Annotated in this window: 218 protein-coding genes, 5 tRNA genes, 2 pseudogenes and 3 riboswitches (1 of these 228 only partly in view); of the genes and pseudogenes, 86 read left to right on the forward strand and 139 right to left on the reverse strand. The window is 69.9% G+C overall.

Features of this window, described 5'->3' with window-relative positions; translation table 11 throughout:
* Positions 1-15 precede the first annotated feature (15 nt).
* Positions 16-1,455 (reverse strand): gamma-aminobutyraldehyde dehydrogenase, encoded by a 1,440-nt coding sequence (locus OG866_RS12170; RefSeq protein ID WP_329334140.1) that lies wholly within the window; start codon positions 1,453-1,455, stop codon positions 16-18.
* A 170-nt stretch (positions 1,456-1,625) separates the two neighbouring features.
* On the opposite strand from OG866_RS12170, the gene OG866_RS12175 reads away from it, so the two are divergent.
* The 7 genes from OG866_RS12175 (at position 1,626) to OG866_RS12205 (ending at position 8,419) form a co-directional block, all read left to right on the forward strand.
* The gene (locus OG866_RS12175; protein ID WP_329334142.1) at positions 1,626-2,150 is read left to right on the forward strand and encodes an Lrp/AsnC family transcriptional regulator; all 525 of its coding nucleotides are present in this window, start codon (positions 1,626-1,628) and stop codon (positions 2,148-2,150) included.
* A 19-nt stretch (positions 2,151-2,169) separates the two neighbouring features.
* On the forward strand, positions 2,170-3,534 hold the full coding sequence (locus OG866_RS12180; RefSeq protein ID WP_329334144.1) for an aspartate aminotransferase family protein: 1,365 nt from the start codon (positions 2,170-2,172) through the stop codon (positions 3,532-3,534).
* Between the two features lie 182 nt (positions 3,535-3,716).
* On the forward strand, positions 3,717-4,466 hold the full coding sequence (locus tag OG866_RS12185; protein ID WP_329334146.1) for an ABC transporter ATP-binding protein: 750 nt from the start codon (positions 3,717-3,719) through the stop codon (positions 4,464-4,466).
* Complete coding sequence (locus OG866_RS12190) at positions 4,448-5,854, forward strand: hypothetical protein (protein ID WP_329334148.1); 1,407 nt, start codon at positions 4,448-4,450, stop codon at positions 5,852-5,854. The genes OG866_RS12185 and OG866_RS12190 overlap by 19 nt, the downstream gene beginning before the upstream one ends.
* Positions 5,855-5,965: 111 nt before the next feature.
* Entirely contained in the window at positions 5,966-6,385 is a 420-nt protein-coding gene (locus OG866_RS12195) for a VOC family protein (protein WP_329334149.1), read from the forward strand.
* A 45-nt stretch (positions 6,386-6,430) separates the two neighbouring features.
* Entirely contained in the window at positions 6,431-7,552 is a 1,122-nt protein-coding gene (locus OG866_RS12200) for an LOG family protein (protein ID WP_329334150.1), read from the forward strand.
* 162 nt (positions 7,553-7,714) lie between these two features.
* Positions 7,715-8,419: an LAETG motif-containing sortase-dependent surface protein gene (locus OG866_RS12205; protein WP_329334152.1), complete on the forward strand. Its 705-nt coding sequence runs from the start codon at positions 7,715-7,717 to the stop codon at positions 8,417-8,419.
* Between the two features lie 186 nt (positions 8,420-8,605).
* Here OG866_RS12205 and OG866_RS12210 read toward each other — a convergent pair whose 3' ends face one another.
* The 4 genes from OG866_RS12210 to rlmN form a co-directional block, all read right to left on the reverse strand.
* A complete protein-coding gene (locus tag OG866_RS12210; protein WP_329334154.1) occupies positions 8,606-9,625 on the reverse strand; it encodes an ABC transporter ATP-binding protein in 1,020 nt (339 codons plus the stop codon).
* Positions 9,625-11,226: an ABC transporter permease gene (locus tag OG866_RS12215; RefSeq protein WP_329334155.1), complete on the reverse strand. Its 1,602-nt coding sequence runs from the start codon at positions 11,224-11,226 to the stop codon at positions 9,625-9,627. Before OG866_RS12215 ends, OG866_RS12210 begins: the two co-directional genes overlap by 1 nt.
* Before the next feature lie 44 nt (positions 11,227-11,270).
* The gene (locus tag OG866_RS12220) at positions 11,271-12,338 is read right to left on the reverse strand and encodes a thiamine ABC transporter substrate-binding protein (protein ID WP_329334157.1); all 1,068 of its coding nucleotides are present in this window, start codon (positions 12,336-12,338) and stop codon (positions 11,271-11,273) included.
* A 127-nt stretch (positions 12,339-12,465) separates the two neighbouring features.
* Entirely contained in the window at positions 12,466-13,572 is a 1,107-nt protein-coding gene (rlmN, locus tag OG866_RS12225) for a 23S rRNA (adenine(2503)-C(2))-methyltransferase RlmN (protein WP_329334159.1), read from the reverse strand.
* A 518-nt stretch (positions 13,573-14,090) separates the two neighbouring features.
* On the opposite strand from rlmN, the gene OG866_RS12230 reads away from it, so the two are divergent.
* Positions 14,091-14,516, forward strand: a complete 426-nt coding sequence (locus OG866_RS12230; RefSeq protein ID WP_329334160.1) for a DUF6233 domain-containing protein — start codon at positions 14,091-14,093, stop codon at positions 14,514-14,516.
* 103 nt (positions 14,517-14,619) lie between these two features.
* Here the strand turns inward: OG866_RS12230 and OG866_RS12235 are convergent, their stop codons facing one another.
* From OG866_RS12235 to OG866_RS12245, 3 genes are read right to left on the reverse strand one after another with little or no spacing between them, the layout of a single operon-like run.
* Complete coding sequence (locus OG866_RS12235; protein WP_329334162.1) at positions 14,620-15,057, reverse strand: hypothetical protein; 438 nt, start codon at positions 15,055-15,057, stop codon at positions 14,620-14,622.
* 27 nt (positions 15,058-15,084) lie between these two features.
* Positions 15,085-15,636, reverse strand: a complete 552-nt coding sequence (locus tag OG866_RS12240) for a hypothetical protein (RefSeq protein ID WP_329334163.1) — start codon at positions 15,634-15,636, stop codon at positions 15,085-15,087.
* Positions 15,633-16,430, reverse strand: coding sequence for a TIGR04255 family protein (locus tag OG866_RS12245; RefSeq protein WP_329334165.1), 798 nt, complete (start codon positions 16,428-16,430; stop codon positions 15,633-15,635). The genes OG866_RS12240 and OG866_RS12245 overlap by 4 nt, the downstream gene beginning before the upstream one ends.
* 561 nt (positions 16,431-16,991) lie before the next feature.
* A riboswitch (cyclic di-AMP (ydaO/yuaA leader) is annotated at positions 16,992-17,172 on the forward strand.
* Between the two features lie 9 nt (positions 17,173-17,181).
* Between OG866_RS12245 and OG866_RS12250 the strand changes: the two genes are divergently transcribed.
* From OG866_RS12250 to OG866_RS12260, 3 genes are all read left to right on the forward strand, one after another.
* A complete protein-coding gene (locus OG866_RS12250) occupies positions 17,182-17,412 on the forward strand; it encodes a hypothetical protein (protein WP_329334167.1) in 231 nt (76 codons plus the stop codon).
* A 338-nt stretch (positions 17,413-17,750) separates the two neighbouring features.
* Positions 17,751-18,986, forward strand: coding sequence for a helix-turn-helix domain-containing protein (locus OG866_RS12255; RefSeq protein ID WP_329334169.1), 1,236 nt, complete (start codon positions 17,751-17,753; stop codon positions 18,984-18,986).
* A 50-nt stretch (positions 18,987-19,036) separates the two neighbouring features.
* Positions 19,037-19,546, forward strand: a complete 510-nt coding sequence (locus tag OG866_RS12260) for a flavoprotein (protein WP_329334171.1) — start codon at positions 19,037-19,039, stop codon at positions 19,544-19,546.
* A gap of 216 nt (positions 19,547-19,762) precedes the next feature.
* Here the strand turns inward: OG866_RS12260 and OG866_RS12265 are convergent, their stop codons facing one another.
* Positions 19,763-20,158, reverse strand: a complete 396-nt coding sequence (locus OG866_RS12265; RefSeq protein ID WP_329334174.1) for a GntR family transcriptional regulator — start codon at positions 20,156-20,158, stop codon at positions 19,763-19,765.
* Between the two features lie 555 nt (positions 20,159-20,713).
* Between OG866_RS12265 and OG866_RS12270 the strand changes: the two genes are divergently transcribed.
* From OG866_RS12270 to OG866_RS12370, 21 genes and pseudogenes are all read left to right on the forward strand, one after another.
* Positions 20,714-21,082, forward strand: a complete 369-nt coding sequence (locus OG866_RS12270; protein WP_329334176.1) for a hypothetical protein — start codon at positions 20,714-20,716, stop codon at positions 21,080-21,082.
* Positions 21,083-21,179: 97 nt separating this feature from the next.
* The gene (locus OG866_RS12275; RefSeq protein ID WP_329334178.1) at positions 21,180-21,470 is read left to right on the forward strand and encodes a hypothetical protein; all 291 of its coding nucleotides are present in this window, start codon (positions 21,180-21,182) and stop codon (positions 21,468-21,470) included.
* A complete protein-coding gene (locus OG866_RS12280) occupies positions 21,467-21,613 on the forward strand; it encodes a hypothetical protein (RefSeq protein ID WP_329334180.1) in 147 nt (48 codons plus the stop codon). Before OG866_RS12275 ends, OG866_RS12280 begins: the two co-directional genes overlap by 4 nt.
* Complete coding sequence (locus OG866_RS12285) at positions 21,610-22,626, forward strand: DUF2637 domain-containing protein (RefSeq protein WP_329334182.1); 1,017 nt, start codon at positions 21,610-21,612, stop codon at positions 22,624-22,626. The genes OG866_RS12280 and OG866_RS12285 overlap by 4 nt, the downstream gene beginning before the upstream one ends.
* Positions 22,626-23,033, forward strand: coding sequence for an RRQRL motif-containing zinc-binding protein (locus OG866_RS12290; RefSeq protein ID WP_329334184.1), 408 nt, complete (start codon positions 22,626-22,628; stop codon positions 23,031-23,033). The genes OG866_RS12285 and OG866_RS12290 overlap by 1 nt, the downstream gene beginning before the upstream one ends.
* Before the next feature lie 2 nt (positions 23,034-23,035).
* On the forward strand, positions 23,036-23,353 hold the full coding sequence (locus OG866_RS12295) for a hypothetical protein (RefSeq protein WP_329334186.1): 318 nt from the start codon (positions 23,036-23,038) through the stop codon (positions 23,351-23,353).
* Between the two features lie 2 nt (positions 23,354-23,355).
* On the forward strand, positions 23,356-23,526 hold the full coding sequence (locus OG866_RS12300) for a pRL2-8 (RefSeq protein ID WP_329334187.1): 171 nt from the start codon (positions 23,356-23,358) through the stop codon (positions 23,524-23,526).
* A gap of 26 nt (positions 23,527-23,552) precedes the next feature.
* Entirely contained in the window at positions 23,553-23,879 is a 327-nt protein-coding gene (locus OG866_RS12305) for a hypothetical protein (protein ID WP_329334189.1), read from the forward strand.
* Between the two features lie 78 nt (positions 23,880-23,957).
* Complete coding sequence (locus OG866_RS12310) at positions 23,958-26,195, forward strand: cell division protein FtsK (protein ID WP_329334190.1); 2,238 nt, start codon at positions 23,958-23,960, stop codon at positions 26,193-26,195.
* Between the two features lie 141 nt (positions 26,196-26,336).
* Positions 26,337-26,612, forward strand: coding sequence for a hypothetical protein (locus tag OG866_RS12315; protein WP_329334192.1), 276 nt, complete (start codon positions 26,337-26,339; stop codon positions 26,610-26,612).
* Positions 26,609-26,800 (forward strand): hypothetical protein, encoded by a 192-nt coding sequence (locus OG866_RS12320; protein WP_329334194.1) that lies wholly within the window; start codon positions 26,609-26,611, stop codon positions 26,798-26,800. The genes OG866_RS12315 and OG866_RS12320 overlap by 4 nt, the downstream gene beginning before the upstream one ends.
* Positions 26,801-26,813: 13 nt before the next feature.
* Positions 26,814-27,422: a hypothetical protein gene (locus OG866_RS12325; RefSeq protein ID WP_329334195.1), complete on the forward strand. Its 609-nt coding sequence runs from the start codon at positions 26,814-26,816 to the stop codon at positions 27,420-27,422.
* An 86-nt stretch (positions 27,423-27,508) separates the two neighbouring features.
* The gene (locus OG866_RS12330; RefSeq protein ID WP_329334196.1) at positions 27,509-28,771 is read left to right on the forward strand and encodes a DNA cytosine methyltransferase; all 1,263 of its coding nucleotides are present in this window, start codon (positions 27,509-27,511) and stop codon (positions 28,769-28,771) included.
* Positions 28,768-29,601, forward strand: a complete 834-nt coding sequence (locus OG866_RS12335) for a bifunctional DNA primase/polymerase (RefSeq protein WP_329334198.1) — start codon at positions 28,768-28,770, stop codon at positions 29,599-29,601. The genes OG866_RS12330 and OG866_RS12335 overlap by 4 nt, the downstream gene beginning before the upstream one ends.
* A gap of 2 nt (positions 29,602-29,603) precedes the next feature.
* Positions 29,604-31,079 carry an ATP-binding protein gene (locus tag OG866_RS12340; RefSeq protein WP_329344066.1) on the forward strand — a complete coding sequence of 492 codons (1,476 nt, stop codon included), beginning with the start codon at positions 29,604-29,606 and terminating at the stop codon, positions 31,077-31,079.
* Positions 31,080-31,573: 494 nt separating this feature from the next.
* Entirely contained in the window at positions 31,574-31,849 is a 276-nt protein-coding gene (locus OG866_RS12345; protein WP_329334200.1) for a helix-turn-helix transcriptional regulator, read from the forward strand.
* A gap of 98 nt (positions 31,850-31,947) precedes the next feature.
* On the forward strand, positions 31,948-32,157 hold the full coding sequence (locus tag OG866_RS12350; RefSeq protein ID WP_329334201.1) for a hypothetical protein: 210 nt from the start codon (positions 31,948-31,950) through the stop codon (positions 32,155-32,157).
* Positions 32,158-32,159: 2 nt separating this feature from the next.
* A complete protein-coding gene (locus OG866_RS12355; protein ID WP_329334203.1) occupies positions 32,160-33,386 on the forward strand; it encodes a tyrosine-type recombinase/integrase in 1,227 nt (408 codons plus the stop codon).
* A gap of 92 nt (positions 33,387-33,478) precedes the next feature.
* Entirely contained in the window at positions 33,479-34,666 is a 1,188-nt protein-coding gene (locus OG866_RS12360) for a pentapeptide repeat-containing protein (RefSeq protein WP_329334204.1), read from the forward strand.
* A 293-nt stretch (positions 34,667-34,959) separates the two neighbouring features.
* Positions 34,960-35,696: pseudogene (locus OG866_RS12365) on the forward strand (alpha/beta fold hydrolase).
* A 110-nt stretch (positions 35,697-35,806) separates the two neighbouring features.
* Positions 35,807-36,169 carry a hypothetical protein gene (locus OG866_RS12370; protein ID WP_329334206.1) on the forward strand — a complete coding sequence of 121 codons (363 nt, stop codon included), beginning with the start codon at positions 35,807-35,809 and terminating at the stop codon, positions 36,167-36,169.
* Here the strand turns inward: OG866_RS12370 and OG866_RS12375 are convergent.
* From OG866_RS12375 to rpsB, 6 genes are all read right to left on the reverse strand, one after another.
* Complete coding sequence (locus tag OG866_RS12375; protein WP_329334208.1) at positions 36,166-36,615, reverse strand: SRPBCC family protein; 450 nt, start codon at positions 36,613-36,615, stop codon at positions 36,166-36,168. The genes OG866_RS12370 and OG866_RS12375 overlap by 4 nt on opposite strands.
* 124 nt (positions 36,616-36,739) lie before the next feature.
* Positions 36,740-37,912, reverse strand: coding sequence for a phosphatidate cytidylyltransferase (locus OG866_RS12380; RefSeq protein WP_329334210.1), 1,173 nt, complete (start codon positions 37,910-37,912; stop codon positions 36,740-36,742).
* Positions 37,912-38,469 carry a ribosome recycling factor gene (frr, locus tag OG866_RS12385; protein ID WP_057616820.1) on the reverse strand — a complete coding sequence of 186 codons (558 nt, stop codon included), beginning with the start codon at positions 38,467-38,469 and terminating at the stop codon, positions 37,912-37,914. The genes OG866_RS12380 and frr overlap by 1 nt, the downstream gene beginning before the upstream one ends.
* Positions 38,470-38,616: 147 nt before the next feature.
* Complete coding sequence (gene pyrH, locus OG866_RS12390; RefSeq protein WP_329334212.1) at positions 38,617-39,375, reverse strand: UMP kinase; 759 nt, start codon at positions 39,373-39,375, stop codon at positions 38,617-38,619.
* A gap of 180 nt (positions 39,376-39,555) precedes the next feature.
* On the reverse strand, positions 39,556-40,392 hold the full coding sequence (gene tsf, locus OG866_RS12395; RefSeq protein ID WP_329334213.1) for a translation elongation factor Ts: 837 nt from the start codon (positions 40,390-40,392) through the stop codon (positions 39,556-39,558).
* Positions 40,393-40,488: 96 nt separating this feature from the next.
* Positions 40,489-41,430 (reverse strand): 30S ribosomal protein S2, encoded by a 942-nt coding sequence (rpsB, locus tag OG866_RS12400; protein WP_329334215.1) that lies wholly within the window; start codon positions 41,428-41,430, stop codon positions 40,489-40,491.
* A gap of 263 nt (positions 41,431-41,693) precedes the next feature.
* Between rpsB and OG866_RS12405 the strand changes: the two genes are divergently transcribed.
* Complete coding sequence (locus tag OG866_RS12405; protein ID WP_329334216.1) at positions 41,694-42,257, forward strand: murein hydrolase activator EnvC family protein; 564 nt, start codon at positions 41,694-41,696, stop codon at positions 42,255-42,257.
* Positions 42,258-42,417: 160 nt separating this feature from the next.
* On the opposite strand, the gene OG866_RS12410 is transcribed toward OG866_RS12405, so the two are convergent.
* From OG866_RS12410 to OG866_RS12490, 17 genes and pseudogenes are all read right to left on the reverse strand, one after another.
* Complete coding sequence (locus OG866_RS12410) at positions 42,418-42,975, reverse strand: TetR/AcrR family transcriptional regulator (protein WP_329344067.1); 558 nt, start codon at positions 42,973-42,975, stop codon at positions 42,418-42,420.
* Between the two features lie 94 nt (positions 42,976-43,069).
* The gene (whiG, locus tag OG866_RS12415) at positions 43,070-43,912 is read right to left on the reverse strand and encodes an RNA polymerase sigma factor WhiG (protein ID WP_329334218.1); all 843 of its coding nucleotides are present in this window, start codon (positions 43,910-43,912) and stop codon (positions 43,070-43,072) included.
* 323 nt (positions 43,913-44,235) lie between these two features.
* Complete coding sequence (gene dprA, locus OG866_RS12420) at positions 44,236-45,396, reverse strand: DNA-processing protein DprA (protein ID WP_329334220.1); 1,161 nt, start codon at positions 45,394-45,396, stop codon at positions 44,236-44,238.
* Positions 45,393-47,018 carry a YifB family Mg chelatase-like AAA ATPase gene (locus OG866_RS12425; RefSeq protein ID WP_329334222.1) on the reverse strand — a complete coding sequence of 542 codons (1,626 nt, stop codon included), beginning with the start codon at positions 47,016-47,018 and terminating at the stop codon, positions 45,393-45,395. Before OG866_RS12425 ends, dprA begins: the two co-directional genes overlap by 4 nt.
* A gap of 1 nt (position 47,019) precedes the next feature.
* Positions 47,020-47,382, reverse strand: coding sequence for a YraN family protein (locus tag OG866_RS12430; protein ID WP_079309729.1), 363 nt, complete (start codon positions 47,380-47,382; stop codon positions 47,020-47,022).
* 118 nt (positions 47,383-47,500) lie between these two features.
* Positions 47,501-47,809 carry a DUF2469 domain-containing protein gene (locus tag OG866_RS12435; RefSeq protein WP_003965949.1) on the reverse strand — a complete coding sequence of 103 codons (309 nt, stop codon included), beginning with the start codon at positions 47,807-47,809 and terminating at the stop codon, positions 47,501-47,503.
* A 56-nt stretch (positions 47,810-47,865) separates the two neighbouring features.
* Entirely contained in the window at positions 47,866-48,381 is a 516-nt protein-coding gene (locus tag OG866_RS12440) for an NUDIX hydrolase (protein ID WP_329334225.1), read from the reverse strand.
* A complete protein-coding gene (gene lepB / locus OG866_RS12445; RefSeq protein ID WP_329334227.1) occupies positions 48,371-49,153 on the reverse strand; it encodes a signal peptidase I in 783 nt (260 codons plus the stop codon). The genes OG866_RS12440 and lepB (OG866_RS12445) overlap by 11 nt, the downstream gene beginning before the upstream one ends.
* Before the next feature lie 103 nt (positions 49,154-49,256).
* Positions 49,257-50,219 carry a signal peptidase I gene (gene lepB / locus OG866_RS12450; protein ID WP_329334228.1) on the reverse strand — a complete coding sequence of 321 codons (963 nt, stop codon included), beginning with the start codon at positions 50,217-50,219 and terminating at the stop codon, positions 49,257-49,259.
* Positions 50,116-51,198, reverse strand: a pseudogene (gene lepB, locus OG866_RS12455) (signal peptidase I); the annotation flags it as partial. The gene lepB (OG866_RS12450) and the pseudogene lepB (OG866_RS12455), both read right to left, overlap by 104 nt.
* Positions 51,191-51,907 carry a signal peptidase I gene (gene lepB, locus OG866_RS12460; RefSeq protein WP_329334229.1) on the reverse strand — a complete coding sequence of 239 codons (717 nt, stop codon included), beginning with the start codon at positions 51,905-51,907 and terminating at the stop codon, positions 51,191-51,193. The gene lepB (OG866_RS12460) and the pseudogene lepB (OG866_RS12455), both read right to left, overlap by 8 nt.
* A gap of 45 nt (positions 51,908-51,952) precedes the next feature.
* A complete protein-coding gene (gene rplS / locus OG866_RS12465; RefSeq protein ID WP_059198033.1) occupies positions 51,953-52,303 on the reverse strand; it encodes a 50S ribosomal protein L19 in 351 nt (116 codons plus the stop codon).
* A 133-nt stretch (positions 52,304-52,436) separates the two neighbouring features.
* Complete coding sequence (gene trmD, locus OG866_RS12470; RefSeq protein ID WP_329334232.1) at positions 52,437-53,270, reverse strand: tRNA (guanosine(37)-N1)-methyltransferase TrmD; 834 nt, start codon at positions 53,268-53,270, stop codon at positions 52,437-52,439.
* Positions 53,267-53,812: a ribosome maturation factor RimM gene (rimM, locus tag OG866_RS12475; protein WP_329334234.1), complete on the reverse strand. Its 546-nt coding sequence runs from the start codon at positions 53,810-53,812 to the stop codon at positions 53,267-53,269. The genes trmD and rimM overlap by 4 nt, the downstream gene beginning before the upstream one ends.
* A 104-nt stretch (positions 53,813-53,916) precedes the next feature.
* Entirely contained in the window at positions 53,917-54,156 is a 240-nt protein-coding gene (locus OG866_RS12480; protein ID WP_003973401.1) for an RNA-binding protein, read from the reverse strand.
* Positions 54,157-54,158: 2 nt separating this feature from the next.
* Positions 54,159-54,578 (reverse strand): 30S ribosomal protein S16, encoded by a 420-nt coding sequence (gene rpsP / locus OG866_RS12485; protein ID WP_329334236.1) that lies wholly within the window; start codon positions 54,576-54,578, stop codon positions 54,159-54,161.
* Positions 54,579-54,855: 277 nt separating this feature from the next.
* Entirely contained in the window at positions 54,856-55,452 is a 597-nt protein-coding gene (locus OG866_RS12490; protein ID WP_059198037.1) for a hypothetical protein, read from the reverse strand.
* 555 nt (positions 55,453-56,007) lie between these two features.
* Here OG866_RS12490 and OG866_RS12495 point away from each other — a divergent pair.
* Together OG866_RS12495 and OG866_RS12500 are read left to right on the forward strand one after the other, a co-directional pair.
* Positions 56,008-56,865 carry an SAM-dependent methyltransferase gene (locus OG866_RS12495; RefSeq protein ID WP_329334238.1) on the forward strand — a complete coding sequence of 286 codons (858 nt, stop codon included), beginning with the start codon at positions 56,008-56,010 and terminating at the stop codon, positions 56,863-56,865.
* Positions 56,866-56,962: 97 nt separating this feature from the next.
* Positions 56,963-57,544, forward strand: a complete 582-nt coding sequence (locus OG866_RS12500) for a hypothetical protein (protein ID WP_329334240.1) — start codon at positions 56,963-56,965, stop codon at positions 57,542-57,544.
* Here OG866_RS12500 and ftsH read toward each other — a convergent pair.
* From ftsH to nsdA, 6 genes are all read right to left on the reverse strand, one after another.
* Positions 57,541-59,478: an ATP-dependent zinc metalloprotease FtsH gene (gene ftsH / locus OG866_RS12505; protein WP_329334242.1), complete on the reverse strand. Its 1,938-nt coding sequence runs from the start codon at positions 59,476-59,478 to the stop codon at positions 57,541-57,543. The two genes, OG866_RS12500 and ftsH, sit on opposite strands and share 4 nt — an antisense overlap.
* 144 nt (positions 59,479-59,622) lie before the next feature.
* A complete protein-coding gene (gene ffh, locus OG866_RS12510; RefSeq protein ID WP_329334243.1) occupies positions 59,623-61,176 on the reverse strand; it encodes a signal recognition particle protein in 1,554 nt (517 codons plus the stop codon).
* An 81-nt stretch (positions 61,177-61,257) separates the two neighbouring features.
* Complete coding sequence (locus OG866_RS12515; RefSeq protein ID WP_329334245.1) at positions 61,258-63,705, reverse strand: [protein-PII] uridylyltransferase; 2,448 nt, start codon at positions 63,703-63,705, stop codon at positions 61,258-61,260.
* A 24-nt stretch (positions 63,706-63,729) separates the two neighbouring features.
* Complete coding sequence (locus OG866_RS12520; protein WP_003997576.1) at positions 63,730-64,068, reverse strand: P-II family nitrogen regulator; 339 nt, start codon at positions 64,066-64,068, stop codon at positions 63,730-63,732.
* Complete coding sequence (locus OG866_RS12525; RefSeq protein ID WP_329334247.1) at positions 64,065-65,396, reverse strand: ammonium transporter; 1,332 nt, start codon at positions 65,394-65,396, stop codon at positions 64,065-64,067. The genes OG866_RS12520 and OG866_RS12525 overlap by 4 nt, the downstream gene beginning before the upstream one ends.
* 312 nt (positions 65,397-65,708) lie before the next feature.
* A complete protein-coding gene (gene nsdA / locus OG866_RS12530) occupies positions 65,709-67,196 on the reverse strand; it encodes a transcriptional repressor NsdA (RefSeq protein WP_329334249.1) in 1,488 nt (495 codons plus the stop codon).
* 433 nt (positions 67,197-67,629) lie between these two features.
* On the opposite strand from nsdA, the gene OG866_RS12535 reads away from it, so the two are divergent.
* Complete coding sequence (locus tag OG866_RS12535; protein WP_329334251.1) at positions 67,630-68,295, forward strand: bifunctional DNA primase/polymerase; 666 nt, start codon at positions 67,630-67,632, stop codon at positions 68,293-68,295.
* Positions 68,296-68,457: 162 nt separating this feature from the next.
* Here OG866_RS12535 and ftsY read toward each other — a convergent pair whose 3' ends face one another.
* Complete coding sequence (gene ftsY / locus OG866_RS12540) at positions 68,458-69,669, reverse strand: signal recognition particle-docking protein FtsY (RefSeq protein ID WP_329334254.1); 1,212 nt, start codon at positions 69,667-69,669, stop codon at positions 68,458-68,460.
* A gap of 106 nt (positions 69,670-69,775) precedes the next feature.
* Here ftsY and OG866_RS12545 point away from each other — a divergent pair, with 106 nt between their 5' ends.
* Complete coding sequence (locus OG866_RS12545) at positions 69,776-70,747, forward strand: LLM class flavin-dependent oxidoreductase (protein ID WP_329334256.1); 972 nt, start codon at positions 69,776-69,778, stop codon at positions 70,745-70,747.
* A 119-nt stretch (positions 70,748-70,866) separates the two neighbouring features.
* Here the strand turns inward: OG866_RS12545 and OG866_RS12550 are convergent, their stop codons facing one another.
* From OG866_RS12550 to OG866_RS12565, 4 genes are all read right to left on the reverse strand, one after another.
* Complete coding sequence (locus tag OG866_RS12550; protein ID WP_329334258.1) at positions 70,867-72,285, reverse strand: sugar porter family MFS transporter; 1,419 nt, start codon at positions 72,283-72,285, stop codon at positions 70,867-70,869.
* Between the two features lie 165 nt (positions 72,286-72,450).
* Complete coding sequence (gene smc, locus OG866_RS12555; RefSeq protein ID WP_329334260.1) at positions 72,451-76,035, reverse strand: chromosome segregation protein SMC; 3,585 nt, start codon at positions 76,033-76,035, stop codon at positions 72,451-72,453.
* Between the two features lie 216 nt (positions 76,036-76,251).
* On the reverse strand, positions 76,252-76,455 hold the full coding sequence (locus tag OG866_RS12560) for a hypothetical protein (protein ID WP_037649730.1): 204 nt from the start codon (positions 76,453-76,455) through the stop codon (positions 76,252-76,254).
* A gap of 381 nt (positions 76,456-76,836) precedes the next feature.
* Positions 76,837-77,118 carry an acylphosphatase gene (locus OG866_RS12565; RefSeq protein ID WP_329334264.1) on the reverse strand — a complete coding sequence of 94 codons (282 nt, stop codon included), beginning with the start codon at positions 77,116-77,118 and terminating at the stop codon, positions 76,837-76,839.
* Between the two features lie 173 nt (positions 77,119-77,291).
* On the opposite strand from OG866_RS12565, the gene OG866_RS12570 reads away from it, so the two are divergent.
* The gene (locus tag OG866_RS12570; protein ID WP_329334266.1) at positions 77,292-78,479 is read left to right on the forward strand and encodes a CAP domain-containing protein; all 1,188 of its coding nucleotides are present in this window, start codon (positions 77,292-77,294) and stop codon (positions 78,477-78,479) included.
* 67 nt (positions 78,480-78,546) lie between these two features.
* Here OG866_RS12570 and OG866_RS12575 read toward each other — a convergent pair whose 3' ends face one another.
* Entirely contained in the window at positions 78,547-79,137 is a 591-nt protein-coding gene (locus OG866_RS12575) for a flavodoxin family protein (RefSeq protein WP_329334268.1), read from the reverse strand.
* A 108-nt stretch (positions 79,138-79,245) separates the two neighbouring features.
* Between OG866_RS12575 and OG866_RS12580 the strand changes: the two genes are divergently transcribed.
* Positions 79,246-79,653 (forward strand): winged helix-turn-helix transcriptional regulator, encoded by a 408-nt coding sequence (locus OG866_RS12580; RefSeq protein ID WP_329334270.1) that lies wholly within the window; start codon positions 79,246-79,248, stop codon positions 79,651-79,653.
* Here the strand turns inward: OG866_RS12580 and mutM are convergent.
* The 8 genes from mutM to recG form a co-directional block, all read right to left on the reverse strand.
* Complete coding sequence (mutM, locus tag OG866_RS12585; RefSeq protein WP_329334271.1) at positions 79,626-80,486, reverse strand: bifunctional DNA-formamidopyrimidine glycosylase/DNA-(apurinic or apyrimidinic site) lyase; 861 nt, start codon at positions 80,484-80,486, stop codon at positions 79,626-79,628. The two genes, OG866_RS12580 and mutM, sit on opposite strands and share 28 nt — an antisense overlap.
* An 82-nt stretch (positions 80,487-80,568) precedes the next feature.
* Positions 80,569-81,372 (reverse strand): ribonuclease III, encoded by an 804-nt coding sequence (rnc, locus tag OG866_RS12590; RefSeq protein ID WP_399966581.1) that lies wholly within the window; start codon positions 81,370-81,372, stop codon positions 80,569-80,571.
* A gap of 7 nt (positions 81,373-81,379) precedes the next feature.
* Entirely contained in the window at positions 81,380-81,553 is a 174-nt protein-coding gene (rpmF, locus tag OG866_RS12595) for a 50S ribosomal protein L32 (protein WP_329334273.1), read from the reverse strand.
* A 2-nt stretch (positions 81,554-81,555) separates the two neighbouring features.
* The gene (locus OG866_RS12600) at positions 81,556-82,212 is read right to left on the reverse strand and encodes a YceD family protein (RefSeq protein WP_329334274.1); all 657 of its coding nucleotides are present in this window, start codon (positions 82,210-82,212) and stop codon (positions 81,556-81,558) included.
* Positions 82,213-82,365: 153 nt separating this feature from the next.
* Complete coding sequence (locus OG866_RS12605) at positions 82,366-83,409, reverse strand: cell division initiation protein (protein ID WP_329334276.1); 1,044 nt, start codon at positions 83,407-83,409, stop codon at positions 82,366-82,368.
* A 57-nt stretch (positions 83,410-83,466) separates the two neighbouring features.
* Positions 83,467-83,976 (reverse strand): pantetheine-phosphate adenylyltransferase, encoded by a 510-nt coding sequence (coaD, locus tag OG866_RS12610; RefSeq protein WP_329334277.1) that lies wholly within the window; start codon positions 83,974-83,976, stop codon positions 83,467-83,469.
* Complete coding sequence (rsmD, locus tag OG866_RS12615) at positions 83,973-84,560, reverse strand: 16S rRNA (guanine(966)-N(2))-methyltransferase RsmD (protein WP_329334279.1); 588 nt, start codon at positions 84,558-84,560, stop codon at positions 83,973-83,975. The genes coaD and rsmD overlap by 4 nt, the downstream gene beginning before the upstream one ends.
* A gap of 39 nt (positions 84,561-84,599) precedes the next feature.
* Entirely contained in the window at positions 84,600-86,801 is a 2,202-nt protein-coding gene (recG, locus tag OG866_RS12620; RefSeq protein WP_329334280.1) for an ATP-dependent DNA helicase RecG, read from the reverse strand.
* Positions 86,802-86,970: 169 nt separating this feature from the next.
* Here recG and OG866_RS12625 point away from each other — a divergent pair, with 169 nt between their 5' ends.
* Both OG866_RS12625 and OG866_RS12630 read left to right on the forward strand, forming a co-directional pair.
* Complete coding sequence (locus OG866_RS12625) at positions 86,971-88,797, forward strand: HSP90 family protein (protein ID WP_329334282.1); 1,827 nt, start codon at positions 86,971-86,973, stop codon at positions 88,795-88,797.
* Positions 88,797-91,826: a tetratricopeptide repeat protein gene (locus OG866_RS12630; RefSeq protein WP_329334284.1), complete on the forward strand. Its 3,030-nt coding sequence runs from the start codon at positions 88,797-88,799 to the stop codon at positions 91,824-91,826. Before OG866_RS12625 ends, OG866_RS12630 begins: the two co-directional genes overlap by 1 nt.
* A gap of 25 nt (positions 91,827-91,851) precedes the next feature.
* Here OG866_RS12630 and OG866_RS12635 read toward each other — a convergent pair whose 3' ends face one another.
* Entirely contained in the window at positions 91,852-93,603 is a 1,752-nt protein-coding gene (locus OG866_RS12635) for a DAK2 domain-containing protein (RefSeq protein ID WP_329334285.1), read from the reverse strand.
* Positions 93,604-93,859: 256 nt separating this feature from the next.
* Here OG866_RS12635 and rpmB point away from each other — a divergent pair, with 256 nt between their 5' ends.
* Positions 93,860-94,045, forward strand: coding sequence for a 50S ribosomal protein L28 (rpmB, locus tag OG866_RS12640; RefSeq protein WP_003993230.1), 186 nt, complete (start codon positions 93,860-93,862; stop codon positions 94,043-94,045).
* A gap of 115 nt (positions 94,046-94,160) precedes the next feature.
* Here the strand turns inward: rpmB and thiD are convergent, their stop codons facing one another.
* Both thiD and OG866_RS12650 read right to left on the reverse strand, forming a co-directional pair.
* Complete coding sequence (thiD, locus tag OG866_RS12645; protein ID WP_329334287.1) at positions 94,161-94,952, reverse strand: bifunctional hydroxymethylpyrimidine kinase/phosphomethylpyrimidine kinase; 792 nt, start codon at positions 94,950-94,952, stop codon at positions 94,161-94,163.
* The gene (locus OG866_RS12650; protein ID WP_329334288.1) at positions 94,949-95,914 is read right to left on the reverse strand and encodes a thiamine-phosphate kinase; all 966 of its coding nucleotides are present in this window, start codon (positions 95,912-95,914) and stop codon (positions 94,949-94,951) included. Before OG866_RS12650 ends, thiD begins: the two co-directional genes overlap by 4 nt.
* Positions 95,915-96,119: 205 nt before the next feature.
* Here OG866_RS12650 and OG866_RS12655 point away from each other — a divergent pair, with 205 nt between their 5' ends.
* Complete coding sequence (locus OG866_RS12655) at positions 96,120-96,353, forward strand: Lrp/AsnC family transcriptional regulator (RefSeq protein WP_003997603.1); 234 nt, start codon at positions 96,120-96,122, stop codon at positions 96,351-96,353.
* A gap of 20 nt (positions 96,354-96,373) precedes the next feature.
* Positions 96,374-96,868 (forward strand): DUF3515 domain-containing protein, encoded by a 495-nt coding sequence (locus OG866_RS12660; protein WP_329334290.1) that lies wholly within the window; start codon positions 96,374-96,376, stop codon positions 96,866-96,868.
* 12 nt (positions 96,869-96,880) lie between these two features.
* On the opposite strand, the gene OG866_RS12665 is transcribed toward OG866_RS12660, so the two are convergent.
* Genes OG866_RS12665 through OG866_RS12675 form a run of 3 tightly spaced genes read right to left on the reverse strand, consistent with a single transcriptional unit; the run spans position 96,881 to position 99,869 of the window.
* Positions 96,881-98,038, reverse strand: a complete 1,158-nt coding sequence (locus OG866_RS12665) for a D-alanine--D-alanine ligase family protein (RefSeq protein WP_329334291.1) — start codon at positions 98,036-98,038, stop codon at positions 96,881-96,883.
* A 59-nt stretch (positions 98,039-98,097) separates the two neighbouring features.
* Complete coding sequence (locus OG866_RS12670; protein ID WP_329334293.1) at positions 98,098-99,108, reverse strand: NAD(P)H-dependent glycerol-3-phosphate dehydrogenase; 1,011 nt, start codon at positions 99,106-99,108, stop codon at positions 98,098-98,100.
* Positions 99,105-99,869 carry a lysophospholipid acyltransferase family protein gene (locus OG866_RS12675; RefSeq protein ID WP_329334294.1) on the reverse strand — a complete coding sequence of 255 codons (765 nt, stop codon included), beginning with the start codon at positions 99,867-99,869 and terminating at the stop codon, positions 99,105-99,107. Before OG866_RS12675 ends, OG866_RS12670 begins: the two co-directional genes overlap by 4 nt.
* 155 nt (positions 99,870-100,024) lie before the next feature.
* On the opposite strand from OG866_RS12675, the gene cofC reads away from it, so the two are divergent.
* Both cofC and OG866_RS12685 read left to right on the forward strand, forming a co-directional pair.
* Positions 100,025-100,675: a 2-phospho-L-lactate guanylyltransferase gene (gene cofC, locus OG866_RS12680; RefSeq protein ID WP_329334295.1), complete on the forward strand. Its 651-nt coding sequence runs from the start codon at positions 100,025-100,027 to the stop codon at positions 100,673-100,675.
* 5 nt (positions 100,676-100,680) lie between these two features.
* Complete coding sequence (locus OG866_RS12685) at positions 100,681-100,872, forward strand: hypothetical protein (protein ID WP_329334297.1); 192 nt, start codon at positions 100,681-100,683, stop codon at positions 100,870-100,872.
* 69 nt (positions 100,873-100,941) lie between these two features.
* On the opposite strand, the gene OG866_RS12690 is transcribed toward OG866_RS12685, so the two are convergent.
* The 4 genes from OG866_RS12690 to leuC all read right to left on the reverse strand — a co-directional run bounded on the left by OG866_RS12690 (position 100,942) and on the right by leuC (position 104,267).
* A complete protein-coding gene (locus tag OG866_RS12690; RefSeq protein ID WP_329334299.1) occupies positions 100,942-101,598 on the reverse strand; it encodes an HU family DNA-binding protein in 657 nt (218 codons plus the stop codon).
* 137 nt (positions 101,599-101,735) lie between these two features.
* The gene (locus OG866_RS12695) at positions 101,736-101,966 is read right to left on the reverse strand and encodes a hypothetical protein (RefSeq protein ID WP_329334300.1); all 231 of its coding nucleotides are present in this window, start codon (positions 101,964-101,966) and stop codon (positions 101,736-101,738) included.
* A 277-nt stretch (positions 101,967-102,243) separates the two neighbouring features.
* On the reverse strand, positions 102,244-102,837 hold the full coding sequence (gene leuD / locus OG866_RS12700) for a 3-isopropylmalate dehydratase small subunit (protein WP_329334301.1): 594 nt from the start codon (positions 102,835-102,837) through the stop codon (positions 102,244-102,246).
* 5 nt (positions 102,838-102,842) lie between these two features.
* Positions 102,843-104,267 carry a 3-isopropylmalate dehydratase large subunit gene (gene leuC / locus OG866_RS12705; RefSeq protein ID WP_329334302.1) on the reverse strand — a complete coding sequence of 475 codons (1,425 nt, stop codon included), beginning with the start codon at positions 104,265-104,267 and terminating at the stop codon, positions 102,843-102,845.
* A gap of 191 nt (positions 104,268-104,458) precedes the next feature.
* On the opposite strand from leuC, the gene ndgR reads away from it, so the two are divergent.
* Positions 104,459-105,175 carry an IclR family transcriptional regulator NdgR gene (gene ndgR / locus OG866_RS12710; RefSeq protein WP_007384919.1) on the forward strand — a complete coding sequence of 239 codons (717 nt, stop codon included), beginning with the start codon at positions 104,459-104,461 and terminating at the stop codon, positions 105,173-105,175.
* 77 nt (positions 105,176-105,252) lie between these two features.
* Here the strand turns inward: ndgR and OG866_RS12715 are convergent, their stop codons facing one another.
* The gene (locus OG866_RS12715; RefSeq protein ID WP_329334303.1) at positions 105,253-105,780 is read right to left on the reverse strand and encodes a DUF4188 domain-containing protein; all 528 of its coding nucleotides are present in this window, start codon (positions 105,778-105,780) and stop codon (positions 105,253-105,255) included.
* Between the two features lie 88 nt (positions 105,781-105,868).
* On the opposite strand from OG866_RS12715, the gene OG866_RS12720 reads away from it, so the two are divergent.
* The gene (locus tag OG866_RS12720) at positions 105,869-106,513 is read left to right on the forward strand and encodes a MerR family transcriptional regulator (RefSeq protein ID WP_329334305.1); all 645 of its coding nucleotides are present in this window, start codon (positions 105,869-105,871) and stop codon (positions 106,511-106,513) included.
* 65 nt (positions 106,514-106,578) lie between these two features.
* Here OG866_RS12720 and OG866_RS12725 read toward each other — a convergent pair.
* From OG866_RS12725 to OG866_RS12765, 9 genes are all read right to left on the reverse strand, one after another.
* Positions 106,579-106,651, reverse strand: a tRNA-Glu gene (locus OG866_RS12725).
* Between the two features lie 43 nt (positions 106,652-106,694).
* A tRNA-Gln gene (locus OG866_RS12730) sits at positions 106,695-106,766 on the reverse strand.
* Positions 106,767-106,786: 20 nt separating this feature from the next.
* A tRNA-Glu gene (locus tag OG866_RS12735) sits at positions 106,787-106,859 on the reverse strand.
* A gap of 62 nt (positions 106,860-106,921) precedes the next feature.
* Positions 106,922-106,994 (reverse strand) — tRNA-Glu (locus OG866_RS12740).
* 21 nt (positions 106,995-107,015) lie between these two features.
* A tRNA-Gln gene (locus OG866_RS12745) sits at positions 107,016-107,087 on the reverse strand.
* A gap of 91 nt (positions 107,088-107,178) precedes the next feature.
* Complete coding sequence (locus OG866_RS12750) at positions 107,179-107,910, reverse strand: HAD family hydrolase (protein ID WP_329334306.1); 732 nt, start codon at positions 107,908-107,910, stop codon at positions 107,179-107,181.
* Between the two features lie 96 nt (positions 107,911-108,006).
* Complete coding sequence (gene gltX, locus OG866_RS12755) at positions 108,007-109,491, reverse strand: glutamate--tRNA ligase (RefSeq protein ID WP_329334308.1); 1,485 nt, start codon at positions 109,489-109,491, stop codon at positions 108,007-108,009.
* Complete coding sequence (locus tag OG866_RS12760) at positions 109,475-110,251, reverse strand: fumarylacetoacetate hydrolase family protein (protein ID WP_329334310.1); 777 nt, start codon at positions 110,249-110,251, stop codon at positions 109,475-109,477. The genes gltX and OG866_RS12760 overlap by 17 nt, the downstream gene beginning before the upstream one ends.
* 126 nt (positions 110,252-110,377) lie before the next feature.
* Complete coding sequence (locus OG866_RS12765; RefSeq protein WP_329334311.1) at positions 110,378-110,563, reverse strand: hypothetical protein; 186 nt, start codon at positions 110,561-110,563, stop codon at positions 110,378-110,380.
* Positions 110,564-111,129: 566 nt separating this feature from the next.
* On the opposite strand from OG866_RS12765, the gene OG866_RS12770 reads away from it, so the two are divergent.
* From OG866_RS12770 to OG866_RS12805, 8 genes are all read left to right on the forward strand, one after another.
* The gene (locus OG866_RS12770) at positions 111,130-114,996 is read left to right on the forward strand and encodes a sensor histidine kinase (protein WP_329334313.1); all 3,867 of its coding nucleotides are present in this window, start codon (positions 111,130-111,132) and stop codon (positions 114,994-114,996) included.
* A gap of 9 nt (positions 114,997-115,005) precedes the next feature.
* Positions 115,006-115,419 (forward strand): roadblock/LC7 domain-containing protein, encoded by a 414-nt coding sequence (locus tag OG866_RS12775; protein WP_003973453.1) that lies wholly within the window; start codon positions 115,006-115,008, stop codon positions 115,417-115,419.
* Positions 115,420-115,532: 113 nt separating this feature from the next.
* Complete coding sequence (locus OG866_RS12780; protein ID WP_030611532.1) at positions 115,533-115,928, forward strand: DUF742 domain-containing protein; 396 nt, start codon at positions 115,533-115,535, stop codon at positions 115,926-115,928.
* A complete protein-coding gene (locus OG866_RS12785; RefSeq protein WP_015657619.1) occupies positions 115,909-116,484 on the forward strand; it encodes a GTP-binding protein in 576 nt (191 codons plus the stop codon). The genes OG866_RS12780 and OG866_RS12785 overlap by 20 nt, the downstream gene beginning before the upstream one ends.
* Positions 116,485-116,863: 379 nt before the next feature.
* Positions 116,864-120,193 (forward strand): sensor histidine kinase, encoded by a 3,330-nt coding sequence (locus OG866_RS12790; RefSeq protein ID WP_329334316.1) that lies wholly within the window; start codon positions 116,864-116,866, stop codon positions 120,191-120,193.
* A 10-nt stretch (positions 120,194-120,203) separates the two neighbouring features.
* Entirely contained in the window at positions 120,204-120,617 is a 414-nt protein-coding gene (locus tag OG866_RS12795) for a roadblock/LC7 domain-containing protein (RefSeq protein ID WP_003993185.1), read from the forward strand.
* 97 nt (positions 120,618-120,714) lie between these two features.
* Positions 120,715-121,302 carry a DUF742 domain-containing protein gene (locus tag OG866_RS12800; RefSeq protein ID WP_194084807.1) on the forward strand — a complete coding sequence of 196 codons (588 nt, stop codon included), beginning with the start codon at positions 120,715-120,717 and terminating at the stop codon, positions 121,300-121,302.
* A complete protein-coding gene (locus tag OG866_RS12805; protein WP_026248371.1) occupies positions 121,283-121,864 on the forward strand; it encodes a GTP-binding protein in 582 nt (193 codons plus the stop codon). Before OG866_RS12800 ends, OG866_RS12805 begins: the two co-directional genes overlap by 20 nt.
* Positions 121,865-121,941: 77 nt before the next feature.
* Here OG866_RS12805 and OG866_RS12810 read toward each other — a convergent pair whose 3' ends face one another.
* The 4 genes from OG866_RS12810 to OG866_RS12825 form a co-directional block, all read right to left on the reverse strand.
* Positions 121,942-122,415 (reverse strand): hypothetical protein, encoded by a 474-nt coding sequence (locus OG866_RS12810; protein ID WP_329334319.1) that lies wholly within the window; start codon positions 122,413-122,415, stop codon positions 121,942-121,944.
* A gap of 80 nt (positions 122,416-122,495) precedes the next feature.
* Positions 122,496-122,684, reverse strand: coding sequence for an acyl-CoA carboxylase subunit epsilon (locus tag OG866_RS12815; RefSeq protein ID WP_329334321.1), 189 nt, complete (start codon positions 122,682-122,684; stop codon positions 122,496-122,498).
* Positions 122,685-122,730: 46 nt separating this feature from the next.
* Positions 122,731-124,314, reverse strand: coding sequence for an acyl-CoA carboxylase subunit beta (locus tag OG866_RS12820; protein WP_329334323.1), 1,584 nt, complete (start codon positions 124,312-124,314; stop codon positions 122,731-122,733).
* A 154-nt stretch (positions 124,315-124,468) separates the two neighbouring features.
* Positions 124,469-126,796 (reverse strand): polysaccharide lyase 8 family protein, encoded by a 2,328-nt coding sequence (locus tag OG866_RS12825; RefSeq protein WP_329334325.1) that lies wholly within the window; start codon positions 126,794-126,796, stop codon positions 124,469-124,471.
* Positions 126,797-126,931: 135 nt separating this feature from the next.
* On the opposite strand from OG866_RS12825, the gene OG866_RS12830 reads away from it, so the two are divergent.
* Complete coding sequence (locus OG866_RS12830) at positions 126,932-127,486, forward strand: YceI family protein (RefSeq protein ID WP_329334327.1); 555 nt, start codon at positions 126,932-126,934, stop codon at positions 127,484-127,486.
* 35 nt (positions 127,487-127,521) lie between these two features.
* Here the strand turns inward: OG866_RS12830 and OG866_RS12835 are convergent, their stop codons facing one another.
* A complete protein-coding gene (locus tag OG866_RS12835) occupies positions 127,522-128,598 on the reverse strand; it encodes a septum formation family protein (RefSeq protein WP_329334329.1) in 1,077 nt (358 codons plus the stop codon).
* Complete coding sequence (locus OG866_RS12840) at positions 128,595-128,987, reverse strand: hypothetical protein (protein WP_329334331.1); 393 nt, start codon at positions 128,985-128,987, stop codon at positions 128,595-128,597. Before OG866_RS12840 ends, OG866_RS12835 begins: the two co-directional genes overlap by 4 nt.
* A 324-nt stretch (positions 128,988-129,311) precedes the next feature.
* On the opposite strand from OG866_RS12840, the gene OG866_RS12845 reads away from it, so the two are divergent.
* The 4 genes from OG866_RS12845 (at position 129,312) to OG866_RS12860 (ending at position 132,948) form a co-directional block, all read left to right on the forward strand.
* Positions 129,312-130,487, forward strand: a complete 1,176-nt coding sequence (locus OG866_RS12845; protein ID WP_329334333.1) for a Cmx/CmrA family chloramphenicol efflux MFS transporter — start codon at positions 129,312-129,314, stop codon at positions 130,485-130,487.
* 137 nt (positions 130,488-130,624) lie between these two features.
* The gene (locus tag OG866_RS12850) at positions 130,625-130,858 is read left to right on the forward strand and encodes a hypothetical protein (protein ID WP_329334335.1); all 234 of its coding nucleotides are present in this window, start codon (positions 130,625-130,627) and stop codon (positions 130,856-130,858) included.
* Positions 130,859-130,932: 74 nt separating this feature from the next.
* Positions 130,933-132,003: a hypothetical protein gene (locus tag OG866_RS12855; RefSeq protein WP_329334336.1), complete on the forward strand. Its 1,071-nt coding sequence runs from the start codon at positions 130,933-130,935 to the stop codon at positions 132,001-132,003.
* 159 nt (positions 132,004-132,162) lie between these two features.
* A complete protein-coding gene (locus OG866_RS12860) occupies positions 132,163-132,948 on the forward strand; it encodes a S1 family peptidase (RefSeq protein WP_329334337.1) in 786 nt (261 codons plus the stop codon).
* 254 nt (positions 132,949-133,202) lie between these two features.
* Here the strand turns inward: OG866_RS12860 and OG866_RS12865 are convergent, their stop codons facing one another.
* Positions 133,203-134,585: a hypothetical protein gene (locus OG866_RS12865; RefSeq protein ID WP_329334338.1), complete on the reverse strand. Its 1,383-nt coding sequence runs from the start codon at positions 134,583-134,585 to the stop codon at positions 133,203-133,205.
* 55 nt (positions 134,586-134,640) lie between these two features.
* Positions 134,641-137,643, reverse strand: coding sequence for a glycoside hydrolase family 3 N-terminal domain-containing protein (locus OG866_RS12870; RefSeq protein WP_329334340.1), 3,003 nt, complete (start codon positions 137,641-137,643; stop codon positions 134,641-134,643).
* A 135-nt stretch (positions 137,644-137,778) separates the two neighbouring features.
* Here OG866_RS12870 and OG866_RS12875 point away from each other — a divergent pair, with 135 nt between their 5' ends.
* Entirely contained in the window at positions 137,779-139,644 is a 1,866-nt protein-coding gene (locus OG866_RS12875; RefSeq protein WP_329334342.1) for a ricin-type beta-trefoil lectin domain protein, read from the forward strand.
* On the opposite strand, the gene OG866_RS12880 is transcribed toward OG866_RS12875, so the two are convergent.
* Positions 139,638-140,060, reverse strand: coding sequence for an ATP-binding protein (locus OG866_RS12880; protein ID WP_329334344.1), 423 nt, complete (start codon positions 140,058-140,060; stop codon positions 139,638-139,640). The two genes, OG866_RS12875 and OG866_RS12880, sit on opposite strands and share 7 nt — an antisense overlap.
* Before the next feature lie 112 nt (positions 140,061-140,172).
* Here OG866_RS12880 and OG866_RS12885 point away from each other — a divergent pair, with 112 nt between their 5' ends.
* A complete protein-coding gene (locus tag OG866_RS12885; RefSeq protein ID WP_329334347.1) occupies positions 140,173-140,997 on the forward strand; it encodes a helix-turn-helix domain-containing protein in 825 nt (274 codons plus the stop codon).
* Complete coding sequence (locus OG866_RS12890; protein WP_329334349.1) at positions 140,994-141,200, forward strand: DUF397 domain-containing protein; 207 nt, start codon at positions 140,994-140,996, stop codon at positions 141,198-141,200. The genes OG866_RS12885 and OG866_RS12890 overlap by 4 nt, the downstream gene beginning before the upstream one ends.
* Here the strand turns inward: OG866_RS12890 and cimA are convergent.
* The 9 genes from cimA to ureA form a co-directional block, all read right to left on the reverse strand.
* Entirely contained in the window at positions 141,155-142,759 is a 1,605-nt protein-coding gene (cimA, locus tag OG866_RS12895; protein WP_329334351.1) for a citramalate synthase, read from the reverse strand. The two genes, OG866_RS12890 and cimA, sit on opposite strands and share 46 nt — an antisense overlap.
* Before the next feature lie 309 nt (positions 142,760-143,068).
* On the reverse strand, positions 143,069-144,361 hold the full coding sequence (locus tag OG866_RS12900) for a TolB family protein (protein ID WP_329334352.1): 1,293 nt from the start codon (positions 144,359-144,361) through the stop codon (positions 143,069-143,071).
* Between the two features lie 48 nt (positions 144,362-144,409).
* Positions 144,410-145,714 (reverse strand): TolB family protein, encoded by a 1,305-nt coding sequence (locus OG866_RS12905; RefSeq protein ID WP_329334353.1) that lies wholly within the window; start codon positions 145,712-145,714, stop codon positions 144,410-144,412.
* Between the two features lie 38 nt (positions 145,715-145,752).
* On the reverse strand, positions 145,753-147,024 hold the full coding sequence (locus OG866_RS12910) for a TolB family protein (RefSeq protein ID WP_329334355.1): 1,272 nt from the start codon (positions 147,022-147,024) through the stop codon (positions 145,753-145,755).
* Between the two features lie 114 nt (positions 147,025-147,138).
* Positions 147,139-147,741, reverse strand: a complete 603-nt coding sequence (locus OG866_RS12915; protein ID WP_329334356.1) for a TetR/AcrR family transcriptional regulator — start codon at positions 147,739-147,741, stop codon at positions 147,139-147,141.
* Positions 147,738-148,235, reverse strand: a complete 498-nt coding sequence (locus tag OG866_RS12920; RefSeq protein WP_329334358.1) for a hypothetical protein — start codon at positions 148,233-148,235, stop codon at positions 147,738-147,740. The genes OG866_RS12915 and OG866_RS12920 overlap by 4 nt, the downstream gene beginning before the upstream one ends.
* 9 nt (positions 148,236-148,244) lie before the next feature.
* On the reverse strand, positions 148,245-149,276 hold the full coding sequence (locus tag OG866_RS12925; RefSeq protein ID WP_329334360.1) for an agmatine deiminase family protein: 1,032 nt from the start codon (positions 149,274-149,276) through the stop codon (positions 148,245-148,247).
* Positions 149,277-149,285: 9 nt separating this feature from the next.
* Complete coding sequence (locus OG866_RS12930; protein WP_329334361.1) at positions 149,286-150,998, reverse strand: urease subunit alpha; 1,713 nt, start codon at positions 150,996-150,998, stop codon at positions 149,286-149,288.
* On the reverse strand, positions 150,995-151,693 hold the full coding sequence (gene ureA / locus OG866_RS12935; protein WP_329334363.1) for an urease subunit gamma: 699 nt from the start codon (positions 151,691-151,693) through the stop codon (positions 150,995-150,997). The genes OG866_RS12930 and ureA overlap by 4 nt, the downstream gene beginning before the upstream one ends.
* A 125-nt stretch (positions 151,694-151,818) precedes the next feature.
* Between ureA and OG866_RS12940 the strand changes: the two genes are divergently transcribed.
* Positions 151,819-153,258 (forward strand): cytosine permease, encoded by a 1,440-nt coding sequence (locus tag OG866_RS12940; protein ID WP_329334365.1) that lies wholly within the window; start codon positions 151,819-151,821, stop codon positions 153,256-153,258.
* On the opposite strand, the gene OG866_RS12945 is transcribed toward OG866_RS12940, so the two are convergent.
* The gene (locus OG866_RS12945; protein WP_329334366.1) at positions 153,255-154,343 is read right to left on the reverse strand and encodes a branched-chain amino acid aminotransferase; all 1,089 of its coding nucleotides are present in this window, start codon (positions 154,341-154,343) and stop codon (positions 153,255-153,257) included. The two genes, OG866_RS12940 and OG866_RS12945, sit on opposite strands and share 4 nt — an antisense overlap.
* Before the next feature lie 257 nt (positions 154,344-154,600).
* Positions 154,601-155,644 carry a 3-isopropylmalate dehydrogenase gene (locus tag OG866_RS12950; RefSeq protein WP_329334367.1) on the reverse strand — a complete coding sequence of 348 codons (1,044 nt, stop codon included), beginning with the start codon at positions 155,642-155,644 and terminating at the stop codon, positions 154,601-154,603.
* 144 nt (positions 155,645-155,788) lie between these two features.
* Here OG866_RS12950 and OG866_RS12955 point away from each other — a divergent pair, with 144 nt between their 5' ends.
* Positions 155,789-157,348, forward strand: coding sequence for a purple acid phosphatase family protein (locus tag OG866_RS12955; RefSeq protein WP_329334369.1), 1,560 nt, complete (start codon positions 155,789-155,791; stop codon positions 157,346-157,348).
* Positions 157,349-157,406: 58 nt separating this feature from the next.
* Here the strand turns inward: OG866_RS12955 and OG866_RS12960 are convergent, their stop codons facing one another.
* Positions 157,407-157,538, reverse strand: a complete 132-nt coding sequence (locus OG866_RS12960; RefSeq protein WP_020121043.1) for a hypothetical protein — start codon at positions 157,536-157,538, stop codon at positions 157,407-157,409.
* Positions 157,539-157,767: 229 nt separating this feature from the next.
* Positions 157,768-158,682: a LysR family transcriptional regulator gene (locus OG866_RS12965; RefSeq protein ID WP_329334370.1), complete on the reverse strand. Its 915-nt coding sequence runs from the start codon at positions 158,680-158,682 to the stop codon at positions 157,768-157,770.
* A 105-nt stretch (positions 158,683-158,787) separates the two neighbouring features.
* Here OG866_RS12965 and OG866_RS12970 point away from each other — a divergent pair, with 105 nt between their 5' ends.
* Both OG866_RS12970 and OG866_RS12975 read left to right on the forward strand, forming a co-directional pair.
* Complete coding sequence (locus OG866_RS12970; RefSeq protein ID WP_329334371.1) at positions 158,788-159,786, forward strand: NADP-dependent oxidoreductase; 999 nt, start codon at positions 158,788-158,790, stop codon at positions 159,784-159,786.
* Positions 159,787-159,867: 81 nt separating this feature from the next.
* Positions 159,868-160,746: an alpha/beta fold hydrolase gene (locus OG866_RS12975; protein ID WP_329334372.1), complete on the forward strand. Its 879-nt coding sequence runs from the start codon at positions 159,868-159,870 to the stop codon at positions 160,744-160,746.
* A 57-nt stretch (positions 160,747-160,803) separates the two neighbouring features.
* Here OG866_RS12975 and pruA read toward each other — a convergent pair whose 3' ends face one another.
* On the reverse strand, positions 160,804-162,435 hold the full coding sequence (gene pruA, locus OG866_RS12980; RefSeq protein ID WP_329334374.1) for an L-glutamate gamma-semialdehyde dehydrogenase: 1,632 nt from the start codon (positions 162,433-162,435) through the stop codon (positions 160,804-160,806).
* A 38-nt stretch (positions 162,436-162,473) separates the two neighbouring features.
* A complete protein-coding gene (locus OG866_RS12985) occupies positions 162,474-163,400 on the reverse strand; it encodes a proline dehydrogenase family protein (protein WP_329334375.1) in 927 nt (308 codons plus the stop codon).
* A gap of 128 nt (positions 163,401-163,528) precedes the next feature.
* Between OG866_RS12985 and OG866_RS12990 the strand changes: the two genes are divergently transcribed.
* Positions 163,529-164,737 (forward strand): PucR family transcriptional regulator, encoded by a 1,209-nt coding sequence (locus OG866_RS12990; protein ID WP_329334377.1) that lies wholly within the window; start codon positions 163,529-163,531, stop codon positions 164,735-164,737.
* A gap of 10 nt (positions 164,738-164,747) precedes the next feature.
* Here OG866_RS12990 and OG866_RS12995 read toward each other — a convergent pair whose 3' ends face one another.
* Entirely contained in the window at positions 164,748-165,434 is a 687-nt protein-coding gene (locus tag OG866_RS12995; protein WP_329344070.1) for a helix-turn-helix transcriptional regulator, read from the reverse strand.
* A 97-nt stretch (positions 165,435-165,531) separates the two neighbouring features.
* Between OG866_RS12995 and OG866_RS13000 the strand changes: the two genes are divergently transcribed.
* Complete coding sequence (locus tag OG866_RS13000) at positions 165,532-165,960, forward strand: hypothetical protein (protein WP_329334379.1); 429 nt, start codon at positions 165,532-165,534, stop codon at positions 165,958-165,960.
* 45 nt (positions 165,961-166,005) lie between these two features.
* Here the strand turns inward: OG866_RS13000 and OG866_RS13005 are convergent, their stop codons facing one another.
* Entirely contained in the window at positions 166,006-166,584 is a 579-nt protein-coding gene (locus OG866_RS13005) for a TetR/AcrR family transcriptional regulator (protein WP_329334381.1), read from the reverse strand.
* 96 nt (positions 166,585-166,680) lie between these two features.
* Between OG866_RS13005 and OG866_RS13010 the strand changes: the two genes are divergently transcribed.
* Positions 166,681-168,195: an MFS transporter gene (locus tag OG866_RS13010; RefSeq protein ID WP_329334382.1), complete on the forward strand. Its 1,515-nt coding sequence runs from the start codon at positions 166,681-166,683 to the stop codon at positions 168,193-168,195.
* A 62-nt stretch (positions 168,196-168,257) separates the two neighbouring features.
* Here the strand turns inward: OG866_RS13010 and serA are convergent, their stop codons facing one another.
* The 6 genes from serA to OG866_RS13040 form a co-directional block, all read right to left on the reverse strand.
* Positions 168,258-169,847 carry a phosphoglycerate dehydrogenase gene (gene serA, locus OG866_RS13015; RefSeq protein ID WP_329334383.1) on the reverse strand — a complete coding sequence of 530 codons (1,590 nt, stop codon included), beginning with the start codon at positions 169,845-169,847 and terminating at the stop codon, positions 168,258-168,260.
* Positions 169,848-170,078: 231 nt separating this feature from the next.
* Complete coding sequence (gene ilvC / locus OG866_RS13020; RefSeq protein WP_329334385.1) at positions 170,079-171,077, reverse strand: ketol-acid reductoisomerase; 999 nt, start codon at positions 171,075-171,077, stop codon at positions 170,079-170,081.
* A 116-nt stretch (positions 171,078-171,193) separates the two neighbouring features.
* The gene (gene ilvN, locus OG866_RS13025) at positions 171,194-171,718 is read right to left on the reverse strand and encodes an acetolactate synthase small subunit (protein WP_097269318.1); all 525 of its coding nucleotides are present in this window, start codon (positions 171,716-171,718) and stop codon (positions 171,194-171,196) included.
* A 20-nt stretch (positions 171,719-171,738) separates the two neighbouring features.
* Positions 171,739-173,586 carry an acetolactate synthase large subunit gene (locus OG866_RS13030; protein WP_329334388.1) on the reverse strand — a complete coding sequence of 616 codons (1,848 nt, stop codon included), beginning with the start codon at positions 173,584-173,586 and terminating at the stop codon, positions 171,739-171,741.
* Between the two features lie 228 nt (positions 173,587-173,814).
* The gene (locus OG866_RS13035; protein ID WP_329334390.1) at positions 173,815-176,820 is read right to left on the reverse strand and encodes a putative bifunctional diguanylate cyclase/phosphodiesterase; all 3,006 of its coding nucleotides are present in this window, start codon (positions 176,818-176,820) and stop codon (positions 173,815-173,817) included.
* Positions 176,821-177,237: 417 nt separating this feature from the next.
* A complete protein-coding gene (locus OG866_RS13040) occupies positions 177,238-178,200 on the reverse strand; it encodes a 2-hydroxyacid dehydrogenase (protein ID WP_329334392.1) in 963 nt (320 codons plus the stop codon).
* Between the two features lie 78 nt (positions 178,201-178,278).
* Here OG866_RS13040 and OG866_RS13045 point away from each other — a divergent pair, with 78 nt between their 5' ends.
* Both OG866_RS13045 and OG866_RS13050 read left to right on the forward strand, forming a co-directional pair.
* Entirely contained in the window at positions 178,279-179,277 is a 999-nt protein-coding gene (locus tag OG866_RS13045; protein ID WP_329334394.1) for an aldo/keto reductase, read from the forward strand.
* 159 nt (positions 179,278-179,436) lie between these two features.
* The gene (locus tag OG866_RS13050; protein WP_329344071.1) at positions 179,437-180,588 is read left to right on the forward strand and encodes a PQQ-dependent sugar dehydrogenase; all 1,152 of its coding nucleotides are present in this window, start codon (positions 179,437-179,439) and stop codon (positions 180,586-180,588) included.
* Positions 180,589-180,596: 8 nt separating this feature from the next.
* Here OG866_RS13050 and OG866_RS13055 read toward each other — a convergent pair whose 3' ends face one another.
* From OG866_RS13055 to OG866_RS13085, 7 genes are all read right to left on the reverse strand, one after another.
* Positions 180,597-180,812 carry a DUF6191 domain-containing protein gene (locus OG866_RS13055; protein WP_329334396.1) on the reverse strand — a complete coding sequence of 72 codons (216 nt, stop codon included), beginning with the start codon at positions 180,810-180,812 and terminating at the stop codon, positions 180,597-180,599.
* 37 nt (positions 180,813-180,849) lie between these two features.
* On the reverse strand, positions 180,850-183,894 hold the full coding sequence (locus OG866_RS13060) for a helix-turn-helix transcriptional regulator (protein WP_329344073.1): 3,045 nt from the start codon (positions 183,892-183,894) through the stop codon (positions 180,850-180,852).
* 233 nt (positions 183,895-184,127) lie between these two features.
* A complete protein-coding gene (locus tag OG866_RS13065) occupies positions 184,128-184,313 on the reverse strand; it encodes a hypothetical protein (protein WP_329334397.1) in 186 nt (61 codons plus the stop codon).
* A 196-nt stretch (positions 184,314-184,509) separates the two neighbouring features.
* Positions 184,510-185,091 (reverse strand): hypothetical protein, encoded by a 582-nt coding sequence (locus OG866_RS13070; protein ID WP_329334398.1) that lies wholly within the window; start codon positions 185,089-185,091, stop codon positions 184,510-184,512.
* 35 nt (positions 185,092-185,126) lie between these two features.
* The gene (locus OG866_RS13075; protein WP_329334399.1) at positions 185,127-185,699 is read right to left on the reverse strand and encodes a GNAT family N-acetyltransferase; all 573 of its coding nucleotides are present in this window, start codon (positions 185,697-185,699) and stop codon (positions 185,127-185,129) included.
* Positions 185,677-187,911, reverse strand: a complete 2,235-nt coding sequence (locus tag OG866_RS13080) for an MMPL family transporter (protein WP_329334401.1) — start codon at positions 187,909-187,911, stop codon at positions 185,677-185,679. The genes OG866_RS13075 and OG866_RS13080 overlap by 23 nt, the downstream gene beginning before the upstream one ends.
* Before the next feature lie 192 nt (positions 187,912-188,103).
* Positions 188,104-188,406, reverse strand: coding sequence for a hypothetical protein (locus OG866_RS13085; protein ID WP_329334403.1), 303 nt, complete (start codon positions 188,404-188,406; stop codon positions 188,104-188,106).
* 138 nt (positions 188,407-188,544) lie between these two features.
* Between OG866_RS13085 and OG866_RS13090 the strand changes: the two genes are divergently transcribed.
* On the forward strand, positions 188,545-189,351 hold the full coding sequence (locus tag OG866_RS13090) for an SAM-dependent methyltransferase (RefSeq protein ID WP_329334405.1): 807 nt from the start codon (positions 188,545-188,547) through the stop codon (positions 189,349-189,351).
* 53 nt (positions 189,352-189,404) lie between these two features.
* Here OG866_RS13090 and gatB read toward each other — a convergent pair whose 3' ends face one another.
* The 10 genes from gatB to OG866_RS13140 all read right to left on the reverse strand — a co-directional run bounded on the left by gatB (position 189,405) and on the right by OG866_RS13140 (position 200,555).
* Positions 189,405-190,919 carry an Asp-tRNA(Asn)/Glu-tRNA(Gln) amidotransferase subunit GatB gene (gene gatB, locus OG866_RS13095; protein WP_329334407.1) on the reverse strand — a complete coding sequence of 505 codons (1,515 nt, stop codon included), beginning with the start codon at positions 190,917-190,919 and terminating at the stop codon, positions 189,405-189,407.
* A 15-nt stretch (positions 190,920-190,934) separates the two neighbouring features.
* Positions 190,935-191,174 (reverse strand): hypothetical protein, encoded by a 240-nt coding sequence (locus OG866_RS13100; protein WP_329334408.1) that lies wholly within the window; start codon positions 191,172-191,174, stop codon positions 190,935-190,937.
* Positions 191,171-192,676, reverse strand: a complete 1,506-nt coding sequence (gene gatA / locus OG866_RS13105; protein WP_329334410.1) for an Asp-tRNA(Asn)/Glu-tRNA(Gln) amidotransferase subunit GatA — start codon at positions 192,674-192,676, stop codon at positions 191,171-191,173. Before gatA ends, OG866_RS13100 begins: the two co-directional genes overlap by 4 nt.
* 6 nt (positions 192,677-192,682) lie before the next feature.
* Entirely contained in the window at positions 192,683-192,979 is a 297-nt protein-coding gene (gene gatC / locus OG866_RS13110) for an Asp-tRNA(Asn)/Glu-tRNA(Gln) amidotransferase subunit GatC (RefSeq protein ID WP_007384860.1), read from the reverse strand.
* 169 nt (positions 192,980-193,148) lie between these two features.
* Positions 193,149-195,398: a putative bifunctional diguanylate cyclase/phosphodiesterase gene (locus tag OG866_RS13115; RefSeq protein WP_329334412.1), complete on the reverse strand. Its 2,250-nt coding sequence runs from the start codon at positions 195,396-195,398 to the stop codon at positions 193,149-193,151.
* Between the two features lie 270 nt (positions 195,399-195,668).
* Positions 195,669-197,861: an NAD-dependent DNA ligase LigA gene (ligA, locus tag OG866_RS13120; protein WP_329334413.1), complete on the reverse strand. Its 2,193-nt coding sequence runs from the start codon at positions 197,859-197,861 to the stop codon at positions 195,669-195,671.
* A 15-nt stretch (positions 197,862-197,876) separates the two neighbouring features.
* A complete protein-coding gene (locus OG866_RS13125) occupies positions 197,877-198,884 on the reverse strand; it encodes a methionine synthase (protein ID WP_329334414.1) in 1,008 nt (335 codons plus the stop codon).
* Between the two features lie 33 nt (positions 198,885-198,917).
* Positions 198,918-199,313, reverse strand: a complete 396-nt coding sequence (locus OG866_RS13130; RefSeq protein ID WP_329334415.1) for a hypothetical protein — start codon at positions 199,311-199,313, stop codon at positions 198,918-198,920.
* A complete protein-coding gene (locus OG866_RS13135) occupies positions 199,310-200,008 on the reverse strand; it encodes an SDR family oxidoreductase (RefSeq protein WP_329334417.1) in 699 nt (232 codons plus the stop codon). The genes OG866_RS13130 and OG866_RS13135 overlap by 4 nt, the downstream gene beginning before the upstream one ends.
* A gap of 7 nt (positions 200,009-200,015) precedes the next feature.
* The gene (locus OG866_RS13140; RefSeq protein ID WP_329334418.1) at positions 200,016-200,555 is read right to left on the reverse strand and encodes a TIGR00730 family Rossman fold protein; all 540 of its coding nucleotides are present in this window, start codon (positions 200,553-200,555) and stop codon (positions 200,016-200,018) included.
* 51 nt (positions 200,556-200,606) lie between these two features.
* On the opposite strand from OG866_RS13140, the gene OG866_RS13145 reads away from it, so the two are divergent.
* Both OG866_RS13145 and OG866_RS13150 read left to right on the forward strand, forming a co-directional pair.
* The gene (locus OG866_RS13145; protein ID WP_329334419.1) at positions 200,607-200,933 is read left to right on the forward strand and encodes a DUF427 domain-containing protein; all 327 of its coding nucleotides are present in this window, start codon (positions 200,607-200,609) and stop codon (positions 200,931-200,933) included.
* A gap of 29 nt (positions 200,934-200,962) precedes the next feature.
* Positions 200,963-201,745, forward strand: a complete 783-nt coding sequence (locus OG866_RS13150; protein WP_329334420.1) for an alpha/beta fold hydrolase — start codon at positions 200,963-200,965, stop codon at positions 201,743-201,745.
* On the opposite strand, the gene mnmA is transcribed toward OG866_RS13150, so the two are convergent.
* Positions 201,735-202,862, reverse strand: a complete 1,128-nt coding sequence (mnmA, locus tag OG866_RS13155) for a tRNA 2-thiouridine(34) synthase MnmA (protein ID WP_329334421.1) — start codon at positions 202,860-202,862, stop codon at positions 201,735-201,737. The two genes, OG866_RS13150 and mnmA, sit on opposite strands and share 11 nt — an antisense overlap.
* A 60-nt stretch (positions 202,863-202,922) precedes the next feature.
* Between mnmA and OG866_RS13160 the strand changes: the two genes are divergently transcribed.
* A complete protein-coding gene (locus tag OG866_RS13160) occupies positions 202,923-203,600 on the forward strand; it encodes an N-acetylmuramoyl-L-alanine amidase (RefSeq protein WP_329334423.1) in 678 nt (225 codons plus the stop codon).
* Positions 203,601-203,643: 43 nt separating this feature from the next.
* On the opposite strand, the gene OG866_RS13165 is transcribed toward OG866_RS13160, so the two are convergent.
* The 3 genes from OG866_RS13165 to OG866_RS13175 are packed head-to-tail and all read right to left on the reverse strand — an operon-like array spanning position 203,644 to position 205,344.
* Positions 203,644-204,807 carry a cysteine desulfurase family protein gene (locus OG866_RS13165; RefSeq protein ID WP_329334424.1) on the reverse strand — a complete coding sequence of 388 codons (1,164 nt, stop codon included), beginning with the start codon at positions 204,805-204,807 and terminating at the stop codon, positions 203,644-203,646.
* A gap of 52 nt (positions 204,808-204,859) precedes the next feature.
* Positions 204,860-205,144 (reverse strand): DUF4190 domain-containing protein, encoded by a 285-nt coding sequence (locus OG866_RS13170; protein WP_329334426.1) that lies wholly within the window; start codon positions 205,142-205,144, stop codon positions 204,860-204,862.
* Positions 205,145-205,179: 35 nt separating this feature from the next.
* Positions 205,180-205,344 (reverse strand): hypothetical protein, encoded by a 165-nt coding sequence (locus OG866_RS13175; RefSeq protein ID WP_194079951.1) that lies wholly within the window; start codon positions 205,342-205,344, stop codon positions 205,180-205,182.
* 146 nt (positions 205,345-205,490) lie between these two features.
* Here OG866_RS13175 and OG866_RS13180 point away from each other — a divergent pair, with 146 nt between their 5' ends.
* Complete coding sequence (locus tag OG866_RS13180; protein WP_329334429.1) at positions 205,491-206,117, forward strand: TetR family transcriptional regulator; 627 nt, start codon at positions 205,491-205,493, stop codon at positions 206,115-206,117.
* 74 nt (positions 206,118-206,191) lie between these two features.
* Here OG866_RS13180 and OG866_RS13185 read toward each other — a convergent pair whose 3' ends face one another.
* Positions 206,192-206,584 carry a hypothetical protein gene (locus OG866_RS13185; RefSeq protein ID WP_329334430.1) on the reverse strand — a complete coding sequence of 131 codons (393 nt, stop codon included), beginning with the start codon at positions 206,582-206,584 and terminating at the stop codon, positions 206,192-206,194.
* 261 nt (positions 206,585-206,845) lie between these two features.
* On the opposite strand from OG866_RS13185, the gene OG866_RS13190 reads away from it, so the two are divergent.
* Entirely contained in the window at positions 206,846-207,424 is a 579-nt protein-coding gene (locus OG866_RS13190; protein WP_329334431.1) for a TIGR03086 family metal-binding protein, read from the forward strand.
* On the opposite strand, the gene OG866_RS13195 is transcribed toward OG866_RS13190, so the two are convergent.
* Positions 207,411-208,265, reverse strand: coding sequence for a thioesterase family protein (locus tag OG866_RS13195; RefSeq protein WP_329334433.1), 855 nt, complete (start codon positions 208,263-208,265; stop codon positions 207,411-207,413). The two genes, OG866_RS13190 and OG866_RS13195, sit on opposite strands and share 14 nt — an antisense overlap.
* Before the next feature lie 135 nt (positions 208,266-208,400).
* On the opposite strand from OG866_RS13195, the gene OG866_RS13200 reads away from it, so the two are divergent.
* Positions 208,401-209,624, forward strand: coding sequence for an alpha/beta hydrolase (locus tag OG866_RS13200; RefSeq protein ID WP_329334434.1), 1,224 nt, complete (start codon positions 208,401-208,403; stop codon positions 209,622-209,624).
* Here the strand turns inward: OG866_RS13200 and OG866_RS13205 are convergent.
* The 10 genes from OG866_RS13205 to OG866_RS13250 all read right to left on the reverse strand — a co-directional run bounded on the left by OG866_RS13205 (position 209,533) and on the right by OG866_RS13250 (position 220,890).
* Positions 209,533-210,189 (reverse strand): trimeric intracellular cation channel family protein, encoded by a 657-nt coding sequence (locus OG866_RS13205; RefSeq protein ID WP_329334435.1) that lies wholly within the window; start codon positions 210,187-210,189, stop codon positions 209,533-209,535. The two genes, OG866_RS13200 and OG866_RS13205, sit on opposite strands and share 92 nt — an antisense overlap.
* 46 nt (positions 210,190-210,235) lie before the next feature.
* On the reverse strand, positions 210,236-211,627 hold the full coding sequence (locus OG866_RS13210) for a M1 family metallopeptidase (protein ID WP_329334437.1): 1,392 nt from the start codon (positions 211,625-211,627) through the stop codon (positions 210,236-210,238).
* A gap of 97 nt (positions 211,628-211,724) precedes the next feature.
* A complete protein-coding gene (locus OG866_RS13215) occupies positions 211,725-213,044 on the reverse strand; it encodes an ABC transporter ATP-binding protein (protein WP_329334439.1) in 1,320 nt (439 codons plus the stop codon).
* A gap of 11 nt (positions 213,045-213,055) precedes the next feature.
* Positions 213,056-214,153 (reverse strand): ABC transporter ATP-binding protein, encoded by a 1,098-nt coding sequence (locus OG866_RS13220; RefSeq protein ID WP_329334441.1) that lies wholly within the window; start codon positions 214,151-214,153, stop codon positions 213,056-213,058.
* Positions 214,150-215,148, reverse strand: coding sequence for an ABC transporter permease (locus OG866_RS13225; RefSeq protein ID WP_329334443.1), 999 nt, complete (start codon positions 215,146-215,148; stop codon positions 214,150-214,152). Before OG866_RS13225 ends, OG866_RS13220 begins: the two co-directional genes overlap by 4 nt.
* A gap of 110 nt (positions 215,149-215,258) precedes the next feature.
* Complete coding sequence (locus OG866_RS13230; RefSeq protein ID WP_329334445.1) at positions 215,259-217,061, reverse strand: ABC transporter substrate-binding protein; 1,803 nt, start codon at positions 217,059-217,061, stop codon at positions 215,259-215,261.
* A 69-nt stretch (positions 217,062-217,130) separates the two neighbouring features.
* Positions 217,131-218,138 carry an ABC transporter permease gene (locus OG866_RS13235; RefSeq protein ID WP_329334446.1) on the reverse strand — a complete coding sequence of 336 codons (1,008 nt, stop codon included), beginning with the start codon at positions 218,136-218,138 and terminating at the stop codon, positions 217,131-217,133.
* A gap of 313 nt (positions 218,139-218,451) precedes the next feature.
* A complete protein-coding gene (locus OG866_RS13240) occupies positions 218,452-219,246 on the reverse strand; it encodes an enhanced serine sensitivity protein SseB C-terminal domain-containing protein (RefSeq protein ID WP_329334447.1) in 795 nt (264 codons plus the stop codon).
* 120 nt (positions 219,247-219,366) lie between these two features.
* Positions 219,367-220,152 (reverse strand): enhanced serine sensitivity protein SseB, encoded by a 786-nt coding sequence (locus OG866_RS13245; RefSeq protein WP_329334448.1) that lies wholly within the window; start codon positions 220,150-220,152, stop codon positions 219,367-219,369.
* A 75-nt stretch (positions 220,153-220,227) separates the two neighbouring features.
* Positions 220,228-220,890, reverse strand: coding sequence for an AAA family ATPase (locus tag OG866_RS13250; RefSeq protein WP_329334449.1), 663 nt, complete (start codon positions 220,888-220,890; stop codon positions 220,228-220,230).
* A 202-nt stretch (positions 220,891-221,092) separates the two neighbouring features.
* Positions 221,093-221,187: riboswitch (glycine riboswitch) on the forward strand.
* Positions 221,188-221,293: riboswitch (glycine riboswitch) on the forward strand. It begins immediately after the preceding riboswitch.
* 38 nt (positions 221,294-221,331) lie between these two features.
* On the opposite strand from OG866_RS13250, the gene gcvT reads away from it, so the two are divergent.
* The 6 genes from gcvT (at position 221,332) to OG866_RS13280 (ending at position 226,845) form a co-directional block, all read left to right on the forward strand.
* Positions 221,332-222,447 (forward strand): glycine cleavage system aminomethyltransferase GcvT, encoded by a 1,116-nt coding sequence (gene gcvT / locus OG866_RS13255; RefSeq protein WP_329334450.1) that lies wholly within the window; start codon positions 221,332-221,334, stop codon positions 222,445-222,447.
* 117 nt (positions 222,448-222,564) lie between these two features.
* Complete coding sequence (gcvH, locus tag OG866_RS13260; protein ID WP_329334451.1) at positions 222,565-222,942, forward strand: glycine cleavage system protein GcvH; 378 nt, start codon at positions 222,565-222,567, stop codon at positions 222,940-222,942.
* Between the two features lie 15 nt (positions 222,943-222,957).
* Positions 222,958-224,220 carry a serine hydroxymethyltransferase gene (gene glyA / locus OG866_RS13265; RefSeq protein WP_329334453.1) on the forward strand — a complete coding sequence of 421 codons (1,263 nt, stop codon included), beginning with the start codon at positions 222,958-222,960 and terminating at the stop codon, positions 224,218-224,220.
* A 56-nt stretch (positions 224,221-224,276) separates the two neighbouring features.
* Positions 224,277-225,644 carry an L-serine ammonia-lyase gene (locus OG866_RS13270; protein WP_329334455.1) on the forward strand — a complete coding sequence of 456 codons (1,368 nt, stop codon included), beginning with the start codon at positions 224,277-224,279 and terminating at the stop codon, positions 225,642-225,644.
* Between the two features lie 85 nt (positions 225,645-225,729).
* A complete protein-coding gene (locus OG866_RS13275) occupies positions 225,730-226,287 on the forward strand; it encodes a glycoside hydrolase family 25 protein (protein ID WP_329334457.1) in 558 nt (185 codons plus the stop codon).
* A 15-nt stretch (positions 226,288-226,302) separates the two neighbouring features.
* Entirely contained in the window at positions 226,303-226,845 is a 543-nt protein-coding gene (locus OG866_RS13280) for an MOSC domain-containing protein (protein WP_329334459.1), read from the forward strand.
* Positions 226,846-226,858: 13 nt separating this feature from the next.
* Here the strand turns inward: OG866_RS13280 and OG866_RS13285 are convergent, their stop codons facing one another.
* Both OG866_RS13285 and OG866_RS13290 read right to left on the reverse strand, forming a co-directional pair.
* Entirely contained in the window at positions 226,859-227,521 is a 663-nt protein-coding gene (locus tag OG866_RS13285; RefSeq protein WP_329334460.1) for an NADPH-dependent F420 reductase, read from the reverse strand.
* Positions 227,522-227,601: 80 nt separating this feature from the next.
* Positions 227,602-228,416: the 3' portion of a zinc-dependent alcohol dehydrogenase family protein gene (locus OG866_RS13290; protein ID WP_329334461.1), read on the reverse strand. The gene runs 184 nt beyond the window's last position; the window shows 815 of its 999 coding nt (coding positions 185-999); its start codon lies beyond the right edge, outside the window — the gene reads right to left on this strand; its stop codon occupies positions 227,602-227,604.

Below are 228,416 nucleotides of genomic sequence, written 5' to 3' on the forward strand. Positions count from 1 at the left end.
GCTCAAGGCAGAGAATTACGCGTCCAACGAAGTCATCACGTGCTTGATCCGCGTGTAGTCCTCGAACCCGTAGCCCGAAAGGTCCTTGCCGTACCCGGACTTCTTGAACCCGCCGTGCGGCATCTCGGCGACCAGCGGAATGTGCGTGTTGATCCACACGCACCCGAAGTCCAGCTTCTTGGACATCCGCATCGCACGCCCGTGGTCCTTGGTCCACACGGAGGAGGCCAGCGCGTAGTCGACCCCGTTGGCCCACTCCACGGCCTGGTCCTCGTCCGAGAAGGACTGGACGGTGATGACCGGCCCGAACACCTCGTTCTGGATGATCTCGTCGTCCTGCTTCAGCCCGGAGACCACGGTCGGCGCGTAGAAGTACCCCTTCTCACCGACCTGGTGACCGCCGGCCTCGACCTTGGCGTGGGCCGGCAGCCGCTCGATGAACCCGGCGACCTGCTTGAGCTGGTTCGGGTTGTTGAGCGGGCCGAACAGCACGTCCTCGTCGTCCGGCTGCCCGGTCTTGGTGTCGGCGGCGGCCTTGGCCAACGCGGCCACGAACTCGTCGTGGATGGACGACTGCACCAGCACGCGCGTGGCCGCCGTACAGTCCTGTCCCGCGTTGAAGAAGCCGGCCACGGAGATGTCCTCGACGGCCTTGGCGATGTCGGAGTCCTCGAAGACGACGACCGGCGCCTTGCCGCCCAGCTCCAGGTGGACCCGCTTGAGGTCCTTGGACGCGGACTCGGCGACCGACATACCGGCGCGCACGGACCCGGTGATGGAGGCCATGGCGGGGGTCGGGTGCTCGACCATGAGCCGCCCGGTGTCACGGTCGCCCGTGACGACGTTGAAGACACCCTTGGGCAGGATCGACCCGATGATCTCGGCGATCAGGACCGTGGAGGCCGGAGTGGTGTCCGACGGCTTCAGCACGACCGTGTTGCCCGCGGCGAGAGCCGGCGCGAACTTCCACACGGCCATCATCATCGGGTAGTTCCAGGGTGCGACCTGGGCGCACACACCCACCGGCTCGCGGCGGATGATGGAGGTCATGCCCTCCATGTACTCGCCGGCCGAGCGGCCCTCCAGCATCCGCGCGGCGCCCGCGAAGAACCGGATCTGGTCCACCATCGGCGGGATCTCCTCGGACCGCGTGAGCCCGATCGGCTTGCCGGTGTTCTCCACCTCGGCGGCGATGAGGTCCTCGGCACGCTCCTCGAACGCGTCCGCGATCTTCAGGAGGGCCTTCTGCCGCTCGGCGGGCGTCGTGTCGCGCCATGCGGGGAAGGCGCGCGCGGCGGCCTCCATCGCGGCGTCGACGTCCGACTGCCCGGACAGCGGCGCGGTCGCGTACGCCTCGCCCGTCGCGGGGTTGACCACGTCCGTGGTCCGTCCGTCGGCGGCGTCCCGGAACTCACCGTCGATGTAGTTGCGCAGACGACGCAGCTCGGTGCTCACTGCCGGCCTCCTGTGTCGGGTCGAACTGTCCATTGGTTGAGACACCCACCCTAATCGCCCGGCCCACGTTTTCAACACCCCCGCTCCCGCCGATGCTGCGAAATCCGCAGGTCTCAGTCACGTAAACAACGAATTTCATCGGTACGGCCTTGCGGAAGTGTCGAGACGTCGTGCACAGTGAGCTCGTGGCCAGTCGAAGCACAGACCCCAGGGACTCGCGGATCACCCGAGAGTCCAGGAACGGCACCCCGCACCTGGATGCCGTCTCCCTCGCCATCATCGAACAGCTCCAGGAGGACGGCCGTCGGCCGTACGCCGCGATCGGCAAGGCCGTCGGCCTCTCCGAGGCGGCCGTGCGCCAGCGCGTCCAGAAGCTGCTCGACCAGGGCGTGATGCAGATCGTCGCCGTCACGGACCCGCTCACCGTGGGCTTCCGCCGGCAGGCGATGGTCGGCATCCATGTCGAGGGCGACGTCGAGTCCGTGGCCGACGCGCTGACCTCCATGGCCGAGTGCGAGTACGTGGTGATGACCGCGGGCTCCTTCGACCTGATGGTGGAGATCGTCTGCGAGGACGACGACCACCTGCTGGAGGTCATCAACCGACGTATCCGCGCCATCCCCGGCGTGCGCTCCACCGAGAGTTTCGTTTACCTGAAGCTCAAGAAGCAGACCTACATGTGGGGAACCCGATAACCGTGAGGACCCGATAACCGTGAGCTCCAAGGACCTCAGCCAGACCGCGTACGACCACCTGTGGATGCACTTCACCCGCATGTCCTCGTACGAGAAGTCGCCCGTCCCCACCATCGTCCGGGGCGAGGGCACCCACATCTACGACGACAAGGGCAAGCGCTACCTGGACGGTCTCGCGGGCCTGTTCGTGGTCCAGGCCGGACACGGCCGTGTCGAGCTCGCCGAGGCCGCCTTCAAGCAGGCCCAGGAGCTCGCGTTCTTCCCGGTGTGGTCCTACGCCCACCCGAAGGCCGTCGAGCTGGCGGAGCGGCTGGCCCACCACGCACCGGGCGACCTCAACAAGGTCTTCTTCACCACCGGTGGCGGCGAGGCCGTCGAGACCGCCTGGAAGCTGGCGAAGCAGTACTTCAAGCTCACCGGCAAGCCGACCAAGTACAAGGTCATCTCCCGCGCGGTCGCCTACCACGGCACCCCGCAGGGCGCCCTGTCCATCACCGGCCTGCCCGCTCTGAAGGCCCCCTTCGAGCCGCTGGTCCCGGGCGCGCACAAGGTCCCGAACACCAACATCTACCGCGCCCCGATCCACGGCGACGACCCCGAGGCCTACGGCCGCTGGGCCGCCGACCAGATCGAGCAGCAGATCCTCTTCGAGGGCCCCGACACGGTCGCCGCGGTCTTCCTGGAGCCGGTCCAGAACGCGGGCGGCTGCTTCCCGCCCCCGCCCGGCTACTTCCAGCGGGTCCGCGAGATCTGCGACCAGTACGACGTGCTCCTCGTGTCGGACGAGGTCATCTGCGCCTTCGGCCGCCTCGGCACGATGTTCGCCTGTGACAAGTTCGACTACGTCCCGGACATGATCACCTGCGCCAAGGGCATGACCTCGGGCTACTCCCCGATCGGCGCCTGCATCATCTCCGACCGCCTGGCCGAGCCGTTCTACAAGGGCGACAACACCTTCCTGCACGGCTACACCTTCGGCGGCCACCCGGTGTCGGCCGCGGTGGGTCTGGCCAACCTCGACCTGTTCGAGCGCGAGAACCTCAACCAGCACGTCCTCGACAACGAGGGCGCGTTCCGCTCGACCCTGGAGAAGCTCCACGACCTGCCGATCGTCGGCGACGTCCGCGGCAACGGCTTCTTCTACGGCATCGAGCTGGTGAAGGACAAGGCCACGAAGGAGTCCTTCAACGACGAGGAGACCGAGCGCGTGCTCTACGGCTTCCTCTCCAAGGCCCTCTACGACAACGGCCTGTACTGCCGCGCCGACGACCGTGGCGACCCGGTCGTCCAGCTCGCCCCGCCGCTGATCTCCAACCAGGAGACCTTCGACGAGATCGAGCAGATCCTGCGCGCCACGCTGACGGAGGCGTGGACGAAGCTGTAAAGCCGTTCGGCCGCAGCCCGGGGTGCACCCGTCCGAGTGACAGGGCGCACCCCGGGCCGCGTGCTGTCCGGGGTTCCGGCCCCGGCTCCCTAGCGTGCCCTGTAACCGATCGGCCCTGTCTTCGTTCCCCCGCTCGGGGGATCAACGGCCGGGAAAACGGATCAGATACGAGGTGTACGCCCATGGAGGCCCCGCCCGACAACGACGTGCTCTGGGCCCGCGCCCTGCACTTCACGCACCCCGACGGCTCACCCGCGCTCGGCGGCGTGTCGCTCGGCGTCCGCGAGGGCGAGATCCTCGCGGTGAACGGCCCGCGCGGCAGCGGCAAGACGACGCTGCTCAGCTGTCTGTCGGGGCTGGTCCCGGCGCAACGCGGCGAGGTCTGGTTCAACAGCGCCCCGGTCCACACCATGGGCCCGATGACCCGCGAGCGCCTGCGCCGCGACCGTTTCGGCTGGATCGACCCGGCCCCGGTCCTGGTCCCCGAGCTGAACGTATGGGAGAACGCCGCCCTCCCCCTGATGCTGCGCGGCACCAGCCGCCGCCGGGCCAAGGTGGCCGCCCTGGAGTGGCTGGAGCGCCTCGACATCGGCGACAGATCCCGCAGCCGCCCCCATGAACTCACCCAGCCGGAACGCCAGCGCGCCTGCATCGCGAGGGCTCTCGCTCCCGCCCCGACGGTCCTGTTCGCTGACGAGCCGACGGCCCCCCTGCACCGCGCGGACCGCGCCCACGTCCTCCGCACCCTCACCACCGCGGCCCGCTCCCACGGCATCACGGTCGTCCTGGCGACCCACGACGCCGAGACGGCCGCGCTCGCCGACCGCACGGTCTCGCTGCTGGACGGCCGCCGCGTGAACACAGTCCACCTTCCCCCGGTCCACGAATCGGAACCGGCAGGCCAGGGGGCCGCGTGCTCGCTCTCCGTCTGACCCGCGGCGCCCACCCGGCCGTCCACCTGCGGCGCCTCCTGGTGTCGACGGCCGCGGCCGGTACGGGCTTCCTCCTCCTCTGCACCCTCGGCTACGCCATGGCCCACCAGGACGACCCACGCGGCTCCCTGCTCCGCCTGGCCTGGTGCCTGACCCCGCTGGCCGCCACGGTCTACTTCGCCCTGGCGGTCGCCCGCACCGACCCCGGCACCCGCCCCCGCCCCGGCCTGGCGGCGATCGGCCTGGGCCCGGCCCGCCTGATGGCCGTCTCGGCGGCGACAACAGCCCTGTCCTGCCTGCTCGGTTCGATGGTGGCGCTGCTGTTCTTCCTCCACCTGAGGGGCGACCTGACGGGGATGCCCTTCGACGGCGCGGGCGCGGGCTTCCTGGCCCCGGAGAAACCACTGCCCCTGCCGGCTGCCCTGACCCTGCTGGGGTTGGTACCGGTGATCGCATCGGTGACCGTCGCCTGGGCAATGCGCCCAAAAGACGACAGACCGAAGGGGACGACGAGGTCGTACGGCAGGTTCGGCGCGTACGGCACAACGGGAACGAGGGAGACGTTCGGCTCGTACGCCCGCTTCGGCTCCCGCCTCCGGCCGGCCCCGCCCGCCACGGGCACTCGATCCGCTCAGCCTGCGGGCAGTCGTGCCGCTGGGGCGGCACCCGGCCCAAAGAAAGGCGGCACCCCGCAAGCGCGGGCAAGCGAAACGCTCCCCACCGCAACCCCCACCGAGAGCACCCCGCCCGACAACCTGGACCCCACCACCCTCCCCCCAACCCCCCAAGAGTCCCCAAAGGGCCTCCCCTGGGGCATCGCCGTACTCGCGGCAGGCCTCGCCGTAGAGGCGTACGCAGGCAGACAGGACACCACCCCCCTCCCAGGCGGCCTCACCGGCGGAGCCCCCGGCACGCTCATCGGCTGGCTCCTCACAGCCGTAGGCCTCGCGCTCGCCGGCCCCGGCCTCACCCACCTCTGTGGCCGCCTCCTCCAGTCCGCCCGCCCCGGCGCCCTCCGCCTCCTGGCCGGCCGCGTCCTCATGGCGGAAGCCACCCGCATCGGCCGCCCCCTCGGCGTGGTCTGCGCGGTCGCGTCCGGCACGTACGCCATGACCACCCTCCACGGCACGGCGACCACTCCGGAGATCGGCCCGCTCACCACCCTCGGCCTGCTCCTGGTCACCGGCTGCACCCTCGCCACGCTCGCCACCGCGGCCGTGGAGGCGAAGCACGCCCGGGCCGACACCACCGCCGCACTCCTCCGTCTCGGCGCCCCCGCGACGATGCTCCGCAGCGCCGCCGCCCTGCGCGCGGGCGCGGTGCTGGCGCTGTTCGGCCCGCTCACCCTGGTCGTGGCGGAACTGGCGGCGCTCCCCCTGACCCACTGAGCACACGCCCACCAAGAACTCGTACGAAAAAGATCCCCGGGCGCCGATGAGTTCCTGATCCGCCCCCGGTCTACCCACCGAACAGCACGCACCCCGATGGGAGAGACCACGATGACCGCGACGCCCTACCAGCAGATGATCTTCATCAACCTGCCCGTGAACGACCTCGACGCGTCGAAGAAGTTCTTCACGGAGCTGGGCTACTCGATCAACCCCCAGTTCAGCGACGAGAACGCGGCTTCCGTCGTGATCAGCGACACGATCGTCGCGATGCTGCTGACCAAGCCCTTCTACGCCACCTTCACCGACAAGGAGATCGTGGACGCGACGAAGAGCAGCGAGATGCTGGTCTGTCTGAGCGCCGAGAGCCGCGAGAAGGTGGATGAGCTGGTGGAGAAGGCCGTCGCCGCGGGCGGTACCGCCTCGGCGAAGATCCAGGACATGGGCTTCATGTACGGCCGTGCCTTCGACGACCTCGACGGCCACACCTGGGAGGTCGTGTGGATGGACCCGGCCGCGGTGCAGGGCTGAACCACCCCCGAAGGAGCCGGAGAAGGCCGTGTCTAGCATGGGCGGGTGCAGACGATGCCCGCCCATGCGGCCCACCACGACGACCGTGAAATCGAGACCCTCGACGACTTCGACGCGAAGGTCTCGGCCCGCGGCACCCTCGCCGGCTTCCGCGTCCAGGCCGTCGATCTGAGGGACCGTACAAGGGAGTTGCTCGCCACGGACACCGCGGGCGCGGTCTTCCTCGGCTGCCCCATGCGCGAGGACGCGGCGGCCAAGGTCCGCGCGGACGGCGCGATGGTCTTCCCGCCCGTCCCTGATCTTCCGTTCGACCCCTACCGCGGTCTGCTCTACTCCCCGGACGAGCTGTTCGCCCATCTCACCAAGGGGTACGAGGAGACGCCGGACGCCCGCGCGTACGCCTGGTTCCAGCGAACCAAGGCCGACGGCGACATATTCGCCTCGATGCTCCGCTCGATCCACGACGACGCCGTCTCGGACGCCCTCGACGAACTCCTGTGCGGGACCCGGGTGGTGGGCGTCATGGGCGGCCACGCGATGGGCCGCGGCACGGAGGCGTACGCCGGTGCCGCCCGGCTCGGCCGGGAGCTGACCCGGGCCGGCCTCACCGTCGCCACCGGGGGCGGCCCCGGCGCGATGGAGGCGGCGAACCTCGGTGCGTACGCCGCCCCGTACGACGACGCGATGCTCACCGAGGCGCTCCGACTCCTCGCCGGGGCACCGAAGTTCACCCCGTCGGTCACCGACTGGGCCGCCGCCGCCTTCGAGGTGCGATCGCGCTGGCCGAAGGGCGGCTCGTCCGTGGGCATCCCGACCTGGTTCTACGGCCATGAGCCGCCGAACCCCTTCGCCTCGCACATCGCCAAGTACTTCGCCAACGCCACCCGCGAGGACGGCCTGTTGGCCCGCTCGACCGCGGGGGTGGTGTTCCTGCCGGGCGCCGCCGGGACCGTACAGGAGATCTTCGACAACGCGACGCCCAACTACTACGAGTCGCGGGGCGAGCCGACCCCGATGGTGCTCGTCGACCGGGCGCACTGGACCGAGCGGCTGCCGACCTGGCCCCTGCTCACGGCACTTGCGCGGGAACGTTCGATGGAGTCGCGAATCGCCCTTGTTGACCGAATCGAGGAGGCTCCGGCGGCGTTGAAACGTCTCGGTGGTTAATAAGCAGGCAAAGCCAATGCCTGTGATGCGCTTACGCGTTGACACTACTTACGCCACACTTATAAACCTGTGAGCCTCTTGGGAATGGTGTTGTCGCATCTCGTGATGCTCCCTCACCACTCCTCCCACCCCCCGCAATTGCGCATCCCGTAAAGGACAAACGTGGCAGTTCTGTCCATATCCCGCCGCACCGTCGCCCGTTCCGTGCGTGTCCTCGGTGTCGCCTCCGCTTCGGCCGCGCTCGCGCTCGGTGTCGCCGGCAACGCGCTGGCGTGCAACATCAACGAATTCTCCGCCGAAGCCAAGTGCGACGGCGACAAGGGCATCATCAACGTCACCGACGTGGACAAGTCCGGCGTCGAAGCCACCGTCTCCGTGTACCTGGTGGAGAACAACGCCGACGTCCGCAAGGTCGGCGAGCAGACGGTCAAGGGCTCCAAGGACGGCACGACGATCACCTTCGAGGAGGCCTGGAAGCCCAACGCGGAGTACCGCGTCCACGTGGTCGCCGAGCCCTACATCAAGGGTGAGGACGTCAGCCCGAACCTGACGACCCCGGCCACGGCCTGCAAGACCGACGACGAGACCCCGACTCCGACGGCCACCCCGTCGCCGTCGGCGTCCGAGTCCACCCCGGCCGAGGAGGAGTCCGACAGCCCGACCCCGTCGGCCTCCGAGAGCAGCACCGCCCCGGCCGAGTCCACCCCGAGCAGCGCCCCGTCGGCGGCCGGTGAGTCCAACCTCGCCGAGACCGGCGCCAACTCGAACACCGGCATGATCGCGGGCATCGCGGTCGCCCTGGTCGCCATCGGTGGCGGCGCGGTCTTCTTCGGCCTGCGTCGTCGCGGAGCGAACAGCAGCCGCTGAGCACGACACGCACACCGGTGTGGCCCGCCTCCATCAGGAGACGGGCCACACCCATGTCACCCCATCGCGTCCCGCCCCAGCTGCGGGCAGTCGTGCCGCTGGGGCGGCACGGGTGGGCGCAGCGGCACCCGCAAGCGCGGGCAAGCGAAACCCCGCCCACCGCAACCCCCACCCAGCCGCACCCAATCAGCGGCCCAGCACCACAACCTCACCCGCATCGAACTCCACGCCCACCACGTCCCCCACCTCCGGCGCCTCCCGCAACGCACACGCCGCCTCCAGCACCGGCGCGTCCCCCTCCGGCCGCAACCGCACCGCGACATGCGTGCCCTTGAACGTGCGCGCGACCACGGAGCAGCGCAACCCCGCGTCCACGAGCCGCACCCCCGCCGGCCGCACCAGCACCCTCCGCACCCCCTGCGAGGCCCCCTCAGGCACCGGCACCTTCCCCCACGGCGTGTCCGCGGCCTCACCGCTCACCGTGCCCTCGACGACGTTCTCGAAGCCGAGGAACCGCGCCACGAACTCGTCGGCGGGCCGCTGCCACACCTCAAGCGGCGTACCGGACTGGGCGATCCGCCCGTCCCGCATCACCACCACCCGGTCGGCGAGCGCGAACGCCTCCCCCTGGTCGTGCGTGACCGCGAGCACGGTCGTGCCCAACCGCCCGAACAACTCGCGCAGTTCGACGACCAGCCGCTCCCGCAGCGAACGGTCCAGCTGCCCGAGCGGCTCGTCCAGCATCAGCAGCCGAGGCCGGGGCGCGAGCGCCCGCGCGAGCGCCACCCGCTGCTGCTCACCCCCGGAGAGGGCGGAGACGGCGCGCGGGGCGGCCCCGGGCAGCCCGACCAGGTCCAGCAACTCCCCGACCCGTCCGGCCTGTTCGCCCTTCGGGCTTCCGTGCATGCGCAGCCCGAACGCCACGTTCCCGCCCACGTCCCGCTGCGGGAACAGCTGATGGTCCTGGAACATCAGCCCGACTCCGCGCTTGTGCGCGGCCACTCCCGCCTGGTCCCGCCCGTCCAGCAACACCCGGCCGCCGTCCAGGTGTTGCAGCCCGGCCACCACCCGCAGCAGCGTCGACTTGCCGCTCCCGCTCGGCCCGAGCACACACACGATCTCGTGCTCGGCGACCGACAGGTCGACCCCGTCCAGGACGGCCCGTCCGCCGAGGCGGACCGTCGCCTCCTCCAGCGCAAGCAGCATCAGAACTCACCCGTCCGGTCGGTCCGCAGCCGCTCAAGGACCAGCAGCGCCACCGCGCACACCACCATCAGAATCGTCGAGAGGGCCATGGCCTGGCCGTAGTTGAGGTCTCCGGCCCGCCCCAGCAGCCGTGCCACCGCGACCGGCAGTGTCGGGTTGTCGGGCCGTGCGATGAACACGGTCGCCCCGAACTCCCCCAGCGACACGGCGAACGCGAACCCGGCCGCGATCAGCAAGGCCCGCCGCACCAGCGGCAGATCGACCTCCCGCCACACCCGCCACGGCGACGCCCCGAGCACGGCCGCCGCCTCCCGCAGCCGCTGGTCCACGGCCCGCAGCACCGGCAGCATGGTCCGTACGACGAAGGGAACGCCGACCAGCGCCTGCGCGAGGGGCACCAGGATCCAGGACGCCCGCAGATCCAGCGGAGGCTCGTCGAGGGCGATCAGGAACCCGAACCCGACGGTCACCGCGGACACGCCCAGCGGCAGCATCAGCAGGGCGTCGAAGCCCCGTACGAACCGCCCCGCGTCCCGCCGCGTGAGCGCCGCCGCGGCGAGCCCCCCGATCAGCACCGCGATGGCGGTGGCGGCGACGGCGTACTCCAGGGAGTTACCGATCGCCTCGATCGGCGGCACCAGGAACACGCCCCCGTCGGCCGAGGTCAGCGCCCGGTAGTAGCCGAAGTCCGGTGCGTCGAGCGACCGTTGGACGAGGACCGCGAGCGGCAGCACCAGCAGCACGGCGATCGTGACCAGCACCCCGGCAAGGAGCGCCCACTGTCCGACCCGGCGCGGCCGGCGGGCGGTCGTCCCCGGGGCGACCAGGCGCAGCACGCTCTCCCGGCGCCGTACCGTCCACGCGTGCACGGCGAGGATCCCGCCCACCGCCACGAACTGCACCAGCGTCAGGACCGCGGCCGTACCGAGATCGAAGATCTCCGAGGTCTGCCGGTAGATCTCCACTTCGAGCGTCGAGAAGGTCGGCCCGCCGAGGATCTGCACCACCCCGAAGGAGGTGAAGGTGAAGAGGAAGACCATGAGCGCGGCGGCGGCCACGGCCGGCGCGAGCGCGGGCAGCGTGACCTTCCGCCAGGCCCGCCACGAGGAGGCGCCCAGCATCCGCGCGGCCTCCTCCTGCCGCGGGTCGAGCTGCCCCCACAGCCCGCCCACCGTCCGTACGACGACGGCATAGTTGAAGAAGACGTGCGCGAGCAGGATCGCCCACACGGTGGTGTCCAGGCGTACGCCCCACAGCTCGTCCAGCAGCCCACCGCGCCCCACCAGTGCCAGGAACGCCGTGCCGACGACCACCGTCGGGAGCACGAACGGCACGGTGACGACGGCCCGCAGGATCTGCTTGCCGGGGAAGTCGTAGCGGGCGAACACATACGCGCCCGGGAGAGCGACCGCGAGCGTCAGCGCGGTGGAGGCGAGCGCCTGCCAGGTCGTGAACCACAGGACGTGCCGGATGTCGGACTGCGCGAGCACGTCCGCGATCCGCCCGAACTGCCAGCTCCCGTCCGCCTTGAGCCCCCGCGCGACGATCGCGGCGACGGGCCAGGCGAAGAAGAGCGCGAAGAACGCGACGGGCACGGCCATGAGGCCGAGCCGGGCCGCAGCGCCCTTCTTCGAAGGAGGGCCGCTTACTTCAGTACGAGCGAGGTCCACGACTTGACCCAGTCGTCACGGTTGTCGGCGATCTTCGCCGGGTCCATGGTCTCGGGGTCCTTGGCGGCGGGACCGTACTGGGTGAACTCGGCGGGCACGGCCGCGCCCTCGACCACCGGGTAGACGAACATGTTGAGCGGCATGTCCTCCTGGAACTTCTTGGTCAGCAGGAAGTCCAGAAGCGCCTTGCCGCCCTCGCTGTTCTTCGCGTTGTTCAGCAGTCCCGCGTACTCGACCTGCCGGAAGCAGGTGCCGTCGACGACGCCGGTCGGCGCGGTCGAGGGCTTCGGGTCGGCGTAGATGACCTCGGCGGGCGGCGAGGAGGCGTACGAGACGACGAGCGGCCGGTCGGCCTTCGCCTTCTTGCCCCCGGCGGACCCGGAGAACTCCTCGTTGTAGGCCTGCTCCCAGCCGTCGACGACCTTGACGCCGTTGGCCTTGAGCTTGGTCCAGTAGTCCTGCCAGCCGTCGTCGCCGTACTTCGCGGCGGTACCGAGCAGGAAGCCAAGACCCGGCGAGGAGGTGGAGGCGTTCTCGGTGACGAGGAGGTTCTTGTAGGCGGGCTTGATCAGATCGTCGTACGACGTCGGCGGCTTGAGCTTGTGCTCGGTGAACCAGGCCTTGTCGTAGTTGAGGCAGATGTCGCCGGTGTCGATGGGCGTGACCTTGTCCCCGTCGACCCGGTACCCGGCCTTGATCGTGCCGGCGCCCTTCGCCTCGTACGACTGGAAGAGCCCGTTGTCGAGCGCCCGGGACAGCAGGGTGTTGTCGACGCCGAAGAAGACGTCGCCCTGCGGGTTGTCCTTGGTCAGGATCGCCTTGTTGACGGCCTGCCCGGCGTCGCCGTCCTCCAGGACCTTGACCTTGTAGCCGGACTCCTTCTCGAAGGCCGCGAGGACGCTCTTGGAGACGGCCCACGAGTTGTGGCTGACGAGCGTGACGGTCTTGGACTCGCTCTTGGAGCCCTCGTCGGACGACCCGCACGCGGACAGCGTGACCAGGCCGAGGCCGACGACGGCAGCGAGAAACTTCTTGTTGTTCACGGTGATGACCGAACTTCCTACCCAGAATGACCTGGGCGAGGTTCAGAGGGTCTGCGGCCCGATCGCCGCACTCTCAGCGCTGTCGCGCTCCCCTGTCGGATATGAAGATGTACGTACGGGCCAAAGACTACCGTTCGGTGGCCGCCAGCTGACCACAGGCCCCGTCGATCTCCTGCCCACGGGTGTCCCGAACGGTGACGGGCACGCCGTGCGCGGCGATCGCCTCGACGAAGGCCTTCTCGTCCTCGGGCCGCGAGGCGGTCCACTTGGAGCCGGGGGTGGGGTTCAGCGGAATGAGATTGACGTGCACGGGCTTGCCGCGCAGCAGCCGCCCGAGCCGGTCCCCACGCCAGGCCTGGTCGTTGATGTCCCGGATCAGCGCGTACTCGATGGACAGCCGACGCCCCGACCTCTCGACGTACTCGAACCCGGCGTCGAGCACCTCGCGCACCTTCCACCGCGTGTTCACGGGGACGAGGGTGTCGCGCAGCTCGTCGTCGGGCGCGTGCAGCGAGATGGCGAGCCGGCACTTGAAGCCCTCGTCGGCGAACCGGTGGATGGCGGGCACGAGCCCCACGGTCGAGACAGTGATCCCACGCTGCGAGAGCCCGAGCCCGTCCGGAGCGGGGTCGGTGAGCGCCCGGATCGACTGGGCGACCCGCTTGTAGTTGGCGAGCGGCTCACCCATCCCCATGAAGACGATGTTGGAGAGCCGCGCGGGCCCGCCGGGCACTTCCCCGTCCCGAAGCGCCCGCATCCCATCGACAATCTGATGAACGATCTCGGCGGTGGACAGATTCCTGTCCAGACCCGCCTGCCCGGTGGCACAGAAGGGACAGTTCATCCCACACCCGGCCTGCGAGGAGATACACATGGTGACCCGGTCCGGGTACCGCATCAGCACCGACTCGACGAGCGTCCCGTCGAACAGCCGCCACAGCGTCTTGCGCGTGGTCCCCTCGTCGGTCGACAGATGCCGTACGACGGTCATCAGCTCGGGAAGCAGCGCCTCCCGCAGCTTGCCGCGAGCGCTGGCCGGAATGTCCGTCCACTGCTCCGGATCGTGCGCGTACCGCGCGAAGTAGTGCTGCGAGAGCTGCTTGGCACGAAACGGCTTCTCACCGATCTCGGCCACGGCGTCCTTGCGCTCGGCGGGAGTGAGATCGGCAAGGTGCCGCGGCGGCTTCTTGGCTCCGCGCGGGGCGACGAATGTAAGTTCTCCGGGCTTAGGCATGGCTAGACCAGTGTCGCAGATCGAATCATGTGACCTGCGCTGCGAGCCGTGCGAGGTGGTCATTGTTGGTCGCTCCTGGTCGTCGTGGGGCACCCTCGGACGGCCCACAGACGGCCCGGATCTCGGTCCACTACGAGCACATAGGTGCAGGTCGCGGGCCGGATACCTGCGGTCGGGACGCGCGGGGCCGGTAGGCCCACCCCTCAATGCAGAGTGCGACCCGTCACCGCTCGCCAAGGAAATCGAACACATGATTGAATTTGACCATGCGATCGTTCCCCGACGACCTCGTCCAGGCACAGCAGGAGTGGGCGGCTGTCTACCGTCAGCTCGCCAAAAGACCTGGTGACACCGGCCTTCGACGTCGCCTCTACCAGCTGTCGACCGCAGTGTTGTTCCACTCGCACTGGCAGGAGCGCGGGGGCCGGACGCCCGAAGCCTTGCGGGAGCTGCGGAGCCTCGGGCAGGGAGAAGGGGGCTGGAGGTGACGGGCCTCAACGCGGCCGGCGGTACGGACGATGTCCGCCCTACCGCCTGACGTCCCTCGCCTCCGAGCGATCCTGCGGCACCTGGAACAGCAGATCGCCGAGAACGAGACCGTGGGCGTGTACCTGCGTCTTCAGCGCGAGGCTGTTGCTGAGGCGCTGGCCCATACAGAAGGCAATGCAGCACAGCAGCCATCTTCAGTGCGCGCGCAGCAGCCAGCTGCCCTGACCGGCTTCACGAGCAACGCCCGCGGCTCCAAGGCGACTGGCTTCGCCGTGGAGCGACAGCGGAGGGCGATCGGACCAGAACCCGCCCGCATCCACACCGACGACTGCGGGAACGCCGGCCCCACGCACCCGGTGACCGCACAGGACGCCCGCGCGGCACTGCTCGACCCCATGGTGGAGGCTTGCCCGTTCTGCCGCCCAGACACCGAGCTAGGGATCGATGTGGACTGAGCCCCGCGGGAAAAACGCGGCGAAGCCGATCCAGCGGTCCAACCGGTCTCGATAGGGCGGCCACTCTGGAACAGCCCGAGAGTCAGCACTTGTACCGGCCTGATCATGCACCGTCAGGCCGGTACACACAAACGGCCACCTTTGCCAGGGCCCTTGCCGCAGAGGAAATCTGCCCCTTGGTCCAGCCGTCCCATCCTACAATTAGCGCATGCGCCCCATTGCGCAGATGTTCTGCATTCTCAATATCCTGCGGCCAGAGATCCAAACGCACATCTAAGTTTACATCTTGGATATCCTTGACCGTGACTTCCCACACCGAGTCATCACTTTTGACGATCACTGCCGCAGCATCGAGGTCCATCTCATGCAGCAGGCCACGCACGTATACCGAAGTTCCATCTTCGTGCGGCTTAGGCTTGAAAGCCGCGCTGGTAGGACGCTCCTCTTCAGTGACCGTGTCTCGCCGCATCATATGTGGATTCGTTACGCTCACCCTCCGCCATAGCGATTCCTCCCCCGGAACATCCTGCTCTTCGTGCATCCCCACCCCGACGATCCAGAATGAAAATTAGCTGCGAGTCGCTAGAGCATGGCGCGACAGCCCTGAAAGAATGGCACGCAGTTCAATTAGGGAGTCCTCAATCCCCGAAAGACTATACTCCGAATCAAACACTACGTCTCCTTCAGAATTCTCGGAAACGGCATAACCATCCTGCCCGTTCGCAGAAATTTCGATTTCAATCGAATTCCCTGCGACATGCCACTCCATTTGAATACCTCCGTCAGGAAGGGGAAATACCTGAGGCGGCAGAGTATCGTTGCTCATCACCCGCATCAAGATGCGAAGACTAGCAATAGCGGCATCCGGCGAAACCTTCTCTTCACGCCCGCCATCCCATCCCCGGGGGAGCGCAAGGAGTTTATTCAGCCGTTGCACCACATCATGGAGCACCTGCATGGACGGCGCTCGGCTCTCACCGCCACCCACACCTACCAGAGCTCGCCCTTTTCGACTCACGTGAGAATGAGACACCGTTTCTGCCGCGACCGGCAACGAATGGGCTCGATGCATGGTAAGCCCGGTCACTACCGGACGTTCCATCCCTACGATCACGGTCATGAGCGCTTCCCCCATCGCTTGTGAGCCGAATCAGTGGTGATTTCTGCGAAGCTAGCTACAAGGTGCTCATGCGCTTCCTCGATGGCAGCGACCGCCCCGCTTGAACCAGTGGAGCCAGGACGCCCCTGGACGGTCATCGTGAGGAAATTTCCCGCCTGTCCAGTGAGCAGGCTTCCAGATTCAATCGCCGCACGCAAAAAGAAATTTCGCCCGCTCTGAAACTCCTCGATTGGGAAGTCAAAAACGATTTGCGAATTTACAGGCTTTCCAAGGTGGTGCAGAGCGAAGTCCGGCCACGTATGGAACACATCGTGAGGATCCAGAGGGTCTCCGGACTCACCAGCGAGAGCGTTGACGTAGCTTAGCTCGGCATGAATAACCTCTAGCTTTGCACCGAAAGCGCGATCAACAAAATTAGCCAACTCGTCAAGACGCTTCTTAAGTTTGGAAAGTACATAACCGAAGCGTGGATACGGAGTACCGTCCCCAACGTCACGCCAATTTACAATCAGCCTGTCTTGCTGGAGTTGAACCAAGTCCCTCCCGGAGTCGTCAAGAAACCAGTATCGCGCGGCCGGCAACGACGCAAGATCCAGCTTGATCTTCGGCCCCGGCCCGACGTTTGGTTCCATACCAGGAAGTGGTGGATGCTCCTCTACATTGGGTAGCTCGGCCCTCCACGTTTCGTATAGCGGCGTCAACTTCAGGCCATGGATTCCGGTGATCCGCCGGAATTGCAGACCACACGCCACCTCCACAACAGGCGGACGCGCAAAGTCTGGCAGTTCCCTCACGTCGGCCTCCCTGATGCGGGAAGAGGACCCAGCAATACGCTCGCCCCCCTCCCCTTGAGCCTGCCCGCTTTCAGTGCGGCAGCACCCTTCGCCTACTACTTGGCTGAAGAGTATGGGCTGGGGCGGTCACTGTCGACGCGAACATGTGATTTGAGTCACTCGAAGTGACTAACCGGCCACATTATTGATCACCCACATCTCGGATCCGTTCACGTGTTCGACCCAGACGGCACCTTCCGAAGTCGCCGGGGCGCGGTCGGCCCGCCACGCTTCGACTCGCGCCCATCCGCGGCCGAACGGGGGGCGTGGCGCTACACAGCGTCATTATCTGATCTTTATAGGCGCGATCGTTATAGTCAGATTTTTTTCCTGACGTTGAGTCAATAGGCTTACTGCCAGCCCGTTTAGACGTTCGTTCGACACCCTCCGGACGCGCTGTGTGTGAGTCACAGCACGTAGCGGCTCTCCCATTGGATTTACTCGTCTTTGAGGTGGAGGATCTCCCATCACAAGCCCTCACTGACGTAGGTGAGGCCGCCCAGGCGGACGCTGAGTCCTGCCGCTGCCTGGACGCCGAGTTCCGTACACATGGAGCGCGGCAGGAGTGGGGGACCCAGCAACACCGGGCGCCGGAGCAAACCTCCGGGCAGCCCTTGGGGTGAAGCTGCGGCAACGCAGCCGGGCATCTTCGCCAGCCCGAATCCGACAGGTCATCCTTCACAGGCGGCTTAAATGAAGGGTGAAGGCAGTCATGTCTGCGTTGCCGAACAACCCGCCCGTCCCCAGGGCGTCTTACGCTCCGGGGTTTGAGGCAGTGTTCGCAGTCATGTTTTCGATCATCGCGGGCCTCTACGCCAGCATCATCCATCACGTGCCGATGGACTTGTGGCTGGTCAAAGCCCTGGAGTTCGGGATGAATGCCGGGTGCGGCACGATCGTGATGGCATTCATCATCCTGACGTACGCGTGGAACGAGCAGTGATACGAACCTCGTAGCCGTATCCATGAGGCTCTGCCCTTAGCTCCGGAGCGTTTGGCCTGGGGCCCTCAGCGATCCTGAGATGAGCTTCGCTTGTGCCCAGATGAGAGACCGCCCACAAGAGCGGGCTCATCTGGGCATCACGTTACGCCTGAGCCAGATAGGGATCATCTAGCGTGTAGGTGCTCAACAGGAGGGCCCGGACACTCTGTCCGGGCCCTTTGCGTTGGCTGCCTCCAGACTCGTTCCGGTCTCGCAGCACGCGGGGCCAACTACCCGCCCCACCACCGGCTCTGTACCGTGAAAACCGGCCCCCACCATCCAGCAGGAGGCAACACGCAATGCGTGGTCTTGGAGATCACCTCAGCATCGGTGAACGCATCGCGTTCTACCGGAAGCGTCGCGGCTACACGCAAGAGGTGCTCGCTGGCCTGGTTGGCCGTAGCACTGACTGGTTGGCAAAGATCGAGACAGGGCGCCGGAAGCCCCCTCGCATCGACATGCTCGCTGAGCTGGCTCGCATCCTGCGCGTTCCCCTCGGAGACCTGCTCGGTCAGACCGTGCTCATGGAGGACGAGAAGCAGCAGGACGACGTACCGGCCGTACGCGACGCGCTCATGAGCCCGCGTCGGCTTTCTCGTCTGCTCTTCGGGCCCGAGGCTGAGGTGCAGCTCCCCACGCCGGCACCCGTGGCTGTACGTGTGGAGCAAGCATGGAACGACTACCAGCGTGGTCGACTCGGCGGCGTCATATCTGCGCTCCCCGCGCTCCTTCAGACTGCGCAAGAGTTGGAGGAGCGAGCCGCACGGCGCGGCGAGGACCGTAGCGACTGCTGGGCAGTGTCAGCCCGTACCCATCACCTCGCAGCTACGACACTCGCGAAGATCGGCGAATCGGACATCTCGTGGCTCGCCGCAGAGCGCGCGATGCGTGCCGCTGACGAGTCTGACGACCCGCTCGTGTTGGCGTCCGCGGCACGGTCCGGCACTCACGCCCTTCTGGCTAACGGCCGGTACGACGACGCGTTGGAGCTGGGTAACACGGCCGCAGCGTGGCTGTCGTCCCAGGTGACCGACAACAACCCCGCGGCACTCAGCTTGCTGGGGATGATCCACCTACGTGCCGCCGTGGCAGCGGCGCGCCACCAGGACCGGCCCACTGCAACCGGTCTTCTGGACCGAGCCGAGGCACTCGCGGAGGATCTCGGCTCAGATGAGAACTATTGGCAGACAGGCTTCGGACCCACGAACGTCCTGCTTCACCGCCTGTCCGTCGAGCTGGACCTCGACAACGTCTCGTACGTGGTGGAACACGGCCGGATCAACGTCGACCACATGCCACAGGAACGCAGCGTGTCGCACCGCATCGACTTCGCGCGTGCCCTGTCGCTCAACGGACAGGGCGATGAGGCATTCACGGAACTCCGCACGGCTGAGCGCACATCGCCACAGCTCGTGCGCAACAATCCCAGGGTGCGCGAGACACTGCGGGATCTGATCAAACAATCACCGGTCACCGGCGGCTCGCGATCGTCTGAGGTGTTCGTGATGGCTCAACGGTGCAGGGCGGTGCAGTGAGTTCAGGCAAGCGCGGGGTGCTCGGAGTCGTCGGGTCCGCGGCCGGAGGCGTGGAGGTGCTGCGCACTGGCCTGGTTGAGCCTGCGATGGAGCGCGGATGGCAGGTGGCCGTCACACTCACGCCGACCGCAGGTCAGTGGCTGCGATTGAGCGGCGAGGTGGAGCAGTTGGAGAAGCTGACCGGACTGCCTGTGCGCGATGAGCCGCGCTTGCCCGGCGAGGCCCGACGTCATCCGCCGGTTGACTGCTATGTGGTCGCTCCCGCGTCGGCAAACATGGTGGCGAAGCTCGCCATGGGCCTGATGGATAACCAGGCTCTGACACAAGTGGGCGAGGCGATCGGCACCCTCGGATTGCCCGTGGTCGTCTTCCCTCGGGTGAACGCGGCTCACTCCCGTCACCCGGCATGGCAGCACCACATCGACACCCTCCTGGCGGGGGACGTGCGTATCGTCGGCGGGCCGGACGTCTGGCCGCTGCACGAGCCGCGCGAAGCGCCGGCGGGGCGCGAACTCCCGTGGGGGGCAGTGCTGGATGCTGTGGACGACGTTACGAGGTGACGAGTCGTCAACCCGTGTGACCTGCAAGGAAAGTGGACCCGGACAGTCTGTCCGGGTCCACTGCCGTTCCCGGCTACATGCTCATTGGCATGTCAGGGATCACGGAGCGAAGCGGCGAGTGGGAAGGCATGACTCCTGCTGAACTCGCTTGGATCAAAGCGAGTTTGAGCGAGGCGCGCGTCAAGGTCGAACGACTGCTGAGGCGGGCGGACGAACTCACGGTGAAGGTGGAGTCTCGCTTCCCACAAGCCGCTCAAGCCGGTCGAGCCGCTCCCCGAGCAACCGGAGAGCGTCATGAATCGTGCTGAGCTCTGCGGCCAGAGCCGAGAATGCAGGGCTGCTGCCCGGCTCGGTACCAAGGGGTACCGCAGGGTCACGGACGAACGTCCCACGTCCCTGCTGGGTGAGGACCAGTCCCTCGTCACGGAGTTGACCGTAGGCACTCTGAACGGTCATGAGCTGTACGCCAAGTTCCTTGGCAAGAGCACGAGCAGCCGGGAGCCGCTCCCCCGCGTCGTACTCGCGATCGGGGCCCGTGATCCTCTCGCGGAACTGCGCCGCAATCTCCTTGGCCGTCGGCGTGGGCTTGGGCACCTCAGGGCTCTGATCCATACCCCCGAGAGTAACCGGACCTAGGTCAATCTCAGGCTCTTCTACCGCACCTCCTTGACAGACAGATTGACCTAGGTCAATCTGAAGTCACACCGGAGCGCGGGGCCCGAAAGGGCTTCAGTATCCGGGCTCGTAAGTGCTTGACCTGCACGAATGCATAGGGCGGGGACGCTGCAATCCCGCTAAAGGCCAGGTGGAACAGGGTTTCGGCCCGTACTGGCGAGGTGGCCCGGTGACCGCGAGCAACGGCCGGCGTGTGGGGACTTCGGTCCCCCTTGCAGTGCACATCCCCTGTTCAGCGGTCTGAAGGAGTCTCAGTGATTCGACGAAAGCGATGGGCGCGGCCGTGATCGACCGGCACGGCGGCGCCATTCCATCCCTGGTCCGCAAGCACCTCGAAGTGCTGCGGACGACCGGTCACCTTCCACCGAATCGCGGCGGCTAGCGCCGCGCCGGCTGCCTCCCTCGCCCGTGCCAGCGCTCTACGGAGCGGCTCGTACGGGCGGGGTCGTAGGGAACCGGAGCCCCGGTGTCCACCACATACGAGGGGGAACCATGCTGCTCGCCATCGGTGACGTCGTGCGCGTCCGCAGTGACAAGTCCCTGGGCACGGTGGCCGGCGTCGCCGCCCACCGCTCCGGCAACGTGGTCGACGTCCAGCTGAACGGCAACACCCTGCGTCCGGTGCGCCCGGCCGAGATCGAGCTGGTCGCCCGCGCCACCAAACCGATGACCACCGGCCGCGCGCTCGCCACCCTGCTGTTCCTGGTGCTCGGCATCGCCGCCGCCGTCGCCAACGGTCACTACCTCCGCGACCTGGGCGCGAACTTGGCCACGGTCGGTTTCGTGGCGTTCACCTCGGTCATCAGCGTCACCGGTGGCCTGATCAACGCCTTCAACCGGCCCCGCCGGGTCCGCGTCTGAACTTCCCTTCTTCCGCCACAGGGCGGGCGCCGTCTCACCAAACGCCTGCGCCCGCCCTGGCGGTCTCTTCCGTCCCTCCACCGTCAGGAGTCCTGTCATGCGTTCCTACATCGGCCATCACCAGGCCGTGTCCACCGATGAGTTCGTGGAACTGGCGCTCGGTACCCCGGTTCAGCTCTGGCTCGGAGTCGAGGGGGAGAATGAAGAGGAGCGCGCGGCCCGTCTGGACGCGGCCCGCGACATCCTCGCCGACACCCCGCACCTCGCCGACGACATCTCCCGCATCGCGGCCGAACTCATCGAGCTGCACCCCGAGTTGGTCAACGTCGTCCCCCTCGCCCGCCCGTCCGGGCGGCGCCGGGCTTCCCGGAAGGGAGCGGCGGCATGAGCGAGGGCACGAACTTCGACGACCGCATGTTCCTGGAGAGTGAGGCGGTCTATCAGCGCATCCTCGACGGCCAGGTCACCGACGTGCAGGCAGAGCTGATGGACGCACAACTGCGGGCATCCGAGGCGGGTGACCAGGGATGACCACCGCCGAGACCACATCCACCGTGGAACTCCCGGCTGTGCCGCCGCTCACCCGCCCGGAAATGGGGCTCGCCGGCATCGGCGCGCTCGCCGCGGCCGGGGTCGGTGCGCTCGGTCTGATCTCTTCCTTCGACGCCGTCTCCGCTGCCGCGCTGCGCTGGGGTTTCGGCGAGCCGTGGATGCTTCCGGTCGGTATCGACGTGGCTATCCCGGTGTTCACCGTGGCCAACCTGCTGTTGATCCGGATGGATATGGCGCTGGCGTGGGTGCGGTTCGTGCCCTGGGTGCTCACGCTGATCACGTGCGGGCTGAACATCGCGGCCGGGCACTCCCTGTCGGCCAAGGTCGCGCACGGCACCATGCCCTTGCTGTGGGTGGTGTTCTCCGAGATCGGCGCGCACATCTACGCCGTCCGCATCGGCGCTGCCACCGGCCGCCGTATGGAGAAGATCCGGTTCTCCCGCTGGCTGCTCGCCTTCCCCTCCACCTTCCTGCTGTGGCGCCGCATGACGCTGTGGGAGATCACCTCCTACAGCGAGGCGCTGGCGCGGGAGAAGGAGCGGCAGTTGGCCCGCGCGGACCTGCGCGAGCGCTACGGCCGCGGCTGGCGCCGTGAGACCCCGCGGCGCGAGCGCGTGATGTTGCGCATGGGCGAACTCGCTCCCACCGACGCGCTGCCCCTCGACCCCGAGCCGGAGCCGGAGCAGGCCCCGCAGGAGCCGCAGAACGAGACGCCCAAGACGCAGCGCAAGCGGCCCGCCAAGAGCAAGCCCAAGACGCAGCGCACCTTCGAAGAGCTACTGACCGAGGCGCGCGAGGTCACCGAGGACTGGTCGGACGCGGAGCTGACCGCGGACCGTATCCGCACCACGCTGCACGTCTCGCAGGCCAACGCCCGCACCCTGCGCGACACCCTCAAGGGCGAGCGATCCGAGGGCCGCCCGCTGCACGCGGTCGACACCCCCGTCACCGACGCGGGCCCGTCTCACGACGACTCGGCTGAGGCGGCGTGATGACCGCGTACGCCAAGTGCTACGACCCCGCCGGTGCACGGTTCGGCGTGCCCACGTTCCCGTGGCACTTCGCCCCGGACGGCTACGCCACCCGCCGCCAGTTACGCGAGCGCGGGTTACGGCCGGGCGGTCAGCCGGTGGCGGCGCAGGTGATGCGCCAGCACCGGGGCCGCAAGGCGGGTGTGCAAGTCGCGTACCTGTACCGCGAGGACCTGGCCAAGCCGGTCCGGCCGATGACGTCGCGCAAGTGGGGCGCGCTCGCTCTGGCGATGCTCGCCCGCCGCACCTGCCCCGTCTGCCGGATCACCTACAGCTACTGCCTGCCGACCTCGCTCGGCTGCTGCCTGCTGTGCGCCTACCCCGACACCACCCCTGCTGCCGTCCACGAGACCGTGAGGAGTGCCTGACCATGGGCCAGCCCAACACCCGCCGCCTGGACCGCGAAATCCAGTACGCGGAGCGCAAGCTCGCAGCGGCCCGCAAGGGCGAGCTGTGGCCGCTGACCGGAGCCGAGAAGCGGGCCGTCACCCGCGCCCTGATCGGCGGCTCCTACAAGGTCGTCCGGGGCAAGAGCACCGGCCGCGCCGAACGCAAGCTGGACAACCTGACGACCTCGATCCTGACCCGGCTGAGCGGGGAACTGACCGCCCTCCAGACCGAGCGGCAGAAGATCGTGAACGCGACCGCCACCGCCAAGGCCACCAAGAAGTCATCGGCGTGGTGGTGACCATGGCCCGCACACAGACGCCTCCCGGCGAGTGCCCGCAGTGCTGGCAGCACGCCAACGACCGGCGCGCACACCGCCACCTCCGCCCCCGCGAGGACTGCCCGCAGTGCGTGGACCACATGCTCAACGGCCACCCCTACATCGTCCCCAAGCAGACGACCCGCCGCCGGTGACAGCCCCTCGAAGGAGGCGTTCGGGCATGCGCCTGAAACGGATCACTCATCTGTTCCGCAGGTCGGGTGGCTCGCTCGGTCGGCCGCTGACCGCCGACTCGGCACGGTTCGTGTGCCTCTCGGGCAGCAACTTCGGCGTGCACGGCGTGATCCCGGCGTCCTACGCCCGCTTCACGGTCAGTCGGCGCCGGACATGGGGGCACGACGTCCGCGCCTATCCGACCACCGGTCGCGACGGCACCCCGCTGACCGTCGTCTACACCCGCGTTGCCTACGCCGACGACCCCGGCTTGGAAGTCCTGGTCACGGTCTTCGAATTCCCTGCCGGCAGCGCGCTTCCGCACGGCATGTAAGCCGACGGGCCCGGCCGCCCACCTCCTACAGCGACGGCCGGGCCCACCCTCCCGCAACCCGTTTGGAAGGAACTCTCAGTGAAGCACCCCGACGACGACAACGAACTCTTCAACCGGCTCGAAGCCGAGATGGCCGCCGACTCGCACCCCGACCCCGGGGGCGAGGTGGTCGACCTCGACAAGGCGCGATCGGCCCGTGCCGAGTCGGCCGACCCGACCAGCCGACCCGACGCCGACCCGTCGGCCGACCCCGAGCGAGGTGGGTCGGGTGCCGAGTCGGGCGACCCGACCGCCCGTCCGATGGTCGACCAGTCGACGCCGACTGCGACCGGTCCGGGCTATCTCGGTCGGCTCGCCGGAGCGCGCCGCCGTGCGGTCGTTCCGGTGTGGTTGCGCTCGCTCGCGGAGCTGCGCACGGCATCGGCGTGGGTGGCCCGCCACTACGCGCATGCCGCCGGGTATCACGCGCTGCGCTCGCCGGTCTACGCCGCCCGCCTCACCTTCCAAGCCCCCGTCGGCGCCGCTCGGTTGGTGGGCGGCACGATGCGGTGGGTGGCCGACCGCGAGGGTGAGCCGGTCCGACTCGCCGCCGTACGCCGCGAGGACGCGGCGGAGTATCTGAAGCTGTCGCGGCAGCGCGATGGCCGGGTCCGCCTGCGCACCCTCGTGACCGTGCTCGCGATGTTCGTCGGGCTCGGTCTGGCGCTCGCTCTGTACGTCCTCGCTCCCGACTGGCTGCAAGCCGTCTCGGTCGGTGCGGTCGTCCTCGCCCTGGGGGCGGCCGGCCGCAAGGCGGACGCCCCGGTCATCCACCGGGCGGTGGAACTGCCCAAGGCCGTCAAGCTCACGTCGGACATCGTGCTGCGCGCGCTCGGGGCGCTCGGCATCCCCGCCATCAACCAGGCGCAGTCCAAGGGCCGGGACGGGTTCGAGTTCACCGCCCCGATCACCCGCGACGGCCCCGGTTGGCGTGCGGAGGGCAACCTCCCCTACGGCGTCACCGTGACCGACGTCATCGAGCGCCGCGACCGGCTCGCCTCGGGGCTGCGCCGCCCGCTCGGGTGCGTGTGGCCCGAGGCGGTCCCGGATGAGCACACTGGCCACTTGGTGCTGTGGGTGGGCGATCAGGACATGAACAAGGCCAAGAAGCCTGCATGGCCGCTGCTCAAGTCGGGGTCGGTGGACCTGTTCAAGCCGGTCGCCTATGGCACCGACCAGCGCGGACGCTGGATCGAGGTCACGCTCATGTACATCGCGGGCATCATCGGCGCCATCCCGCGCATGGGCAAGACGTTCCTGCTCCGTCTGCTGCTGCTGATTGCCGCCCTGGACCCGCGCGCCGAACTGCACACCTACGACATGAAGGGCACCGGCGACCTGGACCCGGTCGGCAACGCCGTCTCCCACCGGCACGCCGCCGGGGACGACGACGAAGCGATCCTGTACGCGCTCAACGACTGGCGCGCACTGCGCGAGGAACTGCGCCGCCGCACCAAGGTGATCCGCTCGCTGCCGCGGGACATCTGCCCCGAGTCGAAGGTGACCAGCCAGCTTGCCGACAAGCGCTCCCTGGGACTGCATCCGATCGTGATCGGTGTGGATGAGTGCCAGGTGCTGTTCGAACACCCCGAGCATGGCAAGGAGTTCGAGGAGATCGGCACTGACCTGGTCAAGCGGGGGCCTGCCACCGGGATCGTGCTGCTGCTCGCCACCCAGCGCCCGGACGCCAAGGCACTGCCCACCGGCATCTCGGCGAACGCGTCGGCGCGCTGGTGCCTGAAGGTCATGGGCCAGCTGGAGAACGACATGGTCCTGGGTACCTCCGCGTACAAGCGCGGGGTGCGGGCGACCATGTTCGCCTGGGGCGACAAGGGCATCCACTACTTCGTCGGGGAAGGCTCCGACGCCCGCATCGTCTCCTCCGTCTACGTGGACGCCCCCGGCGCCGACACCATCGCCGCCCGCGCCCGCCGCACCCGCGACAAGGCCGGACTCCTGTCCGGCTACGCGCTGGGGGAGGCACCCGAGCCGGTCGCGTCCGGCTACGACCTGCTCGCCGACATCCTCGCCGTCGTCCCCGCCGACGAGCCCAAGGTGTGGTCCGAAACCGTCGTCGCCCGCCTCGCGGAACTGCGCGAGGACGTCTACAGCGGCTGGGACCCCGAAGGCCTCGCCGCCGCCCTCAAGCCGCACGGTGTCTCCACCATCCAGGTGGGGCGCCGGGTCAAGGGCAAGGTCGTCAACCGGCGCGGTATCGACCGCTCCCACATCGTCGCCGCGATTGCGGAGCGTGACGGAAACCGGGACGCGGGCTGACGCTCCGGGGCCGCTAACGATAGCGGCACACCCCGCTAACGTTAGCGGCCCCGCTAGCGCCCCAAACCTGCTCTGATCAGGCCGCTAGCGGATAGCGGCCCACCTGCGGAAACCCCTGGAAACCGCCTGGAAGGGCCTTTCATGCCCCTGATCCCGCTCGCTATCACCCTACTCATCGGCATCACACTGTGTTATGTCGCCGTGTGTGCTGCCTCGCCGTTCGGCGACTGCCGCAAGTGCCACGGCATGGGCCACAAACTCAAGGCTGACCGCAAGGGGCGGCTCAAGCGCGGCAAGGACTGCCGCCGCTGCCACGCCACCGGCAAGCGCATACGCCTCGGCCGCTGGCTCTACAACCGCTTCGCCCGCATCTACCGCGCCGGCACCGACACCCCGACCTCGGGGGTGACCCGATGACCCTCACCCTGTCCGCGGTGCTGCTGTTCGGCGCCGCCTCCGCCGTCGCCATCAAGACCCGCACGACCGGCCCGGGCAGCGCGCTCCTGCTGTTCCTGTTCGGCTTCTTCGCCGCCGGAACCGGCGCCTACGGGCCCATCCGCGACCTGGTGTCCTCCTTCGCCGACTTCCTGGCCTCCGTCAACTGACAGGAGAACCGCCATGAACGACCCCACGAACGACCGCCATTGGGCGGTGTCCGCGCTGCCCAAGGCGGCGCCCGCCATCGCCACCACGACCGTGCTCGCATTAGCCCGGATCTGGAACGCCAACGGCGCCGAACACAGCGTCGGCAACGCCGCGCTGATGACCACCCTGTCTCTTGGTGCCGCCGCTGCGGGCGTCGTCGCGGGCAACGCAACCGGAGATTCCGTGCTCGTCGGGACCGCGTTCGCCGCCTCCGGTGCCCTCGCTTTCGCCGGGGTGGCCGGATACGCCGACGGGCTTCCGCTGCCGCTGCTGCTGTGGTCGCTCGCCACCGCCGGCGCCTACGGACTCGCCGCCCGCTACTGGCGCACCGACCGCCGCGAAACGGTGGCCTACCAGCGCGAGACGAGCGAGCGGCGCGAGGAGTACGCCCACATCGAGCGCGTCGAAACCCTCCGCGCCACCACACAGATCGAGGTGGCCCGCACCGGCGCCGCCTACGTCGAACAGCTCGCCCAGGCACTCGTCACCCGCGCTGCCCTGCCCGGCTTCGACCCCGTCGCGCTGGAACGCGCGGGCCTGCCGTCGCTGCCCGCCTTCGACAGCGGCGACGACGACCAGTAGCTACGCCCGAGGCGGGCGCCGTCTCACCACAAGCCTGCGCCCGCCCCGGTTCTCCAGTCCCTCCAAGAGAGCAGGAGACCCCAAGCATGACCCAACCCACCGACATCCGGCGAGCCCCGGCCGTGTCCCGACCCCTCAGGGTTGTGAACACGCCCTCGACCACGAGCGTCCCTGACCACATCGTCGAACTGTTCCGTGGGCCCGGCGGCTGGGCCGAGGGCCTGCGCCTACTCGGCCTTGCCGACGTCGGGTTGGAATGGGATGCGGCGGCGTGCCGGACCGCGCACGCCGCCGGTCACGCGACCATTCAGACCGACGTGGCCGTCTACCCGACCGCCCCGTTCAAGGACCGCGTCACCGGGCTGATCGCGTCGCCGCCGTGCCAGGCCTGGTCCCGCGCCGGCAAGCGCGGCGGGCTCACCGATCAAGGGCTCGTGCACCAGGCCGTTCACGACCTGGCCCACGGCCGCGACACCCGCGCCGAACTCCTCGACCGCTGCAAGGACGCGCGCAGCCTGCTGGCCGCGGAGCCGATGCGCTGGCTGTACGACCTGCGCCCCGAGTGGGTGTGCCTGGAGGAAGTCCCCGACGTCCTCCCGCTGTTCCAGCAGTACGCCAGCATCCTGCGCGCCTGGGGCTACAGCGTGTGGGTCGGCATCCTCAACGCCGCCGACTACGGCGTGCCCCAGACCCGCCGGCGCGCCATCCTCATCGCCTCCCGCACCCGCCCCATCACCGCCCCGCCCCCGACCCACAGCCGGCACGACCACGGCGACGTCCTGTTCGGCGAACGCCTTCAGCCCTGGGTGTCCATGGCCCAAGCCCTCGACTGGGCGGACGGCCTCACCGTCAACACCCGCGGAGACCGCAAGAGCGCCGGCGGCAACGAGTTCCCCGCCGACCGGCCGTCCTGGGCACTCACCGAGAAGACCCGCTCATGGGTGCTCCACACCAACCGCAACCAGAAGCCCGACGGCAGCAGGCAGACCGCCGACCCCTACGCCGGGCCCGCCCCCACCTTCACCGTCAAAGCCGGCGGGCAGTGGGTGCTGCGCCACAACAGCCAGCAGAACGCCACCGTGAGGCCGACCACTGAGCCCGCCGGGACGCTGTTCTTCGGCCACCACTGCAACAACGTGTCGTGGGAGAACGAAGACGCGGAATCCGTCCGCATCACCGTCCAGGAAGCCGCCGTTCTCCAGTCCTTCCGGCCCGACTACCCCTTCCACGGCACCAAGACCAAACAGTTCGAACAGATAGGCAACGCCGTCCCGCCGCTGCTCGCCGCGCACATCGTCTCCGTGCCCACCGGCATCCCGGTTCTTCCAGCCCTGGGGGTGGCGGCGTGAGCGAGCACCTGTCCACCGCGCTTCGCCTCGCGTCCGGCGGTCTGCCCGTGCTGCCGCTGCGGGCGGGGAAGCTGCCGTTCGGGAACTGCCCGATCTGCGCCCGCAACGCGTGCGGAGGCCGGCCGAACATGCGGACCCCCGGCCGCTGCGCCTGCCCCGCCCCGTGCCACGGCTGGGCCGCCGCCACCACCGACCCCCACGTCATCGACTCCGCCCCGTGGGCGCGGGCGTGGCGGGAAGCGGCGGCCGTCGCCTACCACCCCGGCGGCGCCGGACTCACCGTCGTGGATCTCGACAGCACGGAAGCCATTGCGTGGGCCCGGAAGATCCTGCCCGCCACCCTGACCGTGCGCACAACCAGGGGTGAGCACTGGCTCTACCAGGGCGCTATGCAGTCCGCCAACGCCGTACGCCCCGACGTGGACGTCAAGTCGTCCATGCAGTACGCCCGTTGGATGGGCACCGGCACCGGCACCATGACCGCCCTGCCGGACATCGTGCGCGCGCTGACCGTGAAAGAACCGATCACGGTCCGGACGGCGACCGTCACTGTGCCCGTACTGGCCGGGGGCGGGGAGTGCCGCCACCGCACGCCCGCCTACCTGGAGCGTGGCATCGCCATGGCCGAGCAGCGCATCACTCAGGCCCGTAGCGCGGTCCACACGACCGTGTACCGCACGTTCCTCGCGGTGCTGTCGGCCCACGGCCAGTGCGGCTGCCTCACCGACGCCCACATCGGGCGGTTGTTCACTGCCGCGCAGGCCAAGGGCGAATCACCGCGCCACTGCACCGACGCATGGACCAACGCCCGCACCAGGCTGGGACTGTGACCATGTCCGACGACGAGAAGAACCCCGCCCGCGAAGTCATCGCCGACTATGCGCAGGCCCACTTCCGCTACTTCCGCACCGCCGACGGAACCGTGTACGCGCAGCGCAACGGCCACCCCGTAGCCCGGCCGATGCGCTCCCAGGGCACCACCGGCAGCCACCGCCAAGAACTCATCGTCGGCATGTACCGGGACGGGGTCGGCGTGTTCAACGGGACCGCGCTCAAGGAGGCACTGGACTTGATCGAAGCACTTGCGCTCTACGAGGACACACACGCCGTGAACATCCGCGTGGCCCCCGGGTTCGACGGGGCGACGTGGCTGGACCTGGGCCGCGACGACGGGCAATCCGTCCGCATCCACCCCACCGGCTGGGACATCCTCACCCCCGACCCGCGCGAAGTCTGCTGGCGGCGCACCCAGCTCACCGGGGAACTGCCCCTGCCGGCCAAGGACACCAACGGCAAGGGCATCGACCGGCTGATGCGGCTGTGCAACTTTGCCACCGCGGAAACCGAGTGCCTGGCCATCGCCTGGCTGATCGGCTGCCTCGGACCGGCCGTGCCTGTCCCCGCCCCCTTCCTCACCGGCCCTCAGGGCGCAGGCAAGTCCACCGGCGGGCGCATGCTCGTGCGCATCATCGAAGGGATGAGCGGTGACCTGCGCCGCGCACCCAAGGACGAGGAGAACCTGATTGCGGCGGTGGCAGCGGGATGGGTCACTGCTCTGGACAACCTCTCCCACATGACGCCGGACCTGTCCGACGCCATGTGCTGCATCGTGACCGGAGCCGAGAGCGTCAAGCGGGCCCTGTTCACCGACGGGGACGTCTTCCGCGTCGGCTACCGCCGCCCGCTGCTGTTGACCGGTATCGACGTGGGAGTCATCCGGCCCGACCTCGCGGAACGGCTCCTGCCGCTACGGCTGGAACGCCCCCGCGTCCGGCGCACCGAGGCGGAACTGTGGGCGGAGTACGCGGAAGCGCTGCCTATCGTCCTCGGGTCTCTCCTGGACCTCACGGTCAAAGTCCGCGCGGTGGACGCGGAGACCCCCACCGACCTGCGCATGGCGGACTTCGCGCACCTGTGCGCGCAACTCGACGCGGCAACCGGCCTCGGGGCGCTCACCGCCTACCGGGCCAGTCTGGACGACCTGAACGACGACGTGATCGAGGGTGATCTCCTCGCGCAGACCGTCCTTCAGCATGCCGAGACGATCGAGCCGGGGGCGGCGCAGCGGATGACCTCCACGGAGTGGCTGCACTGCCTCAGCCGCCTCTACGCCGACGAGGACTGCCGTCCGCTGCCCAAGGGGTGGCCGAGCACGGGAAAGGTCCTCTCCGACCGGCTCAAGCGCCTCCAGCCGACGCTTGCCGCGCGGGGTGTGCTCATCGACTCGGGACGCACCAGCGAGGGCCGCTACCTCGAAATGGCCCGCCTGGCCACACCGCCCCCACACGAACACGAGCCGATGTTCTGACCGGCGCTCGCGCGCTCGCGCGGACAAGCAAGAAGAGCACCACGCGCCAAGCAACGCGTGCTCCTCTTGCTGTTCGGCGTCACGCGCCGCCCCATAAGACGTGCCGCGCAGCGGCTCCTTCTTCACGCTGTGAGGCGCACCGAACTACAACAGACACCCCCTCTTTTGTCCTAAGAGGGAAGACGCTGCGTCATCTGCGTCATGCGAGCCGAAAAATGGCCCCTGACCTGCGGGGATGACCATGACGCAGACGGCCATCGCTGCGTCATCCTGCGTCATCTGCGTCATGGGCTGCGTCACCGATGACGCAGCCCATGACGCACCGATGACGCACCCTCAAACCAGTGCGTCACACAAAACAGCAGGTCAGAGACCTAAATGACGCTGATGACGCAATGACGCAGAAATCCGCACCTCGGACAGACGCTGGCCCCGTGCCCAGCCTGCATGCAACCCGCAGCACCCGAATCCACCGACGACCGAGGAGCCGCCGAATGGCCCGCCCCAAGACGCTCAAGCTCTTCCAACTCGCTGGGGCCCCTGACGAATCCGATCCCCGCGCCATCCTCCGAGACGGCCTCCCTGACCGATACCTCGACGCCGACGACATAGCCGCGATCTTCGACGTGCCAAAGGAGACCGTCTACCAGTGGCGCAAGAAGCGGACCGGCCCACCTGGATTCCGCATCGGCAAGCACGTCCGCTACGACCCTGCTGACGTGCGCGACTACGTCGCCCAACGCAAAAGGGCCGACATCGGCGCCGCATAGCACGGCCACACACCGCACCACCCAACTCCCAGGGGAGGGCCACGACGTGGCCCTCCCCTGCTGTCGACACCCGCCCGAAAAAGGGGAGCCCTAGGCCCGTGGCCATCCACCTCCAAGACCAGTGGTACCGGAGATCCCAATCCACCGGCGCCATCGTCCGCACTGCCCATTACGGCCAACGCCCCCGCTACCGAGGCCACTTCTCCGGCGACGGGACGCGCAAGACCAAGACCTTTCATGACCGCAGCGAAGCAGAGCGCTGGCTCGTCATGACCGAAGTCGCCTATCTCCTGAAGGGGGACGCCTGACCGTGGCAGGCCACATCCAAGACCGCTGGTACAAGACCGAAACCGGCGTCGATGGCAAAGCCATCAAGGTTAAGACCGACCGTCACGGTATGGGTCTTCGATACCGCGCCCGGTACGTCGGTCCGGACGGCTCCGAGAAGTCGAAGAGCTTCCCCGACAGGCAGAAACGTCTCGCCGAAGAGTGGCTCACCAACACTGCATCGGACATGTCACGCGGCCAGTACATCGACCCACGCGCCGCCCGAATCACCTTCAAGGCCTACGCCGAGGGATGGTTCAAGACTCACGTCGTCGACCCGGCCAGTGAGCCAGTGATCGAACAACGGTTGCGCCTGCACGCGTTCCGACTGATCGGCTCACGACCGCTCGACTCGTTTCGCCCGGAGCACATCCGCGGATTGGTGAGCGCGCTGGAGAACGACCCAGCCATAAGCGGCGGATACGCGCGAAACATCTACGGGGACGTACGAGCCGTTCTCAGCGCCGCTGTGGACGATGGACTGTTGCCCCGAAACCCATGCTCAGCGAAGTCAGTCCGCCCGCCCGCCGTCGAGGCACGCCGCGTCTTTCCCTGGCTTCCCGCCCAGGTGCAAGCCGTGCGCGCCGCGCTCCCTGAGCGCTACAAAACGATGGTGGATACAGGAGCAGGATGCGGACTTCGGCAGGGAGAGATCGTGGGCCTTGCTGAGGATGGGATCGACCTGGAGGCCGGCATCCTTCGAGTGGTGCGGCAGGTGAAAATCATCCGGGGTAAGGCCGTGTTCGCTCCGCCCAAGTGCAACAAGGAGCGCGACGTACCGCTGCCGTCCTCGGTTGCTGAAGCACTGCGCATCCACATGGACGCCTTCAAGCCGGTTGAGATCACGCTGCCTTGGCGGAAGCCAGATGGTCCGAAGACGACAGCCCGTCTCCTGTTCACGAACAGGGCGGGCGGGATCGTGTGGCGCAGCAACTTCAACCTCCAGGAGTGGAAGCCTGCGCTTGCAGCGGCCGGACTGATCCCGGAACCCAATGCGGACGGCAAGTACGAGTCCGCGCGCGAGCACGGCATGCACGCGCTGAGACACTTCTACGCGTCTCTACTGCTAGACGCCGGCGAGAGCATCAAGGCAGTCAGCCAGTACCTGGGACACACCGACCCTGCGCTGACGCTGCGGGTGTATGCACACCTCATGCCCGACAGTCGCGAACGAACACAGCGGGCCATCGACGCTGTGCTCGCTCGATAAAGTGCTCCCCACCCTGTAGCAGGACGTTTCAGTTCTGCCACAGGGTGCCCGGCACGACACTGCGACGAAGCGCCGCAGGTTATGACTCTTGCATGATGAAGTGGGGCATCCGACTCGCCATTGCAAGTGCCGGTTTGGTGTTGCTGGCCTTGACCTTCGTTCTGCTCTGGAAAGGGCCATGGATTTTTGATGGCTCTCATCTTCGCAAGAAAGATCTCCAACCGGCTGATGGCGTTGTCATCACCGGGTTCCGCACAATGGTAGTGGCGATCCTGGCGTCAATATTCGCTGGCCTCGGCTTGGCATACACGCACGTGACTCTTCAGCACACTCGCGAAAAGGATAGGGAACAAGCAGCTCTTACACGCGAAGGTCAGATGACCGACCGCTACGCCACAGCTATAGAGCTACTTGCATCACAAGAACTAACCAAACGACTTGGCGGCATCTACGCGCTAGAGCGAATAATGCGAGATTCCCCGAAAGATCACGAGAGCATTGTAGAAGTACTCGCCGCCTTCGTGCGTGAGCACGCACCTCGTCCAGAGCAAGATGACAGCGTCGAATCCGAACGCGAGCAGGCGAGCATGCATGAACACGTTCAGGCCGCACTGACCGTCCTCGGGCGCAGGCCAGAGCGCCGTGAATCGTTCGCAATCAACCTTCGCCACACCGACCTTCGCGGTGCCCAATTGGCGTCGGCGGACCTACGTTCAGTGAATCTCCAAGGATCCTTCCTCGAATACGCCGAGCTCAAGAATGCAGATCTCTTGGAGGCAAACATGGAGGCATGCCACCTGGAACACTGCAACCTCACCGGAGCAGATCTAACGAGCTCAAATCTAGAGAGAGCGTATATATGCGAAGCAACGTTGGATGATGCTCGACTCGATCACGCTAGATTGAACTATGCCTTGGTGAAGGGCAGCAGCCTTGTAAAGACGAGCCTAGTAAAGGCTAATCTGCAAGGAGCTCGCTTCATCGGAGCAGTCCTCGATGACGCCGATCTTACGAGCTCCAGAATGATGGTCGCGAAGTTCACGGGCACGTATACGAAAGGCGCAAAGCTCGATGGCGCGCTCCTGCATGCAGCCGACCTGAGCGAAGCGGATGACCTTACCGTGGAACAGATGCTGAGCGCTCGGATCGAGTACAGCACCAAGGTGCCTAACCACCTCGATGGCAACCCGGACGTGATGGCACGCCTTGAAGCGGCAGAGGCCCGTGCGCGGGAGAGGGCTCGGCAGAGCACGGGAACGCCACTGGGTCCCCAGCCGTAGTGGTCGCTACAAACCGCCCCACGGCCCAGGGACGGCCCAAGAACGGTTGCAAGGGTCGTCTCACCTTCGAACTACCAGGTCAGAGCCCGGCAGCTCGGTCAGTGTGTCAGTTCTCCGGGCTTAGGCATGGCTGTACCAGTGTCGCAGATCGAATGGAGTGACCCGGGCCCCCGCCCGTCACCGAGGGTGACCGATGAGTTCCCGGCGCGGGAAGGGTCCTCCTGCCATACGCCAGCGTCTCCCCGATACCGGAAGTGATGACGATGCCCTACGCCAAGGTCAACGGCCTGGAGATGTACTACGAGATCCATGGCGCCGCCCACGACGACGACCGCCCGCTGGTGCTGCTGCACGGCGGCGCCACCACCATCGGGCTGTCCTTCGACGCCGTGCTGCCCGCCCTGTCCGCCGGCCGGCAGGTCATCGCCCCCGAGTTCCAGGGGCACGGCCACACCGCCGACACGGACCGCGACCTGACCGTCCCGCACCTCGCCTCCGACGTCGTCGCCCTGCTCGACGAGCTCGGCATCCCCAGGCCGACTTCCTCGGCTACAGCCTCGGCGGGCTGACCGCGCTGGAGATCGCGGTACGGCATCCGGACCGCGTCGGCCGTCTGGTGCTGGTCTCCGCCCCGTACACCCAGGACGGTATGCGGGACGAGATCCGCACCCCCGACTACACCTCACCGCTGCTGCCCACGCAGGCCGACTTCCAGGACATGGCCGCCGCGTACGCCGCCGTCGCCCCGCACCCCGAGCACTTCGAGACCTTCCTCGGCAAGGTCTCATCGGCGGCCCACGCCCCGCTGCCCTGGACCGCGGACGACCTGCGCGGTCTGATGTCACCGGTGCTTCTGCTCATCGGCGACTCCGACTTCGTACGCGTCGAACACGCGGCCGAGATGCAGTCACTGATCCCCGACGCCCGGCTGGCCGTCCTGCCCGGCACCACACATATGACGGTCCTGCGGCGGACGCCCGTGGTGCTGCCGCTGCTGGAGGAGTTCCTCAGCGACCAGGCGACGGTGTAGCCCGCTCCCCCTGCGATACGGGTGACCGCTCCCTCGTGACGGCCGTCGTACGCCGGAATCGTGGACAGCACAGGGCGCAACGCCTGCGCCGTCCAGGAGGGGACCGTTCCATGACCGCAGCCAACCGTCGAGGCCGTTTCACCACCATCGCCATCACCGCAGCCGCCGTCGCGCTGACCGCCGGGCTCGTCACCGGCTGCGAGGACTCCGACGCCCGGGACTGCCTCGGCAACGCCGACAGGATCACCGAGAGCCTGAAGGCGATCCACGACGGCGAATTCATCGACACCGTCGAGAAGAACCTCGGCACCATCGACGACGGGACGGACGACGGCAAGGTCGACCAGGCCGTCAAGGACCTCAAGAAGGCGGTCGAGGACTACAACGAGGCCGTCCTGAACGGCGACACCGACCCGGACAGCAGCCGGATCGACGCCGCCGCGAAGGCACTGACGGACGTCTGCGCGCCCTAGGTGGTCGGCCGCTCCAGGCGCTCCTTGAGCAACTGCTCGTCCCGCGGAAGCTCCTTGCGGACCTGTGGGCGGACCACGAGGGGGATCAGAGCCTTGCCCAGGCCGTGCCCCTCGAGGTCGATCTCCATCGTCACGCGGGACCTCCGCCCGTCGTCGAGCGGTTCGATCTCGCCGCGGGTACGGGGTCGGACAGGCCCCGAGATCCCGTGCAGATGCCAGCTGTGCGGGGGGTCGAGCTCGTCGAACTCGACGGTCATCGGAATCTCACGGTTCCCGATCCGCCGGGTGACCCGGACCCGGGAGCCGACGTGGAGCGGCCCCTCGTCGAGCGGTTCCGCCTTCACGGCGCTCAGCTGCCATTCCGGCAGATGAGAGGGGTCGGTGATGTACGCGTAGACGTCTTCGGGACTGCAGTCGACGTCGATCACTTCACGGATGGCGGGCATGACGCCCTCCTTCCAGGGCGATCCCCTTCGAGGGCTTACAGGGAAATCGTCCCACCAGAAGCCCGGGTACGACAGAAGGAGCCTCCCGCCGAAGCGGAAGGCTCCTCATGTGTCTGTACGACGATCAGCCGGAGCCGACGAACAGCACCAGCAGCAGCCACACCACCGGCGCGGTCGGCAGCAGCGAGTCCAGTCGGTCCATGATGCCGCCATGCCCCGGCAGCAGCGTGCCCATGTCCTTGATGCCCAGGTCGCGCTTGATCATCGACTCGCCGAGGTCACCGAGCGTCGCGCTCGCCGCCACCGCGAGACCCAGCAGCAGACCCTGCCACCAGGTGCCGTCGTCGATCAGGAAGTGCATGCACAGCGCGCCCGCCACCATCGCGAACGACACCGCTCCGAGCAGGCCCTCACGGGTCTTGCCGGGGCTGATGCGCGGCGCGAGCTTGTGCTTGCCGAAGCGCCAGCCGACGGCGTACGCCCCGGTGTCGCTGACGACGGTGAGGAGCAGGAACGTCAGCACCCGCTGCGCGCCGTCGTCGGCGGTGAGCATCATCGCGACGAACGTGGCCAGGAACGGGACGTAGAAGGCCGCGAAGACACCCGCGGTGACGTCCTTGAGGTAGCCCTCCGGCGGTTCCGTCATCCGCCAGACCAGCACCGCGAGCGCGGTGAGCGCCATCGCCACCCACGCGCCCTCGGCCTCCCGGACGTACCCGGCGACGACCATGGCCGCACCGCCGACCGCCAGCGGCACGAGGGGCGCCTTGATGCCCTTGCGCTCCTCCAGCCGCGAGGTCAGCTCCCACAGCCCGACGACCACGGCGACCGCTATCACGCCGATGAAGACGGCCTTGACGACGAAGAGCGAGGCGACGATCACCGCACCGAGCCCGACCCCGACGCCTATGGCCGCGCCCAGGTCACGCCCCGCGTTCTTCTTCTGCGGCGCGGAAGCCGGCTGCGGGGCGTCGGGCATGGGCTCCGGATTCTGCGTCTGCGGCGCCGCCGCTCGGGGCTGCGCCGACGTGGTCTCGTCGCGGAACGTCTCGTCCCGGAACGTCTCGTCCCGGAACAGGGGACCACTCAGCCGAGCGGCCCCCGGGTCGTCATCCTGGTCTCCGCCATACGCGGGTACGTCGGGCACGATGGGCATGGGGCGAGTGTGCTGCGCCTCAGGCGCATCGTACGCGGGACCCGCCGGGGCAGCCCCCTGGACAGGCCCCTGGTCGGTGGGCCCCCAGTACCCGGCGTGCGGCGCGGCCCCTGGCGGAGAGCCCCAGGAAGAGTCGTTCATCAGACTTCGAGAAGCTCCGCTTCCTTGTGCTTGAGGAGCTCGTCCACCTGGGCGACGTACTTGTGCGTCGCGTCGTCGAGCTCCTTCTCCGCACGGCGGCCCTCGTCCTCGCCGACCTCGCCGTCCTTGACGAGCTTGTCGATGGCGTCCTTGGCCTTGCGGCGGACCGAGCGGATGGACACGCGGGAGTCCTCCGCCTTGGCCTTGGCGACCTTGATGTAGTCGCGGCGGCGCTCCTCGGTGAGCTCGGGGAACACCACTCGGATGATGTTGCCGTCGTTGCTCGGGTTGACGCCCAGGTCGGAGTCGCGGATCGCCTGCTCGATGTTGCGCAGCGCGGTCTTGTCGAACGGGGTCACCACGGCCATGCGCGGCTCCGGCACGGAGAACGAAGCCAGCTGGTTGATCGGCGTCGGCGCGCCGTAGTAGTCGGCCACGATCTTGTTGAACATCGCCGGGTGCGCACGGCCGGTGCGGATCGCGGCGAAGTCCTCCTTGGCGACCACGACGGCCTTCTCCATCTTCTCCTCGGCCTCGAGGAGGGTCTCTTCGATCACCACTTGCTCCTGCGTGTCTTGAAGTAGGCCCGGCTGCGGTTCCATGTGCGTGGGGCGGCGGCCGGCTGCGTCGCGTCTTCTTCCTGCACGGTTCCCGACCGGCAGGACATTGTCCATCCCCCGGTCAGGGACCGGGTCCAACTGGGGTCAGTCCCGGCTGTCCTGGTCACCCACAAGCGTGCCGATCTTCTCACCCTTGACGGCGCGCGCGATATTGCCCTCCGTCAGCAGCTCGAAGACCACGATCGGGAGCTTGTTGTCGCGGCACAGCGTGACGGCGGTGGCGTCGGCGACCTTGAGGTCGCGGGTGATGACCTCGCCGTAGCCGAGGGAGTCGAACTTGACCGCGTCCGGGTTGCGCTTCGGGTCGGAGTCGTAGACCCCGTCCACGCCGTTCTTGCCCATCAGCAGCGCCTCGGCGTCGATCTCCAGGGCGCGCTGGGCGGCGGTGGTGTCGGTGGAGAAGTACGGCATGCCCATACCGGCGCCGAAGATGACCACACGGCCCTTCTCCAGGTGGCGCACGGCGCGCAGCGGGATGTACGGCTCGGCGACCTGGCCCATAGTGATGGCGGTCTGCACGCGGGAGTCGATGCCCTCCTTCTCCAGGAAGTCCTGGAGGGCGAGGCAGTTCATCACGGTGCCGAGCATGCCCATGTAGTCGGAGCGGGCGCGGTCCATGCCGCGCTGCTGGAGTTCGGCACCACGGAAGAAGTTGCCGCCGCCGATGACGACCGCGATCTCCGCTCCGTCGCGCACGACGGCTGCGATCTCGCGGGCGATCTTGTGCACCACGTCCGGGTCCACGCCCAGGCCCCCACCACCGGAGAAGGCCTCTCCGGACAGCTTCAGCAGAAACCGGCCGCTCACGTTGCCGTCGTCGCTCTTCTGGGCCTTGGTGGTCATCGGATTCTCCTCATGGTGCACATACGAAGAAGGCCATTGCCGATGGGAACTGGTTCGCATCCCATGCGCGGCAATGGCCTCCTCGTCAGATCTGCTGTCGTCCGCCACGCGCGTGCGTGGCGGCGTACCGGACGACTGCCTACGACCCTATCGGGGTCCGGCGTCGTACGCGGTACGGACTCAGATGCCGACCTTGATGCGCGTGAAGCGCTTCAGGGTGACACCGGCCTCGTCCAGAACCTTCTGGACCGACTTCTTGTTGTCCAGCGCGTACGGCTGGCCGAGCAGCGTGGCGTCCTTGAAGAAGCCGTTGACGCGACCCTCGACGATCTTCGGGAGGGCGGCCTCGGGCTTGCCCTCGGCGCGGGTGGTCTCCTCGGCGACGCGGCGCTCGGACTCGACGACCTCGGCCGGCACGTCGTCCTTGGAGAGCCACTTCGGCGCGAAGGCGGCGATGTGCTGGGCGACACCCTTGGCGAGGTCGGCGTCGGCCTTGTCCAGCTCGACCAGGACACCGATCTGCGGGGGCAGGTCGGGCATGGTGCGGTGCATGTAGGCGAAGACGAAGCCGTCGGCGAACTGCGCGAAGCGGTCCAGGACGATCTTCTCGCCGAGGTTGGCGTTGGCCTCGTCCACGAACGCCTGGACGGTCTTGCCGGCCTCGATCTCGGAGGCGAGCAGGGCCTCGAGGTCGGCCGGGGAGGTCGCGGCGACGTGCTCGGCGATCTGGTTGGCGACGGCCTGGAACTTGTCACCCTTGGCGACGAAGTCCGTCTCGCACTTCAGCTCGACCAGGACACCGGAGGTGTTGTCGTCGGCGATGAGGGAGACCACGGCGCCGTTCTCGGCGGAGCGGCCCTCGCGCTTGGCGACGCCCTTCTGGCCCTTGATGCGGAGCGCCTCGACGGCCTTGTCGACGTTGCCCTCGGCCTCGTCCAGCGCCTTCTTGCAGTCCATCATGCCGGCGCCGGTGAGCTCACGGAGCTTCTTGACGTCGGCGGCGGTGTAGTTCGCCATGATTCCTGGAATCTCTCTCGAAGTCTGAAGATCTACGGGCCGAACGGCGGGGGCTGGTGGGCCCCCGCCGTCAGAAGGACCCGAAGGGGTGAGGGGTCAGGCCTGCTCGGCCTCGGCGGCCGGAGCCTCAGCAGCGGCCTCGGCCGGAGCCTCAGCCTCAGCCTCGGCGGCGGAGGCCTCAGCGGCAGGCGTCTCGGCCTCAGCGGCGGCGGGAGCCTCAGCCTCGGCGGCGGGAGCCTCGGCGGCCGGGGCCTCCTCGGCCTTCTTCTCGCCCTCGAGCAGGTCGCGCTCCCACGCGGCGAGCGGCTCGCCCGCGCCCTTGTCACCCTTGTCGCCGGTGGCGACGCCGGAGCGGGCGATGAGGCCCTCGGCGACGGCGTCGGCGATCACGCGGGTGAGCAGGGTGACGGAGCGGATCGCGTCGTCGTTGCCCGGGATCTTGTAGTCGACCTCGTCGGGGTCGCAGTTGGTGTCGAGGATGGCGACGACCGGGATGTTGAGCTTCCGGGCCTCACCGACCGCGATGTGCTCCTTCTTGGTGTCCACGATCCAGACGGCGCTGGGAACCTTGGACATCTCGCGGATACCACCGAGGGTCTTCTCCAGCTTGGCCTTCTCGCGCGAGAGCACGAGAAGCTCCTTCTTGGTCAGACCGGACGCGGCGACGTCCTCGAAGTCGATCTGCTCGAGCTCCTTGAGGCGCTGCAGACGCTTGTAGACGGTCGAGAAGTTGGTGAGCATGCCGCCCAGCCAGCGCTGGTTGACGTAGGGCATGCCGACGCGGGTGGCCTGCTCGGCGATGGCCTCCTGCGCCTGCTTCTTCGTGCCGACGAACATGACCGTGCCGCCGTGGGCGACGGTCTCCTTGACGAACTCGTAGGCGCGGTCGATGTACGACAGCGACTGGAGCAGGTCGATGATGTAGATGCCGTTGCGCTCCGTGAAGATGAAGCGCTTCATCTTCGGGTTCCAACGACGGGTCTGGTGACCGAAGTGGACGCCGCTTTCCAGCAGCTCCCGCATCGTGACGACGGCCATGGCCGTTCTCCTTGGTTTCTCGGTTATGTCCTGACGCCCGACACGCGCCGTGCCACGTACACATGTGCGTACGGGACCGAAAGGCGCTGACATCGATGGCCACGAGAGCCCGATGTCGGGGCGTGCGAAGTCGACCCGGTGACCCGGATCGCCAGAAGAAGTGTACGGGACCCGCGGGGTACCGGGTGACGCCGCTGTCCACAACCGGGGCACGGTCCACAGGTCCCGGTCATGATCACGCCTGGTAGGGCACGGTTTCCGCCATGCGACGCCTGCACAGCGCACTGCTGCCGTTACTCCTGACCCTGCTCCTGACACCCCTGCCGCCGGCCGCGGGCGACCCGGCTCCGCCGCCGCCCGGGCCGCCTGTCACCACGGTCCCGGCCGTCGCCCGCACCTGGCCGGTAGGTGTACGCCCGCCTGTCCTCCGCACCTGGGAACCCCCACCCACGGCCTACGCCCGAGGCCACCGAGGCGTCGACCTCGCGGCAGCCCCGGGCACACCTGTACGAGCGGTGGCGGCCGGCCGGGTCTCCTTCGCGGGCCGAGTGGCCGGAAAGGGCGTGGTCTCGGTCGAGCTCACGGGCACGGATCTGCGAACGACGTATGAACCGGTACGGGCGACGGTGAAGAAGGGCGAGGAGGTGACGCCGGGCGAGGTGGTGGGAACGGTGGAGCCGACGGGCTCCCACTGCACGACGGCATGCGTCCACTGGGGCCTACGGAGGGGGGCCACCTACCTGGACCCACTGTCCCTACTGCCACCGTGGCTACTGCGACGAGGCCCGTCCAGGCTGTTGCCGGTTCTGGGCATCCCCTTGCCATGACGGCGGGCCGCACCGTGCCGCAGGCGACGCCCACCCAGGCAGCGGCACCCAGATCGCTACACAGCTGCGGGCGGTCGTGCCGCTGGGGCGGCACGGGTGGGCGCAGCGGCATCCCGCGAGCGCGGGCAAGCGAAACGCCCCGCCGGCACCCCCACCCGCCTCAGCCCCGCACACCCCGCAGCGCCATGCTCACCGCAGCCTCAGTGATCGCCGCAGGATCCTCCGCCGCCCCCAGCTCGATCCTCCGCACCGCCGCGTCCACGACCCCCTGCAACAACATCGCCGCCAGCCGAGGTTCCGTATGCCCCATCTCCCCCAGCGCCTCGCCGATCATCGCGACCAGCCCCCCATGCGCGGCCCGGATCTTCTCCCGCGCCCCCGCATCGAGCTCACTCGCGGAAATGGCGACGACGGCCCGATGCCGCCGGTCCCCGACCAGCGCCAACTGCTGCCGCACATACGCCTCGACCTTGGCCTCGGCCCCCTCCGCCGCCCCCATCGCCGCGGCGACCTCCGCGGCCCAGACCGGGAAGTCGACCTCGCACAGCTCCTCGACGACCGCGGCCCGCGACCGGAAGTACTCGTAGACCGACGAGCGCGCCAACCCCGTCCGCTCGGCGAGAGCCGGAAACGTCAGCGCCTCCGTCCCACCCTCGGACAGCAACGAACGAGCCGCGTCCAGCAGGGCGGCTCGCTGCATCGACCGGTGCTCGGCCACGGAGGCCGCTCGAATCCTTGGCACGTCCACCACTTTACGGACGCGCCGCCCCGGACGGGAGTCACTCGCCCCCACCTCGGTCCATCCAGCCAGGTCAACGGCCGAAGCTGGCCAGTTTCGCCCGCAATTGCAGCACCGACTTGGTGTGGATCTGACTGACCCGGCTCTCGGTCACACCCAGCACGTTCCCGATCTCCGCGAGGGTCAGCCCCTCGTAGTAGTAGAGCGTGACCACGGTCTTCTCCCGCTCGGGCAGCGTGTTGATCGCCCGTGCCAGGAACCTCCGCAGCTCCCGGTCCTCGGCCACCTCCACGGGATTGTCGGCGGCGGTGTCCTCCAGCGTGTCCATCAGACTCAGCCGGTCCCCGCCCTCACCCCCGACATGCAGCAGCTCCTCCAGCGCCACCACGTTCGCCAGCGACAACTGGCTGAAGACCGCGTGGAGTTCGTCGACGGCGATCCCCATCTCGGTCGCCACCTCACCCTCGCTCGGCGTCCGCCGCAGCCGCGCCTCCAGCGTCGCGTACGCCCGCTCGACGTTGCGCGCCTTCTGCCGCACCGACCGCGGGATCCAGTCCAGCGCCCGCAGCTCGTCGATCATCGCGCCCCGGATCCGGGTGATCGCGTATGTCTCGAACTTGATCTCCCGGTCGATGTCGAACTTCTCGATCGCGTCGATGAGCCCGAAGACCCCCGAGGACACGAAGTCGGCCTGCTCGACATTGGGCGGCAGACCGACGCTCACCCGTCCCGCCACGTACTTCACCAGCGGTGAGTAGTGCAGGATCAGCTGCTCCCGCAGCCGCTCGTCCGCCGTCGCCTTGTACGACCGCCACAACTCGTCGAGTGTCGAGGGAGCGGGCGGCCGCACGCTGCCACCGTCGCGGGCGGCTGGGGGGACCGCCGCCCGGTCGGACCCAGAGGTGTGCTGGGGCATTCGTCGCCTTGTGCCGTTCTGCCGTGAAGTGGGGATGGCTGGGTGACCTGTCGGTCTGATGCGGATCTGAAAGCTCTGGTGCGGATCTGGAGTCTCTGATGTGGATCTGTGGTCGAGTTGCCGTTCCGTGCCGGAATCCCCGTGAGCGTAGCGTGACTGGAGTGTCGCGGTGCGCGAAGGGCGAGCCCGGAGCCGTGCGCAGATACGTTCCTCTTGCCGCCCCGCAGGGTCACGCCGACAACTCAGCGTGACCGCGCTCCCCGTCTCAACTGCGGGAATTCCCAAGGCTGTAGGGGTTCCCCCGGACGGCCGAACACGCTCGGTCAACTCGGACTCCGACCACCACGGACGGAGATCATTGCCTGGCGTGTCAACTTCCAGCCGTCGCCGTGTCGTTCGACGTAACCAAGTGATCGGAGCTCGTACAGTCTCGCGACCGCCTCGTCCTGCGTCGTCTGCGCTCCCCGCCCGACCTCGACCGCGGTCGCCGCACGGCGTGACGGCAGGGCGTCGAGGACTCTTCGGGCGCCGGGTTCGAGCAGATCGCGGGGCAGCACGGGCCCTCTCCGCTCCGGCGCGAGCTCTCCCATCTCACCGACCACCTCGACGACTTCCGCGGCGTCGGTGACGAGTTCGGCGTCACCGCGCAGCAGTTCGTGGACGCCGGCGGAGAGGCCGCTGGTCGCCGGGCCGGGCACGCCCATGGTGTGCCGCCCGAGCCGTTGCGCCGCGCGCGCGGTGACCAGCGAGCCGCTCCGATACGCCGCCTCGACGACCACGGTCCCTCTGGTCAGGGCGGCGATGACGCGGTTGCGCAGCACGAACCTGCTCGGCGTCGGATGGTCACCTGGCGGCAACTCCCCGATGACCAGCCCCTGTTCGGCGATCCTGGTGATCAACTCGGTGTGCCCGCGCGGGTAGGGCCGATCGACCCCGCAGGCCAGCACGGCGACGGTGGCGCCGCCTGCGCCGAGCGCCCCGCGATGAGCGGCCCCGTCGACGCCGTACGCACCCCCGGACACGACGACCCACCCGCGCTCGGCGAGCCCGGCGGCGAGGTCGGCGGCCATATGGGCGCCGTACTCGGTGCACGCCCGGGCCCCCACCACGGCGACCGACCTCAACGCCCACATCCGCAGACTGGGCCGCCCCCGGACCCACAAACCAAGCGGCCTCGCATCCCCCAGGTCATCCAACTGTCCGGGCCACTCACCGTCCCCCGGACAGACGAACCGCACCCCGGCCTCAGCCGCGACCGCGAGATCCCCCCGAGGCTCGGCCCGAGCCGCCCGAGCCACCAGCCCGGCCCACCGCTTCCCACTCACCCCGGGCAACACCTCCCGCCCGCCCCGCAACCGCCGGACCACTTCCCCCACCCCGAACTCCCGCACCCATCGCCCGGCAACCTCGTCCCCGGGCTCGACGACACGGGTGAGAAAGACACGGGCGAGCAGTTCGCGGCCCGGATCGTCGCCTCCGTTCACGTGAACGCTCCGATGGCCATGGGCACACCCCTGGGGACCCCGGTGCGCAGTTGCAGCGCCAGGGCGACGTCGACGGCGTCGGGCCGGTCGTGCCCCACGAGGTCGGCGACGGTCCAGGCGACGCGCAGTACACGGTCGAGCCCACGGGCCGTCAGCACACCGCGTTCGAGGCTGCGCTCGGCCTCGTCCATCGCCCCGGGGACCGCGTGCCAGCGACTGCGCAGCTCACGGCCGGGCACCTCACTGTTGGTCCGCCACGGGGTGCCGACGAGGCGAGCCGCCGTACGTTCCCTGGCGGCCCGCACCCGATCGGCGACCACCGCCGTCGACTCGCCCCGGGCATCACGTTGGGCCAGCTGCGCCCGCGTGACGCGGTCCACCTCCACCCGCAGGTCGACCCGGTCGAGGAGCGGGCCAGAGAGGCGGGCCTGGTACCGGCGGATCGCGGAGGGCGGGCATTCGCAGAAGTCGTCGGTCAGGGAGAAGCGCCCACAGGGGCACGGGTTGGCCGCGAGCACCATCAGGAACTTCGCCGGGAAACGCACCACACCCGCGCTGCGGGCGATCACCACGTGCCCCGCCTCCAGGGGCTGGCGGAGCGCGTCCAGGGCCTGGCTGTTGAACTCCGGGGTCTCGTCCAGAAAGAGCACCCCTCGATGCGAGAGCGACACCGCTCCGGGCCGGGCGATGCCGGGGCCGCCGCCCACGAGCGCCTGCATGGTGGCCGAGTGATGCGGAGCGCAGTAGGGAGCGACGTCGATGAGGGGTTTGCCCGCGGGCAGCAGGCCGGACACCGAGTGCACCGCCGTGACCTCAAGCGACTCCTGCCGGGTCAGCCGCGGCAGCACCGCGGGCAGTCGTTCCGCCAGCATCGTCTTGCCGGCGCCCGGCGGCCCCTCAAGGAAGAGGTGATGACCGCCGGCAGCGGCGACCTCCACCGCCGTGCGTGCCGAGAGCTGGCCCACGACGTCGGCCAGGTCATGGCCGTGGTCCTGCTGCGCGGCGCCCAGGCTGTGCATGCCGGTGGCCGCGCCCGTGCCCGGCATCCGCAGCCCGGCGAGCAGGGGGTCGGGGCGGCCTTCCTCCTCCGGTTCCTCGTCCGGCACGGGCTCGTCCGCCAGCACGGCGATCAGCTGGCGCAGGCTGCGGATGCCCAGGACGGAGACGCCGGGCACCAGCGAGGCCTCGGCGGCGGCACACTCCGGCACCACCACCTGCTCGTACCCCGCGTCCGCGGCCGCGATCACCGCCGGCAAGATGCCCCGCACGGGCCGCACCCGCCCGTCCAGCCCCAGCTCCCCGATCATCACGATGTCCGCCAGCACCCGCGGATCGATCCGTTCGGCCGCTCCCAGTACCGCCGCGGCCACCGCGAGATCGAACCCGCTGCCGCTCTTCGGTACCGACGCCGGGCTCAAGCCCACCGTGAGCTTCTTCGCCGGCCATGCGGCGCCCGAGTTGACCACCGCGGCCCGCACCCGGTCCTTGCTCTCGGTCAGGCTCTTGTCCGGCAGCCCCACCAGCGTGAACGCCGCGACCCCGGGCTCCAGGTCGGCCTGGACCTCCACCACCACGCCCTCGACGCCCACCAGCGCCACCGAGCACGTACGCGCGAACCCCATCTCAGGCCACCCCCCGCGCATGCTCGACGACGGGGGCGCCACGCTCCGGCAGGAGGACGCCGACCAGGTCGATGCGGACGCCGCCCGGCGGTGCTCCTCCATGGGCATGGATCCAGCATTCGGCGAGGCCGCGCAGGCGCTCCGCCTTCTCGGGGGTCACCGCGGCCATCGGGTGCTCGAAGGCACCCGCCCGCCGTGTCTTGACCTCGCAGACGACCAGGACCTCTCCGTCCCGCGCCACGATGTCGATCTCACCGGTCCTGCCACAGCGCCAGTTGCGCTCCAGGACGGTCATCCCGGCCTCCGCCAGCCGCCTCGCGGCCAGCGTCTCGCCGTACTTGCCGAGTGCACTGCGTGCGTTCATGTCGGCACCACCTCCGGCGCCAACGATCACGCAGCCGAGCCACCCTTGTTGATCTTGGTGGACCACCCGGCCGTTGTGGAAAACTCAGCCACCCACACGAGCGGCCCCACTACGCCTCTCACCCGCCCGGCAGCTCCAGGTCGCTCTTGTTGAGCTCCTCGATGTTCACGTCCTTGAACGTGAGCACCCGCACCTGCTTCACGAACCGAGCCGGCCGGTACATGTCCCAAACCCATGCATCGGCCATCGAGACCTCGAAGAACACCTCGCCCTGGACCGAGTGCACCTGCATCTCATAGTCATTGGTGAGATAGAAACGCCGCTCGGTCTCGATCACGTACTTGAACAGACCGACGACATCGCGGTACTCCCGATAGAGCTTCAGCTCCATCTCGGTCTCGTACTTCTCGAGGTCCTCGGCGCTCATGGCATGTTCCCCTTCAGCCGTGCGATCCCCCCATTGTGCGCCAGTCCCGTCAGCCCCTAGACGATTTCGGTGTCGAGGGTCACGGGCCCGGCCGGGGGACCTTCGTCGAGCAGCCTGCGGAGCAGCTCGGCGAGTCTGGTCGGATACACCGTCTCATGTGCCCGGGTCAGTTCCTGACAGGTCCACCAGCGCGCTCCGGCGACGCTGCGCCGTTCCAGATCGGTGAGCGCCGTCGCCGCCGTCGCCGTCTGGGTCGTCCGGGCCAGGAAGTACCACTCGTCCTGGTCCCAGCGGCGCCCCGCGAAGGGGAAGGAGCACATCCGCCGCCACAGCACCGGACCGAGCTCGACCTCGGTGATCCCGGTCTCCTCGACGAGTTCCCGCAGAGCGGCCTCTTCACGAGTCTCGTCGCCCTCGACTCCGCCGCCGGGCGTGAACCACCAGTCGTCGCTCGGATCGTCCGGCTCATGGCCGTGCAGGAGCAGGATGCGGTCGTCGGGGTCGAGCAGCACCACCCTGGCGACCTTGCGCAGTCCGCCCTCATAGGTGTCCGCCGCGGCCTCAGCGCGCACCCACGGGCTCCGTCCGGGCAGGGGCGCCGCGACGCCTGCCGAGCCGCTGGGCGATCGGACCGTAGGCCCCGCCGCCGAGCACGAGCACCGCGCCGCCGATGATCAGGGCGGTGATCGTCCGCAGCGGACCCGGTGAGGACAGCGCACCGAGTTCCTTGAAGCCGCTCGGCTCCTTCAACATGCCGTCCATGGGCCAGACCACGGCGTCGACGCGGGCGGTGACTGCACTGACCGCGACCGTGCCGCTGGCCGCGTCCGTGAGGTGCGCGGAGGAGTCGAGCGAGCCCTGCCGCTCGTCACCGAGCAGGAACAGCCGGCCCTTGGGGACGGTCACCTCGGGGATGTTCTTCCACTCGGCCAGGCTGTCCTTGGGCAGATACGGTTCGTCGATCTGCTTGCCGTTGACGGTCAGCTTGCCCTTCGTGCAGCAGGAGACGGTGTCCCCGCCGACCGCGACCACGCGCTTGACCACCGGGGCGTTGCTCACCCAGCTCTTGTCGGTGAAGACGACGACGTCGCCCCGGTGGATGTCGCCGGCGTCGATGCGCTGCGCGAGCACCCGGTCACCGGCGTCGATGGTGGGCGCCATCGAGCTGGTGGGCACGGTGTACGGCCGGTAGACCACCGCTCCCCAGGCGAACCCGCCCAGGAACAGCACCAGGCCCAGCGCGACGGCCAGTCCGGACAGTCGCTGTCCGGTCCGGCTGCCCACCGGGCCTGTATTGGTGCCACCGCTGCGCGGGGCCGTACGTGTCGTGCTCTCGCCACCCATGGGTCCGCACCCTACCCGGCGGTACCGGAAGCGGTCAGCCCCTCTTCGGAGACCTGGGTCACGGCCTCCGTAAAGGTTTCACAAGGTCAACCGCGGGGGGTGATCAGCGCGTCTCGACCGGGGCGGTCTTCCGCCGCCGCCAGAGCACCACCGGCACCGCGCCCGCGAGCGCCAGCCCCTGCGGGGCCACGGTCAGGGCGGTGGACGCCGAGGACTGGGTGTTCAGGCCGTCCTGGTCGAAGGTGTCGGGGACCGGCAGGGTGCCCCAGCGGTTGATCGGCCAGGCCTTCACGACGGCGCGCCCGACGACATCGTCGACCGGGACCATGCCGTGGTGCTTGTCGGTCTGGTTGTAACGGGAGTCGCGCGAGTTCTGGCGGTGGTCGCCCATGACCCAGATGTAGCCCTTGGGGACCTTCACGGTGAACTGGCCGCCCTGGTCGTCCTGGCTGCACGGGGTGTTGCCCGCGTAGACGTAGTCCGCCTCGTTCAGCGCCTTGCCGTTGACCTTCAGCGGGCCGGTGCCCTTGCAGGACACGGTGTCGCCGCCGACGCCGATGACCCGCTTGATGAGGTCCTTCTCCTCGGCGGACGGCATCAGACCGATCCAACTGAGGAACGTCTGGATGGCGTTGGGGTCGGTCGTCGGCTCGCCCGCCAGCCAGTTGTCGGGGTCGTGGAAGACGACGACCTCACCGCGCTCGGGCTCGGAGCCGAACCAGGGCGTCAGCTTGTCGACCAGGACGCGGTCACCCTGCTGGAGGGTGTTCTGCATCGAGTCGGACGGGATCGAGAACGCCTGCACCAGGAAGGTCTTGATCAGCAGCGCCAGGACGAGCGCGATACCGATCAGGATGGGCAGCTCCTTCCAGAAGGAACGCTGCTTCTTCGGCGCGGGCTTGGACTCCTCCTGGCCCTGGTCCGTCCTGGTCCCGTCCCCGTCTCCGCCGGAGCCATCGCTCGAGGTCACGACGCTGTCCGCGGCCGGGTCGGCCGGGTCCACGGGGCGTCCGCGGTGCTCCTCGCCGTCGTGTCCGGACCGTGCGCCAACCGCCACATCCCCCACGCCAACTCCTTACTCTGTGCCGCCGCCTGCCCCATGCACGGCGCAGGCCCACCACTCCCATAACGAGCGGGAGTTCCGCAGGGGTCGGGAGTTGGACAGGTCCATTCGGATCGTCGGAGGCAACCCTATGCGACAGCGGGGGAGCAGCGGTCGACCCGGTCGCCGAGTCGGTCACGGAAGCGTAGGTTTTCGGCTCCTTCAACATGTTCCAGTGGCCCAGGGGCCAGGCGATGACCATCGCCCGTCCCACCACCGAGTCCTCGGAGACCGTGCCGCCGTAGTCGGTGTCCTGGTGCACGCGGGAGTCCGCGGAGTTGGCCCGGTGGTCGCCCATCACCCACAACCGCCCCTGGGGGACGGTGATGTCGAACTGCTGCGTGGAGGGAGCGTTGCCGGGATAGAGGTAGTCCTCGCTGAGCGGGACCCCGTTGACGGTGACCCGCCCTTGGGAGTCACAGCACTTGACCCGGTCGCCGCCGACGCCGACGACCCGCTTGATGAGGTCCTTCTCGTTGTCGGACGGCAGCAGACCGATGAAGGTGAGCCCTTCCTTGATCTGCTTGACGACGACGGGGTCCTCCTTCTTCGTCGTCGTCTGCTCGTCCTTGAGCCAGCCGCCGGGGTCCTTGAAGACGACGACGTCCCCGCGCTGCGGCTTGGAGCCGAACCACGGGGTGAACTTGTCGACCAGGACGCGGTCGCCGATCTGGATCGTCTGCTCCATGGAGCCGGACGGGATCACGAAGGCCTGCACGAGGAAGGTCTTCAGCACCAGGGCTATGAGCACGGCGACACCGACGAGGAGCGGTATCTCCTTGACGGCGGAGCGCCTTCGGCGCCGCTTGACCTTGCGCTGGAGCTTGCGGCGCTCCGCTCGCGAGCGCCCGCCGGCGGGGCTGGCGGCGCGCCGGACGCCGGTGGGCAGAAGGTTGTCGGCGGCGTCACCGGACACCCCGCGCGGTTTGCCGCGGTTACCCATGCGCACCGCCCTCGGCGGGCACGCGCGCGTAGGCGTCGGAAGGCCCCAGCCGGGTCCAGTGGGCGGTCGGCCATACGATCCAGTCGGCGCGGCCGATCACCTGGCCGACCGGGATCATGCCGCCGCCGGGCGAACCCAGGTGGTCGCGGGAGTCGCTGGAGTGACTGCGGTGGTCACCGAGAACGAAGAGAGTGCCGTCGGGCACGACGACGTCGAAGGGAACCGTCGACGGGCTGTCACCGGGGTACAGGAAAGTCGACTCGTCGACCGAGCGGCCGTTCACCTCGATCCTCCCCTTCTTGTCGCAGCAGACCACGTGGTCTCCCCCCACCCCCACAACGCGCTTGATGTAGTCCGCGTCCCCGAAATACCCGGATCCGTCGAACACGACCATCTCTCCGCGCCGCGGCTCGGCACCGAAACGGTACGCCAACTTGTTTACGAGAACGCGGTCCCCGATCCTCAATCCGTTTTCCATGGATCCGCTGGGAATCTGGAAGGGTTGAGCCACGAAAACGTTGAGAAGCAGCAAAAACAGCAGGCAGAACAGCACACTCAGGGTGATCCGCCCACCGGGGAGCCACTCGGTGATCCGCGACACGAACGCGAAACGCGACCGCCCCTCCTGACCCTCAGTGTCCGAGATCTCCTCGGAGTCGGAAGGGCGGGAGGAGCGGTCGCGCTCCGTCTGCTGTGCTTCGGTGTCCATCGGAGCCAGATGTTATCCGGCCCCGATAAGAACACCCGCGCGAGCTCAGCTGTCGCGCTTCTCCTTGATCTTCGCGGCCTTACCGCGCAGCTCGCGCAGGTAGTAGAGCTTGGCGCGACGCACGTCACCGCGGGTGACGAGCTCGATCTTCTCGACGATCGGGGTGTGCACCGGGAAGGTGCGCTCGACGCCGACGGAGAAGGAGACCTTGCGGACCGTGAAGGTCTCGCGGACACCGGCGCCCTGGCGACGGATGACTACGCCCTTGAACTGCTGCACACGGGAGCGGTTGCCCTCGATGACGCGGACGTGGACGTTGACGGTGTCACCCGGGCGGAAGGCCGGGATGTCGCTGCGCAGCGACGCGCTGTCGACGGAGTCGAGCAGGTGAGACATTTCGTCTGCTTTCTTCGCCCATGCCACAGGTCATAAGCGGGAGATAGGTGTTTCATGAGGAGCTGTCCGTGTCGGGGCGGGCGTCGTGTCCCCCTGTGGCAGGGGCGCACGCCGGACGACGCACAACAGCGACCTATTCTTCCACGCCGTCGACCCGACGCCAAAATCGGCCGTACGGCTCCCCCTCCGGGTCGGGCACCCAGCCCAGGATGGAGAGCATCTCGCGGTCCTTCTTGTCGAAGGCCTTGGGCTCGCAGCGCTCGATGAGGTCGGGCCGGTGGGCGGTGGTGCGCTTGAGGGCCTCGTCGCGCCGCCAGCGGGCGATCCTGCCGTGGTGGCCGCTGAGCAGCGTCTCCGGGATCTCCCGGCCGCGCCAGGCGGGCGGCTTGGTGTAGACGGGGCCTTCGAGGAGGTTCGCCATGGCGCCGGGCGCGAAGGAGTCGTCCCGGTGCGACTCGGCGTTGCCGAGAACGCCGGGCAGCAGTCGTGCCACGGCCTCGGTGACGACCAGTACGGCCGCCTCGCCGCCGGCGAGGACGTAGTCGCCGATGGAGACCTCGTAGACCGGCATCCGGGTCGCGTACTCGTCGATGACCCGGCGGTCGATGCCCTCGTAGCGGGCGGGCGTGAAGACCAGCCAGGGCCGCTCGGAGAGCTCGACGGCGAGTTCCTGGGTGAAGGGGCGTCCGCTGGGCGTCGGGACGATGAGAGCGGGCGCGTGGGAGCCCGCCTCATAACCGTCGGCCAGCACGGAGTCCAGCGCGTCCCCCCAGGGCCCGGTCTTCATAACCATGCCGGGGCCACCGCCGTACGGAGTGTCGTCGACGGTGTTGTGGCGGTCGTAGGTCCACTCGCGCAGGTCGTGCACCTGGACGTCGAGCTGCCCACGCGCGCGTGCCTTGCCGACGAGGGACACGTTCAGGGGTTCGAGGTACTCGGGAAAGATCGTGACGACGTCCAGCCTCATGCGCCGTCTTCCTTCGAGGACGCGATCTCGGCCTGGTCGTCGATCAGTCCGGGAGGCGGGTCGATGATCGCCCGCTGCTCCTCCAGGTCGATCTCCGTGACGATCTCCTGCACGAACGGGATCATCACCTCACTGCCGTCGGGCCGCTCGACGATGAAGAGGTCCTGGGACGGCAGGTGCGAGATCTCGGTGATCCGGCCGACCTCCGCACCGTCCTTGGTGACCACGTCCAGGTCCATCAACTGGTGGTCGTAGTACTCGTCCTCCTCCTCCGGCAGCTCCTCCGGGTCGATCTCGGCGATCAGGAGGGTGTTGCGCAGGGCCTCGGCGCCGGTGCGGTCCTTGACGCCCTCGAAGCGCAGGAGGAGACGGCCGCTGTGGACCCGGCCGGTCTCGATGGTGAGGGGGCCGGTGGCGGCGGGGTCCGTGAGCAGTACGGCACCGGGCCCGAGCCTGAGCTCCGGCTCGTCGGTGCGGACCTCGACGGTGACCTCGCCCTTGATGCCATGGGCACGGCCGATGCGAGCGACTACGAGCTGCACTTTTCGAAGATCTCCTGTCATGCGACTGGCCGTACGGCCATACGACTACGGGCCGGGGACGGCCCTTAGGCCCTCCCCGGCCCGAGCCGGTGCTGCGTTTGGCGTCAGCGGACGTGGTCCACGTCGACGAGGTCGACGCGGACACCGCGACCGCCGATGGCGCCCACGACGGTGCGCAGAGCGCGTGCGGTGCGGCCGTTGCGGCCGATCACCTTGCCGAGGTCATCGGGGTGCACCCGGACCTCGAGCACGCGTCCGCGGCGCAGGTTGCGCGAGGCGACCTGCACATCGTCAGGGTTGTCGACGATGCCCTTCACGAGGTGCTCGAGAGCCTCCTCGAGCATGCTCAGGCCTCGGTCGACTCGGACTCGGCGGCAGCCTCGTCCTTCTTCTCAGCCTTCTTCTTCTGGGTGATGGCCTCACCCTTGCCCTCGTCGTCGCCACCAAGGGCCTCGAACGACGGGCGCGCGGCCTTCGGAGCGGCCACGAGCAGCGGAGCCGGGGCGGGCTCGCCCTTGAACTTCTGCCAGTCGCCGGTCTTCTTCAGAATGGCGAGCACGGGCTCGGTCGGCTGCGCGCCGACACCCAGCCAGTAGGCGACGCGCTCGGCGTCGACCTCGATGCGCGACGGGTTCTGCACCGGGTGGTACAGACCGATCTCCTCGATCGCACGGCCGTCACGACGGGTGCGGGAGTCGGCGACGACGATGCGGTAGTGAGGCGAACGGATCTTGCCCAGACGCTTCAGCTTGATCTTGACTGCCACGGGAGTGGGTTCTCCTGGTTTTGACGTGATTGGGCACGGCGAGATTGCCGCGTGGGGTTGCGGTACCCGAGTGCCCGATGGACGCGTCAGCCGGAGGAGAGAGGGGTCCTGTGCGACTGTCGAGTACAGCTAGCCATTGTGCCACACCCCGCGGGTCACCTCGGACCGAGGCTGTCGTGGGGCATGCCTGACGGGCACCCGGCGCATCGGGTGCCCGTCAGGCATGCGCACCACGACACCGGTCCCGGCACCCACGAGACGCCGGCACCGCGCGTGGCTACGCCGCGCCGACGACCTCCGGGATACGGAACGGCTTTCCGCAGCCGCCGCACACGATCGGCGCCTGCGCCAGCACCGACGGGACGACCCGTACGTTGCGGCCGCAGTCGCAGACCGCCTTCACCCGCACGCCGCCCCCGGAGGAGCCGTGCCGGGCGGCGGGGCCGCGGAAGGTGCGGGAGGTGTCGGCGGAGGTGGCCGCCGTGTGCGCCTTCAGGGCGCGCTGGAGGCGGTCGATCGTCGGCCGGTAGCGGCGCTTCGCCTCGGGGTTGAGGGTGACCAGCGAGAAGCCGCTGCTCGGGTGCGGTTCCTCGGGGTGGTCCAGGCCCAGCTCCTCGGCGATCGCGAGGAATCTGCGGTTGTGGTAGCGGCCGGCGCGGGAGGTGTCACGGACGCCGCGGGCGGCGGCGATCCCATGGACTGCCTCATGGAGCAGTCGCTCGAAGGAGAGTTCGTGTCCGCACGCGGACGACGACTCCCCGATCAGGGACTCTGGCGCGGCGAGGTCGGGCAGCTCGGGGTGGTACCGCTGAATGTCGGCCCACGCCTGTGCCAGCTCGGCGGCGAGAACAGGTGGTGTCTGTGTCGTGCTCACGTAATGACAACGAGCGTGAGGGCCCGTGTGTTCCTATTCCGGGCCATCCCAAATAATTTGCACGTACCCGTCAGTTGCCGCTGATGCGTCCTGACGAGGGCGGGTGCGCTGATCTGCGGATAAGCCTCACAGCTCGCACTAAGCCGGTACGTAGTCCGATATACGACCCGGCCTGTAGACGGTGTCCGCGCGCCGGGGCGAGTGAGGTCCGCGGATGCGCAAGAGGCGTTTCGGCCGCTCTCCCGCCGGAAGGCCGCTACCCCAGTAAGCGTGTGCGGCCACCGCGACGTTACCCGGCGCCGAGTCGCCGTCCGGCACCGGCCCGTCCTCGGCGACCCGACGGCGATCGGGATCATACGGGCCCACGTTGCCGATATGTGAAATCTCGCCACTCGCACACTCAACCCACAAGCAGGGCCCTACGACCCCTGGACGCCGGGACGGACGCGGAGTTTGCTGGCATACGGAAAGACATACGGGGGGAACTGCGAGCGCACGTCACGGGGGCCACGGAAACGGGCACAAGGACCACTCTCGGCGGATTGGGGCGCTTTGATGACACCTACGCTCGTGCGGCAGCACCTGACTCACACGGGAGAGGCATCCCCCGTGGACCCAGGGGCACGCGCGCGTGACTGGTCCGAGATACAGGAGCGGATGCTGGTCCCGCTCTACGAGGCCGTCTACGAGCGACTCGATGTGGGGCACGGCACCCGGCTCCTCGGCCTCGGCTGCGGCAGCGGGCTCGCCCTTCTGATGGCCGTCTCCAGAGGGGCCGCGGTCACCGGCGTCGACGCCTCCTGCCCCGAACGGCTCGCCCTGGCCCGGGAGCGGCTGCGTCCCGAGGCGTGGGGCCCACGCGCGCGTGTGGACACGCGGCTGGTCGACGGCTCACCACAGGACGCGGCCGACGCGGAGACGCCCGCGTACACCCTGGTGACCGCTTTCGAGCCCATCGGGTGTCTCGCGGGGGACTCGGAGGGGCTCGGCGAGCTGTTGCGGGCGGCGACACCGCTCGCCGCGCGCGGGGCGCCCGTGGTGCTCGCCGGCTGGGGTCCGCCGGAGCGGTGCGCCACGTCGTCCGTGCTGCGGGTGGCCACGAAACTGGCCGATCCCCTGCGCAGCTCGGGCAGTTGGCGCCCCGCGCTGCGTGACGACCTGGAGGAGGTCGCCCAGCGGGCGGGACTGAAGCTGGACGGCTCCGGACGGGTCGCGTGCCCCTTCGGGTACGCCGGCCTGGACAGCGCCGTCAAGGGCCTGCTGTCGACCGGCCTCTTCGACCCGGCGATCTCCGCGACGGACCAGGCGCAGGTCGACAAGGAGTTGGCAGAGGCACTCCATCCGCACCTGCGGCGGGACGGCACCGTGTGGATGCCGAACGTGTTCCGCTACCTCATCGCGCGCGTGCCCTGAACATCGCGCACGCGGTGAACATGGCCTGATCCAGGCGCTGCGGCGCGCGGCCCGCTTCGTTGCACAGGGTCCGTTTCCCCTGTGCACAGGAGCTGTTGTGCCGTACCGCAAGACCGCGCTGCCCGTCGCCGTCCTCGCCGTCCTCCTCACCGCCGGCTGTGGTGCCGGCGGCGATGACGGCGGCGACGGCGTCGACGCGAAGAGCCCGGCGAAAGCGTCACCCTCCCAGGACGCCTCGCTCGCGCCCGGCGAGAGCGCCACGGGCAAGGTCGCCGAGGACCCCGGCACCGTCACCTACGCGATCGCCGCCCAGAAGGTCGACGTCGGCACCGAGGCCGAGGCGCGGAAGGCGGTCTCGGAGCCGGAGAAGGCCAAGGGCCTGGTCCTGGCCACCGCTCACGTCACCTACACCCACCGGGGCGGCCCGGCCCTCACCGACTCCCCCGAGGTCGGCGACGGCACCACGGTGTTCGCGGACGGGCGGCGCGGCGCGATCCTCATCGGCGCGGCCGAGGACGCCCAGGGCTGCGAGGACCCGTACGACGTGGAGAGCTGGAAGGAGGGCGAGCGCCACACGTTCTGCGAGACGTACCTGATCCCGGCGAACTCCCGGAACGTGGAGGTCCATTGGGCCGAGGAGGACGGCGAGCCGTACGTCTGGAAATTCGCCCGGAGTTAGGACGCCTCCTTCGTCAGCCGGGTGATCCCCGCGATCCGGTACGCGTCCGCCTCCTCCAGGGTCTCGTTCTCCAGCAGTGCCTGGGCGAGGGCGTCCAACTGGCCGCGATGGTCGCGGAGTTTGCGGCAGGCCTCGTCGTAGCAGTCGTCCACGATCCGGCGCATCTCGTGCTCGATCACGTCCAGGGTCTGCGGGGCCGCCGAGAGACCGTAGGCCTGCTGAGCGTCACTGGGCAGCGCGGACAGTCGGCCCACGCGCTCGCTCATCCCCCACCGTGCGACCATGCCGCGCGCGATGTTGGTGACCTGTTCGAGGTCGTTCTCCGCACCGGTGGTGATGGCGTCGTAGACGACGTGCTCCGCGGCCATGCCGCCGAGGGCGCCGATGATGCGGCCGCGCAAGTACTCCTCGGTGTACGCGTACTTGTCGGCGTCCGGCGTCGACAGCGTCACCCCGAGCGCCCGGCCGCGCGGCACGATGGTGATCTTGCGGACGGGGTCGGCGCCCGGCTCCAGCATGCCGAGGAGGGCGTGTCCGCTCTCGTGGTACGCGGTGCGGCGGCGCTCCTCCTCGGGCATCACCAGCGGGCGTTCGGCGCCCAGTTGGACCTTCTCCAGCGCCTCCGAGAGGTCGCTCTGCGTCACCCTCTCCTGCTTGCGCTTGACGGCGAGCAGGGCGGCCTCGTTGGCGAGGTTGGCCAGTTCCGCGCCGGTCATGCCGGGGGTCGTCCGGGCGACCTGGGCGAGGTCCACGCCGTCGGCCATCGGGATGTCACGGGTGTGGATCTCCAGGATCGCCTCACGGCCGCCCCGGTCCGGGGGCGAGACCATGACCACCCGGTCGAAACGGCCGGGGCGGGTCAGGGCCGGGTCCAGGACGTCGGCGCGGTTGGTCGCCGCGATGACGATGACGCCCTCCGAGCCGGAGAAGCCGTCCATCTCGGTGAGGATCTGGTTGAGGGTCTGCTCGCGCTCGTCGTGGCCGCCCATCCCGGAGCCGCCGCCGCGGGCCCGGCCGATGGTGTCGATCTCGTCGATGAAGATGATCGACGGGGCCACCTTGCGGGCCTCGGCGAACAGTTCGCGCACGCGTGAGGCGCCGACGCCGACGATCATCTCGATGAACTCGGAGGCCGAGGCGGAGAAGAAGGGCACCCCCGCCTCACCGGCGACGGCCCGCGCGAGCAGGGTCTTCCCGGTGCCGGGAGGCCCCGCGAGGAGCACACCGCGTGGCATCTTGGCGCCCATCCTCCGATAGGCGTCCGGGTTCTTCAGGAAGTCGACGACGTCGTTGAGCTCGCCCTCGACCTCGTCGATGCCCGCCACGTCCTCGAAGGTCGTGCGCTTCTGCCCCGACTCCAGCTCGACCGGCTTGGGCGGGGCCTTGCGGCCGAGCATCCCGCCCGCGCCGCCCATCGCCCCTCGCATCCGCCGCGCGATGAAGATCCACAGCACGATCAGCAGCAGCATCGGCGCCAGCGAGATCAGCAGGTTGGCCAGGAAGCTGCGGTGCTGCACGACCGGCTCGGCCGTGACCGTGACGTTGTGCTTGGTCAGGTCCTCCCAGAGCTGGTCGTCCGCGAAGGTCGGCCGCTCGGTGTTGAACTTGGTGTACTTCCCGTCGCCCTCCGGGTTGTCCTGCTCCTTCTTGAGCTGGCCCTGGATCGCGTCGCCCTTGGCGTAGATCTTGCTGACGTTGCCGGCGTCGACCTGCTTGCTGAACTCGGTGTACGAGATCGTCGGCTCGTCACCCTCGTTGAAGAAGGACAGCACGAGGTTGGCGATCAGATAGACGACCAGCGCGGTGACGATCAGACTCCACCAGCCGCCACGCGGCCTGCGCCCACCGGGGGACGGCTTCTGCGGCTCCTCCGGGGTGCCCTCGGTACGCCAGAGCTGGTCCGGCGACTTGCGGGGCGGCGTGGGGTTGCTCATATCCGGACGTTACGACAGGAAAGCCACGCCAGCATGCGCGCATACGACGCCGGGGGCACCCCCTGAAACAGGGAGCGCCCCCGGCGTCGTACGAGAAAGAACCGTCAGCCCATGAACTTCTCGGACTCGTCAGCCCATGAACTTCTAGCCCATGAACTTCTTGAACTCGTCCGGCAGCTCGAAGTCCTGCGGGGCCTGCTGGCCCGGGACGCCGAAGGCGTTGCCGCCCTGAGCGGCGGCGGCCCTGCGCTCGGCCTCCTCCTGCTCCTGCTGCTTGCGCTTCATCGGGTTGCCGGAGCGCTGCTTGCCCTTGGCCTTCTTGGGCTGCTTCTTGGCGCGACCGGGGCCGCCGCCCATGCCCGGCATCCCCGGCATGCCCGGCATTCCGCCGCCCTGGGCCATGCGGGACATCATCTTGCGGGCCTCGAAGAACCGCTCGACCAGGCCCTTGACCGCGCTGACCTCGACACCTGAACCCTTGGCGATGCGGGCGCGGCGCGAGCCGTTGATGATCGTCGGCTCCTGGCGCTCGGCCGGGGTCATCGACTTGATGATCGCGGCCGTGCGGTCGACGTCCCGCTCGTCGAGGTTGTTGATCTGGTCCTTGATCTGCCCCATGCCGGGCAGCATCCCGAGCAGCTTGCTGATGCTGCCCATCTTCCTGACCTGCTCCATCTGGGCCAGGAAGTCGTCCAGGGTGAAGTCCTGGCCCTTCTTGGACGCCAGCTTGGAGGCCATCTTCTCGGCCTCTTCCTGACTGAACGTCTTCTCCGCCTGCTCGATCAGGGTGAGCAGGTCACCCATGTCGAGGATGCGGGAGGCCATCCGGTCAGGGTGGAAGGCGTCGAAGTCGTCGAGCTTCTCGCCGTTCGACGCGAACATGATCGGCTTGCCGGTGATCTGCCGGATCGACAGGGCGGCACCACCGCGGGCGTCACCGTCGAGCTTGGAGAGCACCACGCCGTCGAAGCCGACGCCGTCACGGAAGGCCTCGGCGGTGTTGACCGCGTCCTGGCCGATCATCGCGTCGACGACGAAGAGGATCTCGTCGGGAGAGACGGCGTCACGGATGTCCGCGGCCTGCTTCATCATCTCCTGGTCGATACCGAGGCGGCCCGCGGTGTCGACGATGACGATGTCGTGGACCTTGGTCTTCGCGTGCTCGATGGAGTCCTTGGCGACCTTGACCGGGTCACCGACGCCGTTGCCCGGCTCCGGCGCGTAGACGGCCACGCCGGCGCGGTCGGCGACCACGCTCAGCTGGTTCACGGCGTTCGGGCGCTGGAGGTCGGCGGCGACCAGCAGCGGGGAGTGGCCCTGGCTCTTGAGCCAGTGGCCGAGCTTGCCCGCGAGGGTCGTCTTACCGGCACCCTGGAGACCGGCCAGCATGATGACGGTCGGCGGCTGCTTGGCGAAGCGCAGGCGCCGGGTCTCGCCGCCGAGGATCGTGACGAGCTCGTCGTTGACGATCTTCAGGACCTGCTGGGCGGGGTTCAGCGCCTTGGAGACGTCGGCGCCCATCGCGCGTTCCTTGACGTTCTTGATGAACGTCCGCACGACCGGGAGGGCCACGTCGGCTTCCAGCAGCGCGATACGGATCTCGCGCGCGGTGGCGTCGATGTCCGCCTCGCTCAGACGCCCCTTGCCGCGCAGATTCTTGAAGGTCGCTGAGAGGCGGTCGGAGAGAGTATCGAACACGGCGGCGTCGGTCCTCGGAGTCGGGGGCAGTATGAGCGTCTTCCAGGGTATCCCGGCCCGGCAGCTCGCCGGGATCCCCCGTCAGCCCCGCAATGTCTCCTCCAGCTTCCGCGTCACCGAAGCCGCCTCGTCGCCCGGCAGCGGGGCGCCCTCGGGGCCGGTGACGTAGAAGGCGTCGACGGCGTTCGCGCCGAGGGTGCTCACATGCGCACTGCGCATCCGCACCCCCGCGTCCTCCAGCGCCCGCCCGATCCGGAACAGCAGCCCCGGGGCGTCCTGGGCGCGGACCTCGATCACCGTGGCCAGCCGGGAGGCGGCCGGGGCGACCGTCACACGCGGCGGCGGGGCGACGACACCCCGGCGGCGCGGATACGCCGCGTCCCGCTCGGCGAGGCGCCCCGCGATGTCCAGCGACCCGTCCAGCGCCCGCACCAGATCCGCCCGCAGCCGGGCGGCCTGCGGCAGGGAGCCGTACTCCGCCGCCACCCGCCAGTTCAGGAGCAGCACCGAGCCCTCGACACCGTGCGGCAGGTCGAGCGCGCGCAGCTCCGCCGTGCGGACCGTCAGGCGGTGCATGGCCAGCACGCCGGCCACCGCCGGGAGCACCCTCGGCTGGTCGGGCACCGCGATCAGCAGTTCCACACCCAGCGGCTCGGGGTCCCCGGAGGGCTCCTCCCCCGTCGGCGGTTCGGTCTGGGCCCGTAGCGACAGCACCGGGCTGCCGGTCGCGACCGCCTCGATCGCCAGCCGTTCCTGCTCCGCCGTCGGCGCGGCTGCCTCGGGTTCCTCCAGGTCGTCCCCGGCGAGCACGGCCGCGACCCGCTTCACCAGGTCGGCGACGAGCGAGCCCCGCCAGGACGACCAGGCCGCCGGCCCGGTGGCCAGCGCGTCCGCCTCGGTCAGGGCGTGCAGCAGCTCCAGCGTGGACTGCGTGCCGACCGCCTCCGCGACCGACCGGACCGTCTCCGGGTCCTCCAGGTCACGCCGGGTGGCGGTGTCGACGAGGAGCAGGTGGTGCCGTACGAGAGAGGCCAGTACGGCCACGTCCTCGCGGTCGAAGCCGATCCGGGCGGCCACGTCCTTCGCGATGATCTCGCCGGCCACCGAGTGGTCGCCGGGCCAGCCCTTGCCGATGTCGTGCAGCAGCGCGGCGACCAACAACAAGTCCGGCCTGTGCACCCGCCGCGTGAACTCCGAGGCGCGGACCGCCGTCTCGATCAGGTGCCGGTCGACGGTCCAGATGTGCACGGCGTTGCGCTGTGGGCGGCAGCGCACCCGCTCCCAGTCGGGGAGCAGCCGTGTGATCAGGCCCTCCGCCTCCAGCGCCTCCCAGACATCGATCGTCGGCCGGCCGGAGCCGAGCAGGGTCACGAGCTGCTCGCGCGCCTCGGCGGGCCAGGGCGTGGGCAGCGGGCGGGCGTGGGCGGCCATGCGGCGTACGGCGTGCAGCGAGAGCGGCAGTCCGGCCTGCGCGGCGGCTGCCGCGGCGCGCAGCGGCAGGACGGGGTCGCGTTCGGGGCGCGCGGCGCGGGCGAGCACCACCTCGCCGTCCATCTCGACGACGCCCTCGGCCAGCGGCGACCGCTCCGCCACCGGCTTCCCGCCGCCCAGCATGGCGCGCAGCCGCGGTCGCACGGACCGCGACCTGAGCACGCGCCCGACCTCGCGCCAGGTGACGTCACTGGCGTACGACACGACGCGCGCCGCCTCGTACACCTGCCGCAGCAGCGTGTCCGCGTCGAGCAGGCCGAGCTCGGCGGCGACCTGGTCCTGTTCCTGGAGGGCGAGCCGGTCGGTGGCGCGCCCGGTGGCGAGGTGCAGGGCGTCACGGACGTCGAGGAGCCGGCGCCGGGCGTCGTCGAGTCCCTCGCGCGGGGCGTCGGCCAGCCAGGAGGCGGCGACGGCGCGCAGGGCGGTGGCGTCCCTGAGGCCGCCGCGGGCCTCCTTCAGGTCCGGTTCCAGCAGGTACTGCAACTCGCCCTGGCGTTCGGCGCGTTCGGCGCAGAGTTCCTGGAGTTCGGGGAGGCGTTTGGGCGCCTGGTTGCGCCAGTCGGCGAGGACCGCGGTGCGCAGCCCGGCGGTCAGGCCGAGGTCACCGGCGAGGTGCCGGGCGTCGAGGAGGCCGAGCTGGACCTTCAGGTCCTCCCCGGCGGTCTTGCGGGCCTCGGCCGGTGTCCGCACGGAGTGGTCGAGGGCGAGGCCCAGGTCCCAGACGGGGTACCAGATGCGGTCGGCCAGGGCGGCGACCGCGCCGGGGTCGCTGCCGTCGTGCAGCAGGAGGAGGTCCAGGTCGCTGCGCGGGGACAGCTCGCCGCGGCCGTAGCCGCCGACGGCGACCAGGGAGGCGCCGCGCAGTCCTGCGGAGCCCGCGCCGAACAGGCCGGTCAGCCAGTCGTCCGTCAGTTCGGCCAGGGCCGAACGGCGCGGCGGCCCGGACTGCGCCCCCTCGTTGAGGAGACGCAGCCGGGCCGCCGCATAGCCGCTGGGTCCGGAGTCCTCTGCTTCTTTTCGCACGTCCGTACTCGACACCCAGCAGCTCCTGTTCGTTTTCGCTCAGAGCGCGTCGGGACCGCGCTCGCCGGTCCGGACCCGTACGGCCGTCTCGACCGGCAGGGACCAGACCTTGCCGTCACCGATCTTGCCGGTGCGGGCGGCCTTGACGATGACGTCGATCAGCTGCTCGGCGTCGTCGTCCTCGGCGAGGACCTCGATGCGGATCTTCGGGACCAGGTCGACGGTGTACTCGGCACCGCGGTAGACCTCGGTGTGGCCCCGCTGACGACCGTAACCGCTCGCCTCGGTGACCGTCAGGCCGTGCACCCCGAAGGCCTGGAGGGCTTCCTTGATCTCGTCGAGCCGGTGGGGCTTGACGACTGCGGTGATGAGCTTCATGCGTCCACCTTCTTGCTCGCGGCGGCGGCCGGGGCGGCGACGGTGGCCTTGGCGGAACCGCCACCCGCGCCGCTGAAGTCGTATGCGGTCTCGGCGTGCTCGGCCTGGTCGATGCCGGAGATCTCCTCGTCCTCGTCGACCCGCATACCGATGGTCTTGTCGAGGAGGAAGGCGAGCACCGCGGAGGCGATCAGGGAGTAGGCGAGGACGGCGAAGACACCCGCGCACTGCTTCCAGAACTGGTCGAGGCCACCGCCGTAGAAGAGGCCCTCGACGTCGGACTGGCCCTTGCCGCTGGCGAAGAAGCCGATCAGCAGGGAGCCGACGACACCGCCGACCATGTGGACGCCGACGACGTCGAGCGAGTCGTCGTAGCCGAACTTGTACTTCAGGCCCACGGCCATGGCGCACAGGACACCGGCGATGACGCCGACCGCGATCGCGCCGATCGGGGTGACCGCGCCGCCGGACGGGGTGATGGCGACCAGACCGGCGACCGCGCCGGAGGCGGCACCGAGGGTGGTGAACGCGCCGTGGCGGATCTTCTCGTAGCCGAGCCAGGCCAGCATGGCGGCGGCGGTGGCGATCTGGGTGTTGACGAACATCAGGGAGCCGACGCCGTCGTCGTTGCCGAGCCACGAGCCGGCGTTGAAGCCGAACCAGCCGAACCACAGCAGACCGGCACCGAGCATGACCAGCGGGAGGCTGTGCGGGCGCATCGGGTCCTTCTTGAAGCCGACGCGCTTGCCGATGACCAGGATGACGCCGAGCGCCGCGGCACCCGCGTTGATGTGGACCGCCGTACCACCGGCGAAGTCGATCACTCCGAGCTCGAAGGCCCAGCCGCCGGTGCCCCAGACCCAGTGGGCGACCGGGAAGTACACGATCGTGGCCCACAGGAAGACGAAGAGCGCCCACGCGGAGAACTTCACGCGGTCGGCGATGGCGCCGCTTATCAGGGCCGGCGTGATGATCGCGAACATCATCTGGAAGACGGCGAAGGCGAAGACGGGAATCGTGTAGCCGGACCAGATGTCCGCCTTGTCGATACCGGTCCAGCCGACGAAGTCGGACTCCCAGCCGATGAGCGAACCGTGATCCGTCCCGAACGCCATGGAGAAGCCGTACAGCACCCACAGGATGGTGACGATCCCCATGCTGATGAAGCTCATCATCAGCATGTTGAGGGTGCTCTTGACGCGGACCATGCCTCCGTAGAAGAAGGCGAGGCCCGGGGTCATGATCAGCACCAGGGCGGAACAGATGAGCATGAAACCTGTGTTGGCCACCGACAGCTTGTCTGCGGCGAGCGTGATGGCTGGTGCCATCGGCGTCTCCTCGTCGTTGGTACGGCCCCGTGCGGGCGAAGCCTGAGCGGATTGAGGGGTGGGCCGGTTATGCGCCATGAGATTGGCGCAGCGCGGTTTCGGTGGAAGCCCCTCGTTGTTTCGCCGCCGTGACGAAGGCGCCTTGCGTGTTACGCGTCGATGAACTGGCGGATATGGGCCGCGTCGATCGTTATCGTGGCGCAACCTTCGATGAAGGGAAAAGAACCGGCCGCGGCGGTCTTCCGATGACCTGGCATGGGGGAGCCGAGTCGGGCAGTTCGGGAGGGCCGCCGCGGCCGGGGTTCAGGGAATTCAGACGGCCTCGGCCGTCTCCGGCAGCTCGATGGCGAGCTTGTCCGTGAGATCCACTACCTCGGCGAGATCACCGAAATCGCGTACGGCCGTGTCGACCGTCTTTCGGATACGAGTGTTCACGCGCTCGGAGCGGACCTTCTTGGCGATGACCATGGCCTCCTCGGCCAGCACCGCGCTGCGCTCGGGTTCCCGCTGGAGCAGGTGCACGGTGGCCATGCCGATCAGGTTGAGTGCGTACGACCGCTGGTGCTCCTGGTCCTGGGCGAAGAGCTCCACGGCCCGCCGCATCAGGGGCTCGGCCAGGGAGGCGTACGTCGGGCTGCGGCCGGCGACGTAGGCGAGGTCGCGGTAGGAGTGGGAGTTCTCGCCGTACAGCTCGGCCTCGGAGAAGAAGCGGATCCAGTCGGGGTCCGGCTCGTCCCACTCGTCGACGTCGGAGAAGGTGTCCTCGGCCATCCGGACGGCACGCTTGCACTTGCCGGGCTGTCCCATATTGGCGTACGCGCGGGCCTCCATCGCATACAGCATCGACTGGGTCCGCGGGCTCGCGCAGTCGCGGCTGCCGTACTGCGCGAGGTGGACCAGTTCCAGGGCGTCGTCGGGCCGGCCGAGATGGATCATCTGGCGGCTCATGCTGGAGAGGATGTACGAGCCGAGCGGCTTGTCGCCCGCTTCCTTGGCGGCGTGCAGCGCGAGGACGAAGTACTTCTGCGCGGTGGGCTGGAGTCCCACGTCGTACGACATCCAGCCCGCGAGCTCGGCCAGCTCGGCGGCGACCTTGAACAGCTTGCGGGCGGTGGACTCGGGCTGGGGCTCCTGGAGGAGGTCGGTCACCTCGTGCAGCTGTCCGACGACCGCCTTGCGGCGCAGGCCGCCGCCGCACTGGGCGTCCCACTGCCGGAACATCACGGTGGTGGACTCAAGGAGGTCCAGCTCGGGCTTGGAGAGCCGGCCGCCGCGCCGGGCCGCGGACTCGGGCTCGTGGTGCGCGGTGGACGGGGTGGGGACGAGCCAGCGCTGCATGGGCTCGATGAGGGACGGGCCCGCGGAGAGGGCCAGCGAGGTCCCGAGGAAGCCGCGCCGCGCCAGCATGAGGTCGCTGCGCGAGAACTCGCTGAGCAGGGCCACGGTCTGCGGGCCCGTCCAGGGCAGGTCGACCCCGGTCGCGGAGGGTGACTGGCGGGCGGCGCGCAGGCCAAGGTCCTCGACCGAGACGACACAGCCGAACCGCTCGGAGAACAGCTCCGACAGGATCCTGGGGATCGGCTCACGGGGGTTCTCGCCGTCCAGCCAGCGGCGGACGCGCGAGGTGTCGGTGGAGATGTGGTTGGCGCCCAACTGGCGGGCCCGGCGGTTGACTTGGCGGGCGAGTTCACCCTTCGACCAGCCGCTGCGCACGAACCAGGAGCCGAGCAGCTCATTGGGGCGCTTGTCGCCGTTCGCCGCGCTGCCGGCGCCCGTTCCACTTCCGCCGTTGCCGCTCACTGGAACGCCCCCATCCCTGAGACCACTTGTCGCTGAGTGCGCCAAGCCCTATCAGAATGCCGGTAAATACGGCTTCCTGTCCGACAGTTGTCACCCTTCGAACGGGATATCGGCTTGCCTCCGGCATACCCACGAGTGGATGTGCCCCCAGGACTCGTGCACTCACAGTAATCCTACGATCACCCCTCCAGCCATGGCGATCCTGGAAACGCCACCATTCGCCACCCCTTCGAATGAACTCACGGTCGCCCGTACACGATTCACTTGACATAGGACGGCCGGGAGTGGGCGGAGCGGTGCACTCAGGGGCGCGCGTGACCGGGCGCACCACCCGGGGCACATCCGGGCGCCGAGTGGACGTGCGCGGCACCGCTCAGGTCACTTTCCGTGCGCGTCTCGTAACCACCGGTGCGCTGGACCCGTTGGAGGGGGCATGGGCTTCACGATCGGCAGCAGTCGGGGGATCCGCGACATCCGGTCCTCCTCGCGTCGCCGCGGCCGCTCGTCGGAGTGCACCGCCGTGGCCGAGTTCACCGGCCTGTGGGGCTGGGACGTGGTCCCGGGCGCCCGGGCCGCCGCGGGCGCGTGCTCCTGCGGGCACTCCGACTGCCGGGCACCGGGCGCGCATCCGCTGGACTTCGCGCCGGAGGTGCCCGCGGGCGCGACACTGGACGAAGTGACCGGCGCCTGGGCCGAGTTCCCGGGCGCCGCGGTGATGCTGCCGGTCGGCCGCGCCTTCGACGTGATCGAGGTGGCCGAGCCCGCCGGGCACCGCGCCCTGGTCCGCCTGGAGCGCATGGGCCTCCCCCTCGGCCCGGTGGCCGCCACCCCGGACGGCCGCGCCCACTTCTTCGTCGCCCCCGGCGCCGCCGCCGAACTCCCGGAACTCCTCTACCGCATGGGCTGGGACGACCCGACCTCGCTCGATCTGCGGGGCCTCGGTCCGGGCACGCACATCACGGCACCCCCTTCGGACCGGGGCGGCCTGGGCCCGGTGCGCTGGCTACGGCCACCCGCCCTGGACTCGGCGACCAAGCCACCGGCGGCGAGGCTGCTGCTGGGGACGCTGGCTTACGTGGCACACCGGTCGCGCGCATAGCCGTACAGAGCGAAGTGCCCCGCTCCCAACTGCACCTTGGGGGCGGGGCACTTCTTCACGCACGGTTCGACAACGCGCCCAAGGGGCGCGGGGAACTGCGCGACAAGCCACAACGGCGCCGCAGACGATCACCGGCCTGTCACGGCTCTCCCAGCGGAGCGTTCAGTCGCCGATCAGCGCGTCCACGAACGCCTCCGGCTCGAAGGGCGCCAAGTCATCCGCACCCTCGCCAAGCCCCACCAGCTTCACCGGCACCCCCAGCTCCCGCTGGACCGCGACGACGATGCCGCCCTTGGCCGTGCCGTCGAGCTTGGTGAGGACGATGCCGGTGATGTCGACGACCTCGGCGAACACGCGGGCCTGCACCAGACCGTTCTGCCCGGTGGTCGCGTCCAGCACCAGCAGCACCTCGTCCAGCGGCGCCTGCTTCTCGATGACCCGCTTGACCTTGCCGAGCTCGTCCATGAGCCCGGTCTTGGTGTGGAGGCGCCCGGCGGTGTCGATCAGCACGACATCCGCACCGATCTCCTTGCCCTCCTTGACCGCGTCGAAGGCGATGGAGGCGGGGTCGCCGCCCTCGGGACCGCGCACGGTGTGGGCGCCGACGCGCTCACCCCAGGTCTGGAGCTGGTCGGCGGCGGCGGCACGGAAGGTGTCCGCGGCGCCGAGCACCACACTCCGGCCGTCGGCCACCAGGACCCGGGCGAGCTTGCCGGTGGTCGTGGTCTTGCCGGTGCCGTTGACGCCGACGACCATGACGATGCCGGGCTTGCTGGTCTCGGGCTCGGTCCTGACCGTGCGGTCGAAGTCGGTGCCGACCAGCTTCAGGAGTTCCTCGCGCAGCAGGCCGCGCAAGTCCTCGGGGGTACGGGTGCCGAGCACCTTCACGCGCTCGCGCAGGCCCTCGACCAGTTCCTGGGTGGGGGCGACGCCGACGTCGGCGGTGAGCAGGGTGTCCTCGATCTCCTCCCAGGTGTCGTCGTCGAGGTGCTCGCGGGACAGCAGGGTCAGCAGGCCCTTGCCGAGCGCGTTCTGCGAGCGGGAGAGACGGGAGCGCAGCCGCACCAGGCGGCCGGCGGTGGGCTCCGGGACCTCGATCTGGGTCGGCGGGAGCTCTTCGACGACGGGCGGTTCCTCGACGGCGGCCGGAGCGGTGCCGTCGGGCAGGTCCACCTCCTCTATCGTCCGGCGCGGTTCGTCGCGGGGCGTCTCGGCCTCGTCGCCGATGTGCGGCTCGGCCGGAGGGGCGGTGAGGTCGGGGGCTGCGGGAGGCGGCGGAGGCAGCGGCTTCTTACGTCGGCTGCCGACGACGAGCCCGCCGAGCACACCGAGCACGACCACGGCGATGACTACAGCAAGGATGACGGTTTCCATAACCCGTCCAGTATCAGTCATGGAGTCCTGCGACACCGCTCTGGATGTCTGACACACCGTCAGCTAACGTCCCCCTCCACACCCCGCCCGGTGAAGGGAGACCCCCATGCCCGTCTCCGTCGTCCGTTTCAACCTCGTCGAGCCCGCCGCCACCCCCGCCTCCCTCCGCGCCCGCTACCAGGCCGCCCTGGAGATGGCCGCGTACGCCGACGAACACGGCGTCACCACCGTGCAGACGGAGGAGCACCACGGCGTCGCGAACAACTGGCTCCCCTCCCCCTTCGCCTTCGCGGGAGCCGTCTTCGGCGCCACCCGCCGCATCGCGGTCACCGTCTCCGCGGTCATCGGCCCGCTCCACGACCCGCTGCGGCTGGCCGAGGAGATCGCCGTACTGGACCTGCTGAGCGGCGGACGCCTGGTCACGGTCGCCGGGATCGGCTACCGGCCCGAGGAGTACGCCCTCTTCGACGTGGAGTGGAAGCGGCGCGGCAAACTCCAGGACGAACTGCTGGAGACGCTGCTGAAGGCGTGGACCGGCGAGGAGTTCGCGTACCGGGGCCGTACGGTACGGGTCACCCCGCGCCCGTTCACCGACCCGCACCCCCTTCTCCTGGTCGGCGGCGCCTCGAAGGCCGCCGCCCGCCGCGCCGCCCGGCTCGGGCTGCCGTTCTTCCCCAGCGCGCATCTGCCGGAGCTGGAGGCGTACTACAAGGAGCGGCTCGTCGAGTACGGGACGGAGGGCTGGACGATGATGCCGGCCGCCGAGACCCCGTTGCTGCACATCGCCGAGGACCCGGAGGCGGTGTGGGCCGCGCACGGGGAGCACTTCCTGCACGAGGCCCGGACGTACGCCTCCTGGCAGTCCGGGGACATCCGGTCGGCGGTGAGGTCGGCGGCGACGAGTGTGGAGGAGCTGCGCGCCGAGGGCGTGTACCGGATTCTGACGCCGGACGAGTGTGTGACGCAGGGCCTCGACAACCTCGTACTGCATCCGCTGGCGGGCGGGATGCCGGTCGCGGAGGGGTGGCGGAGTCTGCGGCTGTTCTGCGAGGAGGTCCTGCCGGGGCTCGGCGGCTGACCTCCATGACACGACACCGCCGCCCCGGCTCGGGCAGTGGCTGAGCCGGGACGGCGGTGACGGTCACGGGGAGACGGGCGGCGGGGTTGGGCCCGTCTCCCCGGGTTCGTGCGGGCCGCTCAGCCCATCTCCTCCAGCGCCTTGCCCTTCGTCTCCTTGACGTACTTGAGAACGAAGGGGATGGAGAGCGCGGCGAAGACCGTGTAGATCACGTAGGTCGCGGAGAGGTTCCAGTCGGCCAGCGACGGGAAGCTCGCGGTGATGGCCCAGTTGGCGATCCACTGCGCGGAGGCGGCGACGCCCAGGGCGGCGGCACGGATCCGGTTCGGGAACATCTCGCCGAGGAAGACCCAGACGACGACACCCCAGGACAGGGCGAAGAAGAGGACGAAGACGTGGGCCGCGATGAGGGCGGTCCAGCCCTGGGCGGCCGGGAGCTTGCCGTCGACCAGGTCGAAGGAGAACGCCCAGGCCTCCAGGCCGAGACCGATCACCATGCCGACGGAGCCGATGAGGGCCAGCGGCTTACGGCCGACGCGGTCGACGAAGATCATGGCGATCACGGTGCCGACGATGTTGATGATCGACGTCGTGAAGGAGTAGAAGAACGAGTCCGTCGGGTCGACGCCGACCGACTGCCACAGCGTCGAGGAGTAGTAGAACGCGACGTTGATGCCGACGAACTGCTGGAAGACCGACAGCCCGATACCGACCCAGACGATCGGCTTGAAGAAGAAGCCGCCGCCGAGCAGGTCCTTGAAGGTGGACCTGTGCTCGCTGCTCATGGCGTGCTCGATCTCGGCCACCCGGGCGTCGAGGTTCACCTTGTCGCCCTCGACCTCCTTGAGGATCTCGCGGGCGCGCTCGTGCTTGCCGACGGAGATGAGGAAGCGCGGGGACTCGGGGATGGCGAAGGAGAGCAGGCCGTAGAGGACGGCCGGGATCACCATGACGCCGAGCATGACCTGCCAGGCCTCCAGGCCCATCAGCTCGCCGCGCTGGTCGCCGCCGGCCGCGTTGAGCAGGCCCCAGTTGACCAGCTGCGAGATGGCGATGCCGATGACGATCGCGGCCTGCTGGAAGGAACCGAGACGGCCGCGGTAGGCCGGCGGGGCGACCTCGGCGATGTAGGCGGGGCCGATCACGGAGGCCATACCGATGGCGAAGCCGCCGACGATGCGCCAGAAGGCGAGGTCCCAGAGCGCGAAGGGCAGCGCCGAACCCACGGCGCTCACCGTGAAGAGCACGGCCGAGATCTGCATACAGCGGATGCGGCCGATGCGGTCGGCGATACGGCCCGCGGTCGCGGCGCCGATGGCGCAGCCGATCAGGGCGATGGCGATGACCTGCGCCAGCGCCGCCGAGCCGATGTCGTAGCGGCCCCGGATGGCCTCGACAGCGCCGTTGATCACGGAACTGTCGTAGCCGAAGAGGAAACCGCCCATCGCGGCCGCCGCCGCGATGAAGATGACGTGCCCGAGATGATCGGGATGAGCCGTCCTGGCTCCTGACTTGGGTGGCTGCGCAGTGCTGGTCACGTTCAACTCCTAAGGCCATCGGCAACGCTGCCTGAAGGCAAGAACAACGATGCAGACCTTATGCCTTCAAGTTGTGAAGTCAACAGACGAAGTGATGTGAGAAAACAGGCACCAGTGAGGAGGTTGGGTTTAAAGATTGAAGAAGTGAAGACCGGGTAGACGAGATCAGCGCAGCCGCTGGCTGATGACCTTCGAGACGCCGTCGCCCTGCATGGAGACGCCGTACAGCGCGTCGGCGACCTCCATCGTCCGCTTCTGGTGCGTGATCACGATGAGCTGCGAGGCCTCCTGCAACTCCTGCATGATCCGGATCAGTCGCTGAAGATTGGTGTCGTCGAGCGCGGCCTCGACCTCGTCCATCACATAGAACGGGCTCGGCCGGGCCTTGAAGATCGACACGAGCAACGCTACGGCCGTGAGGGAACGCTCGCCACCGGACAGCAGACTGAGCCGCTTGACCTTCTTGCCCGGCGGACGCGCCTCGACGTCCACGCCCGTGGTGAGCATGTTGTCGGGATCGGTCAGGATCAACCGCCCCTCACCGCCCGGGAACAGCCGGCTGAAGACACCCTCGAACTCCCGGGCCGTGTCCCGGTACGCCTCGGTGAAGACCTGCTCGACGCGCTCGTCGACCTCCTTCACCACCTGGAGGAGATCGGCCCGGGTCTTCCTCAGGTCCTCCAGCTGCTCGCTGAGGAACTTGTGCCGCTCCTCCAACGCCGCGAACTCCTCAAGCGCCAGCGGATTGACCTTGCCAAGCTGCTGGTAGGCCCGCTCAGCCGCCTTGAGCCGCCGCTCCTGCTCCGCCCGGTGGAACTGCTTCGGCTGGTTGCGCGGATGCTCCGGGTCCTCCGGCAGCTCCTCGCCCTCGGCGGGCGGAGAGGGCGGTACGAGCTGATGCGGGCCGTACTCGGAGACCAGCCCCGCGGGCTCGACCCCCAGCTCCTCCAGCGCCTTGGTCTCCAGCTGCTCGATCCGCATCCGCTTCTCGGCGCCGAGGACCTCGCCGCGGTGGACGAAGTCGGTGAGCTTGTCGAGCTCGGCCTTGAGATCACGGCCGGCGGAACGAGCGGCGGTGAGCTCCTGCTCCCGGCGGGCCTTGGCGGCGTCGGCGGCGGTCCGCTCGGCATCCGCGCGGCCGAGCGACATCTCGACGTACGTCAGCAACTGCCGGGCACCCGAGGCGACCGCCTCCGCCACCGCGGCCTCGTGCCGCAGCCGCGCCCGCCGCTGCTCCGCACGCGCGCGTGCGTCGCGCTCCGCGCGGGCGGCACGGTCGAGGGAGTCGGCGCGGCCGGCGAGACCCTTGACGCGCTCCTCGTGCGTACGGACCTGGAGACGGGCCTCCATCTCGGTCTGCCGCGCATTGGCGCCGTCGGCGGCGAGCCGGTCCCGTACGGCGGTGTCCGGCTCCTCCTCGACGGGCATCTCCTCGGCGACGGCGAGGCGTTCGGCGAGTTCCTCGACGTCCTGGAGCGCCTTGTCGAGTGCGTCCTGGGCCCGGGCGGCGGCCGCGGTGGACCGCTCGGCCTCCCCCGCGGCGCCCTTCGCCTGCCCGGCGAGCCGGCCGAGCTGCTGGGCGACGGCGGACTTCTCCCGGTCCGCGGCCCGGCGGCGCTCCGCGAGCTCCTCGACGAGGGCGGTGCTTTCCTTACGCCGGTCCGCTGCCGTGTGCTGTGCCTCGGTGAGCGCCTCGCACTGGACGGCCAGCTCTTCCAGCTCCGCGGCCGCCTCGTCGACGGAGGCCTGTACTTCGAGAAGGCTGGGGGCGCCCGCGGAGCCGCCGTGGGCGAAGTGGGCGCTGAGCAGGTCGCCTTCGGCGGTGACCGCGGTGAGGTGGGGGTTGGCGTAGACGAGGTCTTCGGCGTCTTCGAGGGTGCTGACGACGACGATGCCGTGGAGGAGGCGTTGTACCGCCGGCATGAGGTCGGAAGGGCCGCGGACGAAATCGGATGCGTTGGGTTGTGTGGCGGGTGCGGGTTCGTTGTGGCTGGTCGCGCCGTTCCCCGCGCCCCCAGGGGGCGCTTCAGGGGACCCGGCGAGCAGCAGTGACGCTCGTCCGCCGTCCTGTTTGCGCAGCAGGCGGATGGCGTCCGCCGCCGCTGACGGGGACGTGACCGCCAGTGCGTCCGCTGCCGCGCCGAATGCCGCCGCCAGCGCCACCTCATGGCCCGGTGTCACCGTCAACAGCTCCGCCGCCGGTCCCAGCAGACCGGTGAGGCGGTCCTTCGCGCCCAGCAGTATGCCCGTCCCGTCCTTCCTGCGCAGGCCCAGCGCCAGCGCCTCGTGCCGGGCCTGTGTCGCCGCGCGCCTGCGCTCCGCCGCCGTCGCCGCTTCGCGCGCGGCCGTCAGAGTGGCCTCCGCCTCGGCCAGTGCCGCCTTCGCCGCGTCATGCTGTTCCGCGAGCTCCGCGTCGCCCGCATCGAGCCCGTCGACCTCGGCCTTGAGCGTCTCGTACTCCTCCTGCGCGGCGAAGGCCCGTTCCTGGGCCTCGTCCCGTGCCGCGGCCAGGCGGTCGATCTCGGCCTGGGCGGAGGCGGCGCGTGAACGGGCCGCGTTGACCTGGCCGTTCAGGCGGGCCAGGCCCTCACGGCGGTCGGCGATGGCACGGGCCACGTCCTTCAGACGCCGTTCCTCGTCGGCCAGCGCGCGTTCCAGCTCGGCGCGGTGGGCGACCGTGTCCTCCAGGGCCCGCTCGGCCGCCTCCAGGGCAGCCTCCAGCTCGGCCTCCTGCTCGCGGATGCGGGCGGCCTCGCGCTCCATGTCCTCGGGGTCGCGGCCCCGGCGTTCCTCGGGCGGGGCGGAGGTCGCGCTCTTCACGCGCGCGTCGGCGAGCGAGATGGTGCCGCGCACCCGCTCGGCGAGCTGGGAGAGCTCGTACCAGGTCTGCTGGGCGCGCTGGAGGCGTGGCGTGAGCTGCCGTACCTCGTCCTCCAGGAGTGCCTCGCGCTGGAGCGCCTTCTTCAGCTCCTGTTCGGCGGCCTCCTTGCGCTCCTTCAGGGCGGCCTCGTCGGCGACCTCGGTCTTGAGCGCCTCGCGCAGTCGTACGAGGTCGTCCGCGAGCAACCGCAGTCGCGCGTCCCGGAGATCGGCCTGGATGACGGCGGCCCTTCTGGCGACCGCCGCCTGGCGGCCCAGCGGCTTGAGCTGCCTTCGGAGTTCGTCCGTGAGGTCCTGCACGCGCGCGAGGTTGGCCTGCATCGCGTCCAGCTTGCGGAGGGCCTTCTCCTTGCGCTTGCGGTGTTTGAGGACTCCGGCCGCCTCCTCGATGAAGGCGCGGCGGCCCATCGGGTCGGCGTGCAGCACGGAGTCGAGCTGGCCCTGGCCGACGATGACGTGCATCTCGCGGCCGATGCCGGAGTCGGAGAGAAGGTCCTGGATGTCGAGGAGGCGGCAGGTGTCGCCGTTGATCTGGTACTCGCTGCCGCCGTTGCGGAACATGATCCGCGTGATGGTGACCTCGGCGTACTCGATGGGCAGCGCCCCGTCGGAGTTGTCGATGGTCAGGGACACCTCGGCGCGGCCCAGCGGCGGACGCCCGGTGGTGCCGGCGAAGATGACGTCCTCCATCTTGCCGCCGCGCAGCGACTTGGCACCCTGCTCGCCCATGACCCAGCTGAGGGCGTCGACGACGTTGGACTTGCCCGAGCCGTTCGGTCCCACGACACACGTGATGCCCGGCTCGAACCGGAGCGTGGTCGCCGAGGCGAACGACTTGAACCCACGGAGGGTCAGGGCCTTGAGGTGCACGCCGCTGGACTCTACCCGCCGGGGTTGTCTCACTCCATGAACGTGCTGTTTCCCGCGGTTTCACCCATGAACGTGCAGGGCACATCAGACGTTAAAGAGAGTGAGGGAAGTGCGGGGGAAAGAAAGAAGGGACGCCGAAGCGTCCCTTGCAACTCTGACAACTTAGCGGTTGATACAGGCAGCCCAACCACTGCTTGTCGTGATGCGATGCAGTGATCAGGTGAGCGCAGGCTCCGCCTGGTGTGCGTCGATGCTCTCCAGAAGCGAGTCGTGAGAAGCGGCAGCCGCGAGCGCGTCGTTCTCGGCCTGAATCCGTACGAGCTCGGATTCGAGGTCCTGTACGCGCTGCTGGAGCCGTCGCATCTCGGCGATGAGTCGCGGGTCGGAGCCGCCGACGTAACCGAGAAGCGCCTTTGCCATGATGGATGGTCCTCCACACTGAGTGACCGACCGAAGCGGTGTGGGTCGTGAGGGATTCGCACCCGCGATGCTTGACACTGTTGAGTTTCTGTTGCCGTTCAACCATGCCAAACAGCTAAGGTGCGCGGGGTGACTTCAGCGTCTCACCAAAAAGTTTGACGGTCAACACGATCACGCCCCGTATTGGCGGCAACCGGGGGTGCGCGGCCGGGAAACGGCAGCGCAGCGACTCCTGCGGGGCCCTCGGGGCGTAGCGATCATCCTTAAGTGCGGAGCCTCCCAGGAAAAGCCGTTCTTGGCAACCACCAGGGCCTTTCTGCTTCGGGCAGCTGCCGGTGGCATGTCCCTCCGCTTCCACCAGGCGTGGTTTACAGAATCGGTTCAACGGATGGCGAAGCCGTCGTAACCCCCGCGGGGTGTGTCCCAGATCTCGGTGACGCCGTCCACGCGTCCGGGCGTGTCGTCACCCAGAAGCCACTGGAGGAGTCCCTCGCACCCTTCGCGCGGGCCCTCGGCGACCACCTGGACCCGTCCGTCCCCCAAATTGAGAGCAAAACCACTCAGCCCACCGAGCTCCAGGGCCTTGGCCCGCGTGAACCAGCGGAAACCCACACCTTGGACGCGTCCCCGCACCCAGGCGACCAGTCGTACATCCTCGCTCATGAGTGCAACCTAACCAACCAATGTCTCTCCGGGCGCTCCCTCCCCTGGCGCCATGCGGTACCGTCCCCTGCCAATGAATCTCATACGAAACTCACTCGATCGTGTGAGTTTTGTGAGTTCGGTCCGACCGCCGGGGACGAGTCGGCCACAAAGGACGAGGAAGGCCAGGACACATGGGACGCCACCGACGCTCCGCCGCCGGCCGCGCCGCCACGGGCCGCGCCACGGGGGTCACGGAAACAGACGGCTCGTACACGAGCGGCTACGACCCGCAGAACTCGTACAGCAATGACCAGCAGGACTCGTACGGCATCGACCAGCAGCACGCGTACGGCATCGACCGGCAGTTCTCGTACGACTTCGAGGCCGACGCCCGGGGTCCGCACACGGGCGAGCACCCCACCATGGGCATCGCGCCCTACTTGAACCCCGAGGCGCACTCCCGCAGCGAGGCCTACCTCTTCGCGACGAACGACGACTACGCCCACACCAGCGGCACCGCCATGTTCCCGAGCGAGGGCTTCTCGCCGGACGACGGGCCGCGGCGCGGGGGCTCGCGACGCCGGCGCAAGAAGCGGGTCGTGACGCCGGTCAAGACCGGTCTGCTCGGGGTCTCCGCCGCGGTCGCCATCGGCACCGTCGCGGTCGCCACCGGTGTGGTGCCCGGCCTCGACAACTACAAGCTCGGCGGCGGCAGCGGCGCCGACAAGGTGCAGGCCGCGGACACCCCGACCAACTCCGCGACCGAGCAGGGCGGCACGTCCGGCAGCGCCGACGACGGCCGGGAGGACGAGGCGGCCAGCCGCGACGGCGACCGCACGGCCTCGCCGACCCCGTCCGCCTCGGCCTCGACGGCGGCGCCGACCAAGACGCCGACCGAGAAGCCGACGAAGACGCCGAGCAAGGAGCCGAAGGCGACTCCTTCGCGGACGGCCACCAAGGCGCCGCAGAACACCACCGCTCCGGGCATCACGGTGTCGGCCGAGGCGCAGGCCGAGGCCGAGGTGCTGAAGCTGGTGAACGAGGAGCGGGCGAAGGTGGGCTGCACCGCGGTGTCCGCGAACAGCGCGCTGGGCAAGCTCGCCGAGGACTTCAGCGACGCCATGGCGGCCGAGGGCTTCTTCGACCACACCGACCCCAGCGGCAAGACCCCCTGGGACCGGGCCGAGGCGGCCGGCATCAGCAGCCTCGGCGGCGAGAACATAGCCCGGGGCCAGGCCGACGCGGCAGCGGTGATGGAGGCCTGGATGAACAGCCCCGGCCACAAGGCGAACATCCTGAACTGCGATTTCAAGACGCTGGGCGTGGGTGTTCACTTCGGCTCCGGCGGCCCTTGGTGGACGCAGGACTTCGGCTACTGAGCAGCGCGCACGACGAGGGGCTCCCGTCCGGTGACCGGATGGGAGCCCCTTCGTGTTGCGTCGGTGCTTACGCGGCGACGGCGGTGCGCCCGTGCGCGAACACCTTCGCCGTCTCGGCAAGCCTGCGCCCGAGGTGCTCGGCCGTCGCCACGTCGGCCTTGTGGACGGCGTCCGGGCCCTCGTCGACGTTGGTCTGCGCGGCAGCGCCCGCGAAGACGCCGAGGCGGTTGAGGTCGTGCTCGGAGCCCTCGCTGTTGTTCCAGCCCGGGTGCAGACCGAGGTTGATCCAGTGCATGCCGTGCTGGGCGGCGAGGATCTGGAAGAACTGGAGGGTGTGCAGCTTGTCGCCGCTCTTGGAACCGGAGTTGGTGAAGCCGGCGGCCAGCTTGTCCTTCCAGTCCTGTCCGAACCAGCGCTTCGAGGTCGCCTCGGCGAAGACATGGAAGGGGCCGGACGCGGTGCCCATGTAGGTCGGCGAGCCGAAGACGATCGCGTCGGAGCCATCGAGGACGGTCCACTGCTCCTCGGTGATCTCGGCGACGTTGATCAGATGCACCTCCGCTCCGGCCTCCAGCGCACCGGCGCGGACGGCCTCGGCGAGGACGGCGGTGTGGCCGTAGCCGGAGTGATAGGCGATGGAGACAACAGGGGTGGTCACGATGCGTACTCCTGAGATGCGCAGGTCACTGACAATGAAGAAAGGAAAGCACTAACTTCTAGTTAGTGCAACCTACCGGTTAGCGCTGCGTTCGAGTACGCTTGAGGTATGGACATCACGCAGGAGCGCACACCGGAGCAGGACCAGGACCTGGCTTTCGACGTGTTCGCCAAGGCCTGCCCGTCACGGGGCACGCTGGAGCACATCACCGGCCGCTGGGGCGCGCTCACGCTCGGCGCGCTGCACGAGGGCTCCCTGCGCTTCAACGAACTGCGCCGTCGCGTCGACGGCGTGAGCGAGAAGATGCTGTCCCAGACCCTGCACGCGCTGGAGCGCGACGGCCTGGTGCACCGCGAGGCCCAGCCGACCAACCCGCCCCGCGTGGACTACGAACTGACGCCGCTGGGCCAGGAGATGGCCAAGCGACTGCTCGGCCTCATCCACTTCCTGGAGGGCCGGATGGACGACGTGCTCGACGCTCGCCAGCGCTACGACGAGACGCGCGGCGCCCTCTGACACTTCGGGCAGAAGTAGCTCGACCGGTTCATCCACGGCCGTCGGCGCATCGGCGTACCGCACCGCTTGCAGGGCAGGCCTTCACGGCCGTACGCGTCGAGCGAGCGGTCGAAGTAGCCGGACTCTCCATTGACGTTGACGTACAGGCTGTCGAAGCTGGTGCCGCCGACCGAGAGGGCCGCGTTCATCACATCCCTTACGTGGCCCAGGAGTTCGGCCGTGCGCGGGCGGGTGAAGCCGGCGGTCGGACGCTCGTAGTGGACGCGGGAGCGCCAAAGTGCCTCGTCCGCGTAGATGTTGCCGACTCCGCTGATCAACGACTGGTCCAGCAGGGCCCGTTTGATGGTCGTGCGCTTGCGGCGCAGGTTCTGGTGAAAGGCCTCGTCGTCGAAGAGCGGGTCGAGGGGGTCGCGGGCGATGTGCGCGATGACGTCGGGCAGGCCGTCCTCGGTGTTGTCGTGCAACGACAGCCCACCGAAGGTGCGTTGGTCGACGAAACGGAGTTCGGTGCCGAGACCGTCGGCGAAGCGGACGCGGATGCGCAGATGCTTCTCGTCCGGTGACTCGTGCGGCTGGACCAGGAGCTGGCCGCTCATGCCGAGATGCGCCAGGACCGACTGGTTGGTGTCCTCCAGCGGCAGCCACAGGTACTTGCCGCGGCGGCTGGGGACGCCGATGCGGTGGCCCTTGAGGCGGTGCGTGAAGTCGTCGGCACCGGCGATGTGGCGGCGTACCGCACGCGGGTGCAGTACCTCGGCCTCGGCGACCGCGCGATGGGCGACCCACCGCTCCAGACCGCGTCGTACGACCTCGACCTCGGGCAACTCGGGCATGGGATCCCCCGTGACAAGCCGGTGTATGAACCGAGCGCCCGCCCCGGTGTGGGACGGGCGCTCGGCGTACTGCTCTGTTCGGTCAGGCGGAGGCGGACGCCTCATCGGCACCCGCGTCGGCCTCGGCGGCCTTCGCAGCAGCCTTGGCGCGCTCGTCCGCCGCGGCCCGGATGGACCGCCAGGCGGACTCGGCGGCCTGCTGCTCCGCCTCCTTCTTGCTGCGGCCGGTGCCGGTGCCGTACGAGACGCCTCCGACGCGGGCGGCAGCAGTGAAGGTCTTCTCGTGGTCGGGGCCGGTCTCCGAGACCTGGTACTCGGGCACGCCGAGTCCTTCGGTCGCGGTGAGCTCCTGGAGACTGGTCTTCCAGTCCAGGCCGGCACCGAGGTTGGAGGACTTCTCGATCAGCGGGTCGAAGAGCCGGTGGACGAGTTCGCCCGCCGCGTCCAGACCCTGGTCGAGATAGACCGCGCCGATCACCGCTTCGAGGGTGTCGGCGAGGATGGATGCCTTGTCCCGGCCACCCGTGCCCTCTTCACCGCGGCCGAGCCGGATGAAGGAGCCAAGGTCGAGCCCACGGCCCACCTCCGCCAGCGCACGAGAGTTGACCACCGCGGCCCGCAACTTGGCCAGCTGGCCTTCGGGCAGGTCGGGGTGGGTGCGGTACAGCGTGTCCGTGACCACGAGGCCGAGCACGGAGTCCCCGAGGAACTCCAGCCGCTCGTTGGTCGGCAGACCGCCGTTCTCGTACGCGTAGGACCGGTGGGTCAGCGCACGCACCAGAAGGGCGGACTCGAGCTTGTACCCGAGCCGCCCTTCCAACAGCGTGTGGGACGAGGCCGTGGTCTCCGCAGAGTTCTTCTTCGGCGTGGACACAGTGCCTCTCACCAGCCGCTCAGACCTCGAGGACCTGGCGCTTGTTGTAGGTGCCGCAAGACGGGCACGCGATGTGCTGCATCTTGGGCTCGTGGCAGCGCTCGCACGCAACCAGGGTGGGGACCGCAGCCTTCCACTGCGACCGGCGGTGGCGCGTGTTGCTGCGCGACATCTTCCGCTTCGGAACAGCCACGGCTACTTCTCCTGCTTCTCGTCGGCGTGCGCTGATGGAAGCGCGCCGCCGCTCATCTCGTCCTTCTCGCCATCTTCGAGTGAACCGGCGAGTCCCTGCAATGCCGCCCAACGGATGTCGACGGCGTCATGGTGGTGGTCCGGGTCGTCCGTGAGCCGCGCTCCGCACTCGGAGCACAGGCCCAGACAGTCGTCCTGGCACACCGGCTGCATCGGCAGGGCAAGCACCACCGCGTCACGCAGCACGGGTTCGAGGTCGAACAGGCCGTCCTCGAGATAGAGCCTGTCCTCGTCGTCCTCGGCGTCGTCGTCGGGCTCCGTCGCTTTCGCGCGGCCCCGCTCATCGGCGTCAGGGTACGAGAACATCTCCTGGAAGTCCGCTTCGAGGGTGAGCTCGAGCGGCTCCAGACACCTTACGCACTCCCCCTTGGCCTGTGCACGGGCGGTGCCTGTGACAAGCACCCCTTCCATGACCGACTCAAGGCGGAGTTCAAGCTCCATCGGGGCGCCTTCCGGCACTCCGATGACTCCCTGGATCCCGAGATCCTTGGGGGCGTCGATCTCACGGGTCAGGCGCTGCAACGCACCAGGACGCCGCCCCAGCTCGCGCGTATCGAACACGAGAGGGTTGCGGTGGTCGAGGCGGGCGTTCAGAGCCATTCCTGCTTTCGATCTTCGAACTCATGGGGACGCCGCCCTTCGGTGTTCCCGGGCAGCGTTGATCGCGGACGTACACGCGACCGAAGAGCCAGGATACTGGACCTTTCGCTCACGGCCCAATCCGGTGGCCGGCGACCGGTCTCCGACCGGTCCTTACTGGCCGCGACCCTGCTCGTACGCCCTCAGCTGCTCCGGCGTGATCATGCCGGTGTCGAAGAGGCTGGTCTCGTCGAGCGCGTACGACTGCTGGGCCTGCGCGGCCTGCTGGGCCTGCTGGGCCTGTCCGGCGTCGTAGGAGGCCTGCTGGGCGTCGTAGCCCTGGTAGGCGTAGGGATCGGCCTGCTGGTAGCCGTAGGCGTCCTGCTGCTGGGCGTAGGCCTGCTGCGGGTAGCCGCCGTAGGTGTCCGTCTGCTGATAGCCGTAGGCCGGCTGCTGGGCGTACTCCGGCTGCTCGGCCGGGGCCGCCGGGGTGTCCTGCTCGGCGAGGGCCGCGAGGTCGGCGAGGTAGTCGGCGTCGCTGGAGTGCTGGACGGTGGAGAGGTCGTCGGCGAGGGCGCCGAGGTCGTCGGTGGCGATCCGGCCGTGCAGCTTGGCGCGGCCCTTGCCGACGGCGTCCAGGGTCTTGGCGAGGACCGCCTCGAAGGCGCCGAGCTTGGAGTCGACGTAGGCGTCGGCGTCGCGGCGCAGGGTCTCGGGGTCGTGGCTGCGCTCGGGGGCGTCCTCGTCCTCGTAGCCCTGCTCGTCCAGGCCCGGTCCGGTGCCGAGGAGCTTCTCGCGGCCGCGGCCGACCGAGCCGAGGGTCTTGGTGAGGACGACCTCGAAGTTGGCGAGCTTGGAGTCGACGTAGTCGTCGGCCTCGGCGCGGACCTCCTCGGCCTCCCTGCGGGCCTCGTTCAGGATCCGGTCGGCCTCGGCCTGCGAGCGGCGGGCCACCTCGGTGTCGGAGATCAGCGAGCCGCGCTCGGCGTGCGCGCCGGAGATGATCCGCTCGGCCTCCTGGCGGGCCTGCTCGACCATCGACTCACGGTCGCCGATCAGCACCTGTGCCTGGGCGAGGGAGTCGGGCAGTGCCGCCCGGACCTCCTCCAGCATCGCGAGCAGTTCGGCGCGGTTGACCACGCACGAGGCCGACATGGGCATCGACCGGGCGCCGGAGACCGAGGCGACGATCTCGTCGAGCTTCTTCTGCACGTCCACCTGTGCTCGCCACTCTCTACAGCTGTGTTGGAGACGGACGGGACGACTGTAGCCCCATCAGTCCCTGTGCAGGCGCTCGTTGAGGGCCTCCAGGACGACCGGCGGCACCAGGTGGGCGATGTCGCCGCCCCAGGTCGCGACCTCCTTGACGAGGGAGGAGGACAGGAAGCTGTAGGTGGGGTTGGTGGGAACGAACAGGGTCTCCACGCCCGAGAGGCCGTTGTTCATCTGGGCCATCTGCAACTCGTAGTCGAAGTCGCTGACCGCGCGCAGGCCCTTGACGATCGCGGGGATGTCGCGCTGCTTGCAGTAGTCGACGAGAAGTCCGTGGAAGGCCTCGACCTTCACGTTGCCGTACTCGGCGGTGACCTGGCGGATCAGATCGATCCGCTCGTCGATCTCGAACAGGCCCTTCTTGGACTTGTTGATCATGACCGCGACGTAGACCTCGTCGTACAGACGGGAGGCGCGGGAAATGATGTCGAGATGTCCGTTGGTGATCGGGTCGAACGACCCGGGACAGACGGCGCGGCGCACTTGAGTTCCCTCGCTCTCCGGTCCGGTCATCGTGCGTCTTCGCACGTAGAGGCGGCGCGACCGTACCAAAACGTTCCCTCGCCGTAGCGACGGGACCGGAGTGCTGCAAAACCCTCCGGCCATCCGAATTCACCGCCTCTGGTGCTGCGCTCCACGGTGACGAGCGCGTCCGCCGCGAGCCAGCCCCCCGAGCGGAGTGTGAGGAGAATCTCCCGAAGATCGTGATCTGTGACTCGGTACGGCGGGTCCAGGAAGACGATGTCGTACGGCTCGGTCGGCGCCGGTTGCTGGATGATCTGCTCCGCTTTGCCCGCCCGGACCTCGGCGCCGGGGAGGCCGAGGTTCTTGACGTTCTCGCGGATGGTGCGGGCGGCTCGGGCGTCGGCCTCGACGAGGAGGGTGTGGCTCGCGCCGCGGGAGAGGGCTTCTAGGCCGACGGCGCCCGATCCGGCGTAGAGGTCGAGGACGCGCTCGCCGTCCAGGGGGCCGCCCAGGAGGGACTGCCAGGTGGAGAGGAGACCCTCGCGTGCGCGGTCGGAGGTGGGGCGGGTGCCGTTTCCCGGCGGTACTGCCAGGCGACGTCCGCCGGCCTTGCCGGCGATCACGCGAGTCATCTTCGGTCCTTGTTCGGGGGAGGTGGCGGATTCATTTTCTCAGCCCTTTTCCAGGTACTGCTCTCTCTCCTCGTCCAAGAGGGCGTCGAGCGCCGTGCGCAGACCCGGGAGGTTCTCCAGTTCCGGGTCCGCCTCCACCACCGCCACCGCTTCCTCCCGCGCCTGCGCGATGACCTCCTCGTCCTCGATGACGGCGAGGACCTTCAGGGAGGTGCGGGCGCCGGACTGGGCCTGGCCGAGGACGTCGCCCTCGCGGCGTTGTTCGAGGTCGATGCGGGAGAGTTCGAAGCCGTCCTGGGTCGAGGCCACCGCGGTCAGGCGCTGGCGGGCGGCGCTGGCCTCCGGCATCTCGGTGACCAGGAGGCAGAGGCCGGCCGCCGAGCCTCGGCCCACCCGGCCGCGGAGCTGGTGGAGCTGGGAGACGCCGAAGCGGTCCGCGTCCATGATCACCATGGCGGTGGCGTTGGGGACGTTGACGCCGACCTCGATGACCGTGGTGGCGACCAGGACATGGGTCTCGCCGGCGGCGAAGCGGCGCATGACCGCGTCCTTGTCGTCGGGGTGCATACGGCCGTGCAGGACCTCGACCCTGAGGCCGTTCAGCGGGCCCTTGGCGAGCTGGTCGGCGACCTCCAGGACGGCCATCGGCGGGCGCTTCTCGGCCTCGTCCTCGGCGGACTTGCGGGCCTTCTTGGGGTCGTCCTCGTCGTCGCCGATGCGGGGGCAGACGACGTACGCCTGATGGCCGTTCTCCACCTCCTCGCGCACCCGCTCCCAGGCGCGGGCCAGGAAGTGGGGCTTGTCGGCGGCGGGGACGACATGGCTGGCGATCGGGGAACGGCCCGCCGGGAGCTGGTCCAGGACCGAGGTCTCCAGGTCGCCGAAGACCGTCATCGCGACCGTGCGCGGGATGGGCGTGGCCGTCATGACGAGGAGGTGCGGGGGCTGTTTGCCCTTGCCGCGCAGGGCGTCGCGCTGCTCGACGCCGAAGCGGTGCTGTTCGTCCACCACGACCAGGCCGAGGTCGTGGAACTGGACCTTGTCCTCGATCAGCGCGTGCGTGCCGATGACGATGCCCGCCTCGCCGGTGACAAGGTCGAGCAGGGCCTGCCGGCGAGCCGCCGTCCCCATGGAGCCGGTCAGCAGCACCACCTTCGTGGCGTGCTCGGAGCCGCCCAGCATGCCGCCCTCGGCCAGCTCGCCCATCATCTCGACGACCGAGCGGTGGTGCTGCTGGGCGAGGACCTCGGTGGGCGCGAGCATGGCCGCCTGGCCGCCCGCGTCGACGGTGGCGAGCATGGCGCGCAGGGCGACCATCGTCTTTCCCGAACCCACTTCTCCTTGCAGCAGCCTGTGCATCGGGTGTTCCGTCGCCAGGTCGTCGAAGATCTCCTTGGAGACCTTCTGCTGGCCCTCGGTGAGGGTGAAGGGGAGGCGGTCGTCGAAGGCCGAGAGGAGGCCGTCCGGCTTGGGTTTGCGGGCGACCGCGGGGAGTTGGGCGTCGGCGTGGCGGCGGCGGGCGAGGGCTACCTGGAGGACGAAGGCCTCGTCCCATTTGAGGCGGGTGCGGGCGTCGTCGATGTCGGCCTTGGTGTGCGGGCGGTGGATCTTGAGAAGGGCCTCGGGGAGGGAGACCAGGCCGCGGCCCTCGCGCAGGGAGTCCGGGAGGGGGTCGACCGCCTCCTGGGCGCTGGGCAGGACCAGCTGGATCGCCTTGCCGATCTTCCAGGACTCCAGTTTCGCCGTGGCGGGGTAGAGGGGGATGAGGGCGCCGGCCCAGGTCTCGACCGTCTCTTCCGCGTCACCGCGCAGCAACTCGTACGCCGGATGCGCCAGTTGGAGGCGGCGGTTGAAGACGGAGACCTTGCCCGCGAACAACGCCCGGGTGCCCGGCAGGAGTTCCTTGTGCGGCTTGTGGACGCCGTTGCCGAAGAAGACCAGCTGGAGGCGGCCGTTGCCGTCCGTGATGGTGACTTCGAGGCGCTGGCCCTTGCCTCGCGGCGCCTTGCTGGAGGCGAAGGTGTGCAGACGGGCGTCGGCGACCATCGCCACCACCGTGACGTGCTCGTCCATCGGGAGGTCGGCCAGGTGGGTGAGCTGGCCCCGCTCCTCGTATCTGCGCGGGTAGTGGTGCAGGAGGTCGCCGACGGTGTGCAGGCCGAGATGCTCGGCCATCACCTTCGCGGTGGGTGGACCGAGCACCTTTTTCAGTGGTTCTTCGAGCGCGGGCACGAGATCCATTGCACACCACCCCACTGACAAAGCCGTATACGTCTTGCGAAACCCCTGGTCAGGCGGGCTGTTCCGGCTCTAGGATGACGCGCCTCCGGCCATCCCTCCGCGGTCACCGCCCCACCGGGACCGCCCGACCCCGCGCCGTCGACCGTCCCCCGCCCACGGCGCCGTTGCGATGGACTCCCAGACCTCACCGTCATCCCAGGCCTCCCCGTCACCGCACACGTTCCAGGTCGACCTGCGTGGTCTGGTGGACCTGCTCTCCCATCACCTCTACTCCAGTCCGAAGGTCTATCTGCGCGAGCTGCTGCAGAACGCCGTGGACGCCATCACCGCCCGGCGGGCCGAACAGCCGGGCGCCCCGGCGACGGTGCGGCTGTACGCGGCGGGCGGCGCCCTGCGGGTCGAGGACTCCGGCGTGGGGCTCACCGAGGCCGACGTGCACGACCTGCTGGCGACCATCGGCCGCAGTTCGAAGCGGGCGGACGGCATCCAGGAGGTGCGCTCCGAGTTCCTCGGGCAGTTCGGCATCGGGCTGCTGGCCTGTTTCGTGGTGGCCGAGCGGATCCGGGTGGTCAGCCGCAGCGCCCGTACGCCGGACGCGGCACCGGTGGAGTGGACGGCGAGCGACGACGGTTCGTACACCGTGCGGACGCTGGCGTCCGACGCCCGGCCCGAGCCCGGTACCACCGTGCACCTGACGGCACGGGCGGGGGCCGGGGAGTGGCTGGCCCCGGAGAAGGTCCGCGCGCTGGCCCGGGACTTCGGCGCGCTGCTGCCGTACGACGTGCGCGTGGACGGCGAGGCGGTCACCGATCTGCCGGCGCCCTGGGACCGGCCGTACCCCTCCCCCGCCGCCCGCCGGGTGGCCCTGGCGCGGCACTGCCATGACCTGTTCGGGTTCACCCCGCTGGACTCGGTCGGCCTTGACGTGCCGCTCGCCGGGATCCGCGGGGTGGCGTACGTGCTGCCGTCGGCGGTCAGTCCGGCGCAGCGGGCCACGCATCGCGTCCATCTCAAGGGCATGCTGCTGACCGAGCGGGCCGAACAGCTGCTGCCCGACTGGGCGTTCTTCGTGCGGTGCGTGCTCGACACCGACAGTCTGCGGCCCACCGCGTCGCGCGAGGCGCTGTACGAGGACGAGACGCTGGCCGCCGTACGGGAGGCGCTGGGCGAAAGGATTCGGTCCTGGCTGACGGGTCTGGCCGCGGGCGATCCGGAACGGCTGGCGGCGTTCCTGGCGGTGCACCACCTGGGTGTGAAGGCGCTGGCGCGGCACGACGCGGAGATGCTGCGCACGATGCTGCCGTGGCTGCCCTTCGAGACGACGGACGGGCAGGTCTCCCTGGAGGAGTTCGCACGGCGGCACCCGGTCGTGCACTTCACCCGGACCGTCGAGGAGTACCGGCAGGTCGCGCCGATCGCGTCGGCGCAGGGCATCGGCGTCGTCAACGGCGGTTACACGTACGACAGCGACCTGGTCCAGGCGCTGCCGTCGGTGCGGCCGGGGACGGTGGTCGCGGAGCTGGACGCGGAGACCGTGACCGCGCATCTGGACACCGTCGACCCGGCCGAGGAGCTGGCTCTCGCGGGCTTCCTGGGGGTCGCGCGGGCCACCCTCGACCCCCTGGGCTGTGACGTCGTCCTGCGCGCCTTCCACCCGCTCACCGTGCCCGCGCTGCACCTGGACGACCGCGCGGCCCGGCACGAGCAGGCGCGTGCCGACGCACAGGCGCGGGCGGACGACCTGTGGGCGGGCATCCTGGGCTCGCTGCGCGGCACCGCCCCGCGCGCGCGGCTGGTGCTCAACCACCTCAACCCGCTGATCCGGCGGATCAGTTCGCTGCGCGGACCGGAACTGATCGGCACCGCCACGGAGTCCCTGTACGGGCAGGCGCTGCTGATGGCGCAACGACCGCTCAGGCCCGCGGACTCGGCGCTGCTGAACCGGTCCTTCATCGGTCTGCTGGAGTGGGCCACGAACGGCGAGGAGGGGCACTGATGGGGGAGATCACGGACTTCGACGCACTGCGCCGGGCGATGGCGGAGAACGGCGAGCAGCCGGAGGGCCCCGCCCGCAACGCGCGCGCGGAGCAGCTGCTGGCCGAGGCCGAGAAGCTGAACATCCCGCTCGCCGTCATCGAGGCGCTCGGCCACCAGCTGAAGGTCTACAACTACAGCTCCGAGAAGGACAAGATGTTCGTCCCCTTCGCGCGTCTGCTGCGCCTGTGGGACGAGCGGCCCGAGGACTTCGACGAGTACGAGACGCACACGCTGCACTGGGTCTTCAAGTGGATGTCGTCCGGGATGCTCGACCAGCCGCACATCCCGCTCGCCTCGATAGAGAAGTGGCTCGGCGAGATGGAGCACCGCTACCGGCTCGCCGGGCACTCCGAACGGGCGGTGCGCAGCGTCGAGTTCAACATCGCCGCGCATGTCGGTGACACCGCGCGCGCGGAGCGGGCGTTCACCGCCTGGCTGGCCGCCGACCGGGACCGGATGGCCGACTGTCACGCGTGCGAGCTGGACGGGCAGGGCTGGTGGCGGGCGGAGCAGGGCCGGGACGCGGAGGCGCTGGAGTTGTGGGCGCCGGTCCTGACGGGCGAGTTCACCTGCGCGCACGAGCCGCACACGGTCCTCGCGTCCTCCCTGGTCCCGCTGCTGCGGCTGGGCCGCCTGGACGAGGCGCGCGCCCACCATCTGCGGGGCTTCCGGCTGGTGCGGGCCATGGAGAGCATGCGGTCCGCGTACGCCGATCATGTGGAGTTCTGCGCGCTGACCGGCAACGAGGCCCGCGGCCTAGAGCTGCTGGCGGAGCGCCCGGCGTACTTCACGGACACCGGTCATCCGCGCGGCAAGCTGGAGTTCCTGAGCGTGGTCACGCTGCTCATGGACCGGCTGACCGCCCTCGGCCTGGGCGACCGGCAGGTGCCGGGACCGGCCGACCGGACGTGGACCGCCCGCGAACTCGCCGCACACGCGCGTGCGGGGGCCCTGGACCTGGCCGGCCAGTTCGACCGGCGCAACGGCACGACACACGTCAGCGACCGGGTACGCGCGCGTATGGCGCGGGAACCGTGGGTGGAGCGGCTGCCGTTGGGCGTGCGCTCGGCCCGCCCGGCCACCGCGCCGACCGCACCGCCGCCGCCCGCCGCACCGGAGCCCGACCGCACCGACCTCACTGACCTCACCGCCCTGATCGCCGAGGCCCGCCGCCTCGCGGACGGCCTCCAGCCGAACGCCGTCGAGGCGTGGGCGGCGGTCGCCCGCGCCGCGGAGGGCGTCGAGCTCGACCCGCGCGACCAGGCGGAGATCGTCGACCACCGGGCGATGGACCTCGGCCCCGAGGGCGTCGAGCTGTTCGAGCGCGCCGCCGAGCTGTACGCGGCGGCGGGCGACCCCGGAGAGGCGCTGGCGGCACGCACGCGTGGCGCGTTCATGCGGGCCCTCGCCGGAGACGTGGACGGGGCGCTGGCGGCGGTCGCGGGACCGTACGACGAGGCGTTGGCCCTGTACGCCGACGACGGCACCGGCGTACGGCAGACGGCGTCGGTGCTGATGGGGCGGGCGCGGATCCTGATGCGGCGGGTGCAGACCGCCGAGGAGGAGGGCGCCCTGGAGACCCGGGTCCTCGCCGACGCGGAGGCCGCCGTACGGGAGGTGCTCGCGCTCGTCGGCGGGCGGGCCGGGGACGACGTACGGCTCGGTTCCCGGGCCGCGGAGGCGCGGGCGATGCTCGCCGAGCTGGCGGCGCACGCCGGGGACCTGTCGAAGGCGGCCGAGCTGTTCGCGCGGGCCGCGGAGGGGTTCGTGGCGGCGGGGCTGCCGTGGTTCGCGGTGGAGTACCAGGGCCGGCTGGCCGGGCTCGCCCACCATCTCGGCGACATGGCGCAGGCCGAGCGGGCGCTACGGGCCGCCCTGAACCACGGCGGGCCGTACCTGGAGGCCACGGGACGGGCCCAGCTGCACCTCCAGCTCGCCGAGGTGCTCGGCGGCACCGGACAGGCCGAGGAGGCAGCGGAACAGGCCCTGGAGGCCGCGCACTGGGCCGACGCTGCCGGGGCGGGGCCCACGCTCGGCGCGTGGGCGCGGCATCTGCTCGGCGGGTTCCTGCTGCGGCAGGGCCGGTGGGCCGAGGCGGCGGAGGTGCTGGAGTCGGCGCTGCCCGACCTGAGCGTCGAGACGCACGGCGACGGGGCAGTCGTCCAGACGCAGTGGTGGCTCGGCGACTGTCTGAGCGAGCTCGGCGAACACCGCGAGGCCGCCGCACGCCGTCTCCAGGCCGCCGAGCTCGCCCGCCAGTGGCCCGAGCAGCAGGACCACGCGACGCTGGCCCATCTCGCCGCCGAGTCGCTCGGCCAGGCGGGCCTGTCCGACGAGGCCGACCGTGCGTACACGCGCGCGGGTGAGCTGTGGCGCTCGCTCGGTGACGTGCACGGTCTGGTCCGTGCCCTGCGTGCCCGCGCGTGGCTGGCGCTGGGCGCGGAGGGCGGGCAGGACGAGGCACGGGAGCTGATGGAAGCGGCGGTGCGGGAGTGCGCGGAGGCGCTGGGCCCGGACTCCGTCGACGACGAGGCCCGCCGACGGCTGGTCGCCGAACTCGGGCACACCCACCGGCAGTACGGCGACCTGCTCGCCCGCTCGGCCGCGGAGGACGCCGAGGACGAGACGATCCAGGCCGCCCTGGAGGACGCCCTCGCCCAGATCACCGAGGCGATCGTGGTGTTCGCCTCCCTCGGCGACGCCGCCCTGCACAGCCGCACCGGCGCCGAACTCGCCGCCGGCTGGCTGGAGGCCGACCTCAGCCGCCCCGACCGCGCGGCCGCACGCGCACGTGCGGTGCTGGCGGCGTACGACGCGTATGAGGCGTACGAGGGCCGTGAGGCGTACGAGGGCCGTGAGGCGTACGACAGGAGCGGGACGGACGGGACGGACCGGGTGGACCGGATGGACGACGCCGACGACACCGACGACACGGTTCAGGCCCGCCGCGCGGAGGCCCAGCAGATGCTCGAGGTGCTGGAGGACTAGCGAGGCGGGGCAGCCGAAGTCACCGTCACTCGACGCCGATGAGGAGCAGCGCGCCCTGCCGTCCGCCCCGGTACACCACGGTGTCGACGGCGAGGTACGCCTCACGCACGCGTGCTTCGAGGTGGTCGGCGATGGACTCGGGGGCATCGTCGCCGAGGACGAGCGTCACGAGCTCGCCGCCCGCCGACAGCATGCGGTCCAGGACGGTCTCGGCGGCGGCGGTGACGTCGGAACCGATCACGGCCACGTCGCCGTCGATGAGGCCGAGGATGTCGCCCGCCTCACAGATGCCGGCGAGGGTCCAGGACTGGCGCTCGGCGACGGCCACCTCGGCGTAGCGGGTCGCGCCGGCCGCCGAGGTCATCGAGACGACGTCCTCGTCGAAGCGCCGCTCGGGTTCGTGCACGGCGAGCGCGGCGATGCCCTGGACCGCGGAGCGGGTGGGGATCAGGGCGACCCGGATGCCCTCCGTGCGGGCCTGCTCGGCCGCGGCGGCCGCGGTGTGCCGCAGCTCGGCGTCGTTGGGCAGCAGCACGACCTCGCGCGCGTGGGCCCGTCGTACGGCCTCGACGATCTCCCCGCTCGCGGGCGGCTCCCCGGGGCGCGCGAGCACGGTGGTGGCGCCGGCGTCCGTGTAGAGCCCGGCAAGGCCCTCGCCGGGCACGACGGCGACGACGGCCCGCTGCACCCGCTCCCTGGGCGGTCGCTCGCCCCCGCGCGTGTGGACGTCGCCGAGCCCGAAGTGGGTGATCCGGATCCGGTAGGGCCGCCCGGCCTCGACGCCCGCCTCCACGGCCGCGCCCGCGTCGTCGACGTGCACGTGGACGTTCCACAGCCCGTCGCCGCCGACGACGACGAGGGAGTCCCCGAGGGCGTCCAGGCGGGTCCTCAGCCGCATCACGGCCGCGTCCTCGGCCTCCAGGAGGTAGATCACCTCGAAGGCGGGGCCATCGGCTTGCGCGGGCCCGTCGGCGCACTCGTCGGCGGTCCCCGCAGGTGCCGTATCCGCCGTATCTGCCCTATCGAAAACGGCGTCCACGCGCGCGTGGACAGAAGAAACAGAAGCAGCAGAAGCACCGGAAGAGGCAGCAGCACCGGAAGAGACCGCCACCGCGCGCGGCGCCTCCCCGGTGAACGTCTCCACCAGCGCCCCGAGCACCGCCACCAGCCCCCGCCCGCCCGCGTCTACCACCCCGGCCCGCTCCAGGACCACGAGCTGCCCGGGCGTCGCCGCCAGGGCCACCCGCGCCCCCTCGTAGGCGGCCCGCGCCACGGCCCCGCAGTCGCCCTCGCCCGTGCTCCGCTCGGCCGCGTCGGCCGCGGCCGAGGCGACGGACAGGACCGTGCCCTCGACCGGGTGGGCCACGGCCTGGCGGGCGGAGTCGGCCGCGCGCCGCAGGGCGAGGCGGAGCCCGGAACCGTCGGTGTGAGACGCCTCACCGGCCTCGGCGAGGACCTGGGCCATGCCACGCAGCAGCTGGGCGAGGATCGTCCCGGAGTTCCCGCGGGCCCCTATGAGGGCGCCGTGCGCCATCGCGCGCGCCGCGTCGGCCAGGGAGGGCCTGCCGCCCTCGTCGTAGGCGGTGAACACGGCCTCGACGGCCGCCGCCGCGGACTCCGCCGTCAGATACAGGTTCGTCCCGGTGTCGCCGTCGGCCACCGGATAGACATTGATCGCGTCGATCTCCTCGCGCGCCCGCCCGAGCGCCTCCAGCGCGAGACCGCACCAGGTGCGCACCGCGAGAGCATCGAAGAATGTCTGCGGCACCTGCGCCACCTGCGCCTCCTTGGACTGCTGGACGTGGACGCAGCGTAGACCCCGCAATGGCGTCCGCCGGAAGAGGGCTGGGAGCAGGGCCCTGAGCAGGCATGGTAGTTTCGTTCTACTGGCGCAGTCGTTGTATGCTGCTCCGGTTGCCCGATCCCATCGGGCCATCCCCCTGGCAGCGCCACCAAGATCTCTGATCCTACGATCTCGATCCCGGCTTGCCGGGATCCAACCGTAAGTGCATCTGAAGTCTTTGGAGTGACCCGTGGCTGCCAACTGCGACGTCTGCGGCAAGGGGCCGGGCTTCGGCAACAACATCTCGCACTCGCACCGCCGTACGTCCCGTCGCTGGAACCCCAACATCCAGCGCGTCCGTACCGTGGTCGGCGGGACGCCGAAGCGCGTGAACGCTTGCACCTCGTGCATCAAGGCCGGCAAGGTCTCGCGCTGACGCACAGCTAAGCGCGCGGCCACTGCTGGTTGCTGCACAGAGCCGGTCCACCGAGAGGTGGGCCGGCTTTTTGCCGTGCCTACGCCCTGAGCCGTGCCTACGCCCTGAGCCGTGCCTACGCCCTGAGCCGCCAGGCATGATCAACGGGCCCGATCCCGCCCCCCAGCGCGAACCCGGCCTTGATCGCCCCGGTGACGTACTCCTTGGCCGCCGTCACCGCCTCCGGCACGGACCACCCCCGGGCGAGGCCCGAGGCGATCGCCGAGGCGAGGGTGCAGCCCGTCCCGTGCGTGTGCCGGTTGTCGTACCGCGGCGACCGCAGCCAGTGCTCCTCGGACCCGTCGGTCAGCAGATCGACGGCGTCCCCCGTGAGGTGGCCGCCCTTGATCAGCACCCACGTCGGCCCGTACGACAAAACGGCCTCGGCGGCCCGCCGCAGATCCTCCTCGGACTCGACGTGGACGCCCGCCAGCTGGGCCACCTCGTCGAGGTTCGGGGTCGCCACGGTCGCCACCGGAAGCAGCCGCTCACGCACCGACTCCAGCGCGGACGCGGCCAGCAGCGAGTCCCCGTGCTTCGACACCCCGACCGGGTCGACGACCGCCGGGGCGTCCGTCCCGGCGAGCAACTCGGCCACCGTCTCGACCAGTTCGGCCGAGGCCAGCATCCCGGTCTTCACGGCCTGTACGCCGATGTCGTCGACGACGCTGCGGTACTGGGCCCGCACGGTCTCCACGGGCAGCGGCCAAGCCCCTTGCACGCCCAGGGAGTTCTGCGCGGTGACAGCCGTGACGACGCTCATGCCGTGCACGCCGAGTGCCAGCATCGTCTTCAAGTCGGCCTGGATCCCGGCGCCTCCGCCGGAGTCGGAGCCGGCCACCGTGAGGACCCTGGGCGGAGCGGTCACGACTCGATGTCCCCGAAGTGGTCCCAGCCGCCCTTGCTCGTCCACGGCGCCCCGTCGACCGTCACCTGGGGCAGCGCCGAGGGGTTGAGGACCTCGCCGATGACCTTCCAGCGGGCGGGGAGCTTCACGTCCGACGGGAAGGTCGCCACGATCGCGTGGTCCTCTCCCCCGGTCAGCACCCACTGCATGGGGTCGACGCCGACGGCCTGACCGATGTCGTTCATCTGGGACGGGATGTCGATCGCGCCGGAACGGATGTCGATGCGGACCTTGCTGGCCTCGGCGATGTGCCCGAGGTCGGCGATCAGCCCGTCGCTCACGTCGCACATGGCGGTCGCGCCCAGCCCCGCCGCCGCCGGTCCCGCGTGATACGGCGGCTCGGGACGCCGGTGCGCCTCCACGAAGGCCCGCGGCGAGCGGAAACCGCGCGACAGCACCGCGTACCCGGCCGCGGACCAGCCCAGCCAGCCGGTCACGGCGACGAGGTCGCCGGGCTGTGCGCCGCCGCGTGTCACGGGCTCCTGGTTGCGCAGATCGCCGAGCGCGGTGATGGAGACCATGATCGTGTCCCCGCGTACGACATCTCCGCCGACCACCGAGGCGCCCGCGACCTGGCACTCGTCGCGCAGGCCGTCCATGAGCTCGCTGGGCCAGGTCACCGGGAGTTCGGCCGGGACGACCAGACCGAGCAGCAGGGCCGTCGGTACGGCGCCCATGGCGGCGATGTCCGCGAGGTTCTGTGCGGCGGCCTTGCGGCCCACGTCGTAGGCCGTGGACCAGTCCCGGCGGAAGTGCCGCCCCTCCAGGAGGATGTCGGTGCTGGCCACGACCCGGCGGTCGGGAGCGGCCACCACCGCGGCGTCGTCGCCGGGGCCGACCCGGACCGCCGGGGTGGTGGTGAGACGGGAGGTGAGCTCCCTGATGAGCCCGAACTCCCCGAGCTCACCAACAGTGCCCTTCATTGCCCTTCGCCCCTTCTGTCCCTTGCCGTGCCCGGTCGCGCGTGACCAGTGTCCTCGATACGGTCGAAGTGACCGTCAACTTCTGTCATGCCGGCACCCCGGCGCGGGCGTCCGCGCCCCCGCGGGTCTCCCCGCGACGAGCGACGACGCGATACCGTGGCGTTCCTTTTCCCCACATGATCCTCGTGGCCGCCCTGGAGGTTCCGTGGTACAGGCGTACATCCTGATCCAGACGGAGGTCGGCAAAGCGTCGACCGTCGCCGAGACGATCAGCAAGATTCCTGGGGTGATCCAGGCCGAGGACGTGACAGGACCTTATGACGTGATCGTGCGGGCCCAGGCGGACACCGTCGACGACCTCGGTCGGATGGTGGTCGCGAAGGTCCAGCAAGTGGACGGCATCACCCGCACCCTGACCTGCCCGGTCGTACATCTGTAGCCCCCGTCTACCCTTGGCCGGTGAACTCTTTCCGTCACCGGCTCATCGGTCTGCCCGCGCTCGCCGTGCTGATCATCACCACAGGTTGCTCATCAGCAGACGACAGCGACTCGGTGGCGGTTCCCAGCCCGGGTGCGAAGGTCACGAAGCTGTGCCGAAACCTGGACGCTGTCCTGCCGGACAAGGTCGACGGTCTCGACCGGAACGATCCCGAGCCCGCCTCCGCGCTGACCGCGGGCTGGGGAAACCCGGAGATCATACTGCGCTGCGGTGTCACCCGGCCGCCCAAGATGGTCGACCCGAAGGTGGCGACCGGGAGCGACCCGGACGCGATCGCCGGCGAGGTGAACGGCGTGGAATGGCTCATGGAGAAGCAGGACGACGGATCGACCCGCTTCACCACGGCCAATCGCAAGGTGTACGTCGAGGTGACGGTCCCGAAGGGGCGGGACACCGCGGGGATGCTGACCGACATGGCCTCGTCGATCAAGAAGGCGATCCCCTACGGCAAATGACCGCCACGGCTCCTAACGGAGCCCCGTGGAGCGCCTCAGCGCCGCCTGGATCAGCCGGTCCACCAGCTCCGCGTAGCCGATCCCGCTCGCCTGCCACATCTGCGGGTACATCGAGATCGGCGTGAAGCCCGGCATCGTGTTGATCTCGTTGATCACGAACTCGCCGTCCTCGGTGAGGAAGAAGTCCGCGCGGACCAGCCCCTCGCAGGAGGCCGCGTCGAAGGCGTCCACGGCGAGCCGCTGCACCTCGGCCGTCTCCTCCGGCGTCAGCGGCGCCGGCACGATCCCCGGGGTCGAGTCGATGTACTTGGCCTCGAAGTCGTAGTACGCGTGCGCGTCCGGCGGCGGGATCTCGGCGGGCACCGAGGCACGCGGGCCGTCCTCGAACTCCAGGACACCGCACTCGATCTCCCGGCCGCGCAGGGCCGCCTCGACGAGGATCTTCGGGTCGTGCCGCTGGGCCTCCTCGATCGCCTCGTCGAGCCCCGACAGATCGTCGACCTTGGTGATGCCGATCGACGACCCCGCGCGCGCGGGCTTCACGAACAGCGGCCAGCCGTGCTCGCCGGCGAAGTCGACGATCTTCTTGCGGGCCCCGGACGGGTCCTGCCCCCACTCGCGCGGCCGGATCACCACGTACGGGCCGACCTTGAGCCCGAAGGAGGTGAACACCCGCTTCATGTACTCCTTGTCCTGGCCGACGGCCGAGGCGAGCACGCCCGCGCCGACGTAGGGGACACCGGAGAGCTCCAGCAGGCCCTGAAGGGTGCCGTCCTCGCCGTAGGGGCCGTGCAGGACGGGGAAGACGACGTCGACCTCACCGAGCGCCTTGGGCACCGATCCCGGTTCGCTGTAGACGACTTCACGGTTCGCGGGGTCGACGGGGAGCACCACGCCGCCCTCGTGCGACTCGGCCAGTTCGTCGACGTTGGGCGTACGGCGCTCGGTGATCGCCATGCGGTCCGGTTCGTCGGCGGTGAGCGCCCAACGGCCGTCCTGGGTGATGCCGATCGGCAGGACGTCGTACTTGGTCCGGTCGATGGCCTTGAGGACGGCGCCCGCGGTGACCACGGAGATCCCGTGTTCGGAGCTGCGCCCGCCGAACACGACGGCCACGCGCGGCTTGCGAGACGGCTGCTCAGGGCTCTGGGGGAGGTTCTCGGTGCTCATATCGCGTTGAGAGTACCCGTTGGTAGAGCCCCGATACAGCGTGCCTCAACAGGCGTCGCTCAGCGTCGTTCCGGCTTCGCGCTGCGCGACATCAGCTCCTTGACGGCGACCACCGGGGGCTTGCCCTCGTGCACGATGGCGACGACCGTCTCGGTGATGGGCATGTCGACGCCGTGCCTGCGGGCCAGATCCAGCACGGACTCACAGGACTTGACGCCCTCGGCGGTCTGCTTGGTGACCGCGATGGTCTCCTGGAGGGTCATGCCCTTGCCGAGGTTGGTGCCGAAGGTGTGGTTGCGCGAGAGCGGCGAAGAGCAGGTCGCCACCAGGTCGCCGAGACCGGCGAGTCCGGCGAAGGTGAGCGGGTCGGCGCCGAGCGCGACACCGAGCCGCGCGGTCTCCGCGAGGCCGCGCGTGATGAGCGAGCCCTTGGCGTTGTCGCCGAGCCCCATGCCGTCCGCGATACCGACGGCGAGGCCGATGACGTTCTTCACCGCGCCGCCGAGCTCGCAACCGACCACGTCCGTCTCGGTGTACGGCCTGAAGTAGGGCGTGTGGCAAGCGGACTGGAGTTTCTGCGCGACTGCCTCGTCCGTGCACGCGACCACCGCGGCGGCCGGCATCCGGGCGGCGATCTCGCGCGCGAGGTTGGGTCCGGTGACCACGGCGATACGGTCCTGCCCGACCTTGGCGACGTCCTCGATCACCTCGCTCATCCGCATGGCGGAGCCGAGTTCGACGCCCTTCATCAGCGACACGAGGACGGTGTTCGGCGCGAGCAGCGGCACCCACTCGGCGAGGTTGCCGCGCAACGTCTGCGAGGGAACGGCGAGAACGGTGAAGTCGGCGTCGCGCGCGGCCTGGGCGGCGTCCGTCGTCGCCCGCAGGTTCACCGGGAGTTCGACGCCGGGAAGGTAGTCCGGGTTCGTACGCGTGGAGTTGACCGCGTCCGCGAGTTCGGCGCGACGGCCCCACAGGGTGACCTCGCAGCCCGCGTCCGCGAGGACCATGCCGAAGGCGGTGCCCCAGGAACCGGTACCGAAGACAGCCGCCTTGACGGGCTTGCTCACTTGGCGCTCTCCTCCTCGTGGCCGGTCTCGGCCTGACTCCGTCGGCGCTGCTCGATCCGCTCCCGGCGCGGGTCGTAGGGCGTGGCGGGCGCCTTCTCGCCGCGGATCTGCTCCAGCTGGCGGGTGACGGCGGCCATGATGACCTCGGTGGCGTCCTTGAGGAGGTCCGGGGTCATCTCCTTGTCGTAGAACGGCGTCAGGTCCACCGGCGGGCCCGCGAGGACCTTCGAGGTCTTGCGCGGACGGAGGTTGAGCTTCTTGGCGTACGGCGGCAGCACCTCGTTGGCGCCCCACTGCGCGACCGGGATCACCGGGCACTTGGTCTGCAAGGCCACCCGCGCGGCGCCGGTCTTGCCGGTCATGGGCCACTGGTCGGGGTCCCGGGTGATGGTGCCCTCGGGGTAGAACGCGACGCACTCACCGCGTTCCACGGCGTCGATCGCGGCGCGGAAGGCGCTCAGCGCGTCCGTGGTCTCGCGGTAGACGGGGATCTGTCCGGTGCCGCGCATGAAGGCACCGACGAATCCCTTCTTGAAAAGACCGCTCTTCGCGAGGAATCGCGGAACGCGGCCGGTGTTGTACTGAAAGTGCGCGTAGGCGAAGGGATCGATGTGCGAATTGTGGTTCACCGCGGTGATAAATCCGCCGTCGGCCGGAATGTTCTCCATTCCGCGCCAGTCCCGCTTGATCAGAACAACCAGCGGCGGTTTGGCGATCACCGCTGCCAAGCGGTACCAGAAGCCGATTCTGCGGCGGGGCACGCGGACACCTTCCTCTAGGGCCTTCAGGGCCGGACAAGTGTCGCCCCAGGCCGCCGGTCTGTCGAGAACACCGTACGCCTCGCCGCGACGACCGCCAGATGGCCCAGGTGACGGCTGAGTGACAATGATCGCGACAAGGGAGGGACGGAACGCTCGTGCAGTGGACCTTGGTCATACCCCTGAAGCCCCTGGAGCGGGCCAAGAGCAGGCTCTCGGACACCGCAGGCGACGGGCTGCGCCCGGGTCTCGCCCTCGCCTTCGCGCAGGACACGGTGGCAGCGGCGCTGGCCTCCCCCTCGGTCGGCGATGTGGCAGTCGTCACGGACGATCCCCTGGCCGCCCGTGAGCTGGCCGCTCTGGGCGCCCGAATCGTCCCCGACGAGCCACAAGGCGGCCTGAACGCGGCGCTGGCGTACGGGGCGGGGGTCGTCAGGGCATCGCACCCGGAAACCCCTCTGGCGGCCGTGAACGCGGATCTGCCGGCCCTGCGCCCTTTGGAATTGGCCCGGGTACTGGACGCGGCAACGGAATTCCCCCGCGCTTTCCTGCCGGATGCGGCAGGAATCGGTACGACGTTGCTGGCGATCCGCGCGGGCCAGGAATTGCGCCCGGCATTCGGCACGGATTCCCGGTCCAGGCATCGCGCCTCGGGGGCGGTGGAACTGTCCCTCACGGGCGTCGACTCGGTACGCCAGGACGTGGACACCGGCGAGGACCTGCGGGCGGCGCTGGCACTGGGGGTGGGCCCCCGGACCGCGACCGTCGCGGCGGGCCTGCTGATTCCGGGCCCCCAAGGGCTACGCTGACAACCATGCAGGCCACCGCATACACCTACGACGCCGAGACCCGCACCGGCAGCGTGCTGCTGGACGACGGCACCCCCGTCCCCTTCGACGCCCCGGCGTTCGACGCGGGCGGTCTGAGGCTGCTGCGGCCCGGACAGCGGGTGCGGATCGAACGGGACGGCACCAAGGTCACCCTGGTGACCTTGCAGACCTTCTGAACCCCCAGAACGCGCCGCGGGCCGGACTCCACAACGGAGTCCGGCCCGGCGCGTGAGTACGCTGCGCCCCTACCTCTTGCGGGCGGTGGCCTTCTTGGCGGTGGTCGTGCGAGCCGTCGACTTCTTGGCGGGGGCCTTCTTGGCCGTCGCCTTCTTCGCCGGGGCCTTCTTGGCCGTCGCCTTCTTGGCGGTGGTCTTCTTCGCGGCGGAGGTCTTGGCGGCGCCCGTGGTCTTCTTCGCCGTCGTCTTCTTCGCCGTGGTCTTCTTCGCGGTCGCCGTGGTCTTCTTGGCGGTCGTCTTCTTCGCCGTGGTCTTCTTCGCGGCGGCGGCCGTCGCCTTCTTCGCCGGGGCGGCCTTCTTCGCGGCGGCCTTCTTGACCGTCGCCGAAGCCCCGCCGGTCAGGCTGCCCTTGGGGGCCTTCTTGACCGCGACGTCGTTCTTCGGGAGCTTCTTCGTGCCGCTCACCAGGTCCTTGAAGCCCTGGCCCGCGCGGAAGCGCGGAACGGAGGTCTTCTTGACCCGAACCCGCTCGCCCGTCTGGGGGTTGCGGGCGTACCGGGCCGGGCGGTCGACCTTCTCGAACGAACCGAAGCCGGTGACCGAGACCCGGTCCCCCGCCACGGTCGCGCGGACGATGGCGTCCAGGACCGCGTCGACCGCGTCGGCGGCCTGCTGACGGCCACCGACCTTGTCGGCAATCGCTTCTACGAGCTGCGCCTTGTTCACGTCTTCCCCTTCGGAGACATCGCCCGAACGAAACTGTTCAGGCTTTTTCGCACGTTAGGCAGATATATACCGCAAATCAAACACGAAACGGGCTTATCACCCTTGTGCCGCAACGGGTTCGACAGTCTTGGACTTGTTCAGCGTTCCTCTTCGGGGAATCGACCCGCGTCGAGGTCCGCCGTGAAGGCCTCCAGACGCCTTGCCGCATCGGCGAGATCGTGCTTGGCCGCGGCCGTAATGACCAGCAGCTTCCGGGTCAGCGCCATCCGTACGCCCTCCGGGACTTGCAGTGCGCGCACTGTTGTGTGCGCTTCCTTGAGTTGGTCCGCGACCGCCGCATAGAGCTCGAGTTGGCCGTCGTGTTCCATGCACAGATTGTGCCATCTGGGGCGAGTTGTCGCCCGCTCAGGGTGCAACTGCCGCCCAGAACGGCCTTCCCGGCGCCGGTGGAAGCCGCGCCTTCCACCCTCGCGTACCCCTGCAACACCCCCTCTAACGTGGGAAGTTGGGGAGCACCCCGGGCGCACGCAGGGCCGTTCGGGTGCAGACACGGCTGTACCCCCGATCGGGCTGATCGGGGGTACGGCGGGGGGTGTTCGGTGGCCGAAACTCGACCTGTTCAGTTGCGCTGCGAGGGGCTCGCGGTCAGACCTCGAGCGTCCGCGGCTTGAACGAGGGCCGCTTGGCCTCGTACGCGGCGATGTCGGCCTCGTTCTGGAGGGTGATGGAGATGTCGTCCAGCCCGTTCAGCAGCCGCCAGCGGGAGTTCTCGTCCAGTTCGAAGCTCGCGGTGACGCCCTCGGCGCGCACCTCGCGGGCCTCCAGGTCGACCGTGATCTCGGCCTCGGGGTCGTTCTCGCTCAGCTCCTGGAGCGATTCCACGATCTTCTGGTCCAGAACGACCGTGAGCAGGCCGTTCTTGAGCGAGTTGCCGCGGAAGATGTCGGCGAACCGGGAGGAGATGACGGCCTTGAAGCCGTAGTTCTGCAGCGCCCACACGGCGTGCTCACGGGAGGAGCCGGTGCCGAAGTCGGGGCCGGCGACCAGGACGGTCGCGCCCTTGCGCTCGGGCTGGTTGAGGATGAACGTCTCGTCCTTGCGCCAGGCCTCGAACAGCCCGTCCTCGAACCCGTCCCGCGTGACCTTCTTGAGCCAGTGAGCAGGGATGATCTGGTCGGTGTCGACGTTGGAGCGGCGCAGCGGGACGGCCCGGCCGGTGTGCGTGGTGAATGCTTCCATGACTCTCAGACTCCAGCGGCGACAGGGGCGTCGGACAGGTCGGCGGGCGAGCCCAGGTGGCCCAGCACGGCGGTCGCGGCGGCGACCTGCGGCGAGACCAGGTGCGTACGGCCGCCCTTGCCCTGCCTGCCCTCGAAGTTGCGGTTGGAGGTGGACGCGGAGCGCTCACCCGGGGCCAGCTGGTCCGGGTTCATGCCCAGACACATCGAGCAGCCCGCGTGCCGCCATTCGGCGCCGGCGTCCTTGAAGACGACGTCCAGGCCCTCGGAGACGGCCTGGAGACCGACCCGCGCGGAGCCGGGAACGACCAGCATCCGTACGCCGTCGGCGACTTTGCGGCCCTTGAGGAGCTCGGCGGCGGCGCGCAGGTCCTCGATCCGACCGTTGGTGCACGAACCTACGAAGACGGTGTCCACCTTGATGGAGCGCAGCGGCTGTCCGGCCTCCAACCCCATGTATTCCAGGGCCTTTTCGGCGGCGTGGCGCTCCGAAGCGTCTTCGTACGAAGCGGGATCGGGGACGTCCGCCGAAAGCGGCGCGCCCTGGCCGGGGTTGGTGCCCCAGGTCACGAACGGCGACAGTTCGGCGGCCTCGATGACGACCTCGGCGTCGAACTCGGCGTCCTCGTCCGTCTTCAGCGTCTTCCAGTACGCGACGGCCGCGTCCCAGTCCTCGCCCTTGGGGGCGTGCACCCGGCCCTCGAGGTAGTCGAAGGTGGTCTGGTCGGGGGCGATCATGCCCGCGCGGGCACCGGCCTCGATCGACATGTTGCAGATGGTCATGCGGGCTTCCATCGAGAGTTTCTCGATGGCGGAGCCGCGGTATTCCAGGACGTAGCCCTGACCGCCGCCCGTACCGATCCTGGCGATGATCGCCAGGATCAGGTCCTTGGCGGTGACGCCCTCGGGCAGTTCGCCGTTGACCGTGATGGCCATGGTCTTCGGACGGACCAGCGGCAGCGTCTGGGTGGCCAGCACATGCTCGACCTGGGAGGTGCCGATGCCGAACGCCAGGCCGCCGAAGGCGCCGTGGGTGGAGGTGTGGGAGTCGCCGCAGACGACGGTCATGCCCGGCTGGGTCAGACCCAGCTGCGGGCCGACGACGTGCACGACGCCCTGCTCGACGTCGCCCAGCGGGTGCAGGCGCACGCCGAAGTCGGCGGCGTTCTTGCGCAGCGTCTCCAGCTGGACCCGGGAGACCGGGTCGGCGATGGGCTTGTCGATGTCGAGGGTCGGGGTGTTGTGGTCCTCGGTCGCGATGGTGAGGTCGAGGCGGCGCACCGGGCGACCGGTCTTGCGGAGGCCGTCGAAGGCCTGCGGGCTGGTCACCTCGTGCAGCAGATGCAGATCGATGAAGAGGAGGTCGGGCTCGCCCTCGGCGCGCCGGACGACGTGGTCGTCCCAGACCTTCTCCGCGAGTGTCCTACCCATCGCTTTCCCTCCGGCCGGCAAAGGTGCGCCGGCCCAACTAGAGATCTTCCGGAAGCAGCGCCCGCACCCCTGGATTCCCGGGCAGCCGCCGCCAGGCCCGTTTGGTCCGCGGGCCGCTGTGCATCCAAGGGTTGCGCGTCTCACGAAAAAAGGAACTTGCGTTTCACAGAGTGAGACGTGAGTATCGTTTCATGGACAACAGTAGCGGCGTCGGCGTTCTGGACAAGGCAGCCCTTGTCCTCAGCGCCCTGGAGTCCGGTCCGGCCACCCTCGCGGGGCTTGTGGCGGCCACCGGACTTGCACGGCCCACGGCTCACCGACTGGCCGTGGCTCTGGAACACCACCGTATGGTGGCGCGCGACATGCAGGGCCGTTTCATTCTCGGCCCGCGCCTCGCGGAACTGGCCGCGGCCGCGGGTGAGGACCGCCTCCTCGCCACCGCCGGCCCGGTGCTCACGCATCTCCGTGACATCACGGGCGAGAGCGCGCAGCTCTATCGCCGCCAGGGCGACATGCGTATCTGCGTCGCCGCGGCGGAGCGCCTGTCCGGCCTGCGGGACACGGTCCCGGTCGGCTCGACGCTCACCATGAAGGCCGGCTCCTCGGCCCAGATCCTGATGGCCTGGGAGGAGCCCGAGCGCCTGCACCGCGGCCTCCAGGGTGCCCGCTTCACGGCGACGGCCCTGTCGGGCGTACGGCGCCGCGGCTGGGCCCAGTCGATCGGCGAGCGCGAGCCGGGCGTCGCGTCCGTCTCCGCTCCCGTACGCGGCCCCTCCAACCGCGTCGTGGCCGCCGTGTCGGTCTCCGGCCCCATCGAGCGCCTGACCCGCCACCCGGGCCGGATGCACGCCCAGGCGGTCATCGACGCCGCCGCCCGCCTCTCCGAGGCCCTGCGCCGCACCGGCTGACGTTCCCCCCGGGACAACGCCGAGGAGGGCCTGCCTCAACGCCGCGGCAGGCCCTCCTCGCTCCCCCGATCCCCCCGTCACCCGGCTTCTTCGGCCACCTCGGCCCTCGCCTGCGACCGGTGCGCGAACCGGTCCTTCGCGTACCGCCCCCGCTTCTCCAGCGGCACCTGCCCGTGCGCCGCCGCGAGTCCGAACGCCGGCATGTCCCCGTAGACCGCCTCGTAGGACCCCTCGGGCACCACATAGGCCTCGTGCCAGATCCCCACGTGCCCCTTCACCGCGCCGTCCCGCTCCTTGCGGTTGAGCAGGGCCCAGATGCGGTGGTGCAGCATCTCCGGCGAGTGCGCGTAGGCGTAGAGCTTCTCCTTGGACTCCCAGTACTGGACGATGTAGTACGTCCGCGGCGACGCCGTCAGCATCACCTTTCCCAGCAGCCCGCGGCTCGGGTCCTTCCCCAGTTCGGCCAGCATGCGGAACATCGAGATCATCACCAGCCCCCACTGGTGCACCGCCCAGAAGTGGTTGACGCGCATCCCGATGAGCAGGACGACCACATCCCCCTCGGCATCGGCGGTCGTACGCCCCAGCACCGGTTTCGCGAACACGGCTCCCCCATGACATCTCGTCGGACAGCGGCACTATCCTCCTCGGTGGTGCTTGGATAGTGGCACTCCCCAATGAAGGGCGCAAGACATGCGGCTGGCCGAACTGAGCGAGCGCAGCGGGGTGTCCACCGCGACGATCAAGTACTACCTGCGCGAAGGGCTGTTGGCGCCCGGCCGCCAGATCAACACGACCACGGCCGAGTACGACGAGGAGCATCTGCGCCGGCTGAAGCTGATCCGCGCGATGATCCAGGTCGGCCGGGTGCCGGTCGCGACGGTGCGGGAGGTGCTGAGCCACGTCGACGACGACTCCCTGCCCCGCGCGATGCGCCTCGGCGCGGCCGTCTGGGCCCTGCCCCAGGTGCCGGAGCCGGACGCGGACGACGAGTTCGTCCAGGGCGCACGGGTCGCGATGGAGGAGCTGCTCAGGACGCTGGGGTGGTCCAACGCCCAGGCCATGACGACCGTCTCGCCGTCCTTCCGCTCCCTCGTGGTGGCGACGGCGGCACTGCGCCGGCTCGGCTACGACTGGAACCCGGAGACCCTCGTGCCGTACGCCCGGCTGATGCGCCAAGTCGCCGAGCTGGACATGGAGTTCATGGAGTCACATGTCTCGGAGGCGGAGAAGGCGGAGGTCGCGGTGCTGGGTGTGGTGCTCGTCGAGCCGATGCTTCAGGCGCTGCACCGGCTGGCCCAGGAGGAGGAGTCGACGCGGCGGTACGGCTTCGAGTAGGGCGGCGGGGCCGGCCCACGGGAACGGCGAAGGCCCCCCACCGAAGTGGAGGGCCTTCCTCTACGTACCCCCGACCGGATTCGAACCGGCGCTACCGCCTTGAGAGGGCGGCGTGCTAGGCCGCTACACAACGGGGGCGTGGAGCCTGCTGGCGTCAGTACTGCACCGCCGCAGGTCCGAGCTGGTCTACCTGGACTCGAACCAAGACTAACTGAACCAGAATCAGTCGTGCTGCCAATTACACCATAGACCAATGTGGTTTAGACCAGTCAGTACCCCCGACCGGATTCGAACCGGCGCTACCGCCTTGAGAGGGCGGCGTGCTAGGCCGCTACACAACGGGGGCCCTAGCGATCCTGCATCGATGGTGGTGGGAGCTACCCGAGCCACCTTCGCGGGAAGGATCTGTACCCCCGACCGGATTCGAACCGGCGCTACTGCCTTGAGAGGGCAGCGTGCTAGGCCGCTACACAACGGGGGCTTTGCAGATGAGCTCTGCGAGCTGGCCTACCTGGACTCGAACCAAGACTAACTGAACCAGAATCAGTCGTGCTGCCAATTACACCATAGGCCACTGGAACGCAAGCCCCGAGGGGGATTTTGTTCTAGTTGTACGCTCCGGGTTTCCGGCCTCTCGGCCTGCTCCCCTCGGCGCAGGAAGAACATTACCCGAAGGTGGACGGGGCTCCAAAACGGGTATCCGCGCCGAGGAGCGCGGGGAGTTCGGCGAGGGTGGCGATCCGGTGGAGGCCGACCGGCGCGTCGGTGGCGGCGTACACGCCGTCACGGTCGATCCAGAACGAGCGCAGTCCGGCCTCGGCGGCACCGCGGCCGTCGATCTCCGGATGATCGCCGACGTACGCGACCTGCTCCGGGGCGAGTTCCAGTGCCGCGCAGGCCGCGTGGAAGGCGCCGGCCTCGGGTTTGGAGACGCCGAGTTCCGCGGCGCACAGGATCGCCTCGAAGCGGTCGTGGACACCGAGGCTGCGCAGCTTGTGGTCCTGGACATGGATGCTGGAGTTGGACAGCACCGCGTGCCGGTGGCTGCCGGCGAGGGCGTCGAGGGCCGGCAGGACGTCCGGGAAGAGGGCCCAGACGGTCTCGTAGTGGGCGACGTACCGCTGGAACCAGGCGTCGGCCTCCGCGTCGCTCAGCTCCTCGCCCAGGAACACCCGCACCCGGTCCCGGCGCTGCCCCTGGAAGTCGACCTCCCCGGCCGCGAAGCGCGCCCACTGGGCGTCGGTGATCCGCCGCCAGCGCACGATGGCCTGCTCGACGCTCTCGTACCCGTCCAGCAGCCCCTCGGCCGTCAGATGCAGCCGCATTCCGGCACGGTCGGCACCGGAGTAGTCGAAGAGGGTGTCGTCGACGTCCCAGACCACGGCCAGAATGCTCATGATCCGACGGTAACCCGGCAGTTGCCGCCCTGTCCGGGGTACGACGAAGGGGCGGCAGCCGGTGGTCCGGATGCCGCCCCTTCACGCGCGTGTGCGTTACGCCGCCAGCTTCGCCAGGGCTGCGTCGATGCGGGCCAGCGTCGTCTCCTTGCCCAGGACCTCCAGGGACTCGAAGAGAGGCAGGCCGACGGTGCGGCCGGTGACGGCGACACGGACCGGGGCCTGCGCCTTGCCGAGCTTGAGGCCATGGGCCTCGCCGGCGGCCAGGACGGCTTCCTTGAGGGACTCCGGGGAGGTCCAGTCGGCCGACTCCAGCTTTTCGCGGGCCGTGGTCAGCAGGGCGTCCGAGCCCTCCTTCATCGCCTTCGTCCAGGACGGCTCGTCGAAGACCGGCTCCGGCAGGAACAGGAAGTCGACGTTGTCGGTGATCTCCGACAGGACCTTCAGGCGGGTCTGGGCGTGCGGGGCGATCGCCTGCCACTTCGACTCGTCGAAGTCCTCCGGGGACCACGGGGCGAAGGGGGCCTTCAGCCACGGGGCGCAGCGCTCCGTGAAGTCCTTCACGTCCAGCAGCCGGATGTGGTCGCCGTTGATCGACTCGCACTTCTTCAGGTCGAAGCGGGCCGGGTTGGGCTGCACGTCCTTGATGTCGAAGGCCGCGACCATCTCCTCGATCGAGAAGATGTCCTGGTCCGCCGAGAGCGACCAGCCCAGCAGGGAGAGGTAGTTGAGCAGACCCTCGGGGAGGAAGCCGCGCTCGCGGTAGAGGTTGAGCGAGGACTCGGGGTCGCGCTTGGAGAGCTTCTTGTTGCCCTCGCCCATGACGTACGGCAGGTGGCCGAACTGCGGGGTGCCCTTGGCGATGCCCAGCTCCGACAGCGCCTTGTAGAGCGCGATCTGCCGCGGCGTCGAGGAGAGCAGGTCCTCGCCGCGCAGGACGTGGGTGATCTCCATCAGGGCGTCGTCGACGGGGTTCACGAGCGTGTAGAGGGGCGCCCCGTTGGCTCGCACGATCCCGTAGTCCGGCACGTTCTCCGGGGTGAACGTCAGCTCGCCGCGGACCAGGTCCGTGAAGGTGATCGTCTCGTCGGGCATGCGGAAGCGGACGATGGGCTCGCGGCCCTCGGCCCGGTAGGCCTCCACCTGCTCGGCGCTCAGCTCGCGGCAGTGGCCGTCGTAGCCGGAGGGCTTGCCGGCGGCGCGGGCGGCCTCGCGGCGCTCGTCCAGTTCCGCCTGGGAGCAGTAGCACCGGTAGGCGTGGCCGGCGTCCAGGAGCTTGGCGGCGACGTCCTTGTAGAGGTCCATGCGCTGCGACTGGCGGTACGGCGCGTGCGGGCCGCCGACCTCGGGGCCCTCGTCCCAGTCGAAGCCCAGCCAGCGCATCGAGTCGAGCAGCTGGTTGTAGGACTCCTCGGAGTCGCGGGCCGCGTCGGTGTCCTCGATGCGGAAGACGAGCGTGCCCTGGTGGTGCTTGGCGAACGCCCAGTTGAACAGGGCGGTGCGGACCAGGCCCACGTGGGGGTTACCGGTGGGCGAGGGGCAGAAACGTACGCGGACGGGTGCGCTAGCCACGCTTGACAACCTTGTTGGTGAGAGTGCCGATGCCTTCGATGGTGACGGCGACCTCGTCGCCGACGGTGAGCGGCCCGACGCCTGCCGGGGTGCCCGTGAGGATCACGTCGCCGGGGAGCAGCGTCATGGCCTCGGAGATGTTGACGATCAGATCCTCGATCGGGTGGATCATCTCGCTGGTGCGGCCGAGCTGGCGCTGCTGGCCGTTGACCGTGAGCTGGATGGTGAGGTCGCTCGGGTCGAGGTCCGTCTCCACCCAGGGGCCGAGCGGGCAGGAGGTGTCGAAGCCCTTGGCCCGGGCCCACTGCTTCTCGCGCTTCTGGACGTCACGGGCGGTGATGTCGTTGGCGCAGGTGTAGCCGAGGATGACGTCCTTGACGCGCTCGCGCGGGACCTCGCGGCACATGCGGCCGATGACCACGGCCAGCTCGGCCTCGTGGTGGACGTCAGCGGAGAAGGCGGGGTACTGGATCGCGTCGCCGGGGCCGATCACCGAGGTGGACGGCTTGAAGAAGGCGAAGGGGGCGTCGGGGACCTCGTTGCCGAGTTCGCGCGCGTGCTCCGCGTAGTTGCGGCCGTAGGCCACGACCTTGTTGGGGAGCACCGGCGGCAGCAGCCTGACCTTGCTCAGCGGGACCTTCGTGCCGGAGAGCTCGAAGTCGGCGAACGGGATGCCCTTGATGATGTCGAGGACTAGCTCGTCCGGCTTGTCGCCCTCGACCGCGCCGAAGGCGACGTTCCCGTCGATGGAGAATCTGGCGATGCGCACGGGATCCTGGCGCCCCTCACTGAGCTGGCTGGAGTCTGACGCTCCAGGCTAACGCGGGGAGGGGCGGCGCCTCGCGCATTACTGCGGGGGGCGCCCCGACGGTCGTACGACTTGTAGCGTCGTGATCTACTCGGCGGCGGCGGTGACCGGGACGTCCATCAGGATCGTGCGGCGCGGGTTGGCCGTCTGGGCCGGGAGGTCGACGGAGTGCTCCGGGAGCTCCTGGGTCAGCAGGTCGTCGGCGTCCTCGAGGTGCGCCAGCGTCGTGCGCCGCGGGTTGGCTATGTTGCGGAACATCATCGTCGTCTTCACGGTTGTAGTGGGCCCTGTCGTGAGTGAGTTGGCAGTTTCCTACGTGTTGTAAAGCGCCAGGCTAAACATGCAATTCCCCTCCGAAGACGCGAAGACCCCATGATCCGCGTGTGAGTTTGCTCACGACCCGAGGGGCAAAGCGGTCAATCCGGGCCCACAACTCACCCCTACGAAACGGACATTGACCCCCTGAAGCCATCATTCCGCTCCTGATCATGGCGACTGGGACACCTGCCCCGCGTCAACGTTCCGTAGGCATACGTCCGTTATCGTCCGGATCACTTTCTACGACCGGTAACTCAGCCCTCACGTGCTGTCACGTAGGTCACGGCCTGACCCACGGCCCTTGTTGGAGATCCGGCACTGTGCTGGAATCTCACGGAACCGCCGCAGGAACGAGCCGGCGCACAGGGGGCGCACCGCGCGCCTAGTGGCGGCGAGAAGGGGGAACCAGCGCCGGTCACTCACGACCATCGGGGGGCGTAATTCAGGGCGCCCCTCAGTACGCCGACACCGTGCCCTTCCGTTCACGCGGAGGGGTGCCTGGTCCAGAGGTTGCGACGCTAGTGCAGGGACGTTTCAAGAGGGATGGCAGTGCTTCGGCGGAGCCGGAGCCGCACGGCGGGACTGCCCCCAGCAATGGCAGCTCCTCGCCCCAGCACGCCCAGAACCCGGGCCAGGCGGCGTCCGGCGACGGAGGCACGCGCCCCGGCGCGACGCCCTCCGGCAGCGCCAAATCCGCCACCCCGGCGGCCAAGCCGTCGAAGAGCCCGACCGGGCCCGGTTCGCGAATAGCGCTGCGCAACTGGCGTATCTCCACGCGTCTGGTGTCGCTGCTCGCGCTGCCCGTGGTCGCGGCCACCTCGCTGGGCGCGCTGCGCATCAGCGACAACGTGGACGACATCCAGCAGCTCGAGAACATGAAGCTGCTGACCGACATGACCAAGCAGGCGACGGCCCTGGCCGAGGCGCTGCAGAACGAGCGTGACCAGTCGGCCGGCCCGCTGGCGCACGGCTCCAGCGCGAGCGACTACACGATCAAGGGTCTGCGGGACAAGACCGACCGCGCGCGCGACGACTTCATCGACTCGTCCGAGGAGATCGACGACCAGGGCAGCGGCCTCCAGGGCATCCGCGACAACGTGGTGCTCCTGGTCGAGAACCTGCGCTCGGTCGACAAGGTCCGCAACGACGCCTACGAGGCCCAGGGCAACTCCACCCAGACCGTGGAGGCCTACCACCGGATCATCACGCAGCTGCTGGACCTCTCGCAGGACATGGCGCAGGCCACCAGCAACCCCGACATGATCCAGCGGACGCGTTCCCTGGCGGCCTTCTCCGCCGCCAAGGAGTACGCCTCGATCCAGCGCGCCGTCCTCGCCGCGGCCCTGCCCGCGAACAAGACGTCCCTGGGTGACCTCTCCGAGAACGACCGGCTGTACGCCCAGTCGGCGTTGCAGAGCCAGGACGCCGAACTCCGGAGCTTCCAGTCCATCTACGGCCAGACCGCGGCCGTGGAGCTGCTGGAGCCCATCAGCGACAACAACACGACCATCCAGTCCTCCGACACCTACGCCAGCCGGGCCCTGGACTCCACCAACGGTCTGGAGAACCTGGACAAGCGGTCGTACAAGGACTGGCTGGACGACAGCTCGACCAAGATCGACCAGATGGGCAAGATCGAGAGCACGCTGCTCGAGCAGATGGAGCAGAAGGCCCGCGAGCTGCGCAACGAGTCGGAGAGTGAGGCGATCCTCTCCGGTGCGCTGATCCTGCTCGTGCTCGGTATCTCGCTCGTCGGCGCCTTCGTGGTGGCCCGCTCCATGATCCGCTCGCTGCGGCGCCTGGAGGAGACCGCGACCAAGGTCGCCACCGACCGGCTGCCCGAGCTGGTCAAGCAGCTGTCCGAGTCCGACCCGCAGGACGTCGACACGTCCGTGGAGTCGGTCGGTGTGCACTCGCGCGACGAGATCGGCAAGGTGGCCGCGGCCTTCGACGACGTGCACCGCGAGGCGGTCCGGCTCGCCGCCGAGCAGGCCCTGCTGCGGGGCAACGTCAACGCGATGTTCACCAACCTCTCGCGCCGCTCCCAGGGTCTTATCCAGCGCCAGCTGTCGCTGATCTCCGAGCTCGAGTCCCGTGAGGCCGACCCGGACCAGCTGTCCTCGCTGTTCAAGCTCGACCACCTCGCGACCCGTATGCGCCGTAACGGTGAGAACCTCCTCGTCCTCGCCGGTGAAGAGCCCGGCCGGCGCTGGACCCGTCCGGTCCCGCTGGTCGACGTGCTCCGCGCCGCCGCCTCCGAGGTGGAGCAGTACGAGCGCATCGAGCTGGCCTCGGTGCCGACCACCGAAGTCGCCGGCCGTGTGGTCAACGACCTCGTGCACCTCCTCGCCGAGCTGCTCGAGAACGCGACCTCGTTCTCCTCTCCGCAGACCAAGGTCAAGGTCACCGGTCACGCGCTGCCCGACGGCCGCGTGCTGATCGAGATCCACGACACCGGCATCGGCCTCTCCCCCGAGGACCTCGCGGCGATCAACGAGCGGCTGGCCTCGCCGCCCACCGTGGACGTCTCGGTCTCCCGCCGCATGGGTCTGTTCGTGGTCGGTCGTCTGTCGCAGCGTCACGGCATCCGTATCCAGCTGCGCCCGTCCGACTCCGGTGGTACGACCGCGCTGGTCATGCTGCCCGTCGATGTCGCCCAGGGCGGCAAGAAGCCGCAGCCCAAGCCCGGTCAGGGTGCGGGTGGCGGTGCGCCGTCCGCCGCGCAGGCGGCCGCCGGGGTGGCCGCGGCCCGTCGGGGCCCGCAGGGCGGCTCTCTCGGCGCGGGCGCGCCCGCCGGTGGCGGTGCCCTCGGCGCCGGTCCGCAGCCGGGCGGTCTGCTCGGTGCCGGTCAGGGGCCACGGGCCGCGCTGCCCGGCACGGGCAACGTCGGTCGTCCGGGTGGTCCGCGTGGTCCCCAGTCCCCGTCCGCTCCTCCGCAGGGCCGGCCCGCTCCGGCCGGTGCGGGTGCCGGCTTCGGTGGTCAGGCGCCCGGTGCCCCGCAGGGTCTCCAGGCCGCCGGTACCGGTGGTCCGCAGGACGCCTTCGGTGGCGGCCGGCCGCAGCAGTCCGCGCCGTCGGGTGAGCAGGGCGGCGGTCGTCGTGGCCGTCAGCTTCCTGGCCGCGGTGGTCCGCGGGCCGAGCTGCCGGGCGGCAACCCGCAGCAGTCGCGGCCCAGCTGGAGCGACGAGAACGCACAGCCGCAGATCTCGCACGCCTCGCTCGACGCCCCGCGCGGCCATGACGAGCAGGACCCGTCGCAGACCTCGCGCATGCCGCGGATCGACGACCGGCAGGGCCCGGGCAGCACGTCCGAGTTCCCCCGCCCGGACTTCGACGCCCCCATGCCGGGCACCGGCGGCCCGCAGAACACCGGCCAGTACCCCCGCCCGAGCGCGGTGCCCGGTGCACAGGGCTCCGGCCAGTTCGCCCGTCCCGGCACCTCGCAGGACTCCGGCCAGTTCGCGTCGGCGGACTTCGGCGGCCCGCAGAGCACCGGCCAGTTCGAGCGGCCTGACTTCGACGCCCCGCAGAACACGGGCCAGTTCGCCCAGCCGGGCGGCAACGCCCAGCAGAGCGGCACCGGTTCCTTCGTCCGCCCGGACGTCTTCGGCACCCCGGCCGCGACCGGCCCGTCCGCGACCGGTCAGTTCCCGGTCCCGCAGGGGTACGACAACGGCTCCACGGGCCAGTTCCCGGCGCCGGGCCACGACAGCAGCTCGACCGGCCAGCACGCGCTGCCGGGCCGCCAGTCCCCCACCGGACCGGCGAACCCGCAGCAGACCGGCCAGTTCGAGCGGCCGCAGCAGGGTGCCGGACGCAGTCCCGCCGACTTCGGCGCCCCGCAGCGTCCGCAGGCGCAGCGGCCCGTACGCCAGGAGCCCGAGGCGCTGCCCCCGGCGGCAGGACCCGGTGACGGACGTACGCCGCTGTACGACACCCTGGAGACCAACTGGTTCCACGGTGCACCGGGTCAGCCGGGCCAGCCGGGCCAGCCGGGTCAGCCCGCGAACGGCAACGGCGCGGCCCCGGCCGCCCCGGCCCAGACCCCCCAGCAGTCGCAGGCTCCGGCCGCTCCCCAGCGTCCCGCCTCCGCCGCCTGGCGCAGCTCGCCGAACGACGATCTCGTCCGGCAGGCCGAGCGCGTGCGGCAGCCCGCCGCGGGCGGTGTCACCACCTCCGGCCTGCCGCGCCGGGTGCCCCGGGCGAACCTCGTCCCGGGCACGGCTCAGCAGCAACAGCACCAAGCCGGTCCGGCGGTCTCCCGTGCGCCTGATGACGTACGCGGCCGTCTGACCAATCTCCGTCGGGGTATCGCACAAGGTCGTCAGGTCGGCGGTAACGGCCAGACGGGCAGCTTCCCGAACCCCACTCACCAGCAGGAGCGTTAGTTGAGCCCGATGAGCCAGGCGGCACAGAACCTCAACTGGTTGATCACCAACTTCGTGGACAACACCCCAGGGGTGTCCCACACCGTCGTCGTGTCCGCCGACGGTCTTCTGCTGGCGATGTCCGAGGGCTTCCCGCGGGACCGTGCCGACCAGCTGGCGGCCGTCGCGTCGGGCCTGACCTCGCTCACGGCCGGCGCCTCCCGGATCTTCGAGGGCGGCAACGTGGCACAGACGGTCGTCGAGATGGAACGGGGCTTCCTGTTCCTGATGTCCGTCTCGGACGGCTCGTCGCTGGCCGTGCTCGCACACCCCGAGTGCGACATCGGCCTCGTCGGCTACGAGATGGCCCTGCTCGTCGACCGCGCGGGTGCGGTGCTCACGCCCGATCTCCGCGCGGAACTACAAGGCAGTCTGCTTCACTGAACCGCCTCGATCCACCCGCCTCACGAAATCACCGTCGGCCGACACAATCCCCCCACCGGCCTCACCAAGACGGCACGACTGACCGGAAGTTTGCTGTCCCGCCCGGAGGATCAATGACCCCGCCCACCGCCTCTCATGATCCGTACGCGGAGCCGTACGAGGATGAGGGCGACCAGCCGCTGGTACGTCCGTACGCGATGACCGGCGGCCGGACCCGGCCGCGCTACCAGCTCGCCATAGAGGCCCTGATCAGCACCACGGCCGACCCGGCGGCACTGATGGGCCTGCTCCCCGAGCATCAGCGCATCTGCCACCTGTGCCGTGAGGTGAAGTCGGTGGCCGAGGTGTCGGCGCTCCTGGCCATGCCGCTCGGCGTGGCCCGCATCCTCGTCGCGGACCTCGCCGAGGCAGGTCTCGTCGCCATTCACCAGCCGGGCGGCGACGAGAGCACCGGCGCTCCGGACGTGACACTGCTCGAAAGGGTGCTCAGTGGACTTCGCAAGCTCTGACGGAGGCCGGGCGACCACCTCCGCGAAGATCGTGGTGGCCGGCGGCTTCGGCGTCGGCAAGACCACGTTCGTGGGCGCCGTCTCCGAGATCAACCCGCTGCGCACCGAGGCCGTCATGACGTCCGCGTCGGCGGGCATCGACGACCTCACCCACACCGGGGACAAGACCACCACCACGGTGGCCATGGACTTCGGCCGTATCACCCTGGACCAGGACCTGATCCTGTACCTCTTCGGTACGCCCGGTCAGGACCGCTTCTGGTTCATGTGGGACGACCTGGTGCGCGGCGCGATCGGCGCGGTGGTCCTGGTGGACACCCGGCGCCTGGCCGACTGCTTCCCCGCGGTCGACTACTTCGAGAACAGCGGGCTGCCGTTCGTCGTGGCCCTCAACGGTTTCGACGGGCACCAGCCCTACGCACCCGAGGAGGTGCGCGAGGCGCTTCAGATCGGTCCGGACACCCCGATCATCACGACGGACGCCCGGCACCGCTCGGATGCGAAGAGTGCCCTGATCACACTGGTTGAGCACGCCCTCATGGCACGTCTGCGATAGCACTCAAATCGTCCGCGCCATACGGCAGTTGTCGTAGATGCACCGGAGCCGACTGTGTCCTTTGACACGGTCGGCCCCGGTGTTCATAACGTTTCGGCAGAGGAATCGGGTGGTATGGCCACGCGTCGCGGTCAACCGGTGTCGCTGCGTCCACAAAGGCCCCGTCTTTTGACGGGGCTCGCTCTTTATGACCGTTTTATCTAGGGCTTACATCACTCGGTATCCCCGCACTCCCATGTTTGGACGAGCGCAGGACCACGTGCTGGAATGCCTGAACTGCCCAATAGTCAAAGACGTACTCATCAGTCGAAGGCGAACTGGGCTCTGAGAGACTGCGGCACAACGTAGGTGCCGACCCCTCCGAGAGGTTGTTGGTCGAGTGAGGCGAAGCAAGAACGGTCCCGAGCCGTCGGCCCGGGGCAACTTCACCCCGCCGCCGCGCGGAGCGGCGCCCGCCCCTGTGCCCGGATCCGAACCAACGGCTGCTCCGGCGCCGAGCGGTGGTCGGCTGTCCCCCCGTAACTGGCGGGTGCCCACCAGGCTGAACGCGATCCTGCTCATACCCGTGCTGGTCGGCCTCGTCATGGGCGGCTTCCAGGTGAAGAGCTCGATCGACACCTGGACGGAGGCCGAGAACGCCGAGAAGACCGCGCGCCTGGTCCAGGCCGCGCTCACCTACGGCGACGCCCTCTACACCGAGCGGGACAGCACCGCCGCCCCGCTCCTGGAGGGCAAGGGCGAGGACGACAAGACGGTCGTCGCCGCCCGCAAGGCCACGGACAACGCCGCCGACGCCTTCGACGAGGCCGCCCAGAACATGCCGCAGACGGCGGGTCTCCAGCGCCGCCTCCAGCTGTTCCGCGACAGCGAGGCGGGCCTCCAGGCCCTGCGCACGAACGCCTACACGAGCCGGCTCAAAGGCGTGCAGACCGAAGAGGGCTATGTAGCGGTCGCGCACCCCCTGATGGAGTTCGCCAACGAGCTCGGTCTGGGCACCGGAAACATCACCAGCTACGGCCGTACCGTCTACGCGATCGCGCTCACCAAGGCGTCTCTGTCCCTGGAGCGCGCCATCGGTATGCACCTGCTGATCGCCCCGGGCCCCAAGCCCGCGGACCTGGCCGCCCAGCGCACCGCGCTCACCTCGTACGCCTACCTCGAGGGCATCGCCATCGAGGAGTACATCGGCGGCGGCACCGAGGCCGATGCCGCGAAGCTGAAGTCGCTCCAGGCGCAGGCCCTCACCGAGGGCAAGACGATGGCCCAGGACGCCGCGAAGCAGAACCCGAACTATGTGCCGGCGCCGACGACCGACACGGCCGAGTTCGTCAAGTACGTGGGCAGTATCAGCTCCACGGACGAGACCGAGCGCCAGACGCTCGCCGCCAAGGGCGTCACGGCCAACAACTGGTGGGCGTTCAACACCCTCAAGTACAAGACCTACCGGACCATCGAGTCCGACATGGCCGACAAGGCGGTGAGCGAGGCCGCGAGCATCGCCGACGAGGCCAAGCGTGACGCCTTCATCACCGGTGCCGCCGTGGTCGTCGCCCTGCTCGCCGCGTTCATCCTGGCCGGCATGGTGGCCCGCCAGATGTCCCGCGCCATGCGCCAGCTGCGCAACGCCGCCTTCGGCATCGCCGAGCAGCGGCTGCCGATGCTGGTCGACCAGCTCTCGCGTACCGACCCCGGCCGCGTCGACACCCGGGTGCAGGCCATCCCGATCAACTCGACCGACGAGATCGGCGAGGTCGCCCGCGCCTTCGACCAGGTCCACCGCGAGGCCGTCCGGCTCGCCGCCGAGCAGGCGCTGCTGCGGGGCAACATCAACGCGATCTTCACCAACCTGTCGCGCCGCAACCAGTCGCTGATCGAGGGCCAGCTGACCCTGATCACCGAACTGGAGAACAACGAGGCCGACCCGGACCAGCTGGAGAACCTCTTCCGCCTGGACCACCTCGCGACCCGTATGCGCCGCAACGGCGAGAACCTCCTGGTCCTCGCCGGCGAGGAGCCCGGCCGCCGCTGGGACCAGCCGGTCCCGCTGGTCGACGTGCTCCGCGCCGCCTCCTCCGAGGTGGAGCAGTACGAGCGCATCGAGCTCTCCGGCGTCCCGGAGGCCGAGATCCACGGCCGCGCCGTGACCGACCTCGTGCACCTGCTGGCCGAGCTGCTGGAGAACGCCACCACGTTCTCCTCCCCGCAGACCAAGGTCCGCGTCACCGCGACCCGCCTCCCCGACGGCCGCGTGATGATCGAGATCCACGACAAGGGCATCGGCCTCACCGCCGAGGACTTCGCGGACATCAACCACAAGCTGGCCAACCCGCCGACCGTGGACGCCGCGATCTCCCAGCGCATGGGCCTGTTCGTGGTCGGCCGACTGTCCGACCGGCACGGCATCCGCGTCCAGCTCCGCCCCTCCGGCGAGCAGGCCGGCACCACCTCGCTGGTCATGCTGCCCGACGCGATCACCCACGGTGGCGGTGGCGAGCAGCAGGCGCCGGTCGACGAGTTCACCGTCTCGCAGATCATCCCGGAGCAGCAGCAGTACCACGGCGAGGACTTCAACAACGGTCTGCCCATGCGGACCGCCGCCGAGCTGGGCTTCGACGACAGCCGCTACAACCCCGAGATCCCCGACGACATCCGTGAGCTGGACCCGGTGGGCCGCTCCCTGATGCGCGAGGAGCGCCGCGCGGCCCTGGAGGCCCAGGCGCACCCCACGGAGCCCGGCCAGGAAACGCCCGCGGCCCCGTCGTACGGCAACGAGTTCGACGGCCGTCCGGCCGCGTACGACAACGGCCAGAACAGCCAGAGCGGCTACCAGGAGCCCGCCTCGTACGAGGAGCAGCAGCAGTCGGCGTACGCCGACCCGCAGCGCGCCGCGTACGAGGAGCAGCAGCAGCCGTCGTACGACGGGCAGTACTACGCGCCGAACGGCGGCCTGCCGCAGAACGACACCTTCTCGTCGAACGGCGGCGGCTACCCCGAGCCCTCGTATGCGGAACCGGTCCAGGAGGAGTCCCCGGCCGGCCACGCCTCCGCCCCGGAGTCCTTCCCGGCCTTCGAGGAGCGCCGCTACCAGGACGACTGGCCGCAGCAGGACAGCTACCAGAACGGTTACCAGGACCAGTACGCTCCCGAAGCGGAATCCACGCAGGCCGCTGACGTGAGTGAGCGCGACCACGTAGGCTTCGACCGTCCCGGTCCGGGCCCGTCGGCCGCGCACGAGCTGACCGACGCCGGCCTTCCCCGTCGCGGATCAGGCGCCGGCGGAGCGAACGGCACGAGCAGCGCGAACGGCACGGGCGCCGGCACCACCGACATGTTCGGCGCGCGGACCGTGAACCCGCAGCCGACGCCCTCCGCACCGGAGAGCAACGGCAACGGCAGCAGCAACGGAACCGGCAACGGTGACTGGCGCTCGGCCAACGACGCGCGCTGGCAGCAGGCTTCGGCGCTCAAGAAGCCCAAGGCGGGCGGGGTCACCTCCTCCGGTCTGCCGAGGCGGGTACCCAAGGCCAACCTGGTCGAGGGTGCCGCCGAAACCACCCCCCAGGGGGGCCCACAGGTCTCCCGCGCTCCCGAGGACGTCCGGGGCAGGCTGAGCAACCTGCGCCGCGGGGTCCAGCGGGGTCGAAGCGCAGGAAGTGAAACGAACGGCCAGGGCCTCGGTCCTGACAGCACCTACAACCAGGAGCGTTAGTGTGAGCCCGATGAGCCAGGCGGCACAGAACCTGAACTGGTTGATCACCAACTTCGTGGACAACACCCCCGGGGTGTCTCACACGGTGGTGGTCTCCGCCGACGGACTCCTTCTGGCGATGTCCGAAGGGTTTCCGCGCGACCGCGCCGACCAGCTTGCGGCCGTCGCGTCCGGTCTGACCTCGTTGACCGCGGGTGCGTCCCGCATCTTCGAGGGCGGCGCCGTGAACCAGACGGTTGTGGAGATGGAGCGGGGATTCCTCTTCATCATGTCCGTATCCGACGGTTCCTCGCTCGCGGTCCTGGCCCACCCGGAGGCGGACATCGGCCTCATTGGGTACGAGATGGCCCTTCTGGTGGACCGTGCCGGTACGGTCCTGACGCCCGATCTGCGTGCGGAGCTCCAAGGGAGCCTGCTCAACTAACAGACAGACGGTGCGTTTTGGCGTCCCGGGGCCGTAAGGTTTCGGGACGCGGCTCCACAGTGATGCGGTGCCCGGCACGGTCGGAGGAGGAGAGAAAGTGGCAACACCCCCAGGCGGTTCATCGTCGGGCAATTGGTCGTACGGCCCCGGACAGGGTCAGAACGACGGTGCCCAGAACCCGAACCGTTACAACTTCCCCTCCGCACCCAGCCAGCGGCAGCCGTACGCGCCCCAGCACCCCCAGGGTCCCGGACCGTCGCCGTACGATCAGCCGCCGGCGCCGCGCATCCAGCCGGTGCAGCCGCAGCGACGCGCCCCTGAGCCCGCGCCCGCAGGGGCGTCGAACAACCCCTTGGTGCGCCCGTACGCCATGACCGGCGGCCGGACGCGCCCCCGCTACCAGCTCGCCATCGAGGCGCTGGTGCACACCACCGCGCAGCCGCACCAGATGCAGGGCCAGTTGCCCGAGCATCAGCGGATCTGCAACCTCTGCCGGGAGATCAAGTCGGTAGCCGAGGTCTCGGCTCTGCTGACCATCCCTCTCGGAGTGGCCAGGATCCTCGTCGCCGACTTGGCGGAGGCGGGCCTGGTCGCGATCCATCAGCCCGGCGGCGACGAGAACGCCGGCGGCCAGCCAGACGTGACACTGCTCGAAAGGGTGCTCAGTGGACTTCGCAAGCTCTAGCGGCGGTCCTTCCCGCTCCACCACCTCGGCGAAGATCGTGGTGGCGGGTGGCTTCGGCGTGGGCAAGACCACGTTCGTCGGGGCCGTTTCGGAGATCAACCCGCTGCGCACCGAGGCCGTCATGACGTCCGCGTCGGCGGGCATCGACGACCTCACCCACACCGGGGACAAGACCACCACCACGGTGGCCATGGACTTCGGCCGTATCACCCTGGACCAGGACCTGATCCTGTACCTCTTCGGTACGCCCGGTCAGGACCGCTTCTGGTTCATGTGGGACGACCTGGTGCGCGGCGCGATCGGCGCGATCGTGCTGGTGGACACCCGTCGTCTCGCCGACTGCTTCCCCGCGGTCGACTACTTCGAGAACTCGGGTCTCCCCTTCGTCATCGCGCTCAACGGCTTCGACGGCAACCAGCCGTACAACCCGGACGAGGTCCGCGAGGCGCTTCAGATCGGCCCCGACACCCCGATCATCACGACGGACGCCCGCCACCGCGCGGACGCGAAGTCGGCGCTGATCACGCTGGTGGAGCACGCGCTGATGGCGCGCCTGCGGTAGGAACTCCGACGCGTACGACGCACAACGGCCCCTGAGCCTCTCCAAGGAGGCTCAGGGGCCGTTGTGTTGGCCGGGAGCTACCAGAGCCCGACGGGGTCGTGTTCGGCCGCCCTGAGGAGGATGCCGCGGACGGATCCCATCCCGTACTTGTCCTCGGTACTGGAGAGTTCGGCGACCTCCAGCAGGAGCGGGCGGATATCGACGCCTGCCTCGCGGGCCTCCGCGCAGATGTCGTTGAGCCAGACCATCTCGTCCCGGGTGTCACGGCCTTGGTCCCGCGCGGACAGCAGGAGCAGCTGCCGCCGGAAGGCGTGGGGGGCGCGGCCTCGTGGCACGCCCGTGGCCCAGGTGAACCTGTCGCAGCGGCTGAGGAGTGCCCGCACCTCGATCCGTGCCTGCTCATCGCGTTCGTAGAGCTTCAACAGCTCGCGCAGCGCCCCCTCGGCCTCCACCCGGACATTCGCCCTGTCCAGCGGCTTCGACCCCGGTTCCAGCTTCAAGAGCCCGTCGATCAGCTCGACCTCGGCCACCAACTCGCCCGGTACGCCCACCGGTTCCCCCTCCGCGCAGACAACAGAAGACCCCGCCCGCCCATGATGGACGGTCGGGGCCCGCTGTGTCGCTGTGGGGCTCAGTGCCAGCTGTGTGGGGCGCGGAAGCCGCCCTCGCGCTCCAGGCGGCGCCAGCCGGCCTTGGGGCGGCGACGGTCCGGGGTCTCGGCGGGCTGGGCGGCGGCGCGGGCGAGGAGGACGGCCGTGATGGCGGCGACTTCCTCGGGCTCGGCGTGGCCCTTCTCGACGCGGATGTCAGGGGTGCTCATAGGTCACAGTCTCCGTGAGAGAGGTTTCCGCAGCGGTACCTGTGGGTTACTGCGGGGGGTTGCCGTGCTTGCGGGACGGCAGGTCGGCGTGCTTGGTCTGGAGCATCGCCAGGGACTTGATGAGGACCTCGCGGGTCTGCGCCGGGTCGATGACGTCGTCGACCAGGCCGCGCTCGGCCGCGTAGTACGGGTGCATCAGCTCGGACTTGTACTCCTTGACCATCTTCTGCCGCATGGCCTCGGGGTCCTCGGCCTCGGCGATCTGACGGCGGAAGATCACGTTGGCCGCGCCCTCGGCGCCCATCACGGCGATCTCGTTCGTCGGCCACGCGTAGGTGAGGTCGGCGCCGATGGACTGGCTGTCCATGACGATGTACGCACCGCCGTACGCCTTGCGCAGGATCAGCGAGATCCGCGGCACGGTCGCGTTGCAGTAGGCGTAAAGGAGCTTCGCGCCGTGGCGGATGATGCCGCCGTGCTCCTGGTCGACACCCGGAAGGAACCCGGGAACGTCCAGGAAGGTGACGATCGGAATGTTAAAAGCGTCACACATCTGGACAAAGCGCGCAGCTTTTTCCGATGCCTCGATGTCCAGGACGCCCGCGAGGGACTGCGGCTGGTTCGCCACGATGCCGACGACCTGGCCGTCGAGGCGGGCGAGCGCGCAGATGATGTTGCGGGCCCAGCGCTCGTGGACCTCCAGGTAGTCGCCGTCGTCGACGATCTCCTCGATGACCTTGGCCATGTCGTACGGCCGGTTGCCGTCGGCCGGGACCAGGTCGAGCAGGACGTCGCCGCGGCGGTCCGGCGCGTCCGTGGCCTCCGCGCGCGGCGGGTTCTCGCGGTTGTTCTGCGGGAGGAGGGAGAGGAGGTAGCGCACCTCCGCGATGCAGGTCTCCTCGTCGTCGTAGGCGAAGTGGCAGACGCCCGACGTCTCGGCGTGCACATCCGCACCGCCCAGGCCGTTCTGGGTGATCTCCTCGCCCGTCACCGCCTTGACCACGTCCGGGCCGGTGATGAACATCTGGGACGTCTCGCGGACCATGAACACGAAGTCCGTCAGCGCCGGGCTGTAGGCCGCGCCACCCGCGCACGGGCCGAGCATCACGCTGATCTGCGGGATGACACCGGACGCCTTGGTGTTGCGCTGGAAGATGCCGCCGTACCCGGCGAGGGCGGAGACGCCCTCCTGGATACGGGCGCCGGCGCCGTCGTTCAGCGACACCAGCGGCGCACCGGCCGCGATGGCCATGTCCATGATCTTGTGGATCTTGGTGGCGTGGGCCTCGCCCAGCGCGCCGCCGAAGATCCGGAAGTCATGGGCGTAGACGAAGACCGTGCGGCCCTCCACCGTGCCCCAGCCGGTGATGACACCGTCGCTGTACGGTTTCTTGGCCTCCAGACCGAACCCGACCGCGCGGTGTCGGCGCAGCTGCTCGACCTCCTGGAAGGACCCCGGGTCGAGAAGCAGTTCGATGCGCTCCCGTGCGGTCAGCTTGCCCTTGGCGTGCTGCGCCTCGGTCGCCTTCTCACTCGGTCCGGCCAGTGCCTGCGCACGGATCTCGTGCAGCTCGGCCACCCGCCCACGTGCGTCCGTCGGCTCACTCGGCGCGTCATCCAAAACGGTCATGTAGTGACCTTACGAAGCATCGCAAGGAAACCGGGCCGTCGACTCCGTACAGTCTCCGGCCCGTTTTCCTGGTAGCCCTGAACAGAACCTGAGCGGCATGCAGCCATTCCGACTGCTCAGAGGGCATCGGGCTTGTAGGGGTCAGACAAAGCCGTCAGGCGAGAGCCACCTCACATTCATGCGTGGCGCATGCCCTCCCTGGGGTGACACGGAGGCGCAGACGGCGGCCCGTGGCGAGGATCTCGACCGAGTCGTCGGCCCTCAGGACGGTGCGTACCGGGTGGTCCCAGATGATCTCCAGCGGCTCGCCCGTGCGCGGCGGCTCGCTCACACAGAGGGTGGCAGCGCGGCCCCGGCGCCGGACCAGCACGCTCGCGCCCGCGGAGGCGGTGAGCGGCCCTGCCGTCCCGGCCTGCCAGAAGTTGACGGCTGTCAGGCCGAGGGAGGGGACCCTGACCCCCTGCCGGGTGGCGTCGTTGGCGAGGACCGACATCCGGTGGCGGTCGACGGCCCGGGCGGCGGTCTCGTGACGGGTGGCGCCGGGCAGCAGGACATAGACGTACGAGGCGTCGGCCGGGTCGGTGCCGTGGTCGAACCAGAGGGTCTGCCAGCGGCGGGTGGCCCGTTCCGTCGTGCTGGTGGCGTTGATGTCGGACCAGGCACCGGTGCGGTCCTCGCGGAGGGTGCGGAGTGCGCCGTACGGCACCAGGTAGCCGCCGTGGCCTTCGAGGTGGGCCCAGCCGTGGCCGCGTACGAAGGTCTGGGTGCCGTTCTCCCCCAGGTTGCGGTTGTCGACCACCGTCTCGACCGGGACGCCGTCGGCGCAGGTGATGCCGGCGCCCAGGCAGATCACCGTGTCGTCGGCGCAGAACCATGACTTGCGGGCCTGGAGGGTGGAGCCGAGGCCCTTGAGGTGCTGGCCGATCGCCGCGTACTCGCCGTCGGTCACGCCTCCGACCCACCGCACGTCGGGCTTGGGCTCGCCCCACTCGCCGCCGGCCTTGTCGGGCAGGCGGCGCGTGGAGACGGTCGTACCGGGGAGGCGGTACCAGTCGACCGTCGGCCAGTACCAGTCCGTGTACTGATCGCCGTTCCCCTCGGCCCACCAGGAGAGCATTCCGGCGCCGGTGTGCCAGCCTCGCGGGTTCTCGCCGTTGCCGCACTCGTAGTGCGCGATGCGGTCGCTCGCCATGGCGAGGTTCGCGACGAAGCGGGGGCGTCGGTGGACGGCGCGGTCCATGGCGGCGAAGAGGTGGTGACCGAGCGGGGCGGGGACCGCGGGTTCCGGTGCTTCGGCCACGGCCTGGAGTCTGGCGAGGTCGGCGACCCCGAACTGACGTGCCGTCAAGATCGGTGTGACCGTGTCCCGTTCGATCCAGTCCTTGATACGGCCGTACCAGCGCTGTCGCTCCGCCGGGCTCGCGCCGGCCGCGAGGAGGGCGATGGCGGCGATGATGCCCTGGCCGTGGAAGTGGTCGCTGCGCATGACGTGCCGGTCGTCGCTCTTGAGGTAACCCCGGCTGATGGCACGCCCGTTGACGCTGTCCATCATCAACCCGTCGTGGATCAGGGGCGCGTAGGCGTGCTCGACGCTGTCGAGGACGATCTGCCGGACGGGGTCGGTGACTTCCCACTCCGATCCCGCGAGGAGGGCGAAGAGGCGGCCCAGGCCGTCGAGCAGGACCTGGCCGTACGTCCCCGAGTAGGCGACCCAGGTGTGCTGCACGAAGGAGCCGTCGGCGTAGAGGCCGTCGCCCTGGGTGACGTACGGGAAGACCGGGGAGAGCGCGTCGCGGGCGAGGGCGATGCGGTCGGGTGCACGGCCGAGGATGCCGCGCAGGGCGACGGAGCGGCACAGGTCGACGCGGTTGGCGCCGGTGGAGGTGCCGAAGTAGTCGGTGAGCATCGTGTCGGGGATGAAGTGGTCGACGGCGGCGCAGGCCTGCTGCCGCTGGGTGTCCGTGAGGTGGTCGTGGAGGGCGGCCACCAGGTCCATGAGCAGGCGGGGGCTGCCTATCTGCCACTCCCACCAGTTGCCGTAACGGGTGGTGGAGGGGTTGTAGACCGTGGCGGAGAGGTGGTCGAGGCCGCGCAGTACGTCCGCGAGGAGGGTGTCGTCGCCGGTGGAGCCGGTGCCGGGCTGGACCCAGGCCTGAGCCATGGTCCACAGGCGGCTGTAGCTCTGGGTGATGCCGGAGGGCGGGTCGTAGGGGCGGTCGGGCCACAGGGAGGCGGGGGCGGGGGACATGGCGGCCCGGAAGGCGCGGGCCAGTTCGCCGGTCTCGGCGAGGCGGGAGGCGTAGGGCTCGGCGGTGGGGTCGTAGCCGTCACCGAGGGAGAGGCCGAGCCAGCGGTGGCGGAGGTCGGCGTAGGGGTCGGGGTCGGCGGCTCGACTCACCGAGGTGCTGGTGGCGACGAGGGTCGCCGCGAGTAACAGGGCCCTGCGGGTGAGTCTCAGGGAAGTGCCGTGACGTGGGTTCATGCCTTGGGCATCTACCACCTCAGGGTATTCGCGCCAACACGTTGCGGATGATGTTGAAACTTGAATGGAATAGGTCTACCGTCGTCCGTGTTGGATAGTTCAACGTTCAACTTACTCACTCCGAAGGAGCACACCATGGCGAACACCGACCTGACCGCCCTGACCGGTGACTACACGATCGACACGGCCCACTCCACGATCGGCTTCACCGTCCGTCACGCCATGGTCACCAACGTCAAGGGGAAGTTCCTCGACTTCAGCGGCTCGCTGCACCTGGACGGCGGCGACCCGTCCGCGTCGTCGGCCTCCATCGACGTCAAGATGGAGAGCATCGACACCGGCTCCGCCGACCGCGACGCTCACCTCAAGAGCGCGGACTTCTTCAAGATCGAGGAGTTCCCGACCATGACCTTCCGCTCCACCAAGGCGGAGTCCCTGGGCGGCGAGGACTACCGGATCACCGGTGACCTGACCATCCTCGGCACCACCAAGCCGCTCAGCATCGACCTGGAGTTCAACGGCGCCGCGAAGGACCCGTTCGGCAACGAGCGCGTCGGCTTCGAGGGCAAGGCGGAGATCCTGCGCTCGGAGTGGGGCCTGACGTGGAACGCCGCGCTGGAGACGGGCGGGGTGCTGGTCTCCGACAAGATCAAGCTGAACTTCGACATCTCGGCGATCAAGAACGCGTGAGCCATCGGCGAGGGCGCCGGTGAGCTGCTCGTGGCTCACCGGCGCTTCGGCGCCATGGCGGCACCGTCGGCCCTGCGGACGGTGCAGACGACGTAGTGCGCTCCGGATTCCCAGGAGAGCTCGCTCACCCAGGAGCCCGCCGAGTAGGCCGACGAGGCGTAGCCGTGCTCGGCCGGCGGCACAGCGATCTCGCAGTAGCGGCCCGGGTCCCCCTTGATCTGGCCGAACGTCATGTCGGAGCCGAACCGGGCGAACCCGAGCACTTCCTCGTCGTGCGGTTGGGAGCAGGAGGCCAGGCGGGCGCTCCGGCTCGACACCACGTCGAGGCAGTCGCCCTTCTGCATGTTGGCCGTGCCGAGGAAGCTGTACCCGGGCTTCCGGAAGGCGTCGAGCGGTCCGTACACGGGGCCGTGCGCGCCCAGCACCAGGCACGACGTGACGCGGCCCGCGCCCTGGAACGTGGCCCGCGTCGGGACCACGGCGAAGCTGCGGACGTCGGGGAGCTTCGCACGCGCCTTCCTGGTGCGCTGTTCGCACTTCACGGGCCCCTCCCGGCGCGCCTCGGCAGCACTCTCGGCAGGGACGACCGCGAGCACCTGGCCGTCGGGGTACGTGGTGCAGGTGGACTCCTCCGTCAGCCGTGGCACCCCGTCGAAGCGAACGCCCCCCGGCCACGCCGCGACGACACAGTCACCGACGGCGAGTGGTGTGCCGACCTCCACCACCGCCCCCGGGCCGGTCAACTCCGCTTCACCGGACCGCCATTGCATCAGTCCCAGCGCCACCCCGCCGACCGCGGCGACGCCCACGGCACCCGCCAGCACCGCCCGCACGAGTCCGCCGCCTCGGCGCTTCCGTTCAGGGCCGGCGGACAGAACCAGCGCGGGCAACTCGGCCACCATGCACGGCTCGTGCGCGTCGGCCACCTCGGCCGCGGTGAACGGCACCCGCGTACCCGCGGACGGCAGCGGTACCCCCAACAGCCCCGCCACCACCCGCCGTTGCAGCGGATACTCCCCGAACCGCGGCGCCGGCAGCTCCTCCCGGACCCCGTCCCCCGGCGCTGCCCCGAAGAACATCATCAGCACCCGCCGCCACAGTGGCGCCCTCACTGACCGCTCCCGGGACCGGCCGTCTCCAGGGAACTCTCGGCCTGGGCCGGCGTCCCCGCGACCAGGCTCGCCACCTGGGGGACCGCCCCCAGCGTGGCCAGTACCGCGGGGGCGCAGACGCCGAGGGCCACCGCCGCGTACGCCCCGCTGATCTGGCCGCTCGCTCCGAAGAGGAGGGCTGTTGTCGCGCCGATGGCAGCACGGAGGACGGCGAGGCAGGTGTGGGCGGCCAGGTCCAGGTACTGCCGTAGGGGTGGGGGCTTCGCGCGGCGGCGGCCCGTGGAGGTGCGGCGCGCGGCCTGCCATTGCGCGCAGCCCCGGAAGACGGCCAGGAGCTCGACGCTCAGGCCTCCCCCGGCGCCCAGCACGCCGAACTGCCACCAGGTCATCGCGTCCCCCGTCGCTGCCAGTGGTCGTCCAGCATTCCGACTCGGCGCGGGGAAGGGGAGCGGACTACGGACGACGCGGGACAAATACGTTACAGAGTGCGACGGTTGCAGTAGTCGACGTACGGCGTCGTTAATCCCTGCGCGGGACCGGGTCGAACGAGTAGCCTGCCCGCGTGTCCAGCCCCGAGGCGTCCAGACTCCGGCCACCGGCTCTCCGGTGGCTGCTCGTGACGTCGGGCTGACAGGCCCCGCTCCGCGCTGCCCGGACGGCCGGTACTTCGTGCCGTGTACGACTTCTTCTGCTTCGGGTTGCGGAGTTCCTTCATGCCGTTCGCTTTGTTCCTGCTGGGCGTCGCCGTGTTCGCCCAGGGGACGTCCGAGTTCATGCTGTCCGGGCTGCTGCCGGACATCGCCCGTGAGCTGCGTGTGTCCGTCACGGACGCGGGCTCGCTCACCTCTGCCTTCGCCGTGGGGATGGTGGTCGGCGCGCCCCTGATGGCCGGGCTCGCCCGGCGCTGGTCACGGCGGGGGGCGCTGCTGGGGTTTCTGGTCGCCTTCCTCTGCGCTCACGTGGTCGGCGCGATGACGGGGAGTTTCGAAGTGCTGCTCGCCACGCGGGTCGTGGGGGCGCTGGCCAACGCCGGGTTCCTGGCCGTCGCCCTGGTCGCGGCCGTCGAGATGGTGCCGCCGGACGCCAAGGGGCGGGCGACCTCGACGCTGCTGGGCGGGGTCACGCTGGCCTGTGTCGTAGGGGTGCCCGCCGGGGCGCTGCTGGGCCAACTGTGGGGCTGGCGTGCGGCGTTCTGGGCGGTGGCGCTCGTGGCCGTGCCGGCCGTGGTGGCCGTGGCCCGGTCCGTACCCCGCAGTCCCGCCGGGCAAGCTCCCGCGCTGGGCGGTGAGTTGAGGTCGCTCCGCTCTCCCCGGCTGCTCGCTCTGCTCCTGCTCGGCGCGCTCGTGAACGGGGCGACCTTCTGCTCGTTCACCTATCTCGCGCCCCTCGCCACCGAAGTCACCGGGCTGGGCGACGGATGGGTACCGGTCGTGCTCGCGCTGTTCGGCCTCGGGGCGTTCGTCGGAGTACGGGTCGGCGGTCACCTCGCCGACCGGCGGCCGGTGACGGTCGTGGGCGGTGGTGGTGTCGCCCTGTGCGTGGGCTGGGTCGCGCTCGCGCTCGGCGCCAACGACCCGGCCGTGGCGCTCGGGCTCGTGCTCGTGCAGGGGGCGCTCTCCTTCGGCGTCGGGTCCGCGCTGATCTCCCGGGCGCTGTACGCGGCACCGGGCGCCCCGACGCTGGCCGGTGGCTTCGCCACGGCCGCCTTCAACGTGGGGGCCGCTTGCGGACCTTGGCTCGGCGGTGCGGCGATCGGCGACGGCGCTTATCGGGCGCCGTTGTGGGTGAGCGCGGGGCTGGTGGCGCTGGCCCTGGTGACGGGAGCCGGCGCCCTGGCCGGCGTACGGCGGAAAGAGGGCGCGGAGCAGGAGCCTCGTCCCGCACCATGAGCCGTATGACCGCTGCCGCTCCCGCACCCGCACCGCATGCCACCTGGGTTCTCGTCGCCTCGTACGAGAACGTCGCCGGATGTCCCCGCCCCCTGGCCGCCGTTCGCGCTTGACTGCGTGAGCGCGGCATCGACTGGATGCCGTTCGTCGGTGAGGAGATCCGGTGGGATCTCGCGTGCGGGCCCGGTGCGGACGGGCGGTGGCACGGGTGGTTCGCGGTGTATGTCGACGGCGAGGCGTTGCGGCGGCTCGGGCTGCATCCGAGCCAGTCGGCCTCCGTCGTCGACGGGCCCTCGCCGCCCGCGTGGTGGCATGCCGCCGGGGAGCGGTACGGGCGGCGGTGGCCGGTCTCGCCCCGGCGCCGCGCCTGAACCGGCCCGGCACATGTGAGGATCCGTCGATTACGGCCACCGCGCCGGCCGCGGCTCGCTACCTTCCCGGAATCATGGAACGTGAAGTGGCGGACACCGGTGTCCGGGGGCAACGGCAGGTCGGCGCCGTGGGCTGTGGGGCCCGCGGTACGGGGTGTTTCTTACGCGTCGCCGGGTTCTTCGCGGCGATGGGCGGGGCCGGGCATCTGCGGGCCCCCTCGGTCTACGACTACGGCAATCCCGGGAACGCGATCTGGACGGGACTGCTGATGATCGCCGGGGGAATGGCGGCGGTCGTCGCGGGGTCGCGGCTCGCCCGGCACGGGCGTCGGCACACCGCCCGGGTGCTGGAGCGGCCGGAGGAGTTGCCGGACCGGAGGTTCACGCTGTATCTGCGCCCCTTCGACGTGGACCACGCGTTGAACAGGGTGATGCAGGCGCCCAGGGCCAGTCTGCGCGAGCGGGTCACCCACACCAGTGGGCGGACGTTCGAGGAGGCGCTGGCGCGCGGACTGCGGCGCCGGTTCGGGCGGGTCGTGGCGGTCGGGAAGCCGGGCGAGCGGCTGCCGTTGCCCGGCGCCGACCGCTTCTATCTGCCGCTGGCCGAGTGGCAGGCGCCGGTCAGCGCGCTGATCGGGCGGGCCCGTGTCGTCGCGCTCGTGACCGGTTCGAGCGCCGGCACGCTGTGGGAACTCACCGAGTGCATGCGGCTGTTGCCGCCGGAACGGCTGCTGCTCCTCGTCTTCTCGGACGAGGTGGAGTACGAGGAGTTCCGCGCGGCCGTTCCCGCGGCCTTCGAGGAGCGGTCGCGGGAGCTGGTCGGCGAGGGTTCGGTGGGTGAGGGTTCGGTGCCCTTGCGGACGCCCGTCTTCCCGGCGTATCCGCCGCTGCACAATCCTCAATCCCTCGTCCGCGGAACGGGACTTCAGGGGCTCATTCACTTCGACGCCGCCTGGCAGCCGACGTTCACACGCTGCGACTACACCCGTTTCTGGACGCTCACACTCATGGGGCGGCAGATGAAGATGGAGCGGCGCATGGTGCGGCCGGTGCTCCGGCGGCTGGCCGAGGCGACGGTCGAGGGGGCGGCCGAGGGAGCGGCCGAGGGAGCGGACGGGCGTGGCCGAATCGCGCCCCTTGCCTGAGGTCTCACAGCGTTCTCATAATCCACGGACAGATTTGACTTGCTCATGCCATCCGATGGGCACTTCTTTGCCGTGCCGACCGGTATCGACCTGCATGCGCGCGTCACGTCTGTGAAGCAAGTGATCCGAGCACTTCCACCCCCCACGGAAGGCATCACGTTGAAGAGACTCCTCACGGCCCTCAAGAGATGTGCGGCCCTCGGCGCCGCCGCCCTCGCGATCGCCAGTCTCCAGCCCCTCTCGACCGCGCAGGCGGCTCCCGCGCCCGTCGTCGGCGGGACCCGGGCCGCGCAGGGCGAGTTCCCGTTCATGGTCCGGCTCTCCATGGGCTGTGGCGGGGCGCTCTACACCCAGCAGCTCGTGCTCACCGCGGCGCACTGTGTGAGCGGGTCCGGCAACAACACGAGCATCACCGCGACCGCCGGGGTCGTCGACCTCCAGTCCACCAGCGGGCGCGTCCAGGTCCGTTCCACCAAGGTCCTCCAGGCGCCGGGTTACAACGGCACCGGCAAGGACTGGGCGCTCATCAAACTGGCCCAGCCCATCAACCTGCCGACGCTGAAGGTCGCGACCAACTCGCAGTACAACACCGGTGACTTCACCGTCGCCGGATGGGGTGCGGCGCGTGAGGGCGGGGCTCAGCAGCGGTATCTCCTCAAGGCCACGGTGCCGTTCGTCAGTGACGCCACGTGCCGGTCGTACGGCGGGTCCTACTCGGGGCTGGTCGCGAACGAGGAGATCTGCGCCGGGTTCGCCTCCGGCGGGGTCGACACCTGCCAGGGGGACTCCGGTGGGCCGATGTTCCGGAAGGACAGCGCCGGGGCCTGGATTCAGGTCGGGATCGTCAGTTGGGGTGAGGGGTGCGCTCGGCCGAACGCGCCTGGTGTGTACACCGAGGTGTCCACATTCGCCTCGGCGATAGCGTCGGCGGCGTCGACTCTCTGACGACGGTCGTCACCCGTCCCATCCCTGGGGGCTGCCGCCCCCAGACCCCCGCTTCGGCCCCGAAAGGGCCTCGTCCTCAAACGCCGGACGGGCTGGGTTTCTCAGCCCCTCCGGCGTTTGAGGAGCGGGGGTCCAGGGGGCAGAGCCCCCTGGGAGCGGGGTGGAAGGGGCGGCAGCCCCTGGGGATGGGACGGGTAGGGGCGGCGGGGGCGAAGAGAAGTCTGTGTGAGCCCGGCCCCTCAGAACCCGCCCCCTCAGAACCCGCCCCCGAAGTCCCCTCCCCCACCGAAGTCGCCGCCCCCGTCCCCTCCCCCGAACCCCCCACTGAAGTCGTCCGAGTCGAAGTCCGCGCCCGAGACGTCGCCGCCCTCGTAGCCTCCGGGACCACCGAAGTCGCCGTAGCCGCTGCCGTAGTCGGACGCGTACGCCGGGGTCGCCATCATGCTGCCCAGGACCGTGCCGACGAGGAGGCCGGGGAGGATGCCGCCACCGAAGTAGCCGCCTGCCCAGGGGCCGTAGGCCGGGCCCGCGTCCCAGTAGGGGCGGCGGCCCGCGTCCGTGTCGACCTCGCGCATGACCGGATCGCGGCCGTCGGCGAGCCGGGTCGCGTCGGCGGCGCAGACCGGGACCTCGCGCGGGGCGCCGGAGGGGGGTGTCCAGGTGGCGTCGGTGACCGAGGGGCCGTGGCGGGGGTCGAAGAAGCAGGGGGCCCGGCGTTCCGGCAGGGGCCCGCCCTCTCTACGAGCCGCCAGCTGGGCCAGGGAGAAGCGGCCTTCCTCCAGGGTTTGAGTGACCGCTCGTACCTCTTCCGGCTTCCGTACCTCCGCCATCAGGGTCTTCGCCTGCTCGTAGGCGTCCAGCGCGCGCTCGTAGTCCGCGCGCATCGCGTCGTCCGCGCCCTGTTCGGCGGGGTGGAAGTCGAGGCGGTCCAGTTCCTCGCCGAAGGCGGTGATGTCCTCGTCGACCACCACCCGCAGCTTCTCCAGCGCGGCCCGCTGCTCCTCCTCGTGGCGCCGCCGGTTGCGGCGGACCAGGGCGTAGCCGCCCGCCCCGCCGGCCACCAGCACCGCGCCCACCGTGATCAGCGCGCCCGTCGGGACGCCGCCGCCGTCCGAGGACGAGTTCCAGCTCGCCGGGGCCGAGCCCCCCATGTTCGTCAGCGCGCTGTTCGTGAAGTCGCTCAGCTGGGCCCGGGTGTCCTCGCCCTCGACCGTGGTGACGAGGTTCCGTACGGCCGCGCGCGGCAGCACCGCGGCGTCGGCGCGGGCGTCGAACGCGTCGCCCAGGCGGATCGCGTAGAGGCCGGTGACACCGGTCGCCGTGCGCAGCTTGGTGAACAGGTTCTGGGTGGGGTAGCCGGCCGGCAGAACCGCGATGAAGAGCGGTTTGTCGGCGTTCTTGATCTGGTCGGCCAGGGTGGTCGCGTCGGAGGCGGACAGCTGGTCCGATGCTGCCGGGTCCACATAGACGGGGGTGTCGCGGAGCGCCTCGGCGATCGTCGAGACACTCGTGACGGTCGTGACGGTCGTGGCGGCGGCCGTGGGCGGCGCGGGGGCCACCCACAGCACGGTCAGGGCCGCGAGCGCCAGGGCCGCCGCCAGTCTTGAGAGGCCTCGGGTCCGTGGAGCGGACTTCATACTCCGACGCTACCCGAAGCCTCCCAAACCGGACATCGACGCAGGTCAGCCCGAGTCAGTCGGCCCGATAGGCCGCCAGCAGGCTCTCCACCGCCTTTCCGTACCTGCCGGTCAGCAGCAGGTGGTCCGCCTCCGCGAACGGCTTCGCCAGCGCCGCCGCCATCGGACGCTGCTGGACGATCAGCCTCGCCTTGGTCACCAGGGCGCGGCCCGTCTCGTCCGCCCCGGTCCGCTCGGCCACCGCCGCCGCGACGGCGAGCGCCTTCAGGGTCGTGGCGCCGCCCTCGGGGACCTTGGTCAGCGTCGCGAGGCCCCAGCCGTACGGGAATTGCGGGTCGTACGTCGGGTCGCCGACGTTGATCGGGAGCTGGGCCTCCGACTTCGGCCAGGTGACGGGGAGTTGGCCGGTGAAGGGCCGCTTGCCGTAGAGCACGTCGGCGACTCCGGCGCCCTCGGTGCCCGGCAGCCAGGAGGCGACGAGGGAGTCGATCTCGCCCAGTCGGTCGCCGATCAACTGCGGGCGCCCGGAGACGATCAGCACCGCGCATTTCATGGCCGCGCACACCGTGTCGACGGCTGCCTTGTCGGCCGCGGACAGCTCCAGGTCGTTGCCATTGCCGACGTCTCCGACGCCCTCGGCGTAGGGGGTCTCCCCGACGACGACCACGCCGACGTCATAGCCGGTCGTGGGCGCGGAGGCGTCCTTGGAGTACGTCACCTGGGAGGCGTCCTGACGCATGGCCTCCAGGATCGTCGTACCAGGGACGATGTCTCCCGACGCGCCCTGCCAGGTGACCGTCCAGCCGCCGGTCTGGTTGCCGATGTCATCGGCGTTGGAGCCGGCGACGTACACCTTCTGGGACTTCTTCAGCGGCAGTACGCCGCCCGCGTTCTTCAGCAGCACCTGCGACTCGGCCGCCGCCTGCCGGGCCACGGCACGGTGTTCCGCGGAACCGATCCTCGCCGCGCCGCTGGTGTCGGCGTACGGCTTCTCGAAGAGCCCGAGCTTGAACTTCTGCGTGAGGATGCGGGACACGGCGTCGTTGATGCGTGCCTCGCTGACGCGTCCCGCCTCGGCCTCCGCCACCAGGCCGGTGCGGAAGTCCTTGTAGGCGTACGGGGCCATCACCATGTCCACGCCCGCGTTCACCGACGTACGGATGTCGCTCGGGTAGTCGCCGGGGATCTGGTTGATGCCGTCCCAGTCGCTGATGACGAAGCCGTCGAAGCCCATCCGGCCCTTCAGGACGCCGTTGATCATGTCGGCGCGGGCGTGCATCTTGACCGGGCCCTGTCCGTCGCCGATGACGTCCAGGGAGGAGTACGACGGCATGACCGTGCCGACGCCGCGGTCGACGGCCGTCTCGTACGGGGCGAGGTGGACCGCCTCCAGCTGCTGCCGGGTGACCGTGGTGACGCCCTGGTCGATGGTGTAGGTGCCGGTGGTGGAGGAGCCGTAGGCGGTGCCGCCGTCGCCGACGAAGTGCTTGGCGGTGGCGAGGACCTTGTCGTCGTCCTTCAGGTCCTTGCCGTTCGCGGCGCCTTGGAGGCCCTGGATGATCGTCTCCATGGACTCGACGAGGGCCGGGTCCTCGCCGAAGGACTCGTAGGAGCGGCCCCAGCGTTCGTCGCGGGTCACGCAGAGGCAGGGTGCGAAGTCCCAGGGGATGCCGGTGGCACGGACCTCGGCGGCGGTCACCGCCCCGGTGCGCTGGGCGAGTTGGGGGTCGCGGGTGGCGCCGAGGCCGATGTTGTGGGGCATGACGGTGGCGCCGACCAGGTTGTTGTGGCCGTGGACGGCGTCGACGCCGTAGATCAGGGGGATCTGGAACCTGGTCGCCTGGGCCCGGAGTTGGAAGGAGTCGATCATCTTCGCCCAGGCTTCGGGGGTGTTGGGCGTGGGGGTGGAGCCGCCGCCGGAGAGAAGGGAGCCGAGGGCGTACGTGGCGATGTCGCCGCCCGCCCCGACGGCGCCGCGCTCGGCCTGCGTCATCTGACCCGCCTTCTCCGCGAGGGACATCCGCGAGAGGAGGTCGGCGACGCGCTTCTTCACGGACAACTTGGCGTCCAGATACGGCAGTCCGTGCGCGTCGACGACGATCTGCGGGGTCTCGGCGGGGGCCTTGGCGCCGGTGACGGCGAGCTTGAGGGGGATGGTTTCCGCTGCCTCGGCGGACTTGTCCTTCAGGGTCGGGACCTCGACGGTCCGCGTGGCGCCGGACGTCGTACCCGCCGGGAAGGTGAGGGTGCCGGAGACGGGCGGGTAGTCCTTTCCGGGCTCGGCGGTGCCGCCCGTGGTCTCGTAGGTGACCGTCACGGGCTCGTCGAGGGGCGCGGAGCCGGTGGTGGCGACGGTGACGGCGACGGCGGCCGTCGCACCCTCCTTCACCGGGTAGACGGCGGCGTCGGTGAGGACGTTCACGCGCCGGGATTGATCGGCCTTGCCGTACAACTCGACGCCGTCCATGGCGAATTGCCCGGGTGCGCCGACGGGGAGCGTGACCGCGTACCCCCAGGTCTCGGTGAGGCCGAGGACGTGGTCGATGCCGCCGACGGGCTGGTAGTCGGTGCGGTAGGCGAAGTCGGTGAAGGGGATCTCGATCTGTCTCCAGCCGCTGAAGTCGTCCGTGAAGGACGTGGTCCACAGCTCGGAGGCCTCGCCGTGGGCGCCACCGTCCTTGAGCTCGAAGGCGATCTTCTTGGCATTGTTCTGCCCGTCCCACCAGAAGCGGATGCCCTTGTGGGCGGACCAGTCGTGGGCGGGTTCGGTGGCGGCGAAGTCGTGGGTGAAGCCGCCGTAGCCGCTGATGTCATAGGTCCCGGAGAGGACCTTGGCGCCCTCGGGGGCGTCGGCGCGGTCGGCGAAGGAGAGTTGCGGCGGGTCGTCGTTGTCGCTGCCCCAGGTGAAGATGCCGTCGGCGGGCTGGGCCGCGAACGGCACCTCACCCTCGAAGCGGTCGACGGGCGTCGGGGCGGGGTCGGCGGCGGCCCGGGAGACGGTCGGGGACAGCAGAGCGGTGAGCAAGGCGGCTGAGACGAGCAGAGCGGTTCTTGGCATAGACCATTCCTCGACTCTCTGGTTCACTCATGACTTAGATCACACCGTGAGTTAACTAACGGCCCACACGTCCGTCAAGACGCCACGTCAGAGATTCGGGTACCCACATCAGACATTTCAGGAAGGGCGACCAGCATGAGGAGAACCCCCCGCGCGATCCGGCTGCTGCTGGCCGGACTGCTCTCCACGGCCGGCATCACCGCGGCCACCGTCCCCGCACAGGCCGCGGGTGAGCAGGTCACCGCCTATCTCACCACCACCGACGACTCCGGCGGCCGCCATGTCACCCGCGGCCTCCAGGCGCAGACACCGTTCGCCTTCCAGTCCGGTTCGGGCGGCAGTGGCGAGAACATCACCGTCGACGAGAACACCCGCTATCAGACCTTCACCGGCGGCGGCGCGTCCTTCACGGACACCGCGGCCTGGCTGATGAACAGCAGTGGGGCGCTGTCCGCGGCGACCCGGAACGCGACCATGACCAAGCTGTTCTCACCGACGGACGGCATCGGCCTTTCGTTCCTGCGCAATCCGATGGGCGCCTCCGACCTGGCGCGGTTCGGCTACTCGTACGACGACGTGCCGGCCGGGCAGACCGACCCGAACCTCAACTCCTTCTCGATCGCGCACGACCTCGCCGACGTCGTGCCGCTCACCAAGCAGGCGGTCAGCCTCAACCCCTCTCTGACTGTCATGGCCTCGCCATGGACGGCGCCGGCCTGGATGAAGGACAGCGGCTCGCTCAACGGCGGCTGGCTCAAGTCCGAGGACTACGGGGCGTACGCCAACTACTTCGTGAAGTACCTCCAGGCGTACAAGGCTCAGGGCGTCAACGTCTCCTACGTGACCGCCCAGAACGAGCCGACATGCTGTTCGGGGTACCCCTCGATGAGCTGGAACGGCAGCGGGCTCGCGTACTTCACCAAGAGCGAGCTGCTGCCGAAGCTCCAGGCGGCGGGGCTGACCACCAAGGTCCTCGCGCACGACTGGAACTGGGACGTCTACGACTCCTACGCGGCGCCGACCGTCGACGACGCGGCGGTCCGTTCGCACCCCAACTTCGGCGGCATCGCCTGGCACGGGTACGGCGGTGACATCAACAAGCAGACGTCCGTGCACAACCAGTACCCGACGCTGGACGCCTTCGGGACCGAGCACTCCGGTGGCACCTGGATCGCCAACCAGCAGCGCGAGGACATGAACAACATCATCGACTACACCCGCAACTGGGCGAAGTCGGTGACCAAGTGGTCGCTGGCCGTGGACCAGAACATGGGCCCGCACAACGGCGGTTGCGGCACCTGCACCGGACTGATCACCGTGCACAACGGTGACGGCGCGAGCGGGACGGTGGACTACACCGTCGAGTACTACACGATGGGCCACCTGACGAAGTTCGTACGGCCGGGTGCTCAGCGGATCGCTTCGACGGCGTCCACCAATGTCCCCAATGTGGCCTGGCGCAACCCGGACGGTTCCAAGGCGCTGATCGCCTACAACGACGGGTCCGCCGCCAAGGCCGTCACCATCAACTGGGGAGGTCAGCACGCGACTTACTCGCTGCCGGGGAAGACGTCGGCGACCTTCACCTGGACGGGGACGCAGTCGGGTGGGGGCGGCCAGACCGGGGCGTTCGTCGGGCTGGCGAACAAGTGCCTCGATGTGGCGGGCGGTTCGACCACCAACGGCACCGCCGTGCAGCTCTACGACTGCAACGGGTCTTCCGCGCAGCAGTGGACCGTGGGCACGGACGGGTCGGTGCGGTCGCTCGGGAAGTGCCTGGACGTCACGTCGGCGTCCACCGCCGACGGGGCGAAGGTGCAGCTCTACGACTGCAACGGGACCGGGGCTCAGCAGTGGTCGTACAACGCGACCACTGGTGACGTGGTGAATGCCGCGGCCAACAAGTGCCTTGACGTGACCGGGAATTCCTCGGCCAATGGGGCTCGGGCGCAGATCTGGACCTGCACCGGGGCCGCCAACCAGAAGTGGCATCTTCAGTAACTCGGAGGAAGCTCGACACCCCTGAACTCGCACCACACGACCTTGCCCGGATCCCGCTCCCGCACGCCCCAGTCGTCGGAGAGAGCACGGACCAGGCGTAGGCCGCGCCCCCGCTCCGCGTCCAACAGCGGCTCCGGCAATCGCACTTCGCCGGGGCCGCTGTCGTGCACCTCGACCCGGAGGACCCCGTCGGTGGCGAGGGTGAGCCGGAGCTGGAAGCAGCGGTTCGGGGGGACGCCGTACAGGAGGGCGTTGGTGGCGAGTTCGCTCACGCAGAGCAGCACGTCGTCGCTCCGCTCGGTCACGCCCCACTCGGCGAGGGTGACGCGGGTGAGGTCCCGGGCCACGCCGATCGACCTGCGGTCTCTGGCGTAGAGGGCGATGCGGGCGCGGAGGCGTTCAGCTGAGGTGTTCACGGGGCGACTGTCACAGGGGGTGACTATCGTGGGGCAGGGAGTGAGGTCGTAGTGCTGATTACTACGACCTCGATACGAGGACTTCGGGTGCCCACGGGGGAAGGGAACGGCCATGACTACGGCCAGGAAGCAGCCCAGGAAAGTCAGTTCGTGGCGAGCTGTGGGGGCGCTCGTGGCGCACTTCCGGAAGCGGGCGCGGCTGACCCAGGAGCAGCTCGCCGAGCGGGCGAAGATCAGTGTGGACGCGGTGGGGTCCATCGAACAGGGGCGGCTGGCACTTCAGCCGGACCGGGCGGAGCAGCTCGACGAACTGCTGGACACGGGTGGGGCGTTGGCCGTGATCGTGGCGGAGATGCCGGTTCGGGAGAAGGTGGTGCAGTTCGCGCAGTCGCTGGTGGATCACGAGCAGGAGGCGGTGGCGATCCTGTCGTACCAGAGCCTCGCGATTCCTGGACTGCTCCAGACTCGGGACTACTGTCGAGCTGTCTTCGACTATCGGTACCCGGCGATCGGCAGTGAAACGGCCGAGCAGTGGGTGACTGCCCGTATGGAGCGGCAGTTGGTCTTCCAGCGGGAGCGGCCTCCCGTGTGCAACTTCATCATCGAGGAGAGTGTCCTGCGTAGGCAGGTTGGCGGCTCGGAAGTGATGCGGGAGCAGTTCGGGCAGATCCTGGAGTACACCGAACCCGTCCACATGAGCTTTCAGATCATGCCAATGGATCGGACGCCTCACGCCGGTCTCGACGGCCCCATGGTGTTGCTGGAGACACCCGAATACGAGCGCCTGGCCTATCTGGAAGTCCAGCGTGTCAGCTTCCTCATCGAGGATCCCGACGAGGTCAGCGACTATCACCACAAGTATGGAATGCTGCGGTCACAGGCCCTCTCACCGGATGAGAGCGTGCGCTACGTGCACGGATTGCTAGGAGACCGATGAGCACCGCACTTCAGTGGTTCAAGTCCAGCTACAGCGGCAGCGAGGGCGGCGACTGCATCGAAGTCTCCGCCCACCCCGCCGCGATCCACATCCGCGACTCCAAGAACACCGACCCCATCGTCACTGTCACGCCGGGTACTTGGGCCGCCTTCGTCGCCTACTCCGCCGGCTCCACCCCGGCCCGCAACAGCCCGTACGTGTAGGCGTCCTCAAGTGCCTGCCAGGACGCGGCGATCACGTTCTCCGCTACGCCCACCGTCGACCACTCCCCCGTGCCGTCCGACGTGGAGATGAGGACTCGGGTGGTGGAGGACGTGCCGTGGACGCCTTCCAGGATGCGGACCTTGTAGTCGACCAGGTCCAGCTTGGCGAGTTGCGGGTAGAGCTTTTCGAGGGCTACCCGGAGGGCACGGTCGAGGGCGTTGACCGGGCCGTTGCCCTCGGCGGTGGCGACGATGCGCTCGCCCTTGGCGTAGAGCTTGACGGTGGCCTCGTTGGCGTGGGAGCCGTCGGGGCGGTCCTCGACGATGGCTCGCCAGGACTCGACCTCGAAGTACTTCAGCGGGCGGCCCTCGACCTCGCCGCGCAGCAGGAGTTCGAAGGAGGCGTCCGCCGCCTCGTACGTGTAGCCCTTGAGCTCGCGCTCCTTGACCCGTTCCACGACCCGGCCGACCAGCTCGCGGTCGCCGCCGAGGTCGACGCCGAGCTCCTTGCCCTTCAGCTCGATCGAGGCACGGCCCGCCATGTCGGAGACCAGCATGCGCATGGTGTTGCCGACCAGCTCGGGGTCGATGTGCTGGTACAGGTCCGGGTCGACCTTGATCGCGGAGGCGTGCAGGCCGGCCTTGTGGGCGAAGGCCGAGACGCCGACGTAGGGCTGGTGGGTGGAGGGGGTGAGGTTGACGACCTCGGCGATGGCGTGCGAGATCCTGGTCATCTCGCGCAGCTTGCCCTCGGGCAGCACCTTCTTGCCGTACTTCAGCTCCAGCGCCGCGACCACCGGGAACAGGTTGGCGTTGCCGACCCGCTCGCCGTAGCCGTTGGCCGTGCACTGGACGTGGGTCGCGCCCGCGTCGACGGCGGCCAGCGTGTTCGCGACCGCGCACCCCGTGTCGTCCTGGGTGTGGATGCCGAGGCGGGCGCCGGTGTCGGCGAGAACCGTGGAGACCACGGCCTGGACCTGGGCCGGGAGCATGCCGCCGTTGGTGTCGCAGAGGATGACCACGGAGGCGCCGGCCTCCGAGGCCGTCCGTACGACCGCCTTCGCGTACTCCGGGTTGGCGCGGTAGCCGTCGAAGAAGTGCTCGCAGTCGACGAAGACCCGGCGGCCCTGTGCCGTCAGGTACGACACCGTGTCGCGGACCATCTCCAGGTTCTCGTCCAGCGTGGTGCGCAGGGCGAGTTCGACATGGCGGTCGTGGGACTTGGCGACCAGCGTGATCACCGGAGCGCCCGACTCCAGCAGTGCCTTGACCTGGGGGTCTTCGGATGCCTTGGCGCCCGCCCGGCGGGTCGCGCCGAAGGCGACCAGCTGGGCGTGCTTGAACTCGATCTCCGCCTGGGCGCGGGCGAAGAACTCGGTGTCCCGCGGGTTGGCGCCGGGCCAGCCGCCCTCGATGAAGCCCACGCCGAAGTCGTCCAGGTGCCGTGCGATGGCCAGCTTGTCCGCGACGGTGAGGTTGATGCCCTCGCGCTGGGCGCCGTCGCGCAGGGTGGTGTCGAAGACGTGGAACTGATCGTCGAGTTCGCTGGTTTCGGTCATGGTCTCAAGGCTCCTGAGGATTGGATCTCGGTCGTACCGGAATGACCGGCTCCACCGCCCCCACATACTCCCTCGCGCTCTCGCTTCCGGCTGCGGGTGGGCCAGAAAAGCGAAAAACCCCTCGCGGGTGCGAGAGGTCTGCGCGCGGGTCGAGGACGACGGTGTCCGCCCGTACCTGGTCGTACGAGACGGTCACTGCGGACCGGCGCGCCTGCTGCCAATAATCATGGCGAACGAGAGCACGGGGGCAGTCTGGCACAAGTCACCCCCGTGCTCACCGTCCGTCTCAGGATGCGAACCGTGTGCTGGTCAGCGCAGGTGGCGGACGAAGCCGTCGGTGACCCCGTTGGTGTCGTCCGGCACCAGTTGGGTGGAGCCGGACGAGAGGCCGACCTCCTTGCCGCCGCGGCTCACGGAGTAGAGGGTGACCGCCTCGTCCTCCACGGTGCCTCCGGCGACCGACTCGCTGACGAGGCGGACCGAACCGGTACGCAGATCGCGCAGATAGACGTTCTGGACGCCGAAGTAACCCGTCTCCCGGTTCCGCGGGGTCGCCTCGTAGGCCAGGTACCGGCCGTCGGAGCTGATCTCGGAGCTCTGGATGCCGAACGCGGTCTCCGCGTTGTGGGAGATCCTGCGGATCTTGCCGGTCACCAGGTCGCGCACGAAGACGTCCGGATCGGTGCCGTTGGTGTCGTCCGGGACCAGGTCCGGGGCGCCCGAGCTGAAGGCGACCAGCCGGCCGTTCGCGGTGAGCGAGCCGTCGAGGGCCGCGTTGGTCGGGGTGCCGTCGGGGGTGACGTTGAGCTGCTGCTGGGTGCCTTCGCGGATGTCGTACGCCCACAGCGCGGAGCCCGGGCCGCGGTACTGGAACTGGTTGTAGAGGATGCGGCTGCCGTCCTCGCTGACGTCGTACACGACCGATGTCCACTCCGGGCGGGCACGCTCGCTGACCCGCTTCACCGTCCCGGTCTCGCGGTCGAGGAGGTAGAGCATCCGGTAGCCGTTGGGGTCGTCGGCCTCCATCCGGTTGGGCCGGGCGGTGAAGGCGATGTAGCGGGCGTCGGCCGACATCGCGGCGCCGCCCGTGTCGACGGAGCGGCCGTCGATTCCGAAGCTGAGCCGTTCGGTGGTGCCGGTGCGGCGGTCGTGCAGATAGACGTCGTCGACCCATTCGTCGGCGGGCGGCGGGGTGTCCCAGTGGACGAGGTTGCGGGCCCGGGAGGTGAACAGGACGTACCGGCCGTCGGGGCTGATCTCGAACGAGCTGGACGTGTCGTCGGCCTGGACGCCTGCGGAGCTGACGTTCACCCGCTCGACGGTGCCCTTGCGCAGGTCGCGGACGAAGACGTCCCGGAGCCCGTTGGTGTCCCCGGGCACCAGGTTGGAGGCGTCCGACGAGAAGACCGCGAAGCGGCCGTTGCCGCTGAACTCGGGGCCGTAGGTGGCGCTGTCGCCCTGCTCCCCCGTGGCCGAGACGCCGAGACGCTCGGTGCGCGGGGCCGGGGCCGGGGCCGGGGCAGCCGACGCCGTGGTGGCGGAGAGGGTGAGCAGGCCGGCGACGAGCGCGACGGCCAGTGCGGTGCGTGTGCTGGCGTACAAGAGCGTTTCCCCCTGTGATGGTTCGGTGGTTCGGTCGTCCTGGGCTGGTCAGTGCAGGCGGCGGGCGAAGATGTCCGTCACCCCGTTGGTGTCGTCCGGTACGAGGTTCGTGGCGTCCGACGCGTAGGCGACCCGGTGGCCGCTCAGCGCCGTGCCGCCTGTCGCCGGGCCGTCCGGCTGGGTGCCGTCGGCGGCCGTGCCGACCCGCTGGATCGCGCCGGTCCGCAGGTCCTTGACGAAGACGTCGGCGACGCCGTTGGTGTCCCCGGGCACCAGGTTCGTCGCCGTCGACACGAAGGCGACCCGGCGACCGTCACCGCTCAGGTACGCCCCGGCGCTGGCGCCGTCGCCCTGCGTGCCGTCGGCCGCGGTGCTGACGCGCACGGTGGTCTGTGACGCGCGGTCGAAGGCGAAGACGTCGGTGACCTTGTTGGTGTCGTCGGGCACCAGGGAGCGGACGTTGGAGGCGAAGGCGAACACGCGGGCGTCGGCGCTGAGCGACGAGTCGAACGACCCTTCCTTGTAGACGTACTTGGCGGGCCGGCTGATCTGTTCCGTCGTCTGCTCGACCCGGTCGCGCACATAGACGTTGCGGGCGTGGGTGTAGTCGTGGGCCGGGTCCAGCTGGTCGGCCGACTCGAAGGCCACGTACCGGCCGTCGGCGCTGAGGGCCGCCCCGAGGGAGTCGGCCTCGCCGAGCGTGCCGTCGGTGCGGTACTGGACCAGCTCGTCCCTGCCCGTGCGCAGGTCGTGGACGATCACGTCGTCCCGTCCGTTGGTGTCGCCGGGCGCGGCGTCCGGGGTCGATGTGGTGTACGCGACGACCCGGCCGTCCGCGCTGATGGCGGGCGAGTGGTTGAGCAGATAGCGCGGTGGCACGTCCGGGTGGCCGTGGCTGACGCGCTCGGTGCGGTGGGTGCGGCGGTCGACGAGGTAGATGTCGTCGAGGCCGTTGTCGTCGTCCTTGGTGAGCGCGGCGGCGGTGGCGACGACGACGCGCCGGCCGTCGCCGCTGAGCGCCACGCCCGTCGCCGGGCCCTGGCCCACCCGCTCGGTGCGGCCGGTGCGCAGGTCGTGGACGAAGGCGTCGGCGACGCCGTTGGTGTCCCCCGGGACCAGGTCGGTGGCGGTCGAGACGAAGGCGACGTACCGGCCGTCCGCGCTGAGCACCGGGCGGCCCGAGGGACCGTCGGCCTGCCGGCCGTGGGTGCTCACGCTGGCCCGTTCGGTGCGCTGCGTGGTGTTCGGGCCGGCCTCGGCCGGTAGGGCGGCCACGGCGAGCGCGGCCACGACGGCGGCGCTCAGAGTCGTACGGCGGGCGGCGCTCAGAGTCGTACGGTGTGCGAGTCTCATGGAAGATCCCCCCAGATTTCCCTTGCCTGCAACGGAGTTCAGTGCAGCCGACGGACGAACACGTCACGGTTGTCGTTCGTGTCGCCCGGCACGAGGTTCGAGGCCCAGGAGTCGAAGGCCACGGCCTTGCCGTTCCGGCTGACCGCGGTGGACGGCCAGCCCTGGTGATCGCTCTCCCCGCCGCCCTCGGCGACCGTCACCCGCTGGGTGCGGCCGGTGCGCAGGTCGCGGGAGAAGAGCGGGCCGTGGGCGGTGTCGCCCGCGACGAGGTTCGTGGCGCCGGAGACGAAGGCGACGCGGCGGCCGTCCTCGCTGATCACCGGCTGGTACGAGCGGGCGTCGAGCTGCTCGCCGGTGGCGCCGACGGAGATCCGCTCGACGGTGCCCTTCTTCATGTCCCGGACGAAGATGTCCTCCAGTCCGTTGGTGTCCCCGGGCACGAGGTCGGGTGCCGCCGAGGAGAAGACCGCGTACCTGCCGTCGCCGCTGAAGGTGGGGCGGCCGGTGCGCTGGTCGGGGCGGTCGAAGCGTTCCTTGACGCCGGTGCGCCGGTCCCAGGTGTAGGCGGCGCCGTGCGGTCCGGGCCTGGCCTGGCTCATGGTGTAGGCGACACGGCCGCCGTCGGCGCTCAGGGTGGGGGCGCCGATGATCCAGGTGTGCGCGTCGTCGGTGGGCGGCGGTTCGGTGACGCTGACCAGGCGGGTGGTGCCGGCCTCGCGGTCGCGGACATAGACGCCGGCCCACATGCGGGTGCCGGTGTCGCCGTGGTCGGCGAGCGACGAGACGAAGGCGATGTACCGTCCGTCGCGGCTGATCACGGGGTCGGTGGAGTAGGCCGGTTTCCCGTCGTCGGTGAGGCTGACGACCTCGGTGCGGTCCTTCACCCGGTCCCAGAGGAAGACGCCCGAGAACCAGTCGCCTGCCTCGGCCGACCCGGTGCCGCCCTGGAAGACGACGTACCGTCCGTCGGCGCTGATCTTCGCGTCGTGGGCGAGCGTGTAGGGCCCGCCGTCGTCGCGCACGCTGACCTGCCGGAGGGTGCCCTTGCGCAGGTCGCGCAGGAACACGTCGGTGGACTGGTCGGTGTCCCCGGGCACCAGTCCGTCGGCGTCGGACTCGAAGACGACGAACCGCCCGTCACCGCTGATCGACGGGGTCCGCGAGTCCCCGGCCACCTGGTCACCGGTACCGGTCACGCTGACCCGCCGGGTCCCCTCTCCGGCGGGCGCCGCACCGGCCCCTTGCACCGCCGGCAGCACCATCGCCCCCGCGAGCAGCGCTACAGACGTCCCCCGTAAGACAACTGACATCGTTTCCCCCGATGACGCTGATTCCCCCGGCCCTGCGCCAAGGGCTCTCCACGAGGCAAGCGCATCAACAAGGCCACGGCAATCCCCCGAATTGAGTACAACCCGGGCGTCGGCTCAGGCGTCCGCGAGGAGACCCTCGTCCAGGAACTCCCGTACGTGGCCGAGAATCTGCGTCCGGTCGGTGCCGCGGAGGCCGATCGCCACATGGATGGAGAAGCCGTCCAGCAGCGCGCGCAGCCGGGCCGCGAAGCGGTCCGGGTCCACCGGCCGGAACTCCCCCCGCGACACCCCCTCGGCCAGCAGGGCCACCAGGTCACGGTGCCAGGCGCCCTCGATGGCGGCCTGCCGGTCGCGGGCGTCGTCGGCGGCGTTCTGCGAGCGGTTCCAGACCTCCAGCCACAGGGTCCAGTGGGGGTCACGGTGACCGTCGGGGACGTACAGGTCGACATACGCATCGAGCCGTTCCCGCGCGGGCCCGACCCGGGCCAGCAGCCGCCCGCGCTCGGCGCCGAGCCGTCCCTCGCTCCACTCCAGGGTCTGGAGCAGCAGTTCGTCCTTGGAGCGGAAGTAGTACAGAAGATGACCACTGCTCATGCCGACCTCACGCCCGAGGGCGGCCATGGTGAGCTTCTCCAGACCGCGGTCGGCGATCATCTCCATGGCGGCCGTGAGGATGCGCTCGCGCGGCGGGGCGGGGGTGCGGCGGGGGGTGCTCATACGGCGGTCACCCGGACCGCGTCGGGCAGGAAGTGTGTCTCGTACGGCCCGGTGCAGTCGGCGAAGAAGGTCGCCACCACCGCCCCGCACGCGCCGCACACCTCGTTGGGCCCCTCGCGCCCGGGCGGCCCGCAGCAGCCGATCTCCAGGAACGCGGGATTCTGCGCGAGCTGCGCGCGGGCGTCCTCCGGGTGGACGACCAGGGTGTCGCGCGGCCCGGCGGAGATCAGGAACCCGGGACCGTCGGGGTCCCCCATCAAGGAGTTGCCCGGGTGGGCGACGCCGGTCCACTCCGGGTCGGGGTGCGGAACGTACGGCGCCCCGCACGCCTCCGGGTCCACGGCGTACGTGCCGCGCGGCATCGTCGCCGGGGCGCGGCGGGCGCCGTCGGCGCCCTTGCTGCCGTCGTACTCCGGGCGGGCGGGTACCTCGGCCAGCAGACGCAGTGGCTCGGTCAGCCGTGCGCCGCAGGCGGCACAGTTCAGCACATTCACCCGTACGTTCTACCTGACGCCCGCCCTCGGCTGCTGCTGGGTGATGCAGTGGATGCCGCCGCCGCCCGCGAAGATCGTGCGGGCGTCGACGAGGGTGACCGTCCGCTCGGGGAAGAGGCGGCGGAAGATCCCGGCCGCGAGTTCGTCGTTCGGGTCGTCGAAGCCGCAGAGGACCACACCGCCGTTGCAGAGGTAGTGGTTGATGTAGGAGTAATCGACCCAGTCGCCGTCCTCGTCGGTCAGGACCGTGGGGGCGGGGATCTCGACGACCTCCAGACGACGCCCCCGCGCGTCGGTCTGACCGCGCAGGATCTCGACGTACTCCAGGGAGCGGGCGTGGTCGGGGTGGGCCGGGTCGCGCTGGCTGTGGACGACCACGACGCCCGGCCGCGCGAAGGCCGCGACGATGTCGACGTGGCCCTGGGTGCCGTACGTGCCGTAGTCGCCGGCGAGGCCGTGCGGGAGCCAGATGGCCTTGGTGGTGCCGAGCCGGGCGTGGATCTCCGCCTCGACCTGCTCGCGGGTCCAGCCGGGGTTGCGGCCCGCGCCGAGCTGGACGGTGTCGGTGAGCAGGACCGTGCCCTCGCCGTCCACGTGGATCGCGCCGCCCTCGTTGACGAGCGTCGAGGCGTACGACGGGACGCCCACGAGGTCGGCGACCTGCCCGGCGATCTTCGCGTCGTGCTCCCAGCGGGCCCAGTCCTGTCCGCCCCAGCCGTTGAACACCCAGTCCACGGCGGCGAGTTGCCCCGCCCGGTCCTTCACGAAGGTCGGGCCGATGTCCCGCATCCACGCGTCGTCCAGCTCACGCTCCACCAACTCGACGTCCGGTCCGAGCAGTTCACGGGCGGAGTCACCCTGCCCCGGCGCGTGCACCATGGTCACCGGCTCGAAGCAGCGCACCGCACGGGCCACCGCCGCCCAGGCGGCGCGGGCCTCGGCCAGCTCCTCGTCGTCGGTGAACGTCGGATTGGGTCCGGGCCAGGCCATCCAGGTGCGCTCGTGCGGTTCCCATTCGGCGGGCATACGGAAGTCGGTCATGAGCGAGTCCTAGAGGAAGTAAAGGCGGTTGAGGGAGACGGAGTCGGCCGCGTCCGAGCGCAGCGGCTCACCGTCGAGGGTGACCAGCCCGGTGCGCTGGTCCACCTCCACCTGTCCGGTACGGGAGTTGAGGCGCAGGTCGGCCGGTCCGATGCCGCGGGTGCCGCGGACGGCGACCCTGCGGCGGCGGGTCGGCATCGAGTCGTTGCCCTGGTCGACGGCGGCCTGCGCGACGAACGCGACGGAGAGGTCGGCGGGGGTGGCGCCGTACGACCCGAACTGCGGTCCCAGGACGAGGGGTTCGCAGGTGTCGGTGGCCGCGTTGGGGTCGCCGACCACGCCGTACGCCGGGAACCCGGACTTCAGCACCAGCTGCGGCTTGGCCCCGAAGTACTCCGGGCGCCACAGCACGATGTCCGCCAGCTTGCCGACCTCGATGGACCCGACCTCGTGCGAGAGCCCGTGGGCGATGGCCGGGTTGATGGTCAGCTTGGCCAGGTAGCGCAGGACGCGCTCGTTGTCGTGGTCGTCGTTCCCGGCGCCGAGTTCGGCCTTCATCTTCCCGGCCATGGCGAAGGTACGGCGGACGGTCTCGCCGGCCCGCCCCATGCCCTGCGCGTCGGAGGAGGTGATGCCGATCGCGCCCAGGTCGTGCAGCACGTCCTCGGCGCCCATGGTCCCGGCGCGGATGCGGTCGCGGGCCATGGCGGCGTCGCCGGGCAGGTCGGTCTTCAGGTCGTGGACGGAGACGATCATGCCGTAGTGCTCGGCGACCGCGTCCCGGCCGAAGGGCAGGGTGGGGTTGGTGGAGGAGCCGATGACGTTCGGCACGCCCGCCATCTTCAAAACGTTCGGGACGTGTCCGCCGCCGCAGCCCTCGATGTGGAAGGCGTGGATGGTGCGGCCGTCCAGCACCTTCAGGGTGTCCTCCACCGACAGGCACTCGTTCAACCCATCGCTGTGCAGGGCGACTTGGACGTCATGCTCCTCGGCCACGCGCAGCGCCGTGTCCAACGCCCGGGTATGGGCGCCCATGTCCTCGTGCACCTTGAAGCCGCTCGCCCCGCCCTCGGCCAGCGCCTCGACGAGGGGCGCGTCATGGGACGACGAACCCCGGCCCAGGAAGCCGATGTTGACGGGCCAGGCGTCGAAGGCGTTGAACGCGTGCCGCAGCGCCCAGGGCGAGTTCACCCCGACGCCCCACACCGGCCCGAACTCCTGCCCGATGACCGTGGTCACCCCGGAGGCCAGCGAGGCCTCCATGATCCGCGGCGACAGCAGATGCACATGGGTGTCGACGGCCCCGGCGGTGGCGATGAGCCCCTCGCCGGACACGATGGACGTGCCGGTGCCGACGACGACGTCCACGCCGTCGAGGGTGTCGGGGTTCCCGGCCCGCCCGATGGCGCAGATCCGTCCCTCGCGGATGCCGATGGACACCTTGCGGATCCCGAGCACCGCGTCGATCACGACGACGTTGCTGATCACCACGTCACAGGTCTCGCGGACGGCGGCGGCCTTGAGGTGCAGTCCGTCACGGGCGGTCTTGCCGAAGCCGGCGAGGAACTCGTCGCCGTACCGCTGGGAGTCGGCCGCGACGCGGATCGTCAGCCCGGAGTCACCGAGGCGGACGCAGTCGCCGGCGCGCGGGCCGTGGGTGGCGGCGTACTCGTACGGGGTGAGGCGCCGGGCCTCGGCGGGATGCCCTCCGGGGCGGCTCATCGTGCGGCCTCCTCATCACGTATGCCCAGATAGCCGCAGGCGGCGGCCCTCCGCAGCGCCTCCTCGCGGGCGCCGGGCGCGTCCAGCGCCCCGTCCACGAGCCCGGCGAAGCCGATCGCGATCCGCGCGCCGCCGATCGGCACGAGTCCGACCTCCAGCGTCTCCCCCGGCCCGAACCGCACCGACGACCCGGCGGGCACGGCGAGTCGCATGCCGTAGGCGTCGGCGCGGGCGAAGTCGAGGCGTGGGTTGGCCTCGAAGAAGTGGAAGTGGGAGGTGACGGAGACGGGGACGGTGGCGGTGTTGGTCACCGTCAGCCGTACGACCGCCTCCGGCTCGGCGTGCGCGGGCCCCGGCAGCAGCGCGCCCGGCGCCTGGTCGGCGAGTCCGCCGCCCCCGATGGGGTCGGAGACGACCGCGAGCCGCGAACCGTCGTCGAAGACGGCCTCGACATGCACCTCGGTCACGACGTCCGCGACGCCGGGCAGCACATCGTCCGGGCCGAGGACGGCGCGGGCGCGCTCAATGGCCTCGGCGAGCCGGGCGCCGTCGCGGGCGGCCTCGCACACGGTGTCCGCGATGAGCGCGGTGGCCTCCGGCACGTTCAGCCGGAGTCCGCGGGCCCTGCGCGCCCGGGCCAGTTCGGCGGCGCCGAAGAGCAGCAGGCGGTCGCGTTCGGTGGGGGTGAGCCGCATGTCGTTCCCTTCGCTTTAGAGCAACACTCTAAACGGGAGATGTCCACAAACCAAGGCTTGACGTCGGAGCAGCGAACAGCCCACATTGAACGTCACTCAAACCGAGGGACCGAGGGAGACACAGCATGCCGATGGAACAGCGCGGGGTCGACACCATCCCCGACGAGGAACGCACCAGCGGGCCCCGTGACCTCGTCTCGATCCTGCTCGGCTCGAACCTGTGCCTCGGTGTGATCGTCTTCGGCTGGCTGCCGCCGTCCTTCGGTCTCGACTGGTGGGGCTCGGTGAGCTCGATCGTGGCCGGCACGGTCGTCGGCACCCTGCTGACGGCCCCGCTCGCCCTGATCTCCCTGCGCACCGCCACCAACCTCTCCACCTCCTCCGGCGCCCAGTTCGGCGTCCGCGGCCGGCTGGTCGGCTCGGTGGTGGGCCTGCTCCTCGCCCTCGGCTACACCGCGCTGACCGTGTGGATCGGCGGGGATGTGATGGTGGGCGTGCTGGGCCGGCTGGTCGGACTGCCGGCGAGCGGATGGTCGTACGGCGTGATCTACGGGCTGCTCGCGGCGGCGACCGTGGCGGGCGCGGTGTACGGCTACCGGGTGCTGCTCACGATGTCGCGGATGCTGGCGATCGGCATGACGGCCCTGCTGGCCCTCGGCGTCGTGGCCTACGCCCCCGACTTCACGACCGACGCGCTGCCCGAGGCGGGCGGCTATCTGCTGGGCGGCTTCTGGCCCACCTGGCTGCTGGCGGCGGTGGCCGCGGGCCTGTCCGGGCCGATCGCCTTCATCACCCTCCTCGGCGACTACACCCGCTACATCTCCCCGGCCCGCCACTGCGACCGCCGGGTCCTGCACGCCACCTGGCTCGGGCTGCTGCTGGGTCTGCTGGTGCCGCAGCTGTTCGGCACGTTCACGGCGTACGGGGCACGCGCGGCCCTGGACTACGCCGGGCCGCTGGTCTCCGCGTCCCCCGGCTGGTACCTGATCCCGCTGCTGCTGGCCGCCTCCGCGGGCTCGGTGGGCAACGCGGGTCTGATGCTGTACTCCATGGGCCTCGACCTGGACGCGATCCTGCCGCGCGCCTCCCGGGCCACCGCGACCTACACCGTCGCCGTCGTCGCCACGGCCTGTGTCTTCGTCGGCCACTACGCCTCGTCCGCGCAGGACGCGATGACGTCCTTCGTCCTCCTGCTGACGGCGATCGGCACCCCGTGGGCGGTCATCACCCTCGTCGGCTTCGTGCGCGACCGTGGCGTGTACGACGCGGACGCCCTCCAGGTCTTCAACCGCCGGGCGCGGGGCGGGATCTACTGGTTCCGGAGCGGCTGGAACATCCCGGCCACGGTGTCGTGGGCGCTGGGCGCGGCGGTCGGCCTGCTGGCGGTGTCGCTGCCGTCGTACGAGGGGCCGCTGCTGTCCCTGACGGGCGGGGTGGACTGTAGCTTCCTGCTGTCGGGGCTCGTGGGCGGAGCCGCGTACGTCCTGCTGACACCCCGGCGCGACAGCACCAGGGCCGCCACGGAGGTGACCTCCGGGACGGCCCTGGCGAACAACAACCGCTAGCCCAGCTTGTGCATCCAGCCGTGCTGATCGGCGGCCGTGCCGCGCTGGATGTCCAGCAGCGCCTGGCGGAGCTTCACCGTCACCTCGCCGGGCTCACCGGTGCCCTGCTGCCACTCGGCGCCGGTGCGCTTGACCGTGCCGACCGGGGTGATGACGGCGGCGGTGCCGCAGGCGAAGACCTCGGTCAGGGTGCCGTTCGCGGAGTCGGCCTGCCACTGGTCGACGGAGACGCGGCCCTCCTCGGCCTCGTAGCCGAGGTCACGGGCGACGGCGAGGAGGGAGTCGCGCGTGACGCCCTCCAGGATGGAGCCGGTCAGCGTCGGCGTGATGATCTTGTTGCCGTACACGAAGTACAGGTTCATGCCGCCGAGTTCCTCGACCCACTTGCGCTCGACCGCGTCGAGGTAGCAGACCTGGGCGCAGCCCTGCTCGGCGGCCTCGGCCTGGGCGAGCAGGGAGGCGGCGTAGTTGCCGCCGGTCTTGGCGTCGCCCATGCCGCCGGGGACGGCACGGACGTGGTCCTCGGAGACCCAGATCGACACCGGCTTGACGCCCCCCGGGAAGTACGCGCCGGCGGGGGACGCGATGACCAGGAACAGGTACTCGTTGGCGGGCTTGACGCCCAGGCCGACCTCGGTCGCGATCATGAACGGGCGGAGGTAGAGGGACTCCTCGCCGCCGTGCGCCGGGACCCACGCCTCGTCCTGCTTCACCAGCGCGTCGCACGCCTCGATGAACGTCTCGACCGGCAGCTCGGGCATGCCGAGGCGGCGGGCGGAGGCCTGGAAGCGCTGGGCGTTCTTCTCCGGGCGGAAGGTCGCCACCGTGCCGTCGGGCTGGCGGTAGGCCTTCAGGCCCTCGAAGATCTCCTGCGCGTAGTGCAGGACCATCGTCGCCGGGTCGAGGGAGAGCGGCGCGTACGGCACGAGCTGGCCGTCGTGCCAGCCGCGGCCCTCGGTCCACTTGATGACGACCATGTGGTCGGTGAAGTGGCGGCCGAACCCGGGGCTGGCCAGGATCGCGGCGCGTTCCGCGTCGGAAAGTGGCGAGGCCGAGGGCTTGAGCTCGATCGTGGGCGTCGTCATGAGTGGTTGTCCTTCACCGGTTGTGTAGTGACACGGGCCGCGCTCACGCCCTTTTACTGTCAGTGACCAGTGCTAGGACGTCCGAGCATTCCCTCAATCCGCGGCTCCGCGTTCGATTATCGCGCGCGGGGGTCCGTGGACGAAAACGGCGTGAATGCGACCCAGGGGTTGATGGTGTCACCCGGCGGGGGACATACGGAAGCCGCCGGGTGCGTCTGCGACCCGGCGGCTTCGAGGTGTTACTGGGCAGCCGCGGGTCAGCCGGCTACTCGTACGGCCAGCGCGTCGCCGATCTCCGAGGTGGAGCGGGCGGGCTTGCCGGCGCGCTCGCCGAGGTCGGCCGAGACGGCCTCCTCGATGCGGGCGGCCTCGGTCTCGTAGCCGAGGTGGCGCAGGAGCAGCGCGACGGACAGGACCGTGGCGGTGGGGTCGGCCTTGCCCTGGCCGGCGATGTCGGGCGCGGAGCCGTGGACCGGCTCGAACATCGACGGGAACTCGCGGGAGGGGTTGATGTTGCCGCTCGCCGCGACGCCGATGCCGCCGGAGACGGCCGCGGCGAGGTCGGTGATGATGTCGCCGAAGAGGTTGTCGGTGACGATCACGTCGAACCGCGCCGGGTCGGTGACCAGGTAGATGGTCGCCGCGTCGACGTGGATGTAGTCGGTGGTGACCTCGGGGAACTCCTCGGCCACCTGGTTGAAGATGTTCGTCCACAGGTGGCCCGCGAAGGACAGCACGTTGTTCTTGTGGACCAGCGTGAGCTTCTTGCGGGGACGGGCCTGGGCACGGGCGAAGGCGTCACGCACGACACGCTCGACGCCGAAGGCCGTGTTCACGGAGACCTCGGTGGCGACCTCGTGCGGGGTGCCCTTGCGGATGGTGCCGCCGTTGCCGGTGTAGGGGCCCTCGGTGCCCTCGCGGACGACCACGAAGTCGATGGCGGGCTCACCCTTGAGGGGAGTCTCGACACCCGGCAGCAGCTTGCTCGGCCGCAGGTTGACGTGGTGGTCGAAGAGGAAGCGGAGCTTCAGCAGGAAGCCGCGCTCCAGGACACCGGAGGGGACCGACGGGTCGCCGATGGCACCGAGGAGGATCGCGTCGTGCTGCTTGAGCGCGTCCGCGTCGGCGTCGGTGAGGGTCTCACCGGTGGCGTGGTAGCGCCGGGCGCCGAAGTCGTACTCCTTCGTCTCCAGCTTCACATCCTGCGGAAGGACGGCGGAGAGGACCTTCAGACCTTCGGCCACGACCTCCTGGCCGATGCCGTCACCGGGAATCACTGCGAGATTGATGCTGCGAGACATGTAGGGCACCCTACTCCCGCGTCCCATGGGATGACACGACATGTCCGCGATACGGACACTGTGGTTCTGCTGGGCGTCAGCCCTTCGACCGGCGTTCACCCGTATGTATGGCGGCTGTTGGCATGCGCTGGGAACTTCACCGTCATGGACCTTCCCGACGTAGGCATCCCGCCGCAGCTCGCACGCCGGATGAGCATGGCCGAACAGCACGAGTACCTGCGCACCAGGCTGACCCGGCGGCGCACGCTGGTGACGGCGGGCGCGGTGGCGGGCGGCCTGCTGACCGGCTGCGCGTCCGACGGAAACGGTTCATCGCCCCGTACGGCCGCCTCCGCCACCCCCGCCGCCAAGGTGCCCGGCTCCGCCGTCGCCCCCTTCGGCCGCCACCTCGCCTTCGGCGCCGACCCGCGGACACAGATGCGGATCTCGTGGCAGGTACCGGCCGCCGTCCGCAAGCCGTACGTCCGGATCGGCGCCCGCCCCGACGAGCTCGGCCGGAGGATCGAGGCCGAGATCCGCGACCTGCACACCCCCGGCGTCACCGGCGTGCGCCCCGCCCTCGACCAGTACTACGTGCACGCGGCCCTGGACGACCTGCTCCCCGGCACGACGTACTACTACGGCGTCGGCCACGACGGACTCGACCCGGCCGCCCCGGAACACCGCTCGACGATCACGTCCTTGCGCACCGCGCCCACCCGCCCGGAGAAGTTCGTGTTCACGGCCTTCGGCGACCAGGGCGTGAGCAAGGCCGCGGCGGCAGGCGACGACCTCCTGCTGAAGCAGGATCCGGCCTTCCATCTCCACGCGGGCGACATCTGCTACGCCGACGTCAACGGCCGCGGCGAGAAGACGGACGGCTACGACCCGGCGTACTGGGATCTGTTCCTGAAGCAGAACGAGCAGGTCGCGCGGTCGGTGCCGTGGATGGTGACGACCGGGAACCACGACATGGAGGCCTGGTACTCCCCCGACGGCTACGGCGGCCAGCTCGCCCGCTGGTCCCTCCCGGACAGCGGCTTCGACTCCCGCACCGCGCCGGGGGTGTACGCGTTCACGTACGGCAACGTCGGCTTCGTGGCGCTGGACGCCAACGACGTGTCGTACGAGATCCCCGCCAACCTCGGCCACACGGGCGGCAAGCAGACGGCGTGGCTGGACGAGAAGCTCGGGGAACTGCGCAAGGCGGTGGACTTCGTCGTCGTCTTCTTCCACCACTGCGCCTACTCGACCTCGTCGCACGCCTCGGACGGCGGGGTGCGTGCGGAGTGGCTGCCGCTGTTCGCGAAGCACCAGGTGGACCTGGTGATCAACGGGCACAACCACGTCTATGAGCGGACCGACGCGATCAAGGGCGGCGAGGTGGGCCGGCGGGTGCCGGTCGGCGCCTCGACCGACCCGACGCGGGACGGGATCGTGTACGTCACCGCGGGCGGGGGCGGCAAGGATCTGTACGGCTTCCCGGCGGGCGTGAAGGAGAGCTACGAGGGTCAGGTGCGCGACCTCGACTCCGTGGACACCTTCCAGTGGACGAAGTCACGCGCCACCAAGGCGGAGACGGTGGAGTGGTCGCGGGTGCGCTACCGCGGCTTCTCCCTGCTCAAGGTGGAGGCGGAGAGCGGCGGCACGCCACGGCTCAGGGTTTCGGCGCTCGCGCAGAACGGCGACCGGATCGACCATTTCGAGGTGCGGCGCGGAGCTTGAGTCCGCGCCGCACCCCGGCGGGTGCGGCTCCCGGCTTCTTCAGATGCCTTGCGGCTGCTCAGTGGCCGGTCGAGCCGCCGTTGTCACGGCGGTCGAGGGCGCGCTGGAGGGCGGCCGCGGCGTTCTTGCGGTCGGACTCGCTCGTGCGGGACGTGTGACGGACTCGACGGCGGGCGGTCGTCTCGGCCATGAGAAATCGACTCCTTCGAATGCATGACTGCATGGAGGCAACGGGGGGTTGCGAGACGCCGGAAGGGGCGGGGAGCGGGGGGCCGCAGGGGTTGCCTGCACGGGGCCCGGCTCACGACCGCCATTCGCTTGATCGAGCGAGACGTTCGGCTCCTACAAAGCTAAGGGAGGCGGCCGTGTCTGTCTCCACAATTACTCGGACTTCCTACTATCTGAGACGGTGGATTGGGTCACACCGCCCTGAGCTGGGCCTTTACCAAAGCGGCGGCAGGATTGGCATGTGCCCGCAGCTCGCGGACCAGGGCCCGGACGGCGGCCGTGGCGGCGAGCTCGGGGGTGGTGACATAGCCGACCTGGCGGGTGGGCCGGTCGGGACCGAGATCGGTGATCTGTGTCGAGAGCGGTGCTCCGGTGAGGGAGAGCGCGGGCATGATCGCCATACCGAGACCACTGCTCACCATCGAGAGCACCGCTCCGTCGTCCTCGGCCCGGACGGTCGCGGTGGGGATCCAGTCCTGGGCGGCCCACCAGGTGCGGGTGTAGGAGGAGCAGTTCTCCCGCCAGTCGACGAGGGGCAGCGCACGCGGGTCGGGGTGACCGGCCGGGTGCACCAGGGAGTACGGCTCCTCCAGGAGTACGTCACCCACGAGTTCCGGCGGGACCGGCGTGCTGGTGCCGAAGGTGGCGATGCCCAGGTCGGCCCGCCCCTCAGCCACCGCCCCGGCGGTCCCCGGCCCGACCTCCCGGACGACGGTGACGGTCGGCTCCAGCGCCGGATGCCGTGCGGTGAGGCGTTCGAGCACGGGCGGGAGCAGATACAGGGCCGCGCTGCGGAAGGCGGCGATGCGCAGGGGCCCGGCGACCTCACCCGGCGTGCCGCCCCGGGTCTCGGCGACCAGCACATCGAGCATCCGCAGCACCCGTCGCCCATGGGCGACGGCCCGCGCACCGGCCGGGGTCGGCCGGGCCCCGAACCGTCCCCGCTCGAAGAGCACGACGCCCAGCTTGCGTTCGATGCCGCGCACGGCGTGCGAGACGGCGGACTGGGTGGTGCCGAGCCGGACGGCCGCGACCGAGAACCCGCCCTCCTCGGCGACGGCGACGAGGGTGCGCAGTTCCTGCGGCGCGAGATCGACGGTGCTCACTTCCGGGCTCCCCACCTGCGGCCATGAGAGCGGCTCATGGATCCGCCCGTTGCATGAGCCCAACCCTCTGCCCGGTCGGGACATTCCTCCGTACGTTCCTCGGTCATGACCGACATCGCGCTCACCGTCCAGCAGACCGCCCGCCCGACGGGCTTCCCGACCCCGGACCACTTCCGCTTCGCGGAGTCACCGGTGCCCGAGCCCGCCCCCGGCACGGCACTGGTGGAGAACCTCTACTGGTCCGTCGACCCCTATCACCGCGAAATGATGGACGGCGACTTCGAGTTGAACGCCCCGCTGGAGGGCCGCGCGCTGGGCCGCGTCATCGCGTCCCGGACGCCCGGGCTGCCGGAGGGCGCGATCGTCTTCCACCGCCGGGGCTGGCGCACGCATGCCGTGGTCGGCCCCGAGGAAGCAAGACGCGTCCGCGAGCACCGAGGCGTCCCGTTGTCGGCGCACTTGAGCGTGCTCGGCGGCACGGGTCTGACGGCGTACGTGGGGCTGACCCGGATCGCGGGGCTGCGCGAGGGCGACGACGTCTTCGTCTCGGCGGCGGCCGGCGGCGTCGGTACGGCGACGGGCCGCTTCGCCCGCCTCCTGGGCGCGGGCCGTCTGATCGGCAGCGCGGGCTCACCCGCCAAGGTCCGCCATCTGACGGAACAGGTCGGTTACGACACGGCTTTCGACTACCACGAGGGCCCGGTGCGGGACCTGTTGGCGAAGGCGGCCCCGGACGGCATCGACGTCTTCGTGGACAGCGTGGGCGGAGATCAGCTGGCCGCGGCGATCGGCGCGCTCCGGGAGCACGGCCGGGTGGTCCGGGTAGGCACGGTCGGCCAGTACAACACCCCGGGCTCCACCCAGGCCCACTTCAACCACGCGGACGTCGTCGAGAAGAGTCTGCGGATCCAGGGCTTCCTGGTGAGCAACTACCGGGAGATGCAGGAGGAGTTGGACGAGTTCGCCGTCCCGCACCTCCAGCGCGGCACGCTCGCCCTGGACGAGACGGTGGTGGACGGCTTCGAACGGATCGTGGAGGCGTTCCTGCTGATGCTGCGGGGCGGGAACACCGGGAAGATCCTGGTGCGAGCGACGACCGACTAACCACTCAACGCCACTTGACCAGTTAGGCGGCACGTGATGGACTGACCTAACTGGCAAACATCTATTAAGGGGTTAGGGAGAATGGCCACCGCCCACCGCACCACCACCGTCCGCGGCCTGGAGATCCACTACCGCGAGGCCGGCCCCGCCGACGCCCCGGTCCTCCTGCTGCTGCACGGCTTCCCCACCAGCTCGCACATGTTCCGCGAGCTGATCCCCCTCCTCGCCGGCAGCTACCGCCTCATCGCCCCCGACCACATCGGCTTCGGCCGCTCGGCGGCCCCGGCCGCCTCCGACTTCCCGTACACCTTCGCCGAACTCGCCGCCGTCACGGACGAGTTCACCGAACAGCTCGGCCTCGACCGGTACGCCCTCTACATCCAGGACTACGGCGCCCCGATCGGTCTGCGGCTCGCCCTCGCCCACCCCGAGCGCGTCACGGCGATCATCACCCAGAACGGCAACGCCTACGAGGAGGGGCTGGGGAAGGAGGCCTGGGCGCCGGTGCTCGCGCTCATCGCGGAGCGGACGCCAAAGACGGAGGCGCCGGTACGGGAGATCAGCTCACCGGACGGCATCAAGTGGCAGTACCTGCACGGCGTACCGGAGGAGTACCGGGACCTCGTCGCGCCGGAGGCCTACGAGCACGACGCGGCCCTGATGACCCGCCCCGGCCAGCCGGAGATCCAGCTCGACCTGATCTCCGACTACGGCTCCAACCTCGCGCTCTACCCGGCGTTCCAGGAGTACTTCCGTGCCGCCCAGGTCCCGCTCCTCGCCACCTGGGGCGCCCACGACGAGATCTTCGTCCCGGCCGGAGCGCTCGCCTACCAACGCGATCTCCCCAAGGCCGAGATCCACCTGCTCCCCACGGGCCACTTCGCCCTGGAGACCCACGCGGCTCAGATCGCCGACCTCATGCGGGACTTCCTCGCCCGGCACCTGCCGCCCACCGCCTGACGCGACACACGAAGGGGCCGGGCGACAGCCCGGCCCCTCAGGTCATGTGACGTGGCGTCAGCCCATGTGCGGGTACGTGTAGTCGGTCGGCGGGACCAAGGTCTCCTTGATGGCGCGGGTCAGCGTCCAGCGCATCAGGTTCTGCGGGGCACCCGCCTTGTCGTTGGTGCCGGAGGCACGGCCGCCGCCGAAGGGCTGCTGGCCGACGACCGCACCGGTCGACTTGTCGTTGATGTAGAAGTTGCCGGCCGCGTAGCGGAGCTTGTCCATGGTGTACGCCGCCGCCGCGCGGTCGGAGGAGATCACCGAGCCCGTCAGGGCGTAGTCGGACGCCGACTCCATCTGGGTCAGCATCTCCTCGTACCGGTCGTCCTCGTAGACGTGCACCGCGAGGAACGGGCCGAAGTACTCGGTCGTGAAGACCTCGTTCTCCGGGTCGCTGCACTCCACGACGGTCGGGCGGACGAAGTAGCCGACCGAGTCGTCGTACGAACCGCCCGCGACGATCGTGCAGGTGGGGTCGGCCTTGGCGCGGTCGATGGCGGCCTTGTTCTTGGCGAACGCGCGCTCGTCGATGACCGCGCCGATGAAGTTCGCCAGGTCGGTGACGTCACCCATGGTCAGGTAGTCGACCTCGGCCGCGAACTCCTCCTTGAAGCCGGAGTTCCAGATCGACGCCGGGATGTAGGCGCGGGAGGTGGCGCTGCACTTCTGGCCCTGGTACTCGAAGGCACCACGGGTCAGGGCGGTCTTCAGGATGGCCTTGTCGGCGCTCGGGTGGGCGACGACGAAGTCCTTGCCGCCGGTCTCGCCGACCAGACGCGGGTAGGAGCGGTACTTCTCGATGTTGGCGCCGACCGTCTTCCACAGGTACTGGAAGGTCTTGGTGGAGCCGGTGAAGTGGATGCCGGCGAGGTCGCGGTGGACCAGGGCGACCTTGGAGACCTCGATGCCGTCACCGGTGACGAGGTTGATGACGCCCTTCGGCAGGCCCGCCTCCTCCAGGAGCTGCATCAGCAGCACGGCGGCGTGGGTCTGCGTCGGGGACGGCTTCCAGACGACGACGTTGCCCATGAGAGCCGGGGCCGTCGGCAGGTTGCCGGCGATCGCCGTGAAGTTGAACGGCGTGATCGCGTAGACGAAGCCTTCGAGCGGGCGGTGGTCGAGACGGTTCCAGACACCCGGGGAGTTGGCCGGGGGCTGCTCGGCGAGCAGGTCGCGGGCGTACTTGACGTTGAAGCGCCAGAAGTCGACCAGCTCACAGGGGGTGTCGATCTCGGCCTGCTGGGCGGTCTTCGACTGCCCGAGCATGGTGGAGGCGGCCAGCGTCTCGCGCCAGGGACCGGCGAGGAGTTCGGCGGCGCGCAGGATGATCGCGGCACGGTCGTCGAAGGACATCGCGCGCCAGGCGGGCGCGGCGGCGAGGGCCGCGTCGATCGCGTCCTGGGCGTCCTGCTGGGTGGCGTTGCCGTAGGTGCCGATCCGGGCCTTGTGGTTGTGCGGCTGCACTACGTCGAAACGGTCGCCGCCACCCATCCGCTTCTCGCCGCCGATGGTCATCGGCAGGTCGATCGGGTTCTCGGCCAGCTCCTTGAGCTTGACCTCCAGCCGGGCACGCTCGGGCGAGCCGGGGGCGTAGCCGTGCACCGGCTCGTTGACGGGGGTGGGGACCTGGGTCACAGCGTCCATGAGATCCGTAACTCCTTGTACGTGAGCGGGTGTTCGGGTCAGCCCTTGGTGAGGGTCGAGCGGACGAAGAAGAGGAGGTTCGCCGGCTTCTCCGCCAGGCGGCGCATGAAGTAGCCGTACCAGTCGGTGCCGTAGGCGGTGTAGACGCGCATGCGGTGGCCTTCGGCGGCGAGCCGCAGGTGCTCGTCGCTGCGGATGCCGTACAGCATCTGGAACTCGTACTCGTCGAGCTTGCGCCCGGCCTTGCGGGCGAGTTCCTGGGCGATGGAGATCAGGCGCGGGTCGTGGGAGCCGATCATCGGGTACCCCTCGCCCTCCATCAGCGTCTTGAGGACGCGGACATACGCCTTGTCGATCTCGTGCTTCTGCTGGTACGCGACCTCGGCGGGCTCCTTGTAGGCGCCCTTCACGAGCCGGACGCGGCTGCCGGCCTCGGCGAGGCGGCGGGCGTCGGCCTCGGTGCGGAAGAGGTAGGCCTGGATGACACAGCCGGTCTGCGGGAAGTCCTTCCGCAGCTCCTCGTGGATGGCGAACATCGAGTCGAGGGTGGTGTGGTCCTCGGCGTCCAGCGTCACGGTCGTCCCGATGGCGGCGGCGGCCTCCACGACGGGGCGGACGTTGGCGAGCGCGAGCTCGTGCCCGCCGTCCAGGGCTTGCCCGAACATCGACAGCTTCACCGACATCTCGACCCGCTCGCCGAGGCCGAGGTCGCTCAGCCGGTCGATCAGCGCGAGGTAGGCGTCGCGGGCGGCGGAGGCCTGCTCGGGGGTGGTGATGTCCTCGCCGACGACGTCCATCGTCAGCTCCAGGCCCCGGTCGGTGAGGCTCTCGATGATCGGTACGACGTCGTCGACGGTCTCACCGGGGATGAAGCGGTCGACGACCTGCTTGGTCACCGGGGCCGCCGAGATCAGGCGTCGCATCCGGTCGCTTCGCGACGCGGCAAGAATCACGGGACCCAGCACGGGGCACCTCCACAAACCAGCAGATAGAACCACCGTGAAACCTAAGGATCCCTCCGATCGTCGACCATCGACAGCTGTCACGCATCCGTGCCACAGATCTCAGACAGATGTATGAAGGGGCTGCGCCGGTGCGGGAGAATGCAGGGGTGACCGCGGATGCTGCCTCTTCGAAACGCGCAGGCGACTACCAGGAGCTGGTCGACGAGATCTCGGAGCTCCTCGGCGTCCCGGCGACCCTGGAGAACCGCGACTTCGAGCTGATCGCCTTCGGGGCGTACGACAGTGAGGGCGACCTCGATCCGTCGGCCCTCGACCCCGTCCGTACCCGCTCGATCCTGACCCGCCGCTCGACGACGGCGGTCCGCACCTGGTTCGAGGGCTTCGGCATCACCCGCGCGACCGGCCCGGTCCGCATCCCGCCGACCCCGGAGGCGGGCGTCTACCGCGGGCGGATCTGTCTCCCCGTACGCCATCGGGGCGTCGTCCTCGGCTATGTGTGGCTCCTGGAGTGCGAACCCGGCCCCACCGACGCCCAGTTGGCCGCCGCCATGGACGTGACCGTCCGGATCGGGGCGCTGCTCGCGGACGAGGCGCAGCACGGGGCGGATCTCAGCCGGGAGCTGCGGGCGGTGCTGACCGCCGAGCGCGGCTGGCAGGGGGACATGGCGGTGGCGGCGCTGCGCACGGCCCTCGGCCCGCGCGGCGACGGCCCGCACGCGGTGGTGTGCGTCGCCCCGTGGCCGTCCGCCGACCCGGACGACGCCCCCTCGGCCCGTACGGTCCCGCACGCGACGGCGCTGTGCACGGTCCCGTGGGGCACGGCCGCCCAGAGCCTCGCGGTCCTGGTCAGACTGCGGTCGCCGGAGGTGCTGACCCCGGCGCTGACGGCGACCCAGCGCCTGCTCGGCGACAGCGACACCGGCACCACGCGGGCCGCCGGCGTCGGCGAACCCCGCACCAGCCTGGCCGACCTGCCGACGGCGTGGCACGAGGCCTCGGCCGCGGCCCGCGCCGCCCTCGCGGCACCGGCGCTGGGCCCGATCGCGCACTGGTCCGGCATCGGCCCGTACCGTCTGCTGACGTCCCTCCCGCCGGACTCGGCCCACGACCCCGCCGTACGTCCCCTGCTCTCCCCCGCGAACCGCGACCTCGCCCGCACCGCCGAGACCTACCTCGACTGCGCGGGCCAGGCCGGCCGTACGGCGGCGGCACTCGGCATCCACCGGCAGACCCTCTACTACCGCCTCTCCCGGGTCGAGCAGCTGACCGGCCTCGACCTGGACGACGGGGAGGACCGGCTGCTGCTGCACATGGCGTTGAAGGGCACGCGACTGTAGGCGGCGCCCGCTACGACGACTCGGGCTCCAGGCGGACGCAGCAGCGGCCGGGCGCGGGCGCCAGACACGCCTCGAAGCCGCCTTCACCGAGACCTTGCAGCACCCCCCGCAGGAGATGCAGGTTCATCCCGCACACCGTCTGCGTGTGCTCGCGCGCCAGGGCGTGGAAGGGGCAGTTGCCGAGCACGACGGCCGCGCCGTCGGGGCGGGGTTCAAAGCCGTACCGCTCCAGCAGGACCGACACGCCGTCGCCGGCGCCCTCTTCGGCCAGCCAGGTGCCCAGCTCGTGGGCCTTGCGGTGCAGGACGGTCCGGGTCGGCTCGCCGGTGGCCTCGGACTCCTCCAGGGCCTGGGCGAGCAGCCGGCCGGCGAGTTCGTAGCGCCGTTCGGGCAGGTTGACGGTGATCTGCCGGGCGGAGCGCTTGTAGAGCTTGGCGGGGCGGCCCGCGCCGGGGCCGGAGCGTCCGGTGCGTCGCTCGTGGACGACGTCGAGCAGTGACTCGTCGGCCAGCCGGTCGAGGTGGAAGGCCGCGGTCTGCCGGGCCAGCCCGAGAGCGGCGGCGGCCTCGTCACGGCCGACCGGCCCGGGGGCGCGCACCACGTGCTCGTACAGCCTCCGGCGGGTCGGCTCGTCCAGGGCGGCGACGGCGGAGACATCGGGATCGGGGGCTGCTGCCTGAGGGGCGTTCACGAACACCAGTGTAAAACCCACGACGGTTGACTATAGAGAACCGGAGCGCTTCTATAACTAATGAGAGTTGTTGATAGAAGGCTGCCGACAGAAGGAGGTCGCCATGACCGCGGCACCCACAACCACCTCACGGGACTCGCTCACCGACCCCGGCTACCAGGCGTTCGTCATCCTGCGCGTCGGGTTCACGGTGGCGCCGATCCTGTTCGGCCTGGACAAGTTCGCCAACCTGCTCGTCGACTGGCCCGGTTACCTCGCGCCGTGGATCGACGACATCGTTCCGGGCAGCGCCCAGCAGGCCATGTACGCGGTGGGCGTCATCGAGATCGTCGCGGGCCTCGCCGTCGCCGTCGCACCCCGGTTCGGCGGCTGGCTGGTCGCCGGATGGCTGGCCGGGATCATCGTCAACCTGCTCACCATCCCCGACTACTACGACATCGCCCTGCGCGACTTCGGCCTGCTGCTCGCCGCGGTCGCCCTGGCCCGGCTGGCTCAGCGGTACCACCGCGCCCCCACGGAAGGCGACCGCTGAGCACGATCGCCGTCATGCCGCGGCCGGCACCGGCTGGAGCGGGTTTCACTTCCCGGTGGCGGCCGCGATCACCTGGCGCAGCCCCTCGGTGAGCTGCTCGGCGCTCGGCGCGGTCTTCGGGTCGAAGCTCCACTGGGCGATGAGGCCCGTCATCAGGGTGACGTAGAACATGCCGAGGGTGTCGGCGGTCTCGTCGGAGACGTCCTCCTCGCGCCCGCCCATGAGCATGGGCACGAAGCCCCGCCCGGCCTCCCGCTGGGCGCGCGCCAACTGGTCACGCAGCTCGGGCAGTTGGTCGCCCATCACGGTGATCTCCATGCTGAGGCGCCAGATCGATCCCGGACCCATGGTGCCGATGACGTTTCCCCACACCTCCTGGAACCGTTCGAGCGAACCGGGCTCGGCGCTCATCGCCGCCCCGTCCCCTTCGAAGGCGTCGCCCATCCCCTCGACCAAGGACACGTACGCCTGCGCGAGCAGCGCGTCCTTCGAGCCGTAGTGATAGCCGATCGAGGCGAGGTTGGTCCCCGACTCCTTGACGATGTCGCGCGCCGTCGTGCGCACGAAGCCCTTGGCCAGCAGGCAGCGCTTGGCGCCTTCGAGCAGATCCTCACGGTGTCCCATGTCGCCACCTTACCCCGCATCCATACGCGCGTCCCAGACGAACGTCTTATACATCCGTTCTAGACAAGCGTTTAAGACGCGCGTACATTCCTCGGCATGACAACGAACCCGACTCGCGCCGGACGCCGTGAATGGACCGCCCTCGGCGTGCTGATGCTTCCGCTGCTGCTGGTCTCGATGGACGTCTCCGTCCTCTACTTCGCGATCCCCTCGATCAGCGCGGACCTGGAGCCGTCCGGCACCCAGCAGCTGTGGATCTTCGACATCTACGCGTTCGTGCTGGCCGGCCTGCTGATGACGATGGGCTCGCTGGGCGACCGCACCGGCCACCGCCGGCTCCTGCTGATCGGCGCCACCGCCTTCGGCGCCGCCTCCCTGCTCGCGGCGTACGCCGACAGCGCCGAGACCCTGATCGCGGCCCGCGCGGTCCTCGGCATCGGCGGCGCGACCCTGATGCCGTCGACGATGGCCCTGCTCCGCACGATGTTCACCGACCCCGGCCAGCGCGCGAAGGCGATCGGCCTGTGGTCGGGCGTGATGACGGCCGGCATCGCGCTCGGCTCGGTGATGAGCGGGGTGCTGGTCGAGTACTTCTGGTGGGGCTCGGTCTTCCTGGTCAACCTGCCCGCGATGGCGCTGCTGCTGGTCCTCGGTCCGATCCTGCTCCCCGAGTCCCGCAACCCCTCCTCCGGCCGCTTCGACTGGCTGAGCGTGCCCCTGTCCATGGCGGCCGTGCTCCCCGTCATCTACGGCCTGAAGGAGATCCCCTCCGAGGGCTGGAACGTCCGCTACGTCGTCTCGATCACCGTCGGCCTGCTCTTCGCGGCCCTGTTCGTCCGCCGCCAGCGCACCACGGCCTCACCGATGATCGACCCGGCCCTGTTCCGCAACCGCGGCTTCGCCCCCGCTGTCGGCCTGAACCTCGTCTCGGCGTTCGGGATCATGGGGTCGGCGTACTTCACCACCCAGTACCTTCAGTCGGTGCTCGACAAGAGCGCCCTGGAGGCGGCCCTGTGGGCGCTGCTGCCGTCGGTGCCGATCGGGGCGGCGGCGCCGGTCGCGACGAGCCTCGTCCAGAAGGGCGTCGACCGCGCCCGGGTCGTCACCGCGGGCTTCGTGATCGCCGCGGCCGGGTTCGTCGTCCTGGCCTTCGCCGGTACGGACTCGCTGTGGCTGGTGCTGACCGCGTGCGCGGTCCTCGCCGTCGGCGGTGTCATCGTGATGTCCCAGATCATGGACCTGGCGATGGGCGCCGCCCCGGCCGAGCGGGCGGGCACCGCGTCCTCGCTGATGGAGACCGGCTCGGAGTTCGGCGGCGCGCTGGGAATGGCGCTGCTCGGCTCCATCGGTACGGCGGTCTACCGCCACGAGATGCCGGCCTCGGCCCCGGACGCGGCCCGCGAGACGCTGGGCGGAGCGCTGGCGATGGCCGACCAGGTGCCCGGTCTCGCGACGGTGGCCCGGGAGGCGTTCACCAGCGGGATGCAGGGAGCGGCGATCGGCGGAGCCGTGTTCCTGGCGGGAGCCGCGGTGGTGGCGGCGGTGGCGCTGCGGGGCGTGGAGGTACGGGAGCCGGTGAAGGAAGCAGAGCCGGAGCAGGCGTCCGCCTGACAGAAAAAGGCGGGGCGTACCGAGGATCGACCTCGGCGCGCCCCGCCTTTTCGCGTGGTACGTCAGACCAGGTTCACGGCACGCGCCGACGTCGCGCCGATCTCCGCCTCGACCTCGGCCAGCACGCCGGCGGGCACGGTGTCGTCGACGGTCAGGACGGCCAGCGCCTCGCCGCCGACCGCCGCGCGGGCGACCTGCATACCGGCGATGTTGATGCCGGCCTCGCCGAAGATCCGGCCCACGGTGCCGACGACACCGGGACGGTCCTCGTAGCGCAGGACGACCATGTGGTCGGCGAGGGCCAGGTCCACGTCGTACTCGCCCACGGCCACGATCTTCTGGAGGTGCTTCGGACCGGCCAGCGTGCCGGAGACCGACACCTCCTCGCCGCTGCTGAGCGTGCCGCGCACGGTGACCACGTTGCGGTGGTCCGACGACTCCGAGCTGGTCGTCAGCCGCACCTCGACGCCGCGCTCCTGCGCGAACAGCGGGGCGTTGACGTAGGAGACCGTCTCGTCGACGACGTCCTCGAAGACACCCTTGAGGGCGGACAGCTCCAGCACCTTCACGTCGTGCTGGGTGATCTCGCCGTACACCTCGACGTCGAGGCGGACCGCGACCTCGCCGGCGAGCGCGGTGAAGATCCGGCCGAGGCGCTCGGCGAGCGGCAGACCCGGCTTGACGTCCTCGGCGATGACACCGCCCTGGACGTTCACCGCGTCCGGGACCAGCTCACCGGCGAGCGCGAGACGGACGGACCGCGCCACCGCGATACCGGCCTTCTCCTGGGCCTCGTCGGTGGAGGCGCCGAGGTGCGGGGTGCAGACGACCTGGTCGAGCTCGAAGAGCGGGGAGTCCGTGCAGGGCTCCTTCGCGTACACGTCGAGACCGGCGCCGGCGACCCGGCCCTCCTTGAGGGCGGAGAACAGCGCCGCCTCGTCGACGATGCCACCGCGCGCGGCGTTGACGATCCGCACGCTCGGCTTGACCTTGTGCAGGGCCTCGTCGCCGATCAGACCGACCGTCTCGGGGGTCTTGGGCAGGTGGACGGTGATGAAGTCGGAGACCTCGAGGAGCTCGTCCAGGGACAGCACCTTGACGCCCATCTGCGCGGCGCGCGCGGGCTGGATGTAGGGGTCGTAGGCGACGACCTTCATCCCGAAGGCGGACATGCGCTGCGCGACGAGCGCGCCGATGCGCCCGAGGCCCACGACACCGAGGGTCTTCTCGGCGAGCTCGACGCCCGTGTACTTGCTCCGCTTCCACTCGCCGTTCTTCAGCGCCGAGTTGGCCTGCGGGATGTGCCGCGCGGTGGCCAGGAGCAGACCACAGGCCAGCTCGGCGGCGGTCACGATGTTGGAGGTCGGGGCGTTGACGACCATCACGCCGGCCTTGGTGGCGGCGGAGACGTCCACGTTGTCCAGGCCGACGCCGGCTCGTGCGACGACCTTCAGCTTGTTCGCGGCGGCGATCGCCTCTGCGTCCACCTTGGTGGCGGAGCGGATCAGGATCGCGTCGACATCGGCGATGGCCGGCAGCAGCTCGGCGCGGTCCGCGCCGTTGCACTGCCGGATCTCGAAGTCGGGGCCAAGCGCGTCGACGGTCGCGGGCGACAGCTCTTCAGCGATGAGTACGACAGGTTTCGAGCTCACGTGAGTCCTCACATGTCCAATGCGGACGGCCGTCCCGACGGCCGCAGGCGGTGGAGGTTACTGGCCGCGTGGAAGACGCACGACGCTGTGGGCCTGACGCGTATGTAGTGCAGCAGTGTAGTGGCGTGGCCACTGGGCATTTACGCCGCTGCGGAAGGATCACCCGTCCGTGGTCGGACAGGTTGGACAACGGGGCCGGAGCATGCCGCTCCGGCCCCGTCGTTCGAGGACTTACGCCTCCTCGTCGACCCAGCTCATCAGCTTGCGCAGCTGCTTGCCGGTGGTCTCCAGGAGGTGCTCGGAGTCCTGCTGCTTGTACTCGTTGTACTTCTTCAGACCGCCGTGGTACTCGGCCATCCACTCACGCGCGAAGGTGCCGTCCTGGATCTCGGCCAGGACCTTCTTCATCTCGGCCTTGGTGGCGTCGGTGATGATGCGCGGGCCGGTGACGTAGTCGCCCCACTCGGCGGTCTCGGAGACGGACCAGCGCATCTTCTCCAGGCCGCCCTCGTACATGAGGTCGACGATGAGCTTCAGCTCGTGCAGGCACTCGAAGTACGCGATCTCCGGCTGGTAGCCCGCCTCGGTCAGCGTCTCGAAACCGGCCTTCACCAGCGCGGCCGTACCACCACAGAGAACGGCCTGCTCACCGAAGAGGTCGGTCTCGGTCTCCTCGGTGAAGGTCGTCTTGATGACGCCCGCGCGGGTGCCACCGATGCCCTTGGCGTACGACAGGGCCAGCGCGAAGGCGTTGCCCGTGGCGTCCTGCTCGACGGCCGCGATGCACGGAACGCCGCGACCCTCCTCGTACTGACGACGCACGAGGTGACCCGGGCCCTTCGGGGCGACCATGCAGACGTCCACGCCGGCCGGGGGCTTGATGAAGTCGAAGCGGATGTTCAGACCGTGACCGAAGAACAGCGCGTCGCCCTCGTTGAGGTTGTCCTTGATGGACTCCTCGTAGACCTGGGCCTGGATCGGGTCCGGCACCAGGATCATGATGACGTCGGCCTCGGCGGCGGCCTCCGACGGCGTCACCACGCGCAGGCCCTGCTCCTCGGCCTTGGCCTTGGACTTGGAGCCCTCGTGCAGACCGACTCGGACGTCGACGCCCGAGTCACGGAGCGACAGCGCGTGGGCGTGGCCCTGGCTGCCGTAACCGATGACCGCGACCTTGCGGCCCTGGATGATGGACAGGTCGGCGTCGGCGTCGTAGAACAGCTCGGCCACTTTGGGTTCTCTCCTTGAGTGCAGGTGTTGCGTCCCACCGTATGACGGCGGGCTGAAGTGAAGTCTCGGGGTCTCGCCATACGGGCGACGGCCCGCGCCGCCGCCCGTGCCCGGCCTTACGCGCTTCGGTCGAGCGCGCGCAGCGAACGGTCGGTGATCGAACGCGCGCCGCGGCCGATCGCGATCGTGCCGGACTGGACGAGCTCCTTGATGCCGAAGGGCTCCAGCATCTTGAGCATGGCCTCCAGCTTGTCGCTGCCGCCGGTGGCCTCGATGGTGACGGCCTCCGGGGAGACGTCGACGGTCTTGGCGCGGAACAGCTGGACGATCTCGACGATCTGGGAGCGCGTCTCGTTGTCGGCGCGCACCTTCACCAGAACGAGTTCACGCTGAACGGCGCTCGACGGCTCCAGCTCGACGATCTTGAGCACCTCGACCAGCTTGTTGAGCTGCTTGGTGACCTGCTCCAGGGGCAGCGCGTCGACACTCACCACGATCGTGATGCGGGAGATGTCGGCGTGCTCGGTGACCCCGACGGCGAGCGAGTCGATGTTGAAGCCGCGGCGGGAGAACAGGGCCGCGATGCGGGCCAGGATGCCGGGCTTGTTCTCCACCAGGACGGAGAGCGTGTGCTTGGACATGATCTTTACGTCTCTCTCGCTCAGTCGTCTTCGTTGTCGCCGAAGTCGGGGCGGACGTCCCGGGCGGCCATGATCTCGTCGTTGGAGGTGCCGGCGGCGACCATCGGCCACACCATGGCGTCCTCGTGGACGATGAAGTCGACGACGACCGGGCGGTCGTTGATGGAGTTCGCCTCTTCGATGACCTTGTCGAGGTCGGCCGGGTCCTCGCAGCGGATCGCGTAGCAGCCCATGGCCTCCGACAGCTTCACGAAGTCGGGGACGCGGGTGCCGCGGGCGTCCGGGTTGACGTCCTCGGGGCCGCTGTGGAGCACGGTGTTGGAGTACCGCTGGTTGTAGAAGAGGGTCTGCCACTGGCGGACCATCCCGAGGGCGCCGTTGTTGATGATGGCGACCTTGATCGGGATGTTGTTCAGGGCGCAGGTGGTGAGTTCCTGGTTGGTCATCTGGAAGCAGCCGTCGCCGTCGATCGCCCAGACCGTCTGGTCCGGCGCGCCGGCCTTGGCGCCCATCGCGGCCGGGACCGCGTAGCCCATGGTTCCGGCGCCGCCGGAGTTCAGCCAGGTGGCGGGCTTCTCGTACTGGACGTAGTGCGCGGCCCACATCTGGTGCTGGCCGACGCCCGCGGCGAAGATCGTGCCCTCGGGCGCGAGCTGCCCGATGCGCTCGATGACCTGCTGCGGGGAGAGCGTGCCGTCGCTCGGGTGGTCGTAGCCCAGCGGGTAGGTCTCGCGCCAGCGGTTGAGGTCCTTCCACCAGGCGGTGTAATCGCCCTGGTGGCCCTCGCTGTGCTCCTTCTGCACGGCCTGGACCAGGTCGGCGATGACCTCACGGGCGTCACCGACGATCGGCACGTCCGCGGTGCGGTTCTTGCCGATCTCCGCGGGGTCGATGTCGGCGTGGACGATCTTGGCGTACGGGGCGAAGCTGTCCAGCTTGCCGGTGACGCGGTCGTCGAAGCGGGCTCCGAGGGCGACGATCAGGTCGGCCTTCTGCAACGCGGTGACGGCGGTGACCGCACCGTGCATGCCCGGCATTCCCACGTGCAGCGGGTGGCTGTCGGGGAATGCGCCGAGCGCCATCAGGGTGGTGGTGACGGGCGCTCCGGTGAGTTCTGCGAGGACCTTCAGCTCGGCGGTGGCCTGGGCCTTGATGACGCCGCCGCCGACGTAGAGGACGGGCCGCTTGGCGGCCGTGATGAGCTTCGCGGCCTCGCGGATCTGCTTGGCGTGCGGCTTGATCACCGGGCGGTAGCCGGGCAGGTCCATGACCGGCGGCCAGGAGAACGTGGTCTGCGCCTGGAGGATGTCCTTGGGGATGTCCACCAGCACCGGGCCGGGGCGGCCGGTGGAGGCGATGTGGAACGCCTGCGCGATGGTCCGCGGGATGTCCTCGGCCTTGGTGACCAGGAAGCTGTGCTTGGTGATCGGCATCGTGATGCCGACGATGTCCGCCTCCTGGAAGGCGTCCGTGCCGATCGCCTTCGAGACCACCTGGCCGGTGATCGCCACGAGCGGCACCGAGTCCATGTTCGCGTCCGCGATCGGGGTCACCAGGTTGGTCGCGCCCGGCCCCGAGGTCGCCATGCAGACACCGACCTTGCCGGTGGCCTGCGCGTAACCCGTGGCCGCGTGACCGGCGCCCTGCTCGTGGCGGACCAGGACGTGACGCACCCGGGTGGAGTCCATCATCGGGTCGTACGCCGGCAGGATCGTGCCGCCGGGGATACCGAATACCGTGTCGACGCCGACCTCTTCAAGCGAACGGATGAGCGACTTCGCGCCCGTGACGCTCTCGGGAGGGGACTGCTGTCCTCCGGATCGGGGCCGCGGCTGCGGATGGTGGGCCCCGGTGGCCTGCTCGGTCATCGTCATTCTCTTCTCGATGCTGAGGGTTTTTGCGAGGTTCGTACGTTTTAAGCGGTTTTACGCTCAGTGCCTGTGCAACAAAAAACCCCTCGTGCCGTAAGGCAAGCGAGGGGAGCGCGCCGGGAGTGGTCGCTGAGCGGTCGAGGCTCAGCTTCAGCCGACGCGCTTTCCAAGTACGAGAATTCGGGTGCGCATGGCATTGACCCTCCCCCCGGCGCGCACCACGTGTCAAGTGGGTGGGACGGGAGTCTCATTATGTGAGCGAAGGGCACTTCCGCCTCCGAGGACAGCGGTTCCGCCCCCGAGTACGGCGGGGACACCACTTGTGTACACCCCCGCGCCACCCCCCGCGAACGCGGGTTCGGCCGGTCCGTGCGGCACCGGAAAGTGGCCGGAAGTGAGCGCCCGGCGCAGCCGGTACTCGTCCAGCGGGCCGGAGAACGCCATCCCCTGTCCGTGGGTGCAGCCCATCGCCCGCAACGCCACGACCTGCTCCGGCAGGTCCACGCCGTCGGCCACGGACTGGAGCCCGAGATCCCCGGCGATCCTGAGCAGCCCGCTGGTGATCTTGTGCAGCCGAGCGGACTCCACCACCCCGTCGACCAGGCTGCGGTCGAGCTTGAGCACGTCCACGGGGAGTCTGCGCAGGGCGGTGATCGCCGCGTACCCGCTGCCGAAGCCGTCGAGCGCGATCCGGACACCGAGCCGCCGCAGGGCGGCCAGCCGGCGCTCCAGCTCGTCCAGGGAGACCCGGGGGTCGGTCTCGGACAGCTCGATCAGCAGGGACCCGGACGGCAGTCCGTGCCGGGTCAGCAGCGCCTCGATCGAGCCGGGCGGCAGCGACCGGTCGAGGAGCCGGCGGGCACTCATCCGGACCGTCACCGGCACGGACACCCCGGTCCCGGTGCGCTCGGCGGCCTGCCCCACGGCCTCCTCAAGGATCCAGCGGCCTAGCTCCTGCGTCTTGTCGCTGTCCTCGGCGACCCGCAGGAACTCGGCCGGCGTGAACAGCACACCCTGCGAGGAACGCCAGCGCGCCTGGGCGGCGACCGACGTGATCCGGCCGTCCTCCAGACAGACCACGGGCTGGTGCAGCAGCGCGAACTCGCCGTCGTGCAGCGCGGCACGCAGCCGGGTGGCCAGTTCCGCCTTGCGTACGACGTCCTGTTGCATCTGCGGCGCGTACAGCTCGACGCGGCCCTTTCCGGCCGACTTGGCGCGGTACATCGCCAGGTCGGCGTTGCGCAGGATCTCGCCCGCGCCGAGGCCCGGCTCGGAGAAGGCGACGCCGATGGAGGCGGCGACCCGGACATCGTTGCCGTCGATGAGATAGGGCTGCGAGAGCGTGATCCTGAGTCGGTCGGCGAGCTCCAGGATGTGGCGTTCCCTGGCGGAGCGGTCCCGGGTGCCGTCGCCGACGATCAGGGCCGCGAACTCGTCGCCGCCCAGCCGGGAGGCGGTGTCGCCGTACCGGACCGCGTCCTGGAGTCTGCGGGCGGCCTGGACGAGCAGTTCATCCCCGGCCTGGTGCCCGATCGTGTCGTTGACGGCCTTGAAGCCGTCGAGGTCGATGAAGAGGACGGCTGTGCCGCGGTCGGAGGAACGGCGGCCGGACAGGGCCTGCTGGACGCGCCTGGTGAACAGGGCGCGGTTGGGCAGGTCGGTGAGCGGGTCGTGCTCGGCGTTGTGCTGGAGCTGCGCCTGGAGGCGCACCCGCTCGGTCACGTCCCGGCTGTTGAAGATGAGGCCGCCGTGGTGACGGTTGACGGTGGACTCCACGTTGAGCCAGCCGCCGTCGCCGGACTTGAAGCGGCACTCGATGCGGGTGGTGGGTTCCTCGGGCGGGCTGGCGGCGAGGAAGCGGCGCACCTCGTGCACCACACAGCCCAGGTCCTCCGGATGGATGAGATGGGCCAGTTCCGTACCGACGAGTTCCTCGGCGGTGCGTCCGTAGACCCCGGCGGCGGCCGGGGAGACGTAGCGGAGGATGCCGTTGGGCGCGGCGATCATGATGACGTCGCTGGAACCCTGCACCAGGGAGCGGAAGTGGCTCTCCTTCTGGGCCAGTTCCTGGGTGAGGGTGATGTTGTCGAGCAGCATGATGCCCTGGCGCACCACGAGGGCGAGCACGACGGTGCCGCAGGTGAGCAGCACGACGCGGTCGACGCTGCGGCCGTTGAGCACGTTGTAGAGGATGCCCAGCGTGCACACGGCGGCGGCGAGGTAGGGCGTGAGGGCGGCCAGGGAGCCGGCGATCGGCCGGGCGGCCGGATACCGGCTGTGATCGCCTCCCGGCGGCGGTGCGGGCGGGTGGTGCTGGACGCCGCCGCGCCGCCTCGGCAGGTGTTCGTGCACCACGCGCGTGTGCGGCTCGTCGTCCGGTTGCCCGGGGCGGGGTGCGACCCAGGGCGCGTAGGCGAGGAGCAGCGAGCCGGCGAACCAGCCCGCGTCCAGCAGCTGGCCGGAGCGGTAGTTGTTGTGCAGCAGCGGTGAGGTGAACAGGGCGTCGCACATCACGGTCAGGGCGAGCGCGCCGATCGCGGTGTTGACCGCGGAGCGGTTGACCGCCGAGCGCCGGAAGTGCAGCGCGAGCACCATGCTGACCAGGGCGATGTCGAGCAGCGGATAGGCGAGCGACAGCGCGGTGTGCGCGACGCTGGGTCCCTCGGACTTGGCCGCCTGGGCGAGCGCGAGGCTCCACGACAGCGTGAGCAGCGAGCCGCCGATCAGCCAGGCGTCGAGCGAGAGACAGACCCAACCGGCCTTCGTCACCGGCCGTTTGGCGAGGACCAGCAGGCCCACGATGGCGGGCGGCGCGAAGCACAGGAAGAAGGCGTCGGCGTAACTGGGGCTCGGCACCGGCCGTTCCAGGACGACCTCGTACCACCCCCAGACCAGGTTGCCGAGGGAGGCCATGGCCGAGGAGAGCGCGAACAGCAGCCAGGCCGGTCGAAAGCGGATACGGCGGCGACGGGCGTAGAGGAAGCAGGACACGGCGGCGATGCCCGCCGCGGCGCTCAGCCCGAAGTCGCCCATGATCAGGGCCAGTTCGTCCGAACCCCAGCCGAGCGCGGAACCGACGGCGTATCCCGCGCAGATCAGGGCCAGGACGAGTTGGTGGACCAGGCTCGCCCCGCTGCCGGCGGACGGCGGGCGGGACAGCAGCAACCCTGGCGAAGGCCGGTCCCGGAGCGCTCCGTTGAGGGTGGTCGTGGGAGGCGGCGGCGAGCTCACCGGACCCTCCAGGTCCGCTGTGCCCCGGGGTCCAGCGGCTCCCGGGTCGCTGGGTGCGCATGCCTCTTGCGGCAGCTGTGCCTGCGGTGGTGATGGCTGTGACGGCAGTTGTGGCTGCCGTGGTGACCGCGTCTGCGCGCGGCCGTGTGCCAGGGTCGCCGCCGGCTGCCCCGCCGCGTCGGATCGTTCGCCCATAGGCCGTGCATCGCCCGTCGCCCCCCTCACAGTCTGAAATGTGCGTCCCCGGCGCCGAACGGTGCGCGGCGCAGCCCCTGTCGGGACGATACACCAGTCTCGTCACTCAGGGACATAGTTCCTCTACGCTCCGTGACGACCAGCGGCGACGTGAGTACGGACCGCGTCCGGAGGATTGCGGAGGGTACCGGAAGCGGATTTCGCGGTTGTTGCTCGGCAGATCTACTCGCTCGCAGAACCCGTCGTAAGGATCACGTTGCGCAGGGGTTCCCGGTTCACGAAACGTCCCAACTGGTCCACCAGGAGCCGCTTCGCGCGCGGCAGGAACGCGGACGTGGGTCCGCCGACGTGCGGGCTGATGAGGACGCCCGGCGCCTGCCAGAGGGGGTGCCCCTTGGGAAGCGGCTCGGGGTCCACCACGTCCAGGGCGGCGGTGATACGGCCGCTCTCCAGCTCGGCGAGGAGCGCCTTGGTGTCGACGACGCCCCCGCGCGCGACGTTCACGAGGAGGGCGCCGTCCTTCATCCGGGCCAGGAACTCGGCGTTCACCAGGCCGCGGGTGGAGTCGTTCAGCGGCGTGGAGAGGATGACGACGTCGGCCTCGGGCAGCAGGGCGGGCAGGTCGGTGAGCGGGTGCACCGGTCCGCGCTCCGTGGTGCGCGGGGAGCGCGCGACGCGCGCCACCCGCGCGACCTCGAACGGTACGAGCCGGTCCTCGATGGCGGCCCCGATGGACCCGTACCCGACGATGAGGACGTTCTTGTCGGCGAGCGCGGGGCGGAAGTCGCCCTGCCAGTCCTCCTGTTGCTGGGCCCGCACGAATCCGGGGATGCCGCGCAGGGAGGCGAGGGTCAGGGTGAGGGCGAGCTCGGCGGTGCTCGCCTCGTGCACACCGCGCGCGTTGCACAGCCGTACGCCGGGTGCGAGGTCGGACAGTTGTGCCATGACGTCGTCGACGCCGGCGGTGAGTGTCTGGACGAGCTGGAGGTTGCGCATCTCCTTCAGCGGGCGGACCTTCACGGGCTGCCGCTTCATGTACGGCACCACGTAGACGACGCAGTCGGCCGGGTCCCCGGGGAACTCCTGCTCCCCCGTCTCACCCCCGTCCCAGAACAGGTAGTTCGGGCCCTCGGGGAGCCCTGCGATCTCGTCCGGCGGGATGGGGAGCCATACGTCAGCGGTCATGGTCACGAGGCTATGTCAGGCGTGTGAGCACGCAGAGGTTAGGTTGTGGGGTGCCGGAAGAAGGAAGGTCACGAGCAGGTGGAGCGCAGGACGATCGGCGCGGGGGCACTCGCGGTGGGGGCCGTCGGACTCGGCTGTATGCCGATGAGCTGGGCGTACAGCGGGTCACGGCAGCGGGGCGAGGAGTCGCTGCGGGCCGTGCACACAGCGCTCGACGCGGGCACGACGCTCCTGGACACGGCCGACATGTACGGCCCGTTCACCAATGAGCTGCTGGTGGGGCGGGTGTTGAAGGAGCGGCGCGAGGACGCGTTCGTGTCGACCAAGGTCGGCCTGCTGGTGGGCGAGCAGCACATCGTGGCCAACGGCCGTCCCGGCTATGTGAAGCGGGCGTGCGACGCCTCGCTGCGGCGCCTGCAGACCGATGTCATAGACCTGTACCAGCTGCATCGCGCGGACCCCGAGGTCCCGGTCGAGGAGACCTGGGGCGCGATGGCGGAGCTGGTGCGGGCCGGAAAGGTGCGGGCGCTGGGGCTGTGCGCGATGGGAGCGCGCGGCGGCCGCCGCTCCGGGGCCCGGCTCTACGACGCGACGATCAAGCAGCTCCAGCGGGTGCAGCAGGTCTTCCCGGTGAGCGCGGTGGAGGCGGAGCTGTCGGTGTGGTCGCCGGAGGCGCTGGAGTCGCTGCTGCCGTGGTGCGAGGCCCGGGGCATCGGCTTCCTGGCGGCGATGCCGCTGGGCAACGGCTTCCTGACCGGCACGCTGACGCCGGGCGAGGGCTTCGAACCGGACGACCTGCGCGCCCGCCACCCCCGCTTCACGGCCGAGATGATGGCCGCCAACCAGCCGATCATCGCGGGCCTGCGCCGCGCGGCCACCCGGCACGGCACGGATGTCACCCCGGCGCAGGTGGCGCTGGCGTGGGTCCTGGCCCAGGGCAGGCACGTGGTGCCGGTGCCGGGCACCAAACAGGAGCGGTGGGCGAGGGAGAACGCCGGTGCGGCGGGGCTGCGGCTGTCGCCCCAGGACCTGGCCGAGGTGGGGGAGCTGCCGGGGGCGCTGGGGTCGTGGGACTGAGGTCCCCGGGCGGCCGGGGCTGAGATCCTGGGGGTGTGAAGCGCTTTCGCGCAGCCTGCTCGCATCGGGTCGTGGAGATCGGGAACCCGCGAGGCGCGAGCGGTGTATGAAAAGGAGAACCCGCCGCGTCGAAGGGACCAGATCGTGCAACGTCGAGTTGTGACGGCCGTGTTGGCCGCGACCACGCTCCTGCTGGCGGCCGGCTGTTCCTCGGGCGACGGTGAGGACTCCGCCGGTGACGACGCGACTCCGAGCGGTACGCCGTCGAGGTCGGCGTCCTCCCCCACCCAGCGGGCCGCCGAGGAGACACCCCCGGCCAAGGGCTCGGTGAAGGTGCTGCGCACGGTCACCACCGGCCTGGACACCCCCTGGGGCCTGGCCCCGCTGCCCGACGGCGATCTGCTCGTCTCCTCCCGGGACAAGGGCACGATCACCCGGGTCGACACGGAGACCGGCAAGAAGACGGAGCTGGGCGAGGTCCCGGGGGTCTCCCCCGCGGGCGAGGGCGGTCTCCTGGGCCTGGCCCTCTCCCCCGACTACGCCGCGGACCACATGGTGTACGCCTACTTCAGCTCGGCTTCGGACAACCGCATCGTCCGCATGCTGTACGAGGAGAAGAGGCCGTCCGGCGAGCAGCTGGGCGCTCCGGACACGGTCTTCAAGGGCATCCCCAAGGGCTATATCCACAACGGCGGCCGGATCGCCTTCGGCCCCGACAAGATGCTCTACGCGGGCACCGGCGAGAGCGGCGACACCGGCCTGTCCCAGGACAAGAAGTCCCTCGGCGGCAAGATCCTGCGCCTCACCCCGGAGGGCGAGCCCGCTCCGGGCAACCCGTTCCCCGACTCCCCCGTGTACTCCTACGGCCACCGCAATGTGCAGGGCCTCGCCTGGGACCGCGAGCAGCGGCTGTTCGCCTCGGAGTTCGGCCAGGACACATGGGACGAGCTGAACGCGATCAAGCCGGGCGACAACTACGGCTGGCCCGAGGCCGAGGGCAGGTCGGACGACTCCGGCTTCCACAACCCGATAGCCCAGTGGGCCACGGACGACGCCTCCCCCAGCGGTATCGCCTACGCGGAGGGCTCGATATGGATGGCGGGCCTCAAGGGCCAGCGCCTGTGGCGCATCCCGCTGAAGGGCACGGAGGCCTCCGCCGACCCCCAGCCCTTCCTGAAGGGCGAGTACGGCCGGCTGCGCACGGTGGTGTCGGCGGGCGGCGACAAGCTGTGGCTGGTCACCAGCAACACGGACGGACGGGGGGACCCGAAGGACGGTGACGACCGGATTCTGGAGATCCAGGTGAGCTGACCCACTGCCTACGCAGAAGGCTCGTCCCGCGTTTCCTCCTGTGTCTCCTCCGGCGTCTCGTCCGGCTCCGGGCGGCGTACGACGACCTTCCCCGACGAGAGATCTATCGGCCCGTGTCCGGGGTCGCCGTCACCCACGTCGACCCGCGTCAGTTCCAGTCGGTTCTGTTCGTCTCGGGTGTGTTTTCGACCGGGTGCGAACAGTTCCTCAAAGGGGTTGAACACAGGACCTCCCTAGGCCGGTCACATCCAGCGTAGAACGTCACCCCGCCGTCCGACTCGAGAGCCGTTCGGCGGGGAACAGCCCCAGCCGATGGGCCACCGCCGCCGCCTCGCCACGGCCCGAGACACCGAGCTTGGCGAGGATGTTCGACACATGGACGCTGGCGGTCTTCGGGGAGATGAACAGTTCCTCGGCGATCTGGCGGTTGGTGCGTCCGGCGGAGACCAGGCGCAGCACATCTCGTTCCCGGCCGGTGAGGCCGAGGGCCTCGGCCTGGTCGGCGGGGGCCGGGGCCTGCTTCGGAGCGTGGGCGAGGCCGAGGCGGGCGCGCTGGGCGAGCCGGGTGACGGCGTCGGCCAGCGGGCGGGCGCCGAGGTGGTCGGCGACGGCGTGGGCGAGGCGGAGCAGTTCCGTGGCGCGGTCGCGCTCGTCCTCGCCGCCGACGGTGAGGAGGGACTCGGCGAGGCGGTGGCGGACGCGGGCGAGGTCGTAGGGGCGGTCCAGGGTTTCGAAGGCGGCGGTGACCGCGGCCCAGTCGTCCGGGTCGCTGTGCCCCTCGGCGCGCAGCAGTTCGGCGCGGACCCAGTGTTCGTAGGCGTGCCAGACAGGCGCGTTGGTGGTCAGGGTCTTGGCGGCGTTGCGGATGCCCTGGAGGATCTCGGCGCGGCCGGCGGCGGTGGCAGGCAGGCCGAGCGCGTCGGCCTCCGCTGCGGCGGCGGCCAGGAGGAGCGGCCAGCCGTAGCGCTGGGTGTCGGGCGGGAAGCCCTCGTCCAGGGCGCGCTGGAGTGTCGCGCGGGCGTCCAGGAGGCGGCCTTCGCCCGCGGTGACGCCGATGGAGATGCGGGCGAGGGGCATCTCGTGCTGGGGTGCGCGGTCATGGGTGCCGAAGTGGGCTCGGGCCGCGGCGAGTTGGCTGCCGCACTCGGCCAGGTCGCCGCGGGCGAGGGCGAGTTCGGCGCGGAGGGTGGCTCGGAAGCCGCGGGGTATCGCGCTCTGGCCGACGTGTTCCGACTTGCCGGCGGCCGTGGCGGCCTCGTCCCAGCGGCCGAGGCTGAAGAGGGACTCGGCGAGGTTGCCCCAGACCCAGGCCTCGCTGTCGAGGAGGCCGAACTTCCGGGTGTGGGCGACGCCTTCCTCCAGGATGGGCACGGCTTCGGCGGAGCGGCCGACGGCTTCGAGGGCGTCGGGGAGATTGACGTAGACGCGGGCGGCGATGGCGGTCATGCCGTTCTCGGTGGTCTGCCGTCTGACCTCGTACATCTCCTTGAGGCCGGCTTCGAGGTCACCGGCGTGGACGATGAGGCTGCCGAGGGTGAGCCGGGCGCTCATCTCGGTCTCGCGGGCGCCGACCATGCGCGCGTACTCCACGGCGCGTTCGGCGGCGGTGAAGGCGTCGGGACCGGGGACGTGCACCATGGACCAGTTGGCGACGTGGGCGAGGACGTCGGCGTGCACCTCGGAGGGCGGCAGCCCCTTCACCAGCTCCTGGGCGGTGGCGAGCTCCGGCCAGCCGTTGCCGCGGGCGAGCGCCTGCACCAGCCGGGAGCGCATCACCCAGAACCAGGCGGCGCGGACCGGGTCGCCCTCTTCCTCCAGCAGGTGCAGGGCCCGCTTGGTGATCTTCAGGGCGCGTTCCCGTTCGCCGGCGAGCCGGCCGGCGACGGCGGCCTCGGCCATCAGGTCGAGGTAGCGGAGCGGGGTGGTGGCCGGGTCGCAGCCGCAGGGCGGGAAGGCCTCGGTGTAGTCGACGGGGCGCAGTGCGGCCCGGACGTCCTCCGGGGCGGTGTCCCACAGCTCCATCGCGCGTTCGAGGAGCCGGAGTTGTTCGGAGAACGCGTGCCGACGGCGGGCGGTGACGGAGGCGTCCAGGACGGCGGGCAGGGCCTTGGCGGCGTCATGGGCGTGGTACCAGTAGCTGGCCAGCCGCATGACCCGGGCGTCGGCCGCGACCAGGGTCGGGTCGGCCTCCAGGGCCTCGGCGTAGCGGCGGTTGAGACGGGAGCGTTCACCGGGCAGCAGGTCGTCGCTGACCGCCTCGCGGACCAGGGAGTGCCGGAAGCGGTAGCCGTCGCCGTCGGGGGCGGCGCTGAGGATGTTGGCGTTGACGGCGGCGCGCAGGGCCTCGATGAGGTCGTCCTCGGCGAGCCGGGCGACGGCGGCGATCAGCCGGTACTCGACGGTGGAACCGCCCTCGGCGACGATCCGGGAGACCCGCTGGGCGCTCTCCGGCAGCCCTTCGACCCGTACGAGGAGCAGGTCGCGGAGGGAGTCGGTGAGGCCGGTGCAGCAGCCCTCGTGGGCGGCGACGGCGAGTTCCTCGACGAAGAAGGCGTTGCCGTCGGAGCGTTCGAAGATCTCGTCGACCTGCGCCGGGTCGGGTTCGGCGGCGAGGATGCCGGCGATCTGGCGGCCGACCTCGGTGCGGTTGAAGCGGCCGAGTTCGAGGCGGCGGACGGTGCGCAGCCGGTCGAGTTCGGCGAGCAGGGGGCGCAGGGGGTGGCGGCGGTGGATGTCGTCGGCGCGATAGGTGGCGACGACGACGAGGCGGCCGGTGCGCAGGGTGCGGAAGAGGTAGGCCAGGAGGTGGCGGGTGGAGGCGTCGGCCCAGTGGAGGTCCTCAAGGGCGACGACGACGGTGCGGTCGGCGGCGACACGTTCCAGGAGGCGGGCGGTGAGTTCGAAGAGACGGGCCATGCTCTGCTCGTCATGGCGTCCGGCGGGCGCCTCGCCCAGTTCGGGCAGGAGCCGGGCCAGTTCCTCCTCCTGTCCGGCAGCCGCGGCGGCGAGTTCGTCGGGCAGCTCGCGGCGCAGGGCGCGCAGGGCGGTGGAGAAGGGGGCGAAGGGCAGTCCGTCGGCGCCGATCTCGACACAGCCGCCGAGTGCGACGACCGCGCCCCGGCCGCAGGCGGTGGTCGCGAACTCCTCGACAAGACGCGTCTTGCCGACCCCGGCCTCGCCGCCGATCAGCAACGCCTGGGGCTCCCCCGCGGCGGCACGGGCGAGCGCGTCGTTCAAGGTGTCGAGTTCGCCGGAGCGACCGACGAACACGGGACTGACGGACCTGGTCTCCACGGGCCCGAGCATCGCACGCGGGTCCGACAGCGCGGCACCGGTTTTCGCCCAGGGCGCGATCTTGCCGTCCCGCGCGGGGAGGGAGCTGTGGGCCCGCGCGGGCAGGGAAACGCCCTCCGACGCCGCCCCGGCGTGCGGGACGGCGTCGGATGCCGGTGGAGCTTTGATCGTCCGTGGTGCCTCGGCTGCGGGGAGGACGGCCGTGTCCGTGGTCGGCGTGCGGCCGTCCTCCCTCCCCCCGGCGCTCATGCGGTGCGCAGGAACCGGTGCCGGCGGGAGCGCCCGGTATGCACCTCGCTCTCGGCCTCGCGGCCGGCTGCCTCGCGGCGGGCGGCGCGGCGGCCCTGGACCGCCTCGCGGACGAGACGATCGTGCTGAGCCTCGCGGATCAGTTCGTCGGAACGGAGCTGGGAGAGCTCGTACTCGTACATGTGGTGTCCCTTGTGAGATTCGGCTTCGTGCTTCGCTTTCTGCGATGCCTCAACCTTCGTCTCCAAGGCGGGTGCGCCACATCGGGAGAGTTCCGCATCTTCGGCGGCCGGCGGGGCCTTAGACGTGCGTGAGGGGCCTCAGAGACCGCCTAAGGTGCTTACGGCGGTTCTAAGACCCCTCGTGGCCTGCGACGACTCAGCTGGTGGAAGGCAGTCCGAGCAGGACGTCGGTGTACTTGAGGACGGCCAGGAGCAGGCCGATGACGCCGAGCGCGACGCCCGCCCAGGAGACCGACTTGATCCAGACGGCCTGCGGCTTGCCGGGTGTCCCGAAGGCGGGCCGGGCCAGCACGACGACGCCGACGATCAGCGCGGCGAGCGCGAAGAGGCCGCCCCAGAGCGCGGTGGTGTGCCAGGCGTCGCCGTACACCTCCTTGACCTGCGTGGCGACGGTCGCGGTCGACGAGGTCTGGAGCTGGCCCACGAGGGTCTCGCGGGCGGCGGCGACGGTGGCGATCCAGCCGCCGGTGAGCGAGACGAGGCCGAGCGCGGCGGAGACCACGGCGCCCGCGCCCTGACCGACGCCGGTCGGGCCCTCCTGCTCGGTGTCGGCGAGGCCCTCGGGCTCGTCGAGGTCGTCGGTGTCATCGGCGTCGGCCTCGGTCGTCTCGTCGGCCTTGGTCGTTTCGTCGACCTTGGTGACGTCCAGCTTCTCCTCGTCGGTCGTCTCCTCGGGGCCGATCTCGGTCCCGGTCTCGTCCACTGTCTTGGTTCCCATACCTCGCACCGTACGGACGGAGTCTGAGAGGTCTCTTAATGATCGTTGTGAGCGGCACGCGCGCGTGCCTCACGCCACTCGGGCGCCAGCACCGACCAGACCTCCAGGTCGTGCCGCACCCCGCGATGGGGATGCGCCTGCCGCTGCACTCCCTCGCGGGTCAGCCCCAGTCGCCGGGCCACGTTCAGGCTGGCGGTGTTCCCGGCGGCGGCGATCCATGCGACGCGGTGGATGCCGCGTTCCTCGATCACGTAGTCGATGAGCATCCGCATCGCCCGGGTGATCAGCCCGCGTCCCGTGGCGGCGGGCTCCAGCCAGCAGCCGACCTCGGTGTTGCCCTGGGCGGCGTCGAAGTTGAGCGTGAGGACGCCGCCGACGAGCTTTCCGTCGAGCCAGATGCCGTGGTAGCCGCCGGTGTCGTCCACGCGCATCTGGGCGTACTTCCGGAGCGTCTCCCGCGCGGACTCGACGTCGACGACCTGGGAGCCGAAGCGGATGAACTGCCCGATGAACTCCCGGCCCCGCTCCAGGTTCGCCAGGAACTCCTCGGCGTGCCACGGCTCCAGCGGCCGCAGTTCCGCCCCGTCACCCAGCGATATCGCGTACATCCTCGTCCCGCTCCTTCTCGATGTCCCCCACGACGGCGTCCACCCTTTCATGAGCGGCGCGGCACTCGGGCGGCTCGATGCTGATGCGGGGCATCCGGCGGTCCAGCCAGCGCGGCAGCCACCAGTTGGCGCCGCCGAGCAGATGCATGAGGGCGGGGACCAGGAGCGTGCGGAGGACGAACGCGTCGAGGGCCACCGCGGCGGCCAGCGCGATGCCGAACATGGCGATCACGCGGTCGCCGCTGAGGACGAAGGCGAGGAAGACCGAGATCATGATGACGGCGGCGGAGTTGATCACCCGGCTGGTCTCGGCGAGCCCGACGCGGACGGCCCGCCGGTTGTCGCCGGTCTCCAGCCACTCCTCGTACATCCGGCTGACCAGGAAGACCTGGTAGTCCATGGAGAGCCCGAAGAGCACGGACACCATGATCACGGGGAGGAAGGGCTCGATCGGCCCGGCCCTCCCCAGTCCCAGCAGCTCGCTCCCCCAGCCCCACTGGAAGATCGCCACGACCACTCCGAACGCGGCGGCCACGGCGGCGACGTTCATCGCGGCGGCCTTCAGCGGGATGCCGACGGACCGGAAGGCGAGCAGGAGCAGCAGACAGCCGAGCCCGATGACGACCCCGACGAACAGCGGCAGCTTGCCGACGATCACATCGGCGAAGTCGTCGTACGACGCCGTCACCCCGCCCACCTGGAGGTCGAGGGACGTGCCGGTCTCGGCGCGGGGCAGCACCTCGGTGCGCAGCCGGTCGACGAGGTCGCTGGTCTGCCGGGACTGCGGGGACGAGGTCGGGACGATGCTGAAGTAGCCGGTGTCTCCGCCGACGTTGTAGGTGACCGGCGTCACGGAGGCGACGCCCTCGGTGGTGCGGATGGTGGCGTCGAGGTTGTCGAGGAGCAGCTTGTCCTCGGCGCTGCCGACCTGCGTGACCAGGGTGAGCGGGCCGTTGACGCCGGCGCCGAAGCCGTCGGCGAGCAGGTCGTACGCCTGCCGGGTGGTGGCGGAGGTCGGGTTGTTGCCCTGGTCGGAGGTGCCGAGGCGGAGCCCGAGGGTGGGCAGGGCCAGCACGGTGATGACCACCAGGGCGAGGGCGCCGAGCAGCTTGGGGTGGCGTTCCACGAACGCGGACCAGCGTGCCGCCAGCCCGGTCGGCAGCTCCGGCTGGGGCCCGTGTTCCACGAGGTGCCGTCGCTCGCGCCGGCTCAGGGCGCGCATGCCGATGAGAGACAGCAGGGCCGGCAGCAGCGTGACGGAGGCGGCCACGGTCAGGACCACGGTGAGCGAGGCGGCGATGGCGACGCCGTTGAGGAAGCCGAGCCGGAGGATCAGCATCCCGAGCAGGGCGATGCAAACGGTGGCACCCGCGAAGACGACGGCCCGTCCGGTGGTGGCGACGGCGTTCTCGATGGACTCGGCGACGTCCAGCCCGCGTTTCAGCCCGCGCCGGTGTCGGGTGACGATGAACAGGGCGTAGTCGATGCCGACGCCGAGCCCGATCAGCATGCCGAGCATGGGCGCGAAGTCGGCGACGGTCATGGCGTGCCCGAGCAGCACGATCCCGGCGTACGCCGTACCGACGCTGACCAGCGCGGTCGCGATCGGCAGCAGGGAGGCGGCGAGCGAGCCGAAGGCGAGGAAGAGCACCAGCGCGGCGACGACCACCCCGACGACCTCGGCGACATGCCCGCCCGACGACTCGGTGAGCGCGATGGCGCTGCCGCCCAGCTCCACCTGGAGCACCTTCGAGTCGACGCTCTCGGCCGCCGACACAACGGCCTGCACCTCGGCCTTGTCGAGGTTCTCGGCCCGGTCCTCGAAGGTGACCGTGGCGTACGCCGTACGGCCGTCGGAGCTGATCTGCGCGCCGCCCTGGCCGTCGTACGGGCCGACGACGGACGCCACTCCGGGCAGGTCGGCGATCTTGTCGAGGGTCTGCGTCATGGTCTGTTCGACCGCCGCGGCGCGGACGCCGGCGGTGCCGGACGTGGTGTGCCAGACGACGGTGTCGCTGTCCCCGCCGAGCTGCGGGAACCCCTCCTGGAGGAGCTGGGTGGCGCGGCCGGACTCGGTGCCGGGGACCTCGTAGTCGTTGGAATACGCGGAGCCCGTGAGCGCGGCGGCCGTGCTCACCCCGCCGAGGGCGAGGAGCCACAGCAGAACGACGACGAGTCGTCGTCGGACACACCAGCGCGCGAGGGCTGCCACGTTGCTGCTCCCAGGGGTGAATTATGGATCTTTGACCGGGAACAGTCGTTCATATGGTGAACAGCCCGCAAAGAACGCATGAGCAATGCGAGGTCCACTCTTGCAGGCAGAACTGATCGTTTATGCAGTTCGTGGGTTTATTCACAGGAGTGGGAGGCAGATCACAGGACAGTAACGACCGCTCTGTCACCCTCAGTCGAACTGGTCGCCCCACGCCATCACCATCACGCCGACGATCAGCAGCCACAGTGCCCGCCGGGTGCGCCCCCGGGAGCCGAGGACCGCCGCGAGCACACACACGGCGGCGCCGAACGCGTAGGCGGCCGGCACCAGCGTGGGCGCGGTGCCGCTCAGCCGGAGCACGGAGGCCGCCAGGCCCGCGAGGGCCAGCAGCCCTCCGGCCCCGGACGCCGTCCAGCGGGCCCGCCGGGCGTCAAGGGCCTGGTCGTCGTACTCCTCCTGTATGTCGGAGTCGGAATCCGGGTGCGCGTTCATGGCGGGCGAGCGTAGCGTGTCCGGCTGAGAATCCCCGGGCTGTCCGCCCCTGGCCGAAGCAGGTGCATTGTTTGAGCGTCCGACCGAGCTCCGACGTATCCCCTTCCGTCTTCCCGGACTCAAGGAGCCCGTTCACCGATGCCAGACATCACCACCCCCAGGCCCTCGGACGATGACCTCACCCGGCGGCTGACGCACGCCCGCTACCCGCGCAGCAACCACTACGACGTCCGCTGGGTCATCGAGAACCAGATGGGCCCGAACGCGCTGTGGCTGCTGGAGTGGCTCGCGCCCGCACTCGGCCTGGACGCCCTGCGCCCGTGCGCCCGCGTCCTCGACCTGGGCTGCGGCCGGGCCATGACCTCGGTCTTCCTGGCCAGGGAGTACGACGTCCAGGTCACCGCGGCCGACCTGTGGGTCAAGCCCGACGAGAACGCACAGCGCATCGCCGAGGCCGGCTTCGCCGACCGGGTGCTGCCCGTGCACACCGAGGCGCACGACCTGCCGTTCGCCGAGGGCAGCTTCGACGCGATCGTGAGCATCGACGCCTACCAGTACTTCGGTACGAACGACCTCTACCTGCCCACCCTGACCCGGCTGCTGAAGCCGGGCGGACGGATCGGGGTCGTCGTACCGGCGGTACGGGAGGAGATCGACGGCGTGGAACCGCCGGAGCATCTCAGGCCGTACTGGGAGCCCGACTGGTGGTGCTTCCACTCCGCCGAGTGGTGGCGCCGCCAGTGGACCCGCAGCGGTGCCGTCGAGGTCGAGACGGCCGACTGGCAGCCGGACGGCTGGCAGGACTGGCTGCTGTGGTGCGACGTCGTCGCCGAGGAGAGCCCGGAGGAGTTCCATCGCGACATGGCCCGCCGGGTGCGCGAGGCGGTCCGGGCCGACCAGGGCCGGGCACTGGGCTTCGTACGACTCGTAGGACGCCGTAAGTAAGCAGCACTACGGCCCCGGAAGGCTTCCTTCCGGGGCCGTACGCGTCTGGGGGCTCAGCCCTCGCTGACGCCCAGCTTCTCCAGGATCAGCTCCTTGACGCGGGCCGCGTCGGCCTGACCGCGGGTGGCCTTCATGACCGCGCCGACCAGGGCGCCGGCCGCGGCGACCTTGCCGGAGCGGATCTTGTCGGCGATGCCCGGGTTGCCGGCGATGGCCTCGTCGACGGCGGTGCCGAGGGCACCCTCGTCGGAGACGACCTTCAGACCGCGCTTGTCGACGACCTCGTCCGGGGTGCCTTCGCCCGCGAGAACGCCCTCGATGACCTGACGGGCCAGCTTGTCGTTGAGGTCGCCCTTAGAGACGAGCTCGGAGACACGGGCGACCTGCACCGGCGTGATGGCCAGCTCGTCCAGGGACGTGCCCGACTCGTTGGCGCTGCGCGCCAGTTCGCCCATCCACCACTTACGGGCGGAGGCCGCGTCGGCACCGGCGTCGATCGTGGCGACGATCGGGTCCAGCGCACCGGCGTTCAGGATCGCCTGCATGTCGAGGGCCGTGATGCCCCACTCCGCGACGAGGCGGTTGCGGCGGGCCAGCGGCAGCTCGGGCAGACCGGCCCGGATCTCCTCGACCCACTCGCGCGAGGGGGCCACAGGGACCAGGTCCGGCTCCGGGAAGTACCGGTAGTCCTCGGCCTCTTCCTTCACGCGGCCCGAGGTCGTGGACCCCGTGTCCTCGTGGAAGTGCCGGGTCTCCTGGATGATCGTGCCGCCGCTGTTGAGGACCGCGGCATGCCGCTGGATCTCGAACCGGGCCGCACGCTCCACGGAACGCAGCGAGTTGACGTTCTTGGTCTCCGAACGGGTACCGAACTTCTCGCGGCCGTGCGGGCGCAGCGACAGGTTCACGTCGCAGCGCATCTGGCCCATTTCCATGCGGGCCTCGGATACCCCGAGCGCCTTGATGACCTCGCGCAGCTCACGGACGTACGCCTTGGCGACCTCCGGAGCCCGCTCGCCGGCGCCCTCGATCGGCTTGGTGACGATCTCGATGAGCGGGATACCGGCCCGGTTGTAGTCCAGCAGGGAGTGCGAGGCGCCGTGGATACGACCCGTCGCGCCGCCCACGTGGGTCGACTTGCCGGTGTCCTCCTCCATGTGGGCGCGCTCGATCTCCACGCGGAAGGTCTCCCCGTCCTCCAGCTGTACGTCGAGGTAGCCGTTGAAGGCGATCGGCTCGTCGTACTGGGAGGTCTGGAAGTTCTTCGGCATGTCCGGATAGAAGTAGTTCTTCCGGGCGAAGCGGCACCACTCGGCGATCTCGCAGTTCAGCGCGAGACCGATCTTGATCGCCGACTCGACACCGGTCGCGTTGACGACCGGGAGCGCGCCGGGCAGGCCGAGGCAGGTGGGACAGGTCTGCGTGTTGGCGTCCTGACCGAGCTCGGTCGAACAGCCGCAGAACATCTTGGTCTTGGTGCCGAGTTCGACATGGACCTCAAGGCCCATGACGGGGTCGTACGACGCGAGAGCGTCCTCGTACGACACCAGGTCGGTCGTGGTGGTCACGGTGAAACTTCCCTCTCAGCCCAGCAGGACGTCGTCGTCGCCCAGCCGCTTCAGCTCGCGGTACAGGATGGCGAGGCCGGTGACGATCGCGACCGCGGAGACGGTGGCGTCGATCAGCCGAAGCGTGTCCTGTTCGGTGCGGGCCCTTTTGATCTGCTTGGCGACACTCAGCGCGCCGAAGGCGGTGGTGGCCATCGACAGGTACGTACCGGACTTGGACTTCTTGAAGTCCTTGGCCTTGGTCAGCTTGCTCACAGCGACGGTGCCTCCTCGAGGAGCGGGTGCCCCCACTTTTCCACGAAGGCGGCCTCGACGGCGGCGCCGACCTTGTAAAGCCGGTCGTCCTTCAGCGCCGGAGCGATGATCTGGAGGCCGACCGGGAGGTTGTCCTCGGGCGCCAGACCGCACGGCAGCGACATCGCCGCGTTGCCCGCGAGGTTCGTCGGGATGGTGCACAGGTCCGCGAGGTACATCGCCATCGGGTCGTCGGCACGCTCACCGATCGGGAAGGCGGTGGTGGGCGTCGTCGGCGAGACGATGACGTCGACCTGCTCGAAGGCCTTCTCGAAGTCGCGCGTGATGAGCGTGCGCACCTTCTGGGCGGAGCCGTAGTACGCGTCGTAGTAGCCGCTGCTGAGCGCGTACGTGCCGAGCATGATCCGGCGCTTCACCTCGGGGCCGAAGCCCGCCTCACGGGTGATCGACGTGACCGCCTCGGCGGAGTTCGTGCCGTCGTCGCCGGTCCGCAGGCCGTAGCGCAGGCCGTCGAAGCGGGCGAGGTTGGACGAGCACTCGGAGGGCGCGATCAGGTAGTACGCCGACAGGGCCAGGTCGAAGGACGGGCAGTCCAGCTCGACGATCTCCGCGCCCAGCTCCTTGAGGAGGGCGACGGACTCGTCGAAGCGCTGGATGACACCGGCCTGGTAGCCCTCGCCGCGGAACTGCTTGACGACGCCGACGCGCATGCCCTGGACGCTGCCGTTGCGGGCGGCCTCGACGACCGGCGGGACCGGGGCGTCGATGGACGTGGAGTCGAGCGGGTCGTGTCCGGCGATGACCTCGTGCAGCAGCGCCGCGTCCAGGACCGTACGGGCGCAGGGGCCGCCCTGGTCCAGGGAGGACGAGAACGCCACCATGCCGAAGCGGGAGACCGCGCCGTACGTCGGCTTCACGCCGACCGTCCCGGTGACGGCGGCCGGCTGGCGGATGGAACCGCCGGTGTCGGTGCCGATGGCGAGGGGCGCCATGTGCGCGGCGAGCGCGGCCGAGGAGCCGCCGCCGGAGCCGCCGGGGATCCGGGTGAGGTCCCAGGGGTTGCCGGTCGGGCCGTAGGCGCTGTTCTCGGTGGAGGACCCCATGGCGAACTCGTCCATGTTGGTCTTGCCGAGGATGACGACGTCGGCGGCCTTGAGCCGCTTGGTGAGGGTGGCGTCGTAGGGCGGGATCCAGCCTTCCAGGATCTTCGAACCGACCGTCGTCGGGATGCCCTCGGTGGTGAAGATGTCCTTCAGCGCGAGCGGCACACCGGCGAGCGGGCCGAGCTTCTCGCCCTTCGCCCGCTTCTCGTCGACGGCACGGGCCTGCGCGAGCGCGCCCTCACGGTCGACGTGCAGGAAGGCGTGCACCTTCTCGTCGACGGCCTCGATACGGGCGAGGTGGGCCTCGGTGACCTGCACGGCCGTGAGTTCCCCGGAAGCGATCTTCGCGGCGGTCTCGGCGGCGGTGAGCTTGATGATGTTGACGTTGATGTCCGTCATGACTTCTTAGTCCTCCCCCAGGATCTGCGGCACCTTGAAACGCTGCTGCTCCTGGGCCGGGGCGCCGGAGAGCGCCTGCTCGGGGGTGAGCGACGGACGGACCTCGTCCGCCCGCATGACGTTCGTCAGCGGGAGCGGGTGCGAGGTCGGCGGTACGTCTTGGTCGGCGACCTCACTGACGCGTGCGACCGCGCCGATGATGTCGTCCAGCTGTCCCGCGAAGTGCTCGAGCTCTTCGGGCTTCAGCTCCAGACGCGCCAGCCGGGCGAGGTGGGCGACCTCCTCGCGCGTGATGCCAGGCATGCAGCGATCCTCTGGGGTGAGTGCGTGTGGTTTGGGGCCAATCCTATGGGGCGAGTGCCTCCGGCCGTTAAACGGTTTGCCGGGCGGCGGCCGCCGACGGCGCTTCCGCCCCACAGGGGCCACCCGCGCCCGACCCCGAAACCCGCACGGCTGGTGCGGGTGGGAACGACTACTCGGCGGCCGGCAAGGCCGCACGAGGCCGCTGCCAGCCCCTCGAACCCCGCGCCAGCAGCCATGCCGTCGCCTCCTCCGGCGGCATCGCGGCGGCCACCAGCCAGCCCTGTACGGCGTCGCAGCCCAGGTCGCGCAGGCGTTCCCAGGTCTCGTCGTCCTCGACGCCCTCGGCGACGACCAGCAGGCCGAGGGAATGGGCGAGGTCGACGGTGCAGCGCACGATCTCGGCGTCCTCGGCGTCGACGGCGAGACGGGCCACGAACGAGCGGTCGATCTTCAGTTCGCTCACGGGGAGCCGGCGCAGATGCACCAGGGAGGAGTAGCCGGTGCCGAAGTCGTCGAGGGACATCTTCACGCCGTGGCCGGTCAGCCCCGCGAGGGTGTCGGCGGCGCGCTGCGGGTCCTCAAGGAGGACGTGTTCCGTTATCTCCAGCTGGAGCGAGCCCGCGGGGACACCGTGGCGGGCCAGACGGGCGGCGACCGAGCCCGCGAAACCGGGGGTGTGCACATCACGTGGGGAGACGTTGACCGCGACCGGGACGTACAGCCCCTGGGCGCGCCACTGGGCGACCTGGCCGAGGGCGGTGTCGAGGACGTACTCGGTGAGATGGGGCATCAGCCCGGAGGACTCGGCGATGGCGATGAACTCGTCCGGCGGCACCCTTCCGCGCTCCGGGTGCACCCAGCGGACCAGGGCTTCGAGGCCCGCCACCTGTCCGTCGAAGCGGACCTTGGGCTGGTAGTGCAGCTCGACCTCCTGCGCGTCGAGAGCGCGGCGGAGGTCACCCAACAGACCGAGCCGGTCCGGGGTGTTCGAGTCCCGCTTGGACTCGTAGACCTCTACGCCGGTGCGGTCCCGCTTCGCCTGGTACATCGCCACGTCCGCCCGGCGCAGCAGCCCCTCGGCCTCCAGGGCGTGGTCGGGGAAGACGGCGACTCCGGCGCTGGCCTCCAGGACGAGGGTGAGCCCGTCGAGGTCGAGCGGGGAGCTGAGGGCCGAGACGAGGTTGCGGGCGACCCGGGTCGCGGACGTCGTGGAGTCGGCGACGGGCAGTAAGACGGCGAACTCGTCACCGCCGAGCCGCGCGGCCTCCGCTCCGCGCGGCAGGGCCTGTTGGAGCCGGTCGGCTATCTGGAGGAGCAGTCGGTCACCGGCGAGATGGCCGAGGGTGTCGTTGACCGACCGGAAGCGGTCGAGGTCGATGAGCATCAGGGCCGAGCGGGCGCCGATGCGTTCGGCGTCGTCCAGGGCGGTCCATATGCGTTCCAGGAGCCATTGCCGGTTGGGCAGCCCGGTCAGCGGGTCGCGCAACTGTTCCTCGGCGCGGGCCCGGGCCATCCACAGGGTGGAGTCGAGGGCTATCAGCGGGATCGAGAACAGCGGCAGCAGCACCGGCTTGGCCACGGCGACGACGCAGACCAGCGGGGCGATGCCGAGCAGCGCGACCGCGACCAGGCCCTGTCTGACCAGGGCGGTGCGGGCGACGGTGGGCAGTCCGCCGGTGCGTGGGGCGTGCAGGTACCACAGCAGGGTGCGGGTGACCGCGAGATAGGTGGCGGCGACGAGGACGATCTCGGGGACCGTGTAGAGGGTCCAGGTGTCGGGGTTCCAGGGGGACTCGACGCTCGGTACGCGGCCGAAGGCGGCGAGTGTCAGCGCGCCGGCGGCTATGCCGAGGATGTCCACCGCGCCGTGCAGGACGCCCTGCCGCCAGCGGTGGCGCCTGGCTATGCCGACCAGGACGACGACGGTGAGGCTGACCATGCCGGCCGGTACCCAGCCGTAGAGGATCAGGACGGCGAGGGTGAGGGCGGCGCCGGAGCCGGTGCCGCCCCACCAGCGGGCGCGGCCGAGCGCGACCAGATGGCCGACGATGACGCCGGTCAGCACGGCGAGGGCCCAGCCGACGGCGCCGGACGGAAAGAGGGCGTGGCTTCCGGTGAACGCCCGGTAGAACCCCGCCCCCAGCACGAACCCGGCCGCCGCGACGACCCCGGCGGGCAGCGCGGGCCACGACAGATGCCGCTCGTGCTCGGCCCCGGGCAGTCCGGGGGTGCGGTCGGCGGTGAGCTGGACGGTGCGTTCGTCCACGGTGGTGTACGGTCCGGCGGGCGCGGTGGGTCCGGTGGCTCGTCCCTCGTCGCGCGGACGCGCTACGGTGCCCGTCGCCCGGCGGCTCCCCCGCCATGCGCCGGCCATCCGGCGCAGCCGTGAGTACGGGGCGGCGCTCTCGGTCGGTTCCATTCCCGTCCCTCTCACAGCCGGCGGTGCCCACGCCACGCGGCCCGTTGCCCGACAAACCCGCTACGGCGCCGCGTTGGAAAACCCTGCCCCGTGCTCCTGAGGAGCACGGGGTTGCCCCAACCGCAGCTGGGCACGGCAGGCGCACGTCTCAACAGTAGGCCGCAGAAGGCTTCCACGGGCAGCGGTCGTCGACGGTTGCCCGAATGCGCCCCGGCCACCCGTATGCATCTGGTATGCGCCGATCGGGTGGCCTTCAACCGCTGCTCCGCCTTACTCCTCGATGGGAAGTGCGACTTCGGCGGCTGCTTCCGGACCCTGTTCCAGCAGGACGGTGAAGCCGTCCTCGTTCAGAACAGGCACCTTGAGCTGCATCGCCTTGTCGTACTTCGAACCAGGATTGTCACCCACAACCACGAAAGACGTCTTCTTGGAAACAGAACCGGTCACTTTCGCTCCGCGCGACTGAAGGGCGTCCTTGGCCCCGTCGCGGGTGAAGTGCTCCAGGGTGCCGGTGACGACGACGGTGAGCCCTTCGAGCGGGCGGGGGCCCTCGTCCTCGCCAGTGCTCTCCTCCTCCATGCGGACACCTGCGGCCCGCCACTTGCGGAGGATCTCCTGGTGCCAGTCCTCGGCGAACCACTCCTTGAGGGACTTGGCGATGATCCCGCCGACGCCCTCGGTGTTCGCCAGCTCCTCCTCCGTGGCCTGCTCGATGCGCTCGATCGAGCGGAACTCACGGGCCAGCGCCTCCGCCGCGACCGGACCGACATGCCGGATCGACAGGCCGGTCAGCACACGGGCCAACGGGCGCTGCTTGGCCGCCTCGATGTTCTCCAGCATGGCGAGGGCGTTCTTACGGGCGCCGCCCTCCTTGTTGGCGAAGATGAGGGCGGTCTTCTCCTCGCCGGTCTCCGGGTCCCGCTTGGGCAGACCGCTGTCCTGGTCGAGGACATACGCCCGGATCGGCAGCAGTTGCTCGATGGTGAGGTCGAACAGGTCGCCCTCGTCGGTCAGCGGCGGCTCGGCGGGCTCCAGCGGCTTGGTGAGGGCCGCGGCGGCGACGTACCCGAAGTGCTCGATGTCCAGCGACTTGCGGCCCGCGAGGTAGAAGAGGCGCTCGCGCAACTGGGCGGGGCAGCTCTGCCCGTTGGGGCAGCGCAGGTCGACGTCGCCCTCCTTCATGGGCCGCAGCGGCGTCCCGCACTCCGGGCACTCGGCCGGCATCACGAACTCCCGCTCGCTGCCGTCCCGCAGGTCGACGACCGGGCCGAGGATCTCCGGGATGACGTCCCCGGCCTTGCGCAGCACCACGGTGTCGCCGATCAGGACGCCCTTGGCCTTGACGACGTCCTGGTTGTGCAGGGTGGCGAACTCGACCTCGGAGCCCGCGACGGTGACCGGTTCGACCTGGGCGTAGGGCGTGACCCGGCCCGTACGACCCACGCCGACGCGGATGTTGATGAGCTTGGTGTTGACCTCTTCCGGGGCGTACTTGTACGCGATCGCCCAGCGCGGGGCGCGTGCGGTGGAACCGAGGCGGCCCTGGAGCCGGATCTCGTCGAGCTTGACCACCGCCCCGTCGATCTCGTGCTCCACCGAGTGCCGGTTCTCGCCGAAGTACGCGATGAACTCCCGTACGCCGTCGAGGTCGTCGACCACCCTGTTGTGCTGAGCCGTGGGCAGACCCCAGGACTTCAGGAGGTCGTAGCCCTGGGAGAGGCGGGTCATGCCGTCGAAGCCCTCCAGGGCGCCGATGCCGTGCACGACCATGTGGAGCGGGCGGGTGGCGGTGACGCGCGGGTCCTTCTGGCGCAGTGAACCGGCCGCCGCGTTGCGCGGGTTGGCGAAGGGCTTGTCGCCGGCCTCGACCAGACGGGCGTTGAGCTCCTCGAACTTCTCCATCGGGAAGTAGACCTCGCCGCGGATCTCCACGAGGTCGGGCACCTTGTCGCCCCTCAGCCGGTCCGGGATCTCGGCGATGGTGCGGACGTTGGGCGTGATGTCCTCGCCGGTGCGGCCGTCACCGCGGGTCGCCGCGCGCGTGAGGCGCCCGTGCTCATAGGTGAGGTTGACGGCGAGGCCGTCGACCTTCAGCTCGCACAGGAGGTGGTAGTCGGCGCCGCCGACGTCCTTGGCGACGCGCTCGGCCCAGGCGGCCAGCTCCTCGTCGCTGAAGGCGTTGTCCAGCGAGAGCATGCGTGAGCGGTGCTCGACGGACGTGAACTCGGTCTCGTACGCGCCCGCGACCTTCTGGGTCGGCGAGTCGGGCGTGCGCAGCTCCGGGTACTCGTCCTCCAGCGCCTCCAGGGACCGCAGCAGCTTGTCGAAGTCCGCGTCGCTGACGACGGGGGCGTCCTTCACGTAGTACCGGAAGCGGTGCTCCTCGATCTGCTCAGCGAGCTGCGCGTGCTGTTCCCGCGCCTCCGCGGGCACCGTCGTCTCCGCTTGCTTGTCGCCGGCCACCGTGTTGTCCTCCCGTTACTCTGGGTTGTCCGCGAGAGATCTCGCCGCCTGGACGCAGTGGGCGAGCGCCCTGCGCGCGTACTCCGGGGAGGCCCCCGCGAGGCCGCACGTCGGAGTGACCGTCACCGCCTCCGCGAGAAGCCCCGGATGCAGCCCCAGCCTGCGCCACAGCGTCCTGACACCCATGACGCTACCGGCAGGGTCTGACAATGCCGTGTCCGTGCCCGGTACGACACCGGCGAAGAGCCGGGTCCCGCCTTCCACGGCCTCACCGATCGCGTCGTCGTCACGCTCGGTGAGGAGCGAGAAGTCGAAGGAGACCGCCGCCGCGCCCGCCCGGCGCAGCAGGGCGAACGGGACGTCCGGTGCGCACGAGTGGACCACGACGGGGCCTTCGCCGTGAACCCCGACGACATCGCGGAGCGCGGACTCGACGAGCTGCCGGTCGACGGCGCGGTGGGTGCGGTAGCCGCTGGCGGTCTTGACGTGCCCGCGGAGCACGGCGATGAGGGAGGGCTCGTCGAGCTGGAGGACGAGCTGGGCGCCGGGGACGCGGCGCCGCACCTCGGCGAGATGCTCGCGCAGCCCCTCGGCGAGGGAGCCGGCGAGGTCGCGGCAGGCGCCCGCGTCGGAGAGGACGGACTCACCGTTCCTCAGTTCCAGGGCGGTCGCGAGGGTCCAGGGGCCGACGGCCTGCACCTTCAGCTGTCCCTCGTACCCTTGCGTGAACTCCTCCAGGGAGTCGAGGTCTTCACCGAGCCATGACCGCGCCCGTTTGGTGTCCCGGCCCGGCCGGTCCCCGAGCCGCCAGCCGCTGGGCTCGACGCGCGCGTACATCTCGACGAGCATCCCCGCGGTACGGCCGATCATGTCGGCGCCGGGTCCACGGGCGGGGAGCTCGGCGAGGAAGGGGAAGTCCTCGAAGGACCCGGTGCTGGTCTTTGCGGCCTCCCGGGCGTCGCCGCCGGGCAGGGACCCGACGCCGGTGGCGGGGGCGAAGGTGAACGGGCTGTTTTCACTCACCGGGACAGCGTATGCAACAGCCCGGGGCCCGAATCACCGCCGGTACGCGCCGTACCTCTCCAGGAACCCCAGGAGCCGCTCGGGCCGGTCGACCTGGAGATTGTTGCCGAAGCTCGCCCAGGAGACGTCGGAGCGGCCGTGACAGCTGCCGCTCCCGATGAACTCGGCGTCGGTGTCGAGCAGGGCGATGGTCAGGCTGCCGTGGCAGCGGCACCGGTCGTCCAGGAAGGTGCCCGTCGTGCTGAGGGCCCGGAGTTCCGCGAGGTCGGCGGGGTCGAAGACCTCACCGAGGACCCGGCGCTCGGCGAGCGGTCCACCGTCCTCGCCGCCCGCCAGAATCACCGCGGCCTCCGTGCGGTCCCACACGGCGGTCAGCCACGCCCGTATCTCGTCACCGCTCGTCACGTCGTCCAGCCAATCCGGTCTCACCGGCCCGGGCGTACGGTCAGATCGTTGACCTCGGCGTCCCTGGGCAGGTCGAGCGCCATCAGGATCGTCGTCGCCACCGACTCGGCGTCGATCCACTTCGAGGCGTCGTACTCCTTGCCCTCCTGCTGGTGGACCTTGGCCTGCATGGGGCTCGCCGTGCGGCCGGGGTAGACCGAGGTGACCCGGACGCCGTTGCCGTGCTCCTCGTGGCGCAGGGAGTCGGCGAGGGCCTTCAGGCCGTGCTTGGACGCGGCGTACGCGGACCAGTCGGCGTGGGCGTTGAGGCCCGCGCCCGAGTTCACGAACACCACATGGCCGCGCGCGACGCGGAGTTGGGGCAGGAAGTGGCGGGTCAGCTCGGCCGGGGAGACGAGGTTGACGTTCAGTTGGTGGCGCCAGGACTTCGGGGTGAGGTCGCCGACCGGGCCCAGGTCGACGATGCCCGCGATGTGCAGGAGCGAGTCGACCCGGCCGGGCAGCGACTGGTGGGAGAAGGCCCAGGACAGCTTGTCCGGGTCGGCCAGGTCGCCCACGAGCGTCTTCGCGCCGGGGAACTCCGCCGCCAGTTCCTTCGCGCGGCCCGCGTCGCGCGCGTGGAGGACGAGGTCGTCGCCGCGCGCGTGGAGGCGGCGGGCGACGGCCGCGCCGATGCCGGAGCCCGCCCCGGTGATCACATGTGTAGCCATGGTCGTCATGGTCGCACTACGCGATGCCCTGGCCCTCCTCCAGGTAGGCGAGCGCCCCCACCGGCTCCTCCGCGAAGAACACCAGGTCGGTCAGTGGGAGCGGCAGGAAGCCCTCGTCCTCCATGCGGCGGAACTGTTCCTTCAACCCGTCGTAGAAGCCCGCGGTGTTGAGCAGGACCACCGGCTTGTCCGTGTGGCCGTGCTTCTTCAGCTCCAGGATCTCGGTGGCCTCGTCGAGCGTGCCGGTGCCGCCCACCATGATCACGACCGCGTCGGCCTTCTCCAGGAGCAGCCTCTTGCGCTCGGCGAGGTCCTTCGCGATCACCATCTCGTCGACGCCGGGGCGGACCTTGGCGGCGAGGAACTCCACCGACACCCCGGCGAGCCTGCCGCCCGCCTCCTGCACGCCGTCGGCGACGACCTTCATCAGGCCGACGTCCGAGCCGCCCCAGACGAGCGTGTGCCCGCCCTTGCCCAGCAGTTTCGCGAACTCGCGCGCGGGGCGCGTGTAACGGTCGTCGAGGTCGGCGGCGGAGAGGAAGACACAGATACGCATGGGGCCACCGTACGCGGGAAGAACGGGGCGCCCGCCGGCGCTGTCCCTGCCATGACCTCAGGACACACGATCACCATCGAGCAAGGCGACCGGCACGTGCGCGTGGTGCACGGCGACCAGGTCCTGGCGGAGAGCGAACGGGCGCTGGTCCTCAGGGAGACGGGCTGTCCGGTGCGGTACTACATCCCCGCCGAGGACGTCCGCCTCGACCTCCTGACCCCGTCCGACACCCACACCTACTGCCCCTTCAAGGGCACGGCGTCCTACTGGTCACTGCCGGACGCGGCGGACCTGGTGTGGTCCTATCCCGAGCCCAAGCCCGATGTCGGGCCGATCAAGGACCACCTCTGCTTCTACGAGGTGGAAATCACCGATTAGTTCCATGGCGGGTGGGAGTCTCCACAACCATGGACAAGAAGACTCTCTCCCAGGACGGCACGCCGATCGCCTACGAGCTCGGCGGCCACGGCCCCGCAGTCATCCTGATCAGCGGCGCGATGTCCACCGGTGGCACCGTCGCACCCCTGGCAGCGGCGCTCTCCGACCGCTTCACGGTCCTCTGGTACGACCGGCGGGGGCGCGGCGAGAGCGGAGACACCGCGCCCTACGCGGTGGCACGCGAGGTCGAGGATCTCGGCGCGCTGATCGAGGCGGCGGGCGGCGAGGCGTGTCTGTGGGGCGTCTCGTCGGGCGGGGCGCTGGTGCTGGAAGCGGCGGCGAGCGGGCTGCCGGTGCGCAAGGTCGCCGTGTACGAGACACCGTTCGCCGACTTCTCCGAGCACGGCTCGAAACAGCGCGCCGAGTACACCGAGAACCTGACGGCGGCGCTCGCGGAGGGCCGCCGTGGGGACGCGGTCGAGCTGTTCCTCCGGCTCACCGGCATGCCCGACGAGATGATCCAGGGCGCCCGCCAGTCCCCCGCGTGGCCCGGCATGGAGGCCGCCGCGCCGAGTCTCGCCTACGACAACGCCGTCATGGGCGACGGTCTGGTGCCCCGGGAGCGGCTGGCCTCGATCACCGTCCCCGTCCTGGCCGTCGCGGGCGGAGCGAGCCCCGACTGGCTCCAGGAGGCCACGCGGGCGGTCGCGGAGGCGGTGCCGCAAGGCTCGTACCGGAACCTGGCGGGTCAGACCCACATGGTGGACCCGAACGCCTTGGCTCCGGTGCTCGCCGAGTACTTCACGCGGTAGCGGCGGCTGTCGCGCGCGTGGTCGACGCGATCGTCGCCGAACCCACCACGCGCGTGCCGTCGTAGAGCACGATCGCCTGGCCGGGGGCGACCCCGCGGACCGGCTCCGTGAAGGAGACCCGGAGCTCGCCGTCGACCAGTTCCGCGCTCACCTCGGTCTCGCCGCCGTGGGCGCGGAGCTGGGCGGTGTAGGTGCCGGGGCCCTCGGGCGCCGTCCCGCACCAGCGGGGCTTGATCGCGGTGAGGGCGCTCACGTCCAGGGACGCGGCCGGGCCGACCGTCACCGTGTTGTCCACCGGGGAGATGTCCAGGACGTAGCGCGGCTTGCCGTCGGCGGCCGGGGTGCCGATGCGCAGGCCCTTGCGCTGGCCGATGGTGAAGCCGAACGCGCCCTCGTGGGTGCCGACCTTCGAGCCCGACTCGTCGAGGATGTCGCCCTCGGCCTTGCCGAGCCGGTTCGCGAGGAAGCCCTGGGTGTCGCCGTCGGCGATGAAGCAGATGTCGTGCGAGTCGGGCTTCTTGGCGACCGCCAGCCCCCTGCGCTCGGCCTCGGCGCGGATCTCGTCCTTGGTCGTCACGGTGTCGCCGAGCGGGAAGAGGGCGTGGGCCAGCTGCTTCTCGTCCAGGACGCCGAGGACGTACGACTGGTCCTTGGCCATGTCGGAGGCGCGGTGCAGCTCGCGGGAGCCGTCCTCGCCGACGATCACCTGGGCGTAGTGGCCCGTGCAGACCGCGTCGAAGCCGAGCGCGAGCGCCTTGTCGAGCAGGGCCGCGAACTTGATCTTCTCGTTGCAGCGCAGACACGGGTTGGGGGTGCGCCCGGCCTCGTACTCGGCGACGAAGTCCTCGACCACGTCCTCGCGGAAGCGGTCGGCGAGGTCCCAGACGTAGAACGGGATGCCGATGACGTCGGCCGCGCGGCGGGCGTCGCGTGAGTCCTCGATGGTGCAACAGCCACGCGCGCCCGTGCGGAACGATTGCGGGTTCGCCGAGAGGGCGAGGTGGACACCGGTCACGTCATGGCCGGCCTCGGCGGCACGGGCGGCGGCGACGGCGGAGTCCACGCCACCGGACATGGCGGCGAGGACGCGGAGGGGGCGCTGCGTGGAGTGAGTCATAACTCCTCCAGGGTACGGGGGCGCGGGAACCGGAGCCCACGAGTATCCGTTCACGATCACATGGGGGCGACAGAGGCATCCAAGGACGGCGACCGGCGCATCGGCCGGCGCGCCCTGCTGATCGGCGGCGCGGGGGCCGCGATCGGCACAGGCGTGCTGGCGCGGGACGAGCTGGCGCGTCTGTGGTGGCGTACGCCCGGCGTGGAGAAGCCCCGCAAGGCGGGCGAGGTCGACTTCGCGGGCGCGCGCTGGGTGGCGGCGTCGGAGGCGAACTGGCGGCGTGCGGACCGGCCCGACGACTACGGCATAGACATGGTGATCGTCCATGTCACCCAGGGCAGCCTCTCCAGCGCGGTGAAGGCCTTCCAGGACCCGGGGCACCAAGCGGCGGCGCACTACATAGTCGGCCAGAACGGCCGCGTCACCCAGATGATCCGCGAGCTGGACGTGGCGTACCACGCGGGCAACCGCGACTACAACGAACGCAGTGTCGGTATCGAGCACGAGGGATTCGTGGACCGGCCGCAGGACTTCACGGACGAGATGTACGCGGCCTCGGCGCGTCTGACGGCGAGGATCTGCGCGCGCTACGACATACCCGTCGACCGCGAGCACATCATCGGCCATGTCGAGGTGCCGGGCACGGACCACACCGACCCGGGCGAGCACTGGGACTGGGACCGGTACATGAAGCTGGTGCGCACGGCGCGCACCGCCACCGCCACCGCCACCGCCTGACGGGTGCTCACCGCCCCTTCGCGGAACCCGCGCAATCCCCGCGCTAGGTCAGCCCCGCCGCGCGTGCCCGTTCCACCGCCGGGCCGATGGCCTTGGCCACCGCTTCCACGTCCGCCTCCGTGGAGGTGTGGCCGAAGGAGAAGCGCAGGGTGCCGCGGGCCAGGTCGGGGTCGGTGCCGGTGGCCAGGAGGACATGGCTGGGCTGGGCGACGCCGGCGGTGCAGGCGGAGCCGGTGGAGCACTCGATGCCCTGGGCGTCGAGAAGCAGCAGCAGCGAGTCGCCCTCGCAGCCCGGGAAGGTGAAGTGGGCGTTGGCGGGAAGCCGGTCCACCGGGTCGCCGCCGAGGATCGCGTCCGGGACCGCCGTACGGACCGCCTCGACGAGCGCGTCGCGCAGTGCGCCGATCTCGCGGGCGAACCACTCGCGCTGCTCGGCGGCGAGCCGGCCGGCGACGGCGAAGGAGGCGATGGCGGGCACGTCGAGGGTGCCGGAGCGGACGTGACGCTCCTGGCCGCCGCCGTGCAGAACCGGTACGGGCGTGTACTCGCGGCCCAGCAACAGGGCGCCGATGCCGTACGGACCGCCGACCTTGTGGCCGGAGACCGTCATCGCGGCCAGCCCCGAGGCGGCGAAGTCGACGGGGATCTGGCCGTAGGCCTGGACCGCGTCGGCGTGCAGCGGGACGCCGAACTCGGCGCAGACGTTGGCCAGTTCGCGGACCGGCAGGATCGTGCCGATCTCGTTGTTGGCCCACATGACGGTGGCGAGGGCCACGTCGTCGGGGTCGCGGGCGATGGCCTCGCGCAGGGCGTCGGGGTGGACGCGGCCGTAGGTGTCGACCGGGAGGTACTCGACGGTGGCGCCCTCGTGTTCGCCGAGCCAGTGGACGGCGTCGAGGACGGCGTGATGCTCCACGGGGCTGGCGAGCACCCGGGTGCGGGCCGGGTCGGCGTCGCGACGGGACCAGTACAGGCCCTTCACGGCGAGGTTGTCGGCCTCGGTGCCGCCGGAGGTGAAGACGACCTCGCTGGGGCGGGCGCCGAGGGATTCGGCGAGCGCCTCGCGGGACTCCTCGACGGTGCGCCTCGCACGGCGGCCGGCCGCGTGGAGGGCGGAGGCGTTGCCGGTGACGGCCAGCTGTGCGGCGAGCGCCTCGACTGCCTCGGGAAGCATCGGGGTGGTCGCGGCGTGGTCGAGGTAAGCCATGGTGACCCGATTCTACGGGCCCGGTTGCGGGGATCGGCTTTCAGGCCCGCCCCTAGAAGCTCCAGGACACCGTGCTGTCCATCTGCATGGCGGCGACCAGGACGAGGAGGTCGGCGATGCCGAGACCCAGGCCGAGGAAGGCGCGGCCGCGACGGGCGGTGCCGCGCCACAGGGCGACGGTCGCCAGGGCGATGGCGACGGGGCCGAGGAAGATGTTGAGGACGAGGAGGCCTACGAGGCCGAGGATGAAGGCGGCCACGGCCATGCCGTCGGCGTCGCGGGCGGCGGGGCGGGTGTCGGTGGTGGTGGTTTCGGTGCGCGATGCGGTGAGCTGCATGGTGATCAGTCCCCCAGAACGGGTGAGTCTGCGGATCAGTGGGTCGAGCTGTGACGACGTGCGTGGCGCTCGCGGAGCGCGAAGATGCCGAGCCAGCCGGCGATCACGGCGGCGGCGACGGCGGTGAAGGTCAACGGCGCGTGGGCCACGGTGCCCAGGACGGCGCCGAAGAGCAGGAGTGCGGCGACGAGGAACAGCATGGGATGCAAACCCCCTCCGAGACGCCCCTCGTGGGCATCTCTCGTTACGTTTCGGTGAACAGTTGTAGTAACAGTTGTTCACTGACTCTAGAGTCTAGCGCGCGTGACTACTTCTCAATTCCAGAGAACAGTTGTTTACTGATGACATGAGTCACACCCTCGGCATCCGGCAGGCCCAGAAGCAGAAGACCCGACAGGCGCTCCTGGACGCGGCGTTGGGTCTGCTGGAGGAGCAGAGCCTGAGCAGCCTGGGCCTGCGCGAGGTCACGCGCGCGGTCGGCGTCGCCCCGACCGCCTTCTACCGGCACTTCCGCTCCACCGCGGATCTCGGCACGGCACTGGTCGAGGAGGCGCTGGGCAGCCTGCACCCGATGATCCGGACGACGGTGTCCGCGGCGGACGACAGCGAACAACGCATAGCGCGCGCCGTCGAGCTGATCGCCCGTCACGTGGACGCGTACCCCGCACATGTCCGTTTTATCGCCCGGGAACGACATGGCGGGGTCCAGCCGGTGCGGGAGGCCATCCGGGAGCAACTGGCCCGGTTCGGCCAGGAGGTGAAGGACGAGCTGGCCAAGGACCCCGAGTCCGCCGACTGGAGCGACGACGACCTCCTCATGCTCGCCGATCTCTATGTCGACCAGATGCTGATCACGGCCTCGCTCTTTCTGGAGGCGCTGGAGGGTCCGGCCGAGGAGCGGGAGCGGGTCGCGCAGGTCGCCACCCGTCAGATGCGCCTCATCAGCATCGGCCGGGAGCACTGGCGGGCCTGAGCAGCCCCCCTCAACGCCCAGGGGCGGCACTCCCGTTCACCGGGAGTGCCGCCCCTGTCGTACGACCCGCGAGGTCAGCTCTTGGTCGCCGACGACGTCGCCTGCCGGCTGGGCGCACCGCTCGGGGCGCCGCTGGGCATCCCGCCGCCACCGCCGCCGGGGCCACCGCAGCCACCGCCCTGGCCGCCGCCGGGACCGCCCTGACCGCCGCCCTGACCGTCGCTCGGCATGCCCGAGGGCGCACCGGACGGCTGGGCGGTGCCGTTGGCCGTGGGGGCGCCCGACGGGGCGCCGCTCGGCATGCCCGAGGGGTTGCCGCTGGGCGCGCCGGACGGGGCCTGACAGGACTGCTGTCCGGAGTTGCCGCTGTTCGAGGAGGACGAGGAGTCGCCCGAGCCACAGGCCACCAGGGCGAGGGGCGAGAGCGCCAGCAGGGCCACCGCGGGGACGAGACGCACACGCTTCATGAGAGACAACTCCAGAAAGATGAAGGATTCCTGAGGCGGGCACTCAATCAACGCGCCTTAGGGCTTCCTTGGGCCCGCGCTGTCCCGGGCCTGTGCGTCAGGCAAAGCGGAGCCAAAGCCACGCCTCTGACCTGGAGTTCGCTTCCGGACCCCGGCCTACTCGCTGGTACAGGTCCGTGACAGAAGCGGTCGGACTTCGCGGCGCCAGGATCCCTGGCGGGGGACCATCGAAGCAGAGCACCCGACCGGAGAGGCACCGCCATGACCGACCCCCGCCCCCTGTTCAGCCGGGCCACCGGCCAGGCCGCCGAGCTCATCGCGACGGTACGGCCCGGACAGCTGCCGGATCCCACTCCCTGCACCGACTACGACGTACGCACCCTGCTCAGCCATATCGTCGGCGCCTGTACCCGCATCGCGGTGTGCGGGGAGCGCGGGAACGGGCTCGACGTCCCGCTGTTCGTGGACGGCGTTCCGGACGACGGCTGGCCACAGGCCTACGAGGACATCAGGGGCCGGGTCGTCGCGGCGTGGGCGAGCGACGAGCGGCTGGCGACGCCGGTGCGGGTGCCGTGGGGGGAGGTACTGGGCCGGGAGGCGCTGCCCGCGTATGTGATGGAGGTCGTGACGCACACCTGGGACCTCTCGGAGGGGCTGGGCCGCCCGCTCCCCCTCGACCCCGAACTGGCCGCGTACGCGCTCGCCGTCGCCCGTGAGGCGCTGCCCGACGACCCGCGCGAGGACCGCCCGTTCCAGCCGGTGGTGACGGCCCCCGAGGGAGCCGACGTCTACGGGGAGCTGGCGGCCTGGCTCGGGCGGCGGCCGCTCAGCCCAGCCTGACCCGGGCCAGCTGGCGGGACTGCGCGACCAGCCGGTCCGCACTGTCCCAGACCTCGGCGTCCTCCTCCAGGAAGCCGCCGGCGAGGTTGCGGGTGGTGATGGAGACGCGCAGCGGGCCCGGCGCCGGGCGGCAGCGGACATGGACGGTCAGTTCGACCGTCGGGACCCAGCCCATGATGCCGATCTCGAAGGCGGTCGGCGGCAGCGCGTCCACCGCGAGGAGCAGCGAGAGCGGGTCGGCGTCGCGGCCGTCGGCCAGGCCGAACCAGGAGCGCATCTCGCCCTTGCCGGACGGGGCGCCGAGGGCCCAGCCCAGGGTCGAGGGGTCCAGCTTGAGCATCAGGCGCTCGGTGATGGCGGAGCTGCCCTCGACGGGGGCCGGCCCGTCCTCGGGACCGAAGCACTCGTCCATGGGCGGGAACGCCGGCGGCTTCGCCGTCGTACGGACGTCGTCCGGGAGGGAGTCCAGGTCGCCGTAGGAGGCGAGGACGCGGATGCGTTCGACCTCGGCGCCCTGCTCGTCGTACTGGAAGAGCGAGGCCTGGCCGGTGGAGAGGGTGCGGCCGGTGCGGACCACGTCCGTGCGGATCACCGCGGGGCCCGGCTGGGACGCGGTGAGGTAGTGCGCGGAGATCGTGAACGGGTCGGCGTGCGGCAGGGCGTCCGCGAGGGCGCGGCCGAGGACGGCCAGCAGATAGCCGCCGTTGACGGCGCTGATGATCGTCCAGCCGGCGGAGAGGTCGATGTCGTAGACACCGGGCTCGCGACGGGTGACCGCGGTGTCCCGGTCGAACTCGCTGTCGCCGATCCTGGCGCGCGTGACGGAGGCTGCTTCTGGCATGGCTGAACGGTACAACAAGTGATTACTAAGCGGTAGCTTTGGGAATGGACCGTCAGGGTGAGAACAGGGCAATTTCCTGGTAAGTGTCCGTAGTCGTCCCTCAACCCCGCGCCCCGCCGCCCCCTCTGTAGGGACATGAGTCTCACCGGGACCGCGTTCCTCTACACGCTGATCGTGCTGTCCGTCGTCGCCGTCGTGCTCCCGCTCGCGCTGTGGTCACGGCTGCGCGGGCCGAAGCCGGTGCGCGCCCTGGGCCGGCTGCTGATGGTGCTGTTCGCCCAGGGCACCGCGGTCGCGCTCGTCTTCGTGCTGGTCAACAACGAGAACAACCTGTACGACGACTGGGCCGACCTCATCGGCACCGGCGACCACGTCCAGCAGGCCGCGAACCTGGGCGTCGACGGCACCGGCGGTATCGCGCTGAAACGATTGCCCAGGGTCCGCCAGCACTTCACCGACGCCTCGGGGCCCGGCATGGGCGGCGTCCGTGTCACCCAGCTCAAGGGCCGGGTGTCGGGCGTCGACGCCGAGGTCTACGTCTGGCTGCCCCCGCAGTACCACCAGCCCGCCTACCGGCATCACAAGTTCCCCGTGGTGGAGCTGCTGTCGGGCTACCCGGGCTCGGCGAAGGCCTGGTTCGGTTCGCTGCACGCGGTGAACCAGCTGCAAGGCCTGATGCGCGACGGCGAGGTGGCGCCGTTCATCCTGGTCGCCCCGCGCATGAACCTGCTGGCCGGGGTGGACACCGGGTGCGCCAACATCACGGGCACGGTGAACGCCGACAGCTGGCTCAGCGTCGATGTGCCGAAGATGGTCACGGACAACTTCCGCGCCCAGGCGGGCCCCGCGGGCTGGGCCGCCGCCGGGTACTCCGCGGGCGGGCACTGCGCGACCAAGCTCGCCGTCGCCCACCCCGACCGCTACCGGGCCGCGATCAGCATGTCCGGCTACGACGACCCCATCGGCGAACGCGGCTCGCTGGCCGCCGAGACCCCCGCGCTGCGCCGCGCCAACAACCCCTACCTCCTGCTGCGCGACGCCCGCACCCCGCCCGCGGTCGCGCTCTACCAGTCGGGCCAGCCCGGCGACGGCTACGAGGCGGCCACCGGCCTCGAACAGATCGCGAAAGCACCGACGACCGTGCACGTCGTCTACGTCCCGAAGAGCGCGGGCGGCCACAACATGGCGCTGTGGCGGCCCCAGGTGGTCCCCGCGTTCCGCTGGCTGACCGAGGAGATGGGGCTGCTGCACGGCCGAGCCGGCGGGACTATTCCTCGCTCACGGTCGAGCGCCGGTTCCAGGCCCGCGGAGCTCGCCAGTGGTACCGCATCGCCAGCAGCCGCAGCGCGAAGGCCGTGACGACCGCGAGGGAGCTGGTGAACGGGTTCAGGACGTCGTAACGGATGCAGAGCACCACCATCGTGGCGCCGACGATCGCCGGGACCGCGTACAGGTCACGGTCCCAGCGCAGCAGCGACGGCACCTCGTTGGCCAGCACGTCCCGCAGCACGCCCCCGCCGACCGCGGTGGCCAGACCGAGGGTGGCGGACTGGGTGAGGCCGAGCCCGTAGTCGTACGCCTTGGTCGTCCCGGTCACGCAGAACAGGCCGAGGCCCGCCGCGTCGAAGACGTTCACGCCGAGCTGGATGCGCTCCACCTGCGGGTGCAGGAAGAAGACCAGGAGCGCGGCGAGCAGCGGGGTGATGAAGTACCCCAGGTCCGTGAAGGCGGCGGGCGGTACGGCACCGATGATCAGGTCCCGGAACAGCCCGCCGCCCAGCGCGGTGACCTCGGCGAGGACGGCGATGCCGAAGACGTCGAAGTTCTTGCGCACGGCCAGCAGCGCGCCCGAGATGGCGAAGACGAAGATGCCGATCACGTCGAGCGTGTGCTGGACGGAGGGACTGAACAGTTGCTCAAGCACCCCACATTCTTACCTGAACATGAGGCTCACCCTTGCAATGCAAGGCTCAGAGGGTCGGTTTCCCTGTGGTGAACAGCCAGGTCTGGAAGAGGTCGTCCAGCTGCTGCCCCGAGACCTTCTCCGCGAGCCGGATGAAGTCCGCCGTGTTCGCGTTGCCGTAGCGGTGGATCTTCGTCCAGGCGGGCAGCAGCTTGAAGAAGGCCTCGTCGCCGATGCGTTCACGCAGCTGCTGGAGGGTCATCGCGCCGCGCTGGTAGACCGCGGAGGCGAACATGGTGTCGCGCTGCGGGTCGCCGACGGTGACCTGCCAGAAGGGGGCGTCGGCCGGGCGGGCGTTGTACCCGGCCAGGAACGAGTCATGGGCGCTGCGCGTGCCCTGGTGCTCGGCCCACAGCCACTGGGCGTACGTGGCGAAGCCCTCGTTGAGCCAGATGTCCTTCCAGCGCTCCACCGACACCGAGTCGCCGAACCACTGGTGGGCCAGCTCGTGCACGATCGTCGTCTCGCTGCGCACGGCCGAGTAGACCGGTTTCGTCTGCACCTCCAGCGAGAACCCCGCCTCGGGCATGTCGTCGACGATCGCGCCGGTCTCCTCGAAGGGGTACGGCCCGAAGACCTCGGACCAGTAGTCGGTGGCGGCGGCCGTGACGGCGTACACGTCGACGCTGTTGCTGTTCGCGAGGACGGGGTCGATCGCGACGTAGATCGGGGTGCCGGCGGGGGTGGTGCCGGTCCGGACGTCGAACTTCCCGATCGTCGCGGTCGCGAGATAGGTCGCCATCGGCCTGGTCTCGCGCCAGTGGGTGTACGTCGAGTCGCCCTTGTCGTACGTCGACACGAGCCGGCCGTTGGAGACGCCGGTCAGGCCCTTGGGCGCCTGGATCCGGATGTCGTAGGTGGCCTTGTCGTCGGGGTGGTCGCTGGAGGGGAACCAGGTGGAGGCGGCGTTGGGTTCGCAGGCGACGAAGACACCGTCGGCGGTCTTCATCCACCCGTAGTCGGAGCCGAACACGATCGGGCCGCCGAGCGGTTCGGGGACGCCGCCGTAGGTCACCCGGACGGTGAAGTCACGGCCCTTGGGGAGCGCGCCTCGCGGGGTGACGCGCAGCTCGTCGCCGTCGCGGGTGAACTGGGCGCGTCTGCCGTTCACTTCGACTCCCGTGACCTCCAGCTGCTGGAGGTCGAGGTCGAAGGAGGAAAGGTTCTGGGTGGCGCGGGCGGTGAGCGTCGTACGGCCGTCGAGGCGGTCGGTGTCCGGGTTGTACGCCACGTCGAGGTCGTAGTGGCGGGCGTCGAAGCCGCCGTTGCCGAGGAGCGGGAAGTAGGTGTCGCCGAGGCCGGCCGCTCCGGGGGTCGGTGCGGAGGAGGCTGCGACGACCATGAAAGAAGCCGCCGCGGTGGCGACGGCTCCTAAGCGTGCCGAACGGGAGAGTCTCATGGGTCGTCCCTTTCGAGCGTGTGCCGATAAGTCGGACACGGACGACCCTGAACCCTCCCGTTCGGGCATGTGCATGACTTTGCCAACTCGTCATGCGTTACTTGTCGGTTGACTCCTGGCGGTCGGCATCCGCTTCGGTGGAGGGCTCGTCGGTCGGCTCCGGGCCGGTGGGGGCCGTTCGCGCCCCCGCGGCGGTAGCCGCAGATTCAGCAGTGCCCCGCGCCCCTGAGTCGGTCGACTCGCCGCTGTCCTCAGAAGCACCGACCTCCGCCGCGACCGCCGCCGACGTTTCCGCCGACTCCGCCAGGACCTCGTCCGCCACCAACTCCGCCGCTTCCTTCGCGACCGTCAGCAGGACCGTGTCCTGCGGGGCCTGGTCCTCGAAGTTCTCCGGGTGGTGGCAGGCCACCTGCTGGCCCGGCTTCAGCTCGATGAGCTTCGGCTCGGTCGTCGTGCAGATCTGCGTCGCCTTCCAGCACCGGGTGTGGAAGCGGCAGCCGCTCGGCGGGGAGATCGGCGAGGGCACGTCACCCTTGAGCAGGATGCGCTCGGACTTGGCGTTCTTGCGCCGCGGGTCCGGGATCGGCACCGCCGACATGAGCGCCTTGGTGTACGGGTGCATCGGCGCCTTGTACAGCGACTCGCGGTCCGCCAGCTCGACGATCTTGCCGAGGTACATCACCGCGATCCGGTCCGAGACGTGCCGGACGACCGAGAGGTCGTGCGCGATGATCACGTACGTCAGGCCGAGCTCCTGCTGGAGGTCGTCCAGCAGGTTCACGACCTGGGCCTGGATCGACACGTCGAGCGCGGAGACCGGCTCGTCGGCCACGACCAGCTTCGGGTTCAGGGCCAGCGCGCGGGCGATGCCGATGCGCTGACGCTGACCGCCGGAGAACTCGTGCGGATAGCGGTTGTAGTGCTCGGGGTTGAGGCCCACGACCGACAGCAGCCGCTGGACCTCCGCCTTGATGCCGCCCTCGGGGGTCACGCCCTGGAGCTTGAAGGGGGCGCCGATGATCGTGCCGATGGTGTGGCGCGGGTTCAGCGACGAGTACGGGTCCTGGAAGATCATCTGCACATCGCGGCGGAGCGGACGCATACCGCCGACGCCGAGGTGCGTGATGTCCTGGCCCTCGAACTCGACCTTGCCGGCCGTCGGTTCGAGCAGCCGGGTGATCAGCCGGCCCATCGTCGACTTGCCGCAGCCCGACTCGCCCACGACACCGAGGGTCTCGCCGGACTTGACCTCGAAGTCGATGCCGTCGACCGCGCGGACCGCGCCGACCTGCCGCTGGAGCAGGCCCTTCTTGATCGGGAAGTGCTTCTGGAGCCCGGTCACCTTCAGCAGCGTCTCGCCGGGGGCGGCGTCGGCCTTGGTGACCAGCGTGCCGTCGCTCTGCGCAGGGATGCTCACTTTGTCCTCGCTCACAGCTTCGGCGCAATCTCTTCGATCCAGATACGCTCCCGCTGCTCCTGCGACATGTGACAGGCGGCCCAGTGCTGGCTGCCGACCTCGGCGAGCTCCGGGCGGACCGTGCGGGTGACGTTGTCCTTCGGGATGTCCGCGTACGGGCAGCGCGGGTTGAAGGCGCAGCCGGACGGGATGTTGATCAGCGAGGGCGGGGAGCCCTTCACCGGGATCAGGCGCTCCTGCTGGTCCCGGTCGAGACGCGGCATCGAACCGAGCAGACCCCAGGTGTAGGGGTGGCGGGGCTCGTAGAACACCTTCTCCGCCGGACCACGCTCGACACAGCGCCCGCCGTACATCACCAGGATGTCGTCGGCGAGCTCGGCGACGACGCCCAGGTCGTGGGTGATGATGATGACCGCGGAGCCGAACTCCTTCTGCAAGTCCCGGATCAGGTCGAGGATCTGCGCCTGGACGGTCACGTCCAGGGCGGTCGTCGGCTCGTCCGCGATGAGCAGTTCGGGGTTGTTGACCAGCGACATCGCGATCATCGCGCGCTGGCGCATACCGCCGGAGAACTCGTGCGGGTAGTTGTCCACCCGCTTGTCCGGCTGCGGGATGCCGACCCGGTCGAGCATCTCCACCGCGCGGCGCTTGGCGGTCTTCTTGTCCACCTTGTGGTGGATGCGGTACGCCTCCACGATCTGCTGGCCGATCGTGTAGTACGGGTGCAGCGCCGACAGCGGGTCCTGGAAGATCATCGCCATCTCGCGGCCACGCAGCTTGCGCACATGGTCCGGGTCGGCGGTGAGCAGCTCGGTGCCGTCCAGCCAGATCTCGCCGGAGATCTGCGCCTTGCGCTTGCCGTACTGACCGGCGGTGTGCAGGCCCATGATGCCGAGCGAGGTCACCGACTTGCCGGAGCCGGACTCGCCCACGATGCCGAGGGTCTTGCCCTTCTCCAGCTTGAAGGAGAGCCCGTCGACGGACTTGACCAGACCGTCGTCGGTCGGGAAGTGCACCTTGAGGTCGCGCACCTCCAGGAAGGAGGTCGGCGCGGGCGAGGCGGGGGTGGGCTCGCCCACGGCCGCTCCGCTCTTGCTGAGTTCGGTCATGCGAGCCTCACTCGGGGGTCGATCACGGCATAGAGGATGTCCACCACGAGGTTGGCGATCAGCACCGCGAGAGAAGTGATCAGGGTGACGCCCAGAATGATGGGCAGGTCCTGGGTCTTGATGCCGTTGAGCACCGCCTGGCCGAGGCCCGGCAGGCTGAACGTGGTCTCGGTCAGGATCGCGCCGCCGATGAGGGCGCCGAGGTCCATGCCGAGCATGGTCAGGATGGGGGTCATCGTCGAGCGCATCGCGTGCTTGCCGATGACGACCCGCTCCTTGAGGCCCTTCGCGCGGGCGGTGCGGATGTAGTCCTCGCCGAGGATCTCCATCATGGTGGCCCGGGTGATCCGGGCGTACATCGCCGCGTAGAGGAAGGCGAGGGTGATCCAGGGGAGGATCATGCCGCCGAGCCAGCCGGTGAAGCTCTCGTCGAGGGGCACGTACTCGCCCTCGACCCAGCCGAGACCGTACGAGAAGATCGCGAGGCTCAGCAGACCGGTGAAGTAGATCGGGAGGGAGACACCCGCGAGGGCGACGACCATCGCACCGCGGTCCCACAGGCTGCCCCGCTTGAGCGCGGAGAGCACACCCGCGGCCACACCGAACAGCAGCCACAGCACGGCGGCACCGAGCGCGAGACCCAGGGTCACCGGGAAGCGGTCCGTGATCACCGGCCAGATGGCCTGCTCGGTGCGGAAGGAGTAGCCGAAGCACGGCGCGGCACAGTGCACCGAGTCACCGCCGCCGACATAGGTGCGACCGGCGAAGAGTCCCTTGAAGAACTCCCAGACCTGAGCGTAGATCGGGTCGCTCAGTCCGAGCTTCTGCCGCACGCCTTCGACGGCGGCGGGGTCGGCCTGCTTGCCCACGAAGCTCAAGGCGACGTCGACGCCCGCCCACTTGGGGACGAGGAAGAAGATGCCGAAGACCACCATGATGATGACCACGAGCATCACTACGGCGGCGAACAGCCGCCTGATGAGGTAAGCGAGCACAGCTCTCGGCCCGCCGCGGGCCGCGGGCCACCGGAGGTCGTCCGATGGCCCGCGCTCCCACGTCGCCGGCCTTCACCTGCCTTTCGTGCCGTACGGCGGGTGTGCCGGGTTTACTTCGCGGACTTCAGACCGAGGTTCACGAAGTCGTACATGCCGCTGTAGTTGTCCGACGTGTAGACGTTCGCGAGTCGGTCACCGCGCCAGTTGACGAACTTCTCGAAGACGAACGGCAGGTAGTAGCCGCCGTCCATGACCGCGTGGTTGATGTCCTTGGCGATCGCCAGCTTGCCCGCGTCGTCCTGCGTCTTCACGTAGGTGTCGAACAGACCGTTGATCTTCTTGTCGTCGATCATGGCGAAGTTGTTGTTGCCACTCTCGAGGATGTACTTGCCGTCCCACAGCGGCAGACCGAAGCCCTGGACCGACGGGAAGTCGGCGCCCCAGCCCATGATGATGATGCCGTAGCCCTTCTTGGCCACGTTGGACGGGCTGCCGATGATGCCGGACGTCTGCGAACCGTCGTACTGGTCGATGTTGACGTCGATGCCGACCTTCTTCAGGGAGGCCTGAAGCGACTCGGCGGTGGCGACCTCGACCGGCTTGTTGTTACGGACGGCGATCGTGGTCTTGAAGCCGTTCGGCTTGCCGCAGGCCTTCAGCTCTTCCTTGGCCTTGGCGACGTTGCCGTTCTTGTTCGCGCCGTTCAGCTCGTACGGGTCGTACGACTGGCCCTCGGAACCGGGGACGGTCGGCGGGAGCATGTTGGTGCCGATGTCACCACCGGCGACCGGGCCACCGCGCGCGGTCTGGAGCGAGACGTGGTCGGCGCCGTAGATCACGGCCTTGCGGCAGTGCTCGTTGTCGAACGGCTTCACGTTCTGCGGGAAGGTCGCGTAACGGATGTAGCCGGAGACCGGGTTGTCCAGGTTGGCCTTGTGCTCCTGGAGGGCGCTGGTGCGGCCCTGCGGGGACAGACCGGTCTGGTTGATGTCCAGGTCGTAGTCACCGGCGAGCAGACGGGCGTCCAGGTCGTTGGCGTTCGAGAAGAACTTGACCGAGATCTTGTCCGGGTACGCCTTGCGGATCGGGTCCGAGGCCTGGTTCCACTTGTCGTTGCGGACCAGGACCAGGTCCTTGCCCGGGCTGTACGACTGGAACTTGTACGGGCCGGAGGAGAACGGCTTCAGGCCGTACTTGGACTTGGTGTCCATGTCCTGGCGGACCGGGGACGCCGAGACCAGGGCGAGGATCTCCTCGAAGTCGGCGTTGGGCTCCGGCAGGTGGAAGACGATGGTCTTGTCGTCCGGAGTGTCGATCGCCTTCAGACCGAGCTTGTCGGCGGAGGAGTCCTTGTACGGGCCCTTGTACTCGCCCTTGGGGTCGAGGACGTCCTTCAGGTAGACCGGGCCGCCGGACAGCACGTCCTGCGCCCAGACGCGCTCGATGCCGTACTTGACGTCCTTGGAGGTGATCTCCTTGCCGTCTTCCCACGTGATGCCGTCACGCAGGGTGTACGTGTAGGTCTTGCCGCCGTCGGTGATCTTGGCGAGACCGTTGGCGAGGTCCGGGGTGAGCTCCGTGCCCTTCTCGCCCGGGGCCGCGGCACCGGTGACGAGCTGGCGGCTGTAGTAGCGCGCGAAGTTCCACATGAAGCCGTAGTAACCGCGCGTGGTGTCCCACGAGTCGGCGTCCTGGGCACCGGCGAACTTCAGCTCGCCGCCCTTCTTGGCGAGCGAGGCCTGGGCGACCTTGTTGTTCGCGGCGTTGAAGCCGGCCGCGCCCGTCGAGGAGCCCTTGCCGTTGCCGCCGTCGTCATCGCCGCCGCCGCACGCCGCCGTCGTCAGCAGCGCGGCGACCGCGGCGGCAGCGGCGAGTGCCTGCTTCCGCCGCCCTGAGGTGCGTTGGGTAGTCACGATCTCGGATCCTCCGGATTTGATGAGAGACCCCGTGTTGGTGCCACGGGACGCTTTGTGTACGGCAGTTCAGCGGGATCCCTTCGGGTCCAGCGCGTCCCGCACGCCGTCGCCGAAGAGATTGAAGGCAAGAACCGTGATGAAGATCGCTACACCCGGGACCACCATGTAGGTGGGGTCCGACTTGTAGTAGTCGATCGCGTTCGAGAGCATCTGCCCCCAGGAGGCCGTGGGCGGCTTGACGCCCACGCCCAGGAAGCTGAGCGCCGCCTCGGTGAGGATGTTGGTGGGGATCATCATCGTCGTGTACACGATGATCGGCGCGACGAGGTTGGGCAGCAGCTCCTTGAACAGGATGTAGAGCCGCCCGGCGCCGAGCGAACGGGCCGCTTCGACGTATTCACGCTCGCGCAGCGAGAGCGTCTGGCCGCGCACCACGCGTCCGATGTAGGGCCAGCCGAAGAAGCCGATGACCAGGATCATCACGAACAGGCGCACGCCCGTGCCGGACAGTCCGAGCATCTCGTTCGGCATGACGGAGACCAGCGCGATGATGAACAGCAGCTGCGGGAAGGCCAGCAGACCGTCCATGACCCGGCTGATGGCCGAGTCGACCCAGCCGCCGAAGAAGCCGGCCAGGACGCCCAGGACGGTACCGATGATCACGGCGACGATCGCGGACAGGAAGCCGACGAGCAGCGAGATCCGGGCGCCGTAGACGATGCGGGCGAAGATGTCACGGCCGTTGACCGGCTCGACGCCGAGCCAGTGGTCACCGCTCATGCCGCCGAAGGACCCCTTGGGGGTGCCGAACAGCGGGTCGATCAGGTCCTTGTCGTTGTACGAGTTCGGGTCCTGGCCGTAGAGGCTGGTGATCACGGGCGCGAGCAGCGCGACCGCGATGAGCAAGAGCACGACGATGCCGCCCGCGAGGGCGAGTTTGTCCCGCTTCAAACGCTCCCAGGCGATCCGGCCCAGGGAACGCCCCTGTACGGCCTTGGCGCCGGCGTTGACCGCCGCTTCTTCGGCCGCGCTCGGGGCCGCTTCCGCGGTCGGCTCGTGCAATGGTGCCGTCATCTGGCAGGGACCCCTCTCAACCGGCGGTAGCCGGCCCGCACTTGCCGCTGTAGCGGCGTGATCAGTCCGTCGTACACAGGGGCGAACCCACCCCTGGTGCGGGAGTCTTCAACGCTTTGGCGATCTGTTGCCAGACTTGGCGAGGAAAGGATGCATAAACGTGATGCGGGCTGCGGGGTTCCGTTATCCGGACAGCAGGTAACGGCCGCCGGACGCAGGCCAGTTGGGGCAATACGGGCCTCACGGGGCCTTCTGCCCTCATCTACGCGCGCAGACACACTCCCGTAACACGGGAGCCTGTGGCTGGTTCGGCTCAGTAGCCGCCGGGCGCCGGAGGGTAGCCGTACCCGGCCGCCGGCGCCTGCGCCGGGGCCGCGTGCGCCTCGCGGTCGTAGAAGGGACGGGCGCCGGCCCGCATCCACATCGCGACCGGGTCGTACTCGTCGGACATGGCCACGGTCGACACCGGCAGCCCGTCGGGGACCGCGCCGATGGACTGCTGCATCATCGCGCGCACCGAGTCGACGGCGGGCGGACTGGTGTCGTAGACATCAAGACCGATGGCGAGGTACGGCGCCCCGAGCGCCGGCTGCACCCAGGCGCGGCGCAGCGAGCGGACGGCCGGGGTGCGGTGGGCGTTCTGCGCGATCAGGGCGTAGAACTGCGGGATCTCGATACCGGGCTCCGACAGCCGCAGGGGACCCGCGGGCTGGCGCTCCAGGCCGGTCGCGATCCGGCGCAGGTCGAGCCAGGGGATGCCGACGCCGCCGCCGGGGGCGTGCGGGTTGAGCCACAGACCGAAATGGTCCGGGTAGAGGGTGCGTGCCACGTCGACGCCGTCGACGACTTCGTACGAGCGGTTCCAGCCGCTCGCCGAGAGTTCCTGGGCGGAGGTCACGCAAGGTGCGTAGCCGTAGCCGTCCACTTCCATGTTTCCGTACTGGGCGTCCGGGGAGCCCGCCTGGCCGTGCCAGAGGAGCATCCAGATCTGGCCGGAGGAGGGGGTGGCGAGGGCGCGGAGGAGTGCCTCGTAGGCGTCGTAGCGCCCTGGCGTCACCTGGCGCAGCATGTGCTCGACCTGGCCGGTCGCTGTGCCGCTGGCACTCACCTTCTACCGCCCCTTCGGGAAAGTTTCGTAGTCGGAAACAGCTTAAGCGTTGAGAGCTCGGGGCTTGTGGTGTGTTGCGGGCTGCGGGCCGTGGGGGTTGATCGCGCACCTTGGGTACGTCTACATGCCCTGCGTGTAGAACGGACGTACCGTCTCGCGCATCCAGTGGCCCACCGGGTCGTCCACCACGTCCAGCAGGACCAGGTTGACCGGCCAGGCCACCGGTGCCTGGCCCAACGCCCGGCCCAGGGCGTCCATCGGGAGGGTACGCAAGTCGCCCTCCCATGGGGAGAGCTCCACGCCCACGAACATCACGGGGTCGGCCGTCTCGATGGCGGCGAGGCAGCGGCGGGCCGTCAGGACGACTCCCGTCGCGGCGAACTCGGCGCAGGCCGCGGCGAGGAAGTCCACCGGGTCGTCCTGCCAGTCGGGCTCGTAGAGCTTGACCCGGCCGCCGCTGTTGGGGCCGTCCAGCGGGGTGCGGCCCACCCGGCACAGGTCCGCCACGGCGGCCGGCGGAAGGGGCACGCCGACCACGCCGTCCGGGTTGAGGGCCATGCCGAGCTGCGGCGGCAGTCCGCGCGCGAACTCCACCGCGGGGGCGACGGTGTACGACATGTGCGCCCCGGCGACCTGACGGAACTGTTCCTCCGAGCTGAAGACCGGGACGTAGGCCTGGCCCTCGATCTGGAGGGTGGGCAGATCGAGGGGGCCGGTGTGGGCGCCGCCGCCGTTCGGCAGGGGGACCCAGACGAAGCTGCGGCCAAGGACCTCGATGATCCGGCCGCCGGCCCCGGGCACACCGAGGGAGGCCGAGAGCACCTCCTCCAGCTCGTTGCCGGGCCATCCGCCGCCGTGCGGATAGGGGTGCGCCTGTGCCGGGAAGTCCTGTGCCGGGAAGTCCATCTGTCCGTCCGCCTGCCGAGTACCGCTGGTGTGGCTGAAAGGCTAACGGGTGGCAGGCCCCTGGCGCCCTGCCCGTCAGCCCGTGAACCCGATCCGGCGTAGGGCGTCCGCTGCCTCTCGGTCGAGGAGGATCGCGGAGCCCACTCCCTGGGGCAGTTCGCCCTTCTCCACGGAGCGGATCAGACGGGCGGCCGCCGTGCGGTGGCGGAGGAAGGCGTAGCGCGAGACGCCCCGGCCGCGCTCGCGCTGGCCCTGGAGCGCGGTGTCCGGGGTGACGTCGAGCAGCAGCAGGTGCAGGGTGCCGCCGCGGCGCTGGGCCGCGCGGGCCAGCCAGCCGCGCACCCAGGACTGGGTGCCGCAGTCGTGCACCACGACCCCCTCGCCGGAGCGCAGGGTGCGGCGCAGGCCGACGTAGTGGGCGAAGCGGACCAGGGGACGGTAGAGCGCGTACGGCAGAAGGCGGGGCGCGCGGGCGTCCCAGCGGTCGCGGGTGTCCTGGGAGTCGATCCGTACGCCCTTGACGGCGCGTCGCATCAGGGTCGACTTGCCGCTGCCGGGCAGGCCGGTGATCACCACCAGGTCGGCCGGGGCGAAGAGCAGGGCGTGCGGGCTGTGGCCGGCGCGGTCGCGCAGGTCACGCACGACCGGCCGCGGTGCGCATGCCTCCTGGGCCGGAGCGGTCGGCTGTGCGGGCAGCGCGACGGCCGAGGTGGTGGCGTACGCAGTGGGCCTGTTCACCGTGATCGTCCTCCTCCGGGGTCAGGGGGGTTCCCCTCCCCACCGAGCGTAAAGAGAAGGTAATGGGGTGTCTCTCTTGTTTTGGTGATCGTCGTGCCACAAGCCAGTCACAAAGGGGGTGGCGACGGGCGGGGACGATGCGGCCCTGCCGCCCGTGCCCGATGCGTGCAATGATGTCCGCGCCAACTGCATACCGGCCGTTTGAATCCGCGCGGGAGAGTCCCCACCACTGGTTGGGGCGCCGAAGGAGCAAGTCCCTCCCTTGAATCTCTCAGGCCCCGTTACCGCGCGGGCGAGGCACATCTGAAAAGCGAGCCGCCCTCCGGTGGCTCCACCCAAGGTGCAAGTCATGTCCCCTGCGGTCATGGCGAACCTCTCAGGTTCCGATGACAGATGGGGAGGAACGACCTCGCCCGTCATGCCTTGGGAGACAACCGTCCGATGAGCAATGAACCCCGCCTGACCGCGCTCGACGCCCTGCATCGCGCGCTCGGCGCGACGATGACCGACTTCGCCGGCTGGGACATGCCGCTGCGCTACGGCTCCGAGCGCGACGAGCACAACGCCGTGCGGACGAAGGCCGGGCTCTTCGACCTCTCCCACATGGGCGAGATCACGGTGACCGGGCCGCAGGCCGCCCAGCTGCTGAACTTCGCTCTCGTCGGCAACATCGCCTCCGTCGGCGTCGGCCGCGCCCGCTACACCATGATCTGCCGCGAGGACGGCGGCATCCTCGACGACCTGATCGTCTACCGGCTGGCCGAGACCGAGTACATGGTCGTGGCGAACGCCTCCAACGCCCAGGTCGTCCTCGACGCGCTCGTCGAGCGCTCGGTCGGCTTCGACGCCGAGGTGCGCGACGACCGGGACGCGTACGCGCTGCTCGCCGTCCAGGGCCCCGAGTCCCCCGGCATCCTCGCGTCCCTCACCGACGCCGACCTCGACGGTCTGAAGTACTACGCCGGTCTGCCCGGCACGGTCGCCGGCGTCCCGGCCCTGATCGCCCGCACCGGCTACACCGGCGAGGACGGCTTCGAGCTCTTCGTGAAGCCTTCGGACGCCGTTGAGCTGTGGCAGGCCCTGACCAAGGCCGGCGAGGGCGTCGGTCTGGTCCCCTGCGGTCTGTCCTGCCGGGACACGCTGCGCCTGGAGGCGGGCATGCCGCTGTACGGGCATGAGCTGTCGACCGAGCTGACCCCCTTCGACGCGGGGCTCGGCCGGGTCGTCAAGTTCGAGAAGGAGGGCGACTTCGTGGGCCGCGCGGCGCTGCGCGAGGCCGCCGAGAACGCCGACCACGAGCCGCCGCGCGTCCTCGTCGGCCTGATCGCCGAGGGCCGTCGCGTCCCCCGCGCCGGGTACGCCGTCGTCGCCGAGGGCAAGGTGATCGGCGAGGTCACCTCCGGCGCCCCCTCCCCCACGCTGGGCAAGCCGATCGCGATGGCCTACGTCGACGCCATGTACTCCGCGCCTGGCACGGACGGCGTCGGGGTGGACATCCGGGGCACGCACGAGCCGTACGAGGTCGTGGCTCTCCCCTTCTACAAGCGGCAGAAGTAGACACTGGACGCGAGGTCGCGCGCCCGCGCGTGACCCTGCGCACATTTCCGCTGCTCACGCACTTCCCAGCAGTCCCGCATTCATCAGCACTCCCCCGCGTACAGGAGAATTCAGGCCATGAGCAACCCCCAGCAGCTGCGCTACAGCAAGGAGCACGAGTGGCTGTCGGGCGCCGAGGACGGCGTCTCGACGGTCGGCATCACGGAGCACGCGGCCAACGCGCTCGGCGATGTCGTCTTCGTGCAGCTCCCCGAGGTCGGTGACACGGTGACCGCGGGCGAGACCTGCGGCGAGCTGGAGTCGACCAAGTCGGTCAGCGACCTGTACTCCCCCGTCTCCGGTGAGGTCACCGAGGTCAACGAGGACGTCGTCAACGATCCGTCGCTGGTGAACTCCGCCCCCTTCGAGGGCGGCTGGCTGTTCAAGGTACGCACCGCGGACGAGCCGGCCGACCTGCTCTCCGCCGACGAGTACACCGCCTTTTCCGCCGGCTGAGGAGTCGTACACCTGATGTCCGCACTGAACACGCCCCTGCATGAGCTGGACCCGGAGATCGCCGCCGCGGTCGATGCCGAGCTGAACCGGCAGCAGTCCACCCTGGAGATGATCGCCTCGGAGAACTTCGCTCCGCTCGCGGTCATGGAGGCCCAGGGCTCGGTCCTGACCAACAAGTACGCCGAGGGCTACCCCGGCCGCCGCTACTACGGCGGCTGCGAGCACGTCGACGTCGCCGAGCAGATCGCCATCGACCGGATCAAGGACCTGTTCGGCGCCGAGTACGCCAACGTCCAGCCCCACTCCGGCGCCTCCGCCAACCAGGCCGCCCTCTTCGCCCTCGCCTCCCCCGGCGACACCATCCTGGGCCTGGACCTCGCCCACGGCGGCCACCTCACCCACGGCATGCGCCTGAACTTCTCCGGCAAGCAGTTCAACGTCGTCGCCTACCACGTCGACGACGCCGGCCTGGTCGACATGGCCGAGGTCGAACGCCTCGCCAAGGAACACCGCCCCAAGGTGATCATCGCCGGCTGGTCCGCCTACCCGCGCCAGCTCGACTTCGCCGAGTTCCGCCGGATCGCCGACGAGGTCGAGGCCTACCTGTGGGTCGACATGGCCCACTTCGCCGGCCTGGTCGCCGCCGGACTGCACCCCAACCCCGTCGAGCACGCCGACGTGGTCACCTCCACCACCCACAAGACCCTGGGCGGCCCCCGCGGCGGCATCATCCTCGCCAAGCAGGCCTTCGCCAAGAAGCTGAACTCCTCCGTCTTCCCCGGCTTCCAGGGCGGCCCGCTGGAGCACGTGATCGCCGCCAAGGCGGTCTCCTTCAAGGTCGCCGCGAGCGAGGAGTTCAAGGAGCGCCAGCGGCGTACCGTGGAGGGTGCGCGCATCCTCGCCGAGCGCCTGACGGCCGCGGACGCCCGCGAGGCCGGGGTCAACGTGCTCTCCGGCGGCACCGACGTGCACCTGATCCTGGTGGATCTGCGCGAGTCGGAGCTGGACGGCCAGCAGGCCGAGGACCGTCTCCACGAGGTCGGCATCACGGTCAACCGCAACGCCGTCCCCAACGACCCGCGCCCCCCGATGGTGACCTCGGGCCTGCGGATCGGCACCCCGGCCCTGGCCACCCGCGGCTTCACCGCCGAGGACTTCACCGAGGTCGCCGACGTGATCGCGGAGGCGCTGAAGCCGTCGTACGACGTCGAAAGCCTGAAGACCCGGGTCAGGGCGCTTGCCGACAAGCACCCGCTTTACCCCGGTCTGAACAAGTAGTTCCCTGGTGGGGGCACCCGATGGCGTGTGCCCCCACCCTTTCTTTAGGAGTTCCCGTGGCCATCTCGGTCTTCGACCTGTTCTCGATCGGCATCGGTCCGTCGAGCTCGCACACGGTCGGCCCGATGCGTGCGGCCCGTATGTTCGCCCGCCGTCTGCGCAACGAGGGCGTCCTGTCCTCGGTGGCGACAGTCCGCTCGGAGCTGTACGGCTCCCTGGGCGCGACCGGCCATGGCCACGGCACACCGAAGGCGGTGCTGCTCGGCCTGGAGGGCGCGTCCCCTCGGACGGTGGACGTCGAGAACGCGGACGACCGGGTGTCGTCGATCAAGGACACGGGGCGGCTGAACCTGCTGGGTGAGCGTGAGATCGCGTTCTCCTACGACGACGATCTGATCCTGCACCGCCGCAAGACGCTCCCGTACCACGCCAACGGCATGACGCTGTGGGCGTTCGACGCCTCGGGTGCCGAGCTGTTGTCGAAGACGTACTACTCGGTGGGCGGCGGCTTCGTCGTCGACGAGGACGCGGTCGGCGCGGACCGCATCAAGCTCGACGACACGGTCCTCAAATACCCCTTCCGTACCGGCGACGAACTCCTGCGCCTGACCAAGGAGACCGGCCTGTCGATCTCCGCGCTCATGCTGGAGAACGAACGCGCCTGGCGCACCGAAGACGAGATCCGCTCCGGACTCCTCGACATCTGGCGCGTCATGCAGGCCTGCGTGACGCGCGGCATGACCCGTGAAGGCATCCTGCCGGGCGGACTCAGGGTCAAACGCCGCGCCGCCGTCACGGCACGCCAACTCCGCGCGGAGGGCGACCCGCTGGCGCACGCCATGGAGTGGATCACCCTCTACGCCATGGCCGTCAACGAGGAGAACGCCGCCGGCGGCCGGGTGGTGACCGCCCCGACGAACGGCGCGGCTGGCATCATCCCCGCCGTCCTGCACTACTACATCAACTTCGTCCCCGGAGCCGACGAGGACGGCGTGGTCCGCTTCCTGCTGGCCGCCGGCGCGATCGGCATGCTCTTCAAGGAGAACGCCTCCATCTCCGGCGCCGAGGTCGGCTGCCAGGGCGAGGTGGGCTCCGCCTGCTCCATGGCGGCGGGCGCGCTGGCCGAAGTCCTCGGCGGCTCCCCCGAACAGGTCGAGAACGCCGCCGAGATCGGCATGGAACACAACCTCGGCCTCACCTGCGACCCCGTCGGCGGACTCGTCCAGATCCCCTGCATCGAACGCAACGGCATGGCCGCCGTCAAGGCCGTCACCGCCGCCCGCATGGCCATGCGCGGCGACGGCTCCCACAAGGTCTCCCTCGACAAGGTCATCAAGACCATGAAGGAGACCGGCGCCGACATGAGCGTCAAATACAAGGAGACCGCCCGCGGCGGACTCGCGGTGAACATCATCGAGTGCTGAACGGGCAAGGGGCCTCCATGCCAAGGTGGTTGGCGATTCACCCGCCAACCCCTGTCCCCCCAACGGCACTTCAGGGAGTCCCCCCATGCTGCGCGGCATCGATGTAAGCGCGTACCAGTCCTCCTCCTACGGCACCGACGGCCTCTCCTTCGTCTTCATCAAGGCGACGGAGGGCCGTACGTACACCAACCCCAAACTCGCGGCCCAGACGAAGCGGGCCCGGGACGCCGGTCTGGTCGTCGGCTTCTACCACTTCCTCTGGCCGGGCAACCTGACGGCCCAGGCGGAGTACTTCGTGAGCAAGGCCCCGGAACGGGCGGGCGACATCCTCGCCGTGGACTGGGAGACCACGGGCGAGGGGACGCACGCGACCAACGCGGAGAAGGACCGGTTCATCCGGAAGGTGAAGGAGCTGCGGCCGAACAACCGGGTCGTCCTCTACACGAACCGGAACTACTGGCTGAACATCGACACGACCTCCTACGCGGGCGACGGTCTCTGGATCGCGGACTACGTGACCGCGGGCAAGCCCCGTATCAAGGCGAAGTGGCGCTTCCACCAGTACACCGACGACCCGCTGGACAAGAACGTGGCGGACTTCGCGACCAAGGCCGCACTGCGGGAATGGGCCGAGGACGCCTGAGATAGATTCCGCACCATGGGCGGGAAGATCACTGCGGTCAGCAGCAACGGGACGTACTCCTTCACCAAGCCGAACCGGGAGAGCATCACGCTGCTCGCCGGGCTCGGGGTCGAGGGGGATGTGCACGCGGGGGTGACGGTGAAGCACCGGTCCCGGGTGGCGAGAGACCCCTCACAGCCGAATCTGCGTCAAGTGCACCTTCTTCACCAGGAGTTGTTCGACGAGGTGCGAGAAGCCGGGATCGAGGTCGCGGCCGGGGAGCTCGGGGAGAACGTCACCACGCAGGGCATCGACCTGCTCGCGCTGCCCGTCGGAACCCGGCTGCACCTCGGCGAACACGCCGTCGTCGAGGTGACCGGGTTGCGGAACCCCTGCCTTCAGATCGACGCGTTCCGGAAGGGGCTCCTGAAGGAGGTCGTCACCCGGGACGACGACGGGAAGCTCCGGCTCAAGGGCGGGATCATGAGCGTCGTCCTGGAGGGCGGGGTCGTGCGGCCCGGCGACGGGATCAAGGTGGAGCTGCCGGACGGGCCGCACGTGCCGTTGGAGATCGTCTGACCTCTGGCAGGCGTCAGGCGCGGAACCCAGCCGGACGTTCCGGGCTCGCCTCCGCCAGTGCCTTCGTGACCGCGTCAACGCCCTCCCGCAGGCCGTACACCGGCGTGTCCGGCTGCTGGCGCCAGGAGTCGTCGAGGCCGCCCGCGTCGACCGTGTCGAAGCCGAGTTCATCGATGAGGGCGCGGACCTTCGCCTTGGCCGCCTCGTCGTCGCCGGCGACCGGGAGGGCCTGGCGGTCGGGGGCACCGGCGGGGCGGTGGCGGTCCAGGATGTCCTGGGCGTAGGTGCCGTTGAAGGCCTTGATGACGGGGTGGCCGAGGTGCCGTTCCGTCCAGCGGCTCTCCGTCACGCCCTCGTCCTCGATCTCGGCGATCCTGCCGTCGCGCTGCTGCGGGTAGTAGTTGCCGGTGTCGATCACCGCCACCCCGTCCGCCGCCCCGTCGAGGACGCCCTTCGGCAGGTCCGGGATCGCCTTGAGCGGGATCGTGACGACGACGACCTCCGCACCGCGCGCGGCCTCCTCGACCGGGACGGGCGTCGCGCCCGTCTCCTCCGCGAGCGCGGTGAGGGTGTGGGGGCCGCGGGAGTTGGCCACCGCCACCTCGTGCCCGAGGGCGGTGAGCCGTCGGGTGAGGTTGCCGCCGATGTTTCCCGCGCCGATGATGCCGATCTTCATGACATGCCCTCCAGATTTTATGCATGTGCATACGTCTGAGTGGCATCAACCCCGGCCGGGCGAGGTGTATTCCGGCGGGCTCAGATCCGGACCACGATCTTCCCCGTGTGGCGGTTCGACTCCATCAGAGCATGGGCGTCCTGGATGCGGTCCAGGCCCTCGAAGACCTCGGCGACCACCGGGCGGAAGCCGCCGTCGGACAAGCCCGCGTTGAGGAAGGCCGTGGAGCGGCGGCGCCCGCCCGGTGTCGCGGTGAGGATCATGTTGGCGTAGGTGTGGATCGTGAAGGGCCAGTTCCAGGGGATCTCGGCGGGGCGGCTGTCCAGCCGGCCGTAGGCGACCACCGAGCCGCCCTCCGCGAGCGCCTCGGCGAGCGGACGGAAGCCGGGGCCGCCGATCGCGTCGAAGATCACCTCGACACCCTTTCCGCCGGTGAGCCGCCTGACCTCCTTGGCCACGGTCTCGGCACCGCCCTCGGAAACGATCACCTCGGCCGCCCCCGCGTCCAGCAGCCCCTGCCGCTTCACCTCCGTACGGGTCGTGGCCAGCGGGATCGCGCCCACGCGACGGGCCACCTGGATCGCCGCCGTGCCCACCCCGCTGGAGGCCCCGGTGATCAGGACGTGGTCGCCGGGCCTGAGCCCCGCCGTCTCCAGGAGGGCCCCGTAGGCGGTCGTGTACGTCAGCCAGGACGCCGCCCCCGTGACGGCGTCCACGGAAGCGGGGCGGGGCAGCACCGAGGTCTCGGGCAGGACGACCCGTTCCGCGTACACCCCCTGGGCGCTCATCTCGATGCCGGGTCCGGTCGTCACCAGGTCGCCGACGGTCAGCGCGGTGACGCCCGCGCCGACCGCCTCGACGACTCCGGACGCCTCGTAGCCGAGGCGGGAAGCGG

The organism is Streptomyces sp. NBC_00663 (assembly GCF_036226885.1).
In the GTDB taxonomy this organism is placed as follows: domain Bacteria; phylum Actinomycetota; class Actinomycetes; order Streptomycetales; family Streptomycetaceae; genus Streptomyces.

Coding starts and splice junctions, on each gene's coding strand:
- OG866_RS12830 (WP_329334327.1), top strand. CDS start 126,932: ATGGCGAACACCGACCTGACCGCCCTGACCGGTGACTACACGATCGAC.
- OG866_RS12960 (WP_020121043.1), bottom strand. CDS start 157,538: ATGGCCGAGACGACCGCCCGCCGTCGAGTCCGTCACACGTCCCGCACG.
- OG866_RS13115 (WP_329334412.1), bottom strand. CDS start 195,398: ATGGAACCGACCGAGAGCGCCGCCCCGTACTCACGGCTGCGCCGGATG.
- gcvT (WP_329334450.1), top strand. CDS start 221,332: ATGAGCAATGAACCCCGCCTGACCGCGCTCGACGCCCTGCATCGCGCG.
- OG866_RS13135 (WP_329334417.1), bottom strand. CDS start 200,008: ATGACGACCATGGCTACACATGTGATCACCGGGGCGGGCTCCGGCATC.
- OG866_RS12850 (WP_329334335.1), top strand. CDS start 130,625: ATGCCGTTCGTCGGTGAGGAGATCCGGTGGGATCTCGCGTGCGGGCCC.
- OG866_RS12750 (WP_329334306.1), bottom strand. CDS start 107,910: ATGAGCATTCTGGCCGTGGTCTGGGACGTCGACGACACCCTCTTCGAC.
- OG866_RS12825 (WP_329334325.1), bottom strand. CDS start 126,796: ATGAACCCACGTCACGGCACTTCCCTGAGACTCACCCGCAGGGCCCTG.
- OG866_RS12950 (WP_329334367.1), bottom strand. CDS start 155,644: ATGTCTCGCAGCATCAATCTCGCAGTGATTCCCGGTGACGGCATCGGC.
- tsf (WP_329334213.1), bottom strand. CDS start 40,392: ATGGCGAACTACACCGCCGCCGACGTCAAGAAGCTCCGTGAGCTCACC.
- OG866_RS13040 (WP_329334392.1), bottom strand. CDS start 178,200: ATGACCGCTGACGTATGGCTCCCCATCCCGCCGGACGAGATCGCAGGG.
- OG866_RS12940 (WP_329334365.1), top strand. CDS start 151,819: ATGCCGATGGAACAGCGCGGGGTCGACACCATCCCCGACGAGGAACGC.
- OG866_RS12230 (WP_329334160.1), top strand. CDS start 14,091: ATGTCCGCCCTACCGCCTGACGTCCCTCGCCTCCGAGCGATCCTGCGG.
- leuC (WP_329334302.1), bottom strand. CDS start 104,267: ATGGGTAGGACACTCGCGGAGAAGGTCTGGGACGACCACGTCGTCCGG.
- OG866_RS12380 (WP_329334210.1), bottom strand. CDS start 37,912: ATGAACGACTCTTCCTGGGGCTCTCCGCCAGGGGCCGCGCCGCACGCC.
- OG866_RS13150 (WP_329334420.1), top strand. CDS start 200,963: ATGGACAAGAAGACTCTCTCCCAGGACGGCACGCCGATCGCCTACGAG.
- OG866_RS12525 (WP_329334247.1), bottom strand. CDS start 65,396: ATGGCACCAGCCATCACGCTCGCCGCAGACAAGCTGTCGGTGGCCAAC.
- OG866_RS13030 (WP_329334388.1), bottom strand. CDS start 173,586: ATGACCGAGCAGGCCACCGGGGCCCACCATCCGCAGCCGCGGCCCCGA.
- ureA (WP_329334363.1), bottom strand. CDS start 151,693: ATGCGGCTCACCCCCACCGAACGCGACCGCCTGCTGCTCTTCGGCGCC.
- OG866_RS13200 (WP_329334434.1), top strand. CDS start 208,401: ATGAGTCTCACCGGGACCGCGTTCCTCTACACGCTGATCGTGCTGTCC.
- whiG (WP_329334218.1), bottom strand. CDS start 43,912: ATGCCCCAGCACACCTCTGGGTCCGACCGGGCGGCGGTCCCCCCAGCC.
- OG866_RS13065 (WP_329334397.1), bottom strand. CDS start 184,313: ATGTACGAGTACGAGCTCTCCCAGCTCCGTTCCGACGAACTGATCCGC.
- OG866_RS12840 (WP_329334331.1), bottom strand. CDS start 128,987: ATGACCTGGTGGCAGTTCGGCGTGCTGGGCGCCGGGGGAGGCCTGAGC.
- mutM (WP_329334271.1), bottom strand. CDS start 80,486: ATGCCCGAGTTGCCCGAGGTCGAGGTCGTACGACGCGGTCTGGAGCGG.
- OG866_RS13165 (WP_329334424.1), bottom strand. CDS start 204,807: ATGGCTTACCTCGACCACGCCGCGACCACCCCGATGCTTCCCGAGGCA.
- OG866_RS12210 (WP_329334154.1), bottom strand. CDS start 9,625: ATGCTGCTTGCGCTGGAGGAGGCGACGGTCCGCCTCGGCGGACGGGCC.
- cimA (WP_329334351.1), bottom strand. CDS start 142,759: ATGACCGAAACCAGCGAACTCGACGATCAGTTCCACGTCTTCGACACC.
- OG866_RS12495 (WP_329334238.1), top strand. CDS start 56,008: ATGACACCTACGCTCGTGCGGCAGCACCTGACTCACACGGGAGAGGCA.
- rpsB (WP_329334215.1), bottom strand. CDS start 41,430: ATGGCCGTCGTCACGATGCGGGAGCTGCTGGAAAGCGGCGTCCACTTC.
- OG866_RS13175 (WP_194079951.1), bottom strand. CDS start 205,344: ATGCTGTTCCTCGTCGCCGCACTCCTGCTCTTCGGCGCCGTCCTGGGC.
- OG866_RS12290 (WP_329334184.1), top strand. CDS start 22,626: ATGACCGCGTACGCCAAGTGCTACGACCCCGCCGGTGCACGGTTCGGC.
- lepB (WP_329334229.1), bottom strand. CDS start 51,907: ATGGACACCGAAGCACAGCAGACGGAGCGCGACCGCTCCTCCCGCCCT.
- OG866_RS12870 (WP_329334340.1), bottom strand. CDS start 137,643: ATGCCAAGAACCGCTCTGCTCGTCTCAGCCGCCTTGCTCACCGCTCTG.
- OG866_RS12345 (WP_329334200.1), top strand. CDS start 31,574: ATGGCCCGCCCCAAGACGCTCAAGCTCTTCCAACTCGCTGGGGCCCCT.
- OG866_RS12570 (WP_329334266.1), top strand. CDS start 77,292: ATGGGACGCCACCGACGCTCCGCCGCCGGCCGCGCCGCCACGGGCCGC.
- OG866_RS12195 (WP_329334149.1), top strand. CDS start 5,966: ATGACCGCGACGCCCTACCAGCAGATGATCTTCATCAACCTGCCCGTG.
- OG866_RS12240 (WP_329334163.1), bottom strand. CDS start 15,636: ATGACCGTGATCGTAGGGATGGAACGTCCGGTAGTGACCGGGCTTACC.
- OG866_RS13280 (WP_329334459.1), top strand. CDS start 226,303: ATGGGCGGGAAGATCACTGCGGTCAGCAGCAACGGGACGTACTCCTTC.
- mnmA (WP_329334421.1), bottom strand. CDS start 202,862: ATGACTCACTCCACGCAGCGCCCCCTCCGCGTCCTCGCCGCCATGTCC.
- OG866_RS12375 (WP_329334208.1), bottom strand. CDS start 36,615: ATGCCCGCCATCCGTGAAGTGATCGACGTCGACTGCAGTCCCGAAGAC.
- ndgR (WP_007384919.1), top strand. CDS start 104,459: ATGGACAACAGTAGCGGCGTCGGCGTTCTGGACAAGGCAGCCCTTGTC.
- glyA (WP_329334453.1), top strand. CDS start 222,958: ATGTCCGCACTGAACACGCCCCTGCATGAGCTGGACCCGGAGATCGCC.
- OG866_RS13140 (WP_329334418.1), bottom strand. CDS start 200,555: ATGCGTATCTGTGTCTTCCTCTCCGCCGCCGACCTCGACGACCGTTAC.
- OG866_RS12280 (WP_329334180.1), top strand. CDS start 21,467: ATGAGCGAGGGCACGAACTTCGACGACCGCATGTTCCTGGAGAGTGAG.
- trmD (WP_329334232.1), bottom strand. CDS start 53,270: ATGAGGCTGGACGTCGTCACGATCTTTCCCGAGTACCTCGAACCCCTG.
- OG866_RS12215 (WP_329334155.1), bottom strand. CDS start 11,226: ATGGCCGTGCCCGTCGCGTTCTTCGCGCTCTTCTTCGCCTGGCCCGTC.
- ilvN (WP_097269318.1), bottom strand. CDS start 171,718: ATGTCCAAGCACACGCTCTCCGTCCTGGTGGAGAACAAGCCCGGCATC.
- OG866_RS12275 (WP_329334178.1), top strand. CDS start 21,180: ATGCGTTCCTACATCGGCCATCACCAGGCCGTGTCCACCGATGAGTTC.
- OG866_RS13000 (WP_329334379.1), top strand. CDS start 165,532: ATGACCGCGGCACCCACAACCACCTCACGGGACTCGCTCACCGACCCC.
- leuD (WP_329334301.1), bottom strand. CDS start 102,837: ATGGAAGCATTCACCACGCACACCGGCCGGGCCGTCCCGCTGCGCCGC.
- OG866_RS12600 (WP_329334274.1), bottom strand. CDS start 82,212: ATGGCTCTGAACGCCCGCCTCGACCACCGCAACCCTCTCGTGTTCGAT.
- OG866_RS12665 (WP_329334291.1), bottom strand. CDS start 98,038: ATGAGCACCGAGAACCTCCCCCAGAGCCCTGAGCAGCCGTCTCGCAAG.
- OG866_RS12545 (WP_329334256.1), top strand. CDS start 69,776: ATGCCCGTCTCCGTCGTCCGTTTCAACCTCGTCGAGCCCGCCGCCACC.
- OG866_RS12265 (WP_329334174.1), bottom strand. CDS start 20,158: ATGGATCAGAGCCCTGAGGTGCCCAAGCCCACGCCGACGGCCAAGGAG.
- OG866_RS13005 (WP_329334381.1), bottom strand. CDS start 166,584: ATGGGACACCGTGAGGATCTGCTCGAAGGCGCCAAGCGCTGCCTGCTG.
- OG866_RS12325 (WP_329334195.1), top strand. CDS start 26,814: ATGAACGACCCCACGAACGACCGCCATTGGGCGGTGTCCGCGCTGCCC.
- OG866_RS12930 (WP_329334361.1), bottom strand. CDS start 150,998: ATGAGCCGCCCCGGAGGGCATCCCGCCGAGGCCCGGCGCCTCACCCCG.
- OG866_RS13220 (WP_329334441.1), bottom strand. CDS start 214,153: ATGACCGAACTCAGCAAGAGCGGAGCGGCCGTGGGCGAGCCCACCCCC.
- rsmD (WP_329334279.1), bottom strand. CDS start 84,560: ATGACTCGCGTGATCGCCGGCAAGGCCGGCGGACGTCGCCTGGCAGTA.
- OG866_RS12320 (WP_329334194.1), top strand. CDS start 26,609: ATGACCCTCACCCTGTCCGCGGTGCTGCTGTTCGGCGCCGCCTCCGCC.
- recG (WP_329334280.1), bottom strand. CDS start 86,801: ATGGATCTCGTGCCCGCGCTCGAAGAACCACTGAAAAAGGTGCTCGGT.
- OG866_RS12875 (WP_329334342.1), top strand. CDS start 137,779: ATGAGGAGAACCCCCCGCGCGATCCGGCTGCTGCTGGCCGGACTGCTC.
- OG866_RS12565 (WP_329334264.1), bottom strand. CDS start 77,118: ATGAGCGAGGATGTACGACTGGTCGCCTGGGTGCGGGGACGCGTCCAA.
- OG866_RS12250 (WP_329334167.1), top strand. CDS start 17,182: ATGTCTGCGTTGCCGAACAACCCGCCCGTCCCCAGGGCGTCTTACGCT.
- OG866_RS12425 (WP_329334222.1), bottom strand. CDS start 47,018: ATGGGGTTCGCGCGTACGTGCTCGGTGGCGCTGGTGGGCGTCGAGGGC.
- OG866_RS12330 (WP_329334196.1), top strand. CDS start 27,509: ATGACCCAACCCACCGACATCCGGCGAGCCCCGGCCGTGTCCCGACCC.
- OG866_RS13075 (WP_329334399.1), bottom strand. CDS start 185,699: ATGTACGCGATATCGCTGGGTGACGGGGCGGAACTGCGGCCGCTGGAG.
- OG866_RS13010 (WP_329334382.1), top strand. CDS start 166,681: ATGACAACGAACCCGACTCGCGCCGGACGCCGTGAATGGACCGCCCTC.
- OG866_RS13190 (WP_329334431.1), top strand. CDS start 206,846: ATGACCGACCCCCGCCCCCTGTTCAGCCGGGCCACCGGCCAGGCCGCC.
- OG866_RS13060 (WP_329344073.1), bottom strand. CDS start 183,894: ATGCTCGGGCCCGTGGAGACCAGGTCCGTCAGTCCCGTGTTCGTCGGT.
- OG866_RS12185 (WP_329334146.1), top strand. CDS start 3,717: ATGGAGGCCCCGCCCGACAACGACGTGCTCTGGGCCCGCGCCCTGCAC.
- OG866_RS12305 (WP_329334189.1), top strand. CDS start 23,553: ATGCGCCTGAAACGGATCACTCATCTGTTCCGCAGGTCGGGTGGCTCG.
- OG866_RS12650 (WP_329334288.1), bottom strand. CDS start 95,914: ATGAAGGGCACTGTTGGTGAGCTCGGGGAGTTCGGGCTCATCAGGGAG.
- rplS (WP_059198033.1), bottom strand. CDS start 52,303: ATGTCTCACCTGCTCGACTCCGTCGACAGCGCGTCGCTGCGCAGCGAC.
- ftsY (WP_329334254.1), bottom strand. CDS start 69,669: ATGGAAACCGTCATCCTTGCTGTAGTCATCGCCGTGGTCGTGCTCGGT.
- OG866_RS12815 (WP_329334321.1), bottom strand. CDS start 122,684: ATGAGCACCCCTGACATCCGCGTCGAGAAGGGCCACGCCGAGCCCGAG.
- OG866_RS12360 (WP_329334204.1), top strand. CDS start 33,479: ATGATGAAGTGGGGCATCCGACTCGCCATTGCAAGTGCCGGTTTGGTG.
- pyrH (WP_329334212.1), bottom strand. CDS start 39,375: ATGACCACCAAGGCCCAGAAGAGCGACGACGGCAACGTGAGCGGCCGG.
- OG866_RS12775 (WP_003973453.1), top strand. CDS start 115,006: ATGAGCCAGGCGGCACAGAACCTCAACTGGTTGATCACCAACTTCGTG.
- OG866_RS13235 (WP_329334446.1), bottom strand. CDS start 218,138: ATGACGGCACCATTGCACGAGCCGACCGCGGAAGCGGCCCCGAGCGCG.
- OG866_RS12890 (WP_329334349.1), top strand. CDS start 140,994: ATGAGCACCGCACTTCAGTGGTTCAAGTCCAGCTACAGCGGCAGCGAG.
- OG866_RS12955 (WP_329334369.1), top strand. CDS start 155,789: ATGGACCTTCCCGACGTAGGCATCCCGCCGCAGCTCGCACGCCGGATG.
- OG866_RS12520 (WP_003997576.1), bottom strand. CDS start 64,068: ATGAAGCTCATCACCGCAGTCGTCAAGCCCCACCGGCTCGACGAGATC.
- OG866_RS12480 (WP_003973401.1), bottom strand. CDS start 54,156: ATGCTCGAGGAGGCTCTCGAGCACCTCGTGAAGGGCATCGTCGACAAC.
- OG866_RS13180 (WP_329334429.1), top strand. CDS start 205,491: ATGAGTCACACCCTCGGCATCCGGCAGGCCCAGAAGCAGAAGACCCGA.
- OG866_RS13160 (WP_329334423.1), top strand. CDS start 202,923: ATGGGGGCGACAGAGGCATCCAAGGACGGCGACCGGCGCATCGGCCGG.
- OG866_RS12630 (WP_329334284.1), top strand. CDS start 88,797: ATGGGGGAGATCACGGACTTCGACGCACTGCGCCGGGCGATGGCGGAG.
- OG866_RS12720 (WP_329334305.1), top strand. CDS start 105,869: ATGCGGCTGGCCGAACTGAGCGAGCGCAGCGGGGTGTCCACCGCGACG.
- OG866_RS12905 (WP_329334353.1), bottom strand. CDS start 145,714: ATGAGACTCGCACACCGTACGACTCTGAGCGCCGCCCGCCGTACGACT.
- OG866_RS13275 (WP_329334457.1), top strand. CDS start 225,730: ATGCTGCGCGGCATCGATGTAAGCGCGTACCAGTCCTCCTCCTACGGC.
- OG866_RS13085 (WP_329334403.1), bottom strand. CDS start 188,406: ATGAACGCGCACCCGGATTCCGACTCCGACATACAGGAGGAGTACGAC.
- OG866_RS12885 (WP_329334347.1), top strand. CDS start 140,173: ATGACTACGGCCAGGAAGCAGCCCAGGAAAGTCAGTTCGTGGCGAGCT.
- OG866_RS12285 (WP_329334182.1), top strand. CDS start 21,610: ATGACCACCGCCGAGACCACATCCACCGTGGAACTCCCGGCTGTGCCG.
- OG866_RS12430 (WP_079309729.1), bottom strand. CDS start 47,382: ATGAACGCACGCAGTGCACTCGGCAAGTACGGCGAGACGCTGGCCGCG.
- OG866_RS13185 (WP_329334430.1), bottom strand. CDS start 206,584: ATGAAGCGTGTGCGTCTCGTCCCCGCGGTGGCCCTGCTGGCGCTCTCG.
- gatA (WP_329334410.1), bottom strand. CDS start 192,676: ATGACGGACATCAACGTCAACATCATCAAGCTCACCGCCGCCGAGACC.
- OG866_RS12235 (WP_329334162.1), bottom strand. CDS start 15,057: ATGCACGAAGAGCAGGATGTTCCGGGGGAGGAATCGCTATGGCGGAGG.
- OG866_RS12370 (WP_329334206.1), top strand. CDS start 35,807: ATGACCGCAGCCAACCGTCGAGGCCGTTTCACCACCATCGCCATCACC.
- OG866_RS12580 (WP_329334270.1), top strand. CDS start 79,246: ATGGACATCACGCAGGAGCGCACACCGGAGCAGGACCAGGACCTGGCT.
- OG866_RS12560 (WP_037649730.1), bottom strand. CDS start 76,455: ATGGCAAAGGCGCTTCTCGGTTACGTCGGCGGCTCCGACCCGCGACTC.
- OG866_RS12915 (WP_329334356.1), bottom strand. CDS start 147,741: ATGAGCACCCCCCGCCGCACCCCCGCCCCGCCGCGCGAGCGCATCCTC.
- OG866_RS12845 (WP_329334333.1), top strand. CDS start 129,312: ATGCCGTTCGCTTTGTTCCTGCTGGGCGTCGCCGTGTTCGCCCAGGGG.
- OG866_RS13195 (WP_329334433.1), bottom strand. CDS start 208,265: ATGCCAGAAGCAGCCTCCGTCACGCGCGCCAGGATCGGCGACAGCGAG.
- OG866_RS12685 (WP_329334297.1), top strand. CDS start 100,681: ATGCAGGCCACCGCATACACCTACGACGCCGAGACCCGCACCGGCAGC.
- OG866_RS12795 (WP_003993185.1), top strand. CDS start 120,204: ATGAGCCAGGCGGCACAGAACCTGAACTGGTTGATCACCAACTTCGTG.
- coaD (WP_329334277.1), bottom strand. CDS start 83,976: ATGACCGGACCGGAGAGCGAGGGAACTCAAGTGCGCCGCGCCGTCTGT.
- OG866_RS12780 (WP_030611532.1), top strand. CDS start 115,533: ATGACCCCGCCCACCGCCTCTCATGATCCGTACGCGGAGCCGTACGAG.
- OG866_RS12975 (WP_329334372.1), top strand. CDS start 159,868: ATGGCCACCGCCCACCGCACCACCACCGTCCGCGGCCTGGAGATCCAC.
- lepB (WP_329334227.1), bottom strand. CDS start 49,153: ATGGGTGGCGAGAGCACGACACGTACGGCCCCGCGCAGCGGTGGCACC.
- OG866_RS12435 (WP_003965949.1), bottom strand. CDS start 47,809: ATGAGCGCCGAGGACCTCGAGAAGTACGAGACCGAGATGGAGCTGAAG.
- OG866_RS13210 (WP_329334437.1), bottom strand. CDS start 211,627: ATGAGACTCTCCCGTTCGGCACGCTTAGGAGCCGTCGCCACCGCGGCG.
- OG866_RS12300 (WP_329334187.1), top strand. CDS start 23,356: ATGGCCCGCACACAGACGCCTCCCGGCGAGTGCCCGCAGTGCTGGCAG.
- OG866_RS12255 (WP_329334169.1), top strand. CDS start 17,751: ATGCGTGGTCTTGGAGATCACCTCAGCATCGGTGAACGCATCGCGTTC.
- OG866_RS12315 (WP_329334192.1), top strand. CDS start 26,337: ATGCCCCTGATCCCGCTCGCTATCACCCTACTCATCGGCATCACACTG.
- OG866_RS13170 (WP_329334426.1), bottom strand. CDS start 205,144: ATGCAGCTCACCGCATCGCGCACCGAAACCACCACCACCGACACCCGC.
- OG866_RS13070 (WP_329334398.1), bottom strand. CDS start 185,091: ATGGGAACCAAGACAGTGGACGAGACCGGGACCGAGATCGGCCCCGAG.
- OG866_RS12865 (WP_329334338.1), bottom strand. CDS start 134,585: ATGAAGTCCGCTCCACGGACCCGAGGCCTCTCAAGACTGGCGGCGGCC.
- OG866_RS12625 (WP_329334282.1), top strand. CDS start 86,971: ATGGACTCCCAGACCTCACCGTCATCCCAGGCCTCCCCGTCACCGCAC.
- OG866_RS12925 (WP_329334360.1), bottom strand. CDS start 149,276: ATGACCGACTTCCGTATGCCCGCCGAATGGGAACCGCACGAGCGCACC.
- OG866_RS12910 (WP_329334355.1), bottom strand. CDS start 147,024: ATGTCAGTTGTCTTACGGGGGACGTCTGTAGCGCTGCTCGCGGGGGCG.
- OG866_RS12855 (WP_329334336.1), top strand. CDS start 130,933: ATGGAACGTGAAGTGGCGGACACCGGTGTCCGGGGGCAACGGCAGGTC.
- rlmN (WP_329334159.1), bottom strand. CDS start 13,572: ATGCCTAAGCCCGGAGAACTTACATTCGTCGCCCCGCGCGGAGCCAAG.
- OG866_RS13145 (WP_329334419.1), top strand. CDS start 200,607: ATGACCTCAGGACACACGATCACCATCGAGCAAGGCGACCGGCACGTG.
- OG866_RS13090 (WP_329334405.1), top strand. CDS start 188,545: ATGCCAGACATCACCACCCCCAGGCCCTCGGACGATGACCTCACCCGG.
- OG866_RS12945 (WP_329334366.1), bottom strand. CDS start 154,343: ATGACGACGCCCACGATCGAGCTCAAGCCCTCGGCCTCGCCACTTTCC.
- OG866_RS13245 (WP_329334448.1), bottom strand. CDS start 220,152: ATGGACTTCCCGGCACAGGACTTCCCGGCACAGGCGCACCCCTATCCG.
- OG866_RS12405 (WP_329334216.1), top strand. CDS start 41,694: ATGCGACGCCTGCACAGCGCACTGCTGCCGTTACTCCTGACCCTGCTC.
- ftsH (WP_329334242.1), bottom strand. CDS start 59,478: ATGAGCAACCCCACGCCGCCCCGCAAGTCGCCGGACCAGCTCTGGCGT.
- gatC (WP_007384860.1), bottom strand. CDS start 192,979: ATGCCTGGCATCACGCGCGAGGAGGTCGCCCACCTCGCCCGGCTGGCG.
- OG866_RS12270 (WP_329334176.1), top strand. CDS start 20,714: ATGCTGCTCGCCATCGGTGACGTCGTGCGCGTCCGCAGTGACAAGTCC.
- OG866_RS12970 (WP_329334371.1), top strand. CDS start 158,788: ATGACCGACATCGCGCTCACCGTCCAGCAGACCGCCCGCCCGACGGGC.
- pruA (WP_329334374.1), bottom strand. CDS start 162,435: ATGGACGCTGTGACCCAGGTCCCCACCCCCGTCAACGAGCCGGTGCAC.
- OG866_RS13285 (WP_329334460.1), bottom strand. CDS start 227,521: ATGAAGATCGGCATCATCGGCGCGGGAAACATCGGCGGCAACCTCACC.
- OG866_RS12295 (WP_329334186.1), top strand. CDS start 23,036: ATGGGCCAGCCCAACACCCGCCGCCTGGACCGCGAAATCCAGTACGCG.
- gcvH (WP_329334451.1), top strand. CDS start 222,565: ATGAGCAACCCCCAGCAGCTGCGCTACAGCAAGGAGCACGAGTGGCTG.
- OG866_RS12820 (WP_329334323.1), bottom strand. CDS start 124,314: ATGACCGTTTTGGATGACGCGCCGAGTGAGCCGACGGACGCACGTGGG.
- OG866_RS12340 (WP_329344066.1), top strand. CDS start 29,604: ATGTCCGACGACGAGAAGAACCCCGCCCGCGAAGTCATCGCCGACTAT.
- OG866_RS12535 (WP_329334251.1), top strand. CDS start 67,630: ATGGGCTTCACGATCGGCAGCAGTCGGGGGATCCGCGACATCCGGTCC.
- OG866_RS12695 (WP_329334300.1), bottom strand. CDS start 101,966: ATGGAACACGACGGCCAACTCGAGCTCTATGCGGCGGTCGCGGACCAA.